The organism is Agrobacterium leguminum, assembly GCF_005144435.2.
Taxonomy (GTDB): Bacteria; Pseudomonadota; Alphaproteobacteria; order Rhizobiales; family Rhizobiaceae; genus Agrobacterium; species Agrobacterium leguminum.
On sequence record NZ_CP120212.1, the window covers coordinates 2,064,220 to 2,294,905 of the forward strand.

Annotated in this window: 193 protein-coding genes and 3 pseudogenes (2 of these 196 running past the window's edge); 112 read left to right on the forward strand and 84 right to left on the reverse strand. The window is 60.1% G+C overall.

Translation table 11 applies throughout. The annotated features are described in order from the left end of the window. Nucleotides 1-1,255, reverse strand: partial view of a bifunctional sugar phosphate isomerase/epimerase/4-hydroxyphenylpyruvate dioxygenase family protein gene (locus tag CFBP4996_RS23990; RefSeq protein ID WP_080854792.1) — the 5' portion only. The gene continues 647 nt to the left of window position 1, outside the view; only the first 1,255 of its 1,902 coding nucleotides appear in the window; the start codon lies at nt 1,253-1,255; the stop codon falls past the left edge of the window. Between the two features lie 119 nt (nt 1,256-1,374). Between CFBP4996_RS23990 and CFBP4996_RS23995 the strand changes: the two genes are divergently transcribed. Then, nucleotides 1,375-2,067 carry a TetR/AcrR family transcriptional regulator gene (locus CFBP4996_RS23995; protein WP_020810447.1) on the forward strand — a complete coding sequence of 231 codons (693 nt, stop codon included), beginning with the start codon at nt 1,375-1,377 and terminating at the stop codon, nt 2,065-2,067. Here the strand turns inward: CFBP4996_RS23995 and aroQ are convergent. From aroQ to pcaD, 12 genes are all read right to left on the reverse strand, one after another. After that, on the reverse strand, nt 2,042-2,485 hold the full coding sequence (gene aroQ, locus CFBP4996_RS24000) for a type II 3-dehydroquinate dehydratase (RefSeq protein WP_080853541.1): 444 nt from the start codon (nt 2,483-2,485) through the stop codon (nt 2,042-2,044). The two genes, CFBP4996_RS23995 and aroQ, sit on opposite strands and share 26 nt — an antisense overlap. Continuing rightward, nucleotides 2,482-3,351, reverse strand: a complete 870-nt coding sequence (locus CFBP4996_RS24005) for a shikimate dehydrogenase (RefSeq protein WP_080854791.1) — start codon at nt 3,349-3,351, stop codon at nt 2,482-2,484. Before CFBP4996_RS24005 ends, aroQ begins: the two co-directional genes overlap by 4 nt. Nucleotides 3,352-3,422: 71 nt before the next feature. Then, nucleotides 3,423-4,181, reverse strand: a complete 759-nt coding sequence (locus CFBP4996_RS24010; RefSeq protein WP_003505500.1) for an amino acid ABC transporter ATP-binding protein — start codon at nt 4,179-4,181, stop codon at nt 3,423-3,425. A 29-nt stretch (nt 4,182-4,210) separates the two neighbouring features. Then, nucleotides 4,211-5,050 carry a transporter substrate-binding domain-containing protein gene (locus tag CFBP4996_RS24015; RefSeq protein WP_080853540.1) on the reverse strand — a complete coding sequence of 280 codons (840 nt, stop codon included), beginning with the start codon at nt 5,048-5,050 and terminating at the stop codon, nt 4,211-4,213. A gap of 35 nt (nt 5,051-5,085) precedes the next feature. Further along, on the reverse strand, nt 5,086-5,925 hold the full coding sequence (locus CFBP4996_RS24020) for a transporter substrate-binding domain-containing protein (protein WP_080853539.1): 840 nt from the start codon (nt 5,923-5,925) through the stop codon (nt 5,086-5,088). Between the two features lie 41 nt (nt 5,926-5,966). Further along, a complete protein-coding gene (locus CFBP4996_RS24025) occupies nt 5,967-6,617 on the reverse strand; it encodes an amino acid ABC transporter permease (protein WP_080853538.1) in 651 nt (216 codons plus the stop codon). A gap of 10 nt (nt 6,618-6,627) precedes the next feature. Beyond that, complete coding sequence (locus CFBP4996_RS24030; RefSeq protein WP_020811502.1) at nt 6,628-7,296, reverse strand: amino acid ABC transporter permease; 669 nt, start codon at nt 7,294-7,296, stop codon at nt 6,628-6,630. A gap of 370 nt (nt 7,297-7,666) precedes the next feature. Beyond that, nucleotides 7,667-8,728, reverse strand: a complete 1,062-nt coding sequence (locus CFBP4996_RS24035) for a 3-carboxy-cis,cis-muconate cycloisomerase (protein WP_080853537.1) — start codon at nt 8,726-8,728, stop codon at nt 7,667-7,669. 64 nt (nt 8,729-8,792) lie between these two features. Beyond that, nucleotides 8,793-9,413, reverse strand: a complete 621-nt coding sequence (gene pcaG, locus CFBP4996_RS24040) for a protocatechuate 3,4-dioxygenase subunit alpha (protein WP_080853536.1) — start codon at nt 9,411-9,413, stop codon at nt 8,793-8,795. Between the two features lie 2 nt (nt 9,414-9,415). After that, nucleotides 9,416-10,156, reverse strand: coding sequence for a protocatechuate 3,4-dioxygenase subunit beta (gene pcaH, locus CFBP4996_RS24045; RefSeq protein WP_080853535.1), 741 nt, complete (start codon nt 10,154-10,156; stop codon nt 9,416-9,418). Continuing rightward, nucleotides 10,153-10,602 carry a 4-carboxymuconolactone decarboxylase gene (pcaC, locus tag CFBP4996_RS24055; protein ID WP_080853534.1) on the reverse strand — a complete coding sequence of 150 codons (450 nt, stop codon included), beginning with the start codon at nt 10,600-10,602 and terminating at the stop codon, nt 10,153-10,155. Before pcaC ends, pcaH begins: the two co-directional genes overlap by 4 nt. A gap of 3 nt (nt 10,603-10,605) precedes the next feature. Continuing rightward, on the reverse strand, nt 10,606-11,403 hold the full coding sequence (gene pcaD, locus CFBP4996_RS24060) for a 3-oxoadipate enol-lactonase (protein WP_080853533.1): 798 nt from the start codon (nt 11,401-11,403) through the stop codon (nt 10,606-10,608). Nucleotides 11,404-11,497: 94 nt separating this feature from the next. Between pcaD and pcaQ the strand changes: the two genes are divergently transcribed. Beyond that, nucleotides 11,498-12,439, forward strand: coding sequence for a pca operon transcription factor PcaQ (gene pcaQ, locus CFBP4996_RS24065; protein ID WP_080853532.1), 942 nt, complete (start codon nt 11,498-11,500; stop codon nt 12,437-12,439). Nucleotides 12,440-12,637: 198 nt separating this feature from the next. Here pcaQ and pobA read toward each other — a convergent pair whose 3' ends face one another. After that, a complete protein-coding gene (pobA, locus tag CFBP4996_RS24070; protein ID WP_080853531.1) occupies nt 12,638-13,810 on the reverse strand; it encodes a 4-hydroxybenzoate 3-monooxygenase in 1,173 nt (390 codons plus the stop codon). A 117-nt stretch (nt 13,811-13,927) separates the two neighbouring features. Between pobA and CFBP4996_RS24075 the strand changes: the two genes are divergently transcribed. Then, nucleotides 13,928-14,851 carry a helix-turn-helix domain-containing protein gene (locus tag CFBP4996_RS24075; RefSeq protein WP_080853530.1) on the forward strand — a complete coding sequence of 308 codons (924 nt, stop codon included), beginning with the start codon at nt 13,928-13,930 and terminating at the stop codon, nt 14,849-14,851. On the opposite strand, the gene CFBP4996_RS24080 is transcribed toward CFBP4996_RS24075, so the two are convergent. Further along, nucleotides 14,821-15,582 carry an IclR family transcriptional regulator gene (locus tag CFBP4996_RS24080; RefSeq protein ID WP_080854790.1) on the reverse strand — a complete coding sequence of 254 codons (762 nt, stop codon included), beginning with the start codon at nt 15,580-15,582 and terminating at the stop codon, nt 14,821-14,823. The two genes, CFBP4996_RS24075 and CFBP4996_RS24080, sit on opposite strands and share 31 nt — an antisense overlap. 136 nt (nt 15,583-15,718) lie before the next feature. Here CFBP4996_RS24080 and CFBP4996_RS24085 point away from each other — a divergent pair, with 136 nt between their 5' ends. The 10 genes from CFBP4996_RS24085 (at nt 15,719) to CFBP4996_RS24130 (ending at nt 26,079) form a co-directional block, all read left to right on the forward strand. Continuing rightward, on the forward strand, nt 15,719-16,426 hold the full coding sequence (locus CFBP4996_RS24085; RefSeq protein ID WP_080853529.1) for a 3-oxoacid CoA-transferase subunit A: 708 nt from the start codon (nt 15,719-15,721) through the stop codon (nt 16,424-16,426). Further along, nucleotides 16,423-17,118, forward strand: coding sequence for a CoA transferase subunit B (locus CFBP4996_RS24090; protein ID WP_059758412.1), 696 nt, complete (start codon nt 16,423-16,425; stop codon nt 17,116-17,118). Before CFBP4996_RS24085 ends, CFBP4996_RS24090 begins: the two co-directional genes overlap by 4 nt. Before the next feature lie 10 nt (nt 17,119-17,128). Next, the gene (pcaF, locus tag CFBP4996_RS24095; protein ID WP_080853528.1) at nt 17,129-18,334 is read left to right on the forward strand and encodes a 3-oxoadipyl-CoA thiolase; all 1,206 of its coding nucleotides are present in this window, start codon (nt 17,129-17,131) and stop codon (nt 18,332-18,334) included. A 438-nt stretch (nt 18,335-18,772) separates the two neighbouring features. Then, entirely contained in the window at nt 18,773-19,801 is a 1,029-nt protein-coding gene (locus CFBP4996_RS24100; protein ID WP_080853527.1) for a LacI family DNA-binding transcriptional regulator, read from the forward strand. A gap of 278 nt (nt 19,802-20,079) precedes the next feature. After that, on the forward strand, nt 20,080-21,021 hold the full coding sequence (locus CFBP4996_RS24105; RefSeq protein ID WP_080853526.1) for a sugar ABC transporter substrate-binding protein: 942 nt from the start codon (nt 20,080-20,082) through the stop codon (nt 21,019-21,021). A gap of 137 nt (nt 21,022-21,158) precedes the next feature. Continuing rightward, nucleotides 21,159-22,067 carry a sugar ABC transporter substrate-binding protein gene (locus CFBP4996_RS24110; protein ID WP_162936118.1) on the forward strand — a complete coding sequence of 303 codons (909 nt, stop codon included), beginning with the start codon at nt 21,159-21,161 and terminating at the stop codon, nt 22,065-22,067. A 47-nt stretch (nt 22,068-22,114) separates the two neighbouring features. Then, nucleotides 22,115-23,011 (forward strand): sugar phosphate isomerase/epimerase family protein, encoded by an 897-nt coding sequence (locus CFBP4996_RS24115; RefSeq protein WP_080853524.1) that lies wholly within the window; start codon nt 22,115-22,117, stop codon nt 23,009-23,011. Nucleotides 23,012-23,021: 10 nt separating this feature from the next. Continuing rightward, nucleotides 23,022-24,032, forward strand: a complete 1,011-nt coding sequence (locus CFBP4996_RS24120; RefSeq protein WP_080853523.1) for a Gfo/Idh/MocA family protein — start codon at nt 23,022-23,024, stop codon at nt 24,030-24,032. 8 nt (nt 24,033-24,040) lie between these two features. Next, nucleotides 24,041-24,826, forward strand: coding sequence for a TIM barrel protein (locus tag CFBP4996_RS24125; RefSeq protein WP_080853522.1), 786 nt, complete (start codon nt 24,041-24,043; stop codon nt 24,824-24,826). A 206-nt stretch (nt 24,827-25,032) separates the two neighbouring features. Next, nucleotides 25,033-26,079, forward strand: a complete 1,047-nt coding sequence (locus CFBP4996_RS24130; RefSeq protein WP_170988593.1) for a LacI family DNA-binding transcriptional regulator — start codon at nt 25,033-25,035, stop codon at nt 26,077-26,079. A 235-nt stretch (nt 26,080-26,314) separates the two neighbouring features. Here CFBP4996_RS24130 and CFBP4996_RS24135 read toward each other — a convergent pair whose 3' ends face one another. Genes CFBP4996_RS24135 through CFBP4996_RS24160 form a run of 6 tightly spaced genes read right to left on the reverse strand, consistent with a single transcriptional unit; the run spans nt 26,315 to nt 34,455 of the window. Next, on the reverse strand, nt 26,315-27,364 hold the full coding sequence (locus tag CFBP4996_RS24135; RefSeq protein ID WP_121490344.1) for a carbohydrate ABC transporter permease: 1,050 nt from the start codon (nt 27,362-27,364) through the stop codon (nt 26,315-26,317). Nucleotides 27,365-27,366: 2 nt separating this feature from the next. Next, on the reverse strand, nt 27,367-28,362 hold the full coding sequence (locus CFBP4996_RS24140; protein ID WP_004433473.1) for a carbohydrate ABC transporter permease: 996 nt from the start codon (nt 28,360-28,362) through the stop codon (nt 27,367-27,369). Nucleotide 28,363: 1 nt separating this feature from the next. Next, complete coding sequence (locus tag CFBP4996_RS24145) at nt 28,364-29,467, reverse strand: ABC transporter ATP-binding protein (RefSeq protein WP_080853520.1); 1,104 nt, start codon at nt 29,465-29,467, stop codon at nt 28,364-28,366. Beyond that, the gene (gene pglB, locus CFBP4996_RS24150; protein ID WP_162936021.1) at nt 29,467-30,819 is read right to left on the reverse strand and encodes a polygalacturonase PglB; all 1,353 of its coding nucleotides are present in this window, start codon (nt 30,817-30,819) and stop codon (nt 29,467-29,469) included. The genes CFBP4996_RS24145 and pglB overlap by 1 nt, the downstream gene beginning before the upstream one ends. 5 nt (nt 30,820-30,824) lie before the next feature. Beyond that, on the reverse strand, nt 30,825-31,919 hold the full coding sequence (gene bglB, locus CFBP4996_RS24155) for a beta-galactosidase BglB (RefSeq protein WP_004433483.1): 1,095 nt from the start codon (nt 31,917-31,919) through the stop codon (nt 30,825-30,827). Nucleotides 31,920-31,932: 13 nt separating this feature from the next. Continuing rightward, on the reverse strand, nt 31,933-34,455 hold the full coding sequence (locus CFBP4996_RS24160) for a hypothetical protein (RefSeq protein WP_080853518.1): 2,523 nt from the start codon (nt 34,453-34,455) through the stop codon (nt 31,933-31,935). A gap of 194 nt (nt 34,456-34,649) precedes the next feature. On the opposite strand from CFBP4996_RS24160, the gene CFBP4996_RS24165 reads away from it, so the two are divergent. Together CFBP4996_RS24165 and CFBP4996_RS24170 are read left to right on the forward strand one after the other, a co-directional pair. Continuing rightward, nucleotides 34,650-35,930, forward strand: a complete 1,281-nt coding sequence (locus tag CFBP4996_RS24165; RefSeq protein ID WP_080854788.1) for an ABC transporter substrate-binding protein — start codon at nt 34,650-34,652, stop codon at nt 35,928-35,930. A 253-nt stretch (nt 35,931-36,183) separates the two neighbouring features. Beyond that, entirely contained in the window at nt 36,184-38,166 is a 1,983-nt protein-coding gene (locus tag CFBP4996_RS24170) for a phosphatase PAP2 family protein (protein ID WP_080853517.1), read from the forward strand. A gap of 56 nt (nt 38,167-38,222) precedes the next feature. Here CFBP4996_RS24170 and CFBP4996_RS24175 read toward each other — a convergent pair whose 3' ends face one another. From CFBP4996_RS24175 to CFBP4996_RS24200, 6 genes and pseudogenes are all read right to left on the reverse strand, one after another. Beyond that, nucleotides 38,223-39,446 carry an MFS transporter gene (locus CFBP4996_RS24175; RefSeq protein WP_080853516.1) on the reverse strand — a complete coding sequence of 408 codons (1,224 nt, stop codon included), beginning with the start codon at nt 39,444-39,446 and terminating at the stop codon, nt 38,223-38,225. Beyond that, nucleotides 39,446-41,875, reverse strand: a complete 2,430-nt coding sequence (locus tag CFBP4996_RS24180) for a TonB-dependent siderophore receptor (protein WP_080853515.1) — start codon at nt 41,873-41,875, stop codon at nt 39,446-39,448. The genes CFBP4996_RS24175 and CFBP4996_RS24180 overlap by 1 nt, the downstream gene beginning before the upstream one ends. Before the next feature lie 109 nt (nt 41,876-41,984). Continuing rightward, a complete protein-coding gene (locus tag CFBP4996_RS24185) occupies nt 41,985-42,953 on the reverse strand; it encodes a FecR family protein (RefSeq protein ID WP_080853514.1) in 969 nt (322 codons plus the stop codon). Nucleotides 42,954-43,037: 84 nt separating this feature from the next. Continuing rightward, the gene (locus CFBP4996_RS24190) at nt 43,038-43,544 is read right to left on the reverse strand and encodes an RNA polymerase sigma factor (RefSeq protein ID WP_080853513.1); all 507 of its coding nucleotides are present in this window, start codon (nt 43,542-43,544) and stop codon (nt 43,038-43,040) included. 198 nt (nt 43,545-43,742) lie between these two features. Then, nucleotides 43,743-44,216 (reverse strand): annotated as a pseudogene (locus CFBP4996_RS24195) (ROK family protein); the annotation flags it as partial. A 375-nt stretch (nt 44,217-44,591) separates the two neighbouring features. Further along, nucleotides 44,592-45,707 (reverse strand): acyltransferase family protein, encoded by a 1,116-nt coding sequence (locus CFBP4996_RS24200; RefSeq protein WP_170988592.1) that lies wholly within the window; start codon nt 45,705-45,707, stop codon nt 44,592-44,594. A gap of 318 nt (nt 45,708-46,025) precedes the next feature. Here CFBP4996_RS24200 and CFBP4996_RS24205 point away from each other — a divergent pair. Continuing rightward, nucleotides 46,026-47,037 (forward strand): annotated as a pseudogene (locus tag CFBP4996_RS24205) (IS110 family RNA-guided transposase). A 466-nt stretch (nt 47,038-47,503) separates the two neighbouring features. Here CFBP4996_RS24205 and CFBP4996_RS24210 read toward each other — a convergent pair. The 3 genes from CFBP4996_RS24210 to CFBP4996_RS24220 all read right to left on the reverse strand — a co-directional run bounded on the left by CFBP4996_RS24210 (nt 47,504) and on the right by CFBP4996_RS24220 (nt 48,941). After that, complete coding sequence (locus CFBP4996_RS24210) at nt 47,504-47,890, reverse strand: flavin reductase (RefSeq protein WP_272868922.1); 387 nt, start codon at nt 47,888-47,890, stop codon at nt 47,504-47,506. 11 nt (nt 47,891-47,901) lie between these two features. Next, nucleotides 47,902-48,237, reverse strand: a complete 336-nt coding sequence (gene fdxA / locus CFBP4996_RS24215) for a ferredoxin FdxA (protein ID WP_080853511.1) — start codon at nt 48,235-48,237, stop codon at nt 47,902-47,904. A 104-nt stretch (nt 48,238-48,341) separates the two neighbouring features. After that, nucleotides 48,342-48,941: a superoxide dismutase gene (locus CFBP4996_RS24220; RefSeq protein ID WP_080853510.1), complete on the reverse strand. Its 600-nt coding sequence runs from the start codon at nt 48,939-48,941 to the stop codon at nt 48,342-48,344. A gap of 331 nt (nt 48,942-49,272) precedes the next feature. Here CFBP4996_RS24220 and CFBP4996_RS24225 point away from each other — a divergent pair, with 331 nt between their 5' ends. Further along, the gene (locus CFBP4996_RS24225; RefSeq protein WP_006697363.1) at nt 49,273-50,223 is read left to right on the forward strand and encodes a bile acid:sodium symporter family protein; all 951 of its coding nucleotides are present in this window, start codon (nt 49,273-49,275) and stop codon (nt 50,221-50,223) included. 72 nt (nt 50,224-50,295) lie between these two features. On the opposite strand, the gene CFBP4996_RS24230 is transcribed toward CFBP4996_RS24225, so the two are convergent. Further along, on the reverse strand, nt 50,296-51,327 hold the full coding sequence (locus CFBP4996_RS24230; RefSeq protein WP_080854787.1) for an aldo/keto reductase: 1,032 nt from the start codon (nt 51,325-51,327) through the stop codon (nt 50,296-50,298). Between the two features lie 185 nt (nt 51,328-51,512). Here CFBP4996_RS24230 and CFBP4996_RS24235 point away from each other — a divergent pair, with 185 nt between their 5' ends. Beyond that, nucleotides 51,513-52,418 carry a LysR family transcriptional regulator gene (locus tag CFBP4996_RS24235; RefSeq protein ID WP_080853509.1) on the forward strand — a complete coding sequence of 302 codons (906 nt, stop codon included), beginning with the start codon at nt 51,513-51,515 and terminating at the stop codon, nt 52,416-52,418. An 80-nt stretch (nt 52,419-52,498) separates the two neighbouring features. Here the strand turns inward: CFBP4996_RS24235 and CFBP4996_RS24240 are convergent, their stop codons facing one another. Continuing rightward, nucleotides 52,499-53,284 carry a 2-keto-4-pentenoate hydratase gene (locus CFBP4996_RS24240; protein WP_080853508.1) on the reverse strand — a complete coding sequence of 262 codons (786 nt, stop codon included), beginning with the start codon at nt 53,282-53,284 and terminating at the stop codon, nt 52,499-52,501. A gap of 281 nt (nt 53,285-53,565) precedes the next feature. Here CFBP4996_RS24240 and CFBP4996_RS24245 point away from each other — a divergent pair, with 281 nt between their 5' ends. Beyond that, nucleotides 53,566-54,750 carry an AGE family epimerase/isomerase gene (locus CFBP4996_RS24245; protein WP_080853507.1) on the forward strand — a complete coding sequence of 395 codons (1,185 nt, stop codon included), beginning with the start codon at nt 53,566-53,568 and terminating at the stop codon, nt 54,748-54,750. 158 nt (nt 54,751-54,908) lie between these two features. On the opposite strand, the gene CFBP4996_RS24250 is transcribed toward CFBP4996_RS24245, so the two are convergent. Both CFBP4996_RS24250 and CFBP4996_RS24255 read right to left on the reverse strand, forming a co-directional pair. Beyond that, a complete protein-coding gene (locus tag CFBP4996_RS24250) occupies nt 54,909-56,672 on the reverse strand; it encodes an ABC transporter ATP-binding protein (RefSeq protein ID WP_080853506.1) in 1,764 nt (587 codons plus the stop codon). A gap of 269 nt (nt 56,673-56,941) precedes the next feature. Beyond that, nucleotides 56,942-58,372 carry a mannose-1-phosphate guanylyltransferase/mannose-6-phosphate isomerase gene (locus CFBP4996_RS24255; RefSeq protein WP_080853505.1) on the reverse strand — a complete coding sequence of 477 codons (1,431 nt, stop codon included), beginning with the start codon at nt 58,370-58,372 and terminating at the stop codon, nt 56,942-56,944. Between the two features lie 320 nt (nt 58,373-58,692). On the opposite strand from CFBP4996_RS24255, the gene CFBP4996_RS24260 reads away from it, so the two are divergent. From CFBP4996_RS24260 to CFBP4996_RS24305, 10 genes are all read left to right on the forward strand, one after another. Further along, a complete protein-coding gene (locus CFBP4996_RS24260) occupies nt 58,693-59,868 on the forward strand; it encodes a glycosyltransferase (protein WP_080853504.1) in 1,176 nt (391 codons plus the stop codon). Between the two features lie 173 nt (nt 59,869-60,041). Further along, nucleotides 60,042-61,013, forward strand: coding sequence for a GDP-mannose 4,6-dehydratase (gene gmd / locus CFBP4996_RS24265; RefSeq protein ID WP_020811463.1), 972 nt, complete (start codon nt 60,042-60,044; stop codon nt 61,011-61,013). Nucleotides 61,014-61,015: 2 nt separating this feature from the next. Further along, the gene (locus tag CFBP4996_RS24270) at nt 61,016-62,011 is read left to right on the forward strand and encodes a GDP-mannose 4,6-dehydratase (RefSeq protein WP_080853503.1); all 996 of its coding nucleotides are present in this window, start codon (nt 61,016-61,018) and stop codon (nt 62,009-62,011) included. 312 nt (nt 62,012-62,323) lie between these two features. Then, complete coding sequence (locus CFBP4996_RS24275; protein ID WP_080853502.1) at nt 62,324-63,784, forward strand: glycosyltransferase family 4 protein; 1,461 nt, start codon at nt 62,324-62,326, stop codon at nt 63,782-63,784. Nucleotides 63,785-64,226: 442 nt separating this feature from the next. After that, nucleotides 64,227-64,595: an IS66-like element accessory protein TnpA gene (tnpA, locus tag CFBP4996_RS24280; RefSeq protein ID WP_279511360.1), complete on the forward strand. Its 369-nt coding sequence runs from the start codon at nt 64,227-64,229 to the stop codon at nt 64,593-64,595. After that, nucleotides 64,592-64,942, forward strand: coding sequence for an IS66 family insertion sequence element accessory protein TnpB (gene tnpB, locus CFBP4996_RS24285; protein WP_080853500.1), 351 nt, complete (start codon nt 64,592-64,594; stop codon nt 64,940-64,942). The genes tnpA and tnpB overlap by 4 nt, the downstream gene beginning before the upstream one ends. A 59-nt stretch (nt 64,943-65,001) precedes the next feature. Further along, a complete protein-coding gene (tnpC, locus tag CFBP4996_RS24290; protein WP_080853499.1) occupies nt 65,002-66,639 on the forward strand; it encodes an IS66 family transposase in 1,638 nt (545 codons plus the stop codon). 1,339 nt (nt 66,640-67,978) lie between these two features. After that, on the forward strand, nt 67,979-69,430 hold the full coding sequence (locus tag CFBP4996_RS24295; protein ID WP_080853498.1) for a glycosyltransferase family 4 protein: 1,452 nt from the start codon (nt 67,979-67,981) through the stop codon (nt 69,428-69,430). 116 nt (nt 69,431-69,546) lie between these two features. After that, the gene (locus tag CFBP4996_RS24300) at nt 69,547-71,055 is read left to right on the forward strand and encodes a class I SAM-dependent methyltransferase (protein WP_080853497.1); all 1,509 of its coding nucleotides are present in this window, start codon (nt 69,547-69,549) and stop codon (nt 71,053-71,055) included. Next, entirely contained in the window at nt 71,052-73,706 is a 2,655-nt protein-coding gene (locus CFBP4996_RS24305) for a glycosyltransferase (protein ID WP_080853496.1), read from the forward strand. Before CFBP4996_RS24300 ends, CFBP4996_RS24305 begins: the two co-directional genes overlap by 4 nt. A 326-nt stretch (nt 73,707-74,032) precedes the next feature. Here the strand turns inward: CFBP4996_RS24305 and CFBP4996_RS24310 are convergent. From CFBP4996_RS24310 to CFBP4996_RS24335, 6 genes and pseudogenes are all read right to left on the reverse strand, one after another. After that, nucleotides 74,033-75,078, reverse strand: a pseudogene (locus CFBP4996_RS24310) (IS110 family RNA-guided transposase). Nucleotides 75,079-75,219: 141 nt separating this feature from the next. Beyond that, entirely contained in the window at nt 75,220-76,116 is an 897-nt protein-coding gene (locus tag CFBP4996_RS24315; protein ID WP_080853495.1) for a MurR/RpiR family transcriptional regulator, read from the reverse strand. A gap of 97 nt (nt 76,117-76,213) precedes the next feature. Beyond that, a complete protein-coding gene (locus CFBP4996_RS24320; RefSeq protein ID WP_080853494.1) occupies nt 76,214-77,176 on the reverse strand; it encodes an ABC transporter substrate-binding protein in 963 nt (320 codons plus the stop codon). A 7-nt stretch (nt 77,177-77,183) separates the two neighbouring features. Beyond that, nucleotides 77,184-78,224, reverse strand: a complete 1,041-nt coding sequence (locus CFBP4996_RS24325; protein ID WP_080853493.1) for a FecCD family ABC transporter permease — start codon at nt 78,222-78,224, stop codon at nt 77,184-77,186. Next, nucleotides 78,221-79,267, reverse strand: coding sequence for a FecCD family ABC transporter permease (locus CFBP4996_RS24330; RefSeq protein ID WP_080853492.1), 1,047 nt, complete (start codon nt 79,265-79,267; stop codon nt 78,221-78,223). Before CFBP4996_RS24330 ends, CFBP4996_RS24325 begins: the two co-directional genes overlap by 4 nt. Next, on the reverse strand, nt 79,264-80,076 hold the full coding sequence (locus tag CFBP4996_RS24335) for an ABC transporter ATP-binding protein (protein WP_170988591.1): 813 nt from the start codon (nt 80,074-80,076) through the stop codon (nt 79,264-79,266). Before CFBP4996_RS24335 ends, CFBP4996_RS24330 begins: the two co-directional genes overlap by 4 nt. Before the next feature lie 282 nt (nt 80,077-80,358). Between CFBP4996_RS24335 and CFBP4996_RS24340 the strand changes: the two genes are divergently transcribed. Next, nucleotides 80,359-82,530 carry a TonB-dependent siderophore receptor gene (locus tag CFBP4996_RS24340; RefSeq protein ID WP_080853490.1) on the forward strand — a complete coding sequence of 724 codons (2,172 nt, stop codon included), beginning with the start codon at nt 80,359-80,361 and terminating at the stop codon, nt 82,528-82,530. 60 nt (nt 82,531-82,590) lie between these two features. Here the strand turns inward: CFBP4996_RS24340 and CFBP4996_RS24345 are convergent, their stop codons facing one another. From CFBP4996_RS24345 to CFBP4996_RS24365, 5 genes are all read right to left on the reverse strand, one after another. Further along, complete coding sequence (locus CFBP4996_RS24345; protein WP_080853489.1) at nt 82,591-84,657, reverse strand: ATP-dependent helicase; 2,067 nt, start codon at nt 84,655-84,657, stop codon at nt 82,591-82,593. A 321-nt stretch (nt 84,658-84,978) separates the two neighbouring features. Beyond that, on the reverse strand, nt 84,979-85,716 hold the full coding sequence (locus CFBP4996_RS24350; protein ID WP_080853488.1) for an ABC transporter ATP-binding protein: 738 nt from the start codon (nt 85,714-85,716) through the stop codon (nt 84,979-84,981). Then, complete coding sequence (locus CFBP4996_RS24355) at nt 85,713-86,558, reverse strand: ABC transporter ATP-binding protein (RefSeq protein ID WP_003505590.1); 846 nt, start codon at nt 86,556-86,558, stop codon at nt 85,713-85,715. The genes CFBP4996_RS24350 and CFBP4996_RS24355 overlap by 4 nt, the downstream gene beginning before the upstream one ends. Beyond that, nucleotides 86,545-87,444 carry an ABC transporter permease gene (locus CFBP4996_RS24360; protein ID WP_080853487.1) on the reverse strand — a complete coding sequence of 300 codons (900 nt, stop codon included), beginning with the start codon at nt 87,442-87,444 and terminating at the stop codon, nt 86,545-86,547. The genes CFBP4996_RS24355 and CFBP4996_RS24360 overlap by 14 nt, the downstream gene beginning before the upstream one ends. Further along, nucleotides 87,441-88,469: an ABC transporter permease gene (locus CFBP4996_RS24365; RefSeq protein ID WP_003521789.1), complete on the reverse strand. Its 1,029-nt coding sequence runs from the start codon at nt 88,467-88,469 to the stop codon at nt 87,441-87,443. The genes CFBP4996_RS24360 and CFBP4996_RS24365 overlap by 4 nt, the downstream gene beginning before the upstream one ends. Nucleotides 88,470-88,675: 206 nt before the next feature. Here CFBP4996_RS24365 and CFBP4996_RS24370 point away from each other — a divergent pair, with 206 nt between their 5' ends. From CFBP4996_RS24370 to ligD, 8 genes are all read left to right on the forward strand, one after another. Continuing rightward, nucleotides 88,676-89,389: a FadR/GntR family transcriptional regulator gene (locus tag CFBP4996_RS24370; RefSeq protein ID WP_080853486.1), complete on the forward strand. Its 714-nt coding sequence runs from the start codon at nt 88,676-88,678 to the stop codon at nt 89,387-89,389. Between the two features lie 67 nt (nt 89,390-89,456). After that, nucleotides 89,457-90,437: a mannonate dehydratase gene (locus CFBP4996_RS24375; RefSeq protein WP_003521785.1), complete on the forward strand. Its 981-nt coding sequence runs from the start codon at nt 89,457-89,459 to the stop codon at nt 90,435-90,437. Between the two features lie 77 nt (nt 90,438-90,514). Beyond that, nucleotides 90,515-92,101 (forward strand): ABC transporter substrate-binding protein, encoded by a 1,587-nt coding sequence (locus CFBP4996_RS24380; protein WP_080853485.1) that lies wholly within the window; start codon nt 90,515-90,517, stop codon nt 92,099-92,101. 228 nt (nt 92,102-92,329) lie between these two features. After that, nucleotides 92,330-93,433, forward strand: coding sequence for a hypothetical protein (locus tag CFBP4996_RS24385; protein WP_121490343.1), 1,104 nt, complete (start codon nt 92,330-92,332; stop codon nt 93,431-93,433). Between the two features lie 189 nt (nt 93,434-93,622). After that, on the forward strand, nt 93,623-95,962 hold the full coding sequence (locus tag CFBP4996_RS24390; protein WP_080853484.1) for a bifunctional diguanylate cyclase/phosphodiesterase: 2,340 nt from the start codon (nt 93,623-93,625) through the stop codon (nt 95,960-95,962). A gap of 161 nt (nt 95,963-96,123) precedes the next feature. Further along, on the forward strand, nt 96,124-96,411 hold the full coding sequence (locus tag CFBP4996_RS24395) for a hypothetical protein (RefSeq protein WP_080853483.1): 288 nt from the start codon (nt 96,124-96,126) through the stop codon (nt 96,409-96,411). Then, nucleotides 96,408-97,235 (forward strand): non-homologous end joining protein Ku, encoded by an 828-nt coding sequence (gene ku / locus CFBP4996_RS24400; RefSeq protein ID WP_080853482.1) that lies wholly within the window; start codon nt 96,408-96,410, stop codon nt 97,233-97,235. Before CFBP4996_RS24395 ends, ku (CFBP4996_RS24400) begins: the two co-directional genes overlap by 4 nt. A 3-nt stretch (nt 97,236-97,238) precedes the next feature. Continuing rightward, nucleotides 97,239-99,731, forward strand: a complete 2,493-nt coding sequence (ligD, locus tag CFBP4996_RS24405; RefSeq protein ID WP_080853481.1) for a DNA ligase D — start codon at nt 97,239-97,241, stop codon at nt 99,729-99,731. A 12-nt stretch (nt 99,732-99,743) separates the two neighbouring features. Here ligD and ku (CFBP4996_RS24410) read toward each other — a convergent pair whose 3' ends face one another. The 3 genes from ku (CFBP4996_RS24410) to CFBP4996_RS24420 form a co-directional block, all read right to left on the reverse strand. Continuing rightward, nucleotides 99,744-100,535, reverse strand: coding sequence for a non-homologous end joining protein Ku (gene ku / locus CFBP4996_RS24410; protein ID WP_170988590.1), 792 nt, complete (start codon nt 100,533-100,535; stop codon nt 99,744-99,746). A 90-nt stretch (nt 100,536-100,625) separates the two neighbouring features. Then, a complete protein-coding gene (locus CFBP4996_RS24415; protein ID WP_003521775.1) occupies nt 100,626-101,630 on the reverse strand; it encodes an inorganic phosphate transporter in 1,005 nt (334 codons plus the stop codon). Then, on the reverse strand, nt 101,630-102,274 hold the full coding sequence (locus CFBP4996_RS24420; RefSeq protein WP_059758605.1) for a DUF47 domain-containing protein: 645 nt from the start codon (nt 102,272-102,274) through the stop codon (nt 101,630-101,632). Before CFBP4996_RS24420 ends, CFBP4996_RS24415 begins: the two co-directional genes overlap by 1 nt. Nucleotides 102,275-102,387: 113 nt before the next feature. On the opposite strand from CFBP4996_RS24420, the gene CFBP4996_RS24425 reads away from it, so the two are divergent. Then, on the forward strand, nt 102,388-102,930 hold the full coding sequence (locus tag CFBP4996_RS24425; protein WP_059758602.1) for an NUDIX hydrolase: 543 nt from the start codon (nt 102,388-102,390) through the stop codon (nt 102,928-102,930). A 304-nt stretch (nt 102,931-103,234) separates the two neighbouring features. On the opposite strand, the gene CFBP4996_RS24430 is transcribed toward CFBP4996_RS24425, so the two are convergent. Both CFBP4996_RS24430 and CFBP4996_RS24435 read right to left on the reverse strand, forming a co-directional pair. Further along, a complete protein-coding gene (locus tag CFBP4996_RS24430) occupies nt 103,235-106,381 on the reverse strand; it encodes an efflux RND transporter permease subunit (protein WP_080853480.1) in 3,147 nt (1,048 codons plus the stop codon). A 1-nt stretch (nt 106,382) separates the two neighbouring features. Then, complete coding sequence (locus CFBP4996_RS24435) at nt 106,383-107,543, reverse strand: efflux RND transporter periplasmic adaptor subunit (protein WP_080853479.1); 1,161 nt, start codon at nt 107,541-107,543, stop codon at nt 106,383-106,385. A gap of 277 nt (nt 107,544-107,820) precedes the next feature. On the opposite strand from CFBP4996_RS24435, the gene CFBP4996_RS24440 reads away from it, so the two are divergent. The 3 genes from CFBP4996_RS24440 (at nt 107,821) to CFBP4996_RS24450 (ending at nt 110,813) form a co-directional block, all read left to right on the forward strand. Then, nucleotides 107,821-108,495 carry a response regulator transcription factor gene (locus tag CFBP4996_RS24440; protein ID WP_080818978.1) on the forward strand — a complete coding sequence of 225 codons (675 nt, stop codon included), beginning with the start codon at nt 107,821-107,823 and terminating at the stop codon, nt 108,493-108,495. After that, nucleotides 108,492-109,826, forward strand: a complete 1,335-nt coding sequence (locus CFBP4996_RS24445) for a sensor histidine kinase (RefSeq protein ID WP_080853478.1) — start codon at nt 108,492-108,494, stop codon at nt 109,824-109,826. Before CFBP4996_RS24440 ends, CFBP4996_RS24445 begins: the two co-directional genes overlap by 4 nt. 108 nt (nt 109,827-109,934) lie before the next feature. Next, on the forward strand, nt 109,935-110,813 hold the full coding sequence (locus tag CFBP4996_RS24450) for a DUF3313 domain-containing protein (protein WP_080853477.1): 879 nt from the start codon (nt 109,935-109,937) through the stop codon (nt 110,811-110,813). A 2-nt stretch (nt 110,814-110,815) separates the two neighbouring features. On the opposite strand, the gene CFBP4996_RS24455 is transcribed toward CFBP4996_RS24450, so the two are convergent. The 7 genes from CFBP4996_RS24455 to CFBP4996_RS24485 all read right to left on the reverse strand — a co-directional run bounded on the left by CFBP4996_RS24455 (nt 110,816) and on the right by CFBP4996_RS24485 (nt 117,425). Next, nucleotides 110,816-111,688, reverse strand: coding sequence for a sugar phosphate isomerase/epimerase family protein (locus CFBP4996_RS24455; RefSeq protein WP_121490311.1), 873 nt, complete (start codon nt 111,686-111,688; stop codon nt 110,816-110,818). Further along, nucleotides 111,688-112,893, reverse strand: coding sequence for an NAD(P)/FAD-dependent oxidoreductase (locus CFBP4996_RS24460; RefSeq protein WP_080853475.1), 1,206 nt, complete (start codon nt 112,891-112,893; stop codon nt 111,688-111,690). The genes CFBP4996_RS24455 and CFBP4996_RS24460 overlap by 1 nt, the downstream gene beginning before the upstream one ends. A gap of 56 nt (nt 112,894-112,949) precedes the next feature. Further along, entirely contained in the window at nt 112,950-113,894 is a 945-nt protein-coding gene (locus tag CFBP4996_RS24465; protein WP_080853474.1) for a substrate-binding domain-containing protein, read from the reverse strand. 74 nt (nt 113,895-113,968) lie between these two features. Then, nucleotides 113,969-114,280, reverse strand: a complete 312-nt coding sequence (locus CFBP4996_RS24470; RefSeq protein WP_080853473.1) for a MocE family 2Fe-2S type ferredoxin — start codon at nt 114,278-114,280, stop codon at nt 113,969-113,971. Beyond that, nucleotides 114,277-115,311 (reverse strand): sterol desaturase family protein, encoded by a 1,035-nt coding sequence (locus CFBP4996_RS24475; protein ID WP_080853472.1) that lies wholly within the window; start codon nt 115,309-115,311, stop codon nt 114,277-114,279. The genes CFBP4996_RS24470 and CFBP4996_RS24475 overlap by 4 nt, the downstream gene beginning before the upstream one ends. Nucleotides 115,312-115,483: 172 nt before the next feature. Continuing rightward, nucleotides 115,484-116,485, reverse strand: coding sequence for a LacI family DNA-binding transcriptional regulator (locus CFBP4996_RS24480; RefSeq protein WP_080853471.1), 1,002 nt, complete (start codon nt 116,483-116,485; stop codon nt 115,484-115,486). Nucleotides 116,486-116,519: 34 nt separating this feature from the next. Then, a complete protein-coding gene (locus CFBP4996_RS24485) occupies nt 116,520-117,425 on the reverse strand; it encodes a hydrogen peroxide-inducible genes activator (RefSeq protein WP_080853470.1) in 906 nt (301 codons plus the stop codon). A gap of 210 nt (nt 117,426-117,635) precedes the next feature. Between CFBP4996_RS24485 and katG the strand changes: the two genes are divergently transcribed. After that, nucleotides 117,636-119,807, forward strand: a complete 2,172-nt coding sequence (gene katG, locus CFBP4996_RS24490; RefSeq protein ID WP_080853469.1) for a catalase/peroxidase HPI — start codon at nt 117,636-117,638, stop codon at nt 119,805-119,807. Nucleotides 119,808-119,915: 108 nt separating this feature from the next. On the opposite strand, the gene CFBP4996_RS24495 is transcribed toward katG, so the two are convergent. Beyond that, nucleotides 119,916-120,092, reverse strand: coding sequence for a hypothetical protein (locus tag CFBP4996_RS24495; RefSeq protein WP_080853468.1), 177 nt, complete (start codon nt 120,090-120,092; stop codon nt 119,916-119,918). 215 nt (nt 120,093-120,307) lie between these two features. Between CFBP4996_RS24495 and CFBP4996_RS24500 the strand changes: the two genes are divergently transcribed. Beyond that, nucleotides 120,308-121,201, forward strand: coding sequence for a helix-turn-helix domain-containing protein (locus CFBP4996_RS24500; RefSeq protein ID WP_205529281.1), 894 nt, complete (start codon nt 120,308-120,310; stop codon nt 121,199-121,201). 195 nt (nt 121,202-121,396) lie between these two features. Here the strand turns inward: CFBP4996_RS24500 and CFBP4996_RS24505 are convergent, their stop codons facing one another. Next, nucleotides 121,397-123,517 carry a TonB-dependent siderophore receptor gene (locus CFBP4996_RS24505; RefSeq protein ID WP_080853466.1) on the reverse strand — a complete coding sequence of 707 codons (2,121 nt, stop codon included), beginning with the start codon at nt 123,515-123,517 and terminating at the stop codon, nt 121,397-121,399. A gap of 221 nt (nt 123,518-123,738) precedes the next feature. On the opposite strand from CFBP4996_RS24505, the gene CFBP4996_RS24510 reads away from it, so the two are divergent. From CFBP4996_RS24510 to CFBP4996_RS24525, 4 genes are read left to right on the forward strand one after another with little or no spacing between them, the layout of a single operon-like run. Beyond that, entirely contained in the window at nt 123,739-124,749 is a 1,011-nt protein-coding gene (locus CFBP4996_RS24510) for an iron-siderophore ABC transporter substrate-binding protein (protein ID WP_080853465.1), read from the forward strand. Continuing rightward, the gene (locus CFBP4996_RS24515; RefSeq protein WP_080853464.1) at nt 124,746-125,789 is read left to right on the forward strand and encodes a FecCD family ABC transporter permease; all 1,044 of its coding nucleotides are present in this window, start codon (nt 124,746-124,748) and stop codon (nt 125,787-125,789) included. The genes CFBP4996_RS24510 and CFBP4996_RS24515 overlap by 4 nt, the downstream gene beginning before the upstream one ends. Next, complete coding sequence (locus CFBP4996_RS24520) at nt 125,786-126,826, forward strand: FecCD family ABC transporter permease (protein ID WP_080853463.1); 1,041 nt, start codon at nt 125,786-125,788, stop codon at nt 126,824-126,826. The genes CFBP4996_RS24515 and CFBP4996_RS24520 overlap by 4 nt, the downstream gene beginning before the upstream one ends. Further along, the gene (locus CFBP4996_RS24525; protein ID WP_080853462.1) at nt 126,823-127,638 is read left to right on the forward strand and encodes an ABC transporter ATP-binding protein; all 816 of its coding nucleotides are present in this window, start codon (nt 126,823-126,825) and stop codon (nt 127,636-127,638) included. Before CFBP4996_RS24520 ends, CFBP4996_RS24525 begins: the two co-directional genes overlap by 4 nt. Here CFBP4996_RS24525 and CFBP4996_RS24530 read toward each other — a convergent pair whose 3' ends face one another. The 3 genes from CFBP4996_RS24530 to CFBP4996_RS24540 all read right to left on the reverse strand — a co-directional run bounded on the left by CFBP4996_RS24530 (nt 127,639) and on the right by CFBP4996_RS24540 (nt 129,258). Then, nucleotides 127,639-127,929, reverse strand: coding sequence for an addiction module antidote protein (locus CFBP4996_RS24530; protein ID WP_003521755.1), 291 nt, complete (start codon nt 127,927-127,929; stop codon nt 127,639-127,641). Next, on the reverse strand, nt 127,922-128,224 hold the full coding sequence (locus CFBP4996_RS24535) for a type II toxin-antitoxin system RelE/ParE family toxin (RefSeq protein ID WP_080853461.1): 303 nt from the start codon (nt 128,222-128,224) through the stop codon (nt 127,922-127,924). The genes CFBP4996_RS24530 and CFBP4996_RS24535 overlap by 8 nt, the downstream gene beginning before the upstream one ends. 161 nt (nt 128,225-128,385) lie before the next feature. Beyond that, entirely contained in the window at nt 128,386-129,258 is an 873-nt protein-coding gene (locus tag CFBP4996_RS24540; RefSeq protein ID WP_080853460.1) for a helix-turn-helix transcriptional regulator, read from the reverse strand. Between the two features lie 134 nt (nt 129,259-129,392). Here CFBP4996_RS24540 and CFBP4996_RS24545 point away from each other — a divergent pair, with 134 nt between their 5' ends. The 6 genes from CFBP4996_RS24545 to CFBP4996_RS24570 are packed head-to-tail and all read left to right on the forward strand — an operon-like array spanning nt 129,393 to nt 135,363. Next, nucleotides 129,393-130,607 (forward strand): amino acid ABC transporter substrate-binding protein, encoded by a 1,215-nt coding sequence (locus CFBP4996_RS24545; RefSeq protein WP_080853459.1) that lies wholly within the window; start codon nt 129,393-129,395, stop codon nt 130,605-130,607. Nucleotides 130,608-130,653: 46 nt separating this feature from the next. Then, on the forward strand, nt 130,654-131,550 hold the full coding sequence (locus CFBP4996_RS24550; RefSeq protein WP_424243866.1) for a branched-chain amino acid ABC transporter permease: 897 nt from the start codon (nt 130,654-130,656) through the stop codon (nt 131,548-131,550). Next, nucleotides 131,547-132,455: a branched-chain amino acid ABC transporter permease gene (locus CFBP4996_RS24555; protein ID WP_003521750.1), complete on the forward strand. Its 909-nt coding sequence runs from the start codon at nt 131,547-131,549 to the stop codon at nt 132,453-132,455. The genes CFBP4996_RS24550 and CFBP4996_RS24555 overlap by 4 nt, the downstream gene beginning before the upstream one ends. Next, nucleotides 132,452-133,180 (forward strand): ABC transporter ATP-binding protein, encoded by a 729-nt coding sequence (locus CFBP4996_RS24560; protein ID WP_080853457.1) that lies wholly within the window; start codon nt 132,452-132,454, stop codon nt 133,178-133,180. The genes CFBP4996_RS24555 and CFBP4996_RS24560 overlap by 4 nt, the downstream gene beginning before the upstream one ends. After that, the gene (locus CFBP4996_RS24565) at nt 133,173-133,895 is read left to right on the forward strand and encodes an ABC transporter ATP-binding protein (protein WP_080853456.1); all 723 of its coding nucleotides are present in this window, start codon (nt 133,173-133,175) and stop codon (nt 133,893-133,895) included. Before CFBP4996_RS24560 ends, CFBP4996_RS24565 begins: the two co-directional genes overlap by 8 nt. Before the next feature lie 16 nt (nt 133,896-133,911). Next, nucleotides 133,912-135,363, forward strand: coding sequence for an aldehyde dehydrogenase (locus CFBP4996_RS24570; protein WP_080853455.1), 1,452 nt, complete (start codon nt 133,912-133,914; stop codon nt 135,361-135,363). A 23-nt stretch (nt 135,364-135,386) separates the two neighbouring features. Here CFBP4996_RS24570 and CFBP4996_RS24575 read toward each other — a convergent pair whose 3' ends face one another. Next, nucleotides 135,387-136,283, reverse strand: a complete 897-nt coding sequence (locus tag CFBP4996_RS24575; protein ID WP_080853454.1) for a choline sulfate utilization transcriptional regulator — start codon at nt 136,281-136,283, stop codon at nt 135,387-135,389. A gap of 94 nt (nt 136,284-136,377) precedes the next feature. Between CFBP4996_RS24575 and choX the strand changes: the two genes are divergently transcribed. Together choX and betC are read left to right on the forward strand one after the other, a co-directional pair. Beyond that, nucleotides 136,378-137,331: a choline ABC transporter substrate-binding protein gene (gene choX, locus CFBP4996_RS24580; RefSeq protein WP_080853453.1), complete on the forward strand. Its 954-nt coding sequence runs from the start codon at nt 136,378-136,380 to the stop codon at nt 137,329-137,331. A gap of 14 nt (nt 137,332-137,345) precedes the next feature. Next, entirely contained in the window at nt 137,346-138,860 is a 1,515-nt protein-coding gene (gene betC, locus CFBP4996_RS24585) for a choline-sulfatase (RefSeq protein WP_080853452.1), read from the forward strand. Nucleotides 138,861-138,875: 15 nt separating this feature from the next. Here the strand turns inward: betC and CFBP4996_RS24590 are convergent, their stop codons facing one another. The 6 genes from CFBP4996_RS24590 to CFBP4996_RS24615 are packed head-to-tail and all read right to left on the reverse strand — an operon-like array spanning nt 138,876 to nt 145,384. Then, nucleotides 138,876-139,766: a carbohydrate kinase family protein gene (locus CFBP4996_RS24590; protein WP_080853451.1), complete on the reverse strand. Its 891-nt coding sequence runs from the start codon at nt 139,764-139,766 to the stop codon at nt 138,876-138,878. After that, nucleotides 139,763-140,803, reverse strand: coding sequence for an ABC transporter ATP-binding protein (locus CFBP4996_RS24595; protein WP_080853450.1), 1,041 nt, complete (start codon nt 140,801-140,803; stop codon nt 139,763-139,765). Before CFBP4996_RS24595 ends, CFBP4996_RS24590 begins: the two co-directional genes overlap by 4 nt. Further along, nucleotides 140,803-142,317 carry an argininosuccinate lyase gene (gene argH / locus CFBP4996_RS24600; RefSeq protein ID WP_080853449.1) on the reverse strand — a complete coding sequence of 505 codons (1,515 nt, stop codon included), beginning with the start codon at nt 142,315-142,317 and terminating at the stop codon, nt 140,803-140,805. Before argH ends, CFBP4996_RS24595 begins: the two co-directional genes overlap by 1 nt. A 4-nt stretch (nt 142,318-142,321) precedes the next feature. Beyond that, on the reverse strand, nt 142,322-143,164 hold the full coding sequence (locus CFBP4996_RS24605; protein ID WP_059756272.1) for a carbohydrate ABC transporter permease: 843 nt from the start codon (nt 143,162-143,164) through the stop codon (nt 142,322-142,324). Then, nucleotides 143,161-144,102 carry a carbohydrate ABC transporter permease gene (locus CFBP4996_RS24610; protein ID WP_080853448.1) on the reverse strand — a complete coding sequence of 314 codons (942 nt, stop codon included), beginning with the start codon at nt 144,100-144,102 and terminating at the stop codon, nt 143,161-143,163. The genes CFBP4996_RS24605 and CFBP4996_RS24610 overlap by 4 nt, the downstream gene beginning before the upstream one ends. A gap of 16 nt (nt 144,103-144,118) precedes the next feature. Then, nucleotides 144,119-145,384, reverse strand: a complete 1,266-nt coding sequence (locus tag CFBP4996_RS24615) for a sugar ABC transporter substrate-binding protein (protein WP_080853447.1) — start codon at nt 145,382-145,384, stop codon at nt 144,119-144,121. Between the two features lie 241 nt (nt 145,385-145,625). On the opposite strand from CFBP4996_RS24615, the gene CFBP4996_RS24620 reads away from it, so the two are divergent. Genes CFBP4996_RS24620 through CFBP4996_RS24630 form a run of 3 tightly spaced genes read left to right on the forward strand, consistent with a single transcriptional unit; the run spans nt 145,626 to nt 150,182 of the window. Beyond that, nucleotides 145,626-146,852, forward strand: a complete 1,227-nt coding sequence (locus CFBP4996_RS24620) for an ROK family transcriptional regulator (RefSeq protein ID WP_080853446.1) — start codon at nt 145,626-145,628, stop codon at nt 146,850-146,852. 19 nt (nt 146,853-146,871) lie between these two features. Next, nucleotides 146,872-149,274 carry a PIG-L family deacetylase gene (locus CFBP4996_RS24625; protein ID WP_080853445.1) on the forward strand — a complete coding sequence of 801 codons (2,403 nt, stop codon included), beginning with the start codon at nt 146,872-146,874 and terminating at the stop codon, nt 149,272-149,274. Beyond that, nucleotides 149,271-150,182 carry a DMT family transporter gene (locus CFBP4996_RS24630; protein WP_080853444.1) on the forward strand — a complete coding sequence of 304 codons (912 nt, stop codon included), beginning with the start codon at nt 149,271-149,273 and terminating at the stop codon, nt 150,180-150,182. Before CFBP4996_RS24625 ends, CFBP4996_RS24630 begins: the two co-directional genes overlap by 4 nt. Nucleotides 150,183-150,197: 15 nt before the next feature. Here CFBP4996_RS24630 and CFBP4996_RS24635 read toward each other — a convergent pair whose 3' ends face one another. Beyond that, a complete protein-coding gene (locus tag CFBP4996_RS24635) occupies nt 150,198-150,659 on the reverse strand; it encodes a hypothetical protein (RefSeq protein WP_162936019.1) in 462 nt (153 codons plus the stop codon). Nucleotides 150,660-150,736: 77 nt separating this feature from the next. After that, nucleotides 150,737-151,624 carry an AraC family transcriptional regulator gene (locus CFBP4996_RS24640; protein WP_080853442.1) on the reverse strand — a complete coding sequence of 296 codons (888 nt, stop codon included), beginning with the start codon at nt 151,622-151,624 and terminating at the stop codon, nt 150,737-150,739. A 198-nt stretch (nt 151,625-151,822) separates the two neighbouring features. On the opposite strand from CFBP4996_RS24640, the gene melA (CFBP4996_RS24645) reads away from it, so the two are divergent. From melA (CFBP4996_RS24645) to CFBP4996_RS24695, 11 genes are all read left to right on the forward strand, one after another. After that, entirely contained in the window at nt 151,823-153,289 is a 1,467-nt protein-coding gene (melA, locus tag CFBP4996_RS24645; RefSeq protein ID WP_080853441.1) for an alpha-glucosidase/alpha-galactosidase, read from the forward strand. A 108-nt stretch (nt 153,290-153,397) separates the two neighbouring features. Continuing rightward, on the forward strand, nt 153,398-155,485 hold the full coding sequence (locus tag CFBP4996_RS24650; RefSeq protein WP_080853440.1) for an ABC transporter substrate-binding protein: 2,088 nt from the start codon (nt 153,398-153,400) through the stop codon (nt 155,483-155,485). A 164-nt stretch (nt 155,486-155,649) separates the two neighbouring features. Next, entirely contained in the window at nt 155,650-156,657 is a 1,008-nt protein-coding gene (locus tag CFBP4996_RS24655) for an ABC transporter permease (RefSeq protein ID WP_080853439.1), read from the forward strand. 1 nt (nt 156,658) lies between these two features. Continuing rightward, a complete protein-coding gene (locus tag CFBP4996_RS24660; RefSeq protein WP_080853438.1) occupies nt 156,659-157,792 on the forward strand; it encodes an ABC transporter permease in 1,134 nt (377 codons plus the stop codon). 12 nt (nt 157,793-157,804) lie between these two features. After that, the gene (locus tag CFBP4996_RS24665; RefSeq protein ID WP_080853437.1) at nt 157,805-159,475 is read left to right on the forward strand and encodes an ABC transporter ATP-binding protein; all 1,671 of its coding nucleotides are present in this window, start codon (nt 157,805-157,807) and stop codon (nt 159,473-159,475) included. A 22-nt stretch (nt 159,476-159,497) separates the two neighbouring features. Then, nucleotides 159,498-160,871: an alpha-glucosidase/alpha-galactosidase gene (gene melA, locus CFBP4996_RS24670; protein WP_080853436.1), complete on the forward strand. Its 1,374-nt coding sequence runs from the start codon at nt 159,498-159,500 to the stop codon at nt 160,869-160,871. Between the two features lie 420 nt (nt 160,872-161,291). Next, nucleotides 161,292-162,356: an HlyD family secretion protein gene (locus tag CFBP4996_RS24675; RefSeq protein WP_080853435.1), complete on the forward strand. Its 1,065-nt coding sequence runs from the start codon at nt 161,292-161,294 to the stop codon at nt 162,354-162,356. 11 nt (nt 162,357-162,367) lie between these two features. After that, nucleotides 162,368-165,136 (forward strand): ribosome-associated ATPase/putative transporter RbbA, encoded by a 2,769-nt coding sequence (gene rbbA / locus CFBP4996_RS24680; protein ID WP_080854785.1) that lies wholly within the window; start codon nt 162,368-162,370, stop codon nt 165,134-165,136. Further along, nucleotides 165,133-166,251, forward strand: coding sequence for an ABC transporter permease (locus tag CFBP4996_RS24685; protein ID WP_059756311.1), 1,119 nt, complete (start codon nt 165,133-165,135; stop codon nt 166,249-166,251). The genes rbbA and CFBP4996_RS24685 overlap by 4 nt, the downstream gene beginning before the upstream one ends. Nucleotides 166,252-166,366: 115 nt before the next feature. Next, nucleotides 166,367-166,969 carry a hypothetical protein gene (locus tag CFBP4996_RS24690; protein ID WP_162936017.1) on the forward strand — a complete coding sequence of 201 codons (603 nt, stop codon included), beginning with the start codon at nt 166,367-166,369 and terminating at the stop codon, nt 166,967-166,969. Nucleotides 166,970-167,184: 215 nt separating this feature from the next. After that, nucleotides 167,185-167,331, forward strand: coding sequence for a DUF1127 domain-containing protein (locus CFBP4996_RS24695; RefSeq protein ID WP_003521716.1), 147 nt, complete (start codon nt 167,185-167,187; stop codon nt 167,329-167,331). Between the two features lie 434 nt (nt 167,332-167,765). Here the strand turns inward: CFBP4996_RS24695 and CFBP4996_RS24700 are convergent, their stop codons facing one another. Further along, entirely contained in the window at nt 167,766-168,209 is a 444-nt protein-coding gene (locus CFBP4996_RS24700) for a response regulator (protein ID WP_059756315.1), read from the reverse strand. Nucleotides 168,210-168,686: 477 nt separating this feature from the next. Here CFBP4996_RS24700 and ftsZ point away from each other — a divergent pair, with 477 nt between their 5' ends. From ftsZ to CFBP4996_RS24715, 3 genes are all read left to right on the forward strand, one after another. Next, nucleotides 168,687-169,649 carry a cell division protein FtsZ gene (gene ftsZ / locus CFBP4996_RS24705; RefSeq protein ID WP_003521714.1) on the forward strand — a complete coding sequence of 321 codons (963 nt, stop codon included), beginning with the start codon at nt 168,687-168,689 and terminating at the stop codon, nt 169,647-169,649. Between the two features lie 387 nt (nt 169,650-170,036). Further along, entirely contained in the window at nt 170,037-170,735 is a 699-nt protein-coding gene (locus CFBP4996_RS24710) for a GntR family transcriptional regulator (protein ID WP_031234148.1), read from the forward strand. Between the two features lie 109 nt (nt 170,736-170,844). Then, entirely contained in the window at nt 170,845-171,810 is a 966-nt protein-coding gene (locus CFBP4996_RS24715; protein WP_003521712.1) for a dihydrodipicolinate synthase family protein, read from the forward strand. 256 nt (nt 171,811-172,066) lie between these two features. Here CFBP4996_RS24715 and CFBP4996_RS24720 read toward each other — a convergent pair whose 3' ends face one another. Then, a complete protein-coding gene (locus tag CFBP4996_RS24720) occupies nt 172,067-173,104 on the reverse strand; it encodes an Ldh family oxidoreductase (protein WP_080853434.1) in 1,038 nt (345 codons plus the stop codon). A gap of 356 nt (nt 173,105-173,460) precedes the next feature. Between CFBP4996_RS24720 and CFBP4996_RS24725 the strand changes: the two genes are divergently transcribed. The 7 genes from CFBP4996_RS24725 (at nt 173,461) to CFBP4996_RS24755 (ending at nt 180,387) form a co-directional block, all read left to right on the forward strand. Then, nucleotides 173,461-174,267, forward strand: a complete 807-nt coding sequence (locus CFBP4996_RS24725; RefSeq protein WP_080840107.1) for an ABC transporter substrate-binding protein — start codon at nt 173,461-173,463, stop codon at nt 174,265-174,267. A gap of 71 nt (nt 174,268-174,338) precedes the next feature. Then, nucleotides 174,339-175,004, forward strand: coding sequence for an amino acid ABC transporter permease (locus CFBP4996_RS24730; protein ID WP_080853433.1), 666 nt, complete (start codon nt 174,339-174,341; stop codon nt 175,002-175,004). Between the two features lie 12 nt (nt 175,005-175,016). Continuing rightward, a complete protein-coding gene (locus tag CFBP4996_RS24735; protein WP_006312400.1) occupies nt 175,017-175,670 on the forward strand; it encodes an amino acid ABC transporter permease in 654 nt (217 codons plus the stop codon). Further along, complete coding sequence (locus CFBP4996_RS24740) at nt 175,663-176,385, forward strand: amino acid ABC transporter ATP-binding protein (RefSeq protein ID WP_080853432.1); 723 nt, start codon at nt 175,663-175,665, stop codon at nt 176,383-176,385. Before CFBP4996_RS24735 ends, CFBP4996_RS24740 begins: the two co-directional genes overlap by 8 nt. Beyond that, nucleotides 176,385-177,626 carry an NAD(P)/FAD-dependent oxidoreductase gene (locus CFBP4996_RS24745; protein ID WP_080853431.1) on the forward strand — a complete coding sequence of 414 codons (1,242 nt, stop codon included), beginning with the start codon at nt 176,385-176,387 and terminating at the stop codon, nt 177,624-177,626. Before CFBP4996_RS24740 ends, CFBP4996_RS24745 begins: the two co-directional genes overlap by 1 nt. 12 nt (nt 177,627-177,638) lie before the next feature. Further along, nucleotides 177,639-179,348, forward strand: coding sequence for a cis-3-hydroxy-L-proline dehydratase (lhpI, locus tag CFBP4996_RS24750; protein WP_080853430.1), 1,710 nt, complete (start codon nt 177,639-177,641; stop codon nt 179,346-179,348). Nucleotides 179,349-179,358: 10 nt separating this feature from the next. After that, nucleotides 179,359-180,387 carry a trans-3-hydroxy-L-proline dehydratase gene (locus CFBP4996_RS24755; protein ID WP_080853429.1) on the forward strand — a complete coding sequence of 343 codons (1,029 nt, stop codon included), beginning with the start codon at nt 179,359-179,361 and terminating at the stop codon, nt 180,385-180,387. A 246-nt stretch (nt 180,388-180,633) separates the two neighbouring features. On the opposite strand, the gene CFBP4996_RS24760 is transcribed toward CFBP4996_RS24755, so the two are convergent. Together CFBP4996_RS24760 and CFBP4996_RS24765 are read right to left on the reverse strand one after the other, a co-directional pair. Then, entirely contained in the window at nt 180,634-181,656 is a 1,023-nt protein-coding gene (locus CFBP4996_RS24760; protein WP_080853428.1) for a LacI family DNA-binding transcriptional regulator, read from the reverse strand. Between the two features lie 157 nt (nt 181,657-181,813). Continuing rightward, nucleotides 181,814-182,134, reverse strand: coding sequence for a hypothetical protein (locus CFBP4996_RS24765; RefSeq protein ID WP_003505663.1), 321 nt, complete (start codon nt 182,132-182,134; stop codon nt 181,814-181,816). Nucleotides 182,135-182,428: 294 nt separating this feature from the next. Here CFBP4996_RS24765 and CFBP4996_RS24770 point away from each other — a divergent pair, with 294 nt between their 5' ends. From CFBP4996_RS24770 to CFBP4996_RS24835, 14 genes are all read left to right on the forward strand, one after another. Further along, entirely contained in the window at nt 182,429-183,232 is an 804-nt protein-coding gene (locus tag CFBP4996_RS24770) for a transporter substrate-binding domain-containing protein (RefSeq protein WP_080853427.1), read from the forward strand. A gap of 67 nt (nt 183,233-183,299) precedes the next feature. Then, nucleotides 183,300-184,004, forward strand: a complete 705-nt coding sequence (locus CFBP4996_RS24775; protein WP_003505665.1) for an amino acid ABC transporter permease — start codon at nt 183,300-183,302, stop codon at nt 184,002-184,004. Further along, entirely contained in the window at nt 184,001-184,660 is a 660-nt protein-coding gene (locus tag CFBP4996_RS24780) for an amino acid ABC transporter permease (protein WP_080853426.1), read from the forward strand. The genes CFBP4996_RS24775 and CFBP4996_RS24780 overlap by 4 nt, the downstream gene beginning before the upstream one ends. Next, nucleotides 184,641-185,372 (forward strand): amino acid ABC transporter ATP-binding protein, encoded by a 732-nt coding sequence (locus tag CFBP4996_RS24785; RefSeq protein WP_003521699.1) that lies wholly within the window; start codon nt 184,641-184,643, stop codon nt 185,370-185,372. The genes CFBP4996_RS24780 and CFBP4996_RS24785 overlap by 20 nt, the downstream gene beginning before the upstream one ends. Before the next feature lie 23 nt (nt 185,373-185,395). After that, nucleotides 185,396-186,331 (forward strand): 2-hydroxyacid dehydrogenase, encoded by a 936-nt coding sequence (locus tag CFBP4996_RS24790; RefSeq protein ID WP_080853425.1) that lies wholly within the window; start codon nt 185,396-185,398, stop codon nt 186,329-186,331. A 213-nt stretch (nt 186,332-186,544) separates the two neighbouring features. Continuing rightward, entirely contained in the window at nt 186,545-188,719 is a 2,175-nt protein-coding gene (locus CFBP4996_RS24795; protein ID WP_080853424.1) for a putative bifunctional diguanylate cyclase/phosphodiesterase, read from the forward strand. Nucleotides 188,720-189,169: 450 nt separating this feature from the next. Continuing rightward, on the forward strand, nt 189,170-190,285 hold the full coding sequence (locus tag CFBP4996_RS24800; RefSeq protein ID WP_080853423.1) for a porin: 1,116 nt from the start codon (nt 189,170-189,172) through the stop codon (nt 190,283-190,285). Between the two features lie 311 nt (nt 190,286-190,596). Beyond that, on the forward strand, nt 190,597-191,226 hold the full coding sequence (locus CFBP4996_RS24805; RefSeq protein ID WP_080853422.1) for a flavin reductase family protein: 630 nt from the start codon (nt 190,597-190,599) through the stop codon (nt 191,224-191,226). 347 nt (nt 191,227-191,573) lie between these two features. Next, nucleotides 191,574-192,509, forward strand: coding sequence for a LysR family transcriptional regulator (locus CFBP4996_RS24810; RefSeq protein ID WP_003521693.1), 936 nt, complete (start codon nt 191,574-191,576; stop codon nt 192,507-192,509). Between the two features lie 104 nt (nt 192,510-192,613). Then, nucleotides 192,614-193,093, forward strand: coding sequence for a formate dehydrogenase subunit gamma (locus tag CFBP4996_RS24815; RefSeq protein ID WP_080853421.1), 480 nt, complete (start codon nt 192,614-192,616; stop codon nt 193,091-193,093). Beyond that, on the forward strand, nt 193,090-194,646 hold the full coding sequence (locus tag CFBP4996_RS24820; protein WP_080853420.1) for a formate dehydrogenase beta subunit: 1,557 nt from the start codon (nt 193,090-193,092) through the stop codon (nt 194,644-194,646). Before CFBP4996_RS24815 ends, CFBP4996_RS24820 begins: the two co-directional genes overlap by 4 nt. Nucleotides 194,647-194,650: 4 nt before the next feature. Next, on the forward strand, nt 194,651-197,533 hold the full coding sequence (gene fdhF / locus CFBP4996_RS24825) for a formate dehydrogenase subunit alpha (protein WP_080853419.1): 2,883 nt from the start codon (nt 194,651-194,653) through the stop codon (nt 197,531-197,533). Nucleotides 197,534-197,603: 70 nt separating this feature from the next. Continuing rightward, complete coding sequence (locus tag CFBP4996_RS24830; protein ID WP_080853418.1) at nt 197,604-197,948, forward strand: formate dehydrogenase subunit delta; 345 nt, start codon at nt 197,604-197,606, stop codon at nt 197,946-197,948. Between the two features lie 115 nt (nt 197,949-198,063). Beyond that, nucleotides 198,064-199,716, forward strand: a complete 1,653-nt coding sequence (locus CFBP4996_RS24835) for an OFA family MFS transporter (RefSeq protein WP_080853417.1) — start codon at nt 198,064-198,066, stop codon at nt 199,714-199,716. A gap of 91 nt (nt 199,717-199,807) precedes the next feature. On the opposite strand, the gene CFBP4996_RS24840 is transcribed toward CFBP4996_RS24835, so the two are convergent. Genes CFBP4996_RS24840 through CFBP4996_RS24850 form a run of 3 tightly spaced genes read right to left on the reverse strand, consistent with a single transcriptional unit; the run spans nt 199,808 to nt 202,395 of the window. Continuing rightward, a complete protein-coding gene (locus CFBP4996_RS24840; protein WP_080853416.1) occupies nt 199,808-200,704 on the reverse strand; it encodes a dihydrodipicolinate synthase family protein in 897 nt (298 codons plus the stop codon). Nucleotides 200,705-200,735: 31 nt separating this feature from the next. Continuing rightward, nucleotides 200,736-201,617 (reverse strand): SMP-30/gluconolactonase/LRE family protein, encoded by an 882-nt coding sequence (locus CFBP4996_RS24845; RefSeq protein WP_080853415.1) that lies wholly within the window; start codon nt 201,615-201,617, stop codon nt 200,736-200,738. 58 nt (nt 201,618-201,675) lie between these two features. After that, nucleotides 201,676-202,395, reverse strand: coding sequence for a FadR/GntR family transcriptional regulator (locus CFBP4996_RS24850; protein ID WP_003521683.1), 720 nt, complete (start codon nt 202,393-202,395; stop codon nt 201,676-201,678). Between the two features lie 301 nt (nt 202,396-202,696). Here CFBP4996_RS24850 and CFBP4996_RS24855 point away from each other — a divergent pair, with 301 nt between their 5' ends. The 12 genes from CFBP4996_RS24855 (at nt 202,697) to CFBP4996_RS24910 (ending at nt 218,754) form a co-directional block, all read left to right on the forward strand. Continuing rightward, nucleotides 202,697-204,646 carry an ABC transporter substrate-binding protein gene (locus CFBP4996_RS24855; protein ID WP_078053887.1) on the forward strand — a complete coding sequence of 650 codons (1,950 nt, stop codon included), beginning with the start codon at nt 202,697-202,699 and terminating at the stop codon, nt 204,644-204,646. 120 nt (nt 204,647-204,766) lie between these two features. Then, complete coding sequence (locus CFBP4996_RS24860; RefSeq protein ID WP_003521681.1) at nt 204,767-205,753, forward strand: ABC transporter permease; 987 nt, start codon at nt 204,767-204,769, stop codon at nt 205,751-205,753. Nucleotides 205,754-205,762: 9 nt separating this feature from the next. Beyond that, nucleotides 205,763-206,887, forward strand: a complete 1,125-nt coding sequence (locus CFBP4996_RS24865) for an ABC transporter permease (RefSeq protein ID WP_080853414.1) — start codon at nt 205,763-205,765, stop codon at nt 206,885-206,887. A gap of 8 nt (nt 206,888-206,895) precedes the next feature. After that, a complete protein-coding gene (locus CFBP4996_RS24870; RefSeq protein ID WP_162936016.1) occupies nt 206,896-208,620 on the forward strand; it encodes an ABC transporter ATP-binding protein in 1,725 nt (574 codons plus the stop codon). 44 nt (nt 208,621-208,664) lie between these two features. Further along, nucleotides 208,665-209,852, forward strand: coding sequence for a galactarate dehydratase (locus tag CFBP4996_RS24875; RefSeq protein WP_080853413.1), 1,188 nt, complete (start codon nt 208,665-208,667; stop codon nt 209,850-209,852). Then, nucleotides 209,839-210,705, forward strand: coding sequence for an aldose 1-epimerase (locus tag CFBP4996_RS24880; RefSeq protein WP_137396303.1), 867 nt, complete (start codon nt 209,839-209,841; stop codon nt 210,703-210,705). The genes CFBP4996_RS24875 and CFBP4996_RS24880 overlap by 14 nt, the downstream gene beginning before the upstream one ends. Before the next feature lie 168 nt (nt 210,706-210,873). After that, entirely contained in the window at nt 210,874-211,647 is a 774-nt protein-coding gene (locus tag CFBP4996_RS24885; RefSeq protein WP_080853411.1) for a FadR/GntR family transcriptional regulator, read from the forward strand. Between the two features lie 75 nt (nt 211,648-211,722). Then, nucleotides 211,723-213,231, forward strand: coding sequence for an ABC transporter substrate-binding protein (locus CFBP4996_RS24890; protein ID WP_080853410.1), 1,509 nt, complete (start codon nt 211,723-211,725; stop codon nt 213,229-213,231). Between the two features lie 68 nt (nt 213,232-213,299). Continuing rightward, nucleotides 213,300-214,247, forward strand: coding sequence for an ABC transporter permease (locus tag CFBP4996_RS24895; RefSeq protein ID WP_020810606.1), 948 nt, complete (start codon nt 213,300-213,302; stop codon nt 214,245-214,247). 12 nt (nt 214,248-214,259) lie between these two features. Further along, complete coding sequence (locus CFBP4996_RS24900) at nt 214,260-215,132, forward strand: ABC transporter permease (RefSeq protein WP_162936015.1); 873 nt, start codon at nt 214,260-214,262, stop codon at nt 215,130-215,132. 21 nt (nt 215,133-215,153) lie between these two features. Beyond that, nucleotides 215,154-216,938, forward strand: coding sequence for a gamma-glutamyltransferase family protein (locus CFBP4996_RS24905; protein ID WP_080853409.1), 1,785 nt, complete (start codon nt 215,154-215,156; stop codon nt 216,936-216,938). Between the two features lie 4 nt (nt 216,939-216,942). Beyond that, nucleotides 216,943-218,754: an ABC transporter ATP-binding protein gene (locus CFBP4996_RS24910; protein ID WP_080853408.1), complete on the forward strand. Its 1,812-nt coding sequence runs from the start codon at nt 216,943-216,945 to the stop codon at nt 218,752-218,754. Nucleotides 218,755-218,793: 39 nt separating this feature from the next. Here the strand turns inward: CFBP4996_RS24910 and CFBP4996_RS24915 are convergent, their stop codons facing one another. The 6 genes from CFBP4996_RS24915 to CFBP4996_RS24940 are packed head-to-tail and all read right to left on the reverse strand — an operon-like array spanning nt 218,794 to nt 224,340. Beyond that, nucleotides 218,794-219,603, reverse strand: coding sequence for an inositol monophosphatase family protein (locus tag CFBP4996_RS24915; RefSeq protein WP_080853407.1), 810 nt, complete (start codon nt 219,601-219,603; stop codon nt 218,794-218,796). Continuing rightward, complete coding sequence (locus tag CFBP4996_RS24920; RefSeq protein WP_080853406.1) at nt 219,600-220,436, reverse strand: glycerophosphodiester phosphodiesterase; 837 nt, start codon at nt 220,434-220,436, stop codon at nt 219,600-219,602. The genes CFBP4996_RS24915 and CFBP4996_RS24920 overlap by 4 nt, the downstream gene beginning before the upstream one ends. A gap of 1 nt (nt 220,437) precedes the next feature. Beyond that, complete coding sequence (locus tag CFBP4996_RS24925) at nt 220,438-221,472, reverse strand: ABC transporter ATP-binding protein (RefSeq protein ID WP_080853405.1); 1,035 nt, start codon at nt 221,470-221,472, stop codon at nt 220,438-220,440. 9 nt (nt 221,473-221,481) lie between these two features. After that, a complete protein-coding gene (locus CFBP4996_RS24930) occupies nt 221,482-222,306 on the reverse strand; it encodes an ABC transporter permease (protein WP_080853404.1) in 825 nt (274 codons plus the stop codon). Between the two features lies 1 nt (nt 222,307). Next, nucleotides 222,308-223,192, reverse strand: coding sequence for an ABC transporter permease (locus tag CFBP4996_RS24935; RefSeq protein ID WP_003521662.1), 885 nt, complete (start codon nt 223,190-223,192; stop codon nt 222,308-222,310). Next, nucleotides 223,189-224,340: an extracellular solute-binding protein gene (locus tag CFBP4996_RS24940; RefSeq protein ID WP_080853403.1), complete on the reverse strand. Its 1,152-nt coding sequence runs from the start codon at nt 224,338-224,340 to the stop codon at nt 223,189-223,191. The genes CFBP4996_RS24935 and CFBP4996_RS24940 overlap by 4 nt, the downstream gene beginning before the upstream one ends. Nucleotides 224,341-224,608: 268 nt before the next feature. On the opposite strand from CFBP4996_RS24940, the gene CFBP4996_RS24945 reads away from it, so the two are divergent. The 6 genes from CFBP4996_RS24945 to CFBP4996_RS24970 all read left to right on the forward strand — a co-directional run. Next, nucleotides 224,609-224,791: a hypothetical protein gene (locus CFBP4996_RS24945; protein WP_020810615.1), complete on the forward strand. Its 183-nt coding sequence runs from the start codon at nt 224,609-224,611 to the stop codon at nt 224,789-224,791. Between the two features lie 149 nt (nt 224,792-224,940). Next, nucleotides 224,941-225,267, forward strand: coding sequence for a GCG_CRPN prefix-to-repeats domain-containing protein (locus CFBP4996_RS24950; RefSeq protein WP_020810616.1), 327 nt, complete (start codon nt 224,941-224,943; stop codon nt 225,265-225,267). 195 nt (nt 225,268-225,462) lie between these two features. Next, on the forward strand, nt 225,463-226,158 hold the full coding sequence (locus tag CFBP4996_RS24955; protein ID WP_080853401.1) for a superoxide dismutase: 696 nt from the start codon (nt 225,463-225,465) through the stop codon (nt 226,156-226,158). Nucleotides 226,159-226,272: 114 nt separating this feature from the next. After that, the gene (locus tag CFBP4996_RS24960; RefSeq protein WP_080853400.1) at nt 226,273-227,262 is read left to right on the forward strand and encodes a Bug family tripartite tricarboxylate transporter substrate binding protein; all 990 of its coding nucleotides are present in this window, start codon (nt 226,273-226,275) and stop codon (nt 227,260-227,262) included. A 460-nt stretch (nt 227,263-227,722) separates the two neighbouring features. Beyond that, nucleotides 227,723-229,537 carry an ABC transporter ATP-binding protein gene (locus CFBP4996_RS24965; protein WP_080853399.1) on the forward strand — a complete coding sequence of 605 codons (1,815 nt, stop codon included), beginning with the start codon at nt 227,723-227,725 and terminating at the stop codon, nt 229,535-229,537. A 180-nt stretch (nt 229,538-229,717) separates the two neighbouring features. Next, nucleotides 229,718-230,686, forward strand: partial view of an ABC-F family ATP-binding cassette domain-containing protein gene (locus CFBP4996_RS24970; RefSeq protein ID WP_080853398.1) — the 5' portion only. 639 nt of this gene lie beyond the right edge of the window; the window shows 969 of its 1,608 coding nt (coding positions 1-969); its start codon is at nt 229,718-229,720; the stop codon falls past the right edge of the window.

Consider the following 230,686-nt stretch of genomic DNA (forward strand, 5'->3'; position numbering starts at 1 on the left):
AGATGGAGGAAAGCTCTGGTGAACCGTCGAGGAAATAGATGACGCCGTTGCCCACGCCCTGAATGGCGGGAACGGCGACTTCGCCTGACTTGCGCGGCTCGGCGAAGGTGGGCGCACCCAGCGCTTCGGCCCGTACCAGCGCTGCTGCGGCATCATCCACCTTCAGCCCGAAGGCATAGGCATTGGTGCCGTGGATGGAATAGGAGGCTCCCGCGAAACTGTCGCCGCCATCGCTGGTATTGATGACGATGCGAATATCGCCCTGCGTATAAAGATCGACATCGCGATTGCGGTGCCGGGCGGTGTTTTCAAAGCCGAGCGTGGCGAGAAGGGCTTCCAGATTGGGTTTTTCTTCCGGTGCGGTGGTGAATTCGACGAACTCCACGCCTTCCGTCTCCACCCGTTCCGGCATGGCGGGCACATCGATGCGGATGTCGGGTTCTAGACGGCGCACCTGATCCATCAGGTTGATGAGCGAGCGGTGGCCATCTTCGGCGAGCAGCCGGGCCGAGCCGCCTCGGAACTGGTCGTTGAAGATTTCGAGCGATAGCGGGCCGCTATAGCCGGTGGCGGCGACGGCGCGCATGAAATCCACCACCGGCAGATCGCCTTCGCCCGGCATGTTGCGGAAGTGGCGGCTCCAGTAGAGCAGGTCCATGTCGATCAGCGGCGCATCGGCAAGCTGCACGATGAATATCTTGTCGCCGGGAATGGAGCGGATCGAATTGGGATCGATCTTGCGCGACAGCGTGTGGAAACTATCGAGGATGATGCCGACATTGGCGTGATCGGCGCGACGCACCACCTCCCAGGCATCGCGGTGATCGCTGATATGGCGGCCCCATGCCAACGCCTCGTAACCGACGCGCACGCCATGTTTTGCCGCAAGTTCGCCGAGCTGATGGAAATCGGCGGCGGCGCGGTCGATGCCGCCGAGCGAGACCGGTGAGACATTCGAGCAGATCAGCATCAGGTCGGTGCCGAGTTCGCCCATGATGTCGAATTTGCGCTCGGCCCTTTCAAAAGCGCGGCTGCGGTGCGGCTCCGGCATGCCCTCGAAATCGCGGAACGGCTGAAAAAGGGTGATATCCAGCCCGTGATCGGCGGCCAAGGCCTTCACCTCGCGCGGCGAGGCGTCGTAGGTCAGGAAATCGTTTTCGAAAATCTCAACGCCGGAAAAGCCCGCTTTGGCGATGGCCGCCAGCTTTTCGGGGAATTCGCCGCTGATCGATACGGTTGCAATGGATGTGCGCATTGGCATGCCGTGTCTTATTGTGTCATAGCTCGCCATATTGCCTTCCTTTTCAGCCTTATGTACTGATTGGTTAATAAAGGGGACGCAGCCAGAAGCCAGCCCCGTCCAGGGAATGAAGCATGAGCAAAAGCACGACCTCCAAAGGCACCCGCGATACCCGGCAGGCGAAGCGCGATCCGGAAGGGGTGCGCCGGGATATTCTTTCCGTCGCGATGGAGGAATTTTCGCAGAATGGCCTGTCTGGCGCCCGCATCGATGAGATTGCGGCGCGCACGCGCACGTCCAAGCGCATGATCTATTATTATTTCGGCGACAAGGAAGGCCTTTATAAACGCGTGCTGGAGGAGGCCTATGCGCAGGTGCGCGGCGGCGAAGGCAGTCTTGAGCTGGATGATCTCGAGCCGGTTGCCGCACTTGAGAAGCTCTGTCGGTTTACCTTCGAGCACCACCGCCGCAACCCCGCTTTCGTGCGGATGGTGATGACGGAAAACATTCACCACGGCAGGCACATCAGGGTTTCCGAAGCGATCCGCAACGTCAACCGACCGGCCATTGAAATCATGCGCCGAATATTGAAGCGCGGGCAGGATGCCGGTGTGTTTCGGCCCGGACTGGACGCTCTTGAACTGCATTGGCAGATCAGTGCTTTGTCTTTTTATAACGTCTCGAACACGGAGACATTTTCGTTCAATTTTGGCGACACGCTTTTTAGCGAGGCCGGCCAGGAAGCGCTGTCTGCGCATGTGGCGGAGATGTTGCTGCGCTATGTATTGATGCCCGAGCATATTACGAGGATCGGGAAAGGCGATTGATGAGGTGGCGCAGCGCCACCTCATAACCATCGACGCCGAGGCCGGCGATCACGCCTTCGGCGCGGGTCGAGATATAGGAGTGGTGCCGGAAAACCTCGCGTTTGTGGATGTTGGAAATATGCACCTCGATCACCGGCCCCTCGAAGGCATTGAGCGCATCGAGGATCGCGACCGAGGTGTGGGTAAAGGCGCCGGGATTGATGACAATGCCCGCGGACTTGCCGCGGGCTTCGTGTACCCAGTCGATCAGCTCATATTCCCGGTTGCTCTGGGCAAAAAACAGATCGTGGCCCGCGGTTTCGGCGATCCCACGGCAATTGGCCTCGATATCGGCCAGCGTTTCATAACCATAGATTTCCGGCTGGCGCTGGCCGAGCAGGTTGAGGTTGGGACCGTTCAGAACAGTGAAAAGGTTCATGCGACGCCCTCCGCCATGCAAAGCTCGGTGAAATGCGCCGTCATGCGCCCGGCATCCGGCTCGCGGCCGCAGAAGAGGCGGAATGCGCCGACGGCCTGAAACACCGTCATGCCGCCGCCGGGCAGAGTACGACAGCCCTTTTTCGCCGCCGTCGCCAATAGCTCGGTGACAAGCGGCATATAGACGATATCGGCCACCCAGTGCCGCCGTTCGATGAGATCGGCCGGAACCGGCATGCCGGGATGGGCGGGCATACCCATCGGCGTGGCGTGGATCAGGCCATCGGCAAAGGGCAGGGAGGCGGCGGGGTCTTTGACGGCAAGCGCGCGGCCCTCGCCGAAGCGGGCATTGAGTTCCAGGGCCAGTTGCTCCGCCCTTGGGAAGTCCCGGTCGAAAATGTCGAGACGGGCAATATCGAGCTTCAATGCGGCATGGGCCACCGCAACGCCAGCGCCACCCGCGCCGACCAGAAGCGCCCGGTCGCGCCGCGCATCCGGCAGACCGCGCACGAAGCTTTCGTAAAAGCCGTACCAGTCGGTGTTGTGGCCGATGCGGCGTCCGTCCCGGAAGACGACCGTGTTGACCGCGCCCAGCATGCGGGCATCGTCCGACAGTTCATGCAGGTGCGGAATAACGGCCTGCTTGAAGGGATGGGTGATGTTGGTGCCGGAAAAACCGCGCGCTTCCAGCTCGTCCAGCAGGTCGGGAAGGGCGCTCGGCGGCAGCTTGCGGGCGGTGACATCCACCAGCTCATAGGAATAATCGAGGCCGTGAGCCGCCCCTTCGCGCATGTGCAGCGCGGGCGATTTGGAAAGCTGTATATCGGCGCCAATCAGGCCGACCTTGAAGGATGTTTTCTCTGTCATGATCACGTGTCGCTCATCGGACGGTGTGGGAGAGGCGGGATTATCCCCGCCTGTCTTAGAGCGCGCGAACCTCAGTGGTGGGCGAGAATTTCGCCGAGGAACGTGCGCGTGCGCTGGTGCTTGGGATCGCGGAAGAATTCCTCCGGCGGGCCTTCCTCAATGATCTCGCCTTCCGACATGAAGATCACCCGGTCGGCCACCTGCCGTGCAAAGCCCATTTCATGGGTCACGCAGATCATCGTCATGCCGTCGCGGGCAAGGCCGATCATGGTGTCGAGCACTTCCTTCACCATTTCCGGGTCGAGAGCCGAGGTCGGCTCATCGAACAGCATGGCCTTCGGCTCCATGCACAGCGCCCGGGCGATGGCCGCGCGCTGCTGCTGGCCGCCGGAAAGCTGGGCCGGGTACTTGTCTGCCTGGTTGAGAATGCGCACGCGCTCCAGATATTTGCGCGCCGTCGCCTCCGCATCGGCTTTCGACAGACCCTTCACCCGCATGGGCGCAAGCGTGCAGTTTTCCATGATGGTCTTGTGCGGGAAGAGATTGAAGCTCTGGAACACCATGCCCACTTCGCGGCGAACCGCATCGATGGCGCGGCTGGAATCCGACAGCGTCGTTCCTTCGACCGTGATCTTGCCCTCCTGGATTTCCTCCAGATGGTTGATACAGCGGATGAGCGTGGATTTGCCCGAACCGGACGGCCCGCAAAGAACGATTTTTTCGCCCTTGCGAACCGTCATGTTGACGTTTTTAAGCGCGTGGAAGGCTCCATACCACTTTCCCACCCCTTCAAGGGCGATCAGCGGAGCCTGAGCGGCGGATTGCGGCATGGAACTTTCCTTCATGCTTGGCAGCAGTGTTAGTTGACGGTGTAGGGAATGTCGGGAAGCGAAGCCGGGAACTGCGGTACCGGGCGCTTCATCCATTTTGCGTAGACTTTTTCGAGGTCGCCATTGGCCTTGATCTTGTCCAGATAGGCGTTCAGCGCTTCGTTCCAGTCCTTTTCGCCGGGGCGTGTGGCGGCGCTGTTGTAAAGGGTCACGAGGTCGAACTTCACCTCGTAATCCTTGCCGCCGGCAGCCGCGAGACGGTCGCCATAGAACTGGTTGCCACCGATCGCCTCGATCTGGCCCGACAGGATCGCCTGAATGGTGGCGGCGTCATCATCGAAGCGAAGGATATTCGCCTTGGTGCCAGCCCCTGCGGTCAAGGCTGTATCCATCGGGCTGGATTTCGGTGCGCCGACGGTCATTCCGGTCAGATCGTCGAAACCGGCGATCTTCTTGTCCTTGGTGGCATAGACCGACATGACATTATGCGCGTAGGGCTGCGCATATTGCACGTTCTTCGCCCGCTCCGGCGTCATTCCCATCGATGCGAACAGGGCATCGACCTTGCCGGTGCGAAGCGACGGGATGCGGTTGGCGACGGCAAGCGGCACAAATTCCACCTTCAGCCCCAGATAATCCGCAAATCCCCTTGCGAGATCGGCGTCGTAACCCTCCTGAACGCCGGTGGAATTGATGAAACCCCAGGGCGCATTATCGCCCTGGATACCGATTACGACCTTGCCGCTGGCTTTTGCCTCGTCAAGCGTTCTCGCATCTGCCGCCACCGGCGTCAGAACCGGCAGCAAAGCTGCCGTCAGTCCCGCCGCAAGGGTTGCTCGCCAACCCGTCAGGGTTTTCAAGATTCTCATTGTTTCCTCCTCCCAAATCCAGACGGAACCCGCCGTTACTTCACGGTGAACGGGATGTCGGGCAGGCTGTCCGGGAAGGCCGGAACGTCGCGCTTCATCCACTTGTCGTAGATCTTGGCGAGCTGGCCGTCGGACTTGATCTTGTCGAGGAAGGCGTTGACGGTCTCGTTCCAGTCCTTTTCGCCGGGGCGGGTGCCGGCGCCGTTGTAAAGCGTCGTCAGGTCGAATTTCGGCTCGTATTTGCCTTCGGCAGCCTTGTTCAGGCGGTCGCCGTAGAACTGGTTGCCGCCGACGACCTCGACCTGGCCTGAGATCAGCGCCTGAATATTGGCGGCGTCATCGTCGAAGCGCAGGATATTGGCCTTGGAGCCGGCGCCGGCGGTGATCGCCGTATCCATGGCGCTGGACTTCGGAACGCCGACGGCGATGCCGGTCAGATCGTCATAGCCGCCGATCTTCTTGTCCTTGGGGCCGTAGACGGAAAGCACGTTGCCGGCATAGGGTTTGGAATATTGAATGGTCTTGGCGCGTTCGGCCGTCATGCCCATGGTTGCAAACAAGAGGTCGACCTTGCCGGTCAGAAGCGCCGGAATGCGGTTGGCCACGGCGAGCGGTACGAACTCAACCTTGACGCCGAGATAATCGGCAAAGGCCTTGCCGATATCCGCATCGAGGCCATCCTGCACACCGCTGGAATTGACGAAGCCCCATGGCGAGTTGTCGCCCTGAATGCCGATGACGACCTTGCCCTTGGCCTTGGCCTCTTCCACCGTACCGGCGAAAGCATCGACCGGTGCGACGAAGGGCAGGGCAACCGTTGCCGCGGCAAGCGCGAGCAGGGCGCGACGAGAGAATTTCATGCTGGTGGTTTTCATCTTTTGCTCCTCCTTACAAAGCTGATGAGGTCTTCATGGACTTAGCGGGTTGCGGTCTGCAGCCGCTTTTCAACGCTGGCGCCCCACAGGGAAAGCGGCCAGCAGATCAGGAAATAAATGACGCCGACGAGGGCGAAGACGGTGAGCGGGCGGAACGTCTGGTTGGAGACGATCTGGCCGGCGCGCGACAGCTCGACGAAGCCGACAATGGCCGCAAGCGAGGTGCCCTTGATGAGCTGCACGAGGAAACCGATGGTGGCCGGCAGCGAAATCTTGAAGGCCTGCGGCAGAACCACGTCCTTCATGCGCGATACGTAATGCAGGCCGAGCGCATTGGCGGCTTCCGTCTGGCCCTTCGGCACCGCCTGAATGCCGCCGCGCCAGATTTCGCCGAGGAAGGCGCTGGCATGCAGCGTAAAAGCGATGGCGACCGCAATCCAGGCATCGACATTGAGGCCCGCAAGCGCCACGCCGTAATAGACCACGAAAAGCTGCATCAGGAGCGGTGTGCCCTGAAAGACGGCGATGTAGCCGGTGCTGGCGCGCTGGATTGCCGGGCTATCCGCGACGCGGGCAAGCGCCACGCAAAGGCCGAAGACGCCGCCGCCGATAAAGCCGATGATGGTCAGCGCAAGCGTCCATTTCAGGCCTTGCAGCAGGAAGAAGAGTTCGTTGGGACCGATGGATGCCATTGTCTTTTCCTCACTTGACCGGATAGCTGAAGGATGCGCGGGAGATGAGCGAGAAAATGCCCATCATCAGCGAGGAAATGACCAGATAAAGCAGTGTGATCGAGAAATAGACCTCGAAGGACCGGAAGGTATCCGCCTCGATCTTCTGCGCCACCGAGGTCAGCTCGTAAGCGGCGATCGAGGTGCAGACCGAGGTGGTCAGCGTGAGCATGATGAACTGGCTGGTGAGCGAGGGATAGACCGCCCGCAGCGCCGGCTTCAGGATGATGTGCCGGAAAATCTGCGCGCGGTGAAGGCCGAGCGCAAGCCCAGCCTCGACCTGGCCCTTGGGAATGGAATCGACCCCGCCGCGAATGATTTCAATCGCATAGGCGCCGCCGTTCAGAGCCAGCGCAATGATGGCCGTTACCGTCGGGTTGAGCTTGATGCCGATCTGCGGCAGGGCGAAGAAGATGAAGAATATCTGCACCAGAAACGGCGTGTTGCGGATTGTTTCCACAAAACCGATGACGAGGCCGCGCAGCAGCTTGAACCGCGAGCGGCGGGCGACGACGCCCAGAACGCCGATGACGGTGGCGAGCGACATGCCGGCAATCGCAAGGCCGATCGTCGCCAGACAGGCCAAAAGCAGCTCGGGAAGGCGCTCTATGACCGCCGAAAAATCGAGACTGTAAGACATTCTTCCTCCCAACCCGTTCGGGTCCGGACAGGCGTTTCGCCTTGTCCGCATCGCTTTGGAAACCTTGCGGCGCCAAAGCCCTCCATTTGTCGTTCACTGTCGCCGCAGGCTTCAAAACCCCTGTCGGCGGCAGGTTGTTAATCATAATGTTTGTACCAGTTAGTTCATTTTTGTGTCAAGCGTCATGTCCGGTTAAAAAGCAGCTTTCATGCTGTTTTTTCATTTTCTGGATTTCTGAATAAAGTCTTTTTTATCAATGGCTAATGCGGAAAAGCGCAAGCGCTTTCCACGCGTCGTCATGCTGCTTCCGGCCCGCCGTTCGGCAGTGCCCGGAAACCCTGTCTGCGCACGAAATCGACCGGCCCTGCGGCTAGTTTTCGCCTGTGCCCAGCCTGTCTATCTGCTCGGCCAATCGCTCGGCGATCAGCAGCGAGGCGCCCGTTGCCGTCACCATTTGCGGCAGAGACAGCCATTCCAGCATCCAGCCCGCGCCGGATCTTTCCTGTTCGTGCACGAGCGACTGGTGCAGGGCGGATATCTGCACGGCATTGAAGCGCGCGAGCGTCACCAGCGCTTCGGCATTGACCGGGTTCTGTTTGTGCGGCATGGCCGAGGAGCCGCCGCCGCCGGAGAGGCGGATTTCCGCACCGAGTTCGGCCATCAGCGCAATATCCTGCCCGAACTTGCCGAGCGCGCCGGTGATCAGCGAGAGCAGATTGGCGAATTCGGCGATGCCGTCGCGCTGGCTCTGCCATTGCGGCCTGTCGGCAAGGCCGAGCCGTTTTGCGAGATCGGTACGCACCGCTGCGGCATTGTCGCCAAGCTTTTCCAGCGTACCGGCCGCGCCGCCGAATTGCAGGGCGAAGCCGCTCTGCGTGAAATTTTCGAGCCGCAGCAGGTGGCGTTCCAGCGGCGCAGTCCAGCTCGCCGCCCGGTCGGCGACGGTGATGCCGATGGCGGCCTGCATGCGGGTATAGCCCGTCAGCGGGTTGTGGCCGTCGCGGGAGGCAAGGTCTCCCAGCGTATCGATCAGGCGACCGAGCCGGGCGGAGATGATTTCCGCCGCAGCCTTCAGCCGCAGCATCAGGCTGGTATCGATGACATCCTGGCTGGTGGCGCCGAAATGCACCCTGTCCGCCGCCTGGCCGGCGACCGCCGCGCGCATCTGCCGGATGAGTTCGGGAACCACGACGCCGTCCTTCGCGACGCCATGGCGAAGCGCGGTCATATCGGCGGCAAAGTCCGAAAGCCGCGAAACGATCGCTTCCGCCGCCTCCTCGGGAATGATGCCGGCCTGCGCTTCCGCCTGCGCCAGCCCCGTCTCGAAACGGACCATGGCGTCGATATCCGCTCTCGCCGAAAACAGCTCGACGATCTCGCTGTCGCCGAAGAGGCCTGACAAGAACGGATGCTCGAAGGGGGAAAGGCTCATCTTCCGTCTCGCTTTCTTTTGCGCATATCGCGCAAAACCGCTGCACACTTTTGCGCGATATGCGTCAGATATCGAAAAAAACGGTTTCGCCTTCGCCCTGAAGGCGGATATCGAAACGATAGACGTTGCCTTCCTCTTTTTTGGCGACAAGCGTGGCGATGCGGCTTTTCTGCTCGATGCGGGCAAGAACCGGGTCGGCGGCATTGGCCTCCTGTTCTTCCGGGAAATACATGCGGGTCTGCAGGCCGATATTGATGCCGCGTGCGACGATCCAGAAGGTGATATGCGGCGCCATCGGCCGGCCGTCGCGGAACGGCACTTTGCCCGGCTTTATGGTTTCGAAGACGAATTCGCCCGTATCCATGTCGCCGGGCGAGCGGCCCCAGCCGATGAAATTCGGATCGGCCTTGCCCCGCGTTTCGCTGGGGCTGTTGTAATAACCGTCGGTATCGGCCTGCCAGATTTCGATCAGCGCGTCCTTCAGCGCCATGCCCGCACCGTCATAGACCGTGCCGCGCACGCTGATGCGTTCGCCGCAGGCCCTGTCGTTATAAAGCGGACCGGAACCGAGATCCTTCTCGAACACGCCCTCGATGCCGACGAAATTGGGCGTGCAGCCGATATGCACGTAAGGGCCGGCCGTCTGCGAGGCGGTTTCCTTGAGATAGTTGAGCGGCTGAACCATGGTCAGTTGCCCTCCATGCGGTTTTCGAAAAGGGTCGAGCGGCGGCCGCGCAGGACGATGTCGAACTTGTAGGCCAGCATGTCCATCGGCAGCGTCGCATTCATGTCCAGCGGCGCGATCAGTCTTCTGATCGCATCCTCGTCCGGAATGGTCTTGACGATCGGACATTTCCAGATCAGCGGGTCGCCTTCGAAATACATCTGGGTGATGAGCCGCTGGGCGAACCCGTGGCCGAAGACGGAAAAATGAATATGGGCCGGCCGCCAGTCATTGACGCCGTTCGGCCAGGGATAAGCGCCGGGCTGGATGGTCTTGAACCAGTAATAGCCGTTCTCATCCGTGATCGTGCGGCCGACGCCGCCGAAATTCGGATCGATGGCGGCGAGGTAGCTTTCCTTCTTGTGGCGGTAACGGCCGCCGGCATTGGCCTGCCAGAATTCCACCAGCGCGCCATCCACGCCGCGGCCGCGCTCGTCCAGCACCCGGCCGTGCACCAGAATGCGCGGCCCGACCGGCATTTCGCCGGGGCGGGCATAGTTGAGGATGAGGTCGTTGTCCAGCGGGTTCAGCATGCCATGGCCGAAGACCGGGCCGGTGATCTCGCTCGTGGTGCCTTCCAGCGAAATCAGCGCGCGCTGCGGCGAGCGCAGGATCGAGGTCTTGTAGCCGGGCGCATAGGCGAGCGGATGAATGTCGCGGTTGCGTGCGAAGAACGGTCCGGTTTCCGGCGGCTGGTTGCTCATTTCGTCTCCTCCTCATCGCCAGAATTATAAGTGCCAGAATTATCAGGGGAACTATCGGCTTTCATGCTGGCCAGGGCAAGCTTGGCGATTTTGAAAGCGTGGTTGGCGGCGGGCACGCCGGCATAGATCGCCACATGCAGCAGCGCCTCGCGAATATCCGCCTCGGTGGCGCCGGTATTGGCGGTGGCGCGCACATGCATGGCCAGCTCTTCGTCCTGCCCGAGTGCTGCAAGCAGGGCGATGGTGACCATCGAGCGCTCGCGCTTCGTCCAGTGGTTGCCGGACCACACCGTGCCCCAGGCGGCTTCGGTGATGAGCTGCTGGAAAGGCTGGTCGAAACCGGACGTCATGGTCTGCGCCCGGTCGACATGGGCGTCGCCGAGCACGGAGCGGCGGGTCTTCATGCCCTGTTCGAAACGTTCGTTCTTGTCGATATGGTCCGCCATCGGTCAATGCTCCGGCAAGGTCTTGAGAAAAATGGAGGCTGCCTGCGCGTAGGCGAGCGTCTGTTCAAGGCAGGGAATGTGGCCGCAGCCGGCGATGGTGACGAGACGGCTTGCGGGAATGAGATCCGCGAGCGACCGCACCAGTTCCGGTGGGGTGGAGCCATCCTGATCGCCCGCCACGCAAAGCGTCGGCACGGCGATGCGCCCGGCCTCTTCGGTAAAATCCGCATCGCGGATGGCGGCGCAGGTGCCGCTATAACCGGCTTCCGGCTGTTGCGAGAGCATGTTGCGCGCGCCGGCATAGGCGGCATTGTCTGGCTTACGGAAGGCGGGTGTGAACCAGCGCTCCATGACGGGATCGACCAGCGAGACGAGGCCGTCCGCGGCGATCTTGTCGATGCGGGCGTTCCACATCTCGGCCGTGCCGATCCTGTGGGCGGTGTTGCTGAGCACGAGCGCGCGCACCAGATCGGGACGGCGGGCATAAAGCCCCTGCGCAATCAGGCCGCCGACCGACAGGCCCCAGATGATCGCGCTCTTCACGCCAAGATGATCGAGCAGCGCGATCAGATCGCCGGCGTGATCGTCGATGGAATAGGGAGTGTGCCCGACATCCGAGAGCCCGTGGCCGCGCTTGTCGTGCAGCACATAGGCATAATCATCGCCGAGCGCTTCGGTGACCGCATCCCAGATGCGGAAATCGGTGCCGAGCGAATTGATGAAGGCGATGACCGGCTTGCCTGTGCCCAATCCCTTGACGCGGTAATGGATCACGGTCTCGCCGCAGCGCAGAAAATGCATGATGTGCTCCTCCTGCCGGGGATATTGCAAGTGGGTTCCGGTTAAGTAAAATGACATTATCGATGAAAATCATAACCTGTGGATTATATGAGCGATGGTCGATCAGCGTATCAAGTTCCGCCACCTGCAGACTTTCGTGGAGGTGGCGCGGCAGAAAAGCGTCATCCGGGCTGCGGAAATCCTGCATGTCAGCCAGCCGGCGGTGACGAAGACGATCCGTGAACTGGAAGATATTCTCGGCGTCTCGCTGTTCGACCGGGAGGGGCGCGGCATCCGCATCAGCCGCTATGGCGAGGTATTCCTGCGCCATGCGGGCGCGACGATGACGGCGCTCAGGCAGGCGGTCGATTCGGTATCGCAGGAGGCTGCGCGCGCCGGTCCGCCGGTGCGGGTCGGCGCGCTGCCCACGGTGTCTGTTCGCATCATGCCGAAGGCGATGGCCGGTTTTCTGGCTGAGAAAACCGGCAGCCCGGTGAAGATCGTTACAGGCGAAAACGCCGTGCTGCTGGAACAACTGCGCGTCGGCGATCTCGATCTTGTTGTCGGCCGTCTGGCTGCACCGCAGAAAATGGCGGGTTTTTCCTTCGAGCATCTCTATTCGGAAAAGGTGCGCTTCGTGGTGCGCGCCGGGCACCCGCTGTTGTCACCCGGCCTTTCGGTGTTCGATCACCTGCATGAATATCCGGTGCTGATGCCGACGCGCCAATCGGTCATCGGCCCTGTCGTCGAGCAGTTTTTGATCGCCAACGGCGTGCCGGCCCTGCCGATCCGCATCGAAACCGTATCCGACGCCTTCGGCCGTGCCTTCCTGCGCACCAGCGATGCGATCTGGATCATCTCGGAAGGCGTGGTGGCAGCGGATGTGGCGGATGGTATTCTGGCGATCCTGCCCGTCGAGACCGGCGATACCAGCGGCCCGGTGGGGCTGACGGTGAGGGCCGATACGCAGCCCTCGCTGCCGCTTTCGCTGCTGATGCAGGCTATTCGCGAGGCGGCAGGCGAGTTGCTGGATGGTAGGCCGGAGACAGGTTCTTGAGATGAGGGTGAGAGTCGGAAAAGTCTGAGAACCTCTCCTCCGTCATTCCGGCCTTGAGCCGGAATCCAGCCACGGCGCGTCTGCGCCGTGAAAAGAGTCTTTTGCGATCAAGGACTTGATCGCGCTGGACCCCGGATCAGGTCCGGGGTGACGGGTGTGAAAACGGTAGAGATAAAAGCCGCGTGTCTGGGGCAGCCCCTAATACGGAAGCCCCACATAATTCTCCGCAAGCGCGGTGGAAGCGGCGCGCGATTGCACGAGGTAGTCCAGCTCCGCCTCCTGAATGCGCTGGCCGAAATCTCCCGTATCGGGGAAGCGGTGCATCATCGTCGTCATCCACCAGGAAAAGCGCACGGCCTTCCAGACGCGGGAAAGCGCCTTCTGCGAATAGCCGTCGATGCCGGCCTCGGAACGGTCGCGATAAAATTCGATCAGCGCCTCGCTCAGATAATGCACATCGCTGGCGGCAAGGTTGAGACCCTTCGCGCCCGTCGGCGGAACGATATGGGCGGCGTCTCCGGCCAGAAACAGCCTTCCGAACCGCATCGGTTCACAGACGAAGGACCGGAGCGGCGCGATGGATTTTTCAAAGGACGGGCCGGTTACCATCACATCCGCATGGTTTTCCGGCAGGCGACGGCGGATTTCGTCCCAGAAGCGCTCGTCGCTCCAGTCCTCCGGCCGGTCATCAAGCGAACATTGAATGTAATAACGGCTGCGGGTGTGCGAACGCATGGAACAGAGCGCAAAGCCGCGCGGGTGGTTGGCATAGATGAGTTCATGGTTGACGGGGGGCACATCGGCCAGAATGCCGAGCCAGCCGAAAGGATAGACCTTCTCGAATTCCTTGATCGCGCCCTGAGGCACCGATTTGCGGCTCACCCCGTGGAAGCCGTCGCAGCCGGCGATGAAATCGCAATCGATACGGTGGGTTACACCGTCTTTCTGATAGGTGACATAGGGGCTTGCGCCATCGAAATCATGCGGTTCGACATTGCCGGCATCGTAGATGGTCACAAGGTTTGCCGCTTCGCGGACATCCATCAGGTCATGGGTCACCTCGGTCTGGCCATAAACCATCACATGGCTGCCGCCGGTCAGGTCGAAGAGATCGATGCGGTGGTCGCGGCCGTCGAAGGTCAGCGAAAAACCGTCATGCGGCAGGCCTTCCCGGTGCAGGCGCCTGTCCGCGCCGACCTTTTCCATGAGCTGCACCGTGCCTTCTTCCAGCACGCCAGCGCGGACACGGCCGAGAATGTAATCCTTGCTGACCCGGTCGAGAATGACAGTCTCGACGCCTTCTCTGGCCAGAAGCTGGCCAAGCAGAAGCCCCGAGGGGCCGGAGCCGATGATGACGACCTGGGTGCGCATTGTTTCCTCCCGAACTTGTCTCCTATCAAGAAATTGACCAAGGGATGCGGCAAGCTCAATGGACTTTCTGATCGGCAAATTGCACAATCCGACCATTGTGCGGAGGAGCGAAGGAACATGCGGCTTGCTGCAAGTGAGGGTTTGTATGGCGAAGAAGCGGTGCAAGGCACTGATTTCCGTTTTCATTGCGAGACGCTTTTTTCCAGAAGCAGCCTGCACCGCTTTGAAATCGGCCTGCACCGTCACGCTGCCTTTCAGCAAATCTTGTACATTTGGGGCGGCGAGGGCGATGCGCTGCTGGATGGCCGCATCGAGGCGATCCGCCCGCCGGTCGCCATTGTCGTGCCGCCGGGGTTCGAACATGGCTTCCGGTTTTCGCGCGATATTGGCGGGGTGATCGTTACCGTGCTGCCGGGCGCCCTGCCGGCATCGGTGCAGGCGCTGTTGCTGCGGAATTTCCAGCGGCCTATCCTGTTGCCGCTGCGGGATTTTACCGATGGCGAACGCCTGCGCAGCGGGTTCGAACAGATTTCGGCCGAATATGAAACACGCGAAACAGGCCGGGATGCCATCATCGAAGGTCAGCTGGCCATCGTGACGGCGCTTCTGGCGCGGGCGGCGCGGCCGCTGCTGGAAGGAACCGGCGAAGGTCTGGCGGAGCAGCGTTTCGAGCTTTTGCTGTCACTGATTGCACGCCATATTCGCGAGCCGCAAAAGGCGGAGTTTTACGCGAAAAAACTCGGTCTTTCCGAGACGCACCTCAACCGTCTGGTTCGCTCCGTTTCCGGTCTCAGCCTGCAGCGGCTGATCGCTAAGCGTCAGATCGAGATCGCTCAGCAGGAGCTGATCTTTACCGTTTCCAGCGTGCAGATGATTGCGGAGGGGCTGGGTTTTGCCGATCCGGCCTATTTCAACCGGTTCTTCAAGCGCGAGACCGGCATGACCCCGCGCGGCTGGCGGCTGGCGGAGCAGCGGAAAATGGGGGATTCCGGCGCGCGGCAGGTGCCGCTTCAGACCAGCATTCTTGCCAGTTCCCGCTGAACGGCAAGAAGCGCGGGCAGGTATCGCGCCACGAGGTCCTCCATCGAGGCGACCGAGGCGGCGAGCCCGACATTAAGGGCGGCCACCGTCTGGCCGCGCATGGTTTTCAGCGGCACCGCGATGGAGCGAAGGCCGATCTCGACCTCCTGATCGATCAGCGCATAACCGCGATGGCCGGTGGCCTCGATTTCGGCGAGCAGGGTGTCCATCCTGGTGATCGTCTTTTCCGTGCGCGCCACCAGCCGGGAGGCTTCAAGAATGTCGCGCTGCCGCTCGGCCGTCTGCGCCGAAAGAAGAGCGCGGCCCATGGAGGTGCAATAGGCGGGCAGGCGCGAACCCGGCATCAGCGCAATCGACATGACCCGCTGCTGCGCAGCGCGGGCGACATAAACGATCTCGGTCTCATCCAGAATGGAAACGGAGGTGCTCTGGCCGATCTCTTCGGAAAGGCGGTCGAGCAGCGGCTGCACGATGCGCGGCAGCGGCATGGTGGCCAGACAGCCGGTGCCGAGGCGCAGCACCTTCGGCGTCACGGTAAAGAACTTGCCGTCATAAGCGGCATAACCGAGTTCCGAAAGCGTCAGCAGGCAGCGTCGCGTCGTGGCGCGGTCCAGCCCGGCAATCTCGGCGGCATCGGAAATCGACAGGCGCGGCCGTTCGGCGCTGAAGGCCTCAATGACCCGCAATCCCTTGGCGAGGCCGCCCATCATGTCTCTTTCGCTGACAGCCATGTCGAAGCTCCATTTGTGCGATATACGAACAAAAATCATATAACGCACAAAATCCTTGCCGTCGAGGCGGTTTCGGATTTACCTCACGGTCAGGCAGCCTTGCGGGTTCCATCCGTCCGGCTGGATGGAGGTTTTAATGGACAAGACAATCAAGAGCGCTGGAGATGCGCTTTCCGGCATCGGTGACGGTGCGACGATCATGATCGGCGGTTTCGGCGGCTCCGGCGCGCCCATCGAGCTGATCCATGCGCTGATCGACAAGGGCCCGAAGAACCTGACGGTCATCAACAACAATGCCGGCAACGGCCGCATCGGCATCGCCGCGATGATCGACGCCGGCATGGTCAGGAAGATGATCTGCTCCTTCCCGCGCTCTTCCGATCCGCGTGCCTTTACAGACAGATACCTGGCCGGCGAAATCGAGCTGGAACTGGTGCCGCAGGGCACGCTTGCCGAGCGCATCCGCGCCGGCGGTGCCGGCATTCCGGCCTTCTACACCCCCACCGGCTTCGGCACGGAACTGGCCGAAGGCAAGGTGATTGCCGAATTCGACGGGCGGTCTTACGTGCAGGAACGCTGGCTGAAAGCGGATTTCGCCATCGTCAAGGCGGAGCTTGGCGATACCTATGGCAACCTCACCTACAACAAGGCGGGCCGCAATTTTAACCCGCTGATGTGCATGGCCGCAAAGACCACCATTGCGCAGGTCTCGAAGATCGTCGAAGCCGGCGAGATCGATCCGGAGCATGTCGTCACGCCAGGTATTTTCGTGAACGGCGTCGTGGAAATCCCCGATCCGCAACAGGAAGAAGTCCTCATTCGCGCCGGAGTGGCCTACGCATGACCCAGACCATTGACACCCGCGAAGACATCAAGCTTTCCAACGCCCAGATCGCATGGCGCGCGGCGCAGGACATCGAGGATGGCGCTTACGTCAACCTCGGCATCGGCTTTCCCGAAATGGTGGCGCGCTACCAGCCGCCCGGCCGTCAGGCGATCTTCCACACCGAAAACGGCATCCTGAATTTCGGCGAAGCGCCGCCGGAAGGCGAAGAGGACTGGAACCTCATCAATGCCGGCAAGAAGGCTGTGACGCTGAAGCCGGGTGCGGCCTTCTTCCACCATGCCGACAGCTTCGCCATGGTGCGCGGCGGGCATCTGGATGTGGCGATCCTCGGGGCCTATCAGGTGGCGCAGAATGGCGATCTCGCCAATTGGCGTGTCGGCTCCAAGGGCGTGCCGGCGGTGGGCGGGGCCATGGATCTGGTACATGGCGCCAAACAGGTCTTCGTCATCACCGAACATGTGACCAAGAACGGCGAACCGAAGCTCGTTGAAAAATGCGCTTTTCCGCTGACCGGCGTTGGCTGCATCACCCGCATTTATACCAGCCATGCTGTCATCGACGTGGTGGATGGCCGCTTCGTGCTGCGTGAAAAACTGCCGGCGATGACGTTCGATGAATTGCAGGCCATGACCGGCGCGCCTTTGGCGGTCGATGGCGAGGTCGCCGATCTCGTCGCCCCGGAACTTTGAGGAAAAACCGATGACCGACGCATTCATCTGCGACTATATTCGCACGCCCATCGGCCGCTTCGGCGGCGCGCTTTCTTCGGTGCGGGCCGACGATCTCGGGGCGGTGCCGCTGAAGGCGCTTGTCGAGCGCAACCCGTCCGTCGACTGGGAAGCGGTCGAAGATGTGATCTTCGGTTGCGCCAATCAGGCGGGTGAGGATAACCGCAACGTCGCACGCATGTCGCTGCTGCTCGCCGGCCTGCCGGTCTCGGTAACCGGAACGACGATCAACCGGCTGTGCGGTTCGGGCATGGATGCCCTCATCGCAGCCGCCCGCGCCGTGAAATCGGGCGAGGCGGAATTGATGATCGCCGGCGGCGTCGAAAGCATGAGCCGCGCGCCCTTCGTTCTGCCGAAGGCGGAGAGCGCCTTTTCGCGCAATGCCGAAATCTACGACACCACCATTGGCTGGCGTTTCGTCAACCCGCTGATGAAGGCGCAATATGGCGTCGATTCCATGCCGGAGACCGGCGATAACGTCGCCATTGACTATCAGGTCTCCCGTGAGGATCAGGACGCCTTCGCCGTTCGCAGCCAGCAGAAGGCGGCTGACGCGCAGGCCAATGGTCGCCTTGACAGGGAAATCGTGTCCGTGACCATCCCGCAGCGCAAGGGCGATCCGCTGGTGGTCTCGAAGGATGAGCATCCGCGCGCGACCAGCCTTGAAGCGCTGGCGAAGCTGAAGCCGGTCAACAGGCGCGATGGCGCGACGGTGACGGCGGGCAATGCGTCAGGCGTCAATGACGGCGCGGCCGCACTCATCGTCGCATCGGCGGAAGCCGCGAAGAAATACGGGCTGACGCCGATTGCCCGTATTCTCGGCGGTGCCGCCGCCGGCGTGCCGCCGCGCGTCATGGGCATCGGCCCGGCCCCGGCCTCCGCGAAGCTGCTGGCCCGGCTCGGGCTAAAGCAGGAGCAGCTCGACGTGATCGAGCTTAATGAGGCTTTCGCCAGCCAGGGCCTTGCGACGCTGAGGCAGCTCGGCATTGCGGATGACGATGCGCGGGTGAATGCCAATGGCGGCGCCATCGCGCTCGGCCATCCGCTCGGCATGTCCGGTGCGCGCATTGCCGGCACGGCGGCGCTTGAACTTTCGCTGACCGGCAAGCGTCTTGCGCTCGCCACCATGTGTATCGGCGTCGGGCAGGGTATCGCCGTGGCGCTGGAGGGGGTCTGACGGGATAGCGGCTTCAGCATCGTGATAACGGTGCTAATGCCGCCGTAAAACGGTACGAATGCCCGCTGCTGCCGCAGCTTCCTTACGTGTGACAGTTGCCATTCAGGTTACGCGGCAGGTGATTTTTTCGCTCTGACACATCCCAGCCCCCCTCATTCCTGTGCTTGTCACAGGAATCCAGCCGACGCGCGTCTGCGCGGCGGAAGGACTCCTTTCAGCCCAAGGACTTGGGCTGGCTGGATCTCTGTGACAAGCACAGAGATGAGGGGAGGAGGCGTGCTGGGCCAAGCAAGCCGGCCCTGCGATGCGGGCCCCGGTCGATTATTCCCTGATAAAGTACTCCACGCTCTTATCCCTCTGCACATGTTGGATTCCATCATGATCCGTGACATGTTTTGCGAGATATGACAGGAATCTTTCCGTCTACGGGGTGCCCGCATGAAACGTCCGACCATCACAGATGTTGCGACAGCCGCCGGCGTCAGCGTCGCCACCGTCGACCGGGTGCTGAACGGTCGCCTGCCGGTGCGGGAGGAAACCGCGCGGCGGGTGTTCGAGGCGGCGGAGAAGATCGGTTTTCACGCCACCAACATCATTCGTCAGCGCATGCTGGCCGATCTGCCATCCTATAGTCTCGGCATCATCCTGCGCAAGGAGCGGCACGCCTTCTACCAGACCTTCGCCGACGAGCTGGAGCTTGCGGCGCGCAACGTCCGGGATCGTCATCTCAATCTGTGCATCGAATTCGCCCAGTCGGGCGAGCCGAGCGAGCTTGCGGCCCTTCTGACGGGCATGAAGGGCCGCGTGCAGGCCGTGGCGGCCACCGGGCCGGACCATCACGATGTCACCGCCGCCGTCGAGGCCCTGAAGGCGAAGGGCATTCCGACATTTTCGCTGCTTTCGGATTTCGCGCAGGGGGTGCGGGAAGCTTATCTCGGCGCCAACAACATGAAAGTCGGGCGCACGGCGGCCTGGATGATCTCGCGGCTGGCGCGCAGCAGGGGCAAGGTGCTTTTGCTGCTCGGCGGGCACCGTTTTCACGGTCATTCGCTGCGCGAAACCGGCTTTCGCAGCTATATGCGGGAATATGCGCCGGAATTCGAGGTGATGGACGCGCTGATCACGCTGGAAACCCGGCGGCTGACCTATGAGCTGGTGATGGACACCATCGCCAAGCACAAGGATCTGGTCGGCATCTATTGCATCGGTGGCGGCATGGAAGGCGTCATCGAGGCCCTGCAGCAGGAAAACCGGCAGGAGGCCATCGTCTGTCTTGTGAATGAACTGACGCCCGAATCCCGTCAGGCGCTGCTGGAAAAGCGTATCAGCGGCATATTCCAGACGCCGCTCCGTGAATTATGCACGGACCTCATCGCCACCATGGTTCACAGCATCGAACACGGCATGGCGGAAACGCCGGGACAGCGGTTTGTACCCGCCCATCTGTGGGTTCCTGAAAGCCTTTGATGGTTTGATAGATTCTATCATAAATTCCGCGTCTCTTTCTATCAGCCTTGATGGTTTCGGTTGCCGCTGACCCGTTGACGCCGGGCCGGGACTGGGAAATCTTGCCTGCGTGTGGAGCGGGCAGGAGGCTGATCCACGATAATAACAATGTTTCGGATTGCTTCAGGCTGCGGGCTTGTCTTCGCGGCGACGGGTATTCTTTGCCGGAAAACGGTGGCGGCGCGAAGGGCGCTGAACCGTGCAGCCGGTTCTTTTCAAGGGTTTTGGAGGAGAACGACATGAAAAGACATTTCGCGATTGCAGCGCTCGCCACCATGCTGGCGACGACCGCCTCGGCGGAAACCATCGGCGTTTCGATGGCCCTGTTCGACGATAATTTCCTGACCGTGCTGCGCAACGGCATGATCGATTATTCCAAGGGCATGAGCGGCGTTTCGCTGCAGATCGAGGATGCGCAGAACGATGTCGGCAAGCAGTTGAGCCAGGTGCAGAACTTCGTCGCCGCCGGTGTCGACGCCATCATCGTCAACCCGGTGGATACGGATGCGACCGTGGCGCTTTCGCAGGCTGCCGCTGCCGCCGGCATTCCGCTCGTCTATGTCAACCGCCAGCCGGTCAACCTCGACAGCCTGCCGGAAAAACAGGCCTTCGTTGCCTCCGATGAAAAACAGTCCGGCACCCTGCAGACGCAGGAAGTCTGCCGCCTGCTGAAGGCGGCCGGCAAGGCGGAAGCGAAGGCGGTGGTGATGATGGGCGAGCTTTCCAACCAGGCGGCCCGCATGCGCACGCAGGATATCAAGGATGTGGTGGCGACGCCCGATTGCAGCTTCATCAAGCTTGTCGAGGAACAATCCGCCAACTGGTCGCGCACTCAAGGCTCGGACCTGATGACCAACTGGCTTTCGGCCGGGGTGCAGTTCGATGCGGTGATTTCCAACAATGACGAAATGGCCATCGGCGCGATACAGTCGCTGAAGGCGGCCGGCCGGTCGATGGATGACGTCATCGTCGCCGGCATCGACGCCACGCAGGACGCGCTGGCCGCCATGGCGGCGGGTGAGCTGGATGTGAGCGTTTTCCAGAATGCCGCCGGTCAGGGCAAGGGCGCGGTTGATACGTCGCTGAAACTGGCAAAGGGGGATGCGGTGGACAAGAAGGTTTTCGTACCCTTCGAACTGGTCACACCCGCAAACCTCAAGGACTATCAGGCCAAGAACTGAGACCGTTCGGGCCTGAGAACGACGTGACAGACCGAAGACGCTGAAGGCGGGGGGAGGATATTCCGGCTTCAGCAATATCAGTGCGATTGAACCAGCGGAGGTTTTCCGCGGGAGGAAAGACTTTGAAAAACCTGTTGATGGCGACTGCGCTCTGCATTTTCGCAACGCCTGCCCTTGCCGAGACCCGTGTTGCGGTCTCCATGACATCGTTCGACAATCCGTTCCTGACGATTTTGCTGAACGGTATCAGGGCTGAGGCCGGGCGTGACAAGAACATCGAGCTTCTGGTGGAGGACGCCCAGCTCGACCCTTCGAAACAGCTCAATCAGGTGCAGAATTTCATCGCCAATGGCGTCGACGCGATCATCGTCAACGCGGTCGATGGCGATGCCACCTCGGCGATCACCAAGGCCGCATCCGCCGCAAAAATCCCGCTCGTCTATGTCAATCATCCGCCCGCCGAGCTGGAAACCGGCCTGCCTGACGGCACGGCCTTCGTCGGTTCCAACGAACTCGATTCCGGCACTATGGAGGCGGAAGCCGCCTGCAAGCTGATGGGCGGCAAGGGCAAGGCCGTGGTCCTGATGGGACCTTTGGAAAACCATGCGGCGCTGGTGCGCACCAAGGATGTGGAAACGGTGTTTGCCCGGCCGGACTGCAAGATCGAAATCCTCGAAAAGCAGACGGCGAACTGGAGCCGCACGCAGGCGCAGGACCTCGTTTCCTCCTGGCTGACGGCGGGCATCCAGTTCGATGCCGTCATTGCCAATAACGATGAAATGGCGATTGGCGCCGCGCAGGCGCTGAAGGCGGCGGGCGTTTCCATGAAGGATGTCGTCATCGCCGGCATCGACGCCACGCCGGATGGCCTTGCCGCCATGCAGGCCGGCGATCTCGACATTACCGTCTACCAGAATGCGACGAAGCAGGGCGAGGTCTCGGTTCAGACGGCGGTGAAGGCCGCCGCCGGGCAAAGCACTGAGAAGACGCTCTGGGTGCCCTTCGAACTCGTCACCCCGGAAAACATGACCGCCTACGCCAAATAAGCGGGGGTTTCGGCCCCGGTCCATCTATCGCTCCACTGGAAACAGCCATGAAACATACGCTCGACCCCCACATGTTCCGACACCTTTCGCTGGCCGAGACCTGCCGCAAGGTTGCCGAACTCGGCTATGATTACGTCGAACTTTCACCCCGTCCGGATTTCCTCTCCTGGTGGACCCGGCCGAAGGTCTATCCCGAACGCGTCGCCGAATTCAAAAAGGCGCTGAAGGACCATGGTGTCGGCCTTGCGACGCTGCAGCCCATGTATCGCTGGGCAAGCCCCTATCCGGACGAATGGGAAGTGGCGATCGACAACTGGAAACGCGCCATCGAGATTGCCGTCGAGATGGAATGCCCGATGTTCGTTTCGGAATTCGGCCGCGGCGGCTCGCCGGATCGCAGCCTCAACGACCGTTCCGGCCTTCATCGCCCGGAAACCTGCGAAGCGCAGTTCTTCCGCGCCATGGATATTCTGGTGCCGATCCTTGAACGGGAAGGTCTGCTGCTGTCGCTGGAGGCCCATCCCGAAGACTGGATCGAGGAGATCGCGTCGGCCATCGACATCATCAAGACCATCAATTCCAAGGCGGTAAAGGCCTCCTTCATCGCGCCGCACACGTTCTTCTACGGGCCGGACATGGTGGCTAACCTGCGTGCGACCGAGGGCCATCTCGTGCATGTGCGCCTTGCCGATACCTATGACCACAACAAGTCGTCGCAGCTGCGTTACATCGTCAATCCCCCCGGTTCCAAGGTCAGGGTGCACCAGCACACCGATTTCGGCCAGGGCGAGATCGACTGGGAGACCTTCTTTGCGACGCTCGCCGACATGAAATTCGACGGCGTGCTCTCGAACTGCGTGTTTGCCTGGGAAGATCGTGTCGATGAAAGCGCGCGGTTCATGCTCAGCGAAACCCGGCGATACGTCGCCAAATACTGGAAATGAGGTTTTTCAAATGACTGTCAGAATTGGTGTCGTCGGCACCGGCGCAATTGGGCGTGATCATGCCCGCCGTATCAACAAGGTTCTGGGCGGCGCGAAGATCGTTGCGCTGAGCGACGTCAACCGCGCCTCGGCCGAGGCGGTTAAAAACGACATCGCCCCGGATGCCGTCGTTTTCGCCACCGGTGAAGAGCTGATCGCATCGCCGGATGTGGATGCCGTGCTCGTCACGTCATGGGGTGCCACGCATGAGCAATATGTGCTGGCGGCAATCGCCGCCGGCAAGCCGTGTTTCTGCGAAAAACCGCTGGCGACAACGGCGGATGGGGCAAAACGCATTGTCGACGCGGAAGTGGCGCATGGCAGGCGGCTGGTTCAGGTGGGCTTCATGCGCCGATATGACGCCGGCTATGTGGCGCTGAAACAGGCCGTCGATAGCAGGATCGGCGCGCCGATCATGGTGCACGCCGCCCACCGCAACCCGGCGGTTCCGGAGCAATATGTCACCCCGATGGCGATCCATGACACGATGATCCATGAGATCGACGTGCTGCGCTGGCTGCTCGACGATGACTATGTTTCGGCGCGGGTTCTCTTTCCCCGTTCGGCGGCCAGAAGCCATGCGCGGCTGAAGGACCCGCAGATCGTCATTCTGGAGACGGCGAAGGGCACGATCATCGACGTCGAAATCTTCGTCAATTGCCATTATGGCTACGATATCCAGTGCCAGGTGGTGGGCGAGGACGGCATTGCCAGCCTGCCGGAGCCGATGTCGGTGCAGACCCGCCTCGGCGCCAAGCTGCAGAACGATATCCTGACCGACTGGAAAGACCGCTTCATCGCCAGCTACGATGTGGAATTGCAAGATTTCATCCATGCGGCGGCGAAGGGCACGGCATCGGGGCCGAACTCCTGGGACGGCTACGTGGCCGCCATCACCTCCGACGCCTGCGTGGCCGCGCAGGAAACGGACGGGGCAGCCGTCGCAATTGAGCTTCCCACCCGTCCCGCCCTTTATCAGTGAGGTCTTTCATGCGTTTTGCCATCAACCACATCACCGCGCCGAAGCTTTCCCTTGAGGCGTTCTTTGCGACAGCCCGCGAACTCGGCCTTACCGAAGTCGAAATCCGCAACGACCTGCCGAACATCGTCGGCACGGTGGAGCCGGCGGCCGTGAAGGCGGCGGCCGAAAAGGCCGGCGTGACGATCATCTCGATCAATGCGCTTTACCCCTTCAACGTCTGGTCGGGCGACCTGCCTGCGCGGGCCGTCGCCATGGCCGATTATGCGGCGGCAAGCGGCGCGAAAGCGCTGGTCATGTGCCCGCTCAACGACGGTACGCCGGTGTCCTTTAACGATCTCGTCACGGCGCTGAAGGCCATGAAGCCGATCCTTAAGGAACGCGGCCTGATCGGTTTCGTCGAGCCGCTCGGTTTCCCGGTCTCTTCGCTGCGCACCAAGGCCGAAGCGATCAGGGCCATCGATGCGGCCGGTGGCGGCGATGTCTACAGGCTGGTGCACGACACCTTCCACCACCATCTCGCAGGCGAGACGGAGTTCTTCCCGGAGCGGACGGGGCTGGTCCACATTTCCGGCGTGATCGATCCTGCCGTCTCCGTCGCCGACATGCTCGACGCCCACCGCGTTCTGGTGGATGGCGGCGACCGGCTGGAAAATATCGCCCAGATCAGGACGCTTGAGGCGGCCGGTTACAAGGGACCTTACAGCTTCGAACCCTTTGCGACGGAAGTGCACGAGCTGAAGGATCCGGCCGCTGCCGTAAAGAGCAGCATCGACCATATCTCCCAGGCGCTCTGACCGCCTCGCCGCCCGCGGTTCGCTGCGGGCGGCGTTTCTTGCGGGGGATTAAAAACCCAGAGAAATCAATTCCGCATTTACGGATGATGCTGTAGTCTTCCGGCGACGAGAGAACAGCAAACAGGCACGGGTATTCTTCAGATCGACTGCGTGAGGCAGGCTTTCTGCCCGCACCGTCCGAAGTAGAGTGGTTGAATTTCCCCTTTATGAAAATAGACAGGAAAACGACGCTTAAGGACGTGGCGCGGGAGGCGAATGTTTCGCTGAGTACGGCTTCGCACGCCATCAATGGCACCGCACCCTTGACCACGCAGGTTCGCGAGCGAGTGCTGGAGGCGGCACGCGCACTCGGTTATCTTGAAAGCCGGCGACAGAAGGCGACGATCGCCACTTTGCGCGTCGCGCTTCTGGCCATGACCAATGATGCCGCACCTCAAAGCGACCTTAACATGGTCAGTTGGACGATGCTGAACGGCTTCCGGCGCGAATGCGAGCGGCGCGGCATTCGCATCGTTCCCTATGTCAGCACAACGAGCCGGCTCGACCCGGTTGCGGTGGCGGCGGCGGCGGATGCCGACAATGTCGACGGTATCGTGATCCTGAACGATGACAGGCCGCAATTGGTCGAGGCGCTGTCTGCGCTTGCGCGGCCGGTGGTGCTGATCAATGGCGAGGACCCGGCCATGATCGTCGATACGGTGACCGCCGAGAACCGTTTTGGCGCGCGGCTCGGCATCGAACATCTGCTGTCGCTCGGGCATCGCAATATTCTGCACATCACCTGGAAAGGGCGCACGACGATCCGCCGCCGATATGACGGTTATAGCGACGCGTATCTCGCGGCGGGTCTCACTGTTCCCGCCGATATGGTCATCGAGGTGGAGAGCTACGAGCCCGAATGGGGCGAGGCCGCCATCCGCCGTCTGCTGGCCGAACAGCGGCCGCTCAGAAACGCCACGGCGATCTTTTGCGCCGCCGATAATCTGGCGCTTGGCTGTCTGAAAGCCCTGACGGAAGCCGGAATCCGGGTGCCGGACGATGTTTCGGTCTTGGGGTTTGACGATATCATGCCGGCGGCCTTCAGTGCGCCGCCGCTCAGCACCATCCAGTTGCCCGCCGACAGGTTGGGCGGCGCGGCGCTCGCGCTGCTGGAGCAACGGCTTATGGCGGCCGATCCCACCCGCCCGGCGCACCGGCTGGAACTCGGTTGTCGGCTGGTGTTAAGGGGCAGCATCGCGCCGCCGCCGAAGTAGGGTGTTGGAGTATCGTCTAGTGTTGACCGCTGAACAAACTCCAGACGATTAATTCTCCCGTCATTCCGGCCTTGAGCCGGAATCCAGGCAGCCCAAGTCCTTGGGCTGAAAAGAGTTCTTTCGCCGTGCAGACGCGCGTCGGCTGGATCCCGGCTCAAGGCCGGGATGACGGGTGGAGGAGCTTTAACATTCCAATCGTGACGGCCTGCTGTCTCACCGCAAGCTCGTACTTTCCTTACTTCATCCCCGTGCCGGCAATGCCTGTCGTGATGTAACGCTGCAGGAACAGGAACACGACGGTGACTGGCGCCAGGCTGAGGAAGGTCATGGCGAGGATATAGTGCCATTGCACCGAGAACTCGCCCTGGAAGGCGTTCAGCCCCACCTGCAGCGTGAAGTTTTCGCGGCTGCTGAGAACGATCAGCGGCCAGAGGAAGTCGTTCCAGCGCCAGAGCACCGAGAAGATGGCGAGAACCGCAAGCGCCGGCGCCGTCAGCGGCAGGATGATGCGCCAGAAGATGCGGAATTCGCTTGCCGCATCGACGCGGGCCGCCTCGATCAGCTCGTCCGGGATGGTCAGCATATATTGCCGGAGCAGGAACACGCCAGTCGGCGTCGCGACCGTCGGGATGATGACGCCCCAGAGATTGTCGACGAGGCCGACGCCGACGATGACGAGATAGGCGGGCACCATGACGACGGTGAGCGGGATCATCAGGGTGGAGATGATCAGCACGAAGATCGCCTTCTCGCCGCGGAAGCGGTATTTCGACAGTGCAAAGGCTGCCATGGCGTTGACGATCAGCGTCAGGACGGTTGCGACGAAAGTGACGAAGACCGAGTTCTTGAGGAAGGTCAAAAAGCTGAACCGGGTGAGCGGATCGGTGAAGTTCTCCGTCGCGACGGTCAGTTTCTGGACGGGCGTTATTTCCCGTGTGTCGACGCTGACCGGCGGGCCGGGATTGGTGGGGTCCACCATCTGGGCTTTCAGGCCGATGCGACGGACCATGGCCATTTCCCGCTCCATGCCGTCAATGGGGGCTTTCCAGAGGCTGAGAGGTTTGTCGTAACCCTGCACTTCCACCTGCACCGCGGCGCGCGGCAGAAGGCTCGGCGGAAACCGGGTGATTTCGGCTTCCGGTTTCAGCGATGACATGGCGGCCCAGACGACCGGGATGAGGACGGCGAGCGTGCCGCCGATGAGCCAGACCCATGACAGGATATCGGTGAGGCCGATCCGGCCGGGGCGGCGGGTGCGTGTGAGGAAGGAGACGGCGTTGGACATGGTCATGACTCCATCTTTTTGCCGAGGCGCAATTGCACGAGCGTCAGCGCGAGAAGCACAAGGCCCATGAGAACTGAGGCGGCTGACGCAAGGCCGAAGAGCCTCAGATCGCTGCCGAAGGCCATCTGGTAGATATATTGCACCACAAATGTATTGGCCGTGCCCGGCCCGCCGCCATTGGTCAGAACCCATGCCTCGTCAAATATTTGCACCGAGCGGATCATAAGCAGGATGAGCACGACGAGAAGGTTGGGCCCAAGCAGCGGCAGGGTGATGCGCAGCAGGGTGCGCCGGGGCGAGGCGGCGTCGATGGCGGCGGCTTCATAGAGGTCCTTCGGGATGGCCTGAAGGCCGGCCAGCAGGATCAGCGTATAAAAGCCCATATGGAACCAGACCGAGACCACCACAACGAAGAAACGCGACCAGCCGACATCCAGCAGGAAGATTTCCGGCGGCACGCCGAGCATCTGGAAAAAGGCGTTCAGCAGGCCGTTGCGGTCGAGGAACCATTTCCAGATGAGGCCGATGACGACGGGCGACAGCAGGACCGGGTAAAAGAACATGGCGCGGAAGAAACCGCGCGCGGCAATCGCTCGGTTGAGGATGAGGGCGGTGATGAGCGCGACAAGCAGCGTGGCGATGACGTTGAAGCCCACGAACCACAGCGTGTTCCAGATCGCGGTCCAGAACAGCGATTCCCGGCAGCTTCCGGGGTCCATGTAGCTCTGGCAATCCAGCAGCTTGCCGAAATTTTCCAGCCCGACAAAGGGGCGGTCGGTGATGAGAAGTTCGGTGCCGCCGGTGAAGGCGTAACCGACGGCAATGGCAATCGGCAGGAAGGTGAAGATGCCGAAGAGAACGAGGTTCGGCATCAGGAAAATATAAGGCATGCGCCTTTTGCCGATCAGCCGCTCGATGAAGTTGAGCGGCACTTCGGCAATCGCCATCACGGCATCGAGCGCACGGTCGGACAGTCTCGCAAGCTTCGGATTAGCCATGCTAACCTCTCCCTTCGCTGTCGAGGCGCGGCAGCGCTAGTTCGGTGGCGGGATCGAAGACATGCACCTTTTCCCGCGCCGGCATGATCTTCAGCACCGAGCCGGAAGCGGGGGCGAAATGGCCCGCCTGATGCACGATGATCTGCTCTTTCTCGCCCTGGAGATTGCCGTAGAGATAGGTCTCGGTGCCGAGGCTTTCGTGATACTGCACCTCGAAGGGCAATCCTCGATCCGCGATGGTGAAATGCGAGGGGCGTATGCCCGCGAGAACCGCCTGCCCGGGGCTGACGGCTGCCGGATCGACAAGGCAGGGCAGGGACACGCCGTAGCCGGCGTCGATGGCGATGCTGCCGTCGCTGCCCTTGGTGATGGCGCCCTTGAGCATGTTCATGCGCGGCGAGCCGAGGAAACCGGCGACGAAGAGATTGCGCGGATTGTCGAAAAGCTCGAGAGGGCTGCCCACCTGCTCGATGCGCCCGGCGCGCAGCACCACGATCTTGTCGGCCATGGTCATGGCTTCCACCTGATCGTGGGTGACATAGATCATCGTTGTCTTGATATCGCGATGCAGGCGGGTGATTTCGGCACGCGTCTGCACGCGCAGCGCCGCGTCGAGGTTCGATAGCGGCTCATCGAACAGGAAAATATCCGGCTCGCGCACGATGGCGCGGCCGATGGCGACGCGCTGGCGCTGGCCGCCGGAAAGCTGTTTCGGCTTTCGGTCGAGATAGGGCTCGATGGCGAGCATGCGCGCCGCTTCGTTGATGCGGCTATCGATTTCCGCCCGCTTGAAGCGCAGGTTTTCCAGGCCGAAGGCAAGGTTCTTGCGCACGCTCATATGCGGATAAAGCGCATAGGACTGGAAGACCATGGCGATCTTGCGCTCGGCCGGAGACAGCGCGCTGACATCGCGCCCGCCGATGGCGATGGTGCCGGAGGTGACGTCCTCGAGACCGGCGATGATGCGCAGCAGCGTCGATTTTCCGCAGCCCGAGGGGCCGACGAAAACGACGAATTCGCCGTTCTCGATCTGAAGATCGATGTCATGCAGCACATGAACGGCGCCGAACGCTTTATTGAGGTTTTCGAGTTTCAGACTTCCCATCACCTGCTCCCTTCGGACAAGTTCGTCGTCGCGACGATCTCTTGGCTGTTCCAGCCCTCGGGCAAGGGCGTCGTTCTTTTAATGGCGACATCATGCGCCGCAAATCCTTCCACGCCGGCAAGATAGACCGCCGGCATTCCGCCGGGATAATCCTCCATTCCGACGATCCTGCCCTCAGCATCCTGCGTCCAGGCATTGGCGCGGCCGGCGGCATGGGGGCTTGGCGCAATATCCGCATTTGTGGGGCGCAGATCGTATTGCAGGCCGGTGCCGAGCTTGCCGGGCTGCTGCGACAGCGTGATGCGCTCCAGCCGGACATTGTGAATGCCGGCCTTCGATGTGGCGACGAGGTTGATCGCACCTTCCATGGAGCCGCTCAGATCTTCCACGACCAGATTGTCGACGCTGCCGGCCTGACGCTCCGGGCGGCGGTCGACGACGGTGACGGTTACAGCCTCACCCGAACCCCAGAAGCCGCCCGGCGTTTCGTGGCATTCGGTCTCGATCCTTGAAAAGCGGATGTTGCGCATCGCGCCGCCATCGCGGGAAAACAGGCCGATGCCGCGATTGGACTGGACGATTTTGCAATCCTCGAACACGACATTGGTGAAATCGCCGAAGGATTCCGTGCCGAGCTTCAGCGCGCAGCTCATGCTGGAAACGGTGCAGCGGCGAACGGTGATATCGGCGCAGGCACCGACAGCTTTGCCGTCCGGCCCGGCGCTGGTTTTCAGGCAGATGCCGTCATCGGCGGTCGAGATGAAGCAATCCTCGATCAGGGCGCGCCGGCAGGCATCGAGCACAATGCCGTCGGTATTCGGCAGGCGGCGGTCGTTTTCGATGCGCAGATTGCGGAAATGAAGGTCTTCGCAATCGACCATATGCAGCGTCCACATCGGCGAACCGCTGACGGAGAGGTTTTCAAGGCGCACCTTGCGGCAGCTTTCCAGCACCATCACGCGTGGGCGTTTTTTTGCCGGGACATAGGTGCCCATGGCCTTGTCGTCGCCAACGATGAAGTTTTCACCGCCGGCCTCGATACGGCCGGGACCGGTGACGGCGATGTCATGCGCCCCCCTGGCGATGATCATGCCGCGATCGGAATCTTCGGCAATCACCGAAACCCGGGTGAGGGCATAGGCGTCGTAATCGGAAACGGGGGCAAGCACCGCATCTTCGGCAAGGTGCAGTTCCACGCCGCTTTTGAGATGGAGGCCGGCGCTGACGTGACGCCCGGCCGAGAGAGACACGCGCCCGCCGCCTGCGGCTGAAACGGTGTCGATAGCCTGCTGAATGGCTGCCGTGGCATCGAGGCCACCCGCCGCGACTGTGATGTCCTGACTGATGTTCATGATGCTCACGATGCCTTTGGCCTTTTCAGAAAAACGTCGATCAGAAGCAGCATTGTCAGTGCCTGCCCGTAGGGCGTGGGCAGATTGGGAATGCGGCGGTAGAAGTCGAGATCGTGGCCCATCGGCGTGCCGTCGGAAACGCCGTGGACGACGCCTTCGTCGTCGATATTGCCAAGCACCGCCTTCAGCGCGCGTTCCGCATGCGGGCGGTTTTCTTCGCCGAGAATGCCGGCCTCGATGCCGCGCAGAATGCCATAGGCGATGCCGGCCGTCGCCGATGTTTCCACCGGGGAGGTCGGATCATCGAGAAGCGTGTGGAACATGCCGTCTTCGCGCTGATATTGGCGCAGCGACCGCACCTGGCTTGCCAGCACATTGGCGAGGAAACGCCTGTCCTTTTCGCCAAGCGTCGGCACCAGTTCGAAAAGCTCGGGAATGGCGACGGTGATCCACGAATTGCCGCGCGCCCAGAAGGCGTCAGCGAAATTATGGCGTCCGTTGAAGGTCCAGCCGTGATACCAGAGCCCGGTGACGGGGTCCGAGAGATAACGCGTATGGATCATGAACTGGTAGACCGCCTCGTCGATCCAGTCCTGACGTTTGCAGACGACGCCGGCGCGGGCGAGGAACAGACATGCCATGAACAGCGTGTCGTCCCAGAGTTCGCCCTCATTCAGCCGCTCCTTGACGACATGCTGGAAGCCGCCATCTTCGGTTTTCGGCAATTGATGCACCAGCCAGTCGGCCCAGTCTTCCACCAGCGCCCGGAAATCCGGCCGGTCGACATGTTCGGTGAGGATGACAAGCGGCAGCATCGGCGCGGAACTGTTGATCTGGCGCGGCGGCAGGCCGCGCTCGATCTGCCAGCCATACCATGTCACGAGGTCGTCAAGCGCCTTCCGGTCGTTGGCGGCGAGCGCCCGGCGCAGGAAGCCGTAAAGGCCCACACCCACCTCCCAGTCCCATTCATCGAACTGGATCTTGCCATCGGAACTGCCGCTGACCAGACCTTCCTGAATGCCCTTGAGGCGGCTGAAGGCGGCGGCGACATTGTCGATCGTCGTCCTGAGAGTGTCTTTTTCCATGCTTGGCTGGTTCATCTGTCAATTCCGCTTAGGAGTAGAATGGTTGCGCCGCGCCGCCCGATGCGGGGTCGGCACTGTCGAAGGTAATTTCCGGCTGGGGCTGGTCGTGGTCGAAGGCCATGGCCTGCCCGCCAATGGTGAATGCGCCGTCCCAGGTCAGGGTAAGCTCAGCTCCGCCCGGCGGCGTGACCGAGAGCAGCCGGCTTTCGGCATCGAAGGTGATCTGCGTGGCGAGGATTTTTTCCCGAAAGCGGGCAAACTCCGCGACATCCCCGCAGCCGACGATGCCGACCCAGCCGGCACGGCGGCCGGGCGATCTGATCTCGCGACTGGCGGTGGCGCCGGCGGCGATGGGCTGAAGCCCGTTGGTCGCATAAAGCGCGGCAAAGCCGCGGCCCGAGCGGGTGATGAGCCAGTTACCCTCCACCAGCACCTCGTCCAGCCCGTCGCGGCCGAGATAGGCATGGGTCCAGTCGTTGCGGTGATCCTGCGTATCGAAGATCAGCATCGCCAGATCGCGATGTTGCGCCACGCGCGGCAGGATGCCGCTTCCCGCCCAATAGGAGGGGCGTTGCGTGCCCCACGGATCGTCTTCGCCCGGATGATTGACCCAGAGCCGCGCCATCGGGTGGCCCGCAAGCTTGATGTCCATGACGTGCTGCTGGTGGCCCTTGCGGCCGGTCTTGTGATCGACAACGGTGGAAAGCTGGGCGGCCTCGTTCTTGAAAAGCACGAGCTTGCCGGGCTCCAGCCCCTGCGCATACCGCGCCTCGACCATGCGGCCACTTGTCAACTGTGAAAGGGCGGCAAGATGTGCCGGCGGCAGGTAATCGCCGCAGCAGAACATCGGCAGCGAGGCGACACCGTTGTTCAGCCAGCCCTGACCGAAGGCGACCTGCGCAAAGGGCGCCAGTTCCGTCAGCGGCCCGGCGCGCAGCTCCTTGTCATAAGCCCGCCCTTGCGAACCGGAGGGAACGCCGCCGAGCGTGTGCAGCGCGATCATCTCGAAAATGAGATCGATCTGGTGGCGGGCGCGGGCGGCAAGCTCCGGTCCCGCCCAATGTTCGATGGCGAGAAGGCCGATGAAATCCACCGGATAATAGGCAGCGGAATTCCACTCGGCGAGGCCATGTGCCTCGACGCTGTCGAACCAGCGCTCCAGCCGGTCGGCGGCCAGCGCCGCCTGTTCTCTGCCGGTGCGGCCGGAGGCGGTGAAGACGGCATCCGGCAGATATTCGCCAGCCAGCAACTGGCTGGTGTGGAAGCAGAGAACATGGTTCTCGCTCCAGAACCACATGACGTCATTGCCCGGTTCGTCCACCCAGTAACGATAGCCGAGGATCGAGGCATCGATCCGCGCCCGCATCTCTGCCGGCAGGCGGTCACCATAGGCGCGCACCAGCCACAGAAGCGGGATCATGACGAAATCGGAGCAGTCTTCCCGCCGATCAATGGAATGCAGCGTCGCATCGACGATGCCGCCGATCGTCTCGATGTCATCGCTGCCGGTGGCGACCATCGCCAGCGCGCGGCCGATGCGCCAGGCGCCGAAGCGGGCGCTGAAGGAGAGGGCGGCCTTTTTTCGCCCGTTGATATCGGCATTGGATGCTTGCGGCGCGATGTCATGCATGAAAGCGGCGTCGATGACGCGGGTTACCGTTCCCGCTCCCGAACCCATGGTGATTTTGACACCGTGATATCCGTCCGAAATGCCTGTCGTTCCGGGGATCGTCAGCGTGGATTGCCCGGCCTTCAGCACTGTATCCACTTCCGCAAGCGAAGCGCGCTCATGCCCATGGCTTTTGACGGCGATGTGCACGGGCAGGTCGCTCGCAGGCGCCGCCCCGAACACCAGTTCGAGGGCTGTGCCGCAAAACACATCCCGCGCCGGGCGAACATCGCGTACCAGCGCGGCGAGACGCTTCGTCTCCTCCCGGTCGAGCGGCACGGGCAGCACGACGGTCAGCGGCACGGCGTCGACAACCTCAAGCTCGAAGAACCAGATGATGTCGCGTTCCGCCAGATCCTCACAGAGCAGCAGCACCTCGTTGTCGCCGGCCGCGAGATCGAGCGTGACGTCACGGCTGCTTTCGACATTGCGGATAAAGGGTTCGAAACGGACCTGTTCGACGCCGCCTACCCAGATGCGAACGCCGCCGCAGGTACGCAGCCGAAAATGCGCCTGTCTTGCCGCATCGCTGCGGAAGGTGCCCTTCAGCCAGTGCTGCACATGGGTGGGAACATGCCAGAAACCGGTAAATTCGACGCGGCGATTGGAACCCGGCAGGTTGAGGTGCGAAACCGTAAAGCCAGTCTCGGGCGCGATATCGCGGCCGATCATGGTCTGCTGGAAGGCCTTGCGGCAGGGCAGGTCGCCCACATCCACGAAACCGTTGATGAAGCGATAGTTCACGCGGTCTTCGGCGGGGGCTGCGGTGCCGGGAAACGACGTCTCCACCAGATCGGAGACGATCCAGGCGGTCACCGTTTCGCCGTTTGCGACGGTATATGTCGGCTGCGACGCGTTCGCCGCAAATGGTCCATCCGTCATAATGGATCGCCTCCCGTCGATCTTTATGAAATTATTTTCACAATCCGATTTTCGCTTTTCTGCGTCGATTTGTGCGATTTATGTAAAACAAACAGCTTGACGTTTATTCTGTCAAGCCGCAAAACATTATAAATCGAATTAAGCAGAGGAGCTTCTGTTCGATTTATGAAAATGTTTTCATTGGGAGGATGAGCATGATGAAATTGTTTTCGGGCGTCAGCGCCCTCGTAGTGGCCTCTGTCGCCGGTCTTGCGACGGCCCAGGCCGAGACCCGCACGATTACTTTCCTTTTTACGGATGACGACCAGGGTTATGTGCAGCGCATGTCGGAACTCAGCAAGGAGTTCGAGACGGCCAATCCGGGTGTGAAGATCAATTTCGTATCTTCGGGTTATGACGCGGTTTCCAAGCAGCTGCCGGTGCAGCTTGCGGTGGGCGAAGGTCCTGACATCGCCAAGATCACCGACTGGCAGCTTGCGCCCTACTATCTCGACATGCGCCCCTATATGAAAGACGCGGAAGCCTTCGCGAAGCTGCACGGTTCCAGCCTCAACCAGCTCCGCCTGCCGAATGTCAACGATCCGCAGTCGATCAACGGTTACATGGCGTCGCAGACGCTGAACCTGCCCTTCGTCAACAAGACGCTGTTCGAGCAGGCGGGCGAACCCTTGCCTGGCCCGACCGCCAAGTTCAGCGAGATCGTCGAGGCTTCCGCCCGTGTCGCCAAGGCGACGGGCGTGCAGATTCCCTTCACCATGGACCGTTCCGGCCACCGCTTCTCCGGCGGCGCCTTTGCTTATGGCGCGACCTATGTGAAGGACGGCAAGTTCAGCTTCCCGGACGACGCGGCGAAAAAATACATCGCCGATATCTATTCATGGACGCAGAATGGCAGCTTCCCCAAGGAGATGTGGGGTGCGGCCGGCGGTTCGCAGTACAAGAACATGGGTGACGAGTTCGTCAACGGCAATGTCGTGACCTATCTGGCCGGCAACTGGATGGTCAATCCGTTCCAGAACAAGATCGGCGACAGTTTCGAATGGACGGCGATCAATGCGCCTTGCGGCGAGGCCGGATGCTACGCCATGCCCGGCGGCACAGCCATTGTCGGCTTCAAGCGCACCAAATATCCGGAAGATGTGGCTCACTTCATCGAATTCCTCGGCTCCGAAAAGGTGCAGCGGGAAATCGCCGAGAACTACGTCATCCTGACCGGCGCGGAGATCGTTGATCCGCAATACAAGCTGAAGAGCGAAGACGCCAAGGCGGCGATGAAGGTCTTCCTCGACAACAAGAAGAACGTGCCGCAGGCCGCCCGAGAGTTCGAGCGCGCCAAGGGTGGCAGCGCCATGTATCAGCAGATCGTGCAGCGCATGAGCCAGCTCATCGTCGGCGAGTTGACGCTCGACCAGACCTGCAAGGTTCTGGAAGATGACGTCGCCAAGATCAACGAGGCCGTCGCGGTCAAGAAATAACGGCCCGACCGTCCGCCTCCGGCGGAACGGTGAAGATCTCGAACGATATGCCCGGAGTGATGCTCCGGGCGTATCGCGCTGTTTCTTTCCGAAGGCGGCGCATTTTCGCTGGAGGAATTGCCGCGGGGAGCCGTTCCCGGCGGCCCATCGAAAAACTGAAATACGCTCCGTTTAAACCTGACGATGAGGCGCGCGGAACGCCGCGCCGCCTGTTTTCGTCACGCGTCACTCGCTGAAAATCATAGGATTCGTCATGGCCAGACTGAAGATGTCGTCTTTCTTTTCCGCACGCTCGAGCCTGCTCGCCTCCGTCGCATTGCTGGTTCTGGTTCCGGGCGCGCAGGCGTTCGATCGCACCGGGCCGGCAGGGCAGGGTTATGCGATTACGGTGCCGGAACCGGCGGCAACATATCCGCTGCCGCTTGCCGACAATTATCGCAACCAGACCGGCAAGAATGAGAAGGGCGAGACGGTTCGCGCCTATGATGACCGGGACAACCCGATCATCGAAATCCTCTCCGGTTTCAACCGCATCTGGACACTCGGCGATGAAAAATGGGCGGATGGCGGCGCCAATGGCGATGGTCCGGCGGATTTCAGCCATGTGAAGATCGTCGATCCCGCTGTCTGGCAGGAGAACATGCGTTACGTGCTGTCCGTGACGGGTGAAAACCGCACGCGCGCTGCCGCTTTCGAAGCCTATATGAACGACCGGCGTTCGCAGGGTTACAGCGTCATCGACGGCATGGGGCCGCTTGCCGACTGGTATCGCGAAGGGGCGGGCGCGACGACGACGATCAATCATACGCTGGCGGATTTCGATCCGAACGAGGTCATCGCCCGCAAGGAAGACGACAAGGGCACCGAGGCGGGTGCAGCCGATAGCGAACTGAAGGATTTCGTCGCCTTCATGAAGGTGATCCGCGGCCCGGAGGGCACGACGTCGCCGGCGAAATATTTCTATTCCACACCACGGCCCTGGCGCATGAACGACAAAGGCGAGGTGATCGAGACCGGCAAGGAAACGATTGGCGACCGCAGCTTCGAAAGCCATGACAGCGATCCGGGCGTTATCGTGCCGGCGCTGAAATATGCGCGGGAAAATCGCGGGCGCGGCAAGGACGGTGGTTTTCCGAGCGGGCACACCAATGCCGCCTATCTGGCCGCCATTGCCTATGCCTATGCGGTGCCGGAGCGCTTTTCCGAATTGCTGACGGCTGCCTCCGAACTCGGCGAGAGCCGCATCGTCGCCGGCATGCATTCGCCGCTCGACGTGATCGGCGGCCGCATCACCGCAACCGCCATGGCTGCCGCCATGTTGCAGGACCCGAAAAATGCCGGGGTGAAGAAGGCCGCGCATGCGGCCTTGCAGGCCTATTTCGCCAAACGCCTGCCGCAGGGCCAGTCGCTCATCGATTTCGCCCATGGCGCAAAGCCGGATGTCGACCAATTTGCCGATGCGGCGAAGAACGGGGCGGATTATCGCAGGCGCATGACCTATTCCTTCAGCCGCGACAGGGCCGCAGGCGATGCGCCGATGGTGGTGCCGAAGGGGGCGGAGGTCCTGCTGGAGACACGTTTGCCCTATCTCGATGCCTCCCAGCGCCGCGCCGTGCTGTTTTCCACCGGCATCGAAGCCGGTTATCCGCTGCTGGATGACAGCAATGGCTGGGGCCGCATCAATCTGGTCGCTGCCGCCAGCGGTTACGGCGCGTTTGACGGCGATGTCGAGGTGACGATGGACGCTGCCGCCGGCGGGTTCAATGCGGCGGACAGATGGACGAACGATATTGCCGGGGCAGGGCGTCTCGTCAAATCCGGCAGCGGAGCGCTGACGCTTGGCGGCCATAACAGCTATGGCGGCGGCACGATCGTCCGGGAGGGAACGCTGGTGGCCTCGTCCGTCGATGCGCTTGGAACCGGCGGCGTGCTGGTCAGCGGCGGCACGCTTTCGCTCGGCGGAGAGACGGATCTTGTCATCGGCGGCGACTATGCGCAGTCGGGCGGCACGCTGGCGGTCGATCCGCGGAAGGCTGCGCTTCGGATCAAGGGCAATGCGGTGCTCGACGGCGCGGCGCTGAAGCTCGTTTTCGATGGCGGCGCGCCGGCCGCCGGCACGCGGCTCGACGTGATCTCCGCCAACGGTCTGACCGGGACATTCGCCACTATAGATGCGGGCAATGTGAAGGTGCGGCCGGTCTATACCGGCTCGGCACTGTCGGTGGTGGTCGAATAGGCCGATGCAAGAGGCCTGCCGGGCGCGGTTTAAGCCGCCGCGCCCTGAGGTTCGGTTCAAGAGTTCTGCCGTCGCATCAGCAGGAAGATGACTGGTGCGGCGAGCACCGACACGATGGCGGCAATGATGAAGGAGGCCTGATAACCGAATTTTTCGGCGATCGCGCCTGCGCCCAGCCCGCCGATCATGCCGACAACGCCGTCCATGCACTGGAACAGGGTGAAATCGATCCCGGCCTGCCGGGGGTCGGACCAGCCCATGAAGCAGGCGTAAAGCGCAACGAAGCCGATGGACATGATGCCCGACGAGCTAGCCACCGCAACCGCCATGACGACCCATTGCGAAATATCGCGATGAACGCTGAAATAGGCGAAAAGGCACAACAGCGCCGTCTGCACGAAGATGGCGATGAGCAGGATTCGTGACGCACCGTAGAGGCGTACCAGCGTTCCGCCGAGCAGCGCGCCGGCAAAACCGACGATCATGCTGCCCATGCCATTCAGTGCGCCGATGGTGGCGAGATCGAAGCCGTAATCGACCAGGAACGGGCCGAGCATTGCCAGACCCCATTTCTGCGCGGCGACATAAACGGCAGCGACGAGAAGGCCGGTGCGGACTTCCCGTCGCCTGAGCGCGTTTTTGATCGATGGCAGGTGGTCCCGTGTTTGCGTGACCGTTCTTGCCGCCGGGCCGAACAGGAAGGGGAGCGCGAGCAGGATGACCAGCCCGGCCATGACCAGCGTGGCGCTCGTCCAGCCGGCGCGCTCCACCAGCACCAGAAACAGGCCGGCGCCGATGGCGGAGCCGAGATAGGAGCCGCCCACCTGTGCGGCATTGCCCCAGCCATGATGCTCTTCCGCCAGCGTTTCGACCGCATAGCCGTCGCAGGCGATGTCGACTGTCGCCGTCACCAGCGCGATCACTGACAGGATGGCGATTGCGACGGAAACCGGCGACGGGCCGGTGAAGGCAAGAACAGCGAGGCCGCAGGCGCAGGCGCCGATGCCCGTGCCGACGATGACCCGCGACCGGTTCCTGCCGACGGGCGGCAGCCGGTAACGCTCCACATGCGGCGACCAGAGGAATTTCAGCGCCCAGGGCAGAACGACGAGATAAAGCAGGCCGATCTGGTCCAGCGGCAGCCCGGCGGTTCTGAGCACCGCCGGCAGGCCGAGAAAGGTCAGCCCGCCAATCACGCTCTGGCCGACATAAAGCCCGCCGACCGCCACGAAGACGGCGGCAGGCGACGGCTTGGTTGTGGCAGGGTTCTGCTGCAGCATCAGAAGCGATACCGGATGCTGCCGACGACCTTGCGGCCTTCGTCATAATAGCAGAAGCCCGTGGTGCAGACCTGTTTCACCTCGTCGAGAAGATTGGTGGCATTGATCTGCAGTTTCACGCCTTCCAGCGAGGGCAGGGCCTTGCCGAGATCGTAGCGCAGCGAGGCGTCGACGAAGGTGCGGGCCTCATTGTCGAGAATGGGCGTGTGCTGGTTGTCGCCGAAGCTCGATCCGACATAACGTAGCCCCGCGCCGATGCCGAGGCCTTCGAGCGCGCCGCTCTGGAACTCGTAATCGGCCCACAGCGAGAAGGTGTGATAGGGCGAGGAATTGAGCTGCTTGCCCACCGTTTCCGACGTCAGTTTGGTGATTTCAACGTCGTTATAGGAATAGGAGCCGATGAGGCTCCAGCCATTGTCGAGCGAGGCCGTGGCTTCGAGTTCCACGCCGCGCGAGCGCAGGTCGAGCTGGCGCAGCAGGTTGATGCCGGACGAGGTCTCATAGACCGTCGCATTGTCCTGATCGAGATTGAAGAAGGCGGCGCTCAGCAGGGCGTTATATTGCGGCAGGGCATATTTCACGCCGAGCTCATATTGCTTGCCGACCGTCGGCTGCGCCTGGCCCGTTACCGTTCCCGTGGTGATGATGACGCCGGGATTGGCGACGAAGGAGGTGCCGTAGCTGACATAGGGCATCACGCCGCTGTCAAAGACATAACCGAGGCTGGCGCGGCCGGTCGTCTTGGTTTCATCGCCGTCATAGGTGGGAGCCGTTGCGTCTCCGACGGTCTGGGCCTGATATTCGGTGTCCAGCCAGTCGTGACGAATGCCGGCCGTCAGGCGCCAGCGGTCGATTTCGACCTGATCCTGCGCATAGATGCCGAGCGTGTTCATCCGCTGGGTCAATATCAGCGATACATCCGGCGTATAGGTATAGGTGTCGGTGAACAGGCCCGGCCCGCTGCCCTGTTTCGAGGTGTAGGACATGTGGCTGAAGTCGATACCGGTCAGCAGCGTATGTTTCGCCGGGCCGGTGTCGAATTCGGTCTTCAGGTAATTGTCGGCGGAGACGCCTTCATTGTCCTCGATGGTGATGCCGGGATAATTGGCGAAGACCCATTGCTGGTCGGCCGAAAGCCCCGAATAACGCGCCTTGCTGTAGAAGGTGACGTTATCGTTGATTTCATGCTCGAACTCATAGCCGATACGCCATTGTTTCTGCTCGAAATCATTAAAACGGGAATCGCCGCCATAAACCGGCGTCGCGCCGATCGACTTGCCGTCGCTGCCGTAATTGTTGATGTATCCCCAGGTGCCGCCTGTGGTGCTGTCCATATATTCGCCGAGCAGCGTCAGCTTGGTGCCGGCATCCGGCTGGAAGGTGAAGGCCGGCGCGATGAACAGCCGGTCGTCCTTGATGGCGCTGATTTCGTTGCGGCCGTCGCGGGCCACCCCGGTCAGGCGGTAAAGCATGGTCTTCTCGTCATCGACGGCGCCGGAAAGATCGAAAGCGCCCTGCACGCGGCCGAAGGAGCCATATTGCAGCTCCACCTCGCGCAGCGTCTCTTCGGTCGGGCGTTTCGAGATGATATCGACAATGCCGCCGGAGCTGCTGGCACCATAGATGGAGGCGGCGGGACCGCGCAGGATGGAAACCGCTTCCACGCCATAGGGCTCAAGCCGGGCGCTGCCGTTCTGGCTGCTGACCTGCCGCAGGCCGTCGCGGAAAATACCGGTTGTGCTGAGATCGGTGCCGCGCACCTTGAAGGCGTCGAAACGCGGCTCCGCGCCATATTGGCCGATGCGCGCGCCGGGCGTGTAGTTCAGCGCTTCCGAGAGGTTCTGCGGCTTCAGGTCGTCGAGCTGCTTGCGGCTGACCGTGGTGATCGACTGGGCGGTTTCGGCAACCGGCGTATCGGTCTTGGTGGCGGTGCGGCCGGATTTGCCGACATAGCCATTGCTCTCGATGATGCCCCTGGCGCCTTCAAGGCCGGTGCCCTGCACGGTGATCGGCGCAAGCAGGGTGCTGCCGGCGGCAGCCGAACCGCCGCCTTCGCCGGTCTGGCTGGCGGGATCGAAAATACGGACGGTATTGCCGCCGGCCAATGCGTAGTTCAGTCCCGATCCGGCCAGAAGCCCGCTGACGGCCGCCGATACGCTGAGCGTGCCCTTGACGCCGGCCGTGCTGCGGCCCCTGGTGATCGCGGAGGGGTAGACCATGCGCAGATTGGCCTGACGGCCGAAGCTGAGAATGGCGTTTTCCAGCGGTCCTGCGGGAATGGAGACGGTGACGGTGGCGGGTGCGCCGCTTGCGGCGGGCGGTGTCTGCGCGCTGGCGGTCGTGGCGCCCGGACCTGCGGCGACGATACCCCCGATGATCGCCGTCGTCGTCAGCCAGAACCAGCCGCGTGCCTGCTTGCCCAAATTCATGTCATTCCCTCTCACTCGTGATCTCATGCCCCCCGCTGAAACGGGTCCTGATTGCCTAGAGTGAAAAGACGGGCCGACTCCTGACGTCGGATTTGCGAAAAAAGTTATTTTATCGCGAGCGGACGAAAACCAGCATTCCGGAAAGCCGCGATACCGAAACGGGAAGGCTTTCTTCGAGAATGGTGAGCGCCTGATCCGTGTCCTTGAGGTCGAAGATGCCGGAGACGTGCTGCCTCGCCGCCGCCTCGTCGAGGATAACGATGCGGCCCCGGCGATATTGCGAGAGAATATCGAGAACCTCGCGCAGCGGCTGGCCGGAAAAGACGAGCTTGCCTTCGCGCCAGGCCATGCTGTTGGCGACATCCTTGCGGGCGCGCACCAGCCGGCCGTCGCCGCCAAGGGTCACGGCCTCTCCGGGTGTCAGCACGGCGATCTCGGCGCCTGTGGTTACCTCCACCCGGCCTTCCTCCACCTGCACCTCCTGCGGCAGCGCGCCATTGCCGGTGCGCACCGAATAATGGGTGCCGAGCGCTTTTGCCGTCAGCGCTCCATCTTCTACGATGAAGGGCCGCTCCGGGTTTTTGGCGACATCGAAATAAGCTTCGCCGCGAAGAAGGGTGATGCGCCTTTCCTTTTGCGAATAATGAACCGCAATCGCCGTGTCGGTGTTCAGGCTAATGCGGCTGCCGTCTTCCAGCGAAAGCATGCGTGTTTCGCCGATTTCGGTGTAATAATCCGCCTGCCAGCGGTCCTTCAATCCGCTTTTCTCCGCAAACAGCGCCGCAAGCCCGATGAGGCAGAGACCGGCAACACTCGCCAGCATTGCCCGGCGAGGTCCGCGCCGTTTTCGCTGTTCGGCCGGCGCAAGCTCTATATCGCCAAGCTCGCCCCAGAGGCTCCGCATGTCCTCATAGGCGCCAGCATGGGCGGCATCGGCCCGCAGCCAGACATGAAACGCCTCGCGCTCCGCTTCCGTCGCGTCTCTGGATTGCATGCGCGCCACCCACAGCGCGGCCTCTTCGGCCAGAGCGTCATCGGTCAAGCCGTTATCCTTCAGACCGTCCGGGCGCTTGTTCATGTCCTGATCTGCCGTTTGTTGCGTGCTGGGATGTGGTCCTTTTCCCTTATAGAGTGAAAAAGGATGCGAACACCTGATGCCGGTCTACATTTTAATTTGCGCGCGAACCTGACGGCAGTGCAGCAGCGCCTTGATGATGTGTTTTTCCACCATGTTGCGGGAAATGCCGAGACGGGCGGCGATTTCGCCATTGGAATGGCCATGCAGGCGGCTGAGCACGAAGACCTGCTGGCAACGCTTGGGCAGGGCCTCGATGGCCTGCGCCATTAAGATAAGGTGCTGCCGCCCGGCGACGATCCGCTCCTGCCCCGGCTCTTCGCAGGCAACGGCAAAACCCGCTTCGTAAGGTGCGAATAACGGCCGCTCGCGCGACTGGCGAATGGCCGTCAGGCGGGCGACGGACCGGGCGATCTGGAAGAGATAGGCCTGCGGATTGTCGATCAGCGTCGCATGAGAAACCTCCAGCGCCCGCAGCAGGGTTTCCTGCATGGCGTCGGCGGCGTCTTCCCGGTTCTGCAAGCGCCGGCGGAAAAACCGCATCAGGCGGCTTTCCTCCTCGGCATCGAGAACCTGTAACAGGGCTTTGCTCATCAATCGACCCGGTGACGTATTGGCTTGGCGCATGAAGCATGCTGGATATGCTGCGTCATGTCGCGATAAACATGATAGTTGTAATCATATTTATCGCCTTCGGATGCAAGCTGCCAACCAGTAAAAAACCGGGGGCGAAATCAGGCTCACGTTTCCGTGATGATTGTTGCGGGATTACATCAGGCCGCCTGGGCTGAGCTACAGGAAATAACGCACCCTGAGCGGCAACAGCGCCGCACCCATGGCCGAGGGATCGCCCTGGGTCTCGCTGAGAACCAGCTTCGCCTCCTTCGGGCCGACACCGTAACGATGTTCGCGCCGGGAGGGCATGTGTGCGCGTTCGATCATCATCCGGCCAAGTGCGCGCGGCAATTGCCCGCCAAAGACGATGGCCTGCGGATCGATAACGGCGATCAGGCTCGCCACCAGCCTGTCCACCTGCGGCATCGTCTCGGCCAGCCATTCCTCGACACCGGGCCAGGAGGGGTCGAACTGCTGATAAAGCGCTTCGACCGACTGGATGTCGACGCCGTTCTTCTGCAGGGTGGCGATCAGATATTGCAGAGCGGGGCGCCTGGGCGATTCATCCGGGCTATATATGCGGCTGAATTCGCCGGCATTGCCATGAAAACCTTGAAAGGGCTGCCCACCGTGGATCAACCCGCCGCTGAACCAAGGTACATTGATGTGAAATAACAGGACCAAGGAAACGGATATCGCCCGTAATCCATCGAGAGAGGGAAGTCGTCGTGTTTCACCGGGAGGCCCGTGTCTCTTTTGCAGCAAGGCCCTCTCGTATTGTCAATCTCTGAGTTAGTAAATTCCGAAATCCAGAAACCTGGCGACAGAAGCGCAGGCATTCCTTGCTTGGCGGGATAGTTTCTTGCGCTACTCTTACGGCGAGCTAGCCAAGGTGCAGGCTGGTCAGCGACCCCAGCCGATCGTCGAGAAATTTATTGACGAGATCATCCGCATTGCATTGCCTGCGGTGTGATCGACCAAGCCCGTGCGCGATACCCTGACGCCAAAATAGCTGAAAAATCGCTCTTATCCGTTGGGATTGACCCGTTTGGCTTGCGCCAGCGTCGATGGACCGCCCTTTAGTAGAGATCTGAGAATTTGTTTTGCTGGAAGCTCAATATACGAGAATGACAGAATGGAGATGGCTGACGCAACTCCGAAGAATGCGAGCATGACCGTAGGTGAGTAGAAAACGGTCCTATCGTAACCTAGGTGAAATGCGGTCAGCACAAACACGCACTGAAGTGGGAAGTGCCACAAGTAGACCGAATAACTCACATCACCTAGCCATTCGAATAGGCGGATTCGTCGCTGATAGCGCATATTCAATGCGGTCAGGGCGATGATACCTAAAGGAAATGCCATTGTATCAAGTAGGAACTTCCTCGCCTCTGGAACGAAAATCAACACCGACCAGCAGACGAGCACGACGAAAACAAACGGTGCAATGACCCTGTCGCCAAATTGTCGTTTACCCTCCCTAAACACGGCGAAGAGAAGTCCTGCGAGATAAAATTGCGTTAGTCCGCTGGCAACCTTGTAAGCTGATGCTGGAAGTAAATGCCCTAGGATGAGCAGCCCCACGAAATATATGTACCGAGCTTTGCCGAGCATGCATCCAACAGCGAAGGTGATGTAGAGAAGGATCTCAACAGAAATCGACCAAACCGGAGCATTGAAAGACCAGCCCTCTTCGAGCCCCCAAGCTGACATCAGGAGTATGTTCAGTACGGCGTGATAGGTGTCGTAAAATGCGTAAACAAAATAGCTTCCTGTCTCTCCGCGAATAAACCACTGGACAATGAAAACCGCAACAAACGTGATGATGTAAAGCGGATAAATCCTGCTGAATCTGTCGACGGCGAAGGCTGTGAGGCTCAGCTCTTTTGATGCGAGCTTCTCTTCAGCTAACCAGAAGAAAATCACGCCAGAGAGAGCAAAAAACAGCGGTACCGCCCGCCAGCCCTCCCGATAAAAGAAGGCGAACGCTTGGTAAAAGGGCTGTGCCTCCGTCCTGAGTGGCCCCAGCACGGTTCCATTGAAAAAAAAATGCTGCCAATGCCAGAAAACTACGGCAAACGCAGCGATACCCCGCAGGCCATCGAGGAAGCTTAGTCGGACTATCATGGACGTGTTGTTCATATTTGAAGCCATATTCAATCTTGTGCGGCTCCGCAATTCATCTGCATCGCTTAGCCGGTAGTGTAATTCGGTTCCCTTTACAGCACTAGCCAAAACAAAAGAGGCCCGTCACTAGAGAGCGCCGAGGCCTCAGTCCCGCAGCCTGTTTCAGAGGGCGTGCGGCAGTTCCTCTTATACCCGTTGGTCTGAGTCAGCTATCCTAGATGCCTAATGGGCCGGCGTCTCACGAGTAGCCAGTTGGGTAGCTTTCCCTCAGAATAATGATGTTTTGGAACGAGGTTCGAGCGATCGGCCTCAAGCATCATAAGAGGAACAGCCATGGAGTATTATGCAGGAATCGACGTCTCGCTGAAAGAGAGCAGTGTGTGTGGTCGACGCGACGGGTAAGCTGTTTCGGGAGGTTAAGGTAGGCAGCGAGCCAGAATGCCTGCTCGGGTATTTTGATCAATTGGACTTTCTCGTAGAGCGCATCGGCCTTGAAGCAGGGCCTTTGTCCCAATGGCTGTATGCGGCTCTCGTTGCTGCGGGGCATGATGTGGTTTTGCTGGAAACGCGGCATGTGAAGATGGCGTTTTCGGCGATGACTGTGAAGACCGACCGCAAGGATGCACGAGGGATCGCGCAACTGCTCCGCATGGGATGGTATCGTCCGGTCCACGCCAAATCGTCGCCAGCCCAGAACACTCGGGCTCTATTGGTCGGCCGCAAGCTTCTGCAATACAAGCTGCTCGACGTCGAACTCAGCATCCGGGGTATCATGCGTGACTATGGATTAAAGGTCGGCGAGGTCAGCCGTGGGCGCTTCGAGGCGCGCATTCGCGAACTGATTGCAGGGCATTCGACATTATCGATGGTGATTGATACGATGCTGACGGCGCGAGCAGCGCTATGGGGCGAATTTACGAAGCTACATCGTGAGATGCTTAGGATCGCCTGCGCTGACAAGGTTTGCCAGCGGCTGATGAGTGCGCCGGGTGTCGGTGCCCTGGTTGCGCTGACCTACTGCTCTGCGGTCGATGATCCTGTCCGGTTTGAAAAGTCCAGCACGGTAGGCGCCTATTTTCGGCTGACGCCGAAGAAATATCAATCCGGCGCGACCGATCGCGATGGCGGCGTCAGTAAGGTCGGCGAGGCGACGGTGTGAACCGCATTGTTCGCGTCCGCGGGCGCGCGCTTTTCCAGTCTAAAGCGTTGGGCGCTCGATGTAGCCAAGCTTCGTGGGATGAAGCGTGAGAAGGTTGCCCTTGCACGCAAACTGAGTGTCGTACTTCACTGCATGTGGATGGATGCGGTGGACTTCCGCTGGAGCGCAAGCCCTATGGCGGCATGAGTAGAGACTATGTGATCGATGCAGGCAAGTATAAGGTTTGCATCTGATGAGGTCCCGTCGCTGGGACGCAGGCTTGGAAAGGTCGTGTGTAGTGCTGTGACTGCTTCGGCGAAGCACGCTTCCTAGATTGACCTGCCGGCGTTTTGATCTGATGGCCTAGTGTGGCAGTCTTCGTACCGACCACGGACAGAAGCATGATCTCAGCGACGAGATAATCATTCAGAGGGACGTGACGAACAAAGGCCCATTACAGAAGTACTACTTTGGCAGAATTGAATTTGATGTCATTTGGATCCTAATACGGCAGTGAGGACCTCGTTGTAGTGTATGGTGGCTTGAGAGCGTGGCTATGCCAGCGTGCCGAATGGCTGGCAGTGTCAGCTTAGGCGGGCCGTGCCTCTTCCTTTTTTTCCGCGTTGCCTTGTTGAGGCGCTAATGTTGAAAAAAGACATAGGCATCATCGTCATCAACCTGTGTCGGTGTAGGCGCTGCTATGATCGGCCTGCTCACAGACCCATCGCGCTTTGATAGTTGCCGCAATCTCCTCCTGTCCTCTGGCCAGTGCCGCAACGGAAAAGCGTCGGCTCGCTGCGATGAGATCGACCATGCGGCTGCTGGCGTCGATGGAGATCATCAGAAGCGGCGGTTCTGCGCTGAGCGGTATGAAGGAGGTGATTGTGCGTCCAACCCGCTCTCCGGCGTGGCAGGGCGTGGCCACCGCCACGGTGAAGGCTAGGTCGGCCATTGAATCCTTGAATTCACGCGGGGAGATCATCGGAGAGGCGCAAGCTTTCAGCGGAACATGTGCGTGATTGACCACACTGCCATCGATCAGCCTGAGATTATGAGACATGATGTGCCGGACTAACCGCCCGCTCCCGGATTTTTCGAAAAAATGGACATCTTCGCCGCAGCGCCATTCATGATGTCGGCATTGTCAGGCGGTGACTTTTTCTGGTGCACGCGTGGCCAGATGCCGGAATAGTGGCGGTTGAGGTCGAGCCAGACATGCAGTCCCGCTTCGGTATCCGGCCGGATTGCGGCGGCGGGACATTCGCCCTCGCAAATCCCGCAGTCGATACATTGATCGGGGTGAATGACGAGCATGTTCTCGCCTTCATAAAAACATTCGACCGGACAGACTTCCACGCAGTCCATGGATTTGCAGGCGATGCAGTTTTCGGTGACGACATAGGGCATTGAGACGCTCGAAGGGAGTTGCAGCCGGACGGCGGCTGTCCGGCTGCGCCCGATCCGGCCGGCCGCCCAGGGCAGCGGGACCGGCAGGATCGGTGGGGCTCAAATCAAAGGCGGGCGGCGACCGCCTGCCAGTTCACCAGATTGTCGAGGAAGTTTTCGAGGTAAGCGGGGCGCTTGTTGCGGAAGTCGATGTAATAGCTGTGTTCCCACACATCGCAGCCAAGAAGCGCCTTCTGCCCGAAGCAGAGCGGATTGACCCCGTTTTCGGTGCGGGTGATCTTCAGCGAACCGTCGGTATCCACCACCAGCCACGCCCAGCCCGAACCGAACTGGGAGGCGCCGGAGAGGGCGAAATTCTGCTTGAACAGCGCGACCGAGCCGAAGGACTGCGTCAGCGCATCTTCCAGCACCTTGGGGATCGCATGATTTTCCGGCCCCATGATTTCCCAGAAGAGATTGTGGTTCCAGTGCTGGGAGGCATTGTTGAAGATGCCGGATTGCGCCACCGCACCCTTCTCATAGGTGCCCCGGACGATCTCGTCGAGGCTCCTGTTTTCCCATTCGGTGCCGACGATCGCCTTGTTGAGATTATCGACATAGGCCTTGTGGTGAAGATCGTGATGGAACTTCAGCGTCTCTTCGGACATGCCCGAGGGGGCGAGCGCATCATGGGCATAGGGGAGGTCGGGAAGCTGGAAAGCCATGGGGTATCCTTTGTCAACTGTTCGCTCAAGAGCATGGAAAGAGCCTTGCGAAAACAAGGTGACAGTACTTCTAGGACCTCAACCATGGTCCAGGTCAAGAGGTTTTTTTAAGGGCGAAGGGACCCGGATCAGATGCCGGATTTGTCTGCGATCCGCCGGAAAGCGGCAGCCATGGATTGCGATCTGACATCGCCGAAAGCTCGCTCGCCGCGCCATCGGCGTTCAATCTTTTTCCAAATGGTTCATGGAGCGGCCGCTCGTCGTTCGTTGTGACCTTGACACAGTGACATCGCGGTCTAGACGGGTCAGGTGTTCATTTTGGAGTATAGACATGAAAACACTGGCAGCCGTTTCGGCTTTTGTAGGCAAGACCTTTGCCGCCTGGGTCATCCTGTTCGCCGTGCTCGGCTTCTTTTTTCCGGATACGTTCAAGCAGATTGCGCCGTGGATCGTCACGCTTCTGTCGATCATCATGTTCGGGATGGGGCTCACACTTTCGGTCGATGACTTCAGGGAGGTCGTAAAAAGGCCGTTCGATGTGACGATCGGCGTGCTCGGCCAGTTTCTCATCATGCCGCTTCTGGCGGTGCTGCTCACCCGGATCATTCCCATGCCGCCGGAAGTCGCGGCGGGCGTCATTCTGGTCGGCTGCTGCCCGGGCGGCACGTCTTCCAATGTCATGACCTATCTCTCCAAGGGCGATGTCGCCTTGTCCGTTGCCTGCACCTCGGTAACCACGCTTGCCGCGCCGCTGGTGACGCCGTTCCTCGTCTGGCTGTTTGCGAGCCAGTTCCTGCCGGTTGACGGCTGGGCGATGTTCCTCAGCATCGTCAAGGTCGTTCTGGTTCCGCTCGCTCTCGGCGCCGCCCTGCAGAAGCTGCTGCCCGGTCTCGTCAAGACCGCCGTTCCGGCTTTGCCGCTGGTGAGCGTCATCGGCATCGTCCTCATCGTTTCGGCGGTGGTGGGAGGATCCAAGGCGTCCATCGCCCAGTCCGGGTTGATGATTTTTGCCGTCGTCGTCCTGCATAACGGGCTTGGCTATCTCCTCGGTTACCTCGCGGCAAAGGCAACGGGCCTGTCGCTTGCCAAACGCAAGGCCATTGCGATTGAGGTCGGCATGCAGAATTCGGGCCTTGGTGCGGCACTTGCAACGGCCTATTTCTCGCCTCTCGCTGCGGTTCCGAGCGCTATTTTCAGCGTCTGGCACAATATTTCCGGCGCAATCCTGGCAAACTGGTTTTCGGGCCGGGTGGACGCAGGCTCCGCCAACAAAGCCGCCTGAAGCTCACCATCTGTCAGGCCGCCCGTCGTTCAGGCGGCCTGACCCTGCCTTAGAACGGCATGGTCCGACGTGTTACGGCCGGTGATTAAGCCGGGCAAAGCCCTCCTGGCGCTGATACGGGAAATGCGGATAGGGAGCAGTCGTCTCGCTGGCCTCGTCCAGCTTCGCTACCTGTGCGGACGTCAGTTCCCATCCCACGGCATCGAGGTTCTGGCGAAGCTGTTCCTCATTGCGCGCGCCGATGATCACCGTGGAAACAGTGGGGCGTCTGAGCAGCCAGTTGAGGGCGACCTGCGGCACCGCCCTGCCGGTTTCTTCCGCGACAGCGTCGAGCGCATCGATGACGCGGTAGAGATGTTCATCATTAACCGGCGGGCCGAAGCTGGCGGTCTCATGCAGGCGGCTACCTTCGGGCAGCGGCGCGCCGCGACGGATTTTTCCGGTCAACCGCCCCCAGCCAAGCGGGCTCCAGACCATTGCGCCAAGACCCTGATCCGCGCCGAGCGGCATCAGATCCCACTCGTAATCCCGGCCGATCAGAGAGTAATAGACCTGGTTGGCCACATAACGCGGCCAGCCATATCGATCCGCGACGGCAAGCGATTTCATGATCTGCCAGCCTGAAAAATTCGAGATGCCGGTATATCGCACCTTGCCGGAGCGGACGAGCGCATCGAGCGTCGACAGCACTTCATCAACCGGCGTGAAGGCATCGAAGGCATGAAGCTGAAGGATGTCGATATAGTCGGTCTTTAGACGGCGCAGGGCGTCATCCACCGCGCGCAGCAGCCGGAAGCGCGACGAGCCCGCCTCGTTCGGCGCGTCGCCCATCGGCAGGCTGGTCTTGGTTGAGATCAGAACGCTGTCGCGCCTTCCCTTGACGGCTTCCCCGAGCACTTCCTCCGATGCGCCATTGGAATAGACATCGGCGGTATCGAACAGGTTGACGCCTGCTTCCAGACAAATATCGATCAGGCGCCGGGCTTCCGTGGCGTCTGAATTGCCCCAGTTGCTGAAGAGCGGGCCGGAGCCGCCGAAGGTTCCGGTGCCGAAACTCAAGACCGGCACTTTCAGGCCGGATTGGCCGAGATGACGATATTCCATGGGGCGTTCCTTTGTTGCTTCGAAATGGTCGCGGGCGGGGCTCTGGCAGCGCCGCGCTCGGTCCATCCCGTCATGATCTGGCAGATGAAGATTGCGATGCGTTTCAATCGCTGTCTGAAGATAGACGCTCGCTCTTCAATGAAATAGAATGCCGAAAATACTTTCACTTGTGAGATGAAGTCATCATGGCGCGACTGGAGATCAACCGGGCAGGGGAGATGGAAATCTTTGTGCGGGTCGTCGAACTCGGCGGTTTTTCCCGCGCGGCCGCGGCGGCAAACATGACGCCTTCGGCGGTGAGCAAGCTGATCGCACGGCTGGAAAGCCGCTTGGGCGCACGCCTGCTCAACCGTTCCACCCGGCAGCTTCAGATAACGCCGGAGGGCTGCGCCTTTTATGAAAGGGCCACCCGTATCCTCGCCGATCTCGAAGAGGCCGAACGCGCCGCCGGTGAGGGGGAACAGCCTGTCGGCCGCGTGCGGATCAACACCAGCGCGTCCTATGCAACGCATATTCTTGCGCCCATCCTGCCACGGTTTCTGGCGCTCCATCCGGGCATCACGCTCGATATCGTCCAAACGGATATGGTGGTTGACCTTCTTGCGGAACGCATGGATGTCGCGGTGCGCGCCGGGCCGCTCAAAAGCTCAACTCTCGTTGCCCGGAAACTCGGTGAGACAGGGATGGTCATCGCCGCCGCCCCGGCTTATCTGGAGCGTTGCGGCGTGCCGCAAACCATCGCCGATCTGGAAGATCACAACCGGCTCGGATTCGGTTACGCGCGGTCAGTCGACGGGTGGCCGTTGCGGGACGCCGGAAAGACCGTCGTTATCCCGGCGACGGGGCGCGTGCAGGTCAGCGATGGCGAGGGCCTTCGCCGTCTTGCCCTTACCGGTGTCGGGCTGGTCCGCCTTGCTGCCTTCACCGTGCGGGAGGATATCGCCGCCGGCCGGCTTGTCTCCGTGCTCGATCACCTCGATACGGGTGAGACGGAGATGTTTCATGCCGTTTATGTCGGCCAGCGCGGGCCGCTTCCCGCGCGCATCCGGGCCGTGCTCGATTTTCTCGGCGAGCACGGGCGAGTGAAATGACCTTTCGATGGCATCGAAAGTCACGGTGAGGATGAAGACGGCAGGAGGCTGAAAAAAAGAACGTCCGGCTGACCGGACGCCTATGGTCTCGGACCGGACAGCGTGAAGGCGCCAACCGATTTCAGCGCTATGTGCGTCTCGCCGGCAAGTGTGCTTGGTATCGCGCCGCAAAGGCTGCCCGTCGTCACGACATTGCCCGCCTTGAGCATTTCGCCTGTGTTGAATGCCGCATTGGCAAAGGCAACCAGCGGCGCGAGCGGATCGCCATTCGGATGTTTTACCCCGGCATCGAACAGCGAAACCGACCCCTCGGTAACGGTGAGCTGCGGCAGATTCTCGCCATTTCCGGCAAAGATGTCCACGATGTGCTTATCGACTTCCGGGCCGATGATGAAGCCGTGGTTGGCGAGGCGATCCGCGAGAAAAAGCGGAAACGGCACCTGATTTTTCTCCACCAACCTGTAGCGGAGAAGTTCAGCGCCAAGGTGAACCTTGTCGATAAATCCTATCAGGTCGGCCCTCGTCAGTGGCCCCGCCGTCGTCGCAGGAATATCCGCCGAAAGCGTAAAGCAGATCTCGACCTCGATGCCTTCGGTGCCGTCACGGGGAAAAGAAGCGGCATTGATTTCATCGACCCGCACACAATCGAACATGGGCGCCCCAATGGCCTCGCCATCCGCGCGAATCGCCAGTTTCCAGCCAGCAACCGGTTCTGCCCGGCTTTCAGCAAAAGCCCGCTGGACCGCCATAGCCTCTCCAAGCGTAGCAGGAATAAGGCCCTCCACCTGCACCGCCGCCAGAGAAATCTTTGCCCCCTCGCGGCTCGCTATAGTGAAGCTTTCCGCCAGTTTTTCGATTGCCGCCATTGCGTCCATGATCTCCGTTGTTCTCGAACGCCAAAATGTTGTCACGATTTGGCGCTCACTGCCAAGGCCATCAATGCCGGGTTTGACCACATTGCCGACTTTAAGGACGTGCGGCGAGGGGCATTGCAGGGCCAGTACACTGCCTCGCATCGCGGGCTTTATGAGAGAGCAAATGATAGTGTTTGTGGTTGACAGCGTCACAAAACATAAATTCAAGCGTTTGCTTCTGGGTTTCCTTAGCGTATTCGTCCCTACCACGACGTAGAACAGAGAGTTGACGCATGATATTGCAATTTCCGAGCATCGCGCAGACGCTTGCCGAAGAGATCGGAAGATTACGCAAATGGCTGGATGAGGACGCCCTGCCCCTGTGGTGGGAGGCGGGTTCGGCCCGGCCGGATGGCGGCTTTTACGAACGTCTCGGCCAGGATGCCAAACCGGTTTTTTCCGATGACCGCCGCGCCCGCGTGCAGCCGCGCCAGGCCTATTGTTTCGCCGCCGCCGGCCAGCACGGCTGGCAGGGGCCGTGGAAAGACGCGCTCCTGCACGGGCTTTCCTGGTTCGAGAAGGTCTATCGCCTTGAAAACGGCCTTTACGGCAACCTTGCCGACCAGACCGGCCGGCTGATCGATCCCTCCTTCGATCTCTACAATCAGGCCTTTGCGCTGTTTGCCGCCGCACAGGCGGCCGAGAGCCTTCCCGAGCGCCGGGACGAGATGCGCGGCCGGGCGCTCGATATCCTTGCCATCCTCGAACGCGACTACAGACATCCGGTCGCCGGCTTCGAGGAAGCAAACCCGCCGCGCACGCCGCTCTGCTCCAATCCGCACATGCATCTCTTCGAGGCGATGCTGGCCTGGGAGGTGCAGGACCCGGACGGCCCGTGGTCGGCGCTGGCCGACGAGATCGCCGATCTTGCGCTTAACCGCTTCATCGATGGCGGCAATGGCGGCTTGCGCGAATTCTTCGCCCATGACTGGACACCGCATGACAGCGACAGGGGCCGGATCATGGAACCCGGCCACCAGTTCGAATGGGCCTGGCTTCTGGTGCGCTGGGGCAGCCTGCGTGGAAACGATGAAGCGATCGGCAAGGCAAAACGGCTGTTCGAGATCGGCGAGGCCTACGGCATCTGCCCGCGCCGCAAGGTGGCGGTGATGAGCCTCTACGACGATTTTTCGGTGCATGACGGGCTGGCGCGGTTATGGCCGCAGACGGAATGGCTGAAGGCTTCGGTGCGGCTTGCGAGCGTCACGACCGGCGAGGAGCGTCAGCGTTACCTCGCCTCCAGCCTCAGCGCCATCGGCGCGCTGCAGCCTTTCCTCGACACGCCGGTCAAGGGCCTGTGGTTCGACAAGTGGCCGGCCGACAGGCCGATGCTCGACGAGCCGGCACCGGCAAGCACGTTTTATCACATCGTCTGCGCCATATATGAGGCGGAGGCCGTGCTGGCGGTCAGTGGGTGAACTCAGCACGCCCAGCCGGTGGGCGTGCTACATTCGCCACCCTCATTTTCAGGGCAGCGAGACAGTCAGTATTAATATGCTGCAAGCAAGCGGTTTGTCATAACTGACGCACTCGGCGCAGATCAAAGTCGCGCCTTTCGTGTGTCGAATCTTTCCCACTAAGCTACATCGGCATCAAATTGGATGCTGTGAAGCCGTTTATAAAGGCCATCATTCGCAAGAAGCTCACGTCTGCTGCCCTGCTCGGCGACTTCACCATTATCCATAACGACAATCTTGTCGGCACGATTGATAGTGGAGAGACGGTGAGCAATGACGATTGATGTCTTGTTGAGCGTCAATCGTTCAAGTGCATCGCGAACGAGAGCTTCGGATTCCGAATCCAATGCGCTGGTTGCTTCATCGAGGATCAAAATATCCGCGTCTCTGAGCATGGCGCGGGCAATCGCAACACGCTGCCGCTGCCCCCCGGACAATCCAGAGCCATTTTCACCGAGCCTGCTGTCATAGCCTTCCGGCATGCTCATGATGAAATCATGCGCATTGGCTGCCTTGGCGGCCGCTATTATCTCTTCTTCGGTGGCATTGTCGCGGCCAACGGAAATATTGTGCCTTATGGATCCCGAAAACAGGAATGTTTCCTGCCCGACATAAGAAACGTGCTCGCGCAAGCTCGAAAAAGAAACGTCGCGCAAATCCATACCGTTGATTTCTACTGAGCCGGTTTGCGGATCGTAAAGGCGCATCATGAGATTGATGATGGTGGATTTGCCGCTGCCGGATGGGCCGACCAGTGCGGTCATCTTGCCACCTTCGAAGAGCAGGCTGACATCTTTCAGAACGGGCTGGCCTGCAACATATTCAAAGCTCACATTTTTTAGTTCGACATCGCCTGTCGCTTTGGGCAGAGGCTCGGCGTCTTTTTTCTCGGCAAGCGTCAGCGGCGCGTCCAGCACCTCAAACATCATCCGCACGCCAATCATGCCGCCTTCGATCTGTACCCGCATGCGGGCGAGGCGTTTCGCCGGTTCATAAGCGAGCAACAGGGCGGTAATAAAAGCCATCAAATCGCCCGGTGAGCCGCCTTTTTCGAGAACGGTATAGCCGGACACGGCAATAACGACAGCAATTGCGAGGCCTGATAGCGTCTCCATGATGGGGCTGGTTGCGGCCTCCAGTTTGGCAATGCCATTGGCACGTTGCTCTACGTCGGAAACCGCCTTGTTCATGCGCTGACGCATAAGCTTCTCAAGGGAGAATGCCTTGATGACACGTACACCTATGCTGGTTTCCTGTACGACATTGACAATCTCACCGAGCGAAGCAAGCTCCGCCTCCATGATCTTGCGTACGCGGCGCAAAACAAGCCGAACGCTGAAGATGGCAAGAGGACCGATAATCATGGAGATCGCACTCAGGAGGAAATTCTGGGCGAACATCACGATAATCAGGCCGATAAGCGAAAACAAGTCACGTACGAACGATGTGACAATCGTATCGATGACGCTGCGTGCCGCCTGTGCATTGTAAGTAACGCGAACCAGCAGTTCCGAGGAAGGCAGATTCTGAAAGAAGGAAACGCCCTGTTTCAGGAGCCGATCGTAGATCTTGCGTTGTTGCTCCGCTACGATGCTATTACCAGCTTTGCTGAGATAATAGCTCTGCACGAAGGTTGCGAGGCCTTTGACGATGAAGATAGTCGCGACTGCAAAGGCAATCTCGAGAACGACGTCAAAGCCCTGCTTCAGATAAACGCTGTTGACGATATCGCGCATGATCCATGCGCTGAGAGATGTCGTGCCGGCGACGACGAGCATCGCGGCAATTGCCGCAGAATACCAGCCAACATGCTTTCTGAAATTTTCTTTGAAAAGTCGCACCAGCAACGTCTTGTCGTTTTCAGACAAAAAAGATCCGATCACGGAGATATCCTTAGTTAGCTGATACCACTACGATTTGAGAAATTGATGGCTGTCCATTTCGATCATTTTTGACCAGGAAACCAGTCCACTATCTGTTTCGAATAGGTAAGCCGCATTCTACTTCGTTTCGTAATCCCGTATCAACTGGCTTAATAATTTCTCTCGGCGCTGGAAAAGTCCTCAGACTCGTTGTTCAAGCGAACCAAATAGTGCGGTGGCCGGCGAGTGTCAACATCCCGCCGACCCGGTCGAACATTCGAGATGCACCGTTACCGTCTTTTATAATCGTCCTCGATGCGGATGACATCGTCCTCGCCGATATAGGCTCCGGTCTGGATTTCGACCAGTTCGAGCGGGATCTGCCCCTCATTGGCAAGCCGGTGCGGCTGGCCGATCGGGATATAGACCGACTGGTTCTCCGTCAGCAACTTCGTCTCCTCGCCGATCGTCACCGTCGCCGTGCCCTTGACGACGATCCAGTGTTCCGAGCGGTGATAATGTTTCTGGAACGAGATGCGGTGGCCGGGATCGACGGTGATGTGGCCAACCCGGTAACGCTCGTCCACATACATGTGTTCGATATAACCCCAGGGGCGATAGACGCGCTTGTGGCTTTGCGTCTGCGGTGCGTGTTCGCCGTCCTTCAGCGTCTCCACCAGACCCTTCACATCCTGCACCCGGTTTTTCGGCACCACCAGAACCGCATCTTTGGTGGCCACCACCACCATGTCTTTGGCGCCAACCACCGTCGTCAGCAATTGCGTCGAATGGATGAGGCAGCCTTCAGAATCGATGAAGACGCCGTTGCCTTCCAGCGCATTGTCGTTGCCGCGCTTGTCGGCGATCTCCCAGATCGCATCCCAGCTGCCGATATCCGACCAGCGGAAATGGCCATGCACCACCGCCATGCGTTTGGTCTTCTCGATCACGGCATAGTCGATGGAATTTTTCGGCGAGGCCTCGAAGCTTGCCTGATGCAGGCGCACGAAGCCGAGGTCGCTTTCATATTGCTCGACCGCCTGCGTCACCGCCGCCAGGATTTCCGGGGCGAAGGCCTTCAGTTCGGCGATCATCACATCGGAGCGGAACAGGAAGTTGCCGGAATTCCAGAGATAACCCTTTTCCAGATAGGAGATCGCCGTCTTCATATCCGGCTTTTCCACGAAGGCGTCGACGATGCTGAGGTCTTTTTCGCCATCGATCGCCTCGCCCGGCTTGATATAACCGTAGGAGGTGCGCGGTTCGGTCGGCACCAGGCCGAAGACGACGATATTGCCCTGATCGGCGGCTTTTGCGCCGAGTTTCACGGCGTCGGAGAACTTGTCGGCATCGAGCACCACATGATCGGCGGCAAGCGCCAGCACCAGGCATCCGGGCTCGCGGCGCTCGGCCAGCACGGCGGCGGCGGCCATGGCGGCGGCGCTGTCGCGGCGGGCGGGCTCCAGCACCACGGTTGCCGGCAGATCGATCTCTTCGGCCTGACGGCGGGCGAAGAAACGGAAATCCTCATTGGTGATCACCAGCGGCTCGGCATAAAGCCCCTTGTCTCCCACCCGCTGCAGCGTCTGCTGATAGGTCGAAAGATTGCCGACCAGCGGCTGGAACTGCTTGGGCAACTGATCGCGCGATACCGGCCAAAGCCGCGAACCGGCACCGCCGGCAAGAAGAACCGGTGTGATCTTTCGAGTGTATGTGTTCAAAATGAAACCTCTCAACTTTCTATCGCCCCTTAACTTTCGTGATATCGAACGTGAGGTAACGCTTCAAATGCCGGATAGAGCTTTCCACAGCGAATAGAAACAACCCAATTTTGCTTGATGAACTGATGACTCCCGAAGTTTTCACGGGTGATGAGCGCATTTGACAAGGGGTCAGAACCGCCTGTATAAGCCGCCCACATCTCTCCGCCCGTGCCGAAAGTTAAGGGTTTTAAGCGGGGCGTGTCCCCGATGTGGGTGATTTAGTAACGCTGCATCGGCGTCAACTGCCACTTGGTGGGGCATGAGGATATGTCTGTAAGATGACTGAAGTTTTTTTCGATCTTTCCGAACTTTTTTTAAATTCAGGCGTAAAGTTTAAATATTATGGTATCTCCAGAACTGTGATGGAGGTCGCTTACGAACTGACAAAATTGGATGCCAGAGTCCGATACGTCATATATTCTCCGTATCATGGTCGGTTTTTTGAAGTTTTTCCGAGGGTTGGAGACGCATCGCCGACTGGCGTGCTGGACCACAATCTTCCTCCTTCGGCTACCCCACTTCGGCTGCGCCAAAGCCTCTTTAACAATAACCCCGTCAAATCTTCCGTTTATTGGGCAATTCGAAAGGTCGTCGATTTCAGAAATCGGCGGCGATGGGCTACGGTCCCGGATGGCTCGGCGAAGGAAGTCGATCTCTCGGGTCATGTGCTGATCTCCCTGGGCAGGCCGAAGATTATGTCCGACTATCTGGCGGCCCTTGAAGCGCGTGGAACAAACGTGATCTTTGTCCCACTTCTGCACGACATGATCCCGTTGCATGATTTCACGCACAGGAATCAATTCTCTTTCCCGAAGAATTTTCTGCACGACAATCAGGTGGCGATTAAAGCATCGTCACTCATTCTCACGAATTCGGAATTCACAGCCCGTGAGGTTCTGCATTTTTCGGAGAAAGGTGTATTGCCGCCTGTGTCAAAGGTCATTGCCGTGCCGCTTTGTAATGAGTTGCGCCCGACCGCCGAGCCGATAGAGAAGCGCGGGCCGTCCGGACGTTACATCTTATGCGTGGGAATCTACAATGGCAGGAAAAATCTGGAATGCGTAGTTGAGGCCATGATGTCCCTTCACGAGCGGGGAATGGATGTCCCTAATCTCGTGTTGGCTGGTGCGAGACGTAAACGTGCATTTGCGCTTGTTCTCCCCAGTCGGATGGAAGGATGGGGTTTGCCCATAAGCGAGGCATTGTGGTGCGGAACACCTGCATTGGCGGCGGACGTTCCGGCGCTGAGAGAGGCAGGGGGCGACCTAGCGCGCTATTTCGACCCGGAAAAGCCAGATGAGTTGGCAGATGTTTTGGGTGAGTTGTTGGGGAATCACGCAGCTTATGAAGCCCTGCGTCTTGAGATCGCTGAACGGAAACCCTCGATGCGGACATGGCGCAATGTCGCATCTGAAATGCTTTTAGGGGTGAAAAATACGCTTTTAGCCACTTGAAGCGTTTCGGAGGTCACGTGGGTAACGGATATCTGTGCGTTTAGAGAAAAGGACTCGGTAAATACCGACAAATATCATAGAAGGGGTTGCTGCCTGCGCATTTTTTGGAATTCGTGCTGGCATGTAACGCAGGATGACCAGAAGATCTGGGTTGATTAGATTACAGGTGGAATATGAAAAAGGCGTTGGTAACCGGATTAACTGGCCAGGATGGAGCCTATCTTTCGCAGTTTTTGCTGGAGAAGGGTTATGAAGTATACGGCTTGGTGCGCCGCTCCAGTACCGCAGATGTCAATGATACTAGGCTGAAGTGGCTGAATATCGACAGGCATGTTCGTTTTATTGATGGAAATCTTACAGATCTCTCCAGCATAATTCGGATTATGCGTGAAGTGCAGCCCGACGAAATATACAATCTGGGTGCGCAATCATTTGTAAAGTCTTCCTGGAACCAGCCGCTGCTGACGGGGCAGGTGACCGGCATCGGTTGCGCAAACATGTTGGAGGCGACGAGACTTGAGGCGCCGGGTGCGCGCTTTTATCAGGCTTCCTCTTCTGAGATGTATGGCCTCATTCAGGAGGCGATGCAGAACGAGACGACGCCGTTTTATCCGCGTTCCCCTTATGCTGTTGCGAAACTTTATGCGCACTGGATGACGGTAAACTACCGTGAGAGTTTCGGTTTGCACGCCTCCAGTGGTATTCTGTTCAATCATGAATCGCCGCTGCGTGGGATCGAATTTGTAACCCGCAAGGTTACAGACGGTGTGGCCAGAATTAAGTTGGGGCTTCGCGACGAGCTACGCCTCGGCAACATTGATGCGAAGCGTGACTGGGGTCACTCCAAGGACTATGTCCGTGCAATGTGGCTGATGTTGCAGCAGGAAATCCCGGATGACTATGTCGTTGCAACAGGGCGCACGGTTACCGTTCGAGATATGTGCAAGATCGCTTTCGGGCACGTTGGGCTGAATGTTGACGATTATCTCGTGATCGATCCGGAGCTGTTCCGCCCGGCCGAGGTTGACGTACTTCTTGGTAACCCCAAGAAAGCAAAAGAGAAGCTTGGTTGGGAAGCCACAATCACGCTTGAAGAAATGATTTGTGAAATGGTTGATGCGGATATCAGTCGGCTTTCGAAGTGAATATGGCGCAGCAAAATTCTGTCTCTAATCCCCGTATCTTGATAACGGGCGCGAATGGATTTGTTGGACGTTGGCTGCGGGAGGAATTACAAAAAGTCCTCCCGCCGGCTGCTCAGATAATTTCCACCTTCAAGGGAGGTGGAAATGACATTGCCGCTCAGTCACAAGGAACTGAGGTCTCAATTGCGTTGAACATTGAAGACGAAGAGGCTGTCTCACAGGTTATAGAGACCTGGCGACCGACCGTGGTTATACATTTGGCTGCGGTCTCTCATGTATTGGAAGCCTCTGCTTCTCCGAAGCAGACATTTGCCGTCAATCTTAACGGAACGATTGCGCTGGCATGTAGTGTTCGCAAATTTTGTCCTGAAGCCCTGTTCCTAAATATCGGGTCGTCCGAGGTTTATGGGAGCAGCTTTATCGGTGCGACAATGCCTTTGGACGAGGAAACGTTACTTGCTCCGACAAATGTCTATGCAACGTCAAAAGCGGCGGCAGATCTCTTCATTGGCCAGATGTCGAAAAGTGGGCTGAATGCTGTTCGATTTCGACCATTTAACCATACCGGGCCGGGGCAGGCGGAAAACTTCGTAGTCTCCGGTTTCGCGGCGCAGATTGCACGGATTGAAAAAGGTTTGCAACCACCGATCATCAAGGTTGGGAATCTTGAAGCGCAGCGTGATTTTACAGACGTCAGAGATATAGTCTCGGCTTATGTGGCGGCGGCCCTTCTGCCTCCTGAGAGATTTAAGGACGGCGTGATCATAAATCTATCCTCTGGAACTGCGCGCCGAATTGGAGATATTCTAGACAGTCTGCTTGCAATGTCCCAAGTCAAGATTCAAGTCTTAGAAGATCCCGCTCGAATGCGAGCGAGTGAAGTGAGCTATGTGGCAGGGAGTTCGGCCAAAGCTGGTCATCTTCTCCAATGGTCGCCGCAAATCCCCTGGGAAACAACGTTACGTTCGGTTTTGGATTATTGGCGAGCGCGCGAATAAATTCAGGCCGGTCACGAGATCGATTGGATTGATTTACGCTTCAAATATATGTGGATCTTGTATCGGCAGCGTTATATCGAAAAAAGAATCACTGCTGCGTTACAGTCACCGATTAGTCTCATTGAGGTTTCAAGTTTGCGCGTTGCCTTTTATGCTCTGCAGTCTGTAAAGATTTCTGGGAAGTTTTTCTTGTCCTTGTTGCTTGCCTGAAAGGAGCCTTAAATTTCCTCCATAGAAAGCACCAAGCGAAAAAGAATTTATTTTTCTATATGCGCGACTTTACTTTGAGTCCAATATGAAGTTGGGGACACTATGTCTAGTGAACATAAAAAAAAGCGCGTGTTTTTCGATATATCCAGCCTTGTGGAGTATGTTTCGAAAATAGATCGGTACTCCGGAATTCAGCGAGTTCTCGTAAACATAATAACGAAACTTGAGAATGCGACGTCGGACGCAGAGTTTTATTTATGTTTCCACGAAGGTGTGGGGAAAAAATATGTGTGCGTTTCTTTTGACGATTTTGACTTAGCTAATTTCGATGATCCCCGGACGCTTCGAGGTGCTTTGAATGTCGGAAAATCGAAAGGTACGGCAGATGTAGGTATAATTTCAAAATATAAATCGAACGCTGCGAAATATTACTTCCATCGAACGAGACTGGATATCTTGGCATTCCTTGGCTCGAAAAGTTCGTTTCTCAGATACAACATAACGCCTGAGCGTTGGCTGGAAATGCGCTTTCCTAAGGATGGAAAGGCTCGGAGGGACACGGTAAGAAAGAGTTTTCTAGCCATATGTCGTCCTGGAGATGCCTTGGTCAATCTCGATAGTTCGTGGTTGCCTTTACATGAAAGAACATTCTCCGCTGCCAAGGAGAAAGGCGTAATATGCTATACGCTTGTCTACGACCTGATTCCCATTTTGCTACCGCAGACGACCCACGGGATGATGCCTCTTATCTTTCATAAATGGCTGGCAAACAGTGTCGACTACACCTCGAAATATCTCTGTATTAGTAATGCTACAAAAAGGGATCTACAGGATTTTTTGGCCAAATACGGTTTCGAACGCGAGGTCGCGGTCTTGTCCCTAGTGCAGCAGGGGATAGATAAGAAAATCTCTCCCACGGCCTTGGGGCCTATGTCTACGCAAGTTAACAAAGATGCGTATCCGTGGCTGCACGAAGTGGCGGAAATTCCTGACGATGTACGCAATGTGACGACTGTTCCTTATGTTTTATGTGCCGGAACAATTGAGGCACGGAAAAATGTATGGCGTATCGCTCAGAGTTGGCAGCGCTTGCTTCAAGAAGGGAACTACGACCTTCCGCGGCTTGTGTTCGCTGGTAGAAAAGGCTGGCACATTGAGGCGTTCGAAAATTTCCTGAAAGGCTCGGGTAATCTTGATGGTTGGATTCAGGTAGTCGAAGCGCCCAGCGACGCTGAGTTGGCGTTCCTATACAGGAACTGCAAATTTTCGATTATGGCAAGTCTTTACGAGGGCTGGGGATTGCCCGTCGGCGAGGCGCTTTCCTATGGAAAAACGGCAGTCGTGGCCAATAATAGCTCCCTGCCGGAGGTTGGTGGTGAGTATGTCGAATATTGTGATGCGACCTCGATTGAGAGTATTGCTGCCGCTTGTCGTCGCCTTATCAACGATCCTCAGCGCCTCCAGGAGTTGGAAAAGAGAATCTCCACTGCGAAAATGCGTAATTGGGAGGAAGTGTGTCGCGACTTGCTCAGTATTTTAGAGACTGACCCCGAAAAAATGTGAGCGATTTCAGTCTGTTGCGATTTTTTCGGATTTGCGAAGAGTCGATGTAGAGCAGGATGGCCTGGAGTGAAACTACCCGACTGAATTATGAGGGCTGTTTGTTGATTTGTGCTGAGAAGTGGCTCTAACGCATTTTTTGCTGACGCAAAAACGCTAACGAAGAGCGCCTTCGCCGTAGACGCCGGTGCGTTCACCTCGATGCCTGGGTATCGCCTCAGTTATCATGCGAGCGATTCGGCAGCAGGGCAAGGACACGGTTGCGCTCCAAATCGAAGATAATCGTTCGATTGTGTTGACCCTCGCGCCAGGCCCAGTCATTAATTCCGACAACACGCGGTGTCGATATGTATGCCTGCGGCGAGGGCCGTCTGGCTTGACTTGGTGATTAACTCTAAGTCCATGGCTTATGTCATGCGCTACAGTGATTTCCCCCATTGAGCTTTTGTCTGCCGACGATCTTGGTCGCCGGCGGGATTGGTCGGACGAAGAGAAGGTTCGGATCGTCGAGGAGAGCCTGCAAGGCTTTCGGCAGGGGTCCGCGACGGCGCGGCGATATGGTTTGTCGCGGTCACTGTTGACCCGTTGGCGTCGAGAATACCGAAGCGGGCTTCTGAACGTTTCCGCGTCAACGGACTTCGTGCCGCTTTCGATTTCGCCACCGCCGGTGGCATCTTTCGAGATGGCCCCGCGGCTGCCTGAAGACGACAGGATGATCGAGATCGGCCTGCCGAACGGTCGTCGCCTGACGATCCCGGCTTCGCTTGATCCAACTATCCTTGCTCGGCTGTTGCCGGTTCTGGACGCGTCATGATCGCCTTTCCGCCCGGGGTGAAGGTGTGGATTGCGGGCGGTGTGACGGACATGCGTTGTGGCATGAACAGCCTGGCGCTGAAGGTGCAACAGGGGCTTGGCCGCGATCCTCACGGCGGCGAGGTCTTCTGCTTTCGAGGTCGCAAAGGTGACCTGATCAAGGTCCTGTGGCATGACGGCGTCGGCATGTCGCTCTACCTGAAGCGCCTGGAGGCAGGCAAGTTCATCTGGCCGGTTGGCCAGAATGGCTCCGCCGTGCCGGTGTCGGCGGCTCAACTCGGCTATCTTCTGGAAGGGATCGACTGGCGTAATCCACGCTGGACGCAGCGACCTGCAACGGCAGGCTGATCGCGAACATTCCTCTGTTTTTGTTGGGCTTTTGACAAACGGCATGGTAGCTTTCGGCCATGGACGACGCTGCTTCGGAGATAGCCAGGTTACGGGCCGCGCTTGCGGCATCGGAGGCGCGTGCCGCCTCCGCCGAGGCTGATCTCGCTCAGGTGCGAGCCGTCGTGACGACGTCCGAGGTGATGATCCGGCACCTCAAGCTCGAGATCGCCAAGTTGCGTCGCGAGCAATATGGTCAGAGTTCGGAACGACGCGCCCGGCTGATCGACCAGATGGAATTGCAGCTCGAAGAACTTGAGGCCGACGCCACCGAGGACGAGATCGCCGCGGACCGCGTGGCGGCGGAGGTTGTGCAGGTTCCAGCCTTTAAACGCCGCCGACCAGTCCGTAAGCCGTTTCCCGAGCACCTGCCGCGCGAACGGCTGATCATCGAGGCACCTTCGACCTGCAACTGCTGTGGCTCGGCCCGGATCGTTAAGATGGGCGAGGATATCACCGAGACGCTGGAGGCGATCCCGCGCCAGTGGAAGGTGATCCAAACGGTGCGCGAGAAGTTCACCTGCCGGGACTGCGAGAAGATCAGCCAGTCACCGGCACCTTTCCATGCGACACCACGCGGATGGGCGGGACCGAACTTGCTCGCGACGATCCTGTTCGAGAAGTTCGGCCAGCACCAGCCATTGAACCGCCAGGCTGAGCGCTACGCCAGGGAGGGCGTCGATCTCAGCCTCTCTACGCTGGCCGACCAGGTTGGAGCCTGCGCAACGGCGCTGCAGCCGATTCATGATCTGATCCGCGCCCATGTGCTGGCCGCCGGGCGGCTGCATGGCGACGATACCACCGTGCCGCTGCTGGCCAGGGGCGCAACGAAGCAGGCTCGGTTATGGACCTACGTTCGCGATGATCATCCCTTCGCGGGCGGCGCGCCTCCTGCCGCACTCTTCTACTTCTCTCCGGATAGGGAGAAGACCCATCCCAACACGCATCTTGCCGGATGGCGCGGCATACTGCAGGCCGATGCCTATAGCGGCTACAACGACCTCTATCGTGCCGACCGCAGCCCCGAACCAATCAAGAGCGCGCTCTGCTGGAGCCATGCGCGGCGCAAGTTCTTCGAGTTGGCCGACATCGCCGGCAACGTGCGCAAGGGCAAACCTGCCCATGAGATATCGCCGGTCGCGCTCGAGGCTGTAGCCCGCATCGATGCGCTCTTCGACATCGAGCGCGGCATAAACGGCATGTCCATCGAGGAACGTCTCGCGGCGCGGCAGCAGCATGCTCGCCCGCGCGCAGAGGACCTGCACGACTGGCTCATGGCCCAGCGCTCCCAGATGTCGAAGCACAATCCCGTCGCTAAGGCGATCAACTACATGTTCGAGAAGGACGGGCGCTGGGAAGCCTTCACCCGGTTCCTCGACGATGGTAGGCTCTGCATGTCGAACAACGCGGCAGAGCGCGCCCTGCGCGGGATCGCTCTCGGAAGAAAGGCATGGCTATTCGCTGGCTCCCAGCGCGGCGGCGAGCGTGCTGCCTTCATGTATTCCCTGATCGTCACGGCTAAGATGAACGATATCGATCCGCAGGCCTGGTTGGCGGACATCCTCGCCCGCATGCCCAACATTCCCGTATCACGACTGCCGGAACTGCTGCCTTGGAACTGGTCTGCCGCTGGCAGCGGCCGACAGATGGCCGCCTGATGGGCCGCCCGACGCATGTCTACACGATCGGCTACGTCGCTGTGCTGAATGGCAGACCAGCCAAAATCATAAGCGGTGTGGCCTACGCCGGATGGATACGTCGATATCGGCACAAAGAGACACCCTCACGATCCGTAATATCATGTCGCCGCTGACCGGTATGCCTAGCGTTTCCGACAGGAGCGAGCCAGTTTCTCAAACCTCGGCGAGGCCGATTGCGAGATGATGCTTGCATAAGCGGGCCGTGCGACGCCCTTTTGGCAGCACCGTCTTTGGTAGTCTCTCAGTGAAGATATTGCGCGAACAGCTTGGATTGACGCATCGGAAGCGGCGAGCTTGGAACTGAACCTCCACCAGGCGCTCATGCCACGGCGGATTTGCCAACAGACGCTCGTAATGGGTATGGATACACACGGATTCGTGAGCCGCAACAGGTGCAACATGTTTCTTCTGCTGTCGGGCGCGTGACAAGCACGACCGATCGGCCTGCGGAAGAACAAGAACTATGGACGGCTCGGAAGAAATCGGCGGGCGGAAAGCTTTCATTGACCCTTCGTCTCACCTTGGTTGTTGCGCTGCAGTCAGAGTCGCGTCGCGGCGCAAATGCCGGGTCACTTCTCATGTTTGGATTTCTTTTTCGAGCCAAGGACTTTTTACCGCTGGAACGAGGATCGATGCGTACATGTTTTAGTCATGCTTGGGACTAGCAATTTGAATTCGACGTAGAGGCTTGGGACGTCGCCGCGAAAACCATCGATGCAGAGGACGCTCTCACGTTCATGCGCGGCAACAACGTTATTTCATTCCGTCAATAATAAACCGGTGTGGCCGTGAAACGGCGCGTACCTTGGTGGCCCGCCAACTTGGACCGTGGCGTACCCGTGACGAATTTGGTTCCAAGTGCTTCCTTCTATTCGGTGGGAAATATCGAGCATCAAACCGGGATCGATCGCCTTAAGGCGAAACGGGACTTCGTAACGTCAGGGATATTGTGTGACGTATGTGTTGATTGCCCTTAATTATTCACGAGATTTATCACCTACGACTAATATGACCTTGTTTTCCAGCGTGTCAACGCGTATCGGAGACATCCTTAAAGTGTTGCTGGGTATTTCCCGCCCGAGCATCGATGTAGGATGACCCGGCCACAATGCGCCTTATCGACGTATCCCACGCTGCTGGAGATAAGCGCTTGGCAAATGAAATACTTGGATGGCGGCCAAGATAAACTGGGGAAACACGTTGCAGTCAATTCTGGACGACTGGGGAATTCGTGTCTGAGCAACGCCAATGAAATTCGGTGTTGGTCTGTGATCAACATACAGATTATGAGGTAATAATGGCTCCGTTGGTGAAAAAAAGAAAAATATATTTTGATATATCCAGCTTGGTAAATTATGTCTTCAAGATCGACAGATTTTCAGGTATCCAGCGGGTTCTGGTCAATATCATTATTGGTTTAAAGAATTACACAAATGATGTTGACGTCTTTGTTTGCTTTCATGAGCGCGCAACAAACAATTATGTCTGTGTGAATCTTGTCGATTTTGGTGTTGCAAACCTTGCAAATCCAAAGGCGCTTCGCGATGCGCTGGATATTGATGGGGGCAGGGAGCGCACAAATATTGACGTCCTTTTCAAATATAAATCGGAAACGCTAAAGTATTATTTTCAGCGCACAAAATTTGATATATTTGCACTCCTGTCTCAGAAAGACCGCTTCGTCCGGTTTAATATGACGCCGGAAATGTGGCTTGAAAAAAGATTCCCCCGAAAAAGGAAAAATAAACTCGAAAAAGCGCCGAAGAATGACTTTTTTGCAAATTGTCAGCCCGGAGAAGTTATGGTGAATTTTGATGCTTCATGGCTTCCAATGCATGAAAAGACATTTAAACGGGTAAAGGAGGCAGGTATAACTTGCTATACGCTAGTATATGATCTTATTCCTATTTTAATGCCAAATGTGACTCAGGGTATGATGCCGCTTGCTTTCCACAGTTGGCTTCTTAATAGCGCGGGATATACAACCAAATATTTGTCCATAAGCAATGCCACAAAAAATGACCTTCTTGCTTTTTTTAAAAGCTATAACCTGAACTTTGATGTTCTCACTCTGCCCCTTGTTCAGCAAGGTATCGACAATGAAATTCAGCCACGGAAACTTGGTCCATTGTTAGAGGAAGTGAACAAGGAAAGCTACCCTTTTCTTTGCGAGACGGCGGAACTCTCGGAGACTGTTCGCCATATAGCAACGGTGCCTTATGTCCTGTGCGCTGGTACTATTGAGGCCCGCAAAAATGTCTGGCGAATTGCACACTGTTGGAAAATGTTACTGGAAAAAGGCAACTATAATTTGCCCCGCTTGATTTTCGCCGGACGCAAAGGGTGGCTTATCCAGTCGCTGGAGGGACTTTTGAGTGCGACAGGAAATCTCTACGGCTGGATTGAAATTGTGGATAGTCCGAGCGATGAAGAGTTGGCTTTTCTTTATCGAAATTGCAAATTCACTATCATGGCAAGTCTTTACGAAGGTTGGGGGTTGCCGGTTGGGGAGGCTCTCTCTTATGGAAAGACAGCTGTTGTCTCTAACTGCAGTTCACTGCCGGAAGTTGGCGGCGATTTGGTCGAGTATTGTGATCCTGAATCCATTGAAAGTATAGCGGCCGCTTGTGAGCGTCTGATTGTGGATTCGGCGCATCTGGAGCAATTGGAAGCAAAAATCCGGCAAGCCCGTCTGCGTAGCTGGGATGACGTCTGTCGTGAACTATTGGAAATCATAGAGACAGATTGAAAGGTGGACATGAACGGGATATCGGACCTAATATTTCCTGAAGTGGAATGCTATCTCTGATTCAGCACCGTTGCAAATTGTAGGAGGGTATTCGAATAACACAAGACGGATGGGAAATGGCGGACACATTCTATTTGGACTTTGAGGCTCGCTTTCGAGGCGATCCGGCTGTAATTCGAGAGCGCTTGCGCGTTTATGAAGCCTTTTTAAGGCCTTTGGCCGCGCAATCTGACGCTCGATTGCTAGACCTTGGCTGCGGGCGAGGTGAATGGCTGGAACTGGCTGGTGATGTAGGGCTGGATGCGCGAGGTGTCGATCTCGACGAAAATATGCTATCGGCGGCGCGAAAGCGAGGATTGGCAGTTGAAAACATGGATTGCTTGGAAGCTCTTCGTGCAGTTCCTGATGGCACATTAGCAGTTGTGTCAGCTTTCCATCTGATTGAGCACATATCATTTGATGATCTGCGAGAACTCATTGCCAACGCCCGCCGCGTTCTTCGTCCGGGCGGCATTATGATTCTTGAAACACCTAATCCCGAAAACCTAATTGTTGGGTTGGTAAATTTCCATCTGGACCCCACCCATAGAAAACCGCTCCCGCCTCTGCTTACGAGCTTCTTAGCCGAGCATACAGGTTTTTTTAGAAACATAATACTGCGCCTTCAAGGAGCAGAGAGGAGGGCGGAGACGGAAATCAACTTTGAAAGCGTCTTGACGACCGTTTCTCTTGATTATGCCGTTGTGGCTCAGGTCGCAGGACCGCTAGCACACGAACTTGATTCCGCATTTGAACTTCGTTTGGGACTTGACTTATTGGGCGGTGTTCGTCGGTTCGACGCGGCTTTTGCCGCACAGACAGATGCGCTGAAGGCAACCTCATCAGCTTTGGTTGTCCAAACGGAAAATTTGAATTCCGAGGTTTCTGATTTGCGGTGTGAGGCCGATGCGCTGAAGGCAACCTCATCAGCTTTGGTTGTCCAAACAGAAAATTTGAATTCTGAGGTTTCTGACTTGCGGTGTGAGGCCGATGCTTTGCGGGATGAGATCGCAACATTCAGGAGAGAAATCACAACTGCACTTTCCGAAAAAACAGGCGCCTTGGAAGCTGGCGCTTCGCATTTGCGGAGCGCGGTAACGGCTCTTCAAACACGTATTAATGAGCCGGCCTATGCGCGCTTGCTTCTGCATAGCTCAGGGATGCCAAGGAGAGCGGTGAGGCGTCTTTTGTTTCACGCAAATGGAAAGCCCCGCGGTATGTTTCGCAGTTGGGTGCTGAAGTCAGATAATCGTCCTCATCGTGTCTTTCGTCGATGGATGGATAGCCCGCAGTATCAATCCATGCCTTGGCCAAGCCGCCAACAATCGCCCCAAGACTCTGCAAACCTAGTTGCTCTCGAATCTCCTTCGATAGCGTTGACGGCTCCGATAGAAAGAGAAAATGATCCTCAATCAAAAGTAGCAAAACCTCAAAAAGATTTCGACGTGGATTGCATCGCAAAAAACTATGACGGCAAAGGAATTGGTGTTGATCAGAAGAATTATGGCGATGTTGTTTTTAGAAATGCCTCGCTAACCTACGACAAGGCGCGAATGTTTATAGGTATGTATGGAGAAAAGCGGTGAAGTATATTGAGACTTTGGATTTGGTGTATTTAAATATATTTAATCGCCTTCAAAATTCAGCCTATGATGGTCATGATCTGAAAAATCTTTCAACGGATGCGTTAAAAAGTATGGCGCTCGCGTCTGCTGGAATGCCATTAGAGGAGGATGAGTATTTTGAAAAATTGTCCTCAAGGGAGCTATGCTATGCTTTATATTGGAGACATTTGCGTAGAATTCCAGACGCTGGAGCTTTAACCGCTTGGTCTACGCAAGAGTTTGATCGACAAACTGCACTGGATAGGAGTGTGGCGCTTTCAAATTCGGTTGAAGCACGACTGCACGGCCGTCGTAGTTTTCACGGAAATTTCAAGAACAACAGTGATTCATCTCGTGGAAATATTTATATTGACGTCTCGAACACTATTGACACTAAAGCTCGTACGGGAATCCAAAGGGTCGTACGAAATATATCCTTTGCGCTAGAAGATCTAGTTGATGTTAATTATTGTTATTATAATAAGGAGAATGACTGTTATTTTTTAATTGAAAATATTGATGAAATACAATCTTGCGAGAAATGCTCATCGGAAAAAGTTGAGTTTTCCAAGGGAGACATATTTTTTGATGTTGATGGATCTTGGGGGGATTCGCTCTCTCGATCCAGCCTATATTACGAACTAAAAAAGAATGGTGTTATTATTTTCGCCATTCATTATGATGCAGCGCCAATATTGTTCCCGCAGTTTTCGCATCCCACGACAGTACTGCGCTACGCTGAACATTTTGCGGCTGTCACTACATATGTGGATGTAATGTTCTGCATATCTCGAGTCGTGTGTGAGGATCTGGATAAATTATGCGCCAGTATGAATATTCGGATTCCGACGACTAAAGTCATTGAGATGGGATATCATTTTGGATCCCGTCAGAGTGTCGTCGATAATGTTGTAGGAAATCATCTGTATAAGACCCCATATGTACTTTGCGTTGGCACTGTAGAGCCAAGAAAAAACTACAAACTTGTCCTGGATAATATTGATGCTATTTCAGAACTTGGATACAAAGTCATAATTGTAGGGAAGCGAGGATGGGAAAGCCAGAGTTTTTTTGAGCGCTTGGAATATCTGAATGAAAGTTCTGATAAATTGATTTGGCTCAATAATGCTGATGACCAAATTCTTGAGGACCTTTATTTAAATGCTTCGGCGCTTATCGTTCCGTCCTTCTATGAAGGGTACGGTTTGCCTGTTTTAGAGGGATTGGCAAGAGGTTGTCGTGTTCTAGTCAGTAATGGCGGGGCTCTTCCCGAGGCGCTTAGTGCTGGCAATGGCGTAATATTTCAGCTGGAAGAAGAAACCAGCTTTCTTCGACAGTTGAAGATAGTGCTCGCTTTGGAGGTCAAGAGTCCATCTCTGCGCGGTGATGAAAGGTCTGCTGACGTAAGTCAAAGTTGGAGTGCAGCCGCTAAACTCATATACTCCACAATAGAAGATCATTGGCAGTCTGCCTCTGACCTTCCTGAAAAGATACCGCTCGTTTATATTAGCATTCATCCGAGCAATTTTTCGAAATCCATAGAATCTTTTTTGAATTGGAATTTCCCCTTTGGTACTGTTTCGGTTCTGACGTCGGAAAAATTTGCGTCGGAATTCGAGATAATCCTCAATAATTTCAAGGTGAAATACGAGATTTTTAATGAAGAGGAGTTGCTGGCTGAGGCCGGGATCAGTATGCCAGAGGATCATCAGGAGCGTAATTATACTCTTCGAAATGTTTTTTATAAGCGCCTGTATAAAGACTATGATGTATTTTTGGCATGTGATGATGACGCTATTCTTATTTCGGCTATCGCGCCCGAGGAATTCTTAAAGGAGGGTAAGTATCAAGCTTATCGATATTACGATAGCATCTCGGAATGGAAGTCTAGTTCATTTGGTATAACGTCTTTTGATCGCGGGCAATGGTATACCGGCGCTATACTTAATGACTTTGGCTATAACAATGATGGCTTTGCGGCTCATCGTCCGCAGATTGTCAAATCGAAGTGGGCTATGGAGATAGCTAACGAACTTAAGTATATTGTGGGTAGAAACCTTGATGAGTGGGCTACTTATTTTAATATAGCGATTCACAGGTACCCGTTTGCCATTGAAGCCAAACAATCTACAGTCTTGAATTGGCCAGCTAATTTTGCGTCATGGATGCCTAATTGGTTTAGTGATCGTGTTACCTTTCTCAACTATTATTCCGATTTTGGAGGTATTAATTCTGAAAAAATAATATTAAAAAAAGCACATGAATATAATTTGTACCATTTTCAAAGAATGTTTTGTGAGAATTTTGTAGATTCTGTGGTTTCTGTTTCTCTTTCTGATGCAGGATTGGAGGCAGACGGGGTTCGGATTTATGCGCTGAGAGGAATTTGGGTTTTCATACCGATGCGCATCCGAGATGAACAAGACTTTGTCTACTGTATCAGTCAAAGTGGGAATATAATTATTGATGGACGCAATGATGTGCAGAAATTACACAGTAGGACAAACCTCATGATTAAAGTACCATCCAATGAGGGACTTTATGATATCTTGATAGAGAGTGTCGATGGGACGCTGCGTTTGGAGTTGGAATTGGTAGTTCTCCCTTGTGCATTCTTACCGAACGACGTGTAGTGAACGTTGTTTCATCAGTTTTAGGGAGATGTCTGGAAAGGTACCGGATGCTAAACGATGTGGCGTGTGTGGATGCCCCGGTTTGGCAAGAAGAATTTTCTGACGAATGTTTGCGGACGAGGAATTCTATCGGTCGTGTGTCGGGCCTCTCGATGTGGCCTGATTAGCCACGGGCCGGGATGTAGTTCGAAGAATAGGATCCACATCGGTTCAGAGAGCTTGGTTGGCTCGAGCCCCGGGACTGGTTTACCCCATTCTGAACATTGAAGTCCTTTCCGCATCGTTCCGTCAGTCGATCTTCTCACCGGGGCTTAACGCCGCAGGCATTACCCCCGTTGCCTTTCGAGAAAGGCAGCGGATCGCGCCATTCTGTAATTCTGCTCCCTTATCATCATGGCCCATATGATGCGCGGCATCTTATTGGCCAGCGCGACGGCGGCAACCATTTTCGGTTTCCGGCCGAGCATATGCCCGAGCCAGTTGTCGGGAAAGACGCCCTTATGGACGATCCATCGAACAATGCTCATGGCTCCGACAACCAGCAACCTGCGAATATCGGTCTGTCCCATCTTGCTGACACCACCAAGGCGGGTCTTCCCACCCGTTGAATGCTGCCTTGGGACGAGACCGAGCCAGGCGGCGAAGTTCCTGCCGCTCTTGAAAGTATGAAGGTCAGGTGCAAAGGCGAGGATCGCGCCGGCGGTCACAGGGCCAACTCCGGGAACGGTGCAGAGCCGGCGCATCTCGGCGTTCGATGTCGTCGCCTCGCGAAGCTTGAGGCTCAGCTCATCGATCTTTTCGGTGAGCAACCCAATCTGGTCCAGATAAAGCCGGTCAATCTCCCGAACAGTGTCAGGCAGATCAATGGCCTCATCGGCCAGCATGCCTGCAACCGCACTGAGATTGGCAGGGCCTTGGGCAATGACTATTCCGAACTCCGCCAGATGACCGCGCAGTGCATTGATGAGTTGGGTACGTTGGCGCACAAAACATTGATGGGTCCGAAACGCCACCGCTCTTGCCTGATGCTCGGTGCTCTTGACCGCAACCTAGTGTATGTTCGGGCGCAGCGCGGCCCCCGCGATCGCGGCCGCATCGGCTGCGTCATTCTTCTGACGTTTGACGAACGGCTTCACGTAAATCGGCGGGATCAGCCGCACGTCGTCGTCGCGATTTTGAGCAAACCGGCCCCAGAAATGGCTGGTGGTGCAGGCTTCCATAGCAACGATGCAAGACGACTGCTCGCTTAAAACTGCTGTAAACGAGCCCGTGATAGGACCCAGTTGAATAGAACCGCCCCGCCGCGATCCGTTCCACAGACTTGGAAGCTCCGCTTCGCGAGGTCGATCGCAAGGATATGCACCTGTGTCATCTGCCTTCCCTCCGTGAGCGCCACAATGGCGCTAGGCAGGCATCATACGCCGATGCCGGACGAAAGGGGGCATCCCCGTCAGTTCAATCCGTTCTCGGTGCAAGTCTATGGCGGCCAACAGATTGCCAAATAAAACTGCTCTTATAACCGCTTATGCGGCCTGATCGACGTCCTCAGTTCCACTAGCCGCTCCAGCGTCTCAAGGCTTCGCTCTGGGCAGGCGGCGGAGAGGGCAAGGGCCATGGTTTCCATGGCGATGAAGGTGGGGGCGTGCAGTGCCACGCCTTCGTTTTTGGCGCGGGGCAGGAAGAGGCTGGCGTTGGCGTGTTTTTTTAGCACGCTGTCTTCCTGGCCGAGCAGCATGATGATCGGGATGTCGAGGCGGCCGGCCTCGGCTATGGCGGTCTGGGCTTCGCGGTGGGCGCGGCCGTGCAGGAGCATGATGAGGACGTGGCCGTTTTCAAGCTCGAGCAACTGCTCTGCAAGCGCGATGCCGGTGGCGTTGAGCGCATAGGAATGGACGCCCGAGCGTTGGAACAGCCTTGCCGCATAGGTGGCGATGATGCCGGAGGCGCCGATGCCGAGCACGCCGATGCCGCGCGCTTGCGAGAGAAGCCGCACGGCCGCGGCCATGGCTTCGCGGTTTTCTGCGCTTGAAAGCATCTCCAGCGTGTTTTTTTGATTGTCGAGCACGAAATCTATCGCCGCATCGCAGTTACCCGATATGGATTTTGTCGTCGCCGCCATTTTTTCGACGGGCGAATCCGTCACGCCCAGATAGGCCTCCAGCGTTTCCTTGAGATCGACCAGCCCCTGAAAACCGAGCGCCTGTATGGCGCGGATGACGGTAGCATCGGATGTATTGGTCTCGAAGCCGATTTCCAGCGCCGATTTGGCGAGAACGGCATGGCGGTGGCCGTCAATATATTCGGCAACGGCAAGCAGGCCCGGCGACAGGCGGTCGCGGCGCTTGCGCAGCTGCTCGCCGAAACGGTCGGTGCGCCGAAGCCTTGATGTATGCGTTTCGCCAGCCGACATGAATTCTTCCGTGAAGCTGAGTTTTCTACTCTTCTTCACGAATTAGCAGCGCGCCAAGCCGGGAGGCAAGCGCTTTTGTCCGTAGTGGTCGTTGCCGTCACTTTTCGTGCGCCGGCCGCACCGTCAAATGCGACTGGACGGCGGAGACCATGAGACTGAGCGCGGCATAGGAGTTGGAAATCGCTTCCTCGCGCGGCAGGAGGATGTAACGGCCGTTGCGGCAGGCCTGAAGAAAATTGCAAAAACCCGGCATCACGGCTTCCATCATGTCGATTTCCGCCTGCGGCGAAGCGCCGGTATCGGAGCGATAGGGATCGAAGATGATATCGGCATCGAGTTCCGGCAGCCGTTCGGCGCTGATCTCGATACGGTCGCCATCCGGAATGGCGTCGATGATGGCGGGGAAACGAAACCCCGCGTCCCGCAGCACGCGCCCGAGTGCGCGATAGGTGTGGTAGACGCTGATCTTGCCGTTGAGCGGCTGGAACACCGAAACCGTGATGGCGCCGGTATCGACCGAAGCCTTCAGCGCCTCGATCTGCGCGCGATAGCGCCGGTCCAGCACGGCCAGCCGCTCCTGCGTGCCGGTGAGTTCGGCCAGCATTTTGTAAATATGCGGTGCGCCGTCTTTGGTATTGTCGATGGCGACGGTGGGGGCAATCTGCGCCAGTTTTTCAACGGGTGTGGGGCGGTCAGGCTCGGTCAGGATGAGATCGGGCTTGAGGGCGATAATCGCCTCCAGATCGGCATTGATGGAGCCGATATAGGCGATGTCGCTATTGTCGAAATCAACACCGGTCAGAATGGCGCTGGAGCGCAGATAGGGTTTGCCGTCCGCTCCCATGCGGCCGTGGCTGCCCACCGGCGTCACGCCCAGCTCGATCAGCGGAATGGTGAGGTCTATATCGTGCAGTGTCACGATGCGTTTCGGCTTTGCAGGAATGGAAACGCTGCGGCCGAGGTCGTCGGTAAAGCTTCGGCTGGTCTCTTCGGCTTGAGCGGTGGCTGTGCCGAGGAGAAAAGCGGCGGCCGGAAGAAGGGCGAGAAGTGTTTTGCGCATGGGGGACCTATAGGCGATGCCGGTGAAACCAGAGAAGAGCAAGCAGCGTGGGTGCGCCGACGGCGGAAAGAACGAGACCGGTCGGCAGCTCCAGAGGTGAAAAGGCGGTTCGGGCGATGGTGTCGGATGCTGCGACCAGAATTGCGCCTGTCAGGCCTGCACCTATGACAAGCCCGGGATAGGAGCCGCCGGGCAACAGAAGCCGGGCGATATGCGGCCCGATCAGGCCGACAAAACCGATGCTGCCGGTGAAGGAAACGCAGGATGCGGTGAGGCTGACGGCAAGCGTGACATGAAGCACCGAAAGGAGGCGGTTATGAACGCCGAGCGTCGTCGCCGCATGATCGCCGAGCGCCTGCACGTCGGCGGCGCGCGCCGTCAGGAGCAGAAGGCCAAGGGCGATGACGAGGATGACGGAGAGGATTGAAACGGCGGTCCAGCTAGCGCCCTGCAGGTTGCCAGTCATCCAGATCATCGCTGTCTGCAAATTGCGAATATCGAGCGATGCCATGAGGATAAGCAGCAAAGCTGATAAAAACCATGAAAAGCCGATGCCGGTCAGCACGAAGCGCAGGCGCGAGGTTGCGCCGGAGAGCATCAGAACGATTGCGGCACTTGCCATGCCGCCGGCAATGCCCGCAACGGGGCGCAACATGACCGGCAGGGAAGGCAGCAGGAACAGGCAGCCCAGCACGGCAAGGGATGCGCCTTCGCGCACGCCGAGCAGGCCGGGATCGGCAAGGCCGTTGCGGGTCGTGGCCTGCATGATGGCGCCGGCAATGCCGAGCATGGCCCCGGCAACCATCGCAAGCGCCAGACGCGAGAGCCGGAAGTCGAGAACCACGACCGCGTCGGTCATGGCGGGATCGGTGTTGTTTGCAATGACAAGCGACCACAGGGCGGTGGTGGGAATATGCTGGCTACCGGCGGTGAGTGACCACAGGGCGACAAGCATGAGGCAGAGGAAAAGCGCCAGCAGAATGATGAGCCGCGACGGCATGACGCGGACGGAGAAGCGCCCCAGTCGGACAACCCGGTAACGGTTCATTTCAGCACCCTGCGCACCAGCCAGAGAAACACCGGCGCGCCGACAAAGCCGGTCATTGCGCCCGTGGGCAGTTCTTTCGGCAGGAGAATGAGGCGGGCGGCGAGATCGGCGGCGATCAACAGAACCGCGCCGCCGAGTGCTGCGATGGGTATGGCAAGCAGAAGCCGCCCCGTTTTCAGGCGCGCGACGAGCGGCGGCACCACCAGACCGACGAAGCCGATGGGACCGACGACGGCGATGGCCGCGCCGCAGAACAGCGATATGGAGACAAGCGCCAGAAGCCGGGTCGAACGGACCGGCACGCCGAGCGCTGCGGCAGTGCTGTCGCCCAGCCCCAGAAGATCGAGCCGGGGGGCGACGGCGAAAGCGAGGATAAGCGCGATCGCGGCCGCGGGTAGGGCGGTGGCGATGGTTGTGATCGAAACGCCGGCCGTATCGCCCACCAGCCAGAAACGCATCTGCTGCAATGTTTCTTCATTGAGAATGAGGATGGCGGAGGTGAGGGTTGCGGCAAGCGTGGAAAGCGCAATGCCGCAAAAGACGAGTTTTGCCGGTGTCAGCCCCTGCCGTCCGGCGGAAGCAAGGAGAAGCACGAGCGAGAAGCTGATGCCCGCGCCCGTCGCCGCCAGCAATGGGCGGAACAGCGGCGTTGCGATCAGCCCGAGCGGCATCACTGTCGCGAGAACGACAGCGAGGCTTGCCCCGGCATTCAAGCCCAGAATATGCGGCTCGCCAAGTGGATTTCGAAGCAGGGTTTGCAGCAGAAGCCCCGCTGTTCCAAGGCAGGCCCCGGCCTGCAGTGCAGCCAGCAGACGCGGCAGGCGCAAGCGCATCAAAACCTGCTGGTCGAAATTGCGGGCGTCATAGGCGAATATCAGGTCTTGCAGAACGTGCGGCGCGATGGGGCGCGGGCCGGTGGCCATATGCGCCAGCACCAGAAGCAGCATGGTGAGCAGCAGGAGAAGCGTTGCGGTGAGCGTGCGGCCATAGGCTCGCTCTCTAAGGGCAAGGGTGCTTGCGCTGCTGGTGCCGGTAAGGTTCATGCCGCGCCGGCCCGTCCGGGCAGGGGAAGAAATACCGGCCGCGCCGTCACCGGATGCGTGAGCTGGGCAACTGCCATATCGAATACGTCGGCAATGATGCCGGCATCGCAGGCCGCCGCCGTTTCCAGCCGGTGCCGCAGCTGCCCGTCCTTAAGGAAAATCAGGTGATCGGCATATTGCAGGGCAAGATTGATGTCATGCAGCACCGCCACGATCGTGCGGTTGTGGCGGCTGACGAGGCCCGCCAGCATGTCCAGCACCTCTATCTGGTGGTGCAGATCGAGAAAGGTCGTCGGCTCGTCGAGAAGAATTATATCCGTCTGCTGGGCCAGCGCCATGGCGATCCAGGCGCGCTGGCGCTGGCCGCCGGAAAGGCTGTCGACCGCTCTTTCCGCCAGTTCGGACATGCCGGTCACGGAAAGCGCCTCTTCCACCGCGCGGGCGTCTTCCTCGCTCCATTGCTTCAGAAATCCCTGATGCGGGTAACGGCCGCGGGAGACGAGGTCGAAAACCGAAAGCCCTTCCGGCGTATGGTTCTGCTGCGCCAGCATGCCGAGCTTTTTCGCCACCTCCTTGGTCGGGTGACGGAAGATATCGCTGCCGTTGAGAAGAATATGGCCCCGTGCGGGCCGGTGCAGGCGGGCAAGCGCGCTGAGAAGCGTGGATTTTCCAGAGCCGTTTGGGCCAAGCAGAACGGTGAAGCGGTTCGGCGCGACATCGATGGACATATCCGCAAGCACCGGCGTGTCGCCATAGGCAAGCTCGATTGCCTGCGCCGCAAGGCCTGTATTCGTGCTTATGGGTCTCATGCCGTCGTTCAAATTCGTCACCGTCTGAATGCGTTGCCACCAGAATTATTGATGACTGTAGTAGTCAAGTATATAGCGTTCAAAAATGCGGTTTTTGCCGGTCGATTTGAACAAAAAGCGGCTGTCATGGGCTGAAATGACACGCCATGAAGCGCGAATGCAGCCTTCGGTACCGACGTTTTGCCGCGCTGAAGCGGAAATAAAGTTGACTACTACATTCATCAATTGAAAGAGCGGTGCATCGTCGCGATGACGATTTGGGACAGCCGGGGACAAGACAGGATGCATGACGGTTCGATGATCATTGGGGTGCGCTCGCGGGCGCTGCTGGCGTTTCTTCTGGCCGGGGTCGCCCTGCCTGCTTATGCGCAGGAGAGTGCGGCACCGAAGAAAAATGCTGATGGAACGACGGTGCTCGAAACCATAACCGTCAATGCCGATGTCAAAAAAGGTGCGCGCGGTTATCAGCCGGTGACGACGGGCACGGCGACACGCACCGAAACGCCGCTCCTCGACATTCCGCAATCGGTCAATGTGGTGACGGCCGAGGTGCTGCGCGACCAGCAGGCGCGCTCGCTGGATGAAGCGCTGGCCAATGTCAGCGGCGTCACCCAGGCAAATACGCTCGGCGGTACGCAGGATGCCGTCATCCGCCGTGGTTTCGGCGATAATCGAGACGGCTCCATTCTCGTCAACGGGCTGAAGACGGCCCTGCCGCATTCCTTCAACGATACGGTCGAGCGGGTGGAAGTGCTGAAAGGCCCGGCCTCCACGCTTTACGGCATTCTCGATCCCGGCGGCATGGTGAATGTCGTGACGAAGAAGCCGGAGGACACATTCACGGCGGAGGCCTATTCGCGCTTTTCCGCCTATGGGGCGGGCAAGTATGGCACATCAGGCGGTTTCGATGTGACCGGCCCGATTGCGGGCACGGATTTTTCCTATCGCCTGATCGGCGAGGGGGAAAACAGCGATTATTGGCGTAATTTCGGTGAGAAGAAGAACTGGCTGATCGCACCATCGCTGAAATGGAGCGGCGAGGACACCGACATCACGGTTTCCTATATGCATGAGGACTACAGCGTGCCTTTCGATCGCGGCACGATCTTCGATCCGGCGACCGGCAGGGCGATCAATGTCAGCCGCCGCCTGCGCCTCGATGAAGCCTATAATATCACGGACGGCAAATCCGATCTGGCGAGCATCGCCATAGACCGCCAACTCTCCGATGACTGGAAACTGTCGCTGAACTACGCCTATAGCCGCAACGAGTATTCGGACAATCAGGCGCGCGTGATGGGCTATAATTCCCGCACCGGGCAGGTGACGCGCCGGGCCGATGCGACGCAATATTCGACGATCTACAATCACGCGCTGCGGGCGGATCTGACGGGCGAGGCCGAAATCGGCGGGCTGCGCAACGACCTGCTGTTCGGCGTGTCCTACGATTACAGCGACACCCTGCGCACCGACATGCTGCGATGCGCGAATTCCACGAATTTCAATGTCAACAATCCCGTCTATGGCCGCTTGCCGGTCTGCACCACGGTAAGGGCGGTCGACAGCGACCAGACGGAAGAGCTTTCCACCGCCTCGATCTATATGCAGGACGCCCTGCATCTTAACGATCAATGGATCGCGGTCGGCGGCTTGCGTTACCAGTATTACGACATCTATGCTGGCAAGGGCCGTCCCTTCGTCGTCAATACCGAGAAGGATGGCGGCGAACTCATTCCCAATGCCGGCCTCGTCTACAAGCTCACTCCGAATGCCTCGCTTTACGCCAATGTGGCGAAAACCTTCCGTCCGCAATCATCCATCGGCGCCTATTATGGCGGGCTCGATCCGGAAGAGGGCATTTCTTATGAAGTGGGCGCGAAGTTCGATCTTTTCGCCGGGCTCAACGCCAATATCGCCCTGTTCAACGCTCGCAAGCGCAATGTCGCCTATTCGGAAGATGTCGGCGGCGTCTCGACGGTGAAGGCCGCCGGCCTCGTCCGTTCGCGCGGTGTCGAGGTCGATATTGCCGGCAGCCTGACCGACGATCTCGATCTCATCGCAAGCTATGCCTATACGGATGCGCTCGTGCTTGAGGATCCCACCTATGCCGGCAAGCGCCTGCCGAATGTGGCGCGCCACACCGGCTCGCTCTTCCTTGCCTATGATGTCGGCGAGGTCGGTCCGAACGGCAATACGCTGCGCATCGGCGGCGGTGTGCGGGCGGTGGGTGAGCGCGCGGGTATCAACGACAATTCCTACAATCTGCCGGGCTATGCGGTCTTCGACGCCTTCGCCACCTACACGCTTCAGTTCGAAAAGCCGGTGACGCTGCAGCTCAATCTGAAGAACATCTTCGACAAGACCTATTACACCTCGTCCATCGGCTCCACCAGTTATGCAAATGCCGTAGGCGAGCCCTTTAATGTCAGCCTGACGGCCAGCGTAAAGTTCTGACAACGGCGTCGAGCGGAAAACAATCGCCAGTCATGAGAGCGGGGTGAACGCCCCGCTTTTTTATTTCCACATGGCGCGCATCCGCGCACCCACATCGATGCGGATCTGCTGCGCGCTGCGTTCGGAAGCGGCAGCCGACACCAGTGGCCAGGTTGCCGTTTCGAAGAATTGCAGCAATGTCGCCGGGATGAGGCGGGTTCTTGCGGCGTAGACATGCCTGTCGCCCTGCTGGTTCTGCCCGCCGGTGAAGAAGCGTTGCGGCGTGATCAGCGCGAGACTGTCCTTGGCGCGCGTCATGGCGACATAAAGCAGCCGGCGTTCCTCCTCCAGTTCCTGGGTGGTGCCGACCCCGAGATCGGAGGGAATGCAGCCATCGACCACATTCAGGATGAAGACGGAGCGCCATTCCTGGCCTTTTGCCGAATGGATGGTGGAGAGGCTGAGATAGTCCTCGTCAAGTAGCGGCACGCCGGCCTGATCGCTGGTGGCGTCCGGCGGATCGAGCGTCAGCTCGGTCAAAAAGCGCTCGCGTGAGGGGTAGCCGCCGGCGATCTGCTCGAGCTGGAGCAAATCGGCCTTGCGGGTGTCCGCATCCTCATGGATGCGTTCCAGATGCGGTTCGTACCACAATCGCGCCTGCCCGATCTGGCCCGGCCAGTCGTTCGGCGCCTGTCGCAGGCCCACCAGCATTTGCGTGAAGGCTGTCCAGTCGTCGCCCGTCTTCGGCGGCGGCGGAATTTCGGCAAGGGCAAGCAGCGGCTCGGGGTCTGTCGCAATCGCATCGAGAATATTGCCGGCCTTCTTCGGTCCGATGCCGGGCAGCATCTGCAGCAGCCGGAAACCGGCGACGCGGTCGCGCGGGTTCTGCGCGAAGCGCAACACGGCCAGCATGTCCTTCACATGGGCGCTGTCGAGGAATTTCAGGCCGCCGAATTTGACGAAGGGGATGTTGCGGCGGGTCAGTTCCACCTCGATCGGGCCGCTATGGCTGGAGGTGCGGAACAGCACGGCCTGCTGTTTCAGCGTCATGCCGGTTTCGCGGTTGGCGAGAATCTGGTCGATGATGAAATTCGCCTGCTCGGTTTCGTCCTTTACCGTCACGAGTTTCGGGCGCTCCAGCGATTGCCGCTCGGTCCAGAGGTTCTTGGTGAACCGCTCGCGCGCCAGATCGATGACGCCGTTGGCGGCCGCAAGGATCGGCTGAGTCGAGCGATAGTTGCGGTCAAGCGTGATGATGTCGGCAGCCGGGCTGAAGGAAGCCGGAAAATCGAGGATGTTTCGCACCGTTGCCGCCCGGAAGGAATAGATCGACTGCGCATCGTCACCCACCACGGTCAACCCGCGGCCACCGGGCTTCAATGCCATCAGCACCGAAGCCTGAAGCCGGTTGGTATCCTGATATTCGTCGACCATCACATGGTCGAAGCGGTTGCCGATATCGTCCGCAAGGATGGGATCGCTGACCATCTGGGCCCAGTAAAGCAGGAGATCGTCATAATCGAGCACGTTCTGGACCTGCTTGGCCTCCACATAGGCTGCAAACAGTTCCTTAAGTTCGCTCTCCCAGTTGGCGACCCAGGGATAATGCTGGCGCAATATCTCCTTGAGCGGCGTCTGGGAATTCACCACACGCGAATAGATCGCAAGACACGTACTCTTCGTTGGAAAGCGGCTTTCGGTTTTGGAAAAACCCAGCTCGTGCCGGGCGAGGTTCATCAGGTCGGCGCTATCCTCGCGGTCGTGGATGGTGAAATCGATGTTGAGCCCGATCTGCTCGGCATAGATGCGCAACAGGCGCGCACCGATGCCGTGAAACGTGCCGGACCAGGCCAGCGCGTCTGTCATGATTGCCGAATTCGCCCCGATAACGTGTTTGCAGATACGCTCGACCCGCCGCGACATTTCCGTGGCGGCACGTCTGGAAAACGTCATCAGCAGAATGCGGCGGGGATCGGCGCCATTCACGATCAGATGCGCAACACGGTGGGCGAGCGTATTGGTCTTGCCCGAACCGGCCCCGGCGATGATCAGCAGCGGTCCGGCCGTGTGCCCGTCTGCCAGCCCAACGCCATGCTCCACCGCCCTGCGTTGCTGTTCGTTGAGCTTTTCCAGATAGGCAACCGCCATGCCAGCAATCCTTAGATAACCTGCCTGTCCCCACGGGTGAGAACCTTGTTCAGAGATGGCAGTCGTCGGAATGTCCGGCCATTGTCTGCCCTGTCGTCGCAATGATTAGCAAAGACTCAAACAGCAATCCAGAACAAATGCTGAACGCATTGTTCCGGTCGTTTGAGCGCAGTCGGTGGTGAAATTTATCGGCCCAAAAGGTCGCTCTGCCCCTACCGGCGATTGTTGGCTGCCGGGCAGGCGAAATCGCCGAAATCGCGCCACGGGAGAAGGTGGGCGGCCGTCGACGGGCCGCCCGGTGTTACCGCTGGGCGGCAACCGTCACAGGAAACTGCTTTCGAACAGCTCGCCTGAATAGGCCGAATGGGTAACGCCCGCTTCAAGATCGGCCTTGGTCAGCTCATCGACAAAATCGCCGTTCTGCATGACCAGCACACGGTCGCACATATGGGCGATGACCGCGAGGTCATGGCTGACGAGAACGAAGGTGAGGTCGCGTTCTTCGCGCTGGTCGGCAAGCAGGTTCAGGATTTCGGCCTGGATGGAGACGTCGAGCGCGGATGTCGGCTCGTCGAGCAGCAGGATCGGCGGTTCGAGGATCAGCGCGCGGGCGATTGCCACGCGTTGGCGCTGGCCGCCGGAAAGTTCATGCGGGAAGCGCTCGGCGAAATGTGCGGGCAGGCCGACCTGCTGCAAGGCTGCTGGAACCTTCGACCAGCCATCGCCAAGTCCCATGGCGCGGATCGGTTCGGCGAGCGCCCGGCCGATGCGGTGGCGCGGGTGCAGCGAACCGTAGGGGTCCTGAAACACCATCTGCGCCAGTTTCAGTTCGTCGCGACTGCGGGTCTTGCCGACCGGTTTGCCGTTAAAGCTGATGGAGCCGGTCCAGCCGGCCTCCAGCCCCGCCAGCGACCGCAGCAAGGTCGACTTGCCGCAGCCGCTCTCACCGACGATGCCGAGCGTTTCACCTTTGTTGACCGTGAGGCTGACGCCGCGCACGACGTGATTGCGGTTTTCCTTTGCGCCGTAGACGACGTCGAGCTTGTCTACCGTGATCATCGCATCACCTCCGCATCGATAGCCTGACGGTCCAGCACCTTGAGACGCCGCACCGGATTGCGGGGATCGGGCATCGCCGCGATCAGGCCCCGCGTATAGGGATGTTGCGCATCCTCCAGCTTCGTCAGCGTTTCCACGACGCGCCCGCCATACATGACCAGCACGCGCTCGCAGAAGGCCGCGACCATGCGGATGTCATGGCTGATGAGGATCAGGCCGGAATTATTCTCGCGGACCATCTCGTCCAGAAGCAAAAGCACATCCTTGCGGACGCTGACATCGAGGGCCGAGGTCGGTTCGTCGGCAATGACCAGCTTCGGCTTGGCGAGCAGCATCATGGCGATCATCACGCGCTGCCCCATTCCGCCCGATATCTGGTGCGGATAAAGCGCCATCACGCGGTCGGGATCGTTGATACGCACGCGCAGCAACATGTCGCGTGCTGCACCTCTCGCCGCCTTGCCGGTCAGCGCCAGATGCAGCTCGGCGGCCTCCGCCACCTGCTTTCCGATGGGCAGTACCGGGTTCAGCGAATAACGCGGGTCCTGCATGATAAGCGCCATTTCGCTGCCGCGGATTGCGCCCATCTGCCGCTCGGATTTTTCGAGCAGCGGCTCGGACAGGAAATCCATCCGCTCCGCTGTCACCGTGGCGCTTTTCGGCAGGAGCCGCATGGCGGCCCGGCCGGTGGTGGATTTTCCGGAGCCGGATTCACCGACGATGCCGACCCTTTCGCGCCCGACGTCGAAATTGACGTTGGACACGGCGGGAATCGTATTGCGGCCGAAACGGACATTGAGGTCGCGGACCGAAAGAATGGGGGAGCTATCAGGAACGGGCATGACGCGGATCCAGGAGGTCGCGCAGCGTATCGCCGGCGATGTTGAAGGCAAGGCTCGTCAGCAGGATGGCAATGCCGGGCATGACGGCGACCCACCAGTAATCGAGCATGAACTTACGGCCGCTGGAGATCATCGCACCCCATTCCGGCAGCGGCGGCTGGGCTCCCAGACCGAGGAAGCCGAGTGAAGCGGCCGTCAGGATGATGCCGGCCATGTTCAGCGTCAGGCGAACGATGACCGAGGGAATGCACATCGGCGCAATGTACAGAAACAGGATGCGCAGCGGCGAGGCGCCATAGAGACGGGCGGCGGCGACGTAGTCGGTATTGCGCACGACAAGGGCTTCCGCCCGGGCAAGACGCGCAATCGGCGGCCATGCCGTCAGCGAGATCGCAATGATCGCCGTGCCGAGACCGGCGCCCATGGCAGCCGCAAAGGCAAGTGCCAGCACAAGCGAGGGGAAGGACAGGACGATATCGGTTGCGCGCATCAGGATCGCGTCGGTTCGTCCGCCGAAGAAACCGGCCATCACGCCAATGGCAAGGCCGATAGGACCGACGATGACCGAGACCGACAGTACCGTCTGGATGGTGATGCGGGTGCCGTATACGAGCCGGCTGAAAATGTCGCGGCCGAATTCGTCGGTTCCGGCCAGATGTGTCCAGCTGGGGGGCTGGAGCGCGTTTTCGAGCGCCTGGCGCGCAGGATCGTAAGGCGCGATGAGCGGTGCGAAAATGGCGACCAGAACCAGAATGGCCAGAATGGCGAAGCCGAACATTCCAAGCGGTTCATCCGCGAGCTTTCGAAGTGTCCGCGCGGCGGTGGTCGAGATGCGCGACAGGGCGCTGGGACGGTCAACGGTATTGTTGTGCGCGATATCGGTCATCGTGCGGCCTCCCGTGTACGGGGATCGAGCGTGGTGTAGGCCAGATCGGCGAGGAAGTTGAGCAACATGAAAATGAAGCCGATGACGATTGTGGCGGCCAGAATCGCATTCATGTCGCCGATGAGCAGCGCGTTCGTCATATATTGGCCGATGCCGGGCCAGGAGAAGACGATCTCCGTGACCACGGCGCCTTCCAGCAGGTTGCCATAGGAGATCGCCAGAACGGTGATGAGCTGCACGGCGATGTTGGGCAGCACATGGCGGGTTATGGTGCGTGCGGGGCTGACGCCCTTGGCCCGTGCCGCGATGACATAATCCTGGCTGAGCTGTTCGAGGGTGAAAGCCCTCGTCATGCGGGTGATGTAGGCCATGGCCATATAGGCGAGGATGATCGCCGGCAGGATGATGTGTCCAAGCGCGTTCCAGAAGATTTCCGTCTCGCCCGCAAGGAGGGTGTCGACGAGCATCAATCCCGTCTTCGGCTCCACGAGGCCTTCGTAAAAGACGTCGACCCGACCGGGGCCGGCGACAAGGTTGAGGTTCGCGTAGAAAATCACCAGCCCGACGATGCCGAACCAGAAGACCGGTATCGAATGTCCCACCAGCGCAAAAACGCGCGCGAACTTGTCGATGAAGGTGTCGCGGAAGAGGGCGGCGGCTAGACCGAGCGGGACGCCGACGACCGTTGAGATGATGATCGCCAGCGTGGCGAGTTCGAAGGTGGCGGGGAAAGCCTGCGCCAGATCGCGGGTAACGGGGTTGCCGGTCAGGATCGCAATACCGAAATCGCCATGCAGCAGGCCGCGCAGATAGATGAAGAATTGCTGGTAAAGCGGCAGGTCGAGCCCCAGCCGCGCTCGCATGGCCTCATAGGCCTTGGGATCGGCAAGTTCGCCGACGATTGCCCCGACCGGATCACTCGGCATGACCCGGCCGATGATGAAGGTGATGCAGAGCAGGATGAAGAGGCTGACGATCAGTTGCAGAAAACGATGTCCAAGCCCGCGCAGTGAGATTTCCGTCATTGCTGGCCGCACTTCCCTGTGAGAACGTCGTCAGCGGCCGAGGCATTGCGCATTGCTCGCCGCAGACGCGCAATTCTCCTTTGCAAAAACTCTTGATGGTACTTCATCCCAACTCCTCCCTGAGCTAACATGAAAACATATGATGTGCGGCCATGTCATCATATGAGTAGCGAAGGGATTCGTATTCTGCAAGAGGGAAGAGTGGCATGATGGGCGACAAAGCGAGGCCGCGGGAGAGGCGGGCACAACAGATCATCGATAATCTCAGCGCAGAAATTCGCAGTGGAAAACTGAAAAACGGTGATCAACTTCCCACCGAACCGGAGCTTGAACGCAGCTACGGCGTGAGCCGCACCGTGGTTCGCGAGGCGATCGCGGATTTGCGTTCCGCCGGCTATGTCGTTCCCATCCAGGGCAAGGGGGTTTTCGTCAGCAATACCAGTGAATGGGCTGGCGTGAAACTGACGCAAACCGAAGTCGGAACCATTGCGGAAACGCTGGAAATGCTGGAGTTTCGGCTTGCGACGGAAGGGGAGGCGGCGGCAATCGCCGCCTATCGCCGCACAGCCCAGCAGGAGGCCGCAATCTCTGCGGCGCACCGGAAAATGGCCCGCGCCATCGATGCGCGTGAAACCACCGTCGATGCCGATTACGAGTTTCACACGGCCATCGCGATCGCCACGAATAACCGCTTTTATCTGGAGGCTCTGCGTCAGTTCGGTTCGCGCTCGATCCCGCGCGGGCAGTTCCCGACGCTGCCGGAAACCGGTGACGCGAATTATCTTCGCAAAGTGCAGGCCGAGCACGAGGCAATCCTGCGCGCCATCGTCGAACAGGATCCGGAAGCGGCACGAAAAGCCATGCGCGAACATATGCTTGCGAGCCAGCGCCGATACAGGTTGCTATCAGAAGCGCAATAGCATCTCGACACTCATCTTATTTCATGCGATGTCATATGATGACTTGCATGGAGAGAGGAGAGAATCGATGTATGTCGGCACCCAGGTTGCTGCGCGCGATGACGAGGATTTTAAGGTTTGGGCGCAGCTCGGCGTCAAAAATATCAATGCGGATCCACCCGGAAAGCCCGCGAGCTGGACTTTCGAGGACTTTGAGCGCCACCGTGACAAGGTCGAAAGCTTTGGCCTCGTTCTCGACATGGTGCAATTGCCGCTGCCGTCGCGGCCCATCGAACAGGCGTCGTATCCCGATATCCTGCTTGCCGGCCCGGATCGCGACCGGCAGATCGATGCCGTCTGCACGATGATAGAGAATATCGCCAGGGCCGGAATCCCTGCTGCGAAATACAATCTCAACCTCATCGGCATTCCGCGCACAGAAATGGAGCGCGGCCGCGGCGGCTCGCTCAATGAAGCCTGGCGCTGGGACAAAGCGGACCATGATGCAGCGCCGGGTCTCGCGGGCGTTCTTTCCGAAGACGAGAACTGGGAACGCATCGACTATTTCCTCGAGCGTGTGGTGCCGGTGGCCGAAAGCAACCGCGTGCGCCTGGCATGCCATCCGCATGACCCCTATACGCCGCCGGGTTACAGGGGCGTCACCCGTGTTCTCGGCACGGTCGAGGGGCTGAAGAAATTCGTGCAGATGCGCGAGAGCCCCTATCATGGCCTGAATTTCTGCCAGGGGTCGATCGGCGAGATGCTCGACAATCCGCGCGAGGAGATCGACGACATTATCAGGTGGTTCGGCAGCCGCGACAAGATCTTCAACGTCCATTTCCGCAATATCAGCGGCGGCAAACTCTCCTTCATGGAGACATTCCCCGATGAGGGCGACATGGACATGGTGCGTTCGCTGAAACTCTATCACGAACTCGGCTATCGCTACATGATCATGCCAGACCATGTGCCGACGATTGCCGGGCGCGATGCCGTCGGCGTCGCTTTCGCCTTCTGCTACGGCTACATCGCCGCCTTGATAGAAGCGCTTGATAACAAACATCTTTGATCGTTCCGGCCCGCGACGCCCCGCTGCGTCGCGGGCTTTTCACAAACATGAATTACCGATCTGTAGGAGGAGCAGGTATGAGAAAATCATTGATCCGTCTCGCATTCACCACGGCCCTGGGCGCCATGCTGGTGCAGGCAGCGCCAGCCTTGGCCAAAACACCGAATGACCAGCTTGTCATCGGAACCTCGCTGGCTCAGGTGCTGTCGCTTGATCCGCATCAGGCCACCGAAGGAAAAGCCAACGAAGTCATGTCCAACCTCTATGACCGTCTGATTTCGGTCGATGGTTCGGGCAAGGTTTCACCGCAGCTTGCCGAGCGCTGGGAGATAGATGACAAGGGCATCACCTTCCATCTTCGCGAGGCCAATTTCGCCTCGGGCAATCCGGTAACCTCGGCAGACGTCGTCTATTCGCTCAGCCGGCTGTTGAAGATGAACCAGGCGGCCGCAGCCAACCTCAAGCGCGTTGGCTATAATGCCGATAATGTCGACAAGCTGGTGAGCGCGCCGGATGAAAAAACGGTACGCATCGATCTTTCCGGCGAAACGACGTCCGAGCTGCTTCTTTACCGTCTGGCCATGGTCATCGCCAGCGTCGTCGACAGCAAAGAGGTCAAGACGCATGAAAGCAATGGCGACTGGGGCAATGGCTGGCTGAGAACCAATTCCGCCGGTTCCGGTCCCTTTACGCTCAATCGCTGGTCGCCGAATGAGATCATCATTCTCGAGGCCAACAAGAATTATGTGGCCGGCAGCCCGAAAATGCGCCGCGTCATCGTGCGGCATGTGCCGGAAAGCCAGGTGGAGCGCCTGATGCTGGAGCGCGGCGATATCGACATCGCCAGTGCGCTGACGGCTGCCGACCTTGCAATCTTCAACAACAAGGAAGGTTTCCAGATCCAGCGCGTGCCGACGGGCGGCTTCTACGTCCTGTCCATGAATGCCGGCAAGGAGCCCTTGTCCAACCCCAAGGTCCGCGAAGCGATTGCCTATGGCATCGACTACAAGGGCATGGAAAAGACCATCATGGGTCCTTATGGCCGGGCGCGCACGGTGCCGGTGCCGGAAAACTTTGAATACGCCATTCCGAGCCCCGACTGGAAGCTCGATGTAGATAAGGCGAAGGCCCTCCTCAAGGAGGCCGGTTATGAGAACGGCTTCACGCTTAATCTGAAAACGATCGCGCAGACGCCGCGCATTGACCTTGCCACTGCAATCCAGGCCTCGCTCAGCCAGATCGGCATCAAGGTCAATGTCCAGCAGGGTAACGGTTCGGACGTGATTGCCGCTCACCGTGCGCGGGATTTCGATCTGCTCATTCCGCAGACCGGCGCCTATATGTTGAATGTGCTGGGTTCGATGGAGCAGTTCTCCAGCAACCCCGACAATTCGCTGGCAGCCAACAACGCCGGCAATTTCGTCTGGCGCTCGGCCTGGGACATTCCGGAACTGACTGCGCTCACGGCAAAGGCTTCGCTGGAGCCGGATGCCAAGAAGCGCGGGGAAATCTACATCCAGATGCAGCAAATGTTCGTCGCCCAGAAGCCGGCGGTGTTGCCGATGTTCGAGAGATTCGAGCCGATTGTGCTGAATACGCGTGTCAAGAATTATGTGGGTCATCCCAACATGACGACCCGGCTGGAAAAGGTCACGAAGGACTAAGGGCAAACCACAGCCTCTGAAAACCTGCGACGGGCGGTTTTACCGCCCGTTTTTTATTCGCGGCCAGGCGGGAAGCCCGGCCGGGGCGGTGAATTATCGTCATTATCCCGGAAATTCGGGGGTTTTCTCAAGGACTTCATCGGGTTAGATCGTCCGATGACTATTCCTTCCGTCGGGCGAGAGTCGTGAACTCCGCTCACCCACCTCCCGAAGAATGCGTTGACGATCATGAACCTTGCACAGATAAAACTTCCGTCGCGGCCGCTGAGCCTCAAACGTGGCGTCATTTCAGTGCCGGCAGCCTATTATTTTTCCATTCCGGTGCTTCTGGTAATCACGGCCGTCATGCTCGTCGCCGAAGGTCCGGGCATATTGCGCGATTATCAGATCAGCAAAGATCCGCTGGAGATCGAAAGCGGCGATATCAGCGGTAGCTGCAAGACGCGCAAGGCGATCTTCACGACCTGTGAGGCGGATCTTTCCTATGACCATGCGGGCGTGAGTTACAAGAAGGATGTCGAGGTCATGTTCGTCGATTTCCATTCCGGGGATTATGAAACCGGGCTGGTCATCTCCGCGAAGAACCCGGAACTCGCAACGATTTCCCTCGGCCTCGACATGCTCTGGAACCGCATCATCACGCTCGGCGTGTTCGTTGCCCTGCTCGGCTTCGGCGGTTTGGCGATGCTGTTCACGCTTATCCGGGTCCTGCGGGTTCGCCTGCAGCTGCGAAAGCCCGCGCCGTTGACCGTCATTCCGGTGGCGCTGACGGCGGTTGCCGAAAAACGCAGCCGTCTCTTCGTCACCTATGCCGATACGGTCAGAGAAGACAAGACCAAGCGGCAGTCCTTCACCCATCTGGAGAGGGGGCGAATCCCGGTCGTCGTTGGTCATAACGGAAAACACGATGTTGCGCTGGCGGTCTGGCACGGCAAGACCGCGCTGCCGGTTCTGCTCGATGATCGGCTGGAGCGGATCGACCTATCGGAGCAGGAAAGGGCGGAGGCCCTCGCATCGCTTGCCCCTATGCTCGCGAACCAGACGCCGGAGGGCGCCTCGGCTCCGGGCGCGACGATTGGCAAAGGGCCGGGCCTCCTGCGCAGACTGGGGACTTTCGTTGCCATCGTGGCCGTCATCATCGTCGCGGTTATCGGTTACTGGCTGTGGTACGTCACCAGCGCCCCGTCGCAGTTCAACTCGCCCGGCATGGACCTCAACAACATGATGCCCGCAGCAATTAACGAGTGGGGATGCGCCCGTCTGCAGGAGCGTTTCTCCGATGGCCCGGCGCCTTTCGGATGCACTGCAGCCGACTATCGAAGCTGGAAATAAACGACTTTTCCTATAGTCCCCATCGGGCCGCGCGCGAAAAAGCTTACGGGCTGCCGCGTGCGGCCCGTTCCTTTCTGTACGTTGCAGGACAGATCGTTCCATTTATCAATAGTTGCATTAGAGATTTATAAATAAACCACTCCCATAGTGCCACCGTGAGCGGTTCTTCAGAGGCTGGGAGAGTGCGTCATGTTCACGGTTCTGGAATGCGTTGTCGTACAACACGACCGGGCGGTCGTGCTTCTTGCGGCTGTTATCTGCCTGCTTGGCATGTTTGCTTTTTTTCATCTTTTATTGCGTGCGGAGGAAAGTCCGGCTGGCCGCAAGCCCTATTGGGTGCTGGTTGCCGCCTTTGCTGCGGGACTGAGCGTTTGGGCCACGCATTTCGTCGCCATGCTCGCCTATAAGGGCGCGGTCCCGATCGGTTATGATTTCGCTTTCACGGCTCTTTCGGCGGTTCTTGCGGTTTTCGGTTTCTGGCTGGCGCTCACCAGCCGCTCGCAGGCCGCTTACAGCCCGGCCATCGTCGGCACGCTGGTTACGCTGTCGGTTGCCGTCATGCATTTCGTCGGCATGGCGGGAATGGATGTCGCCGCCACGATCAGCTATCGCTGGGGGCCGGTGCTGGGTGGTTTTGCTGTTGCCTGGGCGTCTTTTCTCCTCGCCTTTTTCCTTTTTCGCCGCCTCGGCTCCTGGCAGCGCATCGCCGCGCCGGCCGGATCGGCGATCTTCGCGATCTGCGCGCTGCATTTCACGGCCATGTCGGCCACGGTGCTTTCGCCGGATCCGTCCGTATCCGGGCCTGATCCCGACAATGTCGCCCGGCTGATCATGATCTGCGCCATTTCCGGCGTCACGTTCCTGATCCTGTCCACCACTGCTGCGGCTGCTCTTGTGGATCGTTACCTTGTCGATCTCAAGGGTCTGGTGGATGCGACGCTCGATGGTCTCGCCGTCGTTCGCGATGGGCGGATCGTGGAGCTTAACACCCGTTTTGCCGGCCTTCTGGGCCGGGAGGAGACGTCGCTGGTCGGACAGGACCCCGACGATCTCTTCAAGGCCATCGACGGGCAGCCCACCTATCTGCCGCGCCATGCACCGGTGGAGGCGGTTCGCGAGCGCGCCGGGCAGGCGCAGATATTCGAGCTCGGCGTACGCACGATCGAATATCGCGGCCGCCCCTGCGAGGTGATGGCCATTCGCGACCTGACGGAAAAGCGCGAAGCGCAGCGGGAAATCGAATATCTCGCCCGTCACGACGTCCTGACGGGCCTTTCCAACCGCACCATGTTCCAGACCCGTCTTCACCAGCAGATCGAGCATTGCGACGAGGAGGACGAATTCGCGCTGCTGGCGCTCGACCTCGACCGGTTCAAGGCGGTCAACGACATATTCGGCCATGCCGAGGGGGATCGCGTCCTGAAAAAGGTCGCCGCCATTCTCGATGAATGCGCAAGGGCAGGCGATGTGGTCGCCCGTCTCGGCGGCGATGAATTCGTCATCCTGACTGCCCGGCACACCAGGGCGGAAGAGGCGCGCCTGCTGGCCGAGACGATCCTTGGCATGTTCGCGCTGAAGATGAATGTTGCCAACGATCCGACCTCCGTTGGCGTCAGCATCGGCATCGCCGTTTTCCCGCGGGACGGGAAGGACCATGAAAGCATCATGCATGCCGCCGATCTGGCGCTTTACCGCGCCAAGATGGGCGGGCGCGGCATATTGGCCTTCTACGATCCGGTGATGGATCAGGAGGCGCGCGAACGCCGCCAGCTCGAGACGGATCTGCGGCTTGCCATCAATCGCAACGAGCTGCTGTTGAACTATCAGCCGGTGCTGTCAGTCGAATGCGGGCAGGTCGTGGGTTACGAGGCGCTGGTGCGCTGGCAGCACCCGACACGGGGCGTGGTGCCGCCGGATGTCTTCATTCCGATTGCCGAAGAGAGCGGCATCATCATCTCGCTCGGCGAATGGGTGCTGCGCGAGGCCTGCCGTCAGGCGGCCGGCTGGGCGCCGCATCTGAAGATCGCGGTGAACGTTTCGCCATTGCAGTTTTCGCTGGCCAATCTCGGCCATGTCGTCTGCACCGTGCTGATGCAGACCGGACTTTCGCCCAACCGGCTGGAACTGGAAATCACCGAAGCCGCGCTTTTGAAGGACCGTAAGGCGACGTTGATCATCCTCAACCAGTTGAAGGCCCTCGGCGTCGCCATCGTCATGGACGATTTCGGCACGGGCTATTCCTCGCTCAGCAACCTGCAAAGCTTCCCCTTCGACAAGATCAAGATCGACCGCAGCTTCATCGCCGCCATGAGCGAGGATGACAATGCCCGCGCCATCGTGCGCGCGGTGATCGGCCTCGGCCGCAGCCTCGATCTGCCGGTGACGGCGGAGGGGATTGAAACGGATGCGCAATACCGCATGGTGGTCGACGAGGGCTGCGCGCAGGCGCAGGGTTATCTCTTCGGCAAACCGGATGTCGCGCCCGCCCAGGTCGTCAGCGCCACCACACGGAAGAAACATTCCGTTTGATAAAAGATGCGACGGCACAATGGTATCGTCGCCTTCCTTTCCCATGTCCGATGGAACGAGAGCCAACGCAGATCGTTAGGCTAGCGTGTGGCGCGTGCACGCCGCTGTCAGCCCGACTAGGCGGTATCGCCAAAGCCGCGCGGGCATCTCAGGATATCGACATGAAACGGCAGGCAGAACGTTCAGACAGAAATTTGAAGAGCTTCGATGTTCGCGACCGGCTGATACTGGCGCTTTATGCGCAGTTGAAAGCGGAGCGGCAGACCCGCGAGGCCATGGAATGGGTTATCCGCAATGGCGGGCTGTCGCCGGAGGTGCTGGAAGCCATGGCGTCCGATCCGGTGCCGGTTCTGGCGGAGGCGGACGTGCCCGCCATCGAGCGCATTCTGGCCAAGGGCCGACGCGGAGACATGTCTTCCCGCAGCGATGACGAGGGACGACGGACATGAACCGGAGAGCGAGCTGGAGAGGCCATCTGACCTTTGCCGATTTTAACTGCGAAGTCGGCCTTTATTCCGCACTGACCTCGGCGGAAAAAATCTCCTTCAATATCGTCAACCGCAAGACCGGCCACCGCGTCGAGCGGCAATATGTCGATAGCGATACCGGCGAGGCGGTTCTTCGCGAGGATCAGGTCAAGGGATACGAACTCGACAATGGCGACCACATCGTCATCGAGGGAGATGAGATCGCGAAGCTGATGCCGGAAAGCGACAAGGTCATCCGCGTCAGGCATTTCCTGCCCTGTGACGAGATCGACAAGCTCTATTTCGACAAGTCCTATTACCTTGCGCCAACGGGGCAGGAGGGCGAAGAGGCGCTGACGCTTCTGGCGAGGGCCATGGAAGATGAGAATGTCGTCGCACTCGGCGAGGCGGTGCTTTTCCGCCGCAACCGCGTTCTCCTTATCCGCCCCAGCGGTAAGGCTCTCGTCGCGACGACGTTGAATTTCAGTTATGAGGTGCGCTCTCAAACCACCGTCTTCAAGTCGATCCCGGATATCGAGTTTGACGAGGAAATGCTGGAACTTGCCGGCCACATCATCGAAAAGCGCGCCGGCGCCTTCGATCCGGCGGACTATAGCGACCGTTACAACGATGCGCTGGCGGAGCTGGTGAAAGCCAAGATCGAGGGCCGGGAAATCGCGAAACAGCCGCCGCACCGGGAGGACAATATCATCGATCTCAAGGAGGCCCTGCGCCGCAGCGCCGGGGCGGGTGCCGGGAAAAAGGCGACAGCGGCAGGCCGCAAGGCTTCCCGGAAAGCGAGCTGATCGATGGGATTGCAGACCTATAACGCCAAGCGCAGTTTCGACAAGACGCCGGAGCCGAAGGGTACCCGGGCCGAAGCTCAAGGGTCGAGCTTCGTGATACAGAAACACGATGCCCGCCGTCTGCACTATGATTTTCGGCTGGAAATGGACGGGGTGCTGAAAAGCTGGGCGGTGACGCGCGGCCCGAGCCTCGATCCCGAGGACAAGCGCCTCGCCGTGCATGTCGAGGACCATCCGCTCAGCTATGGCGATTTCGAGGGCGTCATCCCGAAAGGACAATATGGCGGCGGCACCGTGATTGTCTGGGATCGCGGCACCTGGCAGCCGATCAGCGACGCCCGGAAAGGTTATCGCAAAGGCCACCTGGAATTCGAACTTGACGGCGAAAAGCTCAAAGGCCGATGGCATCTGGTGCGCATGCATGGAAAGCCCGGAGAAAGCCGGGAGAACTGGCTGCTCATCAAGGGCGATGACGAGGAGGCGAGGCATAAGGGCGGCGCGGATATTCTCGAAGAACGGCCGGAATCCGTAAAGACCGGGCGCAGTGTCGAGGAAGTTGCAGCCAAACCGAAGGATACCTGGAATTCCAAAACGGTATCTAAAAAGGTTGTCGCTTCTGCCTCCGGCAGGAAACAGGCTCATGCGCTGCCCAAAGGCGCACGCAAACTGGCCATGCCATCTTTCGTGCCGCCGGCGCTCGCCACGCTCAAGCCGAAACCGCCGGATGGTTCTCGCTGGCTGCATGAAATCAAATTTGACGGCTATCGTCTGCAGGCGCGCGTCGATCAGGGCAAGATTAAACTGCTGACCCGCAGCGGGCTGGACTGGACGGAGAAATTCGGCCGGGCCGTGACAGGAGCGCTCACGGCGCTGCCGGTGGAAACGGTATTGATCGATGGCGAAATCGTCGTCGAACGTGATAACGGCGCCTCGGATTTCTCCGCCTTGCAGCAGGATCTGAGCGAAGGGCGCAGCGACCGCTTCGTATTCTATGCCTTCGACCTTCTCTATCTCGATGGCAGCGATCTGCGCGGTGCGGCATTGAGCGAGCGAAAGGCGCTGCTCGAAAAGCTGCTGCCGGCGGGCGACCCTCATCTGCGTTACAGCCAGCATTTCGAAGAAAGTGGCGCGCTTGTTCTGGACCATGCCTGCCGGCTCAGCCTTGAGGGCGTCATTTCCAAAGTCAGGAACAGCAAATATGTTTCGGGCCGCAAGGGCGAATGGGTAAAATCCAAATGCTCGATGCGACAGGAATTCGTCATCGGCGGTTATACCGTCTCCTCGACATCGGACCACGCCATCGGATCGCTGGCGCTCGGCGTTTATGAAAATGGTAAGCTGCGCCATGTCGGCCGTGTCGGGACAGGTTATACGGGTGAGTTGGCGGAGATGCTGCTTGGCCGGCTGAAGCCGCTGGAGCGCAAGGACAGCGCTTTCGATGGCCGGCTCACCGCGCTTGCCCGCCGCGATCTTCATTTCGTCAAGCCGGAACTGGTGGCGGAAGTGGAGTTTCGGGCATGGTCCGCGGATGGCAATCTGCGTCACGCCTCCTTCCGGGGGCTGCGCGAAGACAAGCCTGCAGCAGAAATCGAACGCGAGGAGAAGGCCGTGTCCGATACCCAGGCGCCGCAATCGAAGATCAAGTTCACCCATCCGGACCGGCTTTATTGGCCGGAGGACGGTGTGACGAAGGAGGGGCTTGCCGATTATTATGCGCAGGTCTGGCGGCACATGGCGCCCTTTGTCGTCAACCGGCCGCTGGCATTGTTGCGCTGCCCAGAGGGCATAGAGGGGCAGCGATTTTTCCAGAAACATGCCTGGCGCGGCATCAACAAGGCTGTTGAGCAGATCAGGGATCCCAAGGACAAGGGCGGTGAACCGCTGATCCGCATCACCGATTTCGATGGCTTGATGGCGCTCGTGCAATCGGCCGCGCTTGAAATCCACCCTTGGGGCGCGACCACTGCCAATTGGGAAAAGCCGGACATGATCACCATGGATATCGACCCCGGCGAGGATGTGGCTTGGGAAGAGGTCATCGAAGCGGCGCTGGAACTGAAGTGGCGTTTCGAAGAGGCCGGGCTTGCCGCTTTCGTCAAGACGTCCGGCGGCAAGGGCCTGCATGTCGTCGCACCTTTGAAGCCGCAGGCGGGCTGGGCCCCGGTAAAAGCCTTCGCCAAGGCCATGGCGGCGGATATGTCGAAGGCCGAACCGGAGAAATATCTCTCCGTCGCCACCAAGGCGAAACGGCAGGGCCGCATTTTTATCGACTATCTGCGCAATGGCAGGGGCAATACGGCGGTTGCGGCCTATTCGACACGTGCCCGGCCGGGCGCCGCCATTTCAGCGCCGCTCGAATGGTCGGAACTCACCGCCGAGATCGGCCCCACCCATTTCACCGTCAACAATATCGGCGCGCGTCTTTCCGCGCTGAAAAAAGACCCTTGGGACGGCTTTTTTGCTGCTGCCGAGCCGCTTCCGAAAAAGACCCGCTGAAGGCATCGAGCCTCAGCTTCTCTTTTCGGAAGCAAGGCTTTTCTTCAGGGCGTCCATGATGTTGATGACATTGCCGCCGGTGCGTGCCTTCGTGCCGGTTTTCTTTTTCGAGGAGGAGACCTCGTCGCCCTTGGTCTTCAGCAGGGACTTGATCTTCTTCTGAATGGGGTCCTGTACCAAAGCCGGTTTCCAACCCGTCACCTGTTTGCCGATGCGTTTTTCCATGGCGTCCAGCAATGGCCGGTCCATTTTCATCTTCGGCTCCAGCGCGTCGATGCTTTCGCGTACCTCTTCGCCATAATGCAGCGTCCACAGGATGATGCCTTTCCCCGATGGTTCGAGGAGCACAGCCCTTTCACGACGGTAGATTACGAGGCGCGCGATGCCGAAAACATCGTTCACCTTCATGGCTTCGCGAATGACGCTGAAGGCTTCGGTGCCGATCTTGTCTTCCGGGCGCAGAAAATGCGGACGGTCGTACCAGATCCAGTCGATCGATCCTTTCGGCACGAAGGTCTTGATATCGATGGTGCGGGTGCTTTCCAGCGCCACCGCATCGATCTCGTCATCTTCCAGCAGGACATAGTCATCCTCGGCGCGGGGAAAACCTTTTACCTGGTTTTTGGCGGCGACCGGTCGGTGGGTGATGCTGTCGACATAGCGGCTTTCGACGCGGTTGCCGGTTTTGCGATTGAGGATGTGGAAGGTGTATTTGTTGCCTTCCGTCGTCGCGGGCGTCAGCGAGACGGAAGCCGTCACCAGCGACAGCTTCAGATAACCCTTCCAGAAAACCTGCCGTGCCATGTCCGCGATCCGCATTGGTCCCCCGGAACAACAGCCACGGGGCGGCTTTTGTTCCGGGTGGAGCGGCAAATCGGGGCAGGGATGGAGCTGTCAGCCGAACAGCGACGTCAGCCCGTAAACCGCGGCTGAGATCAGCGCAGCCGCCGGCATGGTCACGATCCAGGCGATGACGATATTGCCGGCAAGGCCCCAGCGCACCGCCGAGACGCGGCGGGCCGCGCCGACGCCGACGATGGCGCCGGTGATCGTGTGGGTCGTGGAGACCGGAATGCCGAGCCATGTCGCACCGAACAGCGTCAGCGCACCGCCGGTTTCGGCGCAGAAACCCTGCATCGGGTTCAGCCGGGTGATCTTCGACCCCATCGTATGGACGATGCGCCAGCCGCCGAACAGCGTGCCGAGCGCCATGGCCGACTGGCAGGAAATCACCACCCAGAAGGGCACGTAGAAGCTCTCGCCGAGATGTCCCTGGCTGAAGAGCAGCACGGCAATGATGCCCATGGTTTTCTGCGCGTCGTTGCCGCCGTGTCCCAGCGAATAAAGCGAGGCGGAGATGAACTGCATGACGCGGAAGGTGCGATCCACGGCAAAGGGCGTCTGCCGCACGAACAACCAGGAGACGGTGAGCACCAGAAGCAGGGCGAGGAAGAAGCCGATGGCCGGCGACATGAAGATGGCGCCCACGGTCTTCAGCAGGCCGGACCAGACGATGGAATTGAAACCCACCTTCGCAAATCCCGCACCGACGAGCCCGCCGATCAGCGCATGCGACGAGCTGGAGGGAATGCCGAAAATCCAGGTGACGATGTTCCAGACGATGGCGCCGATCAGCGCCGCGAAGATCACCTGCGGCGACACGATGGCCGGATCGATGATGCCGGTGCCGAGCGTTTCGGCCACATGCAGGCCGAAGAACAGGAAGGCGATGAAATTGAAAAAGGCCGCCCAGGCGACCGCATATTGCGGGCGCAGCACACGGGTGGAGACGATGGTGGCGATGGAATTGGCGGCATCGTGCAGACCGTTCAGAAAATCGAAGAACAGCGCGATGGCGATAAGGCCGATTAGCAGCGGCAGGGCAAGTGCGACATCCATCAGACGTTCTCGATAACGATGCCGCTGATCTCGTTGGCCACATCCTCGAAGCGGTCGACGACCTTTTCGAGTTCGCCGTAGATCTCGCTGCCGATCATATAGGCCATGGCATTGCCGCTTGCGCCGTGGCGGCGGAAGAGGTCCTTGAGACCCAGATCGTGAAGTTCGTCGGAGCGGCCTTCAACGCGGGTCACCTCTTCGGAGATGGATGACAGGCGATGCGCATTTGTGCCGACCTTGTTGAGAAGCGGAATGGCTTCCGCGATGAGGCCGGCTGCGCGCACGATCTCATGACCCATTTCCTTCATCAGCGGATCGAATTCCGTTTGCTCGAAAAGACGGATGGTCTTGACGGTCTTGTGCATCATGTCGATGGCGTCATCCATCGACTGGATGAGATCCTTGATGTCGCCGCGGTCGAAGGGGGTGATGAAGCTGCGCCTGACGGCGAGCAGCACCTCGCGGGTGATGTCGTCCGCCTGATGTTCGAGGGCGACGATAAGGTCGCAGTTCTTCTCGACGTCGACGCCGCTCAAAAGTTGGTCAAGGGCCTCGGCCGCTTTGATGACGGTTTCGGAATGTTTGCTGAACATGTCGAAGAAACGGTCCTCGCGCGGCATCAGCTTGCGAAAAATACTCATCATGCGAATTGGCCCTCAATGGCGCTTTATTAGTTGTGGGGGGTGATTGTCATAAAACTGTCATAAATGCACGCGGGGCATTGATGCAACCCGGAAAATCAGCACTATCAACGGATATGAAACCCACCAAGAAAAGCCGGAAAACCCGCCCGGCTCGTGCACTGACATTGCTCCAGCAGCTTGCTGCGGTTCCGGAAAAGCTCTTCACCGGCGCTTTCCGGCAGCAATATGCCGCGCTCTGCTTCCGTTATGCCGGCAATGGCGAGGATGTCGAAATCCTCCTCGTCACGTCCCGTACCAGCGGACGCTGGATCATTCCGCGCGGCTGGCCGATGAAACGCAAGAAGCCGCACGAGGCGGCGGCAATCGAGGCGTGGGAGGAGGCGGGCGTGCGCGGCCGGGTGAAAAAGAATGCGGTTGGCCGCTATACCTATCTCAAGATGCTCGACAATGGCGATGTCGTTCCCTGCATGGTCGATGTGTTCCAGATAGAGGTGACGGAGGCGGAAACCAGTTTCAAGGAACGCGGGGAACGCCTGCTGGAATGGGTGCGCCCGGATGAGGCGGCAAGGCGCGTTCGCGATATCGAACTGAAGTCGCTTCTTGTCGATTTTCGCCCGAAGGGCAAAAAGAAGCGTCAGGGCAGCGAGAGACCCTGAATGCGAGGCCGACCGATGGACCTGGAGCATTTCCCGTAAACCCTTGCCACAGTACACGACAGAAAGGTAATCTGATACGGCAATCGCGGTGTTTGCGGTGGCGCGCGATGTTTCCCACCTCCGTCATTCCGGCCTTAAGCCGGAATCCAGCCAGCCCAAGTCCTTGGGCTGAAGGGAGTTTCTCGCCGCGTAGACACGCGTCGGCTGGATTCCGGCTCAAGGCCGGAATGACGGAGGTGGGCGTGCAACGGCACAGGAAACCGTTGCGTCGTGTACTGTGGAACCCTTCGTCACGGGAAATGCTCTAGGCCGAGGCTACCGGTCGGTCCTGCATGGCCGTTTCCGCCGCCTCGTCCGGCGCTTTCGGCAGCAGGCGGGTAAAACGCCTGACGATGCTGTCTATATAGGACAGGATGGTCGGCACCACGATCAGGGTCAGCAGCGTGGAACTGATGAGGCCCCCAACCACCGCATGGGCCATCGGCGCGCGCTGCGCGCCGCCTCCGCCGACGGCGAGACCGAGCGGGATCATGCCGAAGATCATCGCAAGCGTCGTCATGATGATCGGGCGGAAGCGGATGACGCCGGCATTTTCCAGCGCCTCGTTCAGCGAAAGCCCCCGCCGCCGCTCGCGATTGGCGAAATCGACCAGCAGGATGCCGTTTTTGGTCACGAGGCCCATCAGCATGATGAAGCCGATCAGCGAGAACATGTTGATCGTGCTGCCGGCCACCATCAGCCCGATGAGGACGCCGACAAGCGAAAGCGGCAGGGACGCCATGATGGCGAGCGGTTGCATGAAACTGCCGAATTGCGAGGCGAGCACGATGTAGATGAAGATGACGGCCATGGCAAGCGCCGTGACCATGTGGCCTATGGTCTCCTGCATGGTTTCGGCGTCACCGCCGAAGCGGATGCGATAGCCGTTCGGCAGGTCACGGCCGGCTGTCAGGCCCTGCAACGTCTCCGTCACCTCGCCAAGCGTGCGGCCGGCGATATTGGCCGAAACCAGTATCTCGCGGCGATTGTCGATACGGCGGATTTCGGCGGGGGCCGGCATGATGCCGATATCGGCGACCTGATCGAGACGCACCATCAGCGGCGCGCCGCTCGCGGCCGTGCGGCCGGTTGCGATCATCAATTCACCGAGGCTTGCGGCGTCGGACCGCCGCTCGACGGGCAGGCGGATGACGATATCGTAGCTGTTGCCGTCCGCATCCGTCCATTTCGACACATCCTCGCCGCCGATGAGGGGAGAAAGCGCTGCGGCAAGATCGGAGCGGGCAATGCCGAGATCGCTCGCCGCCGCAGGCTTCAGGCGGACCGAAAGAATGGAGGTCACATCCTTGGCGCTGGAGGTCACATCCACGAGGCCGGGGATTTTCTTCATGTCTTCGACCAGACCGGTGGCGATTTTTTCGAGGACCGCCCGGTCGTCGCCGAGGATGCTGAGCTGCACCGGGCTTTCGCCGCCGCCAAGGCCATTCTGCAGGATCGTGACCTCTATACCGGGTATGGCTGACAGGCGTTTGCGAACCGGTTCGGCAAGGGAGAGCGGGGTTCGGCTCCGCATATCGAGCGGCACCAGCCCCACCAATATGGCGGCCCGATGCTTGCCGGCGGCGCCGCCGGTATTGACGGTGGAATAAAGCGTCTCGACTTCCGGAAATTCCTTCAGCGCCTTTTCGACCTGCCGCACCTTCGTTGTCGTATAATCCAGCGAGGAGCCGACCGGCGCGGTGATGTTGACCTGGAAGCGGCCCTCATCGGCATTCGGAACGAATTCCGTGCCGACCAGCGGCACCATGAACAGGCTGCCGATAAAGATGCCCGACGTGGCAAGCAGGGTGACGAACCGGTGCCGCAGGGTCCAGCCGATGGCCCGGCGATATTGCCCCGCCATCCATTCGAAGCCGCGGTCGAAACGGGCGATCAGGCGGCCCATCGGCCCGCGCTTCGCTTCGGGCTGGGCGTCCGGATCGTACCAGACGCTTGATAACATCGGGTCGAGCGTGAAGGCGACGAAGAGCGAGATCAGGACGGCGGCGGAAACGGTGACGCCGAATTCGTAGAAAAACCGGCCGACAATGCCGTCCATGAAGGCGACCGGCAGGAAGACTGCCACGATTGTCGCCGTTGTTGCGATTACCGCAAGCCCGATTTCATTGGTGCCGTCGAGTGCTGCGCGCAGGTGGGATTTGCCCATGTGGAGATGGCGGGTGATGTTTTCGCGCACCACGATGGCGTCATCCACCAGAATGCCGATGGAAAGCGTCAGCGCCAGCAGGCTGAGCGTATTGAGCGTGAAGCCGAGGACATGGATCACCGCGAGCGTGCCGATGATCGCGATAGGCAATGTCAGCCCGGTGATGACCGTGCTGCGCCAGGAATTGAGGAACAGGAAGACGATGGCGACGGCGAGCGCCGCACCTTCGATCAGCGTCGTCTGTACCTGATTGACGGATTCGCGGATCGGTATCGACGCATCCGTGACGATGCGCAATTGCACGTTCTGTGGGGCAAGCTCGGCGTTGAGCGCATCGAGGCGCTTCCTCACATCCGTCGCGACCTGAACCGTATTGGCGTCCTGAACCTTGACGATGTCGATCGCCAGCGCCGTCTGGCCATTATAAAGGGCGCGGTTTTCGGCATCGGCTGACCCTTCGGAAAGCGTTGCGACATCGCGAAGCGCAATGGCCGCGCCGCCGCGCCTTGCCACGACCATATCCAGGAGTGCCTGCGGCTCCTCGATACGCCCCTGCACCTGGATCGTGCGTTCGGAGACGGGATCGACAACGCTTCCGGCCGGGCTGTTGCTGTTGCCGGTGCGCAGCGCATTCACCACCTCGTTGATGCCGATCCCGAGGGCGCGCATGCGCGTCTCGTCGATTGTCACATCGATCTGCCGTTTGCGCGCGCCGACCAGCGTTGCCTGCCCGACGCCGGCAACGGTCGTCAACTGCCGCACCACCTTCTGGTCGGCAAGGCTGGTGAGAGCGGGCACATCGAGCGATGTCGAACTGATCGCAACCGACAGAACCGGCTCGGCGGCGGGGTCGAACCTCGATATGACCGGCTTTTTGGCGTCTTCCGGAAAATTCGCCTCGATGGCGGCGATCTTGTCGCGCACCTCCTGCGCGGCGGCTGAACTGCGCACCTCAAGCTTGAATTTCGCGACGACGACGGAGCGCCCCTCATAGGAGGTGGAGGTGACCTCATCGAGACCGCCAATGGCGTTCAGCGCGTCCTCGACCGGGCGTGTCACCTCGGTTTCCACCGTCTCCGGTGTCGCACCCGGATAAGAGGTGATGACCACCACCACGGGAACGTCGACATTGGGATATTGGTCCAGCCCAAGCCGTTGCAGGGAGAAAGCTCCCATGACCAGAAGCGCCACCATCATCATGGTGGCGAAAACGGGATGGGTAACGGATATGCGGGTCAAGAACATTTCAGCCTGCCTTGTCGACGGTGACGGCCATATCGGGCCGCAATTCGGGAAGCGGCGCGGTCAGGATGGTCTCGCCATCCTTCAACCCGGCGGCAATCTCGATCAGATTGCCGCCGTTCCAGTGGGCTCCCACCGTGACCGTCTGGCGGCGAAGATGGCCGTCTTGCACCTTGAGCACATGGTAACCGGTCTCATCCTTGCGCAGCGCGATGGCGGGAACGACGAGCGCATCGTTTTTCTCGCGCAGCAGGATCGATCCGCTGGCGAACATTCCGCCCCACAGCCGGCCGTCACGATTGGCAAGCCGCAGATAGACGGCAACGAAGCGGGTGCCGTCTTCGGCAACCGGGCTGATGCGGTCGACCGTGCCTTTGACGATCTGGCCGCCAAGGCCGTCAATCTCCAGTTCCGCCGTCTGGCCGAGGGCGACGCGCGGAACATCGCGCGTGGCGACAAGAACCTTCGCCTCCAGCACGCTGGTATCGACCAGCGTGAGAAGCTCGCCATCCGCGCCGACACGCGATCCCGCCTCGGCCAGCCGCCGGGTGACGGTGCCACCGAAGGGCGCGCGGATTTCGGAATTGCGAAGGGCGATGCGGGCAATATCCGCCTGCGCCGAAAGGCTCTGGAGCCTTGCCGTCTTCACCGCGACATCGCTTTTCGCCTTGTCGAGCTGTTCAGCCGAAGCGATGTTTTTCAGGGCAAGCTGTTCGGTTCTCGTCAGGGCCTGCATTGCCAGCATCAGCTCGGCCTCGGCCGCATCCCGGTCGCTCTGCCGCAGCAAAAGCGTCGATTGCAGCTCATCGGTTTCGAAACGCACAAGCAGCTTGCCCGCCTGCACCGTGTCTCCGTCGCGGACATTCATCTCGACGATCTTGCCGGCTTCACGGGCGCGGATCACCACGCGGGTGATCGGCTGAAGCTCGCCGCTGATACCAAGCCGCTCCACCATCGGGCGCGTGCCGATCTTCGCCGTTTCAGTGGCCGTCAGCTCGAAAGGAGTGCCTGCCGGGCTCATCGCAGCAGTCTCGACGAGCCCGTTCACGATGCCTTTGACACGCTCATTCGCATCGACGCTGCCGCGCGCCGGATCGAGAGCGGTGACAACGAGAACGCAACCTGCAAGCGCAATCCCCGCTTTGATGGTTCTCTTCACCCACATGCTGAAATCCTTTCCATACCGGGACCGCAGCTCAGGCGGTCGCATTGCCTCTCTAGAGGCGTATGGCATCTGGATAGGCGTCCATAATTGCAGCAGCATTACCCTTGCGAACGCACCTGCTTAAACAGCAGGGTCTGATGTTCCATAGCCCTGTTTTTACGCCTTTTTCGGAGGGGAAACCGCCATGCACCGGGTTGGAAATGCTCCGGCGGCTGCTTTGCCGCAATACTGCCGCAACCTTTCTGGCAGACAAGGGAATGCGAAGGGACGGTGACGCATGAGACTTCTGTTGATCGAAGACGAAAAGGAAATGGCGGATGCGCTGACGGCGACGCTCGGCAGGCAGGGCATCGTCATCGACCATACGATGTGGCTCGGCGACGCCATGGAGCTGACGCGACAGCACGTCTATGACGCCATCCTGCTTGATCGCCGCCTGCCGGACGGAGAGGGACTTGCCTTCATTCCGCAGCTGCGCCACGCCGGCATCGACACGCCGATCATACTGTTGACGGCATTGAACGAACCGGAAGACCGCATCGCCGGGCTGGATGGCGGCGCCGACGACTATCTCGGCAAGCCGTTTCTCGTCGGTGAGCTGCTGGCGCGGGTGCGTGCGGTTCTGAGAAGGCCGGCAAACCTTGCGCCGGCAGAAATCACCGCCGGCCGCATCGTCATCGATCCGCTCCATCTCAGCGTCACGATCAATTCCGTTCCCTTCGATCTGCCAAGGCGCGAGCTTGCGGTTCTCGTTGCGCTGGCGAAACGCAAGGGCAAATCCGTGCTGCGTTCCACGCTTGAGGCGGCCGTTTACAATTACGAGGAAGAGATCCAGTCCAATGCGCTCGACGCGCATATATCGCGGCTGCGAAAACGCCTGCTCGACGCCTCCGCAGGCGTTGGCGTCCACAATATTCGCGGCATCGGTTATCTGTTGAAGGAAGAGGCATGAAAGCGCAGGGCATCTCCAACTCGTCCTTGTGGTGGAAGTTGAGCTGGCAGCTCAGCGTCGTCGTCTCCGCCATGATTGCCGTGGTCATCATCGGCCTCTGCTTTTACGGCATGACGATGCTTTCGCCCAATATTGCGCTCTGGGACGACCTGTCGGCGACACTTGATGAGTCGCTTTCGCTCGATCCGCAAAAAGGATTGGTCGTTACCGATGGCCCGGCATTGCAGGCCATGAAGGCGGAGAACTCAACGCTCTGGTTCGTGGCTTCCACGCTGGACGGGCGGGTGGCGAGTTATGGCGCCGTGCCCGCCGTCTATGAGGAACTGTCGCCGTATCTGCATTTGCTGACGGATGCCGATATTCGGGGAGGAAAGGGCGTCTCAGAGGTCGCCCTGGTTGAAAGCATGGAGACGAAGTGGGGTTCCGTAAGGGTCATGTTCGGCGGAACCACGCATATGAGGGGGCAGTTTTTGACGCTCCTTGCCGGAACCTACAAGATTTACGTTCCCCTCTTGGCTGTCATCTTGCCCGCCGTGTTCTTCTCGGTTCCCCGCATCGTGCGCGAGGCGCTTGCCGGCCTCAGTTCCGTCGTCAAAAAGGCTCCCGAGATCGACCCGCGCCGGCCGGGCTCGAAGCTTCCGGTCGAGGATGTGCCGCGGGAGGTGGTGCCCCTGATCCTTGCCTTCAACGGCATCCTCGAACGACTCGAAGAGCAGTTTCGGGCGCGGCAGCGTTTTCTCATCGATGCGGCGCATGAGCTGAGAACGCCGATTGCGATCATGCAGACCCGGATAGAGGGCTTGCCGGGGCCGGAGCAGCAACGCCTGATGGAGGATGTCGCGCGGCTTGGGGAGACCACGGAACAGCTTCTCGCCTTCGAAAGAAACGATCAGGTGAACGACCGGCGCGAAACGCTGGACCTCGTCGAGACGGCGCGCACCGTCGTTGCCGATCTCGCGCCGCTCGCGCTTGCGGCGGGCTACGATATCTCCTTCGAAACGCAGGTCGCGCGATATGAAATACTGGGCAACCCGTTCACCCTGCCGCGCGCCATCAGCAACATCGTGCGCAACGCCATAGACCATGGCGGGAACAGGGGGATGATCCACGTCTCGATTCTCGCCACTGGCGAGATCGCGGTTTCCGATGAGGGACAGGGGATAGCCGAAGACCAGCGGGAACGGATTTTCGAGCCCTTTTATCGCGTTACGCCGCGCAGCACCGGGGCGGGCCTTGGCCTCAGCCTCGTCAAGCAGATCGTCGCCAACCATAACGGGCGAATCTTTCTGGACAGCAGCGCCTTCGGAAGCACCTTCCGGTTACGTTTCTGATCCTGCGTTGCGCGCGCTTTCAGGGGCGGGCAATTGTAATGTTGCCGCAATTTTCGTTGTCGTACCGTGTGGGGCACAGGATCAACCATGCCAACTGGAGTACGTGCAGTGAAACAACAGTGCAGTCTGTTTGCCCGGGCTTCCGGCGACAGGGCCTCCCGCAGTCGCGGCGTCGCCTTCGCCACCTTGCCCTTTGCCATCATCATGTCCGGCTGCACGTCCGTGCCGCTCAAGGAAGGCGGTACGCTGACCTCTTATGCGCAACTCAGCCCGGTCAAGGGCAAGTTCACCAAATCGCGCACCTTCGTCGACGCCTACGGACTGGCCGGGGTCAAGACCGTCGCCATCGTGCCGACCATCTTCTCCTTTGCGGCCTCTTCACGGGTCACATCGGAAAAGGACCGTGTCCTTGTTTCGAATGCGCTGGATCGCGCCATCTGCGTGGCGCTCAGCGATAAATACCGGATTGCCGCGCTGGGCCAGCCGGCGGACATGACGGTGCGCACGGTCATCACCGATCTGGTGCCGACCGACAAGACCATGGCCGGGGTATCGACGGCCGTGACGCTCGGCAGCAACTTCGTCCTGCCGGTCAGCGTGCCGCGTCTTCCATTCGGGCTTGGCGGCCTCGCCGTCGAGGCGGAGGCGGTGGATAGCACCGGTATCCAGCGCGCCGCGGCTGTCTGGTCCAAGGGCGCGAATTCCATCACGGGCAACGCCCGCGTCTCGGAAATCGGGGATGCCTACGAGCTTGCCGCCGATTTCTCCAACTACTTCTCGCGCATTCTGGTGACAGGCAAGGTCTCCGACGGGTTGAACCTCTCTATCCCCTCTGGCCATCGAATCCGGTCCGCCCTGGGTGGAAAACCGAAATATGTCGAATGCGATGCCTATGGCCGGTCGCGCGGCCTGCAGGGCATGGTGGCCGACAAGTTCGGTGCGCCACCCGAATGGACCGACAGGCCCGCAAAGGCCGCGTCGCGATAACATCAGCGATTGATATCGGAGACGGTCGCGATCCCGCTCGCAGAATGAGCGGTTTGCGCCCATAGCGTCTGCGCCATCGTCTTGAGTTGCAGCGATTCCACCCATCTGTCGGTGGAATCGCTGCCGTCCCGGCCGGTGATGGCATAGGGGCTGGGGCCGAGTTCACAGGTGAAGACCAGCTCACCATTATCTGGCGCAAGCGATCGCCAGTGGCGGAAGCCATAATCCCACCAGTTCAGAAACAGATCGACCCATGGGCGGTGATGGGCGAAGGAAATCTCGATCTGGATTTGCTCGCAGGAGCCGACACGTCCGTGAAAGGCCTGCGCATTGCGAAGGATGCGCCGGATCTGCTGCTGGCTTTCATCTTCGACTGGAAAGGCGAATTCGCGGGCAACAAGATAGTGAGACAGATCGGCCAGCAGCGGCAGTTTGGGCCGCCGTTCCAGAAGGTCGAGCGTGAACAGGAGATCGCTGGTGATCCGGTTGCGATGGGTTTCGATGAAGACGGGAACGCCCGCCTCTTCGGCAAGCCGCATCCAGCCGTCGAGAAGCGGCAGGCAATCCTCCACCCGGCGCGGGCGGATATCGGCCTGAAGATCGATATGGCTGACGGGAAATTCCTGCGCCAGCGCCAGCGTGTGGCGCAGATCCTCGATACTGCGCGGAAAGCAGACACCTTCGATCCGAAGGCCCGTGCCACGGATCGCCCTGTTGAGACGCCGCACATCCGCACGGTCGGTATAATGCGCGCTGACGCCATCGAAACCCGCTGCGGCGATCCGGGCTATGTTTTCCTCAAGGCTGGGTTCATGGCTGTCGCCGGAGAGCCTTTCCATGGCCCACAGCGATTGAAAGACGAGCAGCTTCTGCATCAGGCCGCCCGTGCGCTTTTCAGCAATGATTTGAGATTGACGTCGGGGTCGGCAAGTGCCGCCGGATCGGGATTGATGCCGGCGGCGATCAGCATCTCGGCCAGTTTGATGTCTCTGGCGACGCTGTTGCCGACGCCCAGCCCGGCGGCGGCGACAAGGCGGCCGTCCTGAAGGTAGAGTTCCAGTTCGCCATCGCCCAGCGAACGGATGACGCTCTGATGCTCCGGCTGCGGCTGGCCCGCGACCTGAAGGCCGAGATCATATTGATCCGACCAGAACCAGGGCAGGGCGGCAAAGGCCTCGTTTGCGCCAAGAATGTTATGCGCTGCGACCTCCGCCTGGCTGCGGGCATTGCGCCAGCTTTCAAACCGGATATGTCCGCCGCCAGGCTGGGAGACGGCCGCGCAATCGCCCGCCGCGAAGATATGGGGATCGCTGGTGCGCAGGAAAGCATCGGTCAGAATGCCGTTTCCCGTCGCAAGTCCCGCCGTTTGCGCCAATTCGACATTGGGCAGGACGCCGATGGCGGAGACGACGATATCGGCCCGCACGCGCCCGCCTTCGGTAAGCAAAACTGCTTCCGGCGTGATTTCCGAAACGCCATGTCCCAGATGGAAATTCACGCCCTCTTCGAGATGGCGCGCATATATCCGTTCCGCGAGACGCCGGGGAACCGCGCGACCGAGCGGCCGTGTTGCTGCCTCGATGATGCTGATCGCAAGCCCCTTGCCGCGCAGAACCGCCGCAAGTTCCATCCCGATCAGCCCGCCGCCGATGATTGCAATCCGCGCGCCGCTATCGGCGCGGGAGAAAATCGCCCGCGCATCCGCGTGGGTGCGGAAATCCAGCGCCAGCCCCGCGCCGGGGCAGGTTAACTTTCGCGGCTGCGCCCCGGTTGCAAGCAGCAGCCTGTCATAGCCGAGCGTCCGCCCGTCATCGAGCGTCACAAGACGGTCTTTCGCGTCGATCCGGGTCGCCGATACGCCCTGACGATAGGAGATACGGGCAGCCTCCAGCACTCCGTCGGCGCAGATGGGTTTCATCCGCACCGCACCTTCGAGCGGTTTGCAGAGCGGCGGCCGTTCATAGGGTGGGTGCGGCTCCGTGCCGATCAGCGTGACGTTGCCTGCAAAGCCCGCTTCGCGCAGCGCAAAGGCGGCACGTGTGCCCGCCTCGCCGGCGCCGATGATGACGATTGCGTCCATGGTATCTCCGTGAGAAGGGGCGGCGCGCTTTTCAGGGCGCACCGGCTGGGGGAGGGTCAGTTTCGGCTGGCGTAGTCGGTCATGTTCTTCCGCGTTACCAGTTCGAACGGAACCATGACCTGTTTGTCGACCGGCGTGCCGCGTATCAGGGCGACGGCGGCATCGAGCGCGCTTGTCGATTGCCCCCTGGCGTTCTGGAACACCGTGGCGTCGAGATCGCCGGCGGCCATGGAGGCGAGCCCGTCCGGCGTGGCGTCGATGCCGATGACGATCACATCGTCCATCGAAACGCTCGCCGCCTTCAATGCCTGCACTGCGCCGATCGCCATCTCGTCATTATTGGCGAAGACGACGTCGATCGGCCGGCCGGCGGTGATCCAGTTGGTCGTCATGTCCATGGCGGTTGTCCGTGTCCAGGCGGCCGATTGCTCGTCGGCGATGGTGACGGCCTTGCAGTCGCCGGATGTGAGCGCCTGCTTGAAGGACGAGGTGCGGTCGCGCGAGGCCTGATGGGCAAGATCGCCCATCAATATATAGGCCTGCGCGTCGGCGGCCTTTCCCTTCTCCTTGAGCAGCGAACAGGCCGCTTCGCCGGCCAGCCGCCCCGCATCGGTTTCCCGCGAGCCGACATAGGCCTGCTTTTCCGGCAGTTTGGCGACATTGTCCGGTTCGAGATTGAGGTAGACCAGCGGAATGCCCGCCTTGGCTGCGGCATCGCTGATGCCGGGTGCGGCCGAGGTGTCCGCCAGCGTCACGATGATCGCGTCGACGTTTGCCGCGATGAAATTGTTGACCTGGTTGAGCTGCTTGGAAATATCGGCCTGCGCGTCTTCGACCTGGATCTTGACGCCGTCGACCTCCGACGCCCGGGCGCCAAGCCCTTCACGCAGCAGGGTCTGGAAATTATTGTCGAAGCTCTGCATCGAAACGCCGATGGTCTCGGCCGATGCCGTGCCCGCGAAAAGGACCGCCACAGCGGCCATGGTACAGATGGATTTCATGTCGTCCTCCCTTGGGGCGCCGGGCCGCCCGGGTGCATTCCGGAGGCCCTTTCGGGCCTGCTCGAAAGCTCGGCCTAGCCGATGGTGACGCGTACTTCGCCGTCCACCACCTGCGCCGGATAGGTTTTCAGGTTTTCGCAGGCGGGCAGCCGCAGGGCTTCGCCGGTGCGATAATCGAAGGCGCCGGAATGCTTGGGACATTCCACCTCGAAATCCATCACCAGCCCTTCGGCAAGATGGATCGCCTCATGGGTGCAGAGGCCGGCTGTGCAATAAACGCTGTCATCCGGACCGCGATAGATCGCATAGGTGCGTCCGGCGTGGTCGAAGCGGATCGCGCCTTCCTGTTCGATGTCTTCCAGTTTGCAGGCTGAAACCCAGCTCATTCGGCTGCCTCCCCGATGGTGTTGCGCGCCTTGCGGGCTGCGAGTTTTTCTTTGCGTTTGCGATAGCGCTCCTGCATGCGGGCCTCTCCCTCCGCCGAGCCGTCGTGCCAGGTGCCGAACCATCTATCGAGCGGGATGAGGGCGTCGCCGTAATTCACCTCGAAATATTTGTGGTGGAGGTAATGCGCATAGGCATGGCTATCGACCAGCTTGTCCTCGCCGATCTCCACCTTGTCGAAGCCGACATGGCCGGGGATCGCGCCGAAACCCGCATAATGAAGCTGGTAAAGCATGAGGACCGGGTTGGACGGCAGGATCAGGTGATAAAAGGCGGTGCCGAAATAGAGCAGATGCTCGACCGGATGCATGGATAGCGACGACCAGGGCGACGGGTTCACCGAATTGTGGTGGACGGAATGCACCCATTTATAAAGCAGCGGCGTGTGGATGAGCCGGTGAATGCAGAAGAAATGAAATTCGTGGATGATCGGCACAACAAGCGCCACGGCGGCGAGCGTCCAGGGATTTTCGGCAAAGCTGAGCCATGGCGCATAACCATTGGCATAGGCCCAAAGCATCGCCACTTCGATGGCGGTCCAGATCGTCACGCCGGAAAGGAAGGTGCGCAGGATGTTGTCGAGGTTCTGGCTCTCGAACCAGAAGGCCTTGCTCTTCTGTTCGGCGGGAAATTTGCCGTTATATTTGAAGCGGTTTTCCTGCCGCTTCAGAATATAGAGATGGAGTTCGAAACCGCCGTAGAAGAGAAAGACGCAGACCGCATTGACCGCATAAAGCCAGGCGATCCAGCCGAAGCCAAGCGTGGCCATGGTTTCGACGGGCGGAATGACAAAGGCCCAGTAGCCGACGGCCGAAAGCGCGAAGATCGCATTCCACGGGAAAAAATAATGCGGGAGCCACTTCAGCACCGCCACGAGGCGCGGCGGAAAGGCAAAGAGCGGTGCTGTTTCCACCGGCTGGTTGGGCGCCCAGTCGCCGCGCTTGTTACGCGTTCCATATTTCAGATCGTCCATAGCGCTCTCCTTCGGACGATCGCTCCGATGCGCCCGCGCAAGTTCTCACGATGAAGAAGGGCGTTTGCACGCCATGGCCGCCCGGCGCTTCTCGCGCTCTGCGGCTTTCCTCCCTTAAGAGAAATTAGCAGGGAGCGCGGTGAACGCCGAAGCCTTCCTTGATCAAATCAGATCAAAGGCTCTCTGCGGTAATGGTGACGAAGCGAATGGGCGCGCTGTCCGGCTCGATATCGGTAAGACCGATCCGGCGAAGGACGAGATCCAGCGCCCGGCGGGCCTGCGCCTCGGGGGCCTGATCGAGCACGATATCCATGACGCCGTCATTCAGCGCCTTGCGCGTATAATCGGTCAATTCATGGCCGACGAAGAATATCTCGCCGCCGCGCGGATGTCGGCGAAGAACGTCGATCAGGGCGGCATTCGCGCCGCCGGCATTATAAAGTCCGGCCATGTCGGGATAGAGATCGAGCGCCATGCGCAGGGCCTCGGCGCTGTAATATTCGTCATCGCGGGTAAAGCCCAGCCATTCGAAGCGATGTTTGCCGGCATGGTCGCGGAAGTAATCGGAAAAGCCGCCGATACGGTCGCGGTGGACCTGATAGATCGGATGGCAGAGCGCGATGACCGGGCCGGGCTGGTGCGCCATGCGGGTGATGAAATGCGCTGCCGTCCGTCCCGCCGCGCCATTGTCGATGCCGATGAATTCGCCCTTTTCCGCCGAGGCGCGCGTGACGACATGCACTACCGGCACGCCGCGCGCCACCGCCGCCTCGACGGCGGCGCTGACCGCCGGGCTGCTCGGAATGGCGAGGATAAGGCCGGCGCGCGCCTCTGCGGCGGCGGTGATGCGGCCCGCCAGCTCTTCCGGCTTCATCTCTTCGGCGAAACTGCGGTGGACAACGACGAGAGGGTCGAGCGTTGCCGCAATTCTTTCGAAGGCCTTGGAAAGCCGCCGGTAAAAGGTGGTTTCCGGGCGCACCATCAGCACTTCGATGCGCAGCAGCCCGCGATGGGTCTCCGGCAGGGTGCGCGGATAATCCAGTGTGCGTGCGGCGAGAACGACCTTTTCCACGAGTTCGGCACGAACGCCGCCGCGCCCGTTCAGCACCCGCTCGACCGTGGCGGTTCCAACGCCTGCGAGACGGGCGATATCGCGGTAATTCGGCCTGCTCACATTCGCTTTCCCGATATTGATGTGTCTATCGTCTTCAAGACAGGCCGAGTTTCTGTAGACCGCATTCGCGGACGATTTCGGCGATATGGCTGAACTGCGCCGAGAGCGGATTGCTCTTGCGCCAGACGATGCCGATGGTGCGCGACGGGCGCGGTTCCGCCAGCCGGAACACCGAGACGGTGGATTGCCGTGTCTCCATATCGACGGCCATCTGCGGAATGAGCGTGACGCCGATGCCGGCGCCGACCATCTGCACGAGGGTGGAGAGCGAGGAGCCTTCCATCAGGACGCGCGGCGGCGCATTGGTCGTGCTGCAGAAGGAAAGCGCCTGGTTGCGGAAACAATGGCCTTCTTCAAGCAGCAGCAGGCGCATTTCGCCCAGCTTGTCGGCGCTCGGCACCGGCATGCCCGCATCCTCCATCGGCCGCACCAGAATGAATTCCTCCGAAAACAGCGGAACCTCCTCCAGCGCCGGCTCCGAGACGGGCAGGGCGACGATCGCCATGTCCAACCGGGCTTCCAAAAGGTCCTCGATGAGTTTCTGCGTCACCGCCTCGCGCGGGCGGGCCTCCAGTCCGGGATAATGCCGCGTGAGTGTCTTTATAATCTGTGGTAAAAGATAGGGTGCGACGGTGGGAATGACGCCGATGCGCAGGCGGCCGCTGAGCGGTCCATGCCGCGCCCGCGCCAGATCCTGCAACTCATCCACCGAACGCAATATCGAGCGGGTGCGTTCGGCGAATTCCTCGCCAAGCGCGGTCAGCCGGATCTGGCGGCTGCTCCGTTCGACGAGCGGCGCGCCGATCAGTTCCTCCAGCTCCCGGATCTGCAGCGACAGCGCCGGCTGGGAAATGGCGCATGCCTCCGCCGCCCGACCGAAATGGCCGATCTTGGCCAGAGCGTCGAAATAACGGAGATGTTTCATGGAGAGCGCAATCATAAGCTCAGCATATCGCAGCCTTTAGAATATACAATTGGAAATTATGGAACCCGGCTGTTAGTCATCTTCATGACAGAAAGAAGCTGTAGCTGTGAGAGGTTACCAGCGTCGCTGCACGGTTTTCCCATGACCTGCCGCTGGCTCTGGCTCTCACGCTGCACATGTCGAATTGATTATTTCGTTTAATTGCTAAACCCATCGGAGGGCGAAATGGACGCAACTTCAAAACCGGCTGGCAAGTGTCCTGTCATGCATGGAGGCAACACGGCCTCGGGTAAATCGGTGACCGAATGGTGGCCGAATGCGCTGAACCTCGACATCCTGCACCAGCACGACACCAAGACCAATCCGCTCGGCACCTCCTTCAACTATCGCGAAGCACTGAAGACGCTCGATGTCGAAGCGTTGAAGGCCGATCTGCGCGCGTTGATGACCGACAGCCAGGAATGGTGGCCGGCGGACTGGGGTAGCTATGTGGGCATGATGGCCCGCGTTACCTGGCATGCGGCGGGTTCCTACCGTGTGACTGACGGTCGCGGCGGCGCCAACACCGGCAACCAGCGTTTTGCCCCGCTCAATTCCTGGCCGGATAACGTAAACACCGACAAGGGCCGCCGCCTGCTGTGGCCGATCAAGAAGAAATACGGCAACAAGATTTCCTGGGCAGACCTGATCGCGCTCGCCGGCACCATCGCCTATGACGTCGCTGGTCTGAAGACCTTCGGCTTCGCCTTTGGCCGCGAAGACATCTGGGCTCCGGAAAAGGACACCTATTGGGGTGACGAAAAGGAATGGCTGGCGCCGAGCGACGGCCGTTACGGCGATGTGACCAAGCCGGCGACGCTGGAAAATCCGCTTGCCGCCGTGCAGATGGGCCTCATCTACGTCAACCCGGAAGGCGTGAACGGCAAGTCCGATCCGCTGGCGACAGCGGCGCAGATGCGCGAAACCTTTGCCCGCATGGGCATGGATGACGAAGAAACCGTGGCGCTGACCGCCGGCGGCCACACTATCGGCAAGTCGCACGGCAATGGCAGCGCCGCAAACCTCAGCCCCGATCCGGAAGCCGCAGGCCCGGAATATCAGGGTCTTGGCTGGATCAACACCAAGGGCCGCGGTATCGGTCGCGACACCGTGGTATCCGGCATCGAAGGCGCGTGGACGAGCGAGCCGACCAAGTGGGACAACGGCTTCTTCAAAATGCTGTTCAAGCATGAGTGGACTTTGACCCACAGCCCCGCCGGTGCATCGCAATGGGCGCCGATCACCATCGCCGAGGAAGACAAGCCTGTCGACGTCGAGGATGCCTCGATCCGCACCATCCCGATGATGACCGATGCCGACATGGCCCTGAAGGTCGACCCGATCTACCGCGAGATTTCGCTGAAGTTCAAGGACGATCAGGACCATTTCTCCGAGGTCTTCGCCCGTGCATGGTTCAAGCTGACCCACCGCGACATGGGGCCGAAGTCCCGTTACATCGGCCCGGACGTTCCGGCTGAAGACCTGATCTGGCAGGATCCCATCCCCGCAGGCTCCACCAGCTACGATGTCGCTGCCGTCAAGGCGAAGATCGCGGCTTCTGGCCTTTCCGTTGCCGATCTGGTCTCGACCGCCTGGGACAGCGCCCGCACCTTCCGCGGTTCGGACAAGCGCGGCGGCGCCAATGGCGCACGCATCCGCCTTGCACCGCAGAAGGACTGGGAAGGCAACGAGCCCGCCCGCCTTTCCCGCGTGCTCTCGGTTCTGGAACCGATTGCCCGTGAAACCGGCGCGAGCATCGCGGATGTGATCGTTCTGGCCGGCAATTACGGTGTGGAACAGGCGGCGAAAGCGGCCGGCTTCGACATTGCCGTGCCTTTTGCTGCCGGCCGTGGCGATGCTTCCGCCGAACAGACGGATGCCGACAGCTTTGCCCCGCTGGAGCCGCTGGCGGATGGTTTCCGCAACTGGGTCAAGAAGGACTATGTCGTCAGCCCCGAAGAACTGCTTCTGGACCGCGCCCAGCTTCTCGGCCTGACTGCGCCGGAACTGACAGTGCTGATCGGTGGCCTGCGCGTCATCGGCGCCAATTATGCCGGTACGGCGCATGGCGTGTTTACCGACAAGCCCGGCGCGCTGACGACGGACTTCTTCACGACGCTGACGGACATGGCCTATTCCTGGGTTCCGACCGGCAATAATCTCTATGAGATTCGTGACCGCAAGACCGGGGCAGCCAAGTACACGGCGACCCGCGTGGACCTCGTCATCGGTTCGAACTCCATCCTGCGCGCCTATGCGGAAGTTTATGCGCAGGACGACAGCAGGGAGAAATTCGTGCGTGATTTCGTCGCCGCCTGGACGAAGGTGATGAACGCCGACCGTTTTGACCTTCTGTAAGCAAAGGCCGACTGTTTAATGATGATGCACCTCCCTGAGCGATCGGGGAGGTGTTTTTTCTATCTGTAGCTTGGCGGGGACGCATCAGCGACCGCTCGATCCGGGATGTTATCGCCGGTCAGAAGCCGCAACCGGTTTGCCGGATAAAGATTTTTCCGCCTTTGCCGAGGGAGCTTTGCCGCTCTTTTCGTTTTCGTGCGCATCCGGCCCGGCCACGATGACGCCGCGGCCCTTCTCTTCGCGTTTCTTGTCCGCGAAGTTGCCCGGTTCCTTTTTGCTGTCCATTGATAATCTCCCGTGTTGCGTTTCTGTCAGGAGTTCAACGGGCGTTTCGCTCAGAGGTTCCAGAGCCGTCGCGTCAGCGAATGTTTCTCTTTATAACGATCTTTGCTATTAACATGAATTGATAAGTCATGTTATTGGGGCAGAGCGCGATGACTGGCGCGGCGCGCGTTTTTCCATACGCTCACCCCAGACCCGACAACCGGACGGTACCCGCATTGAGTTTCTGGCATTCCATGACCTGGCACACGGAAGGGATCAGCGTCACTGCGCCGGTGAAGTGGCGCCAGTTCGACGGGCTGGTCAGTGCTTTCTGGGAAGCGGAAAGCCAGATGGGAGCCAAGGGTTATTATCTGGCCGCTGATCCGCGCATCATGATCTTTTTCAACGATGTCTCCTCGCGCATCAGCATGTCCAACCGCAATGGCGAATTCACCAACCACTCGCGGCCGATGACACGGGCGGTTTATGTGCCGGCCGGCGTACCGATGTGGACGAGCAGCAGCGCCACGCACCGGTTCTCGCATCTCAACCTGCATATTCACAAGGATCGCCTGCTCCGTTTCCTGTCGCCCTCGGTCGGCAGTTCGGCGGCGATGACGGCGCTGCGCCGTCCGGTCGAGATACAGGACATCGGTTCGGTGGAAACTCTTGCCGGCCTGCTTGTCGATGAGCTGGCTGAACCCTCGAAACATGCGGTCTATGCGGAAAGCCTCGTCGGCAGCATCGTTGCCGGCCTGCTGGATATTCCCGGCCCTTCGCCGGAGCAGGCCAATGGCAGGCTGACGCAGGCGCAGTTGAACAGGCTTCTTGCTCAGGTCGAAAAGCGTGGCGATGACCGTATGACGGTTGCCGAGATGGCCGATATTGTCGGGCTTTCGGAAAGCTGGTTCGCCACCGTATTTCGCCAGACCACCGGCAAGACGCCGCTGCAATGGCAATTGGAGCGGCGCATCAATGCCGCCCAGAAACTTCTGCTGGAAGGCGATCTGACGGTGGCCGATATCGCCGCCCAGCTCGGCTTTTCCGATCAGGCCCATCTGACCAAGGCTTTCCGCCAGTCCGTGGGAAACACACCCGCCGCCTGGCGACGGCTGCACAGGCTGCTTTGAAGCTGGGTGAGGTCGATGCGCAGTGTTTTGGTGAGGCGCGCAAACCTCACCTTTCGTCATCCTCGGGCTTGTCCCGAGGATCTGCGACCTTCAGACTTGATGAGACGTGGTTAGATCCTCGGGACGAGCCCGAGGATGATGTTGTGTATTAGGGAAATTATGCAATATATTGAAAAATATTGCTAATATCGATTTTCACCATGTCTTTCGCAAAGTCACGGAAAACGCCCGGCCGGGATTGTAAAAGTCAGCGCCGAACCCGCCATAAGAGACGTGTTTTTCGTTGAAGATGTTGGAAACATTGACGTCCAGCGAGGCGGTTTCCTGAATCTTGTAGCTGAATGCTGCATCCACGGTCACACTGCTTCCGGTTTCGACCTTGTTGGCATTGTCGAAATAATAAGCGCCGGTATAGCGGCCGCCGAGACCGAAGGTCATGTCGCCGAAATGGTCGTTGCCCGCAAGTGTGTAGTTGACCCACAATGAGGCCTGATGCTCGGGCACGAATTGCGGCCGGTTGCCGACATTGCCGCCGGTGCCGTTTTCAGTGATTTCCGCGTCGAGATAGGAATAGGCCGCCGTCAGGCTGAGATTGTCGGTCACTTCCGCCTTGGCTTCGAGATCGAGACCGCGCACGCGCACCTCGCCGATGGTCGTGGGCAGGCTGGTAATCGGGCTGGTGACGGTGATGTTGTTCTTCTTCAGATCGTAGATCGAGGCGGTGAACAGGGCCGGGAAAGCGTCCGGACGATATTTCACGCCGAGTTCGATCTGTTCGCCGCGTTCGGGCTCCACCGTCAGACCAGATGCCGGCACCACCGATTCGGCGTAGCTGATATAAGGCGCGATCTCGTTGGTGATCTTGTAGGACACGCCGATACGCTTGGTCAGTTCGCTGATGTCGCCGCTCGCCGAGGTGCCGCGCAGGCGGTTGGTCTGCTCGGTGTCGATCCAGTCGTTGCGCAGGCCGGCGCTGACGATCAGCCGGTCGAAGAAGGTGAAGTCCTGCTGGAGATAGATCGCCTTTGTCTTCTGGTCCGTCAGGGAGTCGGCATAGAGCGGCACTGAAGCGGGTGCGCCGGTATAGACCGGGTTCATCCAGTTGATGCTCGGCGCGGCGCCGAAGTAGCTTTTGCTGCCGGAGGTGTAGTCGTTATAAAAGACGCCGACGAGGCTGCGGCTTTCGACATTTTCAAACCGCGTATCGTATTGCAGGCGCGTGTCGATCAGGAAGTTTTCGGTCTCGGTGTCGTTGCCGAAATAGGACCGGTTGGCGATTGTCGAACCGTTGGTCGGCGTGGACGAGATATAGGCGTAACCGAAGTCCGTATTCGCCTTGCTGTAGCGGGCGTTGGAACTCAGCGTCAGGCCGGAGCCGAAATCGTGGTCGAACATCACGCTCAGCGAATTGCGGTTTGTGCCGCGATAATTGTAGTCCGGTTCGCCGAAGAAACGGCTCCGGTCGAAATGCGAGCCGACGGGATGGCCGCCGCCGCCCGGAACGCCATCCTTGTTGAGGTGGTCGTAAACCACGGTGAGGCTGGTGACGTCCGTGGGACGCCATGTCAGGCCGCCCATGAAGAATTTCTCGTCGTCGCGGGAATAATCATATTCCGCATCGGCATTTCTGAGCTTGCCGGTCAGTCGGTAGGACAGCGTGTCGTCGCTGGTGATGTTGTCACCAAAGTCGAAGCCGGTTTCGGCGCGGCCATAGGAGCCGCCGGTGACATAGGCTTCACCGAAACGGGTGCGTTTCGGCACTTTTGTGGAATAATTCACCGAGCCGCCGGGATCCGAAACGCCAAAGGTGGTGGAATTGCCGCCCTTCAGCACTTCCACACGCTCATAGGCATAGGTTTCCTCGCGCAGCGCGCCGAAGGGACGGCCAAGCGTCAACCCGTCGCGATAAGTATAGGCGTCGAAACCGCGAATCTTGAAATAGTCGAACCGGTCGTCGGAGCCGTAAAAATCCGTGGTCACACCGGCGGTATATTGCAGCGCTTCTTCCACGCTCTGCACGCCGCGCTGCTGCATTTCCTTGGCGGTGATGACGGAAACGGAGGCAGGTGTGTCGAGAATATCGGTCGCCATCTTGCTGCCGCTCGTCGTGCGGGTGGCGACGATGGACTTCTGGTCATTGTCACCGCTTTCAATGGTGATCCGTTCCAGAACCGTGCTGCTGTTCGTGTTGGCAGCTTCCTGCGCCAGCAAGGTGCCGGGCAGGGTGGCGACAAGCGCCGTGCAGGCAAGCAGCGCCGCATCCTGATAACGACGTCGCGCGGTTTTGCGGTGTCTGCCTTCGGTTTCGATATTCATTGGTATGTTCCAGAAGTTGATGCCCCGATCGCCGCTTCCACGGCCCACTCTCGAAGCGCCCAATAACTTGAGAAAGTTTGTCCGGTATTGTAACTTTTTGCGGTTTTGTACAAAACCCCGGAAATTTCACCGCTGTTGCGACGGCATTTCTTGCCTGGGCTTGACGGAGGCAATTGAAGCTGAGAGTTCAAGTCCACTTTTGAATTTCTGAGAGCTCGCCAATGCTTCGCCCGTTCCGCTGCCTCATGCCGGTATTTGTGCTTTTCCTGTCGCTGATCGCGCCGAATATGGCCTCGGCGGAGGAGACGACAAGCTATCCCATCGTCATCAAACATGCTTTCGGCACGACCACGATTGCGAAGAAACCGCAGCGGGTCGCGACTGTCGCCTGGGCCAACCATGAGGTGCCGCTGGCGCTCGGCATCGTGCCCGTCGGTTTTGCGGCGGCCAATTTCGGCGATGATGACGGCGATGGCCTGCTGCCATGGGTGGCAAAGCGGCTCACCGAACTCAACGCGGCAAAGCCGGTGCTGTTCGACGAGGGTGACGGCATCGATTTCGAGGCCGTGGCGGCGACGCAGCCGGATGTCATCCTTGCCGCCTATTCAGGCCTCAGCCAGTCCGACTACGATACGCTGAGCCAGATCGCCCCTGTCGTCGCCTATCCCGTTTCTCCCTGGGCGACGGACTGGCGCGAGATGATCCGGCTGAACAGCGCCGGCCTTGGCATGGTTGCGGAAGGTGAGGCGCTCATCAAACGCATCGAGGGCGAGATTGCGCAGGTCGTTGCCGGCCATCCGCAGCTGAAGGGCAAGTCGGCCATGTTCGTCACCCATCTCGATGCCACCAATCTCAGCGTCGTCAATTTCTATACGGCCAATGACACCAGGGTGAAGTTCTTCGCCGATCTTGGACTTGCCTCGCCGAAAAGCGTCGTGGAAGCGACGAAGCCGGGGCAATTCGCCGCCGGCGTCAGCGCCGAGCGTGTGGATGCCTTCGACGATGTCGATATCGTCGTGACCTATGGCAGTGAGGCGCTGCTGAACGCCATGCGGGCCGACCCGCTTCTCGCCCGCATGCCGGCCGTTGCCAACGATGCCATCGTCATGCTGGGCCGCGACCCGCTCGGCACCGCCTCCAATCCCACGCCGCTGTCGATTTCGTGGGTGCTGAAGGACTATGCCGATCTTCTGGCAAAGGCTGCCGACAAATCCTCCGGTAAATCGCAGTGACAACGTCTGGACCCGGCAAAGCGACGGCCGTGCTGCTCGCCGGCCGCTCCAACCGCGTGCGAACGGCATGGCTCGGCGCGGTGCTGGCGCTTCTCGCGCTGCTTTGTGCGCTGTCCGTCGCCATCGGCACGCGTGACGTCTCTTTTGCGGATATTGTTAGTGGGCTCAGCGGCCGCGTCGAGACGGTTGCAGAGGCGGCCGTCGCGGTGCGCCTGCCGCGCACGCTGCTTGCGCTGCTTTCCGGTGCCGCACTCGGGCTGGCCGGGGCCATCATGCAGGGTGTCACCCGCAATCCGCTTGCCGATCCCGGCATTCTCGGTGTGAACATGGGGGCGTCGCTTGCCGTCGTCATCGGTATCGTCTGGTTCGGCATCGCCTCGGCTCAGGCCTTCATCATGGTCGCAATTGCCGGGGCGGGAGTATCAGCGGTTTTCGTTTATGTTGTCGGCTCGCTCGGCCGAGGCGGGGCGACCCCGCTGAAACTCGCACTTGCGGGTGCCGCCACCTCCGTCGCCTTTTCCTCACTCGTCATCGCCGTCGTTCTGCCGCGCAGCGATATTGCCGGCGGCATCCGCTCCTGGCAGATCGGCGGCGTCGGCGGGGCGACTTTCGAGCGCATCGAGACCGTGCTGCCCTTTCTGACCGCCGGCTTCATCGTCAGCCTGCTTTCGGCGCGCAAGCTCAATTCTCTGGAGCTCGGAGACGAACTCGCCGCCGGGCTTGGCGAGAATGTTACGGTGGCCAGAGCCGTGGCCTCCTTCGGCGCCATTCTGCTCTGCGGTGCAGCCACCGCCATTTGCGGGCCGATCGGTTTTGTCGGGCTGGTGGTGCCGCATCTCTGCCGCCTGCTCGTCGGTGTGGACAATCGCTGGCTGCTGCCGTTCTCGGCGCTTGGCGGGGCGTGCCTGCTGCTTGCCGCCGATATTGTCGGGCGCATCGTGGCGCGGCCGTCGGAACTCGATGTCGGCATCGTCACCGCCCTTGTCGGCGCGCCTTTCTTCATCTGGATTGTCAGACGCCAGAGGGTGCGCGAATTGTGACCATATACGCTCCCGTCATTGAAAATCTCGTATTCAATCGCCATGCCCGCCAGCGCCGACGTCGCCTTGTCATCGCTGCCCTGTCGGCGCTTCTGATTGCCGCTTTTGCAACAACGCTGATGCTCGGGCAATCCTTCACGCCGCCCGCCGATGTCATTCGGGTTCTGCTGGGGGAGGACATTGCCGGCGTAACCTTCACCGTCGGGCAGTTGCGCCTGCCGCGCGCGCTGCTTTCAATTCTGGCAGGCCTGAGCTTCGGACTTGGCGGCGTCGCCTTCCAGATCATGCTGCGCAACCCGCTCGCCAGCCCTGACATTATCGGCATCAGTTCAGGGGCGAGCGCTGCGGCCGTTTTCGCCATCGTCGTCCTGCAGATGAACGGGCCGCTGGTCTCGGTCTTCGCCGTCGTGGCCGGTCTTGGCGTTGCGCTTCTCGTCTATCTCCTGTCCTTCCGCAACGGCGTGGCTGGAACCCGGCTGATCCTCGTCGGCATCGGCGTTTCAGCGATGCTGGAAAGCTTCATCGCCTATATTCTCTCCGTCGCGCCGGCATGGACGCTGCAGGAGGCGATGCGCTGGCTGACCGGCAGCGTCAACGGCGCGAAAATCGCGCAGTTGCTGCCGCTCCTCATCGCGCTCATCCTTTTCGGCGGGCTGCTCCTCAGCCGTGCGCGTGATCTGGAAGCGTTGAGACTGGGTGACGACGCCGCAGCAGCGCTTGGTGTGAGGGTGGGGCGAACGCGCATCATCGTCATCATCGCCGCCGTGGGCATGATCGCCTTTGCAACGGCGGTCTCGGGTCCCATCGCGTTTGTCGCTTTCCTCTCCGGGCCGATTGCGGCGCGCATCGTCGGCAACAACGGCTCGCTGCTCCTTCCTGCGGCGCTGGTTGGGGCGGCGCTGGTGCTGGTGGGCGATTATTGCGGTCAGTTCCTGTTGCCGGGCCGTTATCCGGTCGGCGTCGTTACCGGCGCGCTCGGTGCGCCCTATCTGATTTACCTTATCGTGCGGGTCAACCGCAGCGGAGGCTCGTTATGACCGGCCACTCCCTTTCCGTGAACGGCCTGTCGGCCGGCTACGGCGAAAACCTCATCATCGACGGGCTGGATCTCACCGTTCCGCGCGGGAAGATCACCGTCATCGTCGGCGCCAATGCCTGCGGCAAGTCCACTCTGCTGCGCAGCATGTCGCGGCTCATTGCGCCGCGCGCTGGTCAGGTTCTGCTCGATGGAAAATCGATCCATCGTCTTGCCTCGCGCGACCTCGCACGGCGCATGGGCCTTTTGCCGCAATCGCCGATAGCGCCGGAGGGCATCGTGGTTGCCGATCTCGTCAGCCGTGGCCGCCACCCGCATCATGGCCTGTTCGCCCGCTGGTCGCGACAGGACGACGAGGCCGTCGCCGCAGCCCTTGTCGCCACCGATACGGTGGAACTGGCCGAGCGGCCGGTGGACGAGCTTTCTGGCGGCCAGCGGCAACGCGTCTGGATCGCCATGGCGCTCGCCCAGCAGACAGACATATTGCTGCTGGATGAACCGACCACCTTCCTCGATATCAGCCACCAGGTCGAGGTGCTGGACCTTCTCACCGACCTCAACCACGCCCGGGAGACCACCATCGTCATGGTGCTGCACGACCTCAATCTTGCAGCCCGTTATGCCGATCATCTTGTCGCCATAAGGGACGGGAATCTGCATGTCTTCGGCACGCCGGAGGAAGTATTGACGGAGGAGAATGTCCGCCACGTCTTCGGCATCGAAAGCCGGGTCATCAAGGATCCGACCTCTGGCAAGCCGATGATGCTGCCGATCGGGCGGCATCGAACGGTGGCTGATGACGTCAGGCGCTGATCATGCCGCCTTGTGTTTGCTGGTGAGCTGAAAGCCCAGGGAGTTGAGGACGGCTATCGTTGTTTCTAACGTCGGATTCCCAGCCTCGCTGAGCGATTTGTAAAGATGCTCTCTGGCAAGTCCGGTTTCACGCGCTACCTGCGTCATACCCTTTGCGCGCGCGATAACACCAAGCGCATTTGCGATGTATGCCGCATCATTGGTTGCGAACGCATCCTCCAGAAACACCTCAATGGCTTCATCGCTCTTGAGGTGTTCGGCGGGATCAAAGTTCGTAAACTTCTCAATCATCGTCATCGCTCCATTGCGCCGCAATCTGCTTCGCGGCTTTGATGTCCTTCTCCTGCGTACTCTTGTCTCCGCCACAGAGCAGAACAATAACGACATCGCCCGACCTGACGAAATAGATCCGATAGCCCGGTCCGTAATGGATGCGCAATTCGCTGACGCCCTCACCAACGGGAGCGACATCGCCTGCATGACCAAAGGAAAGTCTGTTCAGTCGCGACGTAATCAGAGCCTTGCCCCGTTCATCCTTTAACTTCCCAAACCATTTTTGAAATGTCGCCGATTGCTTTAGCTGCATTGTAATTCAAACTGTAATTTATAAGTTACAAAATGTGAAGTTGAAATATTGAAAACCGAAATCGGGTAAGTGAAGGATGCTGCCAGTCAGGCCGCACAAGAAGGCGGCCGGACTGTAATAATAGCGATAGGCCATGGACGTTACATCCTTATGCCAAGCCGTCACGGCCAGGCCGCATAGGATGGCGATGGCACGTTCTGCATTCGCGTTGCCGTTCTCCTGAACCGGCCGGGAGACGTGCCCTCGTTGCGGGTGAAGAAGCGATTGAAATAGCCGGGGTCCTGAAATCCCAATCGGAATGCGATTTCAGCTACTTGCAGCGATGAGTTCAGAAGAAGATCGCGCGCTTCGGACAGCAGTTCGCGATGAATATAGGCCTGCGGCGAAAGCCCCGTCGCCTTGCGCACCGCAAATCCAAGACGTTCGCGGTTGACGCCGAGTTGCCTCGCATAGTCTTCCACACCCCATTGATCGCGTTTGTGCTGGCTGACCAGTAGCACGAAACGCTCGGTGAGGCTGCCGGGCGTGGAGACGGCTGCGGCAATATCGGCGATGGCGTGCTGGCAGATGCGGATGAGGGTGACGGAGAGCAGGCTGGCGACGATCGTGTCCGAACCGGTTGTCGCGCGGACATTTTCGCTGGCGATGGTCTCGAGATAACCCGCCAGCTCTTGCCGGTCCTTCTCCGCCGGCGCCTGCGTCAGAACACGTTGCAATATATTGCGCACGGCGCTTGCGCTCGTGCCGGTGGGCATGGCATGGGCAAGCCCGATTTCCGTCGTCCTCAGCAGCGATCCACGGCTTCCGGCAGTCAGCCGCAGGCGGCCAGTGGGGCCGATGGGCAGCCAGACAAGCCCCGGTGCCGGGACAGGCAGCGACTTTTCACCCTGTATGATCTCCGCTTCCCCGGCGGAAAGGAGAAGCAGATGGGCGCTATCCGATTCCAGCCGGAATTCGGATATGCGCAGCGTCGAGGCGAGGGTGCGCGCCGTGATCTCCACGCGATTGCCGGCAATCTGGCTGTGCAGCGGCATTCGGCCTCCAAAAGTACAATAATGCGCTACATTAGTGCATTTTATATGCGGCTGTCATTGCTAAACTTTGATCAGCGCAGGGGAAAGCCTTGAGGAGAACGGCAACCCCGATAAGGCGCTTTGGGAGGAACATCATGAATAATCTGAAGCGCAGAACGCTGTTCTGCCTGCTCTCCGGTGCTGCCCTGTCGGCGGTATCTTTCGGTCACGCCAATGCGCAGGACCGCACCTCGGTGAAGATCGGTTATGCCGTTTCCAAAAGCGGCGCCAATGCCACGGGTGCTGGCATCACCACCATTCCGAACTACAAATTATGGGTGAAGGAGGTCAACGATGCCGGCGGCCTCACCCTGCCGGATGGTAAGCGCCTGCCGGTGGAAGTGGTGGAATATGACGACCGCTCCTCGGCCGAGGATGCGGTGCGGTTCACCGAGCGTCTGGCCAGCCAGGACAAGGTCGATTTCATCCTGCCGCCCTGGGGCACGGGCTTCAATCTTGCCGTCGCGCCGCTTTACGACCGTTTCGGTTATCCACAGCTGGCTGTGACCGGCGTGACCGACAAGGCCCCCGATTTCGCGGCGCGCTGGAAAAAGAGCTTCTGGATGCTCGGCGGCGGCCATGACTACGCCAATGCGCTCGCCGACGTTTTGAAGGCTGCACGCGATGCCGGCCAGATCAACGACAAGGTCGCAGTGATTTCCGTGGCTGACGGTTTCGGCATCGATCTCATCAAGGCCGCGCGGCCGGCGCTGAAGGAAGCGGGTTTCACGCTTGCTTATGACAAGACCTATCCGGTCGGCACTTCGGATTTCGCAGCACTTGTGAACGAGGCGTCGGCGAGCGGTGCGGACAGCTTCATCGCCTTTTCCTATCCGCCCGACAGCTTCGCGGTGACGAAACAGGCGCAGACGGCCCGGTTTAACCCGAAGGTCCTTTATGTCGGCGTCGGCGGTGCTTTCCCGATCTTCCCGAAGGTCTCCGATGGCAAGCAGGAAGGTGTGATCAGCATCGGCGGTGTCGATGGCAGCAGCGACAAGATCGAGGACTATTTCAAGCGCCACGAAGCCTTCATCGGCGCCAAGCCGGACAGCTGGGCAAGCGCCATCACCTATGCGAGCCTCGAAATGCTGGCCCAGTCCGTGCAGCGCGTCGGTCTCGACAAGGCGGCGGTGGCAAATGAACTCTCGACGGGAAGCTTCGACACCGTCATCGGCCCGGTCAAGCTTGAAGACAACCAGCTTCGCCAGCTCTGGTGGGCGGGGCAATGGCAGGGTGACCGTTTTGTGGCGATTGCGCCCGCGGACCGTGCAGGTGCGGCCAAGCCGGTCGTTCCGAAGCCGCAATGGTGAACCTTTGCCGGCCGGGGCCGTAAACCCCGGCCGGAAGGCTTCGGCCATGTTCCATACTGGAGACATTCCCTTGTTTTTATCCACCCTCATCTTCGGCTTGATGCTGGGAGGGACCTATGCGCTGATCGCGCTTGGACTTTCGCTGCAATATGGCATCGCCCGCATCATGAACCTTGCCTATGGCGAAGTGCTGATTGCGGCTGCCTTCATCACCTTCGTGCTGTTTTCCAGCTATGGCCTGTCGCCGCTCTGGTCGCTTTTCATCATCGTGCCGCTCGGTTACGCCCTGTCTTTTGTGATCTACCGGGTCATGATGCGGCCGCTGGTGCGCCGTTCGGGCGGCTCCGACCGTCTGGAGGTCGATTCCATTCTGGCGACCTTCGGGCTGCTCTTCGTTATCCAGGGCATCATGCTCGTGGTGTTCGGCGGCAACTACCATTCCTATTCCTATCTCTCCGATGGCGTCGACATCTTCGGCACGACCGTGGCGCTCAACCGGCTCCTGTCCTTCGGCCTGTCGGTTGCGATTGGCGGCGGGCTTTATCTGGCGCTTACCCACAGCCGCTGGGGCCTCAACCTGCGGGCGGTGGCGCTGGCGCCACGATCCGCGCCGCTGGTCGGCATCGATGTGAACCGCGTGGCCTCAATCGGTTTTGCCCTTGGCGGCGCACTCGCCGTGGCCGGCGGGGTGATGATCTCGATGTACCAGACCTTTTCCGCCTCCTATGGCGTGGTCTTCACCATGAAGGCGCTTGTTGTCGTCATTATGGGCGGTGTCGGCAATCTGCTCGGCGCGCTGGTGGCCGGCCTGCTGCTCGGCCTCGTGGAAACCTTCGTGCTCGTTTATGTCGATCCCGGCCTCACGCTTGCCGCCACCTATCTGCTCTTTCTCGTGGTGCTGCTCTGGCGTCCGGAAGGCATCTTCGCAAGGAGGGGCAAATGATCCCGCTTCTCATCGGCCTTGCCGCAGCTGCGCTGCTGGCGCTTTCCCCTTTCTTCTTCGATGCCTATGGCGTCGGCGTCATCATCGGCCTTCTCGGTTATGCGACGCTCGCATCCGCCTGGGCGATGTTTTCCGGCCCGACCCGCTATATTTCGCTCGCCACCGTCGCTTTCTTCGGTGTCGGGGCCTATACGGTCGCGGTGCTGAGCGAGGTTTTGCCCTGGCCGCTGGTGCTCCTGTGCGCGGCCCTTGTCGGCGCGGCGCTGGCGCTTGTCGTCGGGCTTTCCACGCTGCGCGTCGCGGGCATTTATTTCGTGATCTTCTCCTTTGGCCTCGCCGAACTCATCCGCCAGCTCATCACCTGGTATGAGGTGAATGTGACCGGCACGCTCGGGCGCTATATCTTCCTGCCGCTGGAGCCGCAGCATGTGCTCTGGCAATTGCTGGCGCTCGCTGTCATCACGCTTCTGCTGGCAATCCTGATCGACCGTAGCAAGCTCGGACTGGCGTTGAAGGCAATCGGTGACGACGAGGTCGTGGCCGCCCATGCGGGCATTAATCTCGCCCGCACCAAGCTGACGCTCTTTGTGCTGTCTGCCACGATCATCACGCTTGTCGGCGCCATTCAGGCCCCGCGCTGGGTCTATATCGAGCCGGCTATCGTCTTTAATCCGCAGGTCTCGTTCCTCACCGTCATCATGGCCCTGCTTGGCGGAGCCACGCGCCGCTGGGGACCCATTCTCGGTGCGGTGCCGCTGTTCCTGCTGTTCGAATGGCTGGGCGCCAACTTCCCCAACCATTTTTCCATCATTCTCGGCGCTCTCTTCATCCTCATCGTCTTCGTGCTGCCGGATGGCGTGCTGGCGGCGCTGGAGAAGTTGCGCAAAAAGGAGAAAGCCGCATGAGCGCCGTTCTCGAAATCACCGATATCCGCAAGACCTTCGGCGGGCTGAAGGCCGTGGATGGGCTTGGTCTCACCATCGAGGCCGGCGAGGTCGTCGGGCTGCTCGGGCCGAACGGTTCCGGCAAGACGACGCTGATGAACCTGATCTCCGGGGCCCTGAAGCCGACCGAAGGGTCGATACGGCTGAAAGGGCAGGAGATAGCGGGCCGGCGGCCGGATGTGATTGCACGCGCCGGCGTGGCGCGCACCTTCCAGCTCGTGCGGCTTTTGCCGTCGCTTTCCCTGCTTGAAAACGTTGCCGTATCGGCCATGTTCGGGCCACAACGCCTGTCCCGTCTCGACGCGGAGAAGGTCGCGCGCGCCTGCCTTGAAAGAATAGGCCTTGCCGGGCGGGAGACCCTACCGGCTGGCGATCTCACCTATATCGACCAGAAGCGGCTTGAACTGGCGCGTGCGCTGGCGGGCGAACCGAAGCTTCTGCTTCTCGACGAATGGCTCGCTGGCCTCAACCCCACGGAACTGCAGGAAGGAATAGCGCTGATCCGGCGGCTGGCATCGCAGGGTACGACGATCCTGCTGGTGGAACATATCATGGCCGCCGTGCGGGCGCTTTGCCCGCGCTCCGTGGTCATGGCGGCCGGTCGCAAGATCGCCGACGGGCCGACGGCAACGGTGCTTGATGATCCGCAGGTCATTTCCGCCTATCTGGGAGCGGCACATGCTTGAAATAGACGCACTGACAATCCGTTACGGCAAACATCTCGCGGTTGACGGCATATCGCTCAATGTCGCCAAAGGCGAAACGGTGGTGCTGCTTGGCGCCAATGGTGCTGGCAAGTCGTCGCTGCTGAAAGCGGTCGGCGGCATGGTGGCTCCCGCCTCCGGGGACGTGCGCGTCAACGGCGTGTCGCTTGCCGCTGTTCCCGCCCATCAGATCGTGGAGCGGGGCGTGGCGCTGGTGCCGGAGGGGCGCGGAATTTTCGCGGCGCTGGCGGTGGAGGACAATCTCCGTCTCGGGGCCAATCCCCGCCATGCCCGTTCAGCGGAGAAAGCGACAAGAGAGCATATTTTCTCGCTGTTTCCGCGCCTTGCCGAGAGGCGGCAGCAGCTTGCCGGCACCATGTCCGGCGGCGAACAGCAAATGGTCGCCATCGGGCGGGCGCTGATGTCGGCACCCGATTATCTGCTGCTGGATGAGCCGAGCCTTGGTCTTGCGCCCATCGTCACGCAGGAACTGTTTGCCGCCCTGGCGGAGATCAAGAAGAGCGGCCTTTCAATTCTGCTCGTGGAGCAGAATGTGCGCGAAAGCCTTGCGCTTGCCGATCGCGGTTATTTGCTGGAAGCAGGGCGGATTGTCGGGGCAGGCACGGCTGAGGCCCTGTCCGCCGATCCCGCCGTGCAACGGGCGTTTCTTGGCGGCACCACCGCCGCCATTGTCTGAATTCAGGAGGAAGACCATGCAGACTGTCAATCTTTTCATCGGCGGCGATCATTGCCCGGCCGCAAGCGGCAAGCGCTTCGAACGCAGCAACCCCATTACCGGCGACGTGGCGACGAGTGCTGCGGCGGCAACGGTGGAGGACGCCACCCGTGCGGCCGATGCCGCGGCCGCCGCTTTCCCGGTCTGGTCGGCAACGCCGCCCGGTGAACGCCGCCGCCTGCTTCTGGCTGCCGCGCAGGCGCTTCTCGCCGCCGGGCCTGATATTACCCAGGCGATGAAGGAAGAAATCGGTGCAACAGATGCCTGGGCCGGTTTCAACGTCAAACTGGCAAGCGACATGCTGGTGGAGGCGGCAAGCCTGACCACCCAGATCAAGGGCGAGATCATTCCCTCCAACCGTCCGGGAACCATGGCGATGGCGCTGCGCCAGCCCGCCGGTGTCGTGCTGTCCATCGCGCCCTGGAATGCGCCGGTCATTCTCGGCGTGCGCTCCATCGCCACGCCGCTCGCCTGCGGCAATACGGTTGTCATGAAGACCTCGGAACTTTGCCCGCGCACCCATGCGCTGATCATCGAAGCCGTCGCTTCGGCGGGTCTGCCGAAGGGCGTGCTCAACGCCGTCTCCAATGCGCCGGAAGACGCGGCAAAGATCGTCGATACGCTGATCGCACACCCCGCCGTGAGACGCGTGAATTTCACCGGCTCCACCCGCGTTGGCCGCGTGATTGCCGAAACGGCTGGCCGTTACCTTAAACCCGCTCTGCTGGAGCTTGGCGGCAAGGCGCCGTTCATCGTGCTTGACGATGCCGATATCGATGCGGCTGTCGCGGCCGCCGCTTTTGGCGCCTATATGAACCAGGGCCAGATCTGCATGTCGACGGAGCGTATCATCGTGCTCGACAGCGTCGCTGATGCATTTGTGGAGGCCTTCGCCAGAAAAGCGTCGAGCCTCACGGCTGGCGATCCGCGTGAGGGCAAAACACCGCTCGGCTCGCTGGTCAGCGCCGAAGCGACATCGCGCATTCGGTCGCTGGTGGATGACGCCGTCTCCAAGGGCGCGCGGCTGGTGGCGGGCGGCGGCGGCAACGGCACGATGATGGATGCGATCGCCGTCGATGGCGTCACGCCCGCCATGCGGCTTTATGCGGAGGAAAGTTTCGGTCCGGTCGTCTCCATCATCAGGGCCGGCAGCATCGATGAGGCAGTGAGCATCGCCAACGAAACCGAGTTCGGTCTTTCCGCCGCGATTTTCGGCAGGGATCAGGCACGGGCGCTTTCGATTGCGGCGCGCATTGAAAGCGGCATATGCCACATCAACGGCCCGACCGTTCACGATGAGGCGCAGATGCCCTTCGGCGGGGTCAAGGCCTCCGGTTACGGCCGCTTCGGCGGTACGGCGGGCATCGCGGAATTCACCGAGCTACGCTGGGTCACGCTGCAGGACGGGCCGCTGCATTATCCGATCTGAACCAATAGCGCTGGCGGGCGGCGTCATCGCCGCTCGTCGATCAGCCAGCCGGTGAGTTTTCTCACCGCGCTGTCGCTGCTTTTCGGCCGCATCAGCCAGTAGCCGCGTCCCGGCGCATCGAGGCTTGGGCCGGCCGTCACCAGCACGCCGGCTTCGAGCAGCGGATCGACCAGCCCGGCCCAGCCGAGCGCGAAACCCTGTTCGCCAATGGTCGCCTGCACTACCATGGTGTAATTGTTGAAGCTGATGTCGCCGCCATCGTGGTCGGCCGTTCTCTGCACGCCAAAATGCTTGAAATAGGAAGGCCAGTCGAACCAGTGCGCCTGCGAGGTGTTTTCGAGGTGGATGAGCTTCCGTTGCGAAAAATCCGCAACGGTCGCGGGCGCCGGTGTCTCGGCCAGCAGCGCCGGCGAGCAGACCGGCGTGACCTTTTCCGAAAGCAGCAGCACCGCCCCGTCGCCCGCTTCCTGCCGTGTGCCGAAAATGATCATCACGTCGCTATCGTGTTTGCCCTGGCCGAGCGGATCCTGCGTGGCGACGATCTGGATGTTGATGTCGGGGTTGAGCGCCCGAAATCCGTGCATGCGCGGGATGAGCCACAGGGACGAGAAGGCATAGTCCGTGTGCAGACGGATGGTCTGCCGTTCCTCCGTCCGGCGAAGCTGCTGCGCCAAAAGATCGATGGCATCGACATTGCGCGAGACGATCTCGAACAGTCGCTGGCCTTCGGCCGTCAGTTCGATGCCGCGATGTTTGCGCCGGATGAGGATTACGCCCAGCTCATCCTCCAGCCTGCGGATCTGATAGCTGACCGCAGGCTGCGTCAGCCGCAGGGATGCCGCCGCCGCCGTCAGGCTGCCGCGGCGGGCAACCTCGGTGAAAATGCGCATCCATCCCAGATCAAGCGGCCGGTCTGACATTAAAATTCCTTATATCAACTATCGAAAAATACCCGCTTCACAGGCAAAAGCAACGTGGTGTTCAATAAACTGGATTGATAAAAGGGGAGCCGCAATGAAAACCGTTTCTCATCTGCATCGCATCGCCGCCGGTCTTTTTCTGTCCGTGGCGGCCTTCTCCACCCCGCTTCAGGCGGCCGATGACGCGGCCTGCAAGACGATCCGTCTCAGCGATCCCGGCTGGACCGACATTACCGCCACCAATGGCGTCGCTTCCGTTTTGCTCGATGCCTTGGGTTACGAGGCCGACGTCAAGACGCTGTCGGTGCCGATCGGTTATCAGGCGATGAAAAACGGCGAAATCGACGTTTTCCTTGGCAACTGGATGCCGGCGCAGAAATCCTTCGTGGATGATCTTAATGCCGCCAAGGCGGCTGAGGTGATGACGAAGAACCTCGAAGGTGCCAAATTCACATTGGCCGTGCCGGCCTATATGGCGGAAAAGGGCGTCAAGGATTTCGCCGATCTCGCCAAACATGCCGATGAATTCGAAAGCAAGATTTACGGAATCGAGCCGGGTGCACCGGCCAACCAGAATATCCAGAAGATCATCGACGCCGATGATTTCGGCCTGAAGAGCTGGCAGCTCGTCGAATCCGGTGAGCAGGCCATGCTGGCGCAGGTGGAACGGGCGGGCAGGGACAAGAAGGCCGTGGTCTTCCTCGCCTGGGCGCCGCATCCGATGAATGAGAAGATCGATATCGCCTATCTCTCCGGCGGCGACGCCTATTTCGGCCCGAATTTCGGCGGCGCGGAAGTCTACACGCTCGCCCGCACCGGCTGGCCGCAGCAATGCCCGAATGCGGCGACGCTGTTCAAGAACCTCAAATTCGATATCGGCATGGAAAACAGCCTGATGGGCTCCATTCTCGGTGGTGAGGATTCGAAGGCGGCGGCAGCTGCATGGCTGAAGGCCAATCCGCAGGCGCTGGATGGCTGGCTGCAGGGTGTCACCACGCTGGACGGCAAGCCGGGTGCGGACGCCGTCAAAGGCAAGCTTGGTCTCTAAGCCGGAAGGTGGAAATGCCGCGTCCCAATATTCTGATCCTGATGGCCGACCAGTTCAACGGGACGTTTTTTCCCGATGGCCCGGCCGATTTTCTCCACGCACCCCATCTCAAAGCATTGGCGAAGCGGTCCGTCCGCTTCGCCAACACCTATACAGCAAGCCCGCTCTGCGCACCGGCCCGCGCCTCCTTCATGTCCGGGCAATTGCCAAGCCGGACACGGGTTTACGACAATGCCGCCGAATTCGCTTCCGACATTCCGACCTACGCCCATCATCTGCGGGCGGCGGGTTATTACACCGGCCTTTCAGGCAAGATGCATTTCGTCGGCCCGGACCAGCTGCATGGCTTCGAGGAGCGCCTGACGACGGATATCTATCCGGCCGATTTCGGCTGGACGCCTGATTACACCAAGCCCGGCGAGCGGATCGACTGGTGGTATCACAATCTCGGCTCGGTCACCGGCGCAGGCGTCGCCGAAATCACCAACCAGATGGAATATGATGACGAGGTGGCCTATCACGCCACCCGCAAGCTCTACGACCTGTCGCGCCGCCTCGATGACCGGCCGTGGTGCCTGACGGTCAGCTTCACCCACCCGCACGACCCCTATGTGGCGCGGCGCAAATTCTGGGATCTCTACGAGGACTGCTCGGCGCTTGATCCGCAGACACCGCCGATTGCCTTCGAGGAGCAGGATCCGCATTCGAAACGGTTGCTGGAAGCCTGCGATCACGAAGCTTTCGATATTTCGCCAGAGCAGATACGCCGTGCGCGGCGCGGTTATTTTGCCAATATCTCCTATATCGACGAAAAGGTCGGCGAAATCCTCGAAGTTCTGAAGGCGACGCGGATGGAGGAGGATACGATCATTCTCTTCCTGTCCGACCATGGCGACATGCTGGGCGAGCGCGGGCTGTGGTTCAAGATGTGTTTCTTCGAGGGTTCCGCCCGCGTGCCGCTGATGATCGCCGCGCCCGGCTGGCAGCCGGCTTTGATCGACACGCCAGTCTCGACGCTGGATGTCACGCCGACGCTCTGCGGATTAGCCGGGCTTGATATCACTTCGCTCAAACGCTGGACGGATGGCGAAGATCTGGCGGCGCTGGTCAAGGGAACCGGCGAGCGCGGCCCGGTGCCAATGGAATATGCCGCCGAAGGCTCGATAGCACCGCTCGTCGCCCTTCGCGACGGGCGCTACAAGCTGTCGGTCTGCGAGGCCGATCCGCCGTTGCTCTATGATATCGAGGCGGACCCTGAGGAGCGGATGAACCTTGCTGGCGATCCTGCTTTCAGTGCCGTTCTTTCATCGCTTTGCGCTGAAATCGACAGCCGCTGGCAGCTTCCTGTTTTCGACGCGGCGGTGCGGGAAAGCCAGGCGCGTCGCTGGGTGGTCTACAAGGCGTTGCGCAACGGCGCTTATTACCCGTGGGATTACCAGCCTTTGCAGAAAGCCTCCGAGCGCTATATGCGCAACCACATGGACCTCAACGTGCTGGAGGAAAACCAGCGATATCCGCGCGGGGAGTGAAGCGGGCAGGGCGGATCAGGCGGCGGTCGCCCTTGGCGCGCCGCCTGCCGCCTGCACGGCAAGGCTTCCGGCGGCAACACCGGCCTCAAGGCAGAGCTTCTCTTCCTCTCGCCGCAGCCATGCATCGATGAAGCCGGCATTGAAGGCATCGCCCGCACCTGTCGTATCGACCACCCGGACTTTTTTCGCTGCCGCGTGATGGAAACCCGCTCGCGAGGAGACCCAGGCGCCCTGCGCGCCGCCCTTCAGGGCCACGACCGGAAACGCCCCGGACAAAGCGGTGAGAGCGGCTTCAGGGTCCGCATGGCCCGTGATCGCTTCGGCTTCTTCGAGGTTGGGCAAAAACACGTCGACGCCGGCGCAGGCCCTGAGCAGGCCCTTGTCATAGATCAGCGAAGCATCCCAGCTCGGATCGAGTGAGACGGACAGTCCATTATCCTTGGCGCGGGAGATGAGATCGGGGATTTCGTGCAGCGTGGCGAATTCGGCGATATGCAGATGGCGGGCCTTTTGCCAGCTAAAAGCGGCATCGAGGGTGGATGGCCGGGCGGCGCCGGCGCGGCGCGTCAGGAATGCGCGGTCATGACCAACCACCGTCGCAACCGTGACCTGCGGTCCCGCATCCGCCGAATGTTCCAGAAATTGCAGGTCCACACCGCTCTGCTGCATTTTTTCGCCGATGGCGCATGAGAAGGTGTCGGTGCCGAGTCTTGCCAGCAGTGCGGCCGGGCGGCCGATATGGGCGAAATGGGCGGCGGCGATGAAAGCTCCGCCACCGGCGGCGATTTCCATGTCGCTGGCAAACAGCTCCCGGCCGAGTACCGGCAATTCGTCAAGCCCGGTGAAAATGAGGTCGCAATAGATCCGGCCGATGCTGATGACGGCTGATTTTTCTGTTGTCATCATGCGCGGCCCAGAAGCTTTTCCGTTTTGGCGTCGAAAAGGTAAAGCGCGCCCGTTTCCGCCCGGCATTGCAGCTGGCTGCCGACGGCGGGAATGGATTTGCCCCTTGCCGTTGCGATTACGGAGGTGGTCGCCGTATCCAGGTGCACCAGCGTTTCCGGGCCGAGCGGCTCCACCGCCGTTACCGTTCCCTCAAGCGAGAAGGCGTTCCGGGTGGCATCGGCTTCTCCAACAAGCAGATCATGGGGGCGAATGCCGATCAGCAGCTCGCCCGTGGCCGATGGCGCGACGCTGTTCGTCGTTCTGGTACCGCGCAACAGGTTCATCGAGGGGCTGCCGATGAAACGCGCGGTAAAGACATCCACCGGCGTCTCATAAAGTTCCGTCGGCGTGCCGACCTGCAGGATATGGCCGTCCTTCATCACGACGATACGGTCGGCCATGGTCATGGCTTCCACCTGATCGTGGGTCACGTATACGGTAGTTGTCTTAAGACGCTGGTGCAAGCGTTTGATTTCAATGCGCATCTGCGATCTCAGTTGCGCGTCGAGATTGGAGAGCGGCTCGTCGAAAAGAAAGGCTGCGGGATCGCGCACCATGGCGCGGCCGATGGCGACACGCTGCCGCTGGCCGCCCGACAGGGCCGCGGGCCGGCGGTCGAGCAGGGCTTCCAGTCCCAGCACCCGGCCGGCCTCTTCGATGCGCCGGTTCTTTTCCTCGCGGTCGAGCTTCGATGTATAAAGCCCGAAGCCGATATTCTGGCGAACCGTCATATGCGGGTAGATCGCATAGTTCTGGAAGACCATGGCGATGTTGCGCTGTTTCGGTTCTTTCTCGTTGACGACATTTCCGGCGATTTTCAGCGTGCCGTCGGAAATTTCCTCCAGACCCGCGATCATTCTGAGGGTGGTGGATTTACCGCAGCCGGAAGGGCCGACAAAAACGACGAATTCGCCGTCTTCAATGGCAAGGTCGATGCCCTTGACCGCCTCCACCTTGCCGTAGCGCTTTACCAGTTGATTGAGTTCGATTGTCGCCATTATCGCGCTCCTGTCAGGGCGGTAAATTTCTCTGCCAGCTCGGCGGCTTTCGCCGCTTCGTAATCGGCGGATCGTTGTGCTTCGGCCTCAAACGCACCGAGCTTGCCGCGATAGGCCGCAATCGCCTCCCGCATCGGTTCAGGGGCAGGGCCGCCGAAGCGGCTGCGAACGGCGACGAAGTGCTCCGGCGAAACGATCTGCCTGAATTTTTCCTCGTCGATGCCGGTGTCGCGCCCCGTCAGCTCATGGAACGCCTTGAGGAAAGGCTGGTAACCGTCATTCGGCAGATCGCCCTTCAGCGCGACGACGCTTCTGGCGACGGTCGCAGCAATCTCATGGGCCTGCCGGAAAGACAGGTCTTCGATGCGGACGAGCGAATCCGCCAGTTCCGTGATGGTGATGCAGGAGCGACGAATATTCTGCTCGACCCTTTCCGGGTCGATGCTGATCTTGCCAACGAGGCTGGCGAGAAGATCGAGCACCCGGCCGGCAGAAGTGAAGGCCTCGTAACCCATGCCCTGGGTTTCACCCTCGCTGTCGTTCATGTCGGTGAAGGGCGTGTTGTGCATCACGTCAAGCACGGTCCGCGCCCGGCCGAATGCCTGGCTGGCGAGGTGGCGCAGATGTTCGATTGGCACCGGGTTGCGCTTCTGCGGCATGATGGAGGAAATCTGCACCAGCGAATTCGGCACGTAGATCTGGCCGACTTCAAAGCTCGTCCAGAACTGGAAATCCTGAATGAGCCGGCCGAGATGGAGGAACATCAGCTCGATCGCGCCATAGGTTGCCGTCGTATAATCGACGGCGGCGATGCAGGAATAGGAATTGCGTAAGGGTGCGGCAAAACCCAGCAATTCGGCAACGCGCGCACGGTCGATGGGAAAGCCCGAGGTGGTGATGGCGGCAGCCCCCATCGGCGAAAGATCGACGATACGGCGGGCCTCCGCGAAGCGGTCAATATCCCGGATCAGCACTTCGATGGCGGCAGAGAGATAATGGCCGAAGGTGGTAGGCTGGGCGGGCTGCCCATGCGTATAGGCCACGATCAGGGTGGATTGATTACGCTCGGCAGTATCGATCAGGGCTTTCAGCAGGATGCGCGCCTTGGCGGTGAGCGTATCGATCTTGTCCTTGAGGCCGATCTTGAACAGCGTGTGGTCGATGTCGTTGCGCGAACGGGCCGTGTGCAGGCGGCCGGCGACGTCGACGCCGATACGGGCTTTAAGTTCCTTCTCGATCAGGAAGAAGAAATCCTCGACTTCGCCGGTATAGACCAGTTCCGATGGCTCGATGGTTCTGTCGATGTCTTCCAGCGCGCCGGCGATCTTCGCTGCCGTGTCAGCATCGAGAATGCCGGTTTCCCGAAGCATGACCAGATGGGCGCGGTCGATGCGGCGGAAACCGTCCACATGGTGGTTCTTGGCGCCGTCGAACAGCGGGCGCAGCACGGTTTCCTTGTAGACCGGATCGGGAAACTTGCTGGTATCCGACTGGCGCGGGTTCATATCGGCCATGATATTATCCTTTCAGACCCGCCAGCATCACACCGCGAACGATGTAGCGTTGCAGGACTATGAAGACGATGAGGGTAGGGATGGTCGCAATGGCTGCGCCCGTCATGATCATTTCCCACTGGATCTGCTGCTCCACCGCAAAGCTCGAAAGCCCGACCGGCAGTGTGTAGAGTTCCTTGCTTGTCGTGACGATCAGAGGCCAGAAAAATGCCGTCCAGTTGCCGAGGAAGGTGAAGATGGCGAGCGCCGAAAGCGCCGGCGTGACGAGCGGCAGGGCGACCTTCCACCAGATCTGAAATTCGTTGAGCCCGTCGACCCGCGCTGCCTCGATGAAGTCGTTCGGAACGGTCTCGAAGAACTGCTTCATCAGGAAGGTGCCGAAAGCCGTCATCATGCCAGGGAACATGATGCCCCAATAGCTGTCGAGCCAGCCGAGCTGGCTGGACATCAGATACCACGGAATGACAAGCATTTCCGTCGGTATCATCAGCGTCGAGAGAATTGCGAGGAAGATGAAGTATCGGCCACGGAATTCGAATTTCGCCAGCGTATAACCGACCAGACTGTCGAAGAAGCAGTTGGAAACGGTGACGATGACCGCAACCAGCATCGAATTGAAGAACCAGCGCAGAAAACGGCCGTCGGCCATGACGGTGATGTAGTTTGCGAGCGTCGGTGCAGCCGGAATGAGCCTGAGATCATAGACCTGATCCGCCGTCTTGAACGAGGTCGAGAACATGAAGAGCAGCGGCGAGACCATGATGAGGCCACCGATGAACAATATGGTCCAGGCGATGATGCGGCCGGGGCGGATGCGGGCGTGGGAGAGTGGCGGCGCTTCGCTCATTTCTTTTCCCTCAGGACCCAGAGCTGGATCAGCGATACGACGAGAAGAATGGTGAAAAGAACGACCGTCTGCGCGGCGGCATAACCCATCGCATAGGAATTGAACGCGGTCTGGTAGATCATCAGCACCAGCGGCTTGGTAGAGCCGAGCGGTCCGCCCGGATCATTGGTGGTCATGTTGTAGACCTGGTCGAAAATGCGCAGGAAGCCGATGGAGGAAAACACCACGAGGAAAACGGTGGTGGGTTTCAAAAGCGGCAGCGTGATCTTGCGCAGGATCGCCCATTCGCCGAGGCCGTCTATGCGCGCTGCTTCATAAAATGTCGTCGGAATGGCGCGCAGGCCGGCCATGAAGATGATGATCTGGAAACCGAGGCCCGCCCAGATGGCGGTTATCATGATCGAATAAAGCGCCTGATCGGTGGAGCGGATGAAAGGCTGCTGCGGAATGCCGAGAAGCCCAAGCACGTCGTTGATGATGCCGATGGGCGGCGGCTGATAAAACCAGCGCCAGACCCAGGCCATCGCGGCGGCCGTCGTCAGATAGGGCAGGAAATAGAGCGCGCGGATGAAGCCGTGCAGGATGCGCACCCGGTCGAGATAAAAGGCGATGACGAAAGCCAGAACGAGGCTGATCGGCGTGCCGATGATGAGATAGGTGAAGGTGTTCCTGAAGACTTTCCAGAATTGCGGGTCCTTGAACAGCTTGGCGTAGTTGGCGATGCCGATGAATTTTGCCGGTCGCAGCAGGTCCCAGTTGGTGAAGGACAGCCAGAAGGCCTGCAGCGTCGGGTAAAAGCGGATGACGCTGTAAAACAGGATCGGGATCGCCAGAAAGCTCCAGATCCACAAAAGCCGTTTCGTGCGCATGGAAAGGCGATCTCCGAAGGAGCCGCCGGGGCGGCCGGATGCCGCCCCCTGTTGATCGATCGCTGTCATGTCGGACCTGCGGGTTTTAAGGTTTCGCCGCGTCGATGATTTCCTGCTCGGCTTCGGCGGCCTGCTTGACGGAATCCTCGACGGACTGGCCCTCGAGCAGGATCCGGTTCGTCATGTCGATGGCATTCTGCCGCTGGGCGGCTTCGTCCTTGAACAGGGTCGTATGGGCGTATTCGAGGCCCTTCAGGAACGGCGCGTAGACCGGGTCCTTCAGGTTCTCTTCGGTCAGCGCCGCAGCGCGCCGCGCCGGCAGCTCGCCGACAGTCTTCAGCCAGATCGCCATGGCCTCCGGTGAGGAGATGTAAGCAAGGAATTTCTTGGAGGCTTCCAGTTCCTCGCCGCTCGTCTTGGCGCTGATGCCGTTGGCGAAATAGCTGGCATAGTTGGAGCGGATATTCTTGTCATTGGTGGGAAGCTCGGTCACGCCCCACTCGAAATCCTTGATGGTCCTGAAGGATCCCAGACGGAAGGTGCCGTCGATAGTCATGCCCGCCTTGCCGGCGCGGAAGGCGGCCTGGCCTTCATCCATGAAGCCCACCTGACCGATCTTCTTCTCAAGCTGCAGGCTCGTATAGAACTTCAGGGCCTGAACGCCCGCTTCGCTGTTATAGGCGACCTTCTGGTCGTTGTCGGTGTAGGGCTCGCCACCGAACTGGCGGATGAGAACCTCACGCCACCATTGATGGTCCTGTCCGCCCATGTCGAGCGTGGAGCCGGCAACGGCGAGGTTTCCGGCGGCATCGTGCTTGGCGATCTTTTCCGCAGCAGCGACGAATTCATCCAGCGTTTTCGGCGGATTGGCGGGATCGAGGCCGGCTTCGGTGAAGAGCTTCTTGTTGTAGAAGAGCGCCAGCGAGCGAACCGCCGTCGGCAGGCCGTAATAATCGTCGCCGCGCTTCATGGCGCTGACGATGGGGAAAAATTCGCTTTCGATCTTGTCATGCGGGAAAGCATCGGCCGGCAACGGCTGCAAAATGCCGCCGGCTGCGAATTTATCCAGCCAGCCGTAGAAGAGCTGCATCACGTCCGGGCCTTTGCCGGAAAGATTGGCGGCGATGACGCGCGTCTGGTAATCGGCGTAGGGGAAGGTCACCTGCTTGACGGTGATATCAGGATTGGCCTTCTGGAATTCCGCGATCAGCTCGTCCATGGCCTTCACGCGTGTATCGAAGACATATTGCCAATATTCGATTTCAACCGCCTGTGCGGCGTTGAATGCGAATGTGCTGAAACCGGCGACCAAGCCGGCGAACAGAGTTGCCCTGCGCATGTAAGCCTCCATTTCCTCCGTCCGGTCTTCCGGATGCGGAGCGATCGTTCCCTTTATCCGCGCTTTCGCGCGCGCTCATCGATTTGCCGGCAGCGGAGTTTCCTCTTCCGCCCCTGCAAGCCTGACCCCCGGTCGCTCTCTACGGTTCTCTGAAGGCGCGCATTTGTCAATAAGATAATTTACTTGAATTATTATATTGCGCTTATCGTCAATTCGACGCTATGAATTTTCTAAGAGACGGGAAGTTGAAGAGATGACGGTGCACACGGTGGACGCTTATCCCGTAGCAATCGGAAAAAATCCTGAGCGGAGCCGCGAACACAACAGGCGAGTCGTGCTCGATATCGTCCGGCGGCACGGATCGCTCGGCCGCGCCCAGATCGCCAAGATCACACATCTGACACCGCAGGCGGTCGCCAATATCGTCGACGAGCTGATGGGCGAGGAATTGCTGAAGGAACTCGGCCGCCGCCGCACCGGCAGGGGCCAGCCGCCTATCCAGTTCGCCGTCAACCCGGATGGCGGGGCGACCATCGGTGTGGAAATCGCCGCCGACCATATGGTCACGGTCGGTCTCGATCTTGCCGGCGTGTTGCGTACCCATCGTGTTACTCCCCTCAAGGACACGACGCCGGACGCCATATTCAAGACCTTTGCCGCAGAACATGCTGCCGTTGCGAAAAATCTCGACTGCAGGCTGCTCGGCACCGGAGTTGTCATGCCCGGTCCCTTCGAGATCGATGGCATGACTTCCGTTGGACCGACGACGCTTTCCGGCTGGGGCGGCATCGATGCCCGGCAGATGCTGGGGGAAGCCTGCGGCCAGCAGGTCGTGGTGGAAAACGATGCGACGGCCGCAGCGGTCGGGGAACGGCTGTTCGGTGCGGGGCTGGCCATCCCGAATTTCTGCATGATCTATTTCGGCGTCGGTATCGGCCTCGGCATCATTCAGGACGGATCGCCCTATCGCGGCGCGTTCGGAAATGCCGGCGAAATCGGCCATGTGACCGTCTCGCCAAAGGGAAGGCCTTGCCCCTCCTGCGGGCAGAGAGGTTGCCTCGAAGCCTATGCCTCGGTTTACGTGCTGAAGGAAAAACTTGTCTGCGCCGGTGTCGTGGATACGGAGCTTGACGATCTGGAAGCCCTGTTCAAAGCGGGCAATCCGGTGGTGATGGAATGGATCGAGGAGGCCGCCGCCCATCTGGCGCCCATGGTTGCCATGCTCGAGAATATTCTCGATCCCCAGACGGTCATTCTCGGCGGTGCGCTGCCTGAAATCGTCATCAGCGAAATTATTGCGCAGATGGGGCCTTTGCCGACCTCGGTCGCGAGCCGGCGGCAGCGGGAACTGCCCCGCGTCATCCACGGCAAGTCCGGCCAATTGACCGCCGCACTCGGTGCCGCCGCCTTGCCGCTGTTCGATATCGTCACGCCAAAACTCGAGACATCCATGGGAGCCGCAGCGCAGGCACCCGGCTGAATATTGGAGGAGACCGCCCATGCTTAACCCCCGGGAGCGCATCGAACGGCAGATGGCCGATCCGTGGCTTATACGCCTGCACCGCAAGCTGAGCGCGCTGAAATCCACCGTTACCGTCATGCATACCGGCGCGCACCCCGACGACGAGCAGAACGGACTTCTGGCCTATTTCCGCATGGAACTCGGCATGCGGATCATCATCGCCTGCTCGACGCGTGGCGAGGGCGGGCAGAATGCGCTGGGGCCGGAGCGGCTCGGCGCGCTTGGCGTCATCCGGTCGCGGGAACTGGAGGAGGCCGCTCGCGTCATCGATGCGGACATCAGCTGGCTCGGCCATGGCCCGGCGGATATCATTCACGACTTCGGTTTTTCCAAGGATGGCGACCAGACCTTTAACCGCTGGGGACAGCAACGCATCGTCGAGCGACTGGTGCGCGCCTACCGCAAGGAACGTCCGGATATCGTCATTCCGACCTTTCTCGATGTGCCGGGACAGCACGGACACCACCGCGCCATGACGCGGGCGGCAAAGAGCGCCATCGCGCTCGCGGCCGATCCTGCCGCCTATCCCGAGCATTTCGCCGAGGGGCTGAAACCGTGGAAGGTGGCGAAGTTCTATCTTCCCGCCTGGTCGGGCGGTGGGGACACCTATGATGACGAAGTGCCGCCGCCGGAAACGACGCTGACGATCAATGCTCCGGGCAGGGAGCAGGCCACCGGTGCGCAATATGACCGCATCGGCGAATGGTCGCGTTATTATCACGCCTCGCAGGGAATGGGGCATTGGCCGCAGCGGGCGCAGGAGGTCTGGCCGCTGCATCTCGAACTCTCGGATGCTGTCGGTGGCGAGGAAAGCTCGATCCTTGACAGGTTGCCGTCTTCACTCACCGGCCTTGCGACTTTTCCGGGGCTGGATGCCGGACTGGCAAAGGCGCTGGTCAAGGCCGAACAGGCAATAACCGAAGCAATCGCGGCATTTCCCGACAGGCAGCGGATCACGGCGTCACTTCTTGCGGCGGCGGCTCTTTTGCAGACGGTCGATGAAGCCGCAGCCACGGATTTCAGGGAGCTGCACGGGCATCGGATCGCGCGCAAGCGGGCGCAGGTCGACGCCGCTATCCTGACGGCGCTCGATGTTTTCGAGCGGGCCTATGCCGAGCCGGCGGAGATCGTTCCGGGCGGGACATCGTTTCTTGCCGTGGAGCTTTCAGACAAGGCGGCTGAATTTGATGTCGAGGTCACGCCGGTCCTTCCATCGGGTGTCTCGTCGTCCATTCAGTCGCGTGATGAGACGCTGGTCTTTTCGCTTGCCGCCGATCGGGATGCTGCTGTTTCGGGGCTTTACCAGCCCGACTGGAAAGCCTTAGGCGGCAATGGCCATGCCTCTGTGGTGCTTTCCGCAACGGTTGGAGGCAGAAAGGTCTCGGCCGCCTTCGATCTGGAGGAGCCGTTTTTCGTGACGCCCGCGCAGTCGCTGACGATTGCGCCAGATGCCCTTCTGGTGCCGCTTGGACAGGGGCAGGACGCCCATGTCTTTCAGGCGCATATAAAGGGTGCCGATGCGCCGCTGTCGTTCAGGAATACGGGCGGCTGGGACCTGCGCAAGCGTGGCGGCGACTGGATTGCCGAACGCACTGGCGATGCGAAGGCGGGCCTTGCCCAGATCGAGGCGCTCGTCGGTTCGCAACCCGCATTCCAGATCACGCCGATCGCCTATCCGCATATCGGCAGGGCAAGGTTTCTGGCGCCTTCCGTTTTGAAGATTCTGTCGCTGGACCTCAAACTGCCCGAAGGCGCGCGCGTCGGTTATGTCGGCGGTGGCGCTGACAGGGTGGGTCTCTGGCTTTCGCGCATGGGCCTCGATGTCACCGAACTCGATGCTCAGGCGCTTGCTGGCGACCTGTCGTCCTTCACGACGATCGTTATCGGCATCTTTGCTTTCGGCATCCGCAGGGATCTCGCCGCGGCAACGGAAAAGCTTCATCGTTTCGTTGAAGATGGCGGCCATCTCGTCACACTCTATCACCGGCCGACCGATGGATGGAACCCGGAGACGACGCCTGTGAGGCGGCTTGAGATCGGCAAGCCTTCCTTGCGCTGGCGGGTGACCGACCCGCGGGCGGAGGTGACGGTGCTGACGCCCGAACATCCGCTGCTTGTCGGCCCCAACAGGATCGATGCCGCCGACTGGGCGGGTTGGGACAAGGAACGCGGGCTTTATTTCGCCTCGCGCTGGGACGATGTCTACGAGCCCTTGCTTGCGATGCATGATGTCGACGAGCAGCCGCTCAAGGGCGCGCTGGTCTCCGGTATCATAGGCAAGGGTCGTCACACCCATACGAGCCTCGTGCTGCATCACCAGATGGACAAGCTTGTGCCGGGGGCCTTCCGCCTCATGGCCAATCTTGTGCAGCCGGCGTGAATGGCGACGGAAAGAGCGAAAGTCTGGAAAATCCGCGCGACGCCAATGCCCGCGCGGGCATTGGCTGGCTGCTTATGGATATGGCCCTCGTTTCGGGTGGAATGACCGCGCTCGTCAAGGCGCAGGGCGTTACCTATCCAGCTTTCCAGCTCGTCTTCATAAGGGCGATGATCGGTCTGCTCTTCATTCTGCCGCTCGTCTGGCGACACCGAATGGAAATGGTGCGCGTCCGATATCCATGGCGCAATATTTTCCGGATTTGCTGCAACGCCATTGCGCTCACCAGCAATTTTATCGCCATCACCCTTCTGCCGCTTGCCACCGTCAACGCTGTCGGTTTTTCGCGGCCGTTGGTGACGATGGCGATGGCCGTTGCCGTTTTAGGGGAAAGAGTGAGCCGATATCGCTGGGCGGGGGCGTGCTTGGCCTTTGTCGGCGTTCTGATCGTCATCGGGCCGGGCGGCGCGGCATTCAATGCGGGGGTGCTGGTTGTCCTTGTCTCGGTGGTGTTCGGCGCTCTTGCGGTGATCCAGACGCGGGCGCTGCGGCAGGAAAACACCACGGTGATGATGGTGTTCTATACGGTCGGCCTTGCCGTCATCACCGCCGTTCCGGCAATCTGGACATGGAAGCCGGTCGCGCCGCTCGACTGGGGGCCGTTGCTCGCCATCGGCCTGCTGGCGCAACTGGGGCAATATTGCTTCCTGCGGGCCTATCGCATTGCCGATGCCAGTGTCCTTGCACCCGTTGGCTATCTATCGATCCTGTTCGTGACCGCTGTCGGATATTTCCTGTTTGACGAGATGCCGGAGGCCCGTGTGGTGTTCGGTATCGTCATTATTCTCGTTGCCTTGCAGTCAACTGCCCTTGTGGAATATTTCCTGAAGAGGCTGCGCCGCAAACGGTGACGGGGCGCTCTGCCTCTATTGCGCGAGAAGCCGAAGCCTGACCCAGTTCAGCGCCGCGAGTTTGAAGCGATCGTAAAACGACCGTGCGAAACGCACATAGCGCATGATCCATGCAAGCCAGGGATAGGTGAGGAGCTTTTCCCGGCCGGCGTGATAAATGCGCTCGACGATCAGGAATGTCGCGAGATGGGCGAAGACCGTCAGAGCCAGCCCCATCTTGAAGGCGCTATGGGCAATGAGGACGAGGCCGATGATCTTCATGGGTTCGGCGATGGCGAAGGGCACCGCGAGGCAAAGGAGAATGGCAATACGCGGCAATCGCGCGATCCGGCTTTCCAGTCGCTTGATGAATGTCAGCCCGGATATGGCCCTGATGACAGGCCGGTAGAGCGGGCGGAAAATGCCGTCGAGGATCAGGGCGAAAACGATGATCGCCCGAAGCGGAAAGACGAGGATCGTCCGGATTATGCTCTTCACCTCGGCGGGTCTCCAAATAGGGCGTAACGCCCATCCTTAATCGCCTGAAAAATGTCAAAACGAAGTCGTTTTGTCGTTCAGCCCTGCCGCACGCTCGCATACATGCCGGTGGTGCGGAATTCGCTCGGATTGGTGCCGTAGAGCCTGCGAAAAACCTTGGAGAAATAGTTCGGATCCTCGAAACCGCACAGCACCGACACTTCCTTGATGGGAAGGTTGGCCGCCGAGGTGAGAAGCTTCGCCGCCCGGCGCAGGCGTCGCTGCAGCACGAATTCCGCCGGCGACAGGCCCTCGCTCGCTGCGAAGATGCGGGAAAAATGCGCGCGGCTGAGGCCAGCCACCGCCGCAAGGTCGCTGACCGAAAGCCGTTCGCCGAGATGGCTGTCGATGTAGCTCAGCACCTGTTGCATGGTGCGATATTCGCCGCCGAAAGAAGGATGAGAACCGAAGACATCGTCATAAAGCGTCATCGCCGCTTCATAAGCGACGGCGGAGGCGGCGCCTGGCGTTTCCGCGCCATTGACGAGGCGCGAGCAGCATTCGGCAAGGTGATCCACGGTCTCGGGCTGGAGTTTGAGGATCGGGCCGGTGACGGAAAGGATATTGCGGTGAATGCGCAGGGCTTCCTCGCCATTCATGGAAATCCAGAAGAACTCCCATTCTTTGCCTTCTTCCAGCCAGTAGCGGTGATTGTGGGGAATGAGCAGCAGCAGGGTTTCGCCTGGCCTCACCACATAATGGCGGTTCTCGTAACGCAGATTGCCCTGTCCGGCGATGCAATATTGCAGCACGGTAAAAGGCGTCTGGCCGCGTTTGCGCCCGTCCCAGTCGTAATTGCCGCCGCTGCGGATTTCATAACCGCTGCTGGTCGGCATGGTGTGCAGCGTCTGGCGGCCGCGCGGCAGCGAGACCGTTCGCATGCCGGGTCCCTGAGCGATCAAATCTCGCAGCACAAAATTACCCATGAAAGCATAATCCTTCTCTGGTCCTCACCGATATTATACGCATAATCCCGATCCGAGGAGACAGCCAGCAGGATATTGTTGCTGAAAAATTGGAGATGAAGGCCGGTTTTCCGGGATTCTCACGGGTATTTTTCTGCAATGCCATTTTACGATCCTTCGGCCCGTTTCACCCGTTCGATTTACAACAGAGGTGGCGTTATGAGTTTCAAAATCGCTATTATTGGCGCAGGCAGCGTCGGTTTCACGAAAAAACTGTTCACCGATCTCCTGTGTGTGCCGGAATTTCGCGATATTGAAGTCGCGCTGACGGATATCAGCCAGCACAATCTGGATATGATCAGGGCGATCCTCGAAAAGATCGTCGAGGCCAATGGTTTCCCGGTGAAGGTGACGGCCGATACCGACCGCAGGCGGGCGCTCGAGGGTGCGAAATACATCATCAGCTGCGTGCGGGTCGGCGGGCTGGAAGCCTATGCGGACGATATCCGCATTCCGCTGAAATACGGCATCGACCAATGTGTGGGCGATACGATCTGCGCCGGCGGCATTCTCTACGGTCAGCGCAACATTCCGGTCATTCTGGATTTCTGCAAGGATATCCGTGAAGTCGCCGCGCCGGGTGCGAAATTCCTGAACTACGCCAACCCGATGGCTATGAACACCTGGGCGGCCATCGAATATGGCAAGGTGGATACGGTCGGTCTCTGCCACGGCGTTCAGCACGGCGCGGAGCAGATCGCTGAAATTCTCGGTGCGAAAAGCGTGTCCGAGCTGGACTACATCTGCTCCGGCATCAACCACCAGACTTGGTTCATCGATCTGAGGCTCAACGGTCGCAAGATCGGCAAGGACGAGCTGGTCGCCGCCTTCGAGGCGCATCCGGTCTTCTCGCAGCAGGAGAAACTGCGCATCGACGTGCTGAAGCGGTTCGGTGTTTATTCGACCGAAAGCAACGGTCATCTGTCCGAATATCTGCCGTGGTATCGCAAGCGGCCGGAAGAAATCGCCCGCTGGATCGACATGTCCGACTGGATTCACGGCGAAACCGGCGGTTATCTCCGCCACTCCACCGAAACGCGTAACTGGTTCGAAACCGAGTTTCCACAGTTCCTGGCATCCGCCGCCAAGCTCATCGATCCGGCCAAGCGCTCCAACGAACATGCGAGCCACATTCTGGAAGCGCTGGAAACCGGGCGTGTCTATCGCGGCCATTTCAACGTCAAGAACAATGGCGTCATCACCAATCTGCCATCGGACGCCATCATCGAATCCCCCGGTTTTGTCGACCGTTTCGGCATCAACATGGTCTCGGGCGTGACCCTGCCGGAAGCCTGTGCGGCCACCTGCATGGCCTCCATCAACGTGCAACGCATGTCTGTCCATGCGGCGGTCAGCGGCGATATCGATCTTCTGAAGCTTGCCGTGCTGCACGATCCGCTGGCCGGCGCCGTCGCCACGCCGGAGGAGGTCTGGCAGATGGTGGACGAGATGGTCGTCGCGCAGGCGCGCTGGCTGCCGCAATATGCGGATGCAGTACCGGCGGCAAAGGAGCGGCTTGCGAAATCCAGCGTCAAGACCCGCGACTGGGCCGGTGCCGCCCGCCGCAATGTGCGCTCCATCGAAGAACTGCGGGCCGAAAAATCGGCGCTGAAAAAGGCTGTTTGAAGGAAAAGACATGGGAACAGGCCGGGCGGCGAAAGGGAGTTCGCCGCCACGGCCAGAACGATCACAGAGGGTGGGCGGTCGAAGAGCTGCCATTTGGGAGGAATGACGATGTTACTTCAACGCAAGATCGGTATCATCTCGGCACTGGGTCTCGGTGTTTCGATGATCGCACTCAGTGCGAATGCCTTCGAGACCGCCACGCCGCCGGAGCCGCCGCAATTTCCGGCCGAAGGCAAGATCAATTATGTGGCGCGCGACTCGATCCTCGAATTCAAGGCGCTGCCTGACTACAGCGAGCCTGACTGGGTCAGCGAGAAATTCGAAAAGACCGGCAAGCTGCCGCCCCTGAAAGAGCGCCTGCCGGAGGAACCGCTGGTCTACAAGACCGGCAATATGCCCGACGGTATGGGCGTTTACGGCGATACGATGCGCCATGTGGTGGGCGGCAGGCCCGAGGGCTGGAACTATATTGCCGGCCAGAGCCAGGGCTGGGGCGGCATCGATATCGCCCTTTCCGAATGCCTGACGCGCACGGCACCTCTCTTCCAGGTGGATGCCAAGGATACCGAACCGCTGCCCAATCTGGCCAAAAGCTGGGAATGGTCCGAGGATGGCCACAAGCTGACGATGCATCTCGTCAAGGGCGCCAAATGGTCGGATGGCGAGCCCTTCAACGCCGATGACGTGATGTTCTACTGGGAAGATGCGGTCGTCGATCCCAATGTTTCACCGCTTGGCGGCGGCGCATCGCCCGAGGCTTTCGGTGAGGGAACGACGCTCACGAAGGTTGATGATTATACCGTGGAGTGGACCTTCAAGAGCGCCTTTCCCAAGCAATATCTCTACACCATGGCCTATCCGAGCTTCTGCCCCGGGCCGTCGCATATCCTGAAACCGCAGCATCCGAAATATTCCAAGAATACCTATAACCAGTTCAAGAACGCTTTCCCGCCGGAATATATGAACATGCCGGTCATGGGGGCATGGGTGCCGGTCGCTTATCGGCCTGATGACATCATCGTGCTGCGGCGCAATCCCTATTACTGGAAGGTCGATGAGAAGGGCCAGCAGCTGCCTTATCTCAACGAGGTCCATTACAAGCTTTCCACCTGGGCCGACCGCGATGTGCAGGCCGTGGCTGGGTCGGGCGATTTCTCCAACCTTGAACAGCCGGAGAATTTCGTCGCCTCGCTGAAACGCGCCGCCGATCCCAATGCACCGGCCCGCCTTGCCTTCGGGCCGCGGCTCATCGGCTATAATCTGCAGATGAATTTCTCCGCCAATGGCTGGGGCAATCCGGATGAGCGCGGGCAGGCCATTCGCGAGTTGAACCGCAACGAGGTGTTCCGTCAGGCCGTCACATCGGCCATCGACCGTAAGGCAGTCGGCGACTCGCTGGTGAAAGGGCCGTTCACGGCGATCTATCCGGGCGGCATTTCGTCTGGTACCAGCTTCTATGATCGCGCCTCCACGGTCTATTACCCCTTCAACCTCGAGGCCGCCAAGGCCGCACTCGCCTCGATCGGCCTGAAGGATACGGACGGCGATGGTTTCCTGAATTTCCCGAAGGAAACGCTGGGTGGCCGCAATGTCGAAATTACCCTTCTCGTCAATAACGGTTACGCGACGGACAAGAGCCTCGCGGAAGGTCTTGTTGGCCAGATGGCGAAACTAGGCCTTCGCGTCGTCATCAACAGCCTCGATTCCAACCAGCGTGATGCCGCCCATTATGGCGGGCAGTTCGACTGGCTGGTGCGGCGCAATTCCACCGAGCTTTCGTCCGTCGTGCAGAATACCGAGCAGCTTGCCCCTGTCGGCCCGCGCACCAGCTGGAACCACCGCTCGCCCGAAGGCAAGGAACTCGATCTGATGCCGTTCGAGAAGGAGATGGCCGACATCGTTCGCAAGTTCATCTCCTCGCAGGACAATGCCGAGCGGGCGGAACTGATGAAGCAGTATCAGAAGGTCTATACGCAGAACCTCTATACGATCGGTCTCACAGAATATCCCGGCGCGCTGATCGTCAACAAGCGGTTCTCGAATGTGCCGCAGGGCACACCGATCTTCATGTTCAACTGGGCCGAAGATTCCATCATTCGCGAACGCCTTTGGGTCGCGGCGGATAAGCAGGGCAAATACGAACTCTTCCCGCAGCAGCTTCCCGGCAAGCCGGGTGAGGGCGGGCCGATCAACTAAAGCATTTCCGGTAAAACTGGACCCCGGTTTCCCGTCTGGAAATGCGAATATCTTGAAGTACTCCTCCCGGAGAACACCCGGTACCGGTCGCGCGTGAAGCGCGGCCGGAGGCACCCGGCGGACCGTATCCATCACGGCCCGCCCAAACGGAGGAAAACCGTTCGATGCTGAGATTCCTGACGATACGCATAGGCTCCGCCATTCCGGTGCTGTTGATCCTGAGCGTGGTGACCTTCGCCATCATTCAGGCACCGCCCGGCGATTATGCCGATTACATCCGCTCGCAGCTGATGAACCAGGGCGGCGCGTCTTTCGAACAGGCAGAAGCGCAGGCGCAGGCCTATCGTGTCGAACACGGCCTCGATAAGCCGCTCGTCATTCAATATTTCAACTGGATCGGCGGCATCGTCACCCGTGGCGATTTCGGCTACAGCTTCTATTACAACAAGCCGGTAGCCGATGTGGTTGGCGAACGCCTGCCGCGCACCATCGCGCTGGCGCTGGTCTGCCACATCTTTGCGTCCGTTCTCGGCATCGCCTTCGGCATCTGGGCCGCCACACGGCAATATTCCTGGGTCGACAACCTGCTGTCGACCATAGCCTTCCTCGGCATGACGATCCCGCGTTTCCTGATGGCGCTGATCCTCGTCTACCTCATGGTGTTTCATTTCGACGTGTCTGAGATTGGCAGCTTCTTCTCGCCGCAATATGGCGGTGCGCCATGGTCGTGGGGCAAATTCGTCGATCTCGTCAGCCACGTCTGGCCGGTGGTCGCCATCGCCGTCTTCGGTGGGCTGGCCTATAATATGCGGGTGATGCGCGGCAATCTGCTCGATACGCTAAATGCGCAATATGTCGAGACTGCGCGCGCCAAGGGGCTTTCTGAAGGTGCGGTCATCATGCGCCATGCGGTGCCGAACGCCGTGCACCCACTCGTCATGTATCAGGGGGTCGTACTGCCCTACATGCTGAGCGGCGAGATCGAAACCGCGATCATCTTCGCGCTGCCGACCGTCGGCCCGGCCATCGTCGGCTCCATGGCGGTGGGCGATGTCTATGTCACCGCAACCTTCATGATGGTGCTGGCCGCCACGCTGATCGTCGGCAACATCATCGCCGACATGCTGCTCGCCATTCTCGACCCGCGCGTCCGTGAATTCGGGAGGGCCTGAGATGATGGCGTTTGACGAGATGAAGACCGAAACCGCCGCAGCAAAGCCCGACCGTTCCGCCCATGGCAACGAGACCTATCTCGCGCTGGTCTGGCGGCGTCTCCGGCGCTCCTTCACCGGCATGGTCGGGCTGGTGCTGGTGGCGCTGCTGATCCTGATCGCCATCTTTGCAGATTTCTTCGCGCCGATGAACCCACTCGAAACCCATGGCAGCTTCTCGCCGCCGCAGGTGGTGCGCTTCACCGACAAGGACGGTAATGTCAGCCTTGCGCCGCGCGTCTATGCCATCGCCGAAACGGAAGAGCTTGATCCTGTCACCTTCCAGCCCATCGTCGGGCCGGATTACGACAATCCCGTCTATCTCGGCTTCTTCGTCAAAGGTGCGGAATACAGGCTGCTGGGCCTTATCCCGATGAGCCGTCACTTCTTCGGCTCGACCGATGGCCAGCCGGTGCATTTTCTCGGCACTGACAAGTTCGGACGCGACGTGCTGTCGCGCGCCATCTATGGCTCGCGCATCTCGCTTGCCATTGCCTTGAGCGTCGTCGCCATCGTCACCGTCATCGGCACCAGTGTCGGGCTGATATCAGGCTATTTCGGCGGGCCGCTGGATGCATGGGTGCAGCGCTTTGTCGAAGTGGTTCTGGCTTTCCCGCAATTGCCGCTTTACCTCGCACTGACCTCGCTCATCCCGGTAACCGCACCCACTACCGTTTTCCTCGTCTTCGTGGTCGGCGTCATGTCGGCGCTCGGCTGGGCGCAGATGTCACGCGAGGTGCGCGGCAAGACGCTGGCGCTGGCGCGTATCGATTATGTGCGGGCGGCCATTGCCGTCGGAGCGACCGACCGGCGCATTATCTTCCAGCACATCCTGCCGAATGTGATGAGCCATGTGATCGTCGCCGTGACGCTGCATATTCCGAGCGTCGTGCTGCTCGAATCCTTCCTCGGTTTCCTCGGCTTTGCGGTCAAGCCGCCGCTCATCTCCTGGGGGCTGATGCTGCAGGATACGGCGACCTATTCCGTCATCGGTTCCTATCCCTGGATTCTCGCACCGGTCGGTTTCGTGCTGGTCACAGTCTTCGCCTTCAACGCGCTGGGCGATGGCCTGCGCGATGCCGTCGATCCCTATTGAGAGGAGCGTAACATGGTTGCTGCTGCACAGAACAACACTTACGCACCCGCCATCCGCTTCGATGCCGATGACCGAAACGACGACGCTATCATCGATGCACGTAACATTGCCGTGACCTTCAGGGTGGAGCACGGAACGGTGGAAGCGGTGAAGGACATCTCATTCCAGCTTTACCGGGGCGAGACGATCGCCATCGTTGGCGAATCCGGTTCGGGAAAATCCGTCACGGCCCGCACCATCATGGGGCTTTTGACGAAGCGGGCGTCCGTTTCGAAATCCGCGACCGTGCGTTTCAACGGCGACGACATTCTGAAGTTTTCGAGCCGCCAGCGGCGGGCGCTGCGCGGTAACCGCATCTCGATGATCTTTCAGGAACCGATGAGTTCATTGAACCCGATCTATACGATCGGCAGCCAGATCGTCGAGGCGATCCGCGTTCATTCCAAACTCAGCAGGAAAGAGGCCGAGGCGAGGGCGCTCGATCTTCTGCGGCAGGTGCAGATACCCGAACCGGAAGCGCGGCTGAAGCAATATCCGCATCAGCTGTCCGGCGGCCAGCGGCAGCGTGTGATGATCGCCATGGCGCTTTCCAACGATCCGGATGTGCTGATTGCCGATGAGCCAACCACCGCGCTCGATGTGACGGTACAGGCGCAAATCCTCAACCTCATCCGTGATCTGCAAAAGAAGCGCGGCATGGCCGTGGTTCTCATCACCCATGACCTGACGATCGTGAAGCAGTTTTCCGATTACGTCTATGTCATGCAGCATGGCGAGATGCGCGAGCATAACACCACGGAAAAGCTCTTCGAAGCGCCGCAGCACCCCTATACGAAAAAGCTGCTTGCTTCCGAACCGCATGGCACGGCAAAGCCGCTGCCGGAAAATTCCGGCGTGCTGCTGACGGCGAATGGCGTGCGGGTCTCTTTCATGATGCGTTACGGCGGCCTGTTTAAACCGGAGCTGAAGGAGCTGATCGCCGTCGACAGTCTGGGGCTTACCCTCAATCGGCACGAGACGCTGGGTCTTGTCGGTGAATCCGGTTCCGGCAAGACGACCTTCGGCCAATCCCTGCTGCGGCTGAACGAGCCGGTGGCCGGGGAGGTGGTCTTTGACGGGGAGAGGGTCGATGGCCGCTCCCGCGCCGAAATGCGGCCCTTGCGATCGCGTATGCAGATCGTCTTTCAGGACCCTTTCGCCTCGCTCAATCCGCGCATGACCATCGGCCAGATCATCGAGGAAGGTCTTGTCGTCAATGGGCTGGGCAGAACCAAGGCCGAAAGGCTGGAGCGGGTGCGCGATGCGCTGGAGGCGGCGGGCATGCCCGGCAACATCCTCTCACGTTTTCCGCATGAATTCTCCGGCGGCCAGCGGCAGCGCATCGCCATTGCCCGTGCGGTGGCGCTGGAGCCGGAATTCATCCTGCTCGATGAGCCGACCTCGGCGCTCGATCTTTCCGTGCAGGCGCAGATCATCGATCTCCTGCGCAAGCTGCAGGATGAACGGGGCCTGAGCTACCTGTTCATCTCGCACGACCTGAAAGTGGTTCGTGCGCTCTGCCACCGCGTCATCGTCATGCAGCGCGGGCAGATCGTCGAGCAAGGGCCTGTCGAGGATGTGCTGACAAATCCGAAAACCGAATATACTCAGCGGCTTGTACGGGCCGCCTTCGAAATCGCTTGAATTCCCAATGCTGGAGGTAGATATGGCAAGAGATCCCAAGATCACATTCATCGGCGCAGGCTCCACGGTGTTCATGAAGAACATCATCGGCGACGTGCTGCAGCGTCCGGCCCTTTCGGGGGCCACCATCGCGCTGATGGATATCAATCGCGAGAGGCTGGAAGAAAGCGCCATCGTCGTCAACAAGCTGATTTCGACGCTTGGGGCGAAGGCGAAGGCCGAGACCTATACGGACCAGAAAAAGGCGCTCGCCGGTGCGGATTTCGTTGTCGTGGCCTTCCAGATCGGCGGTTATGAGCCCTGCACGGTCACCGATTTCGAAGTGCCGCGCAAATACGGCCTGCGCCAGACCATTGCCGATACGCTCGGCGTCGGCGGCATCATGCGCGGCCTTCGCACCGTGCCGCACCTCTGGAAGATTTGCGAGGACATGCTGGCTGTCTGCCCTAATGCGATCATGCTGCAATATGTGAACCCCATGGCGATCAACACCTGGGCGATTGCGGAGAAATATCCGACGATCCGGCAGGTCGGCCTTTGCCATTCCGTGCAGGGCACGGCCATGGAACTCGCCCACGATCTCGATATTCCCTATGAGGAAATCCGTTACCGTTCGGCCGGCATCAACCACATGGCGTTTTTCCTCGAATTCGAGCACCGCCAGCCGGATGGCAGCTACAAGAACCTTTATCCCGACCTCGTGCGCGGCTACCGCGAAGGCCGTGCGCCAAAGCCCGGCTGGAACCCGCGCTGCCCCAACAAGGTGCGTTACGAGATGCTGACGCGGCTCGGGTATTTCGTCACCGAAAGTTCCGAACATTTCGCCGAATATACGCCCTATTTCATCAAGGAAGGGCGCGAGGACCTGATCGAGAAATTCGGCATCCCGCTCGATGAATATCCCAAGCGCTGCATCGAGCAGATCGAGCGCTGGAAGGGGCAGGCGGCAGCCTATCGTTCGGCCGAGAAGATCGAGGTCAAGCAGTCAAAGGAATACGCCTCTTCCATCATCAACTCGGTCTGGACCGGCGAACCTTCGGTTATCTACGGCAACCAGCGCAACAATGGCTGCATCACCTCGCTGCCATCGGATTGCGCGGCGGAAGTTCCCTGCCTGGTCGATCACAACGGCGTGCAGCCCACCTATATCGGCGAGTTGCCGCCGCAGCTCACCGCGTTGATGCGCACAAACATCAATGTGCAGGAACTGACGGTGCGGGCGCTGATGAGCGAAAACCGCGAGCACATCTTCCATGCGGCGATGATGGACCCGCACACGGCGGCGGAACTGGATCTCGACCAGATATGGTCGCTGGTGGACGATCTGCTGCTGGCCCATCGCGACTGGCTGCCGGAATGGACGCAGGTGGAGGTGAAGCGGGCGCGGGCGGTGTAAGGCAGCGGTTTCTGCGAAAAATGCGAGGCGTCGGGTTTTCGTCTGCGGTCGAGTTCACCGACACGCCTCTCTCCATATTCGACGTCATCCTCGGGCTTGTCCCGAGGAACCAACCACGTAGCGAAAATTGACAGGGAGCAGATGCTCGGGACAGGCCCGAGCATGACGGACGGGGATTGTCATGCCGCCCATTAATTTCGGCGGTGAGTCTCCATGGTGCTTCCAGCTTTTGCCCTAAACCTCCCGCGCACTTGACTTGTGTCAAAGCCGCAAAGCGCACTCTCACGTAAACAGCCCTTAACCCGGCCCACTCCCTCAAACAGGAGAAATGTCGGGTGCGAATACTAAACGCAATGGTGGCTGGCTTCTTCGGTTTCATCGTATTAGGGTTGAAATTCGAAGGGTTCATGGGGAAGACGGATGTCTAAAAAAGGCTTGCTCGTTGGTCTGGTGATTCTGGTTATTGCCGGTGTCGCCTATTTCTCCTGGTCAAAGCTGAAGGGTGAGGGACTTCCCGCCGGTTTCGTGGCCAGCAATGGCCGTATCGAGGCCGTCGAGATCGACATTTCCACCAAAACCGCCGGTCGCCTTCAGGACATCATGGTGCGTGAAGGCGATTTCGTGAAGGCCGGGCAGGTGCTTGCCCAGATGGACACGGCACAACTGGAGGCGAGGAAGCGTCAGGCGGAAGCACAGTTTCGCCGCGCGAAAATAGCGATCGATACGGCCCACAGCCTCGTCGCCCAACGGGAGGCCGAAAAGACCTCGGCGCTGGCGGTGGTGGAACAGCGCAAGGCCCAGCTCGATTCCGCCTCCAAGACCTATGCGCGCTCGAAACAGCTGCTGACCGGCAACGCCGTCTCGCAGCAGATCGTCGATGACAGTGAGGCCGCCGAGCAGTCCGCCCGCGCCACGCTCGCCTCGGCGCAGGCCTCGCTTGCCGCCTCCGATGCCGCAATCAACGCTGCCAAGGCGCAGATCGTCGATGCCGAGGCGGCGGTGGATGCCGCACAGGCCGATATTGAAAGCATCGAGACTGATATCGCCGATGCGACGCTGAAATCGCCCCGCGACGGCCGCGTGCAATATCGGATCGCTCAGCCCGGAGAGGTGCTGTCCGCCGGTGGACGGGTTCTAAATCTGGTCGATCTCGGCGATGTCTATATGACGTTCTTCCTGCCGACGGCCGAGGCCGGTCGCACGTCCATGGGCTCGGACGTTCGCCTGATACTGGACGCGGCGCCGCAATACACCATTCCGGCCAAGGTTTCCTTCGTCGCCGATGTCGCGCAGTTCACGCCGAAAACGGTCGAGACCGAAGAGGAACGCCAGAAGCTGACATTCCGGGTGAGGGCGCAAATCCCGCAGGAACTGCTGCAGAAATATATCCAATATGTCAAAACCGGGCTGCCCGGCATGGCCTATGTCCGTCTTGATCCGCAGGCCGCCTGGCCGGAAAACCTCGAACGCAATCTCGTCAAGTGACGGTGGCCACCATGGTCGCGCCTCCCGCAACGAATTACAGGCATGCACCGGTCGCGCGATTGGCCGATGTGCGGTTGACCTTCGGAAGCACCATTGCGCTGGCCGACATATCGGTCGAGATTCCCGCCGGGCGGATGATCGGGCTTATCGGCCCGGACGGCGTTGGCAAATCGAGCCTGTTGTCGCTCGTCTCCGGCGCGCGCGCCATCCAGAAGGGCAAGGTGGAGGTTCTGGGTGGCGACATGTCCGATCCGCGCCACCGCGAGGATACCTGCCCGCGTATCGCCTATATGCCACAAGGTCTTGGCAAGAACCTTTATCCCACCCTGTCCGTCTTCGAAAATATCGATTTTTTCGGGCGGCTGTTCGGGCAGGGCGGCAGGGAGCGGCAGGCGCGCATTGCCGAGCTGCTGAAAAATACCGGCCTCGAGCCCTTCGCCGACCGCCCCGCGATGAAACTTTCCGGCGGCATGAAGCAGAAGCTGGGGCTCTGCTGCGCGCTGATCCACGATCCCGACCTGCTCATTCTCGATGAGCCGACCACGGGCGTCGACCCGCTGTCGCGGCGGCAATTCTGGGAGCTGATCGATTCCATCCGGGCCGGGCGTCCGGGTATGAGCGTCATCGTTGCCACGGCCTATATGGAAGAGGCTGCCGGTTTCGACTGGCTGGTCGCCATGGATGGTGGCAAGATTTTAGCCACCGGCTCGCCTGCCGAACTTCTCGAGCGCACCTCCGCACCCAATCTCGATGCCGCCTTTATCGCGCTCCTGCCCGAAGAAAAGCGCAAGGGTTATCACGAGGTGCATATCGCGCCGCGCAAGGTGGCGGGTGAGGGCGACTATGCCATCGAGGCGTCGCATCTCAGCATGCGCTTCGGCGATTTTACCGCCGTCGACAATGTCAGCTTCAAGATTCCGCGCGGCGAGATTTTCGGCTTTCTCGGCTCGAACGGTTGCGGAAAATCCACCACCATGAAGATGCTGACGGGGCTTCTGGCCGCCAGCGAAGGCGAGGCGAAGCTTTTCGGGCACAAGGTGGATGCCAGCGACATGGCGATCCGCCACCGCGTCGGCTACATGAGCCAGGCCTTCTCGCTTTATTCCGAACTGACGGTGCGCCAGAACCTCGATCTGCACGCCCGCCTGTTCAAGTTGCCGGAAGAGACCATTCAGCCGCGTATCGCCGAAATGGCCGAGCGTTTCGATCTCGGCGCGGTCATGGAGACTCTGCCGGACGACCTGCCGCTCGGCATCCGGCAGAGGCTGTCGCTGGCGGTGGCGATGATCCATTCGCCTGATATTCTTATCCTCGACGAGCCGACTTCCGGCGTCGACCCGGTGGCGCGGGACGGGTTCTGGCAAATCCTTGCCGATCTCTCCCGCAACGACAATGTCACCATCTTCATCTCCACCCATTTCATGAACGAGGCGGAGCGCTGCGACCGGATTTCGCTGATGCATGCCGGCAAGGTGCTGATCAGCGATACGCCTGACGCGATTACCAAGAGCCGAAATGCCGCAACGCTCGAAGAGGCTTTTGTCGCCTATCTCGAAGATGCTTCCGGCGTGAAAAAGGCGGAGCCCGCGGCAGCACCCGTCGCGGCAGCGCAGGTGTCGGCGACGCAACATGCTGCACCCAATCGTAAGAGGTTTTTCGATTTCAGGCGCATGTTCAGCTATACCCGCCGCGAGGCGCTGGAACTGCAGCGGGATCCCATTCGCGGCACGCTGGCGGTGCTCGGCAGCGTCATCCTGATGTTCGTCATCGGTTACGGTATCAATCTCGATGTCGAGGACCTGACCTTCGCGGTGCTGGACCGTGACGATTCCACCATCAGCCGCGATTACGTGCTCGACATTGCCGGCTCCCGTTATTTCATCGAGAAGGAACCGATCCGCGATTATGCCGATATGGACCGGCGGATGCGCGATGGCGAACTCAGCCTCGCCATTGAAATTCCCCCCGGTTTCGGCCGCGATGTGTTGCGCGGCAACACGGTGGAGGTGGGTGCCTGGATCGACGGCGCCATGCCGCAGCGGGCGGAAACCGTTCGCGGATACGTGCAGGGCATGCACCAGACATGGCTGGCGCGCAAGGCCGCCGAGATATATGGCGGCGCGGCGACGCAAAGCAGCTTCAGCATCGAAACGCGCTATCGATACAATCCGGACGTCAAGAGCCTTGTCGCCATGGTGCCGGCGGTCATTCCGCTGCTGCTCATGCTCATTCCCGCCATGCTGGCGGCGCTCAGCGTCGTCAGGGAAAAGGAACTCGGCTCCATCGTCAATCTTTACGTGACGCCGACCACACGGCTGGAATTCCTGATCGGCAAGCAGCTTCCTTATGTCGCCCTCGGCATGCTCAATTTCCTGCTTCTGACGGCCTTCGCCATCTTCATTTTCCAGGTGCCCTTCACCGGAAGTTATCTCGCCTATGCGACGGGAGCGATGCTTTATGTCATCATCGCCACCTCCATCGGCCTTCTCATGTCGTCCTTCATGAAGAGCCAGATCGCGGCGATCTTCGGCACGGCCCTGCTGACGCTCATTCCGGCAACGCAATATTCGGGCATGATCGATCCCGTTTCGTCGCTGCAGGGGGCGGGCGCCTTTATCGGCAACATCTATCCCGCCACCTATTTCATGACCATTTCGCGCGGCACCTTCTCCAAGGGGCTGGATTTCGCCGGGCTTTCCGGCTCGTTCCTGCCGCTTCTCATTGCCATTCCGCTGCTTCTCATTGCCGGCGCCGCACTTTTGAGGAAACAGGCGTCATGAAGCTGTTTTCGTCCAACATCTTCCAGCTCGGCATCAAGGAACTGCGCGGCCTTGCGCGTGACGGCATGTTGCTGCTGCTCATCGTCTACGCCTTCACGCTGCAGATCTACACCGGCTCCAGCGCGCTGCCGGAGACGCTGAACAATGCCGCCATCGCCATTGTCGACGAGGATCAGTCGCCGCTTTCCGGGCGCATCAGCACGGCTTTTTATCCGCCCTATTTCTCCCCGCCGAAGCAGATTTCCATTGCGGAAATGGACAAGCGCATGGATGCGGGCCTCGATACCTTCGCGCTCAATATCCCGCCGGATTTCCAGCGCCGGCTGATGGCCGGGCAGCAACCCGCTATCCAGCTCAATATCGACGCCACCCGCATGAGCCAGGCTTTCAGTGGCGGCGGTTATGTGCAGAGCATCGTAACGAGCGAAGTTCAGGAGTATATCAACCGCTATCGCGGTGCGACGTCGGTGCCGGTGGATCTGACGCTACGCTCCCGTTTCAACCCGGAACTGGACAAGTCGTGGTTCGGGTCGATCAACAACATCATCACCGCCATCACCATGCTGTCGATCGTGCTGACGGGGGCGGCGCTCATTCGCGAGCGCGAGCATGGCACGGTCGAGCATCTGCTGGTCATGCCGGTCACGCCGCTGGAAATCATGCTCAGCAAGGTCTGGTCCATGGGCCTTGTCGTGCTGGTGGCGTCTGCTTTTTCGCTGTTCGTCGTCGTCAGGGGCCTGCTCGCCATTCCAATCGAAGGCTCGCTCTTGCTCTTCCTGCTCGGCACCGCCTTGCAGCTCTTCGCCATGACGTCGATGGGCATCTTCCTTGCGACGGTGGCCGGTTCCATGCCGCAATTCGGCATGCTGCTGATCCTGTTCCTGCTGCCGCTGCAGGTGCTCTCCGGCGCCATGACGCCGCGTGAAAGCATGCCTGATATCATCCAGTACATCATGCTTCTCGCACCCAACACCCATTTCGTCATACTGGCGCAATCGGTGCTTTTCAGGGGGGCGGGGCTGGATGTGGTCTGGCCGCAATTGCTGGCGCTGCTGGCCATCGGCTCCGCGCTTTTCGTTTTCGCGCTTCGCCGTTTCAGGCGGTTCCTGCGCTGATTCCGCCTATTTCCGCGCAAGTTGAATTAATTGTGTTCGGTAACGGTATGTTCGCCTTCCGTGAATATGCCTATGAGGACGGCTGGGTAAGCGGGCTTTGTTCAGGAGTAGCAAAATGAATATTGCAGCACGTCTGTCACTGGCAGCCATGATCGCACTGGCGGCAACGCCATCTCTCGCGTCAGAAGATATGACATCGGAGACGAGCGAAGCGATATTCGGTTTCGGCGGCGCCCTGACGAAAGAGGACATGCTGAAAAGTGCGGCCCTCTTTCCGGTGGAATATGAGCGCAATGCCATTCTGGGCGGCGGCTATCAGTTTTATCCCTACCATATCGGCAATCTGAAACTCGGTGGCGAAATCGGCGTCGCCGCCAGGCTCGGCAAGGGCTTTACGGGTGAAGTATGGGCGGGTCCGGTTGCACGCTACGAGCAGATCAGGCTCGGAGAGCGGCTGTTTATCACGCCGAGCTTCACGGCAGGCCTGAGCCTTGTGACGGATGCGCAGCCCGGCCGCGAACGGGAACAGGAGATCAAGGACAACGGCAATGCAAACGTCTTGTTTTATCTCGGGCCTGAGATCAACGTGTCCTTCAGCGAGGATTCCTCGACGGAATTCTTCTGGCGGCTTCACCACCGCTCCGGCGGCGGCAAGACGCTGGGCAATATGAAGGGCGCGACAAACGCCAATGTCTTTGGTGTCCGCTACAAATTCTAGGCTGCTGGACGGGGTCTGGTTCAGTAGGCTGCCAAAATTTCAGCTGCCTTTCTCATTTTCGCAGGTCGCAGATTGGAACCCGTGCACGCAGCGCATGGGTGGATTGCCTTATTCTGCCTGTTAATTCGTCATCGAAAAGCGCATATAGAGGGCATCAAAGGACGCCGGAACGAAAACGTTACTGACGTCACCTAAACCTCAGAAAGGGTAATGTCATGAACGTAGCACGCAGCTTCAATAACTGGCGCAAATATCGTCAGACCATCAACGAACTCGGCCGTATGAGCACCCGTGAACTGCACGATCTCGGTATCGATCGTAGCCAGATCACCAGCGTCGCCCGTGCCGCCGTTGGCAGGTAATCAAGGCGACATCGCCTCTTTTGAATGCCCAAACGCCCGCTCAGCGGGCGTTTTTGTTTTGGGGGATATGGGACGCTTTCACCGCGAATATCCGCCAGATAATCCGGCGATGCGGAAGTCCGAGCCGAAGGGTGGGGTTTTCTCGGCGTCAGGCGATAAATATCGCCATGCATTGAATGCATATCTGTACTGCAAGCTTATGCCTGTCAAATGCGCAGAAAAATGCTATCTTCCAATCATCGAAAGGGATGTACCTCCTCCCACATCCTTTTGGTAAAGTGGGTGATCCTACTCCTCCTCCCAAAGGATTGCCCCGGGGACAGCGGTTTTCCTCCTCCCATATCGCTGTTCATCTTTTCAAAAAGCCTGCCGCACCTCCTCCCGCGGCAGGCTTTTTTGTTTTCAGCGTCTTACCTTTGTCTTCAGGAAATATCTCAGTCGAAAGCCATCATGCCGATGGGCGTCACGGCATGGGTGCCTGCACGTTTGGCAAGGGCATAGGCGAGGCACTGTTCCACGGCATCCTGCGGCACGGGCTTGGCGATCACGCCGGCGCCGATGCCGAGATTGACGACGACTTCGGGGTTTGCCGTCATGAAGATCACCACCACGCCATGATCTTCAGAAAGCCGCCGGCCGATCTCCGGACCGGTCTGTCCATCGGCAAGGTTGACGTCGACAAAGGCGATATCGGCGCGGCTACCAAGCGCCACGGCGTCTTCCAGCCGGTTGGCGATGCCGATGACATCTGCCTCTTCTTCCGCCTGCAAAATGGAATCCTCTATATCCATGGCGATGAGGAATTCGTCTTCCACGATCAGCACACGCGGCTGTTCCGTGCGGAAACCCGGTTCGTTTTGCAAGACGTCTGCCAACATATGCCTGCCTCCATTCTGTGTTTCAGAGCATCGGATTGAAAACTGTAGTGCGGTTGCGGATCATCCGAGGCTTCAACTAAACCCGTAGCGGCGGGACCGGTTCCGTTTTATTTCCCGCCGCTCCAGCGCGGTCGGCAAGCAAACACTTCTCGGCGTAACTCGTTCCAAAGTGAGATAAACATAGTGAATGGAGTGTAAACGGCGTGCCTTTTCGGCTATCACCTTTCAAGAGCGAAGCAGTTGATTCGGTTCGGTTTTCATCCGGGGAAGGGGTCGGAGAACGTCGCCGTGGAGCATCTTTCGCCCCCTGGAACACCGTTCTTTCGCCATTATGGGGTGAAAGGCCGGCATGAAAATTCAAAGCGTTACAGCCTCTTTCCCCCATCGGGGAGGAAGCGCTGGAACCTTGCCGATCATTCGCGTGCCGCAGTCAAAAAACGGCGCGGGACCCTATGAGTTTAGAAAGAGAATAAGACGATGACCCAGTCTCCGCGCGCCACCATTGCCCGCAACACGCCCAATATCGCCGTCGTCGGCGTCGGTGGCGGTGGCGGCAACGCGATCAACAACATGATTGCCGAGGGCATCGGCGGCGTCGATTTCATCGCCGCCAATACGGATGCGCAGGCGCTGAAGAAGACCAATGCGCCGCGGCTCGTGCAGCTCAGCTCCGAACTGACCGGCGGGCTTGGCGCGGGCGCCGATCCCGAGGTCGGCCGGCAGGCGGCGATCGATTCCCTCGACGAGATCATGGATCACCTGAGCGGTTATGACATGTGTTTCATCACCGCCGGTATGGGCGGCGGCACCGGCACGGGCGCGGCCCCCGTCATTGCCGAAGCCTGCCGGGCTAAAAACATCCTGACCGTCGGTGTCGTGACGCTTCCCTTCAGCTTCGAGGGTGCGCGCCGCATGCGGGCTGCCGAATATGGCTTCGCCAACCTGCTCAACACGGCCGATACCGTCATCGTCATCCCCAACCAGAACCTGCTGCGCATTGCCGATGCCGGCACGACCTTCGAAAATGCGCTGAAGACGGCCGACAAGGTTCTGTCGCTTGGCGTGCGCTGCATCACCGATCTCATCCTGCGCGAAGGCCTTGTCAATCTCGATTTCGCCGATGTGCGCTATGTCATGAAGAATGGCGGCCGGGCGCTGATGGGCACGGCGCAGGCCAAGGGTGAAAAGCGCGCCTCGGAAGCGGCGGCCGCAGCCATTGCCAACCCGCTGCTCGGCGAACCGTCGCTGAAGGAAGCGCGGGGCGCATTGGTTTCCATTTCCGGCGGCAACGATCTGACGCTCTACGAGATCGACGAGGCAATGACGCTGGTGCGCGAGGCGGTCAGCGAAGAAACCGATGTGGTGATGGGCGCTTCCTTCGACCCGACGCTGGACGGCGCTTTCAAGATTTCCGTCGTGGCCACCGGCCTGCGCAATTGATGCTGGCTTGAGGCGGGACATTGCTGGGCGTTTCTTCTCCCACCGGGGAGAAGGTGGCCCGAAGGGTCGGATGAGGGGGCAACGTTGCCGTATCTTGCGACCCTTGCCCCCTCATCCCGCTGCCGCGACCTTCTCCCCGGCGGGGAGAAGAGACAAGCGGCGTGCTCTTCGCTTCTAAGGGAAATCATCCATTCTTAAGCGGCGACGCCGTATAAATAGCATCAACGCCACAAATCGCATGTTTGAAGCCGTCGCGGGCAATTTTCGCGACGGCTTTTTGTTGTTTTTGAACAATTATTCCGCCATTCGAAGAGGCTGCGGCGCTGCGCGGCGTTGATCGGGAAAAAATATAATAGTACTCTTTATGTCGACAAGAGGGATTTGATGATGACGGATATAATTGCTTCTGCCGAGCGCAAGCGCGGCTCCGGCGTGAAGATGGTCTATGATCTGCTGCGCGACGAGATTCTCGATCTGGTCCTGCCGCCGGGCAGCCCCATCGATGAGGTGCAGCTTGCCGAAAGGTTCAAGATGTCGCGCACCCCGATCCGCGAGGCGCTGGTGCGGCTTTCGGGCGAGGGGCTGATCGATACGTTGCCGAACCGTTCGACCATGGTGTCGAACATCGATTTCCTCAACATGCACACCTATTTCGATGCGCTGGTGTTGATGTATCGGGTAACGACGCAGCTCGCAGCGCAATATCACCGACCGGAAGATCTGGCCGGAATCCGCGCCCACAATGCGGAATTCGCCATTGCGGTGGAGGAGCAGGATGCGCTGGCGATGATCTCCACCAATGCCGCCCTGCACCTTTCCATCGCCGAAGCCGGTCGAAACCCCTATTTCACCAGCCTGTTCAAGCGCCTGCTGGATGAGGGACGACGCATTCTCAGGCTTTATTATCAGTCCTATGACGATCGTTTGCCGAAGCGCTTCGTCGACGATCATGATGAGATCATCGCGGCGATCGCCGCGCGCGATACCGTTCTTTCCGAGAAACTGGCCCGCGAGCATGCCGAGCAGATCGTGCGGCAGGTGCAGAAACTGCTGGTGCGAAACGAGCGTCTGGAAATAAATCTGTAGCTTGTCGATTTCTTGTCGACAAATAAAATACAAGATTGTAATGTCCTTGTCGAAAGGGTGGCGCGGAGGTGCGTCCATTCCCGAAAAACATGTCCCTTAGGAGCTTGAAATGACGGCCAGCATTTTTTCCGGCGTGATTCCCGCCTTGATGACCCCCTGCAAGGATGATCGCACCCCTGATTTCGATGCGCTTGTTCGCAAGGGCAAGGAACTGATCGCCGATGGCATGTCCGCCGTGGTTTATTGCGGCTCCATGGGCGACTGGCCGCTCCTGACGGACGAGCAGCGTATGGAAGGCGTGGAGCGCCTGGTGAAAGCCGGCATTCCGGTCATCGTCGGCACCGGCGCGGTCAACACGGCATCTGCCGTTGCCCATGCCGCCCACGCCCAGAAGGTTGGCGCCAAGGGCCTGATGGTCATTCCGCGCGTCCTGTCGCGCGGTTCGGTCATCGCCGCCCAGAAGGCCCATTTCAAGGCCATCCTCTCGGCTGCCCCGGAAATCCCGGCCGTCATCTACAACAGCCCCTATTACGGCTTCGCCACCCGCGCCGATCTCTTCTTCGCGCTGCGCGCCGAGCACAAGAACCTCGTCGGTTTCAAGGAATTCGGCGGCCCGGCCGATATGCGTTATGCGGCCGAGAACATCACCAGCCGCGATGACGACGTCACCCTGATGATCGGCGTCGATACCGCCGTTTTCCACGGTTTCGTCAATTGCGGCGCCACCGGCGCCATCACCGGCATCGGCAATGTTCTGCCGAAGGAAGTCATTCATCTCTGCAAGCTGTCGCAGGCCGCCGCAAAGGGTGATGCGGACGCCCGCGCCCGCGCGTTGGAGCTGGAACAGGCGCTCGCCGTCCTCTCTTCCTTCGATGAAGGCCCGGATCTGGTTCTCTATTTCAAGCACATGATGGTGCTGAAGGGCGACAAGGAATACACGCTGCACTTCAACGAGACCGACGCCCTGACCGACAGCCAGCGCGGTTATGTCGAGGCGCAGTTCAAGCTGTTCAACAGCTGGTACGCCGACTGGAGCAAGCTTCCGGGCGCCGTGCAGGCCTGCAAGGCTGCCTGAGATATCGCTGCTGAAAAAGGCCCGCAATTGCGGGCCTTTTTTGCATGTGATGAGATCTGATATCTCTCCCCCGTCATGCCGGACTTGATCCGGCATCCAGCCACGGCGCGTCTGCGCTGTGAAAGGACTCTTCCGCGATCAAGAACTTGATCGCGCTGGCCCCGGATCTAGTCCGGGATGACGGAGCAGGGATGCTATGTCACCCATGAAAAAGGCCCGTAATCGCGGGCCTTTTCATTTCCACATCCAAACGCAATCAGGAAACCGCGTCCAGCCCCTTATCCAGCAGCCGGTCGAGCCCGGCCATTTCGGCGGCGGTAAGCGTGATGCCTTCGCTTTGGGATTTGGCGCGGGCAGTGAAGCGGCGGCCCGAGGGCAGGCGGGCGCCCTGGCCGATGATGGCATCGAACAGCACTTCCGCGCGCTGGAAGGGATCGCCGGGGCGGCCCTTGGCAAAGGCCTCTGGCGAAAAGGCGACGATCAGCTCGCCATGGGTGGGGGCAAGCGTGGTGGTGCCGAGAAATTCGAGCGCTTCGGGGCTTGTGAGATCGCCGATCATGATGCCGGCGAGAAGCTCGATCATGGTGCCGATGGCCGATCCCTTGTGGCCGCCAAAGGGCAGCATGGAGCCGGCAAGGGCCGCTTCCGGGTCGGTCGTCGGCTTGCCGTCGGCATCCAGAGCCCAGCCTTCCGGCAGGGGCTTTCCGGCACGCCGGTGCAGTTCTATTTCACCACGTGCCGCAACCGACGTCGCGAAATCGAAGACATAAGGGGAGGCGTTCTTGCGCGGCCAGCCGAAGGCGAAGGGGTTGGTGCCGAGCAGCGGTTTGATGCCACCGGTAGGCGCGACGGTGGAATAGCTCGGGCACATGACCAGCCCGGCGAGACCGTTTTCGGTCAGCCCTTCGACTTCCGGCCAGAGCGCCGAGAAATGCGTGCAGTCATTGATGACGAGCGCTGCGATGCCCGCGCGTTTCGCCCGCTCCACCAGAACCGGCAGACCAAGTTCGAAGGCGGGGTTGGCGAAGCCGCCATGGGCATTGACCTTCACGATGGCCGTGCCGTCGTCTTCAGCCACTTCAGGTATCGCATCGGGCTTCACCTTGCCGGCTTTGACGGTGCGGAGCGCGCCTTCGATACGGTAGATGCCGTGGGACTTGCAGGCGTCCCGCTCACCCGCCGTGATGACGCGTGCGAGCGCGCCCGACTGTACATCATTCAGCCCGGCCCTCAAAAAAATCGACTCGACCCGCTGGAAAAGTGCCTCAATGGTCAAGGTGGTCGTGTCGCTCATCATAGTCCTCCGATAGGGCTCGCACATTTTGAATACATAAAGTATACAAAGGCGTGAGTATTGCAACGTGTCTTTTCGATGAAGCTCAGTCAGAGCGGAAGGCCACCCTGTCAAACACGAAGATAGCTTAAGCCCTCATCCTGTGACGAGCACAGGAATGAGGGATGCTGGATGTTTCTCCCACCTTGTCCGCTCCCCCCACGCCGGCTTGCGTAATGATCCGCGACACCTCATCAGTTCGCACATGCAAAAATTCTTTTTGTATACTCCTTGTATTTTTAAGTTGATTTATCGCCGCCATAGGGAAATAGTGACCGCGCCTTCAAGGGCAGACCAATTGTGGGAGCAAATAAAGAATGAAAAAATCGGTCATCGTCGCCGGCCTCTTGGCCGCCACTTTCGCTATTACTCCGGCCAAGGCCGACAAACTTGACGACATCATTTCGTCCGGCACGCTGCGTTGCGCCGTCGTGCTCGATTTCCCGCCCATGGGCGCGCGTGATGACGCCAATAACCCGATCGGCTTCGATGTCGATTATTGCAACGATCTCGCCAAGGCGCTCGGCGTTACCGCTGAAATCGTCGAAACGCCGTTCCCGGAGCGTATTCCGGCGCTGATGTCCGGCCGCGTCGATGTGGGCGTTGCTTCCACTTCGGATACGCTGGAGCGCGCCAAGACGGTCGGCATGACCGTGCCTTACTTCGCTTTCGAAATGGCCGTTACCGCCAACGACAAGTCCGGCATCAAGTCCTTCGAGGACATGAAGGGCAAAACGGTCGGCGCAACGGCCGGTACGTTCGAAGCCATCGCGCTCGAAAAGACGGTCAAGGAATGGGGCGTCGGCGAATTCCGTCCGTACCAGACGCAGGCAGACGTGTTCCTCGCGCTCAGCCAGGGCCAGATCGACGCCACCGTTTCCACCTCGACGGTTGCGCAGTCCAACGTCAAGGGCGGCAAGTTCGCCGGCATCTCCGTGGTCGGCAAGGCGCCCTATGACATCGATTATGTCGCGCTCTTCACCAACCGTGACGAATACGGCTTCATCAACTACCTGAACCTCTTCATCAACCAGCAGGTTCGCACCGGCCGTTACGCCGAACTCTATGAAAAATGGGTTGGCGGTGAAGTTCCCTCGCTCACCGTCAACGGCGTTTATCGCTGATCAGGACTTTTCGTAAACGGCGCGGTCAAGATGATCGCGCCGTTGATCGTTTCTGAAGAGGCGGGACGCCCATGTTCAACTATACATTTCACTGGAATCAGGCGCTGAAGGCTTTGCCGCAGCTTCTGGACGGTGCGGTGGTGACGCTGCAGATCGCCATCCTGTCGATGGTGATCGGCCTTTCCTTCGCCATCCTGCTGACGCTGTTCCGGCTCTCCGGCAACCGCATTCTCGGCGCTTTCGCCTCCGTCTGGGTGGAAATCGCCCGCAACACGCCGGCACTGTTCCAGATTTACATGGCCCATTTCGGCCTTGGTAATTTCGGCATTCATTTGAGCCCCTATACCGCGCTTCTGGTCGGCATCGCCTTCAACAATGCCGGTTATCTCGCGGAGAATTTCCGTGGCGCGCTGAAAGCCATTCCCGATACGCAGACGCGCTCCGGCCGCTCGCTCGGCATGACCTCGATGCAGACCTTCCGGCTCATCATCCTGCCGCAAATGCTGCGCGTCGCTTTTCTGCCGGCCACCAACCAGATGGTCTGGGCAATTCTCATGACCTCGCTCGGTGTTACCGTCGGCATGAATACGGATCTCGCCGGTGTGACGCAGGCGCTCAATGCGCGCTCGTTCCGCACCTTCGAATTCTTCGCGCTCGCCGCGGTCATCTATTACGTGATCGCCAAGATCGTCACGCTCGCCGCCCGCTTGCTGGCCGCGCGTCTGTTCCGTTATTGAGAGAGGTGAGCCATGTTTGAAACCGCTCTCACCTGGAGTGATCTCGCCTTCCTGGCCAAGGGTGCCGGCATGACGCTTGCCGTCACCGCCGTCGCCGTCACGGCGGGCACCATCATGGGGATCATCTTCGGTATCATCCGTTTCCAGTTCGGCCCCTATTGGTCGCTGCCGCTGACCTTCGTGCTGGATATTTTCCGTTCCGTGCCGCTGCTCATCCAGCTCGTTCTCGGCAACGCCTTCCAGTCGATAGCCAAGCTCGGTTGGCCGCCATTCACCACCTCCTGCGTGGTGCTGTCGCTTTATACGGCGGCCTATTGCACGGAAATCGTGCGCGGCGGCATCGGTGCGGTGCCGTCGAATACGCGGCGCGCCTGCCGGTCGCTCGGCATGACCTGGTCGCAGGACATGCGCTACATCGTGCTGCCGCTTGCTACCCGCGTGTCGCTGCCCTCGTGGATCGGCCTTACCCTTGGTGTGATGAAGGATTCGGCGCTGGTGCTGTGGCTCGGCCTTATCGAGCTTCTGCGCGCCTCGCAGATCCTCGTCACCCGCCTGCAGGAACCGCTGACCATTCTGATGATCTGCGGCGCCATCTACTTCCTTATCAGCTTCCCCATCGCCCGTTTCGGCGGGTATCTCGAAAGACGGTGGTCCCCCAATGATTGAGATCGAAAACGTCCGCAAATCCTTCGGCCCGCTGGAGGTTCTGAAAGGGATCAACCTCACCGTCAACAAGGGCGAGGTCGTCACCATCATCGGCGGCTCCGGTTCCGGCAAGTCGACGCTGCTGACCTGCATCAACGGCCTCGAGCCGATCGACAGCGGCAAGATCGTCATCGACGGCACGGAAGTGCATGCAAAGTCCACCGACCTCAACAAGCTGCGCCGCAAGGTCGGCATCGTCTTCCAGCAATGGAACGCTTTCCCGCATCTGACGGTGCTCGAAAACGTCATGCTCGCGCCGCGCAAGGTGCTCGGCATCTCGAAGGAGCAGGCCGAGGAAATCGCGGTGAAGCAACTGACCCATGTGGGTCTTGCCGAAAAGCTGAAGGTCTATCCGAACCGCATGTCGGGCGGTCAGCAGCAGCGTATGGCGATTGCCCGCGCGCTTGCCATGTCGCCGGAATATATGCTGTTCGACGAAGTCACGTCTGCGCTCGACCCGATGCTGGTGGGCGAAGTGCTCGATACGCTAAAGATGCTGGCGGATGAGGGCATGACGATGATCTGCGTCACCCACGAAATGGCCTTCGCGCGTGATGTCTCGAACCGCGTCGCCTTTTTCCATCAGGGGGTGATGGCGGAAATCGGTACGCCGGACCAACTGTTCGGCGCGCCGCAGCGTCCTGAAACCCAGAAGTTCCTGGCGAGCGTGCGGTAATGCCAGCCAATGATGTCATTGTCATCGGGGCCGGCGTCGTCGGCCTCTCGGCGGCAATCGCGGCGCAGGGCCGTGGCCTGTCGGTCACGGTCATCGACCGCGAGGGACCGGCGGCGGGCGCGTCCGCCGGCAATGCCGGCGCCTTCGCCTTCACCGATATCCTGCCGCTGGCATCGCCCGGCATTCTATGGAAGGCGCCGAAGTGGCTTCTCGATCCGCTCGGTCCGCTCAGCGTGCCGCCGGCCTATGCGCTGAAGATCGCGCCGTGGATGTTCCGCTTCTGGCGGGCCTGTGCCGCTTCGAAGGTGGAGCATTCCACCGCCGCCCAGACGGCGCTGATGGATCTCGCTAAGGCCGAGCTGGAGCCGTTCCTGAAAAAGACCGACACCATCGCCATGCTGCGCAAGGAGGGTAACCTCCAGGTCTATGAAAGCGAGGCGGAATTCGAAGCCTCGCTTCCCGGCTGGAAGGCGCGCGAGCGGCACGGTATCGAGTTCCGGCATCTCAATGCCGAACAGATGGCCGAGATACAGCCCGGCATCGCCCCGCGTTTCACCTGCGGCACGTTCACGCCCGGCTGGTATTCCATCGCCGATCCCAAGCTTTATACGCTGGCGCTGGCCGAGCATTTCCGCACCATTGGCGGCCGTATCGAATGCCTCGATATCGCTTCGCTCAGGCCGCTGGAAGACGGCGTCGAGGTGGTGAGCCATGACGGACGCACCCGCAAGGCCGCCAGGGTGGTGCTGGCGGCCGGCGCCTTTTCGCATCGTATCGCCCGTTCGCTCGGGGAAAAAATTCCGCTGGAAACCGAACGGGGGTATAATACAACCCTGCCGTCTGGCGCCTTCGATCTGCGCACGCAGGTGACTTTCGGCGGCCATGGTTTCGTCGTCACGCGGCTTTCCTCGGGCATCCGCGTCGGTGGCGCGGTGGAACTGGGCGGGCTGGAGCTTCCGGCCAATTTCGCCCGTTCCGAAGCGCTGCTGACCAAGGCGAAAGCCTTCCTGCCGGGCCTGAAAACCGAAGGCGGCAAGCAGTGGATGGGCTTTCGCCCCTCGCTGCCGGACAGCCTGCCGGCCATCGGCGAAGCACGGCACACGGCGCGGGTGGTCTATGCTTTCGGCCATGGGCATCTGGGGTTGACGCAATCGGCGGGCACGGCCCGCATCGTCGCCGATCTTCTGACGGGGCAAAAACCCGCCATCGATACAAGGGCATTTTCGCCGCAACGTTTCTGACGGGGATTTCCGATGTCTTCTTCCCTCTCGACAACAGCCGTTCCTGAAGCCCGCAGCATTTTGCCGGGGGCGGCCGAAGGTCCCGTGATTGCGACGACCGAAGCGCTGAGTTTCTGGGGCGGGGTCGATCCCGCCACCGGCAGGGTGATCGACGTGCACCACCCGCTGCATGGCACCTGTCTCACCGGCGGCGTGCTGTTCATGCCCACCAGCCGCGGTTCGTGCACCGGTTCGGGTGTGCTGCTCGATCTTATCCTGACGGGCCGTGCGCCCTCGGCGCTGGTCTTCTGCGAGGCCGAGGACGTGCTGACGCTGGGCGCGCTGATCGCCGCCGAAATGTTCGGCAAGCCTTTGCCGGTGCTGCGCCTCGACGCGGAAAATTTCGCCCGGTTCTCCAAAGCCGTTCATGTCCGTATCGATGAGACGGCCATCGAAGCCGATGGTGTTTCTCTTGCCATCACGCCGCCGGCGACGGCGCATCTCGATCTTCGGGATGACGACCGGGCCATGCTCGAAGGGCGCGATGGCATCGCCGTGCAGCAGGCCATGCGCATCACCGTCGCCATGGCCGCCCAGCAGGGGGCGTCGGCGCTTGTCGATGTCACGCAGGGTCACATCGATGGCTGCATCTATGCCAGCCCCGCCAATCTCACCTTCGCGGAAAAAATGGCGGAGATGGGCGCGAAGGTACGGGTGCCGACGACCATGAACGCCATTTCGGTGGACAAGGCGCATTGGCGTTCGCAGGGCATGCCGGAGGATTTCGGCGACCCGGCTGCAAGGCTGGCGGATGCTTATGTGCGCATGGGCTGTCGCCCGACTTTCACCTGTTCGCCTTACCTGCTCGACAGCGCGCCGCAGGCCGGCGACATGATCGCCTGGGCCGAATCGAACGCGGTGATCTTCGCCAATACGGTTCTTGGCGCGCGCACGGCCAAACATCCGGACTTTCTCGATCTCTGCATCGCGCTGACGGGCAGGGCGCCACTTGCCGGCGTCTATCTGGAGGAAAATCGCCGTCCTCAGCGCATCGTCAATGTGGCCTTGCCGCAGGGTGTGGATGATGCCTTCTGGCCGCTCGTCGGTTATCTGGCGGGCAAGGCCGCACCGGATTGCATTCCGCTGCTGCGCGGCCTTGGCCCTGCGAAGCCGTCACGGGATGATCTAAAGGCGCTCTGCGCCGCTTTCGGCACTACCTCCGCTGCGCCCATGCTTCATATAGAGGGCGTAACGCCGGAAGCCGGTCTTCCGCCTCTCGAAACGGCCGATATCGTCACTGTTTCACCCTCCGATATGGCCGCCGGCTGGTCGCTTCTCAATGAAGGACCGGAAGAGGTGCAACTTGTCGCCATCGGCAGTCCGCATGCCTCGCTGGAGGAGTGCCACGCGCTTGCGGCTGAATTTGCCGGCCGTCGGCGTCACGCGGATGTCGCCGTCATCGTCACAGCCGGCCAGCAGGTCATCGATGCAGCCGGGCAGGACGGCACTTTGCAAAGCCTGCGTGACAGCGGCGTGCAGGTGCTGCCCGATCTTTGCTGGTGCTCCATTTCCGAGCCGGTTTTCCCGACGAAGACCCGTGCCCTGATGACGAATTCAGGCAAATACGCCCATTACGGACCCGGCCTCAGCGGTCGCGCCGTGCGCTTCGGCAGCCTTGCCGATTGCGTTGAAAGCGCGCTGACCGGGCGTGCCCCATCCCTTCTTCCTTCATGGCTTTCCTAAGGAGTTTTGAATGCGCAGTATCAAGACCGTTCATGTCATTTCCGCCCATGCGGAAGGCGAAGTCGGGGATGTGATCGTCGGCGGTGTCAGGCCGCCGCCGGGCGAAACGATCTGGGAGCAGAGCCGCTTCATCGCCCGCGATGAGACGTTGCGCAATTTCGTGCTCAACGAGCCGCGCGGCGGCGTGTTCCGGCACGTCAACCTGCTGGTGCCGCCGAAACATCCCGACGCGGATGCCGCCTTCATCATCATGGAGCCGGAAGACACGCCGCCCATGTCCGGCTCCAACTCCATCTGCGTTTCCACCGTGCTTCTGGATGGTGGCATCGTGCCGATGCAGGAGCCGGAAACCCATATGCTGCTGGAAGCACCGGGCGGGCTGGTGAAGGTGCGCGCCGAATGCCGCAACGGCAAGGCCGAGCGCATTTTCGTGCAGAACCTGCCGAGCTTTGCCGCAAAACTCGATGTCGAACTCGAGGTTGAAGGCCTCGGCACGCTGAAGGTGGACACCGCCTATGGCGGCGACAGCTTCGTCATCGTCGATGCCGAGGCGATGGGCTTTAGCCTGAAGCCGGAAGAGGCGCATGAGATCGCCCGCCTCGGCGTGCGCATCACCAATGCCGCCAACAAGGCTTTGGGCTTCGACCATCCCGAAAACCCGGACTGGCGGCATTTTTCCTTCTGCCTGTTTGCGGGCAAGGTGGAGCGCACGACCGAAGGTCTCAGGGCAGGGGCGGCCGTCGCCATCCAGCCGGGCAAGGTGGACCGTTCGCCGACAGGCACGGCACTTTCAGCCCGCATGGCGGTGCTGCATGCGCGCGGCGAAATGAAGGAGGGCGAAACCCTGACGGCGGTGTCGCTGATCGGCTCCACCTTTACCGGCCGTATTCTTGGAACCACCAAGGTCGGTGATCGTCCGGCCATCCTGCCGGAAATTTCCGGCCGGGGCTGGATCACCGGTATTCACCAGCACATGCTCGATCCGTCCGATCCGTGGCCGGAAGGGTATCGTTTGACGGATACGTGGGGCGCGCGGTAGGCGAACTCCCTCCTTGCGCGTGAGGCGTGGGTCCTCGGGTCAAGCCCGAGGATGACGTCGAGAATGGGTGAGGATGGTGCCACTTGTTTCTTCTCCCCGCCGGGGAGAAGGTGGCCCGAAGGGTCGGATGAGGGGGCAACGCTAACGATATGCGGAGAGCTAGCCCCCTCATCCCGCTGCCGCGGACTTCTCCCCGCCGGGGAGAAGAAGCAAGCAGCATCCGCTCGTCCCAATAGGGCTAGACGCTCACCCACCCAGCCGCTTCGTCGTCTCCCGTACGATCAGCTCGAAGCCGACATCCACCCTTGCGCCTTCGGGAACAATGGCATCCTTTTCCGCCTCCAGTATCGAAAGCAGCAACTCGCCCGCCCTGCGGCCGATCATCTGGGCGTCCACGCGGATCGTTGAAATTGCAGGGTAACATTGCCGGCCGATATCGAAGTCGCCGAAGCCGAGGATGGAAATGCGGTCAGGGACACTGATTCCCCTTCGATGACATTCCGTCAGCGCGCCGACGGCGGAAATATCCGATACGGCGAAGATGGCCTCGACATCTGGCGCCTTGGCCAGCAGCGAGCCGAGGGTCTTTGCCCCGTGGTCATAGGAGACCGGGGCGCTGCCTTCGCGGATGATGAGATCGTCGGCAATGCCGGCTTCACGCAGGGCCGCGCCGAAACCGAGCAGGCGGCTTTCGCCGCGCCAGTCCTTCACATCGCCATCGGCCCTCGATCCGAGCGCACCGATTCGCTTGAAGCCAAGCGATATCAGATGCTTGGCGGCGGTTCTTCCTACTTCGTAATTGGAAAAACCGACCGCATGGTCGATCGGGTGTTCCGGCACGTCCCAGATTTCCACGATCGGGATCCCGGCGCGCATCAAAACTTCGCTCGCCATCTTGGTATGCACCGTGCCGGCGACGACGATGGCATCGGGGCGGCGCTCCATCATGGTGCGGATGACGCGTTCTTCCTCCTGCAGATCGTACATGGTGTAGCCGATCAGCAATTGGTAATCGGCTGCGCGCAGCGCATTGGCAAGCCCCTGTGCGCTATCGGCGAAGTTGGAGTTGGTGAGCGTCGGCAGGATGGCGGTGATGAAATTGGTGCGGCGGGAGGACAGCGAACCGGCGATCCGGTCCGGCACATAACCCAGCTTCTCGATGGCCTTCATCACCTTCTGGCGAGTGTCCTCGGACACCAGCGCGGGATCGGCCAGCACCCGCGAAACGGTCATCTTGGAGACGCCCGCGAGTTTCGAGACATCGCTCATGGTAGCTTTTTTTGACGTGACTAACGCTGCGGCCAAGGGCGTGCGCTCCACCAAAGCATGTCTCCCTAAATTCGAACCGGTTCAGGACAAGACATACACGAAGACAATAAGGGAAAGCACGCCGTATGATTGCAGATCGATGCGGCGTGCACCGGATTTATGCGACGCGGCTATAGACCAGATGATAAAAACGCCCGTCGCACATGCTCATCATCTCATCCGTCAGCACCCGGCCTTCCAGCCGGACGGGGGAGACCAGCGCTTCCTCCACCGCCTCCATCGACGGATAGTCGATTTCCTGCACCATGATGATCGAAGCGGCGTCCGGGTCCGTGCGCTCGGTGCGCATCACCCGCACGGCCTGCGCATTCGGCATGCGTTTCCAGACCGGCAGCAATTTCTCCTCGACGATGCGGAAAAACTCCTCCTCCCGGCCAGGGTGAATCCTGCCTTCGAAAATTGCCGAGCGTGTATACATGTTTCCTCCCGAATGATTGCCGACCGAAACAGTTCTGTAGATCGGACTTGCAATGATACCGATAACATGCATTATTGATCCTGCCAAGAACGTGAAACGGTGTCGAACAGAGGAAAATCGATAACCAGCCGAAAACATTGAATTTCATAGGAGATTCATCTGGTTTTGTGCTTTCGCGGTTTCTTGGGAGGAGTTTTTAGTCAATCGCGTTAAAATGTTATCGAGAACATTTTCCGGTTTGTGCAAGGCCGCTGTTCCATTCTGGGCAGCCACTATAAGGTTGGAGGAGAAACCATGAGCATATCCAGATTTCTGAAGAACATGACCGTTGCCGTCGGTGTTGCAGCAGCAACGCTTGCTGCCAGCACATCCGCCCATGCCGTCTCGATCAGCGAGATCACGGCGCGCGGCAAGGTCAAGATCGGTGTTCTGACCGGTGCGCCGCCGATGGGCATGGTGGATGAGAAGGGCAATCCTTCCGGTTACGACGTGGATGTCGCCAATCTCATCGGCTCTTACCTGTCGCTGCCGGTGGAACTGGTGCCGCTGACACCGCCTGCGCGTATTCCCGCACTTCAGACCGGCAAGGTCGATTTTCTTGTTGCGACGCTTGCGCCGACCGGCGAGCGCGCCAAGACCGTGATGTTCACGCAGCCTTACAGCGCCTTCAACATGGACATCATTTCCGGCAAGGACCAGAAGTTCGAAAATCTCGATAGCCTCAAGGGCAAGCGCGTTTCGGTCAATCGCGGCTCCTCGCAGGAAACCGCGCTGCGCAAGGCCAATGTCGAAGGTCTCGAAATCGTCGTTTACGAAGACGATTCCACCAGCGCCCAGGCACTGCTCGCCGGTCAGGTCGATGCCGTCGCCTTGCCGTCCACGGTTGGCGAAGCGATCATCAAGCAGCGTCCGGAAGCCGGTCTGCAGGTCGGTTTCACCTTCTTCCAGCAGGGCAATTCCATGGCGACCAAGCCTGAGGATTTCGAGCTGCGCCAATGGCTGAACACCTCCATCTATCTCATGAAGATGTCCGGCGATCTCGACCGCATCTCGGTCAAGTGGACCGGCCGTCCGCTGCCGCAATTGCCAAGCTTCTGATTGAGCCTTTCAACGCGCCCGTCGGGAAACACTCCGGCGGGCCCGGGAAATGTCAACGGAGTGACGCATGTCCTATACATTCCAATTCGGCGCGCTCGCCCAGTATCAGAACGAGATTCTGAACGGCATATGGCTGACGATCAAGCTGTCAGTCCTGTCCATCGTGCTCGGCTGCGCTTTCGGCATTCTTTTGGCCTCGCTGCGGTCCATCAATGGCGGCATCGTCCGCATCATCGTGGACGGTTATGTGGAAGTCATCCGCAATACGCCGTTTCTCGTGCAGCTTTTCATCGTCTATTTCGGCCTGCCGGGCCTCGGCTTCAGGGTAGGGGCGGATACGGCGGCGCTGATCGGCATGACGATCAACCTCGCCGCCTATTCGACGGAAATCATCCGCGCCGGCATCGAGGCGGTGCACAAGTCGCAGATCGAGGCAGGTGAGGCGCTGGGTTTCACCAAATACCAGATTTATCGCCACGTCATCATCGTGCCGGCCATCGCCAAGGTCTATCCCTCGCTTTGCAGCCAGTTCGTGCTGATGATGCTGGCATCGAGCATATGTTCGGCCATTTCCACCCATGAGCTTGCGGCTGCCGCAGCCTTCGTGGAATCGCAGACCTATCGCTCCTTCGAGGTCTATATCGTCGTCACGCTCATCTATCTTGCGCTGGCGCTTTCGCTGCGGCTCATCCTTGCCCTCGTCGGCATGTGGCTGTTCGGCCGTCGCGTTGCCCGCAAGACGATGACCGCCATGCCGGAGGTGCAGTCATGACTCTTCGAACTTTCGGCTGGAACGAGTTCGGCTTCCTGCTGACCGCCCTGCAATGGACCGTGCTTCTGACGATCATTGCGCTTATCGGCGGCGGCATTGTCGGCTTCTTCGTGGCGCTCGCCCGCACCTCGAATTTCAAGGGGCTGCGCATTGCCGCCGGCACCTATATCCAGGTGATCCAGGGCATTCCGGTGCTGATGATCCTGTTCCTGTCCTATTACGGCCTCAGCCTTGCCGGGCTGGAACTGCCACCGCTCTTTGCCGCCGGCGCCTCGATGACGATCTATACATCGGGTTACCTCGCGGAAATCTGGCGCGGCTGCATCCAGGCGGTGCCGAAGCAGCAATGGGAAGCGTCGGAATCGCTTGCGCTGACCCGCGCCCAGCAATATCGCTACGTCATTCTGCCGCAGGCGATCCGCATTTCGCTACCGCCGACCGTCGGTTTCGCCGTTCAGGTCGTCAAGAATACGTCCATCGCATCGATCATCGGTTTCGTCGAATTGGCGAGAGCGGGGCAGCTCATCAACAATGCCACGTTCCAGCCGTTCCGCGTCTTCGTCGCCGTGGCCGTGCTTTATTTCATCGTCTGCTACCCGTTGTCCCAGCTGTCGCGTTGGCTGGAAAGGAGGCTTCATGCCGGAAGTAATCGTTGAAAACGTTCATAAGAGCTTTGGCGCTCTGGAAGTCCTCAAAGGCGTGTCGCTGACGGTCGGCCGCGGTGAAGTCTTCGCCCTCATCGGCCGCTCCGGTTCGGGCAAGAGCACGCTGCTGCGCTGCATGAACGGGCTGGAGAAGATCAATTCCGGCCGTATCGAAATCGCCGGTCATGCGATTGGCGAAGATGCCAAGGCGTTGCGCAAGCTGCGCACCGATGTCGGCATCGTGTTCCAGAGCTACAATCTTTTCCCGCATCTGACGGTCGGCGAAAACATCATGCTCGCGCCGCGTATCGTCAAGGATGTGGCGAAATCGGAAACCAAGGATATTGCCCGCGAGGTTCTGCAACTCGTCGGCCTGTCGGAGAAATTCGATTCCTATCCGGACCAGCTTTCCGGTGGCCAGCAGCAGCGCGTGGCGATTGCCCGCTCGCTCGCCATGCGGCCGAAGGTGATGCTGTTCGACGAGGTGACCTCGGCGCTCGACCCTGAATTGACCGAGGAAGTACTGACCGTCATGGAAAACCTCGCCAAAGACGGCATGACCATGATCCTCGTCACCCATGAAATGGCCTTTGCGCGCCGCGTGGCGACCGAAACCATCTTCATGCACAAGGGCAAGATCTGGGAGCAGGGCCGTTCTTCCGAACTTTTCGCCAACCCGCAAACGCCGGAACTCCGGCAATTCGTCAAGGCCGATGTGAAGTAGTTCACCGGCGCAAAGGAAACTTCATGACCACTGAAATCGTGCAATTGTGCCCGCTCATCCCGGCACTGGAACAGGAACTTGCGCAGCGCTTCACCGTGCATCGCCTGTTCGAGGCTGCTGACAAGGCGGCGTTCCTTGCTGACAAGGGTGCTTCAATCCGCGGCGTCGTCACCGGCGGCCATATCGGCCTGCCGGCGGATATCGGCGCCGCACTCCCCAATCTTGAAATCGTCGCCATCAACGGTGTCGGTTTCGACAAGGTCGATCTCGCCGAAGCCAAGCGACGCGGTTTCCGCGTCTCCAATACGCCTGATGTGCTGACAGCCGATGTCGCCGACCTCGCGCTTGGCCTCGTTCTGGCGCAGGCGCGTAAGCTGCCGCAGGCCGACCAGCATGTGCGCACCGGCCAATGGCTGAAAGGCGATATGGGGCTTTCCACCCGCGTGGCCGGCCGCCGTTACGGCATATTCGGCCTCGGCCGCATCGGCCAGGCAATCGCAAAGCGGCTCGAGGGTTTCGATGCGCGCATTTCCTACACCGCCAGAAACCGCCGCGATGTTGCTTATGATTATTATGACAGCATCGAGGCGCTGGCCGCCAATTGCGACGTGCTGATCATCGCCGCCGCCGCTACGGCCGAAACCCGCCATATCGTCAATGCGGATGTGCTGAAGGCGCTTGGACCGCAGGGCGTGCTCGTCAACGTGGCGCGCGGTTCGCTGGTGGATGAGAAGGCGCTTGTAGAGGCTCTTGCCAGCGGCACGATCGGTGGCGCGGCGCTGGATGTCTTCGAGGATGAACCGCGCGTGCCGGAAGCGCTTTTCGCCTTCGACAACGTCACGCTCGCCCCGCATGTCGGCAGCGGCACGCACCAGACGCGCCGCGCCATGGCTGATCTCGTTCTCGCCAATCTCGATGCCCATTTTGCCGGCAAAGAATTGCCGACGCCGGTGGTGTGACGGTCAACGAATTGCCGCCTGTGGTCTTGACGGCGCAGCTTCGGTTGCGCCGTTTTGATTCGGGGAGGCTGCTGCAAAAGGCTGGTTTCCCGGCAATCTCCTGTCGTTGTTCATATTTATATAATACGTATAATCCTACTATTCTGCTTCCTTATAAAATGATGAGGCGGAGAGGTGCGTTCCAAAGGCCCGAAGACACCCGTGCAGAACCGGATGTCGCGAAAAAAGCGCGATGTCACGCCATCCGCCACTCCTGACATGAGCGAAAACAGCAATCCTTCCGACCGGCACGCGCTTCTGGAAGCGATGATCGACCACGTGCCGGATTTTATCTATGCCAAGGATCTGGAAGGGCGCTTTCTTTTCGCCAATCGCGCCATCGTCACCGAAAACGGCTTTGACACTGTCGAGCAACTGATCGGGCTCACCGACTACGATATTAACGGTGAAGCGGCGCAGCGCGCCGGCATTCCCGATACCGAGGCGCGGGTGATGCGCACCGGCGAACCGGATCTCGGTTACGAGGAACGCGCCATGCGCGGCGATATCGACCGCTGGCTCATGATGTCGCGCGTGCCGCTGAAGGACAAGGCCGGCAACATCATCGGCGTGGTCGGCGCCTCGCGGGATATAACCCAGAAAAAGGCCTCGGAAAGACTGCTTCAGGCGCAGGCGCATATTCTGGAAATGATCGTCGCGGCGGCGCGCATCGAGGATTTTCTCGAGGAGTTCGTCAAGGCAATCGAAAATCTCGCGACCGGACTGGCCTGCGCGGTGCGGGTGTTCGATGCGGCGGAAGGGGAACCTTCCGTTTACGCCTCGCCGGCGCTCGCGCAGCAGGAGGGGCTGGTCGCACTTGTTTCCAGCGTCAGCGATCCCGAGAGCCTTGTCCATCCGGCAGAAAACATGGCTTTCAGTTTCGATATTCCCGCCAGCGAAGGCAAGGCGCATGGTTTCGTCTGGTGCATGCTGGCCGGCCGCCAGCCGGATGCGGCGCTGGTGGAATTCATAGGCGCTGCGGCGCGCATGGCGGGGCTGGCGATCGACCGCAAAAGGGCGGCGGAACATATCGCCTTCCTGGCGGATCACGACATGCTGACCCGACTGCCGAACCGACGTTTCCTCGATACGAGACTGCCGGAAATACTGGCGGCGGCGGCAAAGGCGAACCGAAGGGTCGGTATCGGTTTTCTCGACCTCGACAATTTCAAGCAGATCAACGATACGCTCGGCCATAGCATCGGCGACGCGTTGCTGTCGAAAACCGCCGAGCGCATTGCGAAAAGCCTCCGGAAGAACGATCTCGTTCTCAGGGTGGGCGGCGACGAGTTCGTCATCATTCTCGAAGAGCGCAGGGACGATGTCGAAAACCGCCTGCAGCGCATCCGCGCCGCTGTCTCGCAGCCATTGCGTATCGGCAATTACGATATCAAGGTCACATGCAGCATCGGCATGGCCTTTTTCCCGGAACATGGGGAAACCACGGCGGAAATCGTCGCGGCGGCCGATCTCGCCATGTATGAGGCCAAACATACCGGGCGCGACAGCATCGCCACCTTCACCCCGAACATGGCGGATGATCTGAGAAAGAAGTTCACCCGCATCGAGGAACTGCGCAAAGCCGTAAAGAGGGACGAGTTTGTGCTGCACTTCCAGCCGCAGGTCGATCTTGTCAGCGGCCGGATCAGCGGTGTGGAGGCGCTGGTGCGCTGGCAGCACCCCACGGAAGGTCTGCTCGGCCCTGCGGAATTCATCGGACTTGCGGAAGAAACCGGTCTGATCGTCGAACTCGGAGAAAGCATTCTCGAAAAGGCCTGTCGTCAGGCGCAGGCATGGGCCGCCGCCGGCCTGTCGCCCGTCAAAATGGCGGTCAATATCTCTCCGCGGCAGTTTCAGGGGGGACTGGTGCAGCAGATCAGGTCAGTGCTCAAGGAAACCGGCCTTGCGCCGTCCCTGCTGGAAATCGAAATCACCGAGACGCTCATCATTCAGGATGTTGAAACATCGGTGCGGATCATGCGGGCCATCAAACAGATGGGCGTCAGCCTGGCGCTGGATGATTTCGGTATCGGTTATTCCTGCCTCGGCATGCTCAAGACATTCCCACTATCCTGCATGAAGATAGACCGCTCGTTCCTCACCCATCTGCCGGAAAAGACCAAGGACAGCGCCATCGTCTCGATCATGATCCAGCTTGCCGGGTCTCTTGGCATCGATGTCATTGCCGAAGGCGTGGAAGCCGGCGAGCAGGCGACATTTCTGCGTGATGCCGGCTGCCCCTACGGTCAGGGTTATTACTTCAGCCGCCCGGTGCCGGCAGAGGCGATCGAAGACATGCTGGCGAAGACGACGATATTCGCGACCGGCTTACCCGAACACCGCCTATAGGCTGTCCGGGCGGCCATTTGTTTCAGATCGGCCAGATATGGCTTTCCGGGAGAGGCCGGGCGGCTTTGCCGCCTTTGCCCTGTGCGGTTCTGTAACGAAACCACTTCGTTTCCCCTAGCCTGTAAGATGTCTCCCGATCCCGTGCGGAGCGGGAGATGTTTCATTCTATCGATTTACAATTTGGTATTCTATGAATTTTTATATAAGTAATAAATTATATTATTTCGAAATAAGAATTCAAAATATTATATTTTAAACTATTAATTTGTTGTAATTTTACTACGAAATTAAAATGCTTACTTTATATGTATTTGTATTTCGCCGATTTAAATTGCGAGTCTACAGCAACTTCTGTCATTTGCTGAATCAGCGCAGGGAAGCGGGCGGCAGGGAAAAGACCAGCCCTCAAATTTGCGCATTCGTTGAAAAATTTTTGACTGGAGATTACAAATGAACATTAAGAGCCTTCTGATCGGCTCCGCTGCGGCTCTCGCAGCAGTATCCGGCGCTCAGGCCGCTGACGCTATCGTCGCTGCCGAGCCCGAGCCCATGGAATATGTTCGCGTCTGCGACGCTTTCGGCACCGGCTTCTTCTACATCCCCGGCACCGAAACCTGCCTGAAGTTCGACGGTTACGTTCGTTTCCAGACCGACTTCGGTCGTGACCAGTCCGGCACGTCCGACTGGGATTCCTTCACCCGCGCCCAGTTCAACGTCGACACGCGTTCGGACACCGAGCTCGGCGCTCTGCGCGGCTACTTCGGTTTCCGTGGCCAGGCTGACCAGGACAGCAGCCGCGCTGTCGTTCTTGACCAGGCTTTCATCGAAATCAGCGGCCTGAAGGTCGGTTTCTACTATAACTGGTGGGATGACGGTCTCTCTGGTGAAGTCGATAACCTCAGCTCGAACCAGACCCGTCTGAACGCTATCCGTTACACCTACGACGCTGGCTCCTTCTACGCTGGTGTTGCCGTTGAGGAACTGGAAGGTGTTATCGCCGGTAACTCGATCAGCGGAACGACCATCCAGCGCAACAATCTGGGCGTAAACCAGCTCAACTGGACGACGCAGAACCGCCAGGGCGACAACAATGTCGGCGTCAGCGCCATCGTCGGCGCCAAGTTCGGCGGCGTTAAGGCTAACCTGCTCGGCGGTTACGACACCGACGCTGAAAACGGTGCGATCCGTGCGATCATCACCGCTGATGTTGGCCCGGGCACGTTCGGCCTCGCAGGCGTCTGGGCTTCTGGCGCCAACGCATACTACGAAGAATCCGAGTGGTCCGTTGCTGCTGAATACGCCATCAAGGCGACCAAAGAACTGACCATCACCCCCGGCGTTCAGTACTTCCGTACGCTTGATATCGGCACCGACGGCAAGTTCACCGGCGACCGCGATGCATGGCGCGCTGGTGTAGCAGTTGGCTACAAGATCACTACCGGCCTCTCCACGCTCGTTTCGGTTAACTACCAGAGCGTTGACGGCGATGAGCGCGTTCGTAGCGGCATCGGCAGTGGCGCTGGCGACCAGTGGACCGGTTTCGTTCGCCTGCAGCGTTCGTTCTAATAGTCTACAAAAAGCATAGTAGGGTTAGACAACTCAGATCCACCCCGTTTCCAAACGGGTGAGTAACTAGCTCCAGTCAAAGTTTCTGACATGATGTCAGGTTTACTCCCCGGACCCCTCCAGGCCGGGGAGTTTTTACGCTTATAGTCGATGCGTGGATGGCGGCTCCGTCCATTTGGTGCGTGCGGGTTTGCTACTTCTCCTTTGCTCCCCAAATGTGATGCAGCAAAATCGGCTATCCCGTGATCAGGGTGATTGAGTAATTGTCTGCAATATGAAATATTATTGTATACAATAAATCAGGTGCTCCCATGGAATTCGATTTTACCGCGCTTGAGCCGCAGAGCCGTTATCGTTTGCTGACCAATTTTATCGGTCCACGGCCGATAGCGCTTGTCACGACGCGCTCGACCGCTGGCCACAACAATGCCGCACCGATGAGCTTTTTCAACGTTTTCTCCCATGATCCGCCAATCGTTGTTCTCGGCATCCAGCCGCGTGTGACGGGCGAGGAGAAGGATACGATGGCCAATATTCGTCGCACCGGCGAATTCGTCATCAACATGGTCGATATGGCTCTGTCCGAACAAATGCTTGTCTGCGGCCTCGGTTTCGACAGCGAAGTGGATGAACTTTCGATTGCCGGATTGACGGCCACGCCCTGCAGCAAGATCGATGCGAGCTTTGCGGCGGAATCGCCCTGCGCCTTCGAATGCCGTGTGGAGCGCCTGATCGATTATCCGCGCCGTACCCTTGTCCTGGGGGAAGTGGTGCACATGCATGTCCACAAGGATTGCCTCGATGCGGAGGGGCGTTATGTCGATCCGGACCGATATCAGCCGATTGCGCGCCTGCATGCCGATAATTACATCAGCTCGGATCGTCAGTTCGTCCTCAAGGCGCCCGCGATGACAGACTTCATCAAGCCGGATGGCGAGTGAAGGTTCTTGCGGCTGAAGCGCCGAATACCCTTTGCCTGCCGCCATAAACTCCAGAGAATGAGAGGGCAGGGCATCGAGGCGGCGATGACGATTGGTTTCGCTTCCCGATGCTGTGCGGCAGGAGGCGAAACGACGGATGGGTCAATGCCGCCATAAGCTGCGTCCAGTGCGGTTGGAGTGGTTGACCGAACGTCGACGCCATGACTGCCCGTGCCTGACGGAATCCAGTCTTGCCACCCCCCGCGATTTCAGGAAAACAACGGCATCCATTTGCGGGCTTCCCCGCCTCGTTCTAGTGTTCTCCTGCTCGCACCATACGCAGGGTCGCGAGCGACGCGGGAGGACGCATGATCGACAAGCTGGAATTTTTCATTGCATTGGCGCGCGCAGGGCATTTTGGCCGCGCGGCGGAGGAGTGCGGCGTTTCCCAACCCAGTCTCTCGGCCGCGATCCGGCAGCTGGAGGACCAGCTTGGTGTCGTTCTTGTGGTGCGTGCGGCGCGTTATCAGGGGCTGACACCGGAGGGCCAGCGTGTTCTCGAATGGGCGCGTCGCATCGTCGCCGATACGCGCACCATGCGTGAGGAAATGCGGGCGGCGCGCAAGGGTCTGGCGGGCCACATCCGCCTTGCGGTCATTCCGACGGCGCTTGCGATGGTGCCGCGATTGACGGAATCCTTTCAGGCTCGGCATCCCGACGTGACCTTTTCCGTGACGTCACGCACCTCGCTTCAGGTCCTCAGCCAGATCGAAAACCTCGAGATCGATGCGGGAATCAGCTATCTCGACAATGAACCTCTTGGCCGAGTGACCACGGTGCCGCTCTATTCGGAGCGATATCACCTGATTGCAGCAGCCGGAACGCCGCTCGCCGATCAGGAAAGCGTTACCTGGAAGCAGGTTTCAGGTCTTAGGTTATGCCTATTGACTTCGGATATGCAGAACCGCCGTATCATCAACAAGCATATGGCTGAAGCGGGCGTGGAGGTAAAACCGACATTGGAGTCCAACTCCATGATTGTGCTGTTTTCGCATATCCGAACCGGACAATGGGCTTCAATAATGCCGCGTAACATAGCGGAATCATTTGGTTTTCCAAAACAGATCAGAATGATACCGATCACCGAGCCGGACGCGGAACATCTGGTGGGGTTGATCGCAACCTATCGCGAACCACACACGCCGCTCGTTTCCGCGCTTCTTCATGAGGCGCGTCAGCGCGCAGCGGCGATGGCTTTTGATAGGAATTTCCTATCGGTTGACGAAAACACATTATTGACCTGATCCGGCCGACCTCGCCATTCTCCCGAACCATGCAGGGGCTGCGCTGGCACTGAAACATGTGCCGCTCGCCATACCTGCCCCTGTCGGTTTGGGAGGACTGGCTTATGAATATCCGTGCGGTTGCTGCAGATGAGGCGGCCCGTGTTTCCGCTATCATTGACGAACTTCTCCACCTGGAGGGGCCATTGCTGCCCATTCTGCACGCGGTGCAGGAAGAATTCGGCTACATACCGGAAAGCGCCAAGCAGATCGTCGCATCCGCGCTGAATATATCGCGCGCCGAGGTTCATGGCGTCGTGACCTTCTATCCTGATTTTCGCGATCATCCGTCCGGCCGGCATGTGCTGAAGCTCTGTCGCGCCGAGGCTTGCCAGTCGATGGGTGGCGAGCCTCTTGCGGAAACCATCAAGAACCGGCTCGGCCTTGACTGGCACGAAACGGCAGCCGACGGCTCCGTCACGCTGGAGCCGATCTTCTGTCTCGGGCTTTGCGCGCAGGCGCCTGCGCTGATGCTGGATGGCGAGCTTCATGCAAGACTGGATGAGCACTGTCTTGGCGACATTCTGGCGGAGGCGCGCCGATGAGTGTCACCGTTTTTGTTCCGGGCGATTCCGCCGCGCTTGCCGTTGGCGCAGACCGTGTCGCCGAAGCGATCGGCCGCGAGGCGGCCAGCCGTAACCTCGATGTGCATATTGTACGTAATGGCTCGCGCGGCATGCTCTGGCTTGAAGTGCTGGTGGAAGTGCGCACCGAACATGGCCGTATTGCCTACGGGCCGGTCAAGTCCAGCGACGTTGCCTCGCTTTTCGATGCGGGTTTTCTCACCGGCGGCGAGCATCGTCTCTGTCTCGGGCCGACGAAGGACATTCCGTTCCTGAAAAGCCAGACGCGCCTGACATTTGCCCGCTGCGGCGTTACCGATCCATTGTCGCTTGCGGATTACCGCGCCTATCAGGGCTTGAAAGGCCTCGAAAAAGCCGTCGCCATGGCGCCGGCCGATATCGTTGCGCAAGTGACCGAAAGCGGCCTGCGCGGACGCGGCGGCGCGGGTTTCCCGACCGGTGTCAAATGGAAGACCGTCGCCGATGCGGTGGCTGACCAGAAATACATCGTCTGCAATGCCGATGAGGGCGACAGCGGCACCTTCGCCGACCGCATGATCACGGAAGGCGATCCCTTCGTGCTGATCGAAGGCATGGCGATTGCCGGCCTCGCCGTCGGCGCGACGAAAGGTTTCATCTATACGCGCTCGGAATATCCTTACGCCATCAAGGTCATGGAGCAGGCAATCGAAATCGCCCGCCGCGAAGGCATCATCGGCCCATCCGTGCTCGGTTCCGGGCGGGCCTTCGATCTCGAAGTGCGCATGGGTGCCGGCGCCTATGTCTGTGGCGAGGAAACCTCGCTTCTGAACAGTCTGGAAGGCAAGCGTGGCACCGTGCGGGCCAAGCCGCCGCTTCCTGCTTTGCAGGGCCTGTTCGGCAGGCCCACCGTCGTCAACAATGTGATTTCGCTCGCCTCCATTCCGGTCATCATGGATCGTGGTGCAGCATTCTATCGCGATTTCGGCGTCGGCCGCTCGCATGGCACCATCCCCATCCAGCTTGCCGGAAACATCAGGCATGGCGGGCTTTATGAGACCGCCTTCGGCCTGCCGCTCGGGCAGCTGGTCAATGATATCGGTGGCGGCACGATCACCGGCCGTCCCGTCAAGGCGGTGCAGGTGGGCGGTCCGCTCGGGGCCTATTTCCCGGTCTCGCTGTTCGACACGATCTTCGACTATGAAGCCTTCACGGCCGCCGGTGGCCTGATCGGCCATGCGGGTATCGTGGTTTTCGACGATACCGCCGATATGCTCCATCAGGCCCGGTTCGCGCTGGAATTCTGCGCCGTCGAAAGCTGCGGCAAGTGCACGCCCTGCCGCATCGGCTCCACACGCGGCGTCGAGACGGTGGACAGGATCGCGCTCGGCATCGAGCGGGAGAAAAATACGGCACTCCTCGCAGACCTCTGCGAAACCATGAAATTCGGTTCGCTCTGTGCGCTCGGCGGCTTTACGCCCTATCCCGTCATGAGCGCGCTCCGGCATTTCCCTGATGATTTTGCCCCCACCCCACGTGTTGAAGCGGCGGAGTAAGACCATGGCCCTTGTAACAGAATTCGACTATGGAACCCCCAAATCCCACGCAACGGACACGGTGACGCTCACCATCGACGGCAGGCAGGTGACTGTGCCTGCGGGAACGTCGATCATGCGCGCCTCGCGCGAAGCGGGTATCGATGTTCCGAAACTCTGCGCCACCGACATGGTGGATGCCTTCGGTTCCTGCCGCCTCTGTCTGATCGAGGTGGAGGGCCGCAACGGCACCCCCGCCTCCTGCACCACGCCCGTCGCGCCCGGTCTCGTCGTGCACACGCAGACCGAGCGGCTGAAGCAGATCCGCAAGGGCGTGATGGAGCTTTATATCTCCGATCACCCGCTCGACTGTCTGACCTGCGCCGCCAATGGCGATTGCGAGCTGCAGGATATGGCCGGCGCCGTTGGCTTGCGCGATGTGCGTTACGGTTACGAAGGCGACAACCACGTCAAGGCCCGCACCGGCGATGGCGATCTCAATGCCCGCTGGATGCCGAAGGACGAGAGCAATCCCTATTTCACCTACGATCCTTCCAAATGCATCGTCTGCTCCCGTTGCGTGCGCGCCTGTGAGGAAGTGCAGGGCACCTTCGCGCTGACGATAGAAGGCCGCGGTTTTGAAAGCCGTGTGTCGCCCGGCGCGCATGAGGCGTTCCTCGATTCCGACTGCGTTTCCTGCGGCGCCTGCGTGCAGGCCTGTCCGACGGCGACGCTCACTGAAAAATCGGTAATCGAAATCGGCCAGCCGGAACATTCGCTGGTCACGACCTGCGCCTATTGCGGTGTTGGCTGCTCCTTCAAGGCGGAAATGCGCGGTGAAGAGCTGGTGCGCATGGTGCCGTGGAAGGACGGGCAGGCCAATCGCGGCCATTCCTGCGTCAAGGGCCGTTTCGCTTATGGTTATGCCACCCACAGGGACCGCATTCTCAACCCGATGATCCGCGAAAAGATCAGCGATCCTTGGCGGGAAGTCACGTGGGAAGAGGCCTTCTCCCATGTCGCGTCGGAGTTCCGGCGTATCCAGGGTCAATATGGCCGCGAATCCATCGGCGGCATCACCTCGTCCCGCTGCACGAACGAAGAAACCTTCCTCGTCCAGAAACTCATCCGCGCCGGCTTCGGCAATAACAACGTCGATACCTGCGCCCGCGTCTGCCACTCGCCGACGGGCTACGGTCTCGGCCAGGCTTTCGGCACCTCCGCCGGCACGCAGAATTTCGATAGCGTCGAACAGTCCGATGTGGTGCTGGTCATCGGCGCCAATCCGACGGATGGGCATCCTGTTTTCGGCTCGCGGCTGAAGAAGCGGTTGCGGCAGGGCGCGAAGCTGATCGTCATCGATCCGCGCCGTATCGATCTCGTCCGCACGCCGCATGTGGAGGCGTCCTTCCACCTGCCGCTGAAGCCCGGAACGAATGTCGCGGTGCTGACGGCGCTTGCGCATGTCATCGTCACGGAAGGCCTGTTCAACGAAGCCTTCATTCGCGAGCGCTGCGACTGGTCGGAATTCGAGGATTGGGCCGCTTTCGTCGCCGAGCCTCAGCATAGCCCGGAAGAAACCGAAAGCTTCACCGGCGTGCCGGCGGAAGAGGTGCGCGGCGCCGCACGTCTTTATGCCAGGGGTGGCAATGGTGCCATCTATTACGGGCTCGGTGTCACCGAACACAGCCAGGGGTCTACCACGGTCATGGCAATCGCCAATCTGGCCATGGCGACCGGCAATATCGGCCGCCCCGGTGTAGGCGTTAATCCGCTGCGCGGTCAGAACAATGTTCAGGGCTCGTGCGACATGGGGTCTTTCCCGCACGAGCTTCCGGGCTATCGGCATATTTCCGACGATGCCACGCGCGACATCTTCGAGAAACTCTGGGGTGTGAAGCTCAACAACGAGCCGGGGCTGCGTATTCCCAACATGCTCGATGCGGCCGTGGATGGCAGCTTCAAGGGCATCTATATTCAGGGCGAGGATATTCTCCAGTCCGATCCGGATACGAAGCACGTTTCGGCCGGTCTCGCCGCGATGGAATGTGTCGTGGTGCACGATCTCTTCCTGAACGAGACGGCGAATTACGCCCATGTCTTCCTGCCGGGGTCCACCTTCCTCGAAAAGGACGGCACCTTCACCAATGCTGAGCGCCGCATCAACCGCGTGCGCAAGGTCATGTCCCCGAAGAACGGTTATGCCGACTGGGAAGTGACGCAGAAGCTGGCGCAGGCCATGGGTCTTGCGTGGAATTACGCGCACCCGTCCGAGATCATGGACGAGATCGCAGCGACGACACCGAGCTTCGCCGGTGTTTCCTACGACTATCTGGAAGAAAAGGGCTCGGTGCAGTGGCCCTGCAACGAGAAATTCCCGGACGGTTCGCCGATCATGCATGTGGACGGTTTCGTGCGCGGCAAGGGCAAGTTCATCCGCACCGAATATGTGGCGACGGACGAACGCACCGGTCCGCGTTTCCCGCTGCTGCTCACCACCGGCCGCATCCTGTCGCAATACAATGTCGGCGCGCAGACACGGCGCACGGAAAACGTCGTCTGGCATGAGGAGGATCGTCTCGAAATCCACCCGCACGATGCCGAACAGCGCGGCGTGAAGGATGGCGACTGGATCAAGCTCGCCAGCCGGTCGGGCGACACGACGTTGCGGGCGCTGATTACCGACCGTGTGGCGCCGGGCGTGGTCTATACGACTTTCCACCATCCCGGCACGCAGGCGAATGTCATCACTACCGACTTCTCCGACTGGGCGACCAACTGTCCCGAATATAAGGTGACCGCCGTGCAGGTATCGCCTTCCAATGGGCCGACGGAATGGCAGGAGGAATATGATGCGCTTGGCCGCCGTTCGCGGCGGATCAGCGGCAAGCTCGAAGCGGCGGAATAAGGAGGGCCGGGTGCGCCCGGCCTGTCACACACAGAGGCGTCGGCCGACAGCCGGCGCGGGGGAAGAGGTCATGTTGCTCAACCACACCGATGAAAAGCTGGTGAGAATGGCGAACCAGATCGCGACGTTCTTTCTGTCGCAGCCGGAAGATATTCGCATCGAAGGTGTCGCCACCCACATCAACAAGTTCTGGGAACCGCGCATGCGACGCCGGTTCTTCGAGATGGTGGATGCCGGGGCCGGTGATTTTCTGCCGCTTGTGCTTGCCGCGTCGAAGAAGATCAAGCGGCCCGACGATCCGGCGGCCGATGCCGTGGGGCTCGGCGACGACGCGAAGGGCGCGCCGGGCGGCAAAGGAGCAATTGCGGGTGAGTCCCTTTCGGAACCGAGCGTCCCGGAAAGCACAGAGGCTTGAGCGGCGCGACCGCAAAATCACATTTTCGGCCGGACGGGGGACGTTCGGCGATATCGGTGTTCGCCCGGCGGGGCGAACGTGACATGTCCAGACATCCACGAGGGAGGTAATGTCAATGGCAGTAGCAGGTGCGACAGCGGGAGAGGCGGCGCAAGCCGGGTTTTTGGACCGCGAACGAATAATCGCAAGACCGGGTTTCAATCGCTGGCTGGTGCCGCCGGCGGCCCTTGCCATTCATCTATGCATCGGCATGGCCTATGGCTTCAGCGTGTTCTGGCTGCCGCTGTCGAAGGCGCTGCCGGCCACGGACCCCAGTTGCTCCAGCCTCACCCTTCTGGGTGCGCTGTTCACCACTGAGTGCAACTGGCGCGTGGCCGATCTCGGCTGGATCTATACGCTTTTCTTCGTTCTTCTCGGCTGCTCGGCGGCCATCTGGGGCGGCTGGCTGGAAAGAGTGGGGCCGCGCAAGGCCGGCTTCGTTTCCGCCTGCTGCTGGTGCGGCGGTATTCTGGTGGCGGCAATCGGCGTCATCACGCATCAATTGTGGCTGATGTGGCTGGGGGCCGGCGTCATTGGCGGTATCGGTCTCGGCCTTGGCTATATTTCGCCCGTATCGACCCTGATCAAATGGTTCCCGGACCGTCGCGGCATGGCGACGGGCATGGCCATCATGGGATTTGGCGGTGGTGCGATGATCGGCGCGCCGCTCGCCAATCTGCTGATGAACAATTTCAAGACGGATGTTTCGGTCGGCGTCTGGCAGACTTTCGTGGTCATGGCCCTGATCTATTTCGTCTTCATGATGGCAGGCGCTTTCGGTTACCGCATTCCGCCGTCGGGCTGGCGTCCGGAGGGCTGGACCGCGCCTTCCGCCAAAAGCGCCATGATAACCCATCGCCACGTGCATCTGCGCGATGCGCACAAGACGCCGCAGTTCTGGCTCATCTGGGCGGTGTTGTGCCTCAACGTTTCGGCGGGTATCGGCGTCATCGGCATGGCCTCGCCCATGCTGCAGGAAATCTTCGCAGGATCGCTGATCGGCTTACCCGGCGTGGGCTTTGCGGATCTCGATGCCGGGCAGAAGGCGCAGATCGCAGCCATTGCTGCCGGTTTCACCGGGCTGCTTTCCCTGTTCAATATCGGCGGCCGCTTCTTCTGGGCGTCGATGTCCGACAAGATCGGCCGCAAGAACACTTATTTCTGCTTCTTCATTCTCGGCATCATTCTTTATGCGCTGGCGCCGACGCTTGCGACGATGGGCAACAAGGCGCTCTTCGTTCTGGCCTTCGGTATCATCCTGTCGATGTATGGCGGTGGTTTTGCGACCATTCCCGCTTATCTTGCGGATATTTTCGGCACGCAGTTCGTCGGCGCAATTCACGGCCGCCTGCTGACGGCGTGGGCGACTGCGGGCATCGCCGGCCCGGTCGTCGTCAACTACATCCGCGAAGCGCAGATCGCGGCGGGCGTGGCGCCAGGACCCGCGCTCTACACCAGCACCATGTATATTCTGGCGGGCATGCTGGCGATCGGCCTCGTGGCCAATGCTTTCGTGCGGCCGCTTGCGGACAAGTGGTTCATGTCGGATGCGGAGGTCGCGACGCTGCAGGCAAAGACGGCGGCCGCCAATGCCGGTCCGACAGGCTCCTTCGGCATCGGACGTGGCGGGCTGGACACCAAGGCGGCACTTGCCTGGGTTGCTGTCGGTATTCCGCTTCTGTGGGGCGTATGGGTTACCGTGAAGAGCAGCCTTGCACTGTTCGGCTGAGCATCCATCGGCCCGGAAAGCATATGCCGGCTCATGGCCGGCATATGATCTGATAAAAGTGAAAATGTGCAGCTTGCCGGCAAGGCGTCCATCAGCGCCAGCTGGCAAGCAATCCTTCGAGCGTTGTGCGATCTTCTTTGTCCAGACGGGCAAGTCCCGGGGCGCGAACGGGGCCAACCTTCATCCCCAGAATTTCCATGGCTTCCTTCACCACGGTCACGTTTGCACCGTTGCGATATCGTGTCCGCAGCCGTTCGAACAATTCGATCTTTTCGATGATCTTCCGTGCGGCCGGGAAATCGCCGGCCGTCAGGGCGTTGTGAACCTGCAGGGAAAATTGCGGCGCGACATTGACGAGACCGGATGTGAAGCCGCGCGCACCAACCGCCGCGAAGGCAGGCGCCCAGCTTTCAGCCAGTCCGCAGACATATAGAGCGCCGTTCGGATCGGAAGCGGCAATCGCGCGCGACAGAAGCATGATGTCGGTCGTTGCAAACTTGATGCCGGCGACATTCGGGTGGCTCGCAAGCCTTACCATGTCATCGACCGAAAAGCCGTCCGCCCGGACATAGGCGACCAGCGGCAATTCGCTGCCCTCCGCAAGACCGATAAAATAGTCGATCTGCGATTGCGGGGCTGCAAAAGGGTCGACCGGTTGATGCGACATCACGGCGGATGCGCCCATTTCTTTTGCCTGACGCGCCATGGAGAGCGCTTCGCGCTGCGAGCGTCCAATCGCCGCCGTAACCGGGGCTTTGCCGCTGACGCCTTTTATCGCGGCTTCATAAACCTTCAGAATTTCCGCGGGCGTCAAGGCGTAGAATTCGCCCGTATTGCCCGCCGCGACGATATTGTGGATGCCCGCCTTTGCGACACGGGCGTAAACCTCGGCGGTAACACCGGTCTCCACTTCGCCGCTTGCATCGTAAGCCGTTACCGGAACGCCGGAGATGCCCTGCAGGGCCTGGCGAAAATCGAATGTCGTCATCAACTGGGTTCCTTAGGATCAAAAGTCATCTTCAAATGGAGAATTTGTGAACGGGCGTGCCGGCGACCGGCGCATCGAATGCGACAACCGTGCCTGCGGTGGTTATTCCGTCCGTCTCGGTGACGAGACTTGTGAGGTAGATCGTCTTGAGGTCGGGATCGCCGAAACACGGCATGGTCGGCCCCTTGAACGGCAGCCTGTAGACCTCGAACAATTCGCCGTCCGGTGAAAAGCGGTTGAGACGTCCCGCCTGAACGCCGGCGCTCCAGTAACAGCCCTCGCAATCGGTCGCCGCACCGTCCGGCCTGCCTTCATCCGGCGCGAAATCGTGAAGGCGTTCGGCCGGGCCGATCCTGCCGGTCGCGGCGTCGAAATCGAATACCTGATACATGAGGCCGCTGCTGTCGGAATGGTACATGCGTCTGCCGTCCGGGCTCCAGGCAAGCCCGTTCGATGTGAACATGTCGCCATCGATGATGCATTCGATACCGCCATCCGGGGCGACGCGATAGAGGCGTGCATTGCCTGTCTGTACCGCGGCCTCGTCGCGGGTCCCCACCCAGAAATGCCCGTCCGGACCAACCTTTCCGTCGTTGAGGCGGCTGTCAGGCCGCCCGTCGTCCGGGTCGCAGAGAAGATCGAGCTTGCCGCTCGCGGGATCGAGAAGATGCACGCCAGTCTTGAGGCCCGCCACGATCAAGCCATTGTCGCAAAGGCCGAGACAGCCCACCTGGGCGGGCATGTCGTACCTGTCGAGTTTTCCGCCGGGATGCAGGCGGAAAATGGCGGGCGCGAGAATATCGACGAACCACAGATCGCCGGTTCGCTCGTCCCAGGCAGGCGATTCGCCGACCTTCAGCGGGGTATCGATCAGGGAACGGAGCTTCGGTTCTATGATGTGCGGCTGGCTCACTGGTTCCTCTCCCTCATCCGCCCTTTATGATTCTATTTTCGACATTGCAGGGTGCGGCCTAACTGCCGACGCCCTGAAACATGCGGGCGCGCGCCTTCAATATGTGGTCTTTCATCGCGTCATGCGCGGCCTGCTCGCGCCGCGCAAAAATCGCTTCCACGATGGCCGTGTGCTCGTTCTGCACCTCGCGCACATGCTGCGGCGTGCGCTTGAGGCTGAGGCTGCGTGTTACCGACTGGCCGATGGCGAAATGGGGCTTGAACCAGATCCGCACCGTGATGTGGAACTGGTTATGGCTCGCCTTCGCGATGGCTTCGTGCAGGGCGAAGTCTTCCTCCGCGCCGAGATCGTTGCGCTCGAGACACTGTTCCAGCGCGGCAATCGCCTGCTCGATCCGCACCCTGTCCGCGGCCTGCCAGTTGCGCGCCGCAAGCTCAGCTGCGGAAGCCTCCAATCCGGCCCTGAACTCAAAAAAACGCTGCACGTCGGCCAGCGAGCCGACTGGCACCTGTTGCAACACGGAAGAATCCGGCTGCTGGCGTACATAAGAGCCGGATCCCTTTTGCGAAACGATAAGCTCGTCGTTCCGAAGCCGCTCCAGCGCTTCCCGCACAACCGGCCGCGACGCGCCGAACAGCGACGCCAGATTCTGTTCCGATGGCAGCCGCTCGTTCACGGGAAACCGCCCGTCCGAAATCATGCCGACGATTTTTTCGTAGATGATGTCGCTCAGCCGAGTTTCGCCTCGAGCGGCGGCAGATGCAGTGTGATTGTCCATCAGCAGCCCTTCCGTTGCAAATCGCTGAAGTTAATGGGTTTCCTGCATTTCAATCGCAACAGAAATACCGGGGTTTTTGTGAGCGAGGGGGCTGTCCTACCGATTTTTTCTTCAAGCCTGATCCTGAAAACCGGCCTACAAATAAAAAAGATGTAAAAATCTGTCAATACTTGTAATCATCTGAAAACGCCCATATGGTCTGCCCCTGCCGATGGAGGATCGGCGTGCTGGCTGGCCGGGAGGGCCGTCGCGGTTCGGTGAAAGCCGTCTCGCTGCCGGTGATTTTTTGGGAGGATTGTCGATGCGCGATGGCGAAGCATTTTCACTGGGCGTAACGCGCCGAACCTTTATGGCGGGTGTTGGCGGCGTGGCCGCCCTTTCCGTCATCGGGACCTCGGCGCGGGCTGCTGCCGGCAAACAGGCGCCGGAACTGGAGGCGCTGGTAAAGGACGGCAAATTGCCGCCTTTGGCCGAACGTCTGCCGAAAAATCCGATGGTGGTGACGCCGCACGAGAAAATCGGCACCTATGGCGGCACATTGCGCCGTGGCCTGCGCGGTTCGTCGGACCATAACGGCATCCTGCGCATGGTCGGCAATCAGGGCCTTGTCCGCTGGAACATGGATTTTACCGAGGTTTTGCCGAACCTCGCGGTGAAATGGGAAGTCAACGACGATGCCTCGCAATTCACCTTCCATTTGCTGGAGGGCGCAAAATGGTCGGACGGCCACCCCTTCACCGCCGATGACGTGGTGTTCGCCATCGAGGACTGCATCAAGAATAAGGAGCTTTACAGCGCCACGCCGGCGCAGCTTTCCGTGGCCGGCAAGGCGGTCGATGTCGAAAAAGTCGACGATTTCACGGTAAAGTTCAAATTCGCCGCGCCGAATGCGCTTTATCTCGAAAACCTCGCCACGCCGCTCGGCCAGCATCCGACGCTGTTTCCCAAACACTATTGCAGCAAGTTCCTGCCGAAATACAACACGTCGCTCGATGCCGATGTGAAGGCGGCGGGTGTCTCCAGCTGGACCGAACTGTTCCGGGCCAAATGCGGCGATATCGAAATTCCGTCCCGCTGGTCGAATGTCGACAAGCCAACGCTGGACCCGTGGGTGGTGAAGGAGCCTTATTCCGGCGGTGCGACACGCGTGGTCATGACCCGCAACCCTTACTTCTGGCAGGTCGATACCGAAGGCAACCAGTTGCCCTATATCGATGAAATCAATTTCGGCATTTCGCAGGATGTCGAATCGCTGATGCTGAACGTCATTTCCGGCAAGATCGACATTCAGGAGCGCCATATCAGCGTTCTCGCCAACAAGCCGACCCTGTCGCAGAACATGAAAAAAGGTGACTACCGCCTGCTGACGTTGGTGCCGTCTGCTGCGCAGCAGTGCCAGATCTACCTGAACATCACCCACAAAGATCCGGCGATGCGCAAGATGTTCGCCGACAAGTCCTTCCGCCAGGCGTTGTCCATCGCGCTCAACCGGCAGGAAATCATCGACATCGTCTATTTCGGCCAGAGCGAGGGTTATCAGGCCGGGCCGCGCCCGACACATCCCTGGTACAATGAAAAGCTGGCGCGGCAATTCACCGAATATGATGCGGACAAGGCGAACGAGCTTCTCGACAAAGCCGGTTACGACAAGAAGAACGGCAACGGCATGCGGTTGCGGCCTGACGGCCAGCCCGTCTTCTTCTCGATTGACGTCATCCCGACGCTCTATCCCGATCTGGTCGATGCGCTGGAGTTGGTGAAGGCGCAATGGGCGCAGATCGGCGTCGACATCAAGGTCAACACCATCGAACGCGCGCTCTATTATACACGCGGTGATGACAACGCCCATGATGCCGCCGTTTGGCCCGGTCCCGGCGGTCTCGATCCGATGCTCGACCCGCGCGATTTCTTCGCCTTCCACCCGCAGGGGTCGCGTTACGCCATTCCGTGGGCGCTCTGGTACACCTCGAATGGCCAGAAGGGCGAAGAGCCGCCGGAAAGCCAGAAGCAGCGCTTCAAGCTGTTCGATGAGGCGCGCTCGACGGCCGACCTTGCCAAGCGCGGCGAGAAGATGAAGCAGATCTTCGACATTGCGGCGGAAGAGTTCGAGACAATCGGCCTCTGCCTTGCGGTGGGCGGTTTCGGCATCATCCGCAACAATCTGCGCAATGTGCCGGAAACGGAACCCGACAGCTGGACATGGCCCAATCCCGGCCCGGCGCTGCCGCAACAGTTCACCTTCACAAGCTGATATCGCCACATGGGCGTCGCTGCCGTCACGCGGCGACGCCTCTCAGGTTGTTTCGACCACCCACAGCCGTTTCCTTAGTGGAGGGCGGCGCGTGCGGCACAATGTGATTGCGAGAACGACATGCTGCTTTTTATCGTAAAACGCCTGCTGTGGATGATACCGTCCCTGTTTGCCGTCAGTTTCCTTGCCTTTGTCCTGATTCAGCTGCCGCCTGGCGATTATGTGACGACCTATATCGCCACACTGGCCGCCTCCAACGAGGTCATCGACCACAATACGGCGGCGCAGCTGCGCGAACGTTTCGGCCTCGATGACCCGATGATCGTGCAATATCTGAAATGGATATGGGGCATCGTCAGCCGCGGCGATTTCGGCATTTCGTTCGAGTGGCAGCAGCCGGTTTCAGGCCTCATCTGGGAGCGCATGGCGCTGACGCTGGTTCTGGCCATCGCCAGCCTTCTTGCAACCTGGGCTATCGCGCTTCCCATCGGCGTCTTCTCCGCCGTGCGCAAATATTCGATTGGCGACTATCTCTTCACTGCCTTTTCCTTCTTCGGCCTTTCCATACCCTCGTTCCTGCTGGCGCTGGTGCTGATGTATGTCGCGGCGGTGGAGTTCGGGGCCGATGTCGGCGGGCTGTTTTCCGCGGAATACGAGACCGCCTCGTGGAGCATCGCCAAGATGATGGACCTCATGGCCCATATCTGGCTGCCGGTCGCCATTCTTGCCGTGTCTTCCACCGCAAGCCTCATCCGCGTCATGCGCGCCAATATGCTGGATGAATTGCCCAAACCCTATGTCACCACCGCGCGGGCGAAAGGACTGTCCGAGTTCAAGCTGCTGACGAAATATCCGCTCAGAATTGCGCTCAACCCGTTCATCTCCACCATCGCATGGCTGTTGCCCAATCTCATTTCGGGCTCCGTGGTCGTCGCCATCGTGCTCAATCTGCCGACGGCTGCACCGCTGCTTCTGCAGTCGCTGATGGCGCAGGACATGTATCTCGCCGGCGCTTTCGTGCTGTTGATCTGCGCGCTGACGCTAATCGGATCGCTGATCAGCGACATCCTGCTTGCGCTGGTCGATCCGCGCATCCGTCTCGAATAGGAGGGCGCCATGAGCGATATCACCTTGACCACCAATGCCCGGCAGGACCGCGCCGCCGTCGCCTCGCAGTGGCAACTCATCTGGTGGGCCTTCAAGCGCCACAAGCTGGCCATGGCCGCCCTGTTCATCACCATCGCCATGTACATTGTCGCGCTGGTGCCCGGCTTCTTCGCCATCAACGATCCGGTGCTGCAGAATGCGCGGGCCACATTCCACCCGCCGCAGCGCGTCCATTTCATCGATACGACCGAGGGTTTCTCGCTTGGGCTGCATTATTATCCGCTGAAGCTGACCCGCAATCCTGAAACGCTGGCGGCGGTCTTCGTCGAAGATACGGCGAAGAAAATTCCGGTCCAGCTTTTCGGTCGCGGTTACGAATATTCCGTCTTCGGGCTGTTCACCACGGATATCCACCTGCTGGCCTCCACCGATAAAACGCGCCCGCTCTTCCTCTTCGGCGCGGATCGTCTCGGGCGCGATGTCTTCAGCCGCGTGGTGCAGGGGGCGCAGGTTTCCCTGTCGATCGGTCTTGTCGGCGTGTTCTTCTCGTTGCTGCTCGGTGTCGTTCTCGGAGGCATTTCAGGATATTACGGCGGCCGCATCGATTTCGTCATGCAGCGCGTGATCGACTTCGTGCTGTCGCTCCCCACCATTCCCATCTGGCTGGCGCTGGCCGCCGCCCTGCCGCAGGGCTGGCCTGCCACGCTGCAATATATGATGATCACCATCATCCTGTCCCTGACCGGCTGGGCGCAGCTTGCCCGCGTCGTGCGCGGCCGGTTCCTGTCGCTCAGGACCGAAGAATTCGTGGCTGCGGCCCGGCTGGATGGCGTGCCGGAAGGACGCATCATCTTCCGCCATATGCTGCCCAGTTTTTCGAGCCACATCATCGCCTCGGTCACGCTTGCGGTTCCGGCCATGATCCTTGCGGAAACATCGCTGTCCTTCCTCGGTCTCGGTCTCCAGCCGCCCACCATTTCCTGGGGCGTGCTGCTTCGCGAGGCGCAGAATATCCGCTCGATTGCAACCGCACCCTGGTTGTTCCTGCCCGGTGTGGCGGTCGTCATTGCCGTCATGGCGCTCAATCTGCTCGGCGACGGTCTGCGCGATGCAGCCGACCCCTATAACAAGTGAGGTCCCGGATGAGCGACATTCTTTCCATGAAGCCAGCCAAGCCGCTGCTTGAAGTCCGCCATCTGGTCACTGAATTTCCGGTCAGAAACGGCGTTTTCAGGGCCGTCAACGACCTGTCTTTTTCCATCGATCCCGGCAAGACGCTCTGCGTCGTCGGCGAAAGCGGCTCCGGCAAATCCGTCACCGCCCGTTCGATCCTGCAGATCATCGACAGCCCCGGCCGCATCGCGTCCGGATCGATCATCCTCAACCGCGCCGACGGCACCTCTCTGGATCTGGCAAAGCTCGATCCGCGCAGCCGGGCCATCCGCTCGGTGCGCGGCGCTGATATCGCGATGATCTTTCAGGAGCCGATGTCGTCGCTTTCACCCGTGCACACGGTCGGTGACCAGATCACCGAGGTCCTGCGTCTGCATCTGAAGATGAACAAGGCGCAGGCGCGGGCCGAGGCCATCGAGTTGCTGCGGCAGGTGGAAATCCCCAACCCTGAAAAGGCGCTGGATCGTTATGCCTTCCAATATTCCGGCGGTATGCGCCAGCGTGCCATGATCGCCATGGCGCTGGCCTGCAAACCGCAGCTTTTGATCGCCGACGAACCAACGACGGCGCTCGATGTCACCACACAGGCCGAAATCCTCGACCTGATATCGCGGCTGCAAAAGGCGCATGGCATGGCGGTGCTATTCATCACCCATGACATGGGCGTGGTGGCGCAGATTGCCGATGACGTGCTGGTCATGCATCACGGCGTCGCCAAGGAATATGGCACCGTCGATGAGATATTCCACAGCCCGCAGGACGCCTATACCCGCATGTTGATCGGCTCCGTGCTGAAGCTGGAGCAGAAGGCGGAAATCCGGCTTGCGCGGCCTCCGCTCGATCTAACGGCTGCGCCGGTGCTGGAAGTGAACGACCTTTCCATGCACTTCGGCGAGATGAAGGCGCTGGATGGCGTGTCGATCAAGCTATTGCCCGGTGAGACGCTCGGCATCGTCGGCGAAAGCGGCTCCGGCAAGACCACGATGGGCCGCTCCATCATGCGTCTTTACGATCCGACCGGTGGCGCGATGCTCTATCGCCGGGCGGATGGCAGCGTGGTCGATCTGGCCAGGATCGAAGGTGCGGAGCTGAAAGCCGCACGGCGTGAGCTGCGCATGGTTTTCCAGGACCCGTTCGGCTCGCTCAATCCGCGCATGACGGTGGCGCAGGTCATCGGCGAGCCGTTGCTGGTCAACGGCATTGCCAGGGGCAGGGAACTGGATGAACGCGTCTGCGCCCTGATGGAGCAGGTGGGACTGGACCCGAGCGGGCGCGAGCGCTATCCGCACGCCTTTTCCGGCGGCCAGCGCCAGCGCATTGGCATCGCCCGCGCCATCACCCTGAAGCCGCGCATCATCGTGGCGGATGAGGCGACCTCGGCGCTCGATGTTTCTGTGCGGTTCCAGGTGCTGGATCTTCTGATGCGGCTGCAGGATGAGCTGGGCCTCGCCTATATCTTCATCAGCCACGACATCGGGGTCATCCGCTATATGTGCGACCGCGTCGGGGTGATGTATCGCGGCAAGCTGGTGGAAGTGGGAGACGCCGAAAAGGTCTGCAACGCGCCGGATCATCCCTATACGCAGGCGCTTCTTTCCGCCATTCCGCGCCCGGACCCGCGCGACCGGGATCGCACCCGCAGATTCCGCTACGTCGAACCATCCGAAGTCAAGAACGGGGCGGTCGCCCGATAGTGCCGGGCCTGCCGCAGGCTGCAATTCATGAGGAAGACTGAAGCATGAAAATCGATCGCATGCGGGTATTCGTCACCCGCGACAAGGACCGCCCCCGCGTCATCGTCGCTCTCGATACCGATGACGGTTTGACCGGCTGGGGTGAATGTTACAATCACGGCCCCGATCTCGCCCTGCCGCCGGTGCTGGACTACCTCTATGGATTCCTTGCCGGGCAGGACCCGACACGGGTGGAGTATCTCTATAATCTCCTGCTCCAGCAGAACCGTTTTCCACCCGGAGCGCTCGGTCTGTCGGCAATCTCGGCGCTCGATCATTGCCTCTGGGACCTCGCAGCCAAGGCGGCGGGCGTGCCCGTCTACAAGCTGCTGGGCGGCGAAGTGCGCGACCGTATCAAGGTCTATGCCGGTGTCTATACGGCCCCGGATGCGCCGGCGGCGAAGGAGGAATTCGACCGTCTGAACGAGGACTGGGGCTTCACGGCCTTCAAGCTCAGCCCGTGGCGCGTCGATATTCACGCCCATCGCTGGGGGGAGGTGGTGCGCAGTTCCGCCGAATATTTCCGCTCGCTTCGTGAAACGGTGCGGCCTGATTACGACATCGCCTTCGACGCCCATGCCAAGATTTTCGAGCCAGCGGCCGCCCGCCAGCTTGGCAATGCGCTTGCCCCTTACGATCCGCTGTTCTTCGAAGAGCCTTTGCGTCCCGAAAACATCGAGATGTGGGGAGACCTCAAACAGGGGCTGAACTGCACGCTGGCAACGGGGGAAAGTCTCTATAATCGCAATGAGTTCCTGCACCTTCTTCAAGTGAAGGGTGCGGATATCATTCAGCCCGACATCTGCGTCGTCGGCGGCATTTCGGAGATGCGCCGCATCGCCACGCTTGCGGAAGCCCATTTCGTCAGCATCGCTCCGCATAACCCGATGGGCCCGCTCGCCACAGCAGTCAATGTGCATTTTTCCGCCGCCCAGCAGAATTTCCGCATTCTCGAATACCGGCTGCCGAAAGGGCAATGCTACGTCTATGGCGGCACCGATCTCGAAAAACGCGAGGATGAAACCCGCTATGTCGTCGACCCCTACCTGCCGAAGGACGGATATCTGGAACTGAGGCCGGACCGCCCCGGCTGGGGCGTGGAGATGGATGAAAAAGCCATGCAGGAGGATGGCTATGTTCATTGGCAAAGACGGGTGCCGAAACGGCCTGACGGCTCCTATGCCTTCGCCTGAAACGGTTGCGATTGCCTGCGGGCGGCTCTCCGCCCGCTTGCGTCCCGCCTGGGGTGGCAGAATGACTCATCTGCAGCACTCCGACTACGGCGATATTCTGGTGCCGACAACGGAGCAGGAGTTCGAGCCGTTCAACTGGCCGAGGGCCGGCGCATATCCGCTGTTTCCCTATCACAACCGTCTCTATGGCGGGTCCTTCGTCCATGCGGGTATCCGCCATGACCTGCTGCCGCATCCGGCGCTTGCGCCTGACGCCATGCATGGCCCGGCTCACCGCCGGCCGTGGGAGATCTCAGACCTGTCTTCGGATCGGGTCTCACTGGTACTGGACTACGAGGCCGACGGGGAGTGGCCTTTTTCCTTCCGCGCCGAGCAGTCTTTTCTGCTGGAAGACGACAGCCTTACCGTGGAACTGTCGATAACCAATCGCGCGAATGGGCCGGCGCCGATGTCGCTGGGCTGGCATCCCTATCTGGCGGCCGGGCTCGGTTGCGATGCGTGGACGGACGCCAAACTGCAATATCCGCTGGACGCGCAGAACGTGCCAACCGGCCAGCCGCCGGTACCTCGCCCGAACCCCGCCATTCCCGACGCAACGGGATACACATTGCATTTCACCGATTGGTCAAGCGCGCAGGTCGACTTCGACCGGTTTTCACTACGGCTCGAAGCCGATCCCGTTTTCGGCCATCTCGCCGTGCACCGCATGGAGCGCTATCTCTGTCTTGAGCCCGTTTCCATGGCCGCCGGAGCGCTTGGTTTGCCGCAGGCGCAGCGGGAAGGGCAGGGTCTCGCGACGGTTGCTCCCGGCGAGCGCCTGTCGGGGCGCATCAGGCTCTCCATCGATCTTTAGGAGGGGCGGGTGCGTCCATGACGCCTAACCGCTCACCGTTCACCTTCAAAAAACGCCACATGCCCATATTTTGAGCGCCAGTTATTGCCGCTCAAAAATAAGCTTGACGGTGGCAAAAATTTCTCACCAAATGAACCAATGTAAGATTGGTTCAGTAAATGGTGCGACTTGACTGTGAACCCTAACGACAACTCCAACTACGCGCTGGCGAAGTTGCGGGAGTACATTCAGACGCAGGATCTTGCGAAAGACCGTCGCCTGCCGACGGAGCGGGCCTTCGCGGAAACCTTCAATGTCGGCCGGCGAGCGGTCCGTCGTGCTCTTGAGGTTCTGGAAGCCGAAGGTCTGATCTGGCGACGGCAGGGGGCGGGAACCTTTGTGGGTGAAAAGCCCGACGATTGGTCCGCCCAAGTGACGGAACTGGTCGCCGGCACGGATATCATGGAAATCATGGAGGTGCGTCTGCGCATCGAGCCGCAACTGGCGCAGCTTGCGGCCATGCGCGCCAAACCCGCCGAGGTGGAGCGCATGCGCGCCCTCGTCCAGAAGACCGGCCAGAGCACGGATGCCGACGCCAAGGAGTTGTGGGATGGTTCACTTCACCGCCAGATCGCCCAGAGCGCCGGCAACAAATTGTTCCTGTCCATCTTCGATGTCGTCAACCGCATTCGCCAGGACGATGCATGGCAGTCGATACGAGAGCTGGCGCGCCGCAGCGGCACGAACGGCAAGGCTTCCTTCGAGCAGCACATAGCGATCGTCGATGCCATCGCCGATCGCGACCCCGCAAGAGCCGGCGAAGCGATGCGCCAGCACCTTCTCATGCATCAGGAAAGGCTGATCCGCGCCACCTCGCTCGGCTTTCTGGAGGAGAAAGCCGGAGAAGACATTGCCGCCCGCAGCACGGGCGATGCCGAGAATCCGCTCACGCCGGCCTCATAGGCAGCAGGGCAGACCTGCCGGCCTTTCCGGGCCGGCCAATGAAAAAACAAAGATAACCAGACCAGAGGATAGAACATGAAGACAATCAAGACATTGACTGCGGCCTTATTGGCCGGTGCATTCCTGTCCACGCCGGCTATTTCGTCCGAATTGCGCATCGGCCTTAACGATGACGCCGACGTTCTCGACCCCGCGCAATCGCGCACCTTCGTCGGCCGTATCGTTTACACCGCCATGTGCGACAAGCTCGTCGACATTTCGCAGGACATGAAGATCGTTCCCCAGCTTGCCACCGAATGGGCCTGGTCCGAGGGCGGCAAGGTGTTGACGATGAAGATCCGCGATGGTGTGAAATTCCACGACGGCGAGACACTGGATGCGGCGGCTGTGGTCGCCACCATCGAGCGCAACATGACCCTGCCGGAATCCCGCCGCAAGAGCGAGCTTTCCTCGGTCGAAAAGGTCGAGGCCACCGGGCCGCTGGACGTCAAATTCACCCTGAAGACGCCGGATGTCACGCTGCTTGCACAGCTTTCCGACCGCGCCGGAATGATCGTCGCGCCGAAGGCGGCCAAGGAACTGGGCGCGAATTTCGGTTCGAAGCCGGTCTGCGCCGGGCCGTTCAAATTTGTCGAGCGCATCCAGCAGGACCGTATCGTGCTCGAGAAATTCGCCGATTATTGGGACAAGGACAAAATTCTGGTCGACAGGGTCGTTTATCTGCCGATCCCGGATACGACCGTGAAGCTTGCCAATCTTCGCTCGGGAGACCTCGATATCGCCGAGCGCATCTCGGCCTCCGATGCCGAGTCCGTCAAGAACGATGCCAATCTGACCTATGCGGATGTCATCGGACCGGGCTACATGGCCATGTATGTCAATATCAACAATGGTTCGCGTGCGGATAATCCGCTCGGCAAGGACAAGCGCCTGCGTCAGGCCTTTTCCTATGCGATAGACCGGGAAGCGATAGGCCAGATCGTGTTTGAGGGCACGTCCAAGGCAGGCAATCAGGCCTTCCCGCCCACAAGCCCGTGGTTCAACCAGAATCTGCCGGTGCCGGCGCGCGATATCGACAAGGCCAAAGAGCTGATGAAGGAGGCGGGTTACGAAAAGCTCGATATCGAGCTTCAGCACGCCAACAACACGACGCAGACGCAGATGATGCAGGTCATCCAGTCCATGGTCGCGGAAGCGGGCTTCAACGTCACCTTAAAGGCCACGGAATTTGCGACGCTTCTGTCCGAACAGACCGCCGGCAACTACCAGCTCAGCCGTTCCGATTGGTCGGGACGTATCGATCCGGATGGCAATCTGCACCAGTTCGTCACCTGCAAGGGCGGCATCAACGATGTGAAATATTGCAATCCCGAGGTCGACAAGCTGCTGAACGAGGCCCGCGCCTCGACCGAGGATGCGGTGCGCAAGGAAAAATACGATGCCGCAAGCGTCATCCTCAACGATGACATGCCGATCATCTATCTCGGTCACCAGCCCTATGCCTATGCCATTTCCAACAAGGTCAAGGGCTGGGCGCCGTCGCCGGATGGCATGATCCGCCTTCTCGGCGTCTCCAAGGACTGAACGCTTCGCATGCGCCGCACGGCCTTGCCGTGCGGCCCTCACGAATTGGCACGAACGAGGGCCACGCCATGCCTGTTTATATCGGCAAGCGACTGCTGGTCGCTATCCCGACGCTTCTGATCATCTCCATCTTCGTCTTCTCGCTGCAGAAACTGCTGCCGGGCGATCCGGTGCTCGCCATGGCTGGCGAGGAGCGCGATCCGGCGACGATTGAATTCCTGCGGGAGAAATATCGCCTGAACGACCCCGTGCCGCTGCAATATGTCAACTGGCTGGGCGGCGTCGTGACGGGCGATTTCGGTATTTCGCTGCGCACCAACCAGCCGGTGCTGGAGCTTATCGGCCAGAAGCTGCCGGTCACCATTCAGCTGGCGGTGATGGCGATGTTCTTCGCCATGGTCATCGGCATTCCCATCGGCATTCTGGCCGCCGTCAAGAAGAATACGTGGATCGACTACACGGCCAATATCGTGGCGCTTTCCGGCCTCTCCATCCCGAACTTCTGGCTCGGCATCATGCTGATCCTGCTGGTGTCGGTCAAACTCGGCTGGTTGCCGGCATCCGGCTATGAATCGATCTTTGTCGATCCCGTCCGCTCCATCGAAACCATGATCATGCCGGCCTTCGTGCTGGGCAACGCGCTTGCGGCGACGCTGATGCGGCATACACGTTCGGCGATGGTGGCGGTGCTCAGTTCCGACTATATCCGCACCGCCCGCGCCAAGGGGCTTTCGCCGCGCGAGATCATCCTGTCGCACAGTTTCCGCAACGCGCTTCTGCCCGTCATCACGCTGCTGGCGCTGCTCTTCGGCGAATTGCTGGCCGGGGCGGTGCTGACGGAGCAGATTTTCACCATTCCCGGCTTCGGCAAGATGACGGTTGATGCGGTGTTCACCCGCGATTACGCCGTCGTGCAGGGCATCGTTCTTTGCACCGCCGTCGGCTTTATCCTCATGAACCTTCTGGCCGACATTGCCTATGTCCTGCTCAACCCCCGCCTCAGGGCGACGATCTGAGGCCCCGATATCATGACCGTTCTCGATCAAAACCTCTCCGTAACGGTAACGCGGCAGGAAAGCCGCGCCTGGAAGAAGATGAAGCGCAACAAATCGGCGCTTGTCGGCATGGTTATCGTGCTGTTTTTCGCCGTTCTTGCCATCGCCGCGCCGATCCTACCGATTGCCGATCCGGTGGCGACCAGCTGGTCGGCCATCCGCAAGGCGCCCTCGGCCGCCCATTGGCTCGGCACCGACGATCTCGGCCGAGACATCCTTTCCCGCATGATCTATGGCGCGCGCGCCTCGCTGATGGCGGGCGTGGTCTCGGTGATGATCGCCGTGGTCATCGGCGTGCCCTTTGGCCTGATTTCAGGTTATTTCGGCGGCTGGGTGGATATGGTCATATCCCGCATCACCGAAGCGTTGCTGGCCATGCCGTTTCTCATCATGGCGATTGCGCTTGCCGCCTTCCTCGGACCGAGCCTCACCAATGCGATGATCGCCATCGGCCTTTCCGCCATGCCGATTTTCGTGCGGCTGACGCGTGGGCAGGTGCTGGCGGTCAAGACCGAAGATTATGTCGAAGGCGCAAGGTCCATCGGCCTCAACCACATCGACATCATGACGCGTTACATCCTGCCGAATGTCTTCGCCCCCATCATCGTGCAGGCGACCCTGACGGTGGCGACCGCCATCATCGCGGAGGCGAGCCTTTCTTTCCTCGGCCTTGGCCAGCAGGCGCCTGCGCCATCCTGGGGTTCGATGCTGAATACCGCGAAGAATTTCCTCAGCCAGGCGCCGTGGATGACGATGTGGCCCGGCATCGCCATCTTCCTCGTCGTCATCGGCTTCAATCTTCTGGGCGACGGCCTGCGCGACGCGCTCGATCCGCGCGAAGCATGATCTTTTACAAGGAATATCCGAATGAATGAATTCACCACACGCCCTGAAATCCTTGGCACCTTCGGCGTCGTCACCTCAACGCACTGGATCGCGTCGGCCGTCGGCATGGCGATCCTCGAAAAAGGCGGCAATGCTTTCGACGCCGCCGTCGCCACCGGTTTCGTCCTCCAGATCGTCGAGCCGCATCTTTGCGGCCCCGGCGGAGATATGCCCGCCGTGTTTTATTCGAAGCAGAAGGACAAGGTGGAAGTCATCTGCGCACAGGGCCCGGCTCCGAGCGGTGCAACGATTGAACATTACACGTCGGAAGGGCTGAAGCTGATCCCCGGCGACGGGCTGCTCGCCACCGTCATTCCCGGCGCTTTCGATGGCTGGATGCTGATGTTGCGCGACTATGGCACGATGAGCGTGCGCGAAGTGCTGGAACCCGCGATCTATTATGCCGAGCAAGGGCATCCGACATTGCCGCGCGTCTCCGCCACCATCAAGGGTCTGGCCGATTTCTTCGAGAAGGAATGGCCGACATCCCATGAGACGTGGCTGCCGGGTGGCGCGGCACCCGAGCCTCACGCCAATTTCCGCAATCCGGTTCTGGCCGCGACCTATCAGCGGATCGTCACCGAAGCCGAAGCGCGCTCCGGCCGCGAAAGCCAGATCGAGGCGGCACGCGATGCCTTTTATCGGGGTTTCGTAGCGGAAGCTATCGACGGTTACGTAAGGACAGCGGAAGTCATGGATGCCAGCGGCGCACGGCACAAGGGCGTGTTGACGGCGCAGGATATGGCGGACTGGAGCGCGACCGTCGAAGCGCCGCAGACGCTCGACTATCACGACTGGACGATTGCCAAGACGCCCGCCTGGGGGCAGGGTCCGGTTCTGCTGCAATCGCTTGCGCTTCTGAAAGGCTTCGACGTTGCGGCCATGGACCCCTCCGGTCCCGATTTCATCCACACCATCGTCGAAGCCATGAAGCTCGCCTATGCTGACCGCGAGGTCTATTACGGCGATCCGGAATTCGGGCAGATCCCGACGGAATATCTCCTGTCGGAAGGCTACAATGCCGGACGCCGCGCGCTGATAAGCGGCGAGGCCTCGCTGGAACTGCGCCCCGGCACCGTGCCGGGTTACGAAAAGCAGGTGGACGCCACCATGGCCATGCTGGCCGAGATGAGCGGCACCGGCACGGTCTACGAGCCGACCATGTCGCATCTGACGGAGAAGCGCGGCGATACGGTGCATATCGATGTCATCGACCGCTGGGGCAACATGGTCTCCACCACGCCGTCGGGCGGCTGGCTGCAATCTTCGCCCATCGTGCCCGGCCTCGGTTTTGCGCTCAATTCCCGCGCCCAGATGTTCTGGCTGAAGGAGGGCCTGCCGACCTCGCTTGCACCGGGCAAACGCCCGCGTACCACGCTGACGCCTTCGCTTGCGCTTCATCAGGGGCGTCCCTCCATGGTGTTCGGCACGCCTGGCGGCGATCAGCAGGACCAGTGGCAACTGCCCTTCTTCCTGCGTTATGCCCATCACGGCAAGAACCTGCAGGCCGCCATCGACATGCCGTTGTTCCACACCGCGCATTTTCCGGGCTCGTTTTATCCGCGCACCAGTTCGCCGGGTGAAATCACCGTGGAGAGCACGGTGGGTGAGGCGACCTTGCAGGAGCTTCGCCGCCGCGGGCACCGCGTCACGGTTGCCGATGCATGGTCGGTCGGGCGGCTCACCGCCGCGCGTCGCGATGCGGACGGCCTGCTTCGCGCCGCCGCAACACCGCGGCTGATGCAGGCCTATGCGGTAGGGCGGTGACACCATGGAGACAAAACCCGTCCTTTCCGTCCGTAACCTCACTACCTCCTTCCTCGTCGATGGCGCCTGGAAGAGCGTCGTGCGCAACGTGTCCTTCGATGTCGCCCCCGGCGAAACCGTCGCGATTGTCGGTGAATCCGGCTCCGGTAAATCGGTGACGTCGCTGTCTCTCATGCGCCTGCTTGCCCCGGCCTCCAGCCGGATCGAGGGTGAAGTGCTGCTCAACGGGCGCGATCTTCTTGCGCTTTCCGAAAGAGAAATGCGCGGCGTGCGCGGCAACGATATCTCGATGATCTTTCAGGAGCCGATGACCTCGCTCAATCCGATCTTCACCATCGGCCGCCAGATTTCCGAAGTCCTTATCCGGCACAAGGGGCTTTCGAAGCAGGAGGCACGGGCGGAGACGGTGCGGCTGCTGGAAAAGGTTCGCATTCCCAATGCCTCCGGCCGTTTCGACGAATATCCGCACCAGTTTTCCGGCGGCATGCGCCAGCGCGTGATGATCGCCATGGCGCTCGCCTCACGGCCGAAACTGCTGATCGCCGACGAGCCGACGACGGCGCTCGACGTCACCATTCAGGGCCAGATACTCGATCTTATCAAGCTGTTACAGGAAGAGGAGGGCATGTCGGTCCTTTTCATCACCCATGACATGGGCGTTGTGGCCGAAATCGCCGACCGGACGATCGTGATGTATCGCGGCGATGAGGTCGAGACCGGACCGACCGAGGACATCTTCCGGCGCGGCAAGCATCCCTATACGCGGGCGCTGCTTTCGGCGGTGCCGAAGCTCGGCTCAATGCGCGACCGGCAATGGCCGACACGGTTTCCGGTACTCGACATGAAAACCGGCCTTTCGAGCGAGCCGCAGGAGGTGGCGGGGACGGTTGCGAGCGGGCAGACGCCGGTTCTGTCGGTCCGAAACCTTGTGACGCGTTTTGCCATCCGCTCCGGCCTGCTGGCACGCCAGACGGGCGCAGTCCATGCGGTGGAAAACGTCTCCTTCGATCTGTTTCAGGGGGAAACGCTGTCGCTGGTGGGTGAATCCGGCTGCGGAAAATCCACCACCGGCCGCTCGATCATGCGGCTTGTGGAGCCGACGGCCGGCGACGTGTCGCTCGACGGTTACGACGTGATGCGGCTCGATACGGTCGGCCTGCGCAATATGCGCAAATCCGTGCAGATGATCTTTCAGGACCCGTTCTCGTCGCTCAATCCGCGCATGACGGTTGGCACGGCGATTTCCGAGCCCTTCATCAAGCACAAACTGGGCAGCAGCAGACAGGCGAAGGAAAAGACTGCCGATCTTCTCGAAAAGGTGGGCCTGTCCGCCGATATGGCCAGCCGCTACCCCCATGAATTTTCGGGCGGCCAGCGCCAGCGCATCGCCATTGCCCGCGCGCTTGCGCTCGATCCGAAGGTCATCGTTGCCGATGAAAGCGTCTCGGCGCTCGATGTTTCCATCAAGGCGCAGGTCTGCAACCTGCTGCTCGACCTGCAACAGAGCCTCAATCTGGCCTTCCTGTTCATTTCCCATGACATGGCAGTGGTGGAACGCGTCAGCCATCGTGTGGCGGTGATGTATCTCGGCGAGATCGTCGAAATCGGGCCGCGTGCGGCGGTTTTCGACGATCCGCAACATCCCTATACGAAAAAGCTGATGGCCGCCGTGCCGGTGCCTGATCCGGCAAGGCGCGGGATTAGGCGCGGCATATCCAATGACGAGCTGAAAAGCCCGATACGGGCCATGGGATATGAAACGCCGGTGCGAAACTACAGGACCGTATCGCCCGGCCACCTGGTGCAGGTGGCCTGAGACGATTGCTGCGGCATGAACGCTCCGAAGACGAAGCCGTTATGTGAGGTTCTTGGGCGGAACGCCGCGCAGGTGCTCCATGAGATAGGCATGGGTCGCGGCATTGGCGACGATCAGCGTACCGGTCTTTTCATAGAACTCCGGTCCGCGGCCCCACCAGTCGGTCACGATGCCGCCGGCCTCCTGCACCAGCAGAATGCCGGCTGCCGTGTCCACGAAGCCCGTTTCCTCGTAATAGCCGGTCAGCCGGCCGCAGGCGACGTAAGCGCAGGAATTGGCGGCGCTGCCGACCACACGGACCGCGCCGATGGGCGCACGAATGGCGTCAAGGCGCTGATAGGCGCCGGGATAAAGCTGGAGATTGGGTGTTGGCAGGCCGGTGCCGACGCACATCAGGGCGACATCGGTGCTGGCATTGACCCGCAGGCGCTCGCCGTTGAGATAGGCGCCGTCTCCCTTGATCGCGGTGAACATCTCGTCGGAAACGGGATTGTAGACCAGCCCGCAGATCGTTTCATTGCCACGGCGAAGCGCGATGGTAATGGTATAGTGCTGGCCGAAGATGAAATTTGTGGTGCCGTCGATGGGGTCGACCAGCCAGCGGTGATCTCGATCCGCCCCTTCGACGGGCGCGAATTCCTCGCCGGTCAGTCCCCAGGGATATTGCCCGAGCAGACGGTCGCGGATCAGCGTTTCGGAGTCCCTGTCCGCATCGGAAACGAAGTCCCCCGGTCCCTTGACGCCGATCTCGATCTCGCGGAAGCGCCTGAAATGGTCGAGCGTCAATGCGCCGGCTTCGCGGGCGGTGGCGACCATATGGTCGAGGATGGTGCTGTAATTGACTGTCATCGGCTGAACACCTCGGCGAGCCCTTCCGGATCGTCGGTGGTGATCTGGTCCACCTTAAGCCGCAAGAGGCGTTTCACCTGTTCTATGGATTGCGGTGTGACGCTGTTGATCGTCCAGGCATCGATACGGCGGCCGGCGGCATGGATGGGGGCGATGATATCGACGCCCGCATCCTCGGCGGCAAGCACGATCTCGTAGGCGAGGTAGATCATGTCCGCATCGGGTGCCGTGGCAAGGGCGTCTTCGATGAAGCCCAGATAGTTTCCGCTTGCCTTCAGTGCGGCTAGCGTGCCGCGATGGCAGGGATCATATCCGGTGCGAAGGCCGGGGGCTGAGCCGGCCAGCGTGGCGATGGCGTCGAAATCGCCGCCCGACAGGATCACGGACTTTGCTATTGGCGAAACGCTCGCCCCGAAACCGGCGACCACCTGCGGGGTAAGCGCTTGCCGGTCTTCCTTGAAATCGAGCTGGAGCAGGGCGTCGGTATGAACGGCGCCCTCGGCAAGCAGGGCGCAAAGGTCTTCGAGCAGCATTACCTTCGCATCGATGGGGTGGCCCTCATTGTCGCGCAAATGGAGCTGGCGCAGGGCGGCGGCGGATGTGTCGCGCACCCGGCCGGTGCCGGTGGTTTCCCGCTCCAGCGTCCGGTCATGCAAAACGGCGCAGCCATGATCGGCGTGAATGACGAGATCGACCTCGATGCTCGCACCGAGCCGCATCGCCTCGATGATACGCTCGCCGGTAAAGACCGGATCTTCGGCGCGGCGGCGGGCGCGATGCCATTTGAGCCATGTTCTGTGGCCGTCGCGGTCGATAAGGATCGGCTGGTTCATGTCAGCTCCGGTAGATTGGGCGGTTGTCGCGATAGGCGGTGACGGCACGGGGCGAAATCTGTACGCCCTGTCCCGTCTGGAACATATCCGGGTGGGCGACCATGGATTTGATCCTTGTACCATCGGTAAGATCAAGGTCGACAAGGCCGTGGGTGCCGTAATCCGTCACCCGGTGCACACTTGCTTCCGGCGTTTCGGAAATCGTCAGATCGATGGCTTCCGGGCGAAGGGCGAGAATGGCCGGTCCGTCGGAGACGGCAAGCGGCAGGCTGAAACCGGCGCGCATGAAGTTTCCGTCTGAAACCGCGCCCTCTATCAGGTTCATGGTGCCGATGAAGCCGGCGACGAACGGGGTCTGCGGTTCGCGATAGATCACATTCGGCCGGTCGATCTGTTCGGTCTTGCCGTTCGCCATCACGACGATGCGGTCGGCCATGGAAAGGGCCTCATCCTGACCGTGGGTGACGAACAGCGTGGTGATGCCGAGACGCTGCTGAATATCGCGCACCTCTTCCCGCAGCCGCTCGCGCAGATGCTGGTCGAGGCTGGCGAAGGGTTCGTCGAGTAGGAGTATTTTCGGTTCGAGAACCAGCGAGCGGGCGAGCGCCACACGCTGCTGCTGGCCGCCGGAAAGCTGGCCGGTGGCGCGCTCGCCATAACCGGAAAGCCCGACGAGTTCGAGCACCGCCTCCACTTTCTCTCTGATGACGGCAGCCGGCATGCGGCGCAGCCTGAGGCCGAAAGCGAGGTTTTTGAAGACGTTCATGTGGCTCCAGAGCGCGTGGCTCTGAAACACCATGCCGGTCGGCCGCCGCTCCGGCGGCAGGTGGGTGACATCTTCGCCATCGATGGTGATCTGCCCGCCCGTCGGCTGCTCGAAACCGCCGACCATGCGCAGCAGCGTCGACTTGCCCGAACCGGAGGGGCCGAGAAGGCAGACGAGTTCGCCATCGGCGACATCGAGCGAGAAACTGTCGACTGCCTTTGTCCCGCCGGAATAGGTTTTCGTGACCTGGCGGATGTGAAGTACGGACATGATGATTTCCTAACCGCCGAAACCGCGGGCGAATGCGCCGCCACCGATGACGCGGCGGGCGAACATGAGGGCAATGAAGGACGGCACCCAGAGCAGGACGGACAGGACCGCGCCATACTGGATGACCATCTGGTTGTTGATGTAGCTGATCATCAGCACCGGCATCGTTCGAATGCCGGGCGCGCCGATCAGCCATGCGCCTTCCGTCTCGTAAAAAGTGCCGACGAAGCTCAGCAGCACGGCGGCGGCGATGGTCGGTCCCGCCTGCGGCAGGGTAATCGACCAGAAGACCCTGAGCGGACTGGCGCCGACATCGCGGGCCGCCTCTTCCATGCGCCGGTCGACGGCCTGAAATGCCGCCACGGGAATCCAGATCATGAACATCAGCGTGCCGACGAGCTGGATGAGAACGACGCCCCAGAAGGTGCCGATGAGGTTGAGCTGCAGGAAAATGGCGGCAATCGCCACCAGAAGCCCGAATTTCGGGAAGGCGTGGCCGGCAAGGAAGGAGAAGAACAGCAGGTTGCGGCCGGGGAAGCTCATGCGCGCAAAGGCATAGGCGGCGGGAAGGCAGATCACCGCTGAAAGCAGCGTTACCACCGTTGTCAGCCGCAGGCTCAGCACCAGCGCGTTCCACACGTCGGCGCGTCCCAGTGTCTGGCCCCAGAAGCGGAAACCGAACTGCTGGGGAATGACGTTGGGAAAACGCCAGACTTCGGTGAATGCCCAGGTGCCCACCACAAGCAGCGGCCCGACGATGGCGACGGTGAGAAGTGTGGCGAAAAATATGCCGGGCCAGTCCATGCGCGTTCGCGCCGGCGTGAGGGTCGTCATGTCATTTCCCCTGGTTGCGTGCGACCGAACGCACGTAGAACAGGCCGAATGCGATGCAGAAACCGAAAGCGATGACGGCCTGGGTCATGGCGCCGATGGGATCCTGCACTTCGCGCAGCGTGCGCTGCATGAAGGGGCCGAGCATTTCGGGAGAGGCCGGTCCGAGAAGATAGGGTAGGGTGAAAGAGGAGAAAATGCCGAGCACCGAAAAGGAGAGCGCCACGAGAATGGAATTGGAAATGCGCGGCAGGATGATGTGCCAGAAGACCTGAAGCGCGTTTGCGCCCACATCCCGTGCCGCCTCCACCGACTGGTTGGCGACGCTGCCGAGGCCCGCGAGCAGGATGAGAACGGTCAGCGGAATATTGTCCCAGACGAGACCGATGACGGGTCCCCACGGGGTGAGATAGGGCGTGCGGATTTTCGGCAGATCGACCGCATTGAGCAATATGTCCACCATGCCGTTGGGCCCGAGAACGCGGATGAAGGCGAAGGCGAGGATGATGGAGGGCACGAACATCGGGAAGATGGCGAGCGCCTGCACATAAGCCGAAAGGCGGCCTTGCGAAAAGCGCAGGTAAAGCGCGATCGGCAGGCAGATCGCCAGCAGGAGTATCGCGCAGACCATTGTTGTCCACAACGTCACGGCAAGATTGTCGAGGCTGTAGCGGTCCGAGAAGAAGAAGCCGTAGCTCGAAAGATCGAAACTCGTTTCGCCGTTTGCTCCGGTGCGCCAGACGGTGCGGCCGATGGCGTTGATGGCAGGCCAGATGACGAGCCAGATCATCAGGAAGACGGGGATGGCGACGAGCAGGAGGCCGACTGGCCTCCTGCCTGCCGTATTGTCGATGAGCGGGCGAACCGCTCCTTCCGCAACCTCGGTCACGATTTGCGGTCGACGTTGGGAGCGACGTTGCGATACCAGCCATCATTGATGGCGGTTTCCCATTTGCCGGCCGGGAAGGTCGGAATTGTCTGCGGGATGATGTCGGCGAAACGCGTGCGCAGTTCGGCCGGCACATAGTCCCAGGAAACGCCGGGGAAACCGCCGAGTTCGGTGAGGATCGCGCCCTGGATTTCTTCCGACAGCACGAAATTGGCGAGCTTCAGCGCAGCGCCGCGATTGGCGCCGTTGGCGAGCACCACGGCGCGAGAGAAATCACCGCAAAGCGCCAGATCCTGAAGCTGGACGAGGCCGGTTTCTTGCGGCAGAACGCCCTGATCGATGGCCTTCAGCACCTGATCGGACCAGACAGGGGTCATGGTGACGACGCCCTGCGAAAGCAGCTGCAGCGACTGCGTGTTGCCGGAGGAATATGCGCCCTTGTCATAGAGCGACGGGGCGATGTCCTTGAGCAGCGCCCATGCCTTGCCGAGAGCCTTGTCACCGGCTTCCTGGGTGTAATTGTCGACCGTGAAGGCCTTGGGGTCGAGGCCGTTGGCCTGATGGATGGCGCGGCGGACGAAGTTGCCGCCGGAGCCGCCCTTGTCGGGACGGTTATAGACGAACTGGCCGGGATTGGCCTTGATCCATTTGACGAGTTCATCCCAGGTCTTCGGTGCATCCGCCGGCTTGAGCTTGCTGGTGTCATAGGCGAGCAGAACCTGGCTGCCGCGATAGGGCAGGCTGTATTCGCTGCGGATGGCGAGCGGATTGACGCGCGAATAGTTGGAGAGGCCGGCTTTCGCCATGTTCACATAGATGCCGGCATCGATGCCGCCGGTGGGCAGCAGCGGATCGGCCGTTTCGAAATAATCGGCCTGCGGATCGGTGCCCGTCTGCTTTGCGGCGATGGCGCGCTCGCCGATGGCGGTGATGCCGGCGCTGTCGCCAGCATCGACGAGGTTGAGCTTCAGGCCGGGATTGGCGGCTTCAAAAGCGGGCTTGATCGTATTGGACCAGAAATCGAGGATATTCGTATCCGAACTGGTGTACCAGTCGATCGTGCCCGGAGCGGCGAAGCTCATGCGCGGTGCAAGGGCGAGACCGGCGGCGGCGCCTGCGGCGGACATCATAAAGGTGCGGCGTTTCATCTATGTCTCCGATGTTTTCGGCGCGAGTGGAACTGCTGAGCACTGCCCCCGGAAAGATGGGGAAGGCTCTGGCCGGTCGTTGCACAGCCGTGCATTTTTTGAACGGGCCGGCGGCGGTTCTAATGTCTTTCCATAACGCTTTCGTGACGGTTGCTGCCGACAGGCATCGCCGGCACGCCCTGTCCGGGTGGCCGTTCGAAAGCAGGCCCTACTAAAGGAGTTGCCGGGCAGGTAGAGTGATCGCGATAGCATTGGCGGGAGGGGAGCGATGATCGCAGCCTATATCGACGAATTTATCATGTTTTGTGCCGGTCTGTGGATGACATGTGTCGGCTTCGGTTATCTGCCGCTGTCAAAAAATACGGTCAATCAGCCGCCGGTTGTTCGTCACTTCAGGTGGATGGGGCCTTTGCTGATCGTCATCGCGTTTGTTCTGGCCCTGGCCAGCTGACCGGAAAATCCTCCGCAAAACTTCGGTAAAGAAAGAGCCGGCCGGTGATCGGGCGCGGGCGTCCGTGCCACGAAAAGATCACGATTCATTCAGCCACAGTTCACCCGGCGGGGCGCTAAATCCCCTCATCCCACAAGGAGGGAGATAAGATGCGCAAGATGATTCTAACCGCCGGACTAATTCTCGGCGCCCTGTTCGGCACCGGCGCCAACGCCATGCCTGTCGGTCAACCGTCTGCACCTTCGGCATCCCACATTCAAAAGGTGGATTATGCCTGCGGACGCGGCTTCCATTTGACCCCGCGCGGCTATTGCCGTCCGAACGGACCGCGTTATGAGCGCGGCTGGGACCGGCGCGACCGCTGGGAAGCTCGCCGTGAATGGCGCGAGCGTCAGGCCAGACGGGAATGGCGTGAGTGGCGCGACCGCAGAGATTATCGCGACTATCGCGATCGTCGCGATTATTATCGCTACTGATCGGGCAAGGCCCTCTCTGCGTCGGGAGGGCCTTTCTCATATGGGCCGGTGAGGTTCATCCGCCCTTGGGGAGGGTGTGAATACAGCGTCCCTGCTGCAAATCAGCATGGCCTGCGACAGAATTGCCTTCAATGTGAGGAAACCCGGACCGCAGTTCGGGGTTAGTCCAGTATCACCGTTCATAAGGAGGATACGATGGACATCACCAGACGCACGATTCTCACCGCCGGCGCAGCAACTGCCGCCGCTGCAATCTTTCCCCGCCCGCACGTCGCGCGTGCCGCATTGCCCTTGATGCAGCCCAAACTTCCTTTCGCCGAGGCCGATCTCGCGCCAGTGATTTCGGCGAAAACGGTGGGTCTTCATTATGGAAAACACCACAAGGCCTATTACGACAAGCTGAATGCGCTTGCCGCCGGCACGCCCTATGCCGACATGGAGCTGGCGGATATCGTGACGCAATCCGCCAGGTCGAAAGAGGCGACGGACGTCAAGATCTTCAACAATGCCGCACAGGCTTGGAACCATGTCGCCTATTGGGATCAGTTCGTACCGGGCGGGCCGAACCGGCCGACGGGAGATCTCGCCGCTTCGGTCGACGAGACCTTCGGTGGCTATGATGGTTTCATCAAACGCGCGGTCGATGTCTCCGATACGGTCTTCGGCACCGGCTGGGTGTGGCTGACGCGCGGCGACGACGACCGGCTCGCGCTGATCGGATATGAGGACGGCAAGAACCCCGTCGCTGTCGGCCGCCCGGCCTATCTCGGCATCGACATATGGGAGCATGCCTATTACGTCGATTATGAGAACCGCAAGGCCGAACATATTCGCGCCGTGCTCGACAGGCTGGTCAACTGGCGGGTCGTCGAAGAGCGCCTGAAATCATAACGATCCTCTTTCTCCTGAAACCTGCCGGGAGCGGCCGGCCGCCTGCGGGTTGCCCTGAGGTGCATTTTAGCTACTATGCGCCCATGGCGAGGAGGCCATGTTACAGGAGGGTTCATGATTTACCGGTCTTCAAAACGGCGCATGGTGCTGAAACTTGCCGCTGCGGCGGTTTCTTTCGGCATGCTGGGAACGGCTGCGGTCGCGCAGGGCTTCCCCGATCGAACGATTACTCTGGTCGTTCCTTTCGCGGCGGGCGGCTCCACCGATGTGGTCGCGCGTGTTATCGCACAGAAGATGGGTGATGAGCTCGGCCAGCAGATCGTCGTTGAAAATGTCGCCGGGGCCGGCGGCAATCTCGGTGCCGACCGCGTGGCCCGCGCCGATCCCGACGGCTACACGATCCTGATGGGTACGGTTGCCACCCACGCCCTCACCCCGCTCATTCTCAAGACCAAGCCTTACGATCCGGAAAAGGATTTCACGCCGGTTTCGCTGCTCGTGGTCGTGCCGAATGTGCTGGTCGTCAATCCGAAGCTCAACGTCAACAGCGTGGCGGAACTGATTGCGCTCTTGAAGGCCGAGCCGGACAAACATGCTTATGCCTCTTCCGGCAATGGCACGCCGCTGCATCTTTCCGGCGAGCTGTTCAAGAGCATGGCCGGCGTCAGCATGCAGCATGTTCCCTACAAGGGCGCAGGCCCGGCGCTCAACGATCTGCTCGGCAATCAGATTTCCATCATGTTCGACAATCTGCCGTCTTCGTCCGGACATATCAAATCCGGCACGTTGCGGGCGCTCGGCGTCACGACCAAGGAGCGCGCCTCGTCCTTCCCGGATCTGCCGACAATCGCCGAGACGGTGCCGGGTTATGAGACCTATACCTGGAATGCGCTCTTTGCGCCTGCCGGCACGCCGGCCGAGGTGGTCGACAAGCTGAATGCCGCGGCCAAGAAGGCGCTTGCCGATCCTGGGGTTGCCGCACGCATGGCGGAATTCAGCGCCAAGATCGTCGCCTCTTCGCCGGATGAACTGAAAACCCACGTTGCGGCGGAAATCGCCAAGTGGGGACCGGTGGTCAAGGATGCGAATGTGCAGATGGACTGACCGGCAACGGCAGATACCATTCCGATTTTCCGCCGCACATCCTGCCGGTTGCGGACGGAAATAAGGACCTGACAAAGCCGTGGCCGATGCCGCTGTCGCATCGGCCACGATTTATGTTGTCGCACCCAGCCGGTGTGGCCTTTCCGCATCACTCACCAGCGGGTTGCAAAAACCCGCTTGGCAAGCTCTAACCGCTGAGTTACAAATCTCGCTACCGCGTCAGATCGAACAAAGGGAGGCGTTGCATGACACCAGCATTCTTCGAAACCCTCCCGCAGGGAATGACCCGACACTAGGTCATATCCATTCGCGGCCCGCCCTGAGCGCGCCCGACATGCGGTTTTACTTCCCCCATAGCCCGATTGATCTGACGGGATCACTTCGTCTCCCGCCCGGGCTGTGCCATCCAACTTCCGTTTTGAGGACCGGTCGCCGATTTTAGGGCGCTGGGCTGGTAAAAATGACTCGCAAGAAGCTCGATTTCCGCGCCGATGCCTATCGACATGTGCTCGGCTTTGTTTTCAACCATTGGCGTCATCGGCCGGCGCTGGTGGGTTTCATCATCGTTCTGGTGATTGCCAGCACGCTGGCCGAAGTGATGGTGCCGGTCTTTTCCGGCCAGATCGTCGATGCCATTGCCGGTGGCGCCGGGGCCGGCAATGGAGCCGGCAACGGGGCAGATAAGGCGCTGCGCGCTTTCGTCATCGTGGTGGCGCTGGGGCTGGTGAGCGTGGTGCTGCGCTGGTTCATCTTCGACGGCATCATCCGGCTGACGCTGAAGATCATGGCGGATGTCGCCAATAACGGCTTCCACAAGGTGCAGCGCTTCTCCACCGACTGGCATGCCAACAGCTTTGCCGGCTCCACGGTCCGCAAGATCACGCGCGGCATGTGGGCGCTGGATTCGCTCAACGATCTGCTGCTCGTCGCGCTTTTGCCGTCCATCGTCATGCTGGTGGGCGCGACCATCGTGCTCGGCAGCTACTGGCCGGTCATGGGCCTGATCGTCGGCCTCGGATCGCTGATCTATATCGGCGTCACGGTCGGCCTTTCCATGGGGTATGTGTCGCCGGCGGCAAGGCTTGCCAATGCCTGGGATACCAGACTTGGCGGTGCGCTGGCGGATGCCATCAGCTGCAATTCTGTGGTCAAGGCCTTCGGCGCCGAGACCCGCGAGGAAACGCGGCTGGGCCATGTGCTGGTGAAGTGGGATAACCGCACGCGCAGGACATGGAAGCGTGGCACGCTGAACGGCACGATCCAGAGCTTCATGATGGTCTCCATGCAGGCCGGCATTCTGGGCACGGGCCTCATCATGTGGCAAAAGGGGCTGGCGACGCCTGGCGACATTACCTTCGTGCTGGCGATGTTCTTCGTGTTGCAGGGTTATCTGCGCGATGTGGGGCAGGATATCCGTAACCTGCAACGCGCCGTCAACGACATGGAAGAGCTGGTGCTGCTGGACAAGATGCCGCTCGGCATCGAAGACAGGCCGGATGCAGGGCCGATCAGGATTGGAAAGGGCGAGATCGTCTTCGATCATGTTACCTTCCAGTATGGCGCGCATCCCACGCCGCTTTACGATGACTTTTCGGTCACCATCAAGGCGGGTGAACGGGTGGGTCTCGTCGGCCATTCCGGTTCGGGCAAGACAACCTTCGTCAAGCTCATCCAGCGGCTTTACGACATCAAGTCGGGCGCGATCCGCATCGACGGCCAGAATATCGCCGGGGTTAAGCAATCGAGCCTGCGCGGCCAGATCGCCATCGTGCAGCAGGAGCCCATCCTGTTCCACCGCACGCTGGCGGAAAACATCGCCTATGGCCGGCCGGACGCCACGCGGCGTCAGATCGAGCAGGCGGCGAAACAGGCCAGCGCCCATGATTTCATCATGTCCCTTCCCAAGGGTTATGAGACGATGGTGGGTGAACGCGGTGTCAAGCTGTCCGGCGGTGAGCGTCAGCGTGTCGCGATCGCCCGCGCTTTCCTCGCGGATGCGCCGGTGCTGATACTGGACGAGGCCACTTCCAGCCTCGACAGCGAAAGCGAAGTGCAGATCCAGCAGGCGATGGAACGGCTGATGGTCGGCCGCACCACGCTCGTCATCGCGCATCGGCTCTCCACGGTCCGGGCGCTGGACCGGCTGCTGGTCTTCGACAGGGGCAGGATTGTCGAAGAGGGTGACCATCAGGCGCTGATCCGTCTCAATGACGGCATCTACCGCAGGCTTTTCGAACGGCAGGCGCTGGAGCTGACCAAGGGCCTGGTGGCCTGAGAAAACGAAACGCCGGGGGTATCCTCCCGGCGTTCCCTTCCCGAACATTGACCCCGCGCCACGAACACGCCGCTTTTTTCGCGTAAGGGGTGTTCTTCGCAACACCAACAGGACGGTGAACCATGGATTTCCACCCGATCACAAAGCCGCAACGCCTTGTCATCAGGGGAACCCATATCCATGCCGCATTCCATCACTCTCTCGGACCTCTCGTGGTCGACACCTGACGGTCATCCGCTCTTTTCCGAGATCAATCTTCGCTTCGGACCCGAACGCACCGGCCTCGTCGGGCGCAACGGCGTCGGCAAGACGACGCTTCTGAAACTGATCGCCGGCGAACTGTCGCCGTCCGCGGGCACGGTTTCCGTCTCGGGCAGCGTCAATCTTCTGCGCCAGAGCGTGCAGGTTGTGTCCGACGAGACCGTCGCCGACCTGTTCGAAGTGCGCGATGCGCTGGAGGTGCTTGCCCGTGCGCAGGCGGGAACGGCCACTCTGGAAGAGCTTGAAGACATCGACTGGATGCTGGAGGAGAAAATTGCGGAGGCGCTCGCGCAGGTCGGGTTGGACGTCTTGCCCTCCATGCCGCTTTCGGCGCTTTCCGGCGGACAGCGCACGCGGGCCGCACTTGCGGCTCAAATCCATGCCGCGCCGGATTTCCTGATCCTCGACGAACCGACCAACAATCTCGACCGGGACGGACGCATTTTCGTTGCCGATTTTCTGGCGGGCTGGCGCGGCGGAGCGATCGTCGTCAGCCATGATCGGGAGCTTCTCGAAACCCTCGATGCGATTGTGGAAATGACCACGCTCGGTGCCACCCGTTATGGCGGCAACTGGAGCCACTATCACGCACAAAAAGCGCTGGAACTGGCCGCTGCGGAACAGTACTTCGCGAATGCGGAAAAGCGTCTGTCCGAGGTAAAACGCCGGTCGCAGGAAGGCCTGGAGCGCAAGGCCCGCCGCGATAGCAGGGGTGCTGCAAAAGCGGCGAGGGGCGACATGCCCCGTATCCTTGTCGGTGCGATGAAGAGGCGTGCCGAAAAGACGAGCGGCGACAACGCCAATCTGGCCAGCCGCCTGACGGCCGAGGCGACGGAAGACCTGAAGACGGCGCGTGAGCGGATCGAAATCCTGCAGGGCGTCAGTGTC

Coding starts and splice junctions, on each gene's coding strand:
- CFBP4996_RS24615 (WP_080853447.1), bottom strand. CDS start 145,384: ATGGAGGCTTACATGCGCAGGGCAACTCTGTTCGCCGGCTTGGTCGCC.
- ku (WP_080853482.1), top strand. CDS start 96,408: ATGAACCGGAGAGCGAGCTGGAGAGGCCATCTGACCTTTGCCGATTTT.
- CFBP4996_RS24355 (WP_003505590.1), bottom strand. CDS start 86,558: ATGCCCGTTCCTGATAGCTCCCCCATTCTTTCGGTCCGCGACCTCAAT.
- CFBP4996_RS24080 (WP_080854790.1), bottom strand. CDS start 15,582: ATGGCTGTCAGCGAAAGAGACATGATGGGCGGCCTCGCCAAGGGATTG.
- pobA (WP_080853531.1), bottom strand. CDS start 13,810: ATGCGCACCCAGGTCGTCATCATCGGCTCCGGCCCCTCGGGGCTTCTG.
- CFBP4996_RS24315 (WP_080853495.1), bottom strand. CDS start 76,116: ATGTCGGCTGGCGAAACGCATACATCAAGGCTTCGGCGCACCGACCGT.
- CFBP4996_RS24420 (WP_059758605.1), bottom strand. CDS start 102,274: ATGATGAGTATTTTTCGCAAGCTGATGCCGCGCGAGGACCGTTTCTTC.
- CFBP4996_RS24905 (WP_080853409.1), top strand. CDS start 215,154: ATGAATGAATTCACCACACGCCCTGAAATCCTTGGCACCTTCGGCGTC.
- CFBP4996_RS24715 (WP_003521712.1), top strand. CDS start 170,845: ATGACGGCCAGCATTTTTTCCGGCGTGATTCCCGCCTTGATGACCCCC.
- CFBP4996_RS24240 (WP_080853508.1), bottom strand. CDS start 53,284: ATGGCGGCAATCGAAAAACTGGCGGAAAGCTTCACTATAGCGAGCCGC.
- CFBP4996_RS24145 (WP_080853520.1), bottom strand. CDS start 29,467: ATGGGAAGTCTGAAACTCGAAAACCTCAATAAAGCGTTCGGCGCCGTT.
- pcaG (WP_080853536.1), bottom strand. CDS start 9,413: ATGGTTCAGCCGCTCAACTATCTCAAGGAAACCGCCTCGCAGACGGCC.
- bglB (WP_004433483.1), bottom strand. CDS start 31,919: ATGAACCAGCCAAGCATGGAAAAAGACACTCTCAGGACGACGATCGAC.
- CFBP4996_RS24570 (WP_080853455.1), top strand. CDS start 133,912: ATGCAGACTGTCAATCTTTTCATCGGCGGCGATCATTGCCCGGCCGCA.
- aroQ (WP_080853541.1), bottom strand. CDS start 2,485: ATGAACCTTTTCACTGTTCTGAACGGTCCCAACCTCAACCTGCTCGGC.
- CFBP4996_RS24365 (WP_003521789.1), bottom strand. CDS start 88,469: ATGACGGAAATCTCACTGCGCGGGCTTGGACATCGTTTTCTGCAACTG.
- CFBP4996_RS24465 (WP_080853474.1), bottom strand. CDS start 113,894: ATGAAATCCATCTGTACCATGGCCGCTGTGGCGGTCCTTTTCGCGGGC.
- CFBP4996_RS24720 (WP_080853434.1), bottom strand. CDS start 173,104: ATGAGCGACACGACCACCTTGACCATTGAGGCACTTTTCCAGCGGGTC.
- CFBP4996_RS24015 (WP_080853540.1), bottom strand. CDS start 5,050: ATGAGAATCTTGAAAACCCTGACGGGTTGGCGAGCAACCCTTGCGGCG.
- CFBP4996_RS24505 (WP_080853466.1), bottom strand. CDS start 123,517: ATGAATATCGAAACCGAAGGCAGACACCGCAAAACCGCGCGACGTCGT.
- CFBP4996_RS24575 (WP_080853454.1), bottom strand. CDS start 136,283: ATGTCAGACCGGCCGCTTGATCTGGGATGGATGCGCATTTTCACCGAG.
- CFBP4996_RS24840 (WP_080853416.1), bottom strand. CDS start 200,704: ATGACGACATTCGATTTTCGCCAGGCCCTGCAGGGCATCTCCGGCGTT.
- CFBP4996_RS24275 (WP_080853502.1), top strand. CDS start 62,324: ATGTCTAGTGAACATAAAAAAAAGCGCGTGTTTTTCGATATATCCAGC.
- CFBP4996_RS24700 (WP_059756315.1), bottom strand. CDS start 168,209: ATGTTGGCAGACGTCTTGCAAAACGAACCGGGTTTCCGCACGGAACAG.
- CFBP4996_RS24590 (WP_080853451.1), bottom strand. CDS start 139,766: ATGATGACAACAGAAAAATCAGCCGTCATCAGCATCGGCCGGATCTAT.
- CFBP4996_RS24295 (WP_080853498.1), top strand. CDS start 67,979: ATGGCTCCGTTGGTGAAAAAAAGAAAAATATATTTTGATATATCCAGC.
- CFBP4996_RS24855 (WP_078053887.1), top strand. CDS start 202,697: ATGCGCGATGGCGAAGCATTTTCACTGGGCGTAACGCGCCGAACCTTT.
- CFBP4996_RS24425 (WP_059758602.1), top strand. CDS start 102,388: ATGAAACCCACCAAGAAAAGCCGGAAAACCCGCCCGGCTCGTGCACTG.
- CFBP4996_RS24675 (WP_080853435.1), top strand. CDS start 161,292: ATGTCTAAAAAAGGCTTGCTCGTTGGTCTGGTGATTCTGGTTATTGCC.
- CFBP4996_RS24495 (WP_080853468.1), bottom strand. CDS start 120,092: ATGGACAGCAAAAAGGAACCGGGCAACTTCGCGGACAAGAAACGCGAA.
- CFBP4996_RS24460 (WP_080853475.1), bottom strand. CDS start 112,893: ATGGACGCAATCGTCATCATCGGCGCCGGCGAGGCGGGCACACGTGCC.
- ku (WP_170988590.1), bottom strand. CDS start 100,535: ATGGCACGGCAGGTTTTCTGGAAGGGTTATCTGAAGCTGTCGCTGGTG.
- CFBP4996_RS24805 (WP_080853422.1), top strand. CDS start 190,597: ATGGAATTCGATTTTACCGCGCTTGAGCCGCAGAGCCGTTATCGTTTG.
- choX (WP_080853453.1), top strand. CDS start 136,378: ATGAAAACCGTTTCTCATCTGCATCGCATCGCCGCCGGTCTTTTTCTG.
- CFBP4996_RS24560 (WP_080853457.1), top strand. CDS start 132,452: ATGAGCGCCGTTCTCGAAATCACCGATATCCGCAAGACCTTCGGCGGG.
- CFBP4996_RS24445 (WP_080853478.1), top strand. CDS start 108,492: ATGAAAGCGCAGGGCATCTCCAACTCGTCCTTGTGGTGGAAGTTGAGC.
- ligD (WP_080853481.1), top strand. CDS start 97,239: ATGGGATTGCAGACCTATAACGCCAAGCGCAGTTTCGACAAGACGCCG.
- CFBP4996_RS24100 (WP_080853527.1), top strand. CDS start 18,773: ATGAAACGTCCGACCATCACAGATGTTGCGACAGCCGCCGGCGTCAGC.
- pcaH (WP_080853535.1), bottom strand. CDS start 10,156: ATGAGCAACCAGCCGCCGGAAACCGGACCGTTCTTCGCACGCAACCGC.
- CFBP4996_RS24865 (WP_080853414.1), top strand. CDS start 205,763: ATGAGCGATATCACCTTGACCACCAATGCCCGGCAGGACCGCGCCGCC.
- CFBP4996_RS24105 (WP_080853526.1), top strand. CDS start 20,080: ATGAAAAGACATTTCGCGATTGCAGCGCTCGCCACCATGCTGGCGACG.
- CFBP4996_RS24020 (WP_080853539.1), bottom strand. CDS start 5,925: ATGAAAACCACCAGCATGAAATTCTCTCGTCGCGCCCTGCTCGCGCTT.
- fdxA (WP_080853511.1), bottom strand. CDS start 48,237: ATGCCCTATGTCGTCACCGAAAACTGCATCGCCTGCAAATCCATGGAC.
- CFBP4996_RS24395 (WP_080853483.1), top strand. CDS start 96,124: ATGAAACGGCAGGCAGAACGTTCAGACAGAAATTTGAAGAGCTTCGAT.
- CFBP4996_RS24325 (WP_080853493.1), bottom strand. CDS start 78,224: ATGAACCGTTACCGGGTTGTCCGACTGGGGCGCTTCTCCGTCCGCGTC.
- fdhF (WP_080853419.1), top strand. CDS start 194,651: ATGGCCCTTGTAACAGAATTCGACTATGGAACCCCCAAATCCCACGCA.
- CFBP4996_RS24910 (WP_080853408.1), top strand. CDS start 216,943: ATGGAGACAAAACCCGTCCTTTCCGTCCGTAACCTCACTACCTCCTTC.
- CFBP4996_RS24795 (WP_080853424.1), top strand. CDS start 186,545: ATGTCGCGAAAAAAGCGCGATGTCACGCCATCCGCCACTCCTGACATG.
- CFBP4996_RS24930 (WP_080853404.1), bottom strand. CDS start 222,306: ATGACGACCCTCACGCCGGCGCGAACGCGCATGGACTGGCCCGGCATA.
- CFBP4996_RS24115 (WP_080853524.1), top strand. CDS start 22,115: ATGAAACATACGCTCGACCCCCACATGTTCCGACACCTTTCGCTGGCC.
- CFBP4996_RS24535 (WP_080853461.1), bottom strand. CDS start 128,224: ATGCAGCTAAAGCAATCGGCGACATTTCAAAAATGGTTTGGGAAGTTA.
- CFBP4996_RS24890 (WP_080853410.1), top strand. CDS start 211,723: ATGAAGACAATCAAGACATTGACTGCGGCCTTATTGGCCGGTGCATTC.
- CFBP4996_RS24370 (WP_080853486.1), top strand. CDS start 88,676: ATGATGGGCGACAAAGCGAGGCCGCGGGAGAGGCGGGCACAACAGATC.
- CFBP4996_RS24595 (WP_080853450.1), bottom strand. CDS start 140,803: ATGGCGACAATCGAACTCAATCAACTGGTAAAGCGCTACGGCAAGGTG.
- CFBP4996_RS24920 (WP_080853406.1), bottom strand. CDS start 220,436: ATGAACCAGCCGATCCTTATCGACCGCGACGGCCACAGAACATGGCTC.
- argH (WP_080853449.1), bottom strand. CDS start 142,317: ATGGCCGATATGAACCCGCGCCAGTCGGATACCAGCAAGTTTCCCGAT.
- CFBP4996_RS24390 (WP_080853484.1), top strand. CDS start 93,623: ATGTTCACGGTTCTGGAATGCGTTGTCGTACAACACGACCGGGCGGTC.
- CFBP4996_RS24740 (WP_080853432.1), top strand. CDS start 175,663: ATGATTGAGATCGAAAACGTCCGCAAATCCTTCGGCCCGCTGGAGGTT.
- gmd (WP_020811463.1), top strand. CDS start 60,042: ATGAAAAAGGCGTTGGTAACCGGATTAACTGGCCAGGATGGAGCCTAT.
- CFBP4996_RS24960 (WP_080853400.1), top strand. CDS start 226,273: ATGATTTACCGGTCTTCAAAACGGCGCATGGTGCTGAAACTTGCCGCT.
- CFBP4996_RS24950 (WP_020810616.1), top strand. CDS start 224,941: ATGCGCAAGATGATTCTAACCGCCGGACTAATTCTCGGCGCCCTGTTC.
- CFBP4996_RS24710 (WP_031234148.1), top strand. CDS start 170,037: ATGACGGATATAATTGCTTCTGCCGAGCGCAAGCGCGGCTCCGGCGTG.
- CFBP4996_RS24110 (WP_162936118.1), top strand. CDS start 21,159: ATGGCGACTGCGCTCTGCATTTTCGCAACGCCTGCCCTTGCCGAGACC.
- CFBP4996_RS24915 (WP_080853407.1), bottom strand. CDS start 219,603: ATGACAGTCAATTACAGCACCATCCTCGACCATATGGTCGCCACCGCC.
- CFBP4996_RS24350 (WP_080853488.1), bottom strand. CDS start 85,716: ATGATCACGGTAGACAAGCTCGACGTCGTCTACGGCGCAAAGGAAAAC.
- CFBP4996_RS24625 (WP_080853445.1), top strand. CDS start 146,872: ATGCTTAACCCCCGGGAGCGCATCGAACGGCAGATGGCCGATCCGTGG.
- CFBP4996_RS24830 (WP_080853418.1), top strand. CDS start 197,604: ATGTTGCTCAACCACACCGATGAAAAGCTGGTGAGAATGGCGAACCAG.
- lhpI (WP_080853430.1), top strand. CDS start 177,639: ATGTCTTCTTCCCTCTCGACAACAGCCGTTCCTGAAGCCCGCAGCATT.
- CFBP4996_RS24340 (WP_080853490.1), top strand. CDS start 80,359: ATGCATGACGGTTCGATGATCATTGGGGTGCGCTCGCGGGCGCTGCTG.
- melA (WP_080853441.1), top strand. CDS start 151,823: ATGAGTTTCAAAATCGCTATTATTGGCGCAGGCAGCGTCGGTTTCACG.
- pglB (WP_162936021.1), bottom strand. CDS start 30,819: ATGAACATCAGTCAGGACATCACAGTCGCGGCGGGTGGCCTCGATGCC.
- CFBP4996_RS24875 (WP_080853413.1), top strand. CDS start 208,665: ATGAAAATCGATCGCATGCGGGTATTCGTCACCCGCGACAAGGACCGC.
- pcaF (WP_080853528.1), top strand. CDS start 17,129: ATGACCGACGCATTCATCTGCGACTATATTCGCACGCCCATCGGCCGC.
- CFBP4996_RS24525 (WP_080853462.1), top strand. CDS start 126,823: ATGACCGGCCACTCCCTTTCCGTGAACGGCCTGTCGGCCGGCTACGGC.
- CFBP4996_RS24640 (WP_080853442.1), bottom strand. CDS start 151,624: ATGGGTAATTTTGTGCTGCGAGATTTGATCGCTCAGGGACCCGGCATG.
- CFBP4996_RS24160 (WP_080853518.1), bottom strand. CDS start 34,455: ATGACGGATGGACCATTTGCGGCGAACGCGTCGCAGCCGACATATACC.
- CFBP4996_RS24810 (WP_003521693.1), top strand. CDS start 191,574: ATGATCGACAAGCTGGAATTTTTCATTGCATTGGCGCGCGCAGGGCAT.
- CFBP4996_RS24690 (WP_162936017.1), top strand. CDS start 166,367: ATGAATATTGCAGCACGTCTGTCACTGGCAGCCATGATCGCACTGGCG.
- CFBP4996_RS24475 (WP_080853472.1), bottom strand. CDS start 115,311: ATGGACGATCTGAAATATGGAACGCGTAACAAGCGCGGCGACTGGGCG.
- CFBP4996_RS24620 (WP_080853446.1), top strand. CDS start 145,626: ATGACGGTGCACACGGTGGACGCTTATCCCGTAGCAATCGGAAAAAAT.
- CFBP4996_RS24300 (WP_080853497.1), top strand. CDS start 69,547: ATGGCGGACACATTCTATTTGGACTTTGAGGCTCGCTTTCGAGGCGAT.
- CFBP4996_RS24780 (WP_080853426.1), top strand. CDS start 184,001: ATGACTCTTCGAACTTTCGGCTGGAACGAGTTCGGCTTCCTGCTGACC.
- CFBP4996_RS24005 (WP_080854791.1), bottom strand. CDS start 3,351: ATGACAGAGAAAACATCCTTCAAGGTCGGCCTGATTGGCGCCGATATA.
- CFBP4996_RS24735 (WP_006312400.1), top strand. CDS start 175,017: ATGTTTGAAACCGCTCTCACCTGGAGTGATCTCGCCTTCCTGGCCAAG.
- CFBP4996_RS24375 (WP_003521785.1), top strand. CDS start 89,457: ATGTATGTCGGCACCCAGGTTGCTGCGCGCGATGACGAGGATTTTAAG.
- CFBP4996_RS24760 (WP_080853428.1), bottom strand. CDS start 181,656: ATGAGCGATGTCTCGAAACTCGCGGGCGTCTCCAAGATGACCGTTTCG.
- melA (WP_080853436.1), top strand. CDS start 159,498: ATGGCAAGAGATCCCAAGATCACATTCATCGGCGCAGGCTCCACGGTG.
- CFBP4996_RS23995 (WP_020810447.1), top strand. CDS start 1,375: ATGAGCAAAAGCACGACCTCCAAAGGCACCCGCGATACCCGGCAGGCG.
- CFBP4996_RS24870 (WP_162936016.1), top strand. CDS start 206,896: ATGAGCGACATTCTTTCCATGAAGCCAGCCAAGCCGCTGCTTGAAGTC.
- CFBP4996_RS24085 (WP_080853529.1), top strand. CDS start 15,719: ATGGACAAGACAATCAAGAGCGCTGGAGATGCGCTTTCCGGCATCGGT.
- CFBP4996_RS24820 (WP_080853420.1), top strand. CDS start 193,090: ATGAGTGTCACCGTTTTTGTTCCGGGCGATTCCGCCGCGCTTGCCGTT.
- CFBP4996_RS24900 (WP_162936015.1), top strand. CDS start 214,260: ATGACCGTTCTCGATCAAAACCTCTCCGTAACGGTAACGCGGCAGGAA.
- CFBP4996_RS24775 (WP_003505665.1), top strand. CDS start 183,300: ATGTCCTATACATTCCAATTCGGCGCGCTCGCCCAGTATCAGAACGAG.
- ftsZ (WP_003521714.1), top strand. CDS start 168,687: ATGACCCAGTCTCCGCGCGCCACCATTGCCCGCAACACGCCCAATATC.
- CFBP4996_RS24385 (WP_121490343.1), top strand. CDS start 92,330: ATGAACCTTGCACAGATAAAACTTCCGTCGCGGCCGCTGAGCCTCAAA.
- CFBP4996_RS24075 (WP_080853530.1), top strand. CDS start 13,928: ATGCGGCTTGCTGCAAGTGAGGGTTTGTATGGCGAAGAAGCGGTGCAA.
- CFBP4996_RS24790 (WP_080853425.1), top strand. CDS start 185,396: ATGACCACTGAAATCGTGCAATTGTGCCCGCTCATCCCGGCACTGGAA.
- CFBP4996_RS24010 (WP_003505500.1), bottom strand. CDS start 4,181: ATGCCGCAATCCGCCGCTCAGGCTCCGCTGATCGCCCTTGAAGGGGTG.
- CFBP4996_RS24955 (WP_080853401.1), top strand. CDS start 225,463: ATGGACATCACCAGACGCACGATTCTCACCGCCGGCGCAGCAACTGCC.
- CFBP4996_RS24815 (WP_080853421.1), top strand. CDS start 192,614: ATGAATATCCGTGCGGTTGCTGCAGATGAGGCGGCCCGTGTTTCCGCT.
- CFBP4996_RS24190 (WP_080853513.1), bottom strand. CDS start 43,544: ATGAGCAAAGCCCTGTTACAGGTTCTCGATGCCGAGGAGGAAAGCCGC.
- CFBP4996_RS24770 (WP_080853427.1), top strand. CDS start 182,429: ATGAGCATATCCAGATTTCTGAAGAACATGACCGTTGCCGTCGGTGTT.
- CFBP4996_RS24235 (WP_080853509.1), top strand. CDS start 51,513: ATGGCGCGACTGGAGATCAACCGGGCAGGGGAGATGGAAATCTTTGTG.
- CFBP4996_RS24335 (WP_170988591.1), bottom strand. CDS start 80,076: ATGAGACCCATAAGCACGAATACAGGCCTTGCGGCGCAGGCAATCGAG.
- CFBP4996_RS24035 (WP_080853537.1), bottom strand. CDS start 8,728: ATGAGCCTTTCCCCCTTCGAGCATCCGTTCTTGTCAGGCCTCTTCGGC.
- CFBP4996_RS24695 (WP_003521716.1), top strand. CDS start 167,185: ATGAACGTAGCACGCAGCTTCAATAACTGGCGCAAATATCGTCAGACC.
- CFBP4996_RS24730 (WP_080853433.1), top strand. CDS start 174,339: ATGTTCAACTATACATTTCACTGGAATCAGGCGCTGAAGGCTTTGCCG.
- CFBP4996_RS24170 (WP_080853517.1), top strand. CDS start 36,184: ATGGCCAGACTGAAGATGTCGTCTTTCTTTTCCGCACGCTCGAGCCTG.
- CFBP4996_RS24895 (WP_020810606.1), top strand. CDS start 213,300: ATGCCTGTTTATATCGGCAAGCGACTGCTGGTCGCTATCCCGACGCTT.
- CFBP4996_RS24940 (WP_080853403.1), bottom strand. CDS start 224,340: ATGAAACGCCGCACCTTTATGATGTCCGCCGCAGGCGCCGCCGCCGGT.
- CFBP4996_RS24120 (WP_080853523.1), top strand. CDS start 23,022: ATGACTGTCAGAATTGGTGTCGTCGGCACCGGCGCAATTGGGCGTGAT.
- CFBP4996_RS24755 (WP_080853429.1), top strand. CDS start 179,359: ATGCGCAGTATCAAGACCGTTCATGTCATTTCCGCCCATGCGGAAGGC.
- CFBP4996_RS24835 (WP_080853417.1), top strand. CDS start 198,064: ATGGCAGTAGCAGGTGCGACAGCGGGAGAGGCGGCGCAAGCCGGGTTT.
- pcaQ (WP_080853532.1), top strand. CDS start 11,498: ATGGTCGATCAGCGTATCAAGTTCCGCCACCTGCAGACTTTCGTGGAG.
- CFBP4996_RS24745 (WP_080853431.1), top strand. CDS start 176,385: ATGCCAGCCAATGATGTCATTGTCATCGGGGCCGGCGTCGTCGGCCTC.
- CFBP4996_RS24965 (WP_080853399.1), top strand. CDS start 227,723: ATGACTCGCAAGAAGCTCGATTTCCGCGCCGATGCCTATCGACATGTG.
- CFBP4996_RS24550 (WP_424243866.1), top strand. CDS start 130,654: ATGTTCCATACTGGAGACATTCCCTTGTTTTTATCCACCCTCATCTTC.
- CFBP4996_RS24440 (WP_080818978.1), top strand. CDS start 107,821: ATGAGACTTCTGTTGATCGAAGACGAAAAGGAAATGGCGGATGCGCTG.
- pcaC (WP_080853534.1), bottom strand. CDS start 10,602: ATGGCGGACCATATCGACAAGAACGAACGTTTCGAACAGGGCATGAAG.
- CFBP4996_RS24025 (WP_080853538.1), bottom strand. CDS start 6,617: ATGGCATCCATCGGTCCCAACGAACTCTTCTTCCTGCTGCAAGGCCTG.
- CFBP4996_RS24130 (WP_170988593.1), top strand. CDS start 25,033: ATGAAAATAGACAGGAAAACGACGCTTAAGGACGTGGCGCGGGAGGCG.
- CFBP4996_RS24230 (WP_080854787.1), bottom strand. CDS start 51,327: ATGGAATATCGTCATCTCGGCCAATCCGGCCTGAAAGTGCCGGTCTTG.
- CFBP4996_RS24220 (WP_080853510.1), bottom strand. CDS start 48,941: ATGGCTTTCCAGCTTCCCGACCTCCCCTATGCCCATGATGCGCTCGCC.
- CFBP4996_RS24725 (WP_080840107.1), top strand. CDS start 173,461: ATGAAAAAATCGGTCATCGTCGCCGGCCTCTTGGCCGCCACTTTCGCT.
- CFBP4996_RS24880 (WP_137396303.1), top strand. CDS start 209,839: ATGCCTTCGCCTGAAACGGTTGCGATTGCCTGCGGGCGGCTCTCCGCC.
- CFBP4996_RS24925 (WP_080853405.1), bottom strand. CDS start 221,472: ATGTCCGTACTTCACATCCGCCAGGTCACGAAAACCTATTCCGGCGGG.
- CFBP4996_RS24530 (WP_003521755.1), bottom strand. CDS start 127,929: ATGATTGAGAAGTTTACGAACTTTGATCCCGCCGAACACCTCAAGAGC.
- CFBP4996_RS24945 (WP_020810615.1), top strand. CDS start 224,609: ATGATCGCAGCCTATATCGACGAATTTATCATGTTTTGTGCCGGTCTG.
- pcaD (WP_080853533.1), bottom strand. CDS start 11,403: ATGCATTTTCTGCGCTGCGGCGAGACCGTGATCCATTACCGCGTCAAG.
- CFBP4996_RS24225 (WP_006697363.1), top strand. CDS start 49,273: ATGAAAACACTGGCAGCCGTTTCGGCTTTTGTAGGCAAGACCTTTGCC.
- CFBP4996_RS24200 (WP_170988592.1), bottom strand. CDS start 45,707: ATGAACAACACGTCCATGATAGTCCGACTAAGCTTCCTCGATGGCCTG.
- CFBP4996_RS24610 (WP_080853448.1), bottom strand. CDS start 144,102: ATGACAGCGATCGATCAACAGGGGGCGGCATCCGGCCGCCCCGGCGGC.
- CFBP4996_RS24380 (WP_080853485.1), top strand. CDS start 90,515: ATGAGAAAATCATTGATCCGTCTCGCATTCACCACGGCCCTGGGCGCC.
- CFBP4996_RS24125 (WP_080853522.1), top strand. CDS start 24,041: ATGCGTTTTGCCATCAACCACATCACCGCGCCGAAGCTTTCCCTTGAG.
- CFBP4996_RS24485 (WP_080853470.1), bottom strand. CDS start 117,425: ATGATTGCGCTCTCCATGAAACATCTCCGTTATTTCGACGCTCTGGCC.
- CFBP4996_RS24540 (WP_080853460.1), bottom strand. CDS start 129,258: ATGCCGCTGCACAGCCAGATTGCCGGCAATCGCGTGGAGATCACGGCG.
- katG (WP_080853469.1), top strand. CDS start 117,636: ATGGACGCAACTTCAAAACCGGCTGGCAAGTGTCCTGTCATGCATGGA.
- CFBP4996_RS24260 (WP_080853504.1), top strand. CDS start 58,693: ATGACTGAAGTTTTTTTCGATCTTTCCGAACTTTTTTTAAATTCAGGC.
- CFBP4996_RS24210 (WP_272868922.1), bottom strand. CDS start 47,890: ATGTCTCATAATCTCAGGCTGATCGATGGCAGTGTGGTCAATCACGCA.
- CFBP4996_RS24140 (WP_004433473.1), bottom strand. CDS start 28,362: ATGGCTAATCCGAAGCTTGCGAGACTGTCCGACCGTGCGCTCGATGCC.
- CFBP4996_RS24660 (WP_080853438.1), top strand. CDS start 156,659: ATGATGGCGTTTGACGAGATGAAGACCGAAACCGCCGCAGCAAAGCCC.
- CFBP4996_RS24785 (WP_003521699.1), top strand. CDS start 184,641: ATGCCGGAAGTAATCGTTGAAAACGTTCATAAGAGCTTTGGCGCTCTG.
- CFBP4996_RS24185 (WP_080853514.1), bottom strand. CDS start 42,953: ATGAACAAGCGCCCGGACGGTCTGAAGGATAACGGCTTGACCGATGAC.
- CFBP4996_RS24665 (WP_080853437.1), top strand. CDS start 157,805: ATGGTTGCTGCTGCACAGAACAACACTTACGCACCCGCCATCCGCTTC.
- CFBP4996_RS24765 (WP_003505663.1), bottom strand. CDS start 182,134: ATGTATACACGCTCGGCAATTTTCGAAGGCAGGATTCACCCTGGCCGG.
- CFBP4996_RS24415 (WP_003521775.1), bottom strand. CDS start 101,630: ATGGATGTCGCACTTGCCCTGCCGCTGCTAATCGGCCTTATCGCCATC.
- CFBP4996_RS24175 (WP_080853516.1), bottom strand. CDS start 39,446: ATGCTGCAGCAGAACCCTGCCACAACCAAGCCGTCGCCTGCCGCCGTC.
- CFBP4996_RS24165 (WP_080854788.1), top strand. CDS start 34,650: ATGATGAAATTGTTTTCGGGCGTCAGCGCCCTCGTAGTGGCCTCTGTC.
- CFBP4996_RS24090 (WP_059758412.1), top strand. CDS start 16,423: ATGACCCAGACCATTGACACCCGCGAAGACATCAAGCTTTCCAACGCC.
- CFBP4996_RS24510 (WP_080853465.1), top strand. CDS start 123,739: ATGCTTCGCCCGTTCCGCTGCCTCATGCCGGTATTTGTGCTTTTCCTG.
- CFBP4996_RS24180 (WP_080853515.1), bottom strand. CDS start 41,875: ATGAATTTGGGCAAGCAGGCACGCGGCTGGTTCTGGCTGACGACGACG.
- CFBP4996_RS24565 (WP_080853456.1), top strand. CDS start 133,173: ATGCTTGAAATAGACGCACTGACAATCCGTTACGGCAAACATCTCGCG.
- tnpB (WP_080853500.1), top strand. CDS start 64,592: ATGATCGCCTTTCCGCCCGGGGTGAAGGTGTGGATTGCGGGCGGTGTG.
- CFBP4996_RS24685 (WP_059756311.1), top strand. CDS start 165,133: ATGAAGCTGTTTTCGTCCAACATCTTCCAGCTCGGCATCAAGGAACTG.
- CFBP4996_RS24135 (WP_121490344.1), bottom strand. CDS start 27,364: ATGTCCAACGCCGTCTCCTTCCTCACACGCACCCGCCGCCCCGGCCGG.
- tnpC (WP_080853499.1), top strand. CDS start 65,002: ATGGACGACGCTGCTTCGGAGATAGCCAGGTTACGGGCCGCGCTTGCG.
- CFBP4996_RS24650 (WP_080853440.1), top strand. CDS start 153,398: ATGTTACTTCAACGCAAGATCGGTATCATCTCGGCACTGGGTCTCGGT.
- CFBP4996_RS24555 (WP_003521750.1), top strand. CDS start 131,547: ATGATCCCGCTTCTCATCGGCCTTGCCGCAGCTGCGCTGCTGGCGCTT.
- rbbA (WP_080854785.1), top strand. CDS start 162,368: ATGGTCGCGCCTCCCGCAACGAATTACAGGCATGCACCGGTCGCGCGA.
- CFBP4996_RS24030 (WP_020811502.1), bottom strand. CDS start 7,296: ATGTCTTACAGTCTCGATTTTTCGGCGGTCATAGAGCGCCTTCCCGAG.
- CFBP4996_RS24330 (WP_080853492.1), bottom strand. CDS start 79,267: ATGAACCTTACCGGCACCAGCAGCGCAAGCACCCTTGCCCTTAGAGAG.
- CFBP4996_RS24320 (WP_080853494.1), bottom strand. CDS start 77,176: ATGCGCAAAACACTTCTCGCCCTTCTTCCGGCCGCCGCTTTTCTCCTC.
- CFBP4996_RS24470 (WP_080853473.1), bottom strand. CDS start 114,280: ATGAGCTGGGTTTCAGCCTGCAAACTGGAAGACATCGAACAGGAAGGC.
- CFBP4996_RS24345 (WP_080853489.1), bottom strand. CDS start 84,657: ATGGCGGTTGCCTATCTGGAAAAGCTCAACGAACAGCAACGCAGGGCG.
- CFBP4996_RS24430 (WP_080853480.1), bottom strand. CDS start 106,381: ATGTTCTTGACCCGCATATCCGTTACCCATCCCGTTTTCGCCACCATG.
- CFBP4996_RS24860 (WP_003521681.1), top strand. CDS start 204,767: ATGCTGCTTTTTATCGTAAAACGCCTGCTGTGGATGATACCGTCCCTG.
- CFBP4996_RS24455 (WP_121490311.1), bottom strand. CDS start 111,688: ATGCAGAAGCTGCTCGTCTTTCAATCGCTGTGGGCCATGGAAAGGCTC.
- CFBP4996_RS24360 (WP_080853487.1), bottom strand. CDS start 87,444: ATGACCGATATCGCGCACAACAATACCGTTGACCGTCCCAGCGCCCTG.
- CFBP4996_RS24655 (WP_080853439.1), top strand. CDS start 155,650: ATGCTGAGATTCCTGACGATACGCATAGGCTCCGCCATTCCGGTGCTG.
- CFBP4996_RS24270 (WP_080853503.1), top strand. CDS start 61,016: ATGGCGCAGCAAAATTCTGTCTCTAATCCCCGTATCTTGATAACGGGC.
- CFBP4996_RS24605 (WP_059756272.1), bottom strand. CDS start 143,164: ATGAGCGAAGCGCCGCCACTCTCCCACGCCCGCATCCGCCCCGGCCGC.
- CFBP4996_RS24850 (WP_003521683.1), bottom strand. CDS start 202,395: ATGGACAATCACACTGCATCTGCCGCCGCTCGAGGCGAAACTCGGCTG.
- CFBP4996_RS24435 (WP_080853479.1), bottom strand. CDS start 107,543: ATGTGGGTGAAGAGAACCATCAAAGCGGGGATTGCGCTTGCAGGTTGC.
- CFBP4996_RS24800 (WP_080853423.1), top strand. CDS start 189,170: ATGAACATTAAGAGCCTTCTGATCGGCTCCGCTGCGGCTCTCGCAGCA.
- betC (WP_080853452.1), top strand. CDS start 137,346: ATGCCGCGTCCCAATATTCTGATCCTGATGGCCGACCAGTTCAACGGG.
- CFBP4996_RS24545 (WP_080853459.1), top strand. CDS start 129,393: ATGAATAATCTGAAGCGCAGAACGCTGTTCTGCCTGCTCTCCGGTGCT.
- CFBP4996_RS24245 (WP_080853507.1), top strand. CDS start 53,566: ATGATATTGCAATTTCCGAGCATCGCGCAGACGCTTGCCGAAGAGATC.